This window comes from Xanthomonas translucens pv. undulosa, assembly GCF_017301775.1.
Taxonomy (GTDB): domain Bacteria; phylum Pseudomonadota; class Gammaproteobacteria; order Xanthomonadales; family Xanthomonadaceae; genus Xanthomonas_A; species Xanthomonas_A translucens.
Window position 1 is genome coordinate 801,733 of sequence record NZ_CP063993.1, and the last position, 230,686, is coordinate 1,032,418.

Annotated in this window: 189 protein-coding genes, 2 tRNA genes and 10 pseudogenes (1 of these 201 cut by a window edge); 81 read left to right on the forward strand and 120 right to left on the reverse strand. The window is 68.6% G+C overall.

Translation table 11 applies throughout. The annotated features are described in order from the left end of the window. The 3 genes and pseudogenes from ISN38_RS20765 to ISN38_RS03245 all read right to left on the reverse strand — a co-directional run. Positions 1-289 (reverse strand): annotated as a pseudogene (locus ISN38_RS20765) (CHASE3 domain-containing protein) (its annotated part extends 197 nt beyond the left edge of the window); the annotation flags it as partial. Between the two features lie 79 nt (positions 290-368). Next, positions 369-2,036, reverse strand: coding sequence for a methyl-accepting chemotaxis protein (locus ISN38_RS03240; RefSeq protein WP_206712197.1), 1,668 nt, complete (start codon positions 2,034-2,036; stop codon positions 369-371). 151 nt (positions 2,037-2,187) lie between these two features. Further along, positions 2,188-6,041: pseudogene (locus ISN38_RS03245) on the reverse strand (DEAD/DEAH box helicase). A 317-nt stretch (positions 6,042-6,358) separates the two neighbouring features. Here ISN38_RS03245 and ISN38_RS03250 point away from each other — a divergent pair. The 3 genes from ISN38_RS03250 to ISN38_RS03260 all read left to right on the forward strand — a co-directional run bounded on the left by ISN38_RS03250 (position 6,359) and on the right by ISN38_RS03260 (position 8,443). Further along, the gene (locus ISN38_RS03250) at positions 6,359-6,592 is read left to right on the forward strand and encodes a hypothetical protein (RefSeq protein ID WP_141696004.1); all 234 of its coding nucleotides are present in this window, start codon (positions 6,359-6,361) and stop codon (positions 6,590-6,592) included. Between the two features lie 88 nt (positions 6,593-6,680). Continuing rightward, positions 6,681-6,950, forward strand: coding sequence for a DUF3175 domain-containing protein (locus ISN38_RS03255; RefSeq protein WP_003467383.1), 270 nt, complete (start codon positions 6,681-6,683; stop codon positions 6,948-6,950). A gap of 119 nt (positions 6,951-7,069) precedes the next feature. Next, complete coding sequence (locus ISN38_RS03260; RefSeq protein WP_058363778.1) at positions 7,070-8,443, forward strand: sensor domain-containing phosphodiesterase; 1,374 nt, start codon at positions 7,070-7,072, stop codon at positions 8,441-8,443. Positions 8,444-8,802: 359 nt separating this feature from the next. On the opposite strand, the gene pnp is transcribed toward ISN38_RS03260, so the two are convergent. From pnp to tpiA, 25 genes are all read right to left on the reverse strand, one after another. Then, on the reverse strand, positions 8,803-10,911 hold the full coding sequence (pnp, locus tag ISN38_RS03265; RefSeq protein ID WP_003467386.1) for a polyribonucleotide nucleotidyltransferase: 2,109 nt from the start codon (positions 10,909-10,911) through the stop codon (positions 8,803-8,805). A gap of 164 nt (positions 10,912-11,075) precedes the next feature. Then, the gene (gene rpsO, locus ISN38_RS03270) at positions 11,076-11,336 is read right to left on the reverse strand and encodes a 30S ribosomal protein S15 (RefSeq protein WP_003467392.1); all 261 of its coding nucleotides are present in this window, start codon (positions 11,334-11,336) and stop codon (positions 11,076-11,078) included. 216 nt (positions 11,337-11,552) lie between these two features. Further along, a complete protein-coding gene (gene truB / locus ISN38_RS03275) occupies positions 11,553-12,479 on the reverse strand; it encodes a tRNA pseudouridine(55) synthase TruB (RefSeq protein ID WP_003467394.1) in 927 nt (308 codons plus the stop codon). A 234-nt stretch (positions 12,480-12,713) separates the two neighbouring features. Beyond that, positions 12,714-13,115 carry a 30S ribosome-binding factor RbfA gene (gene rbfA / locus ISN38_RS03280; RefSeq protein WP_003467395.1) on the reverse strand — a complete coding sequence of 134 codons (402 nt, stop codon included), beginning with the start codon at positions 13,113-13,115 and terminating at the stop codon, positions 12,714-12,716. 108 nt (positions 13,116-13,223) lie between these two features. Then, positions 13,224-15,920: a translation initiation factor IF-2 gene (gene infB, locus ISN38_RS03285; protein WP_003467396.1), complete on the reverse strand. Its 2,697-nt coding sequence runs from the start codon at positions 15,918-15,920 to the stop codon at positions 13,224-13,226. A gap of 92 nt (positions 15,921-16,012) precedes the next feature. Continuing rightward, positions 16,013-17,524 (reverse strand): transcription termination factor NusA, encoded by a 1,512-nt coding sequence (gene nusA / locus ISN38_RS03290; RefSeq protein WP_003467397.1) that lies wholly within the window; start codon positions 17,522-17,524, stop codon positions 16,013-16,015. Then, on the reverse strand, positions 17,521-18,147 hold the full coding sequence (gene rimP, locus ISN38_RS03295; protein WP_003467399.1) for a ribosome maturation factor RimP: 627 nt from the start codon (positions 18,145-18,147) through the stop codon (positions 17,521-17,523). Before rimP ends, nusA begins: the two co-directional genes overlap by 4 nt. Positions 18,148-18,352: 205 nt before the next feature. Next, a tRNA-Met gene (locus tag ISN38_RS03300) sits at positions 18,353-18,429 on the reverse strand. Between the two features lie 210 nt (positions 18,430-18,639). Next, on the reverse strand, positions 18,640-20,115 hold the full coding sequence (nuoN, locus tag ISN38_RS03305; RefSeq protein WP_003467401.1) for an NADH-quinone oxidoreductase subunit NuoN: 1,476 nt from the start codon (positions 20,113-20,115) through the stop codon (positions 18,640-18,642). A gap of 37 nt (positions 20,116-20,152) precedes the next feature. Continuing rightward, positions 20,153-21,655 carry an NADH-quinone oxidoreductase subunit M gene (locus ISN38_RS03310; protein ID WP_003467403.1) on the reverse strand — a complete coding sequence of 501 codons (1,503 nt, stop codon included), beginning with the start codon at positions 21,653-21,655 and terminating at the stop codon, positions 20,153-20,155. Between the two features lie 20 nt (positions 21,656-21,675). After that, positions 21,676-23,820 carry an NADH-quinone oxidoreductase subunit L gene (nuoL, locus tag ISN38_RS03315; RefSeq protein WP_058361792.1) on the reverse strand — a complete coding sequence of 715 codons (2,145 nt, stop codon included), beginning with the start codon at positions 23,818-23,820 and terminating at the stop codon, positions 21,676-21,678. A 7-nt stretch (positions 23,821-23,827) separates the two neighbouring features. Beyond that, entirely contained in the window at positions 23,828-24,133 is a 306-nt protein-coding gene (nuoK, locus tag ISN38_RS03320) for an NADH-quinone oxidoreductase subunit NuoK (RefSeq protein WP_047324758.1), read from the reverse strand. After that, positions 24,130-24,780, reverse strand: a complete 651-nt coding sequence (locus tag ISN38_RS03325) for an NADH-quinone oxidoreductase subunit J (RefSeq protein ID WP_047324757.1) — start codon at positions 24,778-24,780, stop codon at positions 24,130-24,132. Before ISN38_RS03325 ends, nuoK begins: the two co-directional genes overlap by 4 nt. 9 nt (positions 24,781-24,789) lie before the next feature. Then, positions 24,790-25,278 carry an NADH-quinone oxidoreductase subunit NuoI gene (nuoI, locus tag ISN38_RS03330; protein ID WP_003467418.1) on the reverse strand — a complete coding sequence of 163 codons (489 nt, stop codon included), beginning with the start codon at positions 25,276-25,278 and terminating at the stop codon, positions 24,790-24,792. Positions 25,279-25,281: 3 nt separating this feature from the next. Next, the gene (gene nuoH / locus ISN38_RS03335) at positions 25,282-26,373 is read right to left on the reverse strand and encodes an NADH-quinone oxidoreductase subunit NuoH (protein ID WP_009590711.1); all 1,092 of its coding nucleotides are present in this window, start codon (positions 26,371-26,373) and stop codon (positions 25,282-25,284) included. Beyond that, positions 26,370-28,607, reverse strand: coding sequence for an NADH-quinone oxidoreductase subunit NuoG (gene nuoG / locus ISN38_RS03340; RefSeq protein ID WP_206712063.1), 2,238 nt, complete (start codon positions 28,605-28,607; stop codon positions 26,370-26,372). Before nuoG ends, nuoH begins: the two co-directional genes overlap by 4 nt. Positions 28,608-28,773: 166 nt before the next feature. Continuing rightward, the gene (gene nuoF / locus ISN38_RS03345) at positions 28,774-30,111 is read right to left on the reverse strand and encodes an NADH-quinone oxidoreductase subunit NuoF (protein ID WP_058363779.1); all 1,338 of its coding nucleotides are present in this window, start codon (positions 30,109-30,111) and stop codon (positions 28,774-28,776) included. 5 nt (positions 30,112-30,116) lie between these two features. Further along, positions 30,117-30,644, reverse strand: a complete 528-nt coding sequence (nuoE, locus tag ISN38_RS03350) for an NADH-quinone oxidoreductase subunit NuoE (RefSeq protein WP_003467422.1) — start codon at positions 30,642-30,644, stop codon at positions 30,117-30,119. 157 nt (positions 30,645-30,801) lie between these two features. Continuing rightward, a complete protein-coding gene (locus ISN38_RS03355; RefSeq protein WP_003467424.1) occupies positions 30,802-32,109 on the reverse strand; it encodes an NADH-quinone oxidoreductase subunit D in 1,308 nt (435 codons plus the stop codon). Further along, positions 32,106-32,855 (reverse strand): NADH-quinone oxidoreductase subunit C, encoded by a 750-nt coding sequence (locus ISN38_RS03360; protein WP_003467426.1) that lies wholly within the window; start codon positions 32,853-32,855, stop codon positions 32,106-32,108. The genes ISN38_RS03355 and ISN38_RS03360 overlap by 4 nt, the downstream gene beginning before the upstream one ends. Positions 32,856-32,889: 34 nt before the next feature. Beyond that, entirely contained in the window at positions 32,890-33,444 is a 555-nt protein-coding gene (locus ISN38_RS03365; RefSeq protein ID WP_003467428.1) for a NuoB/complex I 20 kDa subunit family protein, read from the reverse strand. Then, positions 33,435-33,791, reverse strand: a complete 357-nt coding sequence (locus ISN38_RS03370; protein WP_003467430.1) for an NADH-quinone oxidoreductase subunit A — start codon at positions 33,789-33,791, stop codon at positions 33,435-33,437. The genes ISN38_RS03365 and ISN38_RS03370 overlap by 10 nt, the downstream gene beginning before the upstream one ends. A gap of 107 nt (positions 33,792-33,898) precedes the next feature. Beyond that, positions 33,899-33,983: transfer RNA gene (locus ISN38_RS03375), tRNA-Leu, on the reverse strand. A gap of 48 nt (positions 33,984-34,031) precedes the next feature. After that, positions 34,032-34,469: a preprotein translocase subunit SecG gene (secG, locus tag ISN38_RS03380; protein ID WP_003467436.1), complete on the reverse strand. Its 438-nt coding sequence runs from the start codon at positions 34,467-34,469 to the stop codon at positions 34,032-34,034. 64 nt (positions 34,470-34,533) lie between these two features. Then, positions 34,534-35,289 (reverse strand): triose-phosphate isomerase, encoded by a 756-nt coding sequence (gene tpiA / locus ISN38_RS03385; protein ID WP_003467438.1) that lies wholly within the window; start codon positions 35,287-35,289, stop codon positions 34,534-34,536. Positions 35,290-35,415: 126 nt separating this feature from the next. Between tpiA and ISN38_RS03390 the strand changes: the two genes are divergently transcribed. The 3 genes from ISN38_RS03390 to ISN38_RS03400 all read left to right on the forward strand — a co-directional run bounded on the left by ISN38_RS03390 (position 35,416) and on the right by ISN38_RS03400 (position 37,318). After that, positions 35,416-36,216: an SDR family NAD(P)-dependent oxidoreductase gene (locus ISN38_RS03390; protein WP_003467448.1), complete on the forward strand. Its 801-nt coding sequence runs from the start codon at positions 35,416-35,418 to the stop codon at positions 36,214-36,216. A 323-nt stretch (positions 36,217-36,539) separates the two neighbouring features. Continuing rightward, complete coding sequence (locus ISN38_RS20770; protein WP_080627642.1) at positions 36,540-36,707, forward strand: twin-arginine translocation signal domain-containing protein; 168 nt, start codon at positions 36,540-36,542, stop codon at positions 36,705-36,707. Between the two features lie 20 nt (positions 36,708-36,727). Further along, complete coding sequence (locus ISN38_RS03400; protein WP_230839070.1) at positions 36,728-37,318, forward strand: DJ-1/PfpI family protein; 591 nt, start codon at positions 36,728-36,730, stop codon at positions 37,316-37,318. A gap of 427 nt (positions 37,319-37,745) precedes the next feature. On the opposite strand, the gene ISN38_RS03405 is transcribed toward ISN38_RS03400, so the two are convergent. The 6 genes from ISN38_RS03405 to trpB all read right to left on the reverse strand — a co-directional run bounded on the left by ISN38_RS03405 (position 37,746) and on the right by trpB (position 44,057). After that, positions 37,746-38,699: an isopenicillin N synthase family dioxygenase gene (locus tag ISN38_RS03405; RefSeq protein ID WP_058361410.1), complete on the reverse strand. Its 954-nt coding sequence runs from the start codon at positions 38,697-38,699 to the stop codon at positions 37,746-37,748. A gap of 114 nt (positions 38,700-38,813) precedes the next feature. After that, positions 38,814-40,163 carry a phosphoglucosamine mutase gene (gene glmM / locus ISN38_RS03410; RefSeq protein ID WP_047324753.1) on the reverse strand — a complete coding sequence of 450 codons (1,350 nt, stop codon included), beginning with the start codon at positions 40,161-40,163 and terminating at the stop codon, positions 38,814-38,816. Positions 40,164-40,287: 124 nt separating this feature from the next. After that, positions 40,288-41,178: an acetyl-CoA carboxylase, carboxyltransferase subunit beta gene (accD, locus tag ISN38_RS03415; RefSeq protein ID WP_003467454.1), complete on the reverse strand. Its 891-nt coding sequence runs from the start codon at positions 41,176-41,178 to the stop codon at positions 40,288-40,290. Between the two features lie 343 nt (positions 41,179-41,521). Continuing rightward, the gene (gene trpA / locus ISN38_RS03420; protein ID WP_003467455.1) at positions 41,522-42,337 is read right to left on the reverse strand and encodes a tryptophan synthase subunit alpha; all 816 of its coding nucleotides are present in this window, start codon (positions 42,335-42,337) and stop codon (positions 41,522-41,524) included. Next, on the reverse strand, positions 42,334-42,828 hold the full coding sequence (locus tag ISN38_RS03425) for a hypothetical protein (protein WP_038237201.1): 495 nt from the start codon (positions 42,826-42,828) through the stop codon (positions 42,334-42,336). The genes trpA and ISN38_RS03425 overlap by 4 nt, the downstream gene beginning before the upstream one ends. Before the next feature lie 11 nt (positions 42,829-42,839). Continuing rightward, entirely contained in the window at positions 42,840-44,057 is a 1,218-nt protein-coding gene (gene trpB / locus ISN38_RS03430) for a tryptophan synthase subunit beta (RefSeq protein WP_003467457.1), read from the reverse strand. Positions 44,058-44,152: 95 nt separating this feature from the next. Here trpB and ISN38_RS03435 point away from each other — a divergent pair, with 95 nt between their 5' ends. Beyond that, entirely contained in the window at positions 44,153-45,055 is a 903-nt protein-coding gene (locus tag ISN38_RS03435; protein ID WP_058195569.1) for a LysR family transcriptional regulator, read from the forward strand. A 147-nt stretch (positions 45,056-45,202) separates the two neighbouring features. Here the strand turns inward: ISN38_RS03435 and ISN38_RS03440 are convergent, their stop codons facing one another. The 8 genes from ISN38_RS03440 to prmB all read right to left on the reverse strand — a co-directional run bounded on the left by ISN38_RS03440 (position 45,203) and on the right by prmB (position 53,840). After that, positions 45,203-45,550: a toxic anion resistance protein gene (locus ISN38_RS03440; protein ID WP_058358456.1), complete on the reverse strand. Its 348-nt coding sequence runs from the start codon at positions 45,548-45,550 to the stop codon at positions 45,203-45,205. 182 nt (positions 45,551-45,732) lie between these two features. Further along, on the reverse strand, positions 45,733-46,395 hold the full coding sequence (locus ISN38_RS03445) for a phosphoribosylanthranilate isomerase (protein ID WP_003467467.1): 663 nt from the start codon (positions 46,393-46,395) through the stop codon (positions 45,733-45,735). Further along, positions 46,392-47,165 (reverse strand): tRNA pseudouridine(38-40) synthase TruA, encoded by a 774-nt coding sequence (gene truA / locus ISN38_RS03450; protein WP_003467468.1) that lies wholly within the window; start codon positions 47,163-47,165, stop codon positions 46,392-46,394. Before truA ends, ISN38_RS03445 begins: the two co-directional genes overlap by 4 nt. Before the next feature lie 308 nt (positions 47,166-47,473). Beyond that, the gene (locus ISN38_RS03455) at positions 47,474-49,456 is read right to left on the reverse strand and encodes a type IV pilus assembly protein FimV (protein ID WP_425510380.1); all 1,983 of its coding nucleotides are present in this window, start codon (positions 49,454-49,456) and stop codon (positions 47,474-47,476) included. A 187-nt stretch (positions 49,457-49,643) separates the two neighbouring features. Then, complete coding sequence (locus tag ISN38_RS03460; RefSeq protein WP_003467471.1) at positions 49,644-50,669, reverse strand: aspartate-semialdehyde dehydrogenase; 1,026 nt, start codon at positions 50,667-50,669, stop codon at positions 49,644-49,646. Between the two features lie 100 nt (positions 50,670-50,769). Continuing rightward, complete coding sequence (locus ISN38_RS03465) at positions 50,770-51,807, reverse strand: 2-hydroxyacid dehydrogenase (protein WP_058361412.1); 1,038 nt, start codon at positions 51,805-51,807, stop codon at positions 50,770-50,772. Further along, positions 51,800-52,903, reverse strand: a complete 1,104-nt coding sequence (aroC, locus tag ISN38_RS03470) for a chorismate synthase (RefSeq protein WP_003467473.1) — start codon at positions 52,901-52,903, stop codon at positions 51,800-51,802. The genes ISN38_RS03465 and aroC overlap by 8 nt, the downstream gene beginning before the upstream one ends. Positions 52,904-52,913: 10 nt before the next feature. Beyond that, entirely contained in the window at positions 52,914-53,840 is a 927-nt protein-coding gene (prmB, locus tag ISN38_RS03475; protein WP_003467474.1) for a 50S ribosomal protein L3 N(5)-glutamine methyltransferase, read from the reverse strand. Positions 53,841-53,919: 79 nt separating this feature from the next. Here prmB and ISN38_RS03480 point away from each other — a divergent pair, with 79 nt between their 5' ends. Continuing rightward, complete coding sequence (locus tag ISN38_RS03480) at positions 53,920-54,567, forward strand: SCO family protein (RefSeq protein WP_003467475.1); 648 nt, start codon at positions 53,920-53,922, stop codon at positions 54,565-54,567. Continuing rightward, positions 54,564-55,412, forward strand: a complete 849-nt coding sequence (gene asd, locus ISN38_RS03485) for an archaetidylserine decarboxylase (RefSeq protein ID WP_058362114.1) — start codon at positions 54,564-54,566, stop codon at positions 55,410-55,412. Before ISN38_RS03480 ends, asd begins: the two co-directional genes overlap by 4 nt. Positions 55,413-55,595: 183 nt before the next feature. Here asd and ISN38_RS03490 read toward each other — a convergent pair whose 3' ends face one another. Then, positions 55,596-57,194 carry a transglycosylase SLT domain-containing protein gene (locus ISN38_RS03490; protein ID WP_038237176.1) on the reverse strand — a complete coding sequence of 533 codons (1,599 nt, stop codon included), beginning with the start codon at positions 57,192-57,194 and terminating at the stop codon, positions 55,596-55,598. Positions 57,195-57,380: 186 nt separating this feature from the next. Here ISN38_RS03490 and ISN38_RS03495 point away from each other — a divergent pair, with 186 nt between their 5' ends. Then, positions 57,381-58,886, forward strand: a complete 1,506-nt coding sequence (locus ISN38_RS03495; RefSeq protein WP_206712064.1) for a helicase HerA-like domain-containing protein — start codon at positions 57,381-57,383, stop codon at positions 58,884-58,886. Positions 58,887-59,051: 165 nt separating this feature from the next. Here ISN38_RS03495 and ISN38_RS03500 read toward each other — a convergent pair whose 3' ends face one another. Next, a complete protein-coding gene (locus ISN38_RS03500; RefSeq protein WP_058362113.1) occupies positions 59,052-59,651 on the reverse strand; it encodes an NUDIX domain-containing protein in 600 nt (199 codons plus the stop codon). A gap of 251 nt (positions 59,652-59,902) precedes the next feature. On the opposite strand from ISN38_RS03500, the gene ISN38_RS03505 reads away from it, so the two are divergent. Next, positions 59,903-61,183, forward strand: a complete 1,281-nt coding sequence (locus ISN38_RS03505) for a tetratricopeptide repeat protein (protein ID WP_058362112.1) — start codon at positions 59,903-59,905, stop codon at positions 61,181-61,183. Between the two features lie 42 nt (positions 61,184-61,225). Here ISN38_RS03505 and ISN38_RS03510 read toward each other — a convergent pair whose 3' ends face one another. Continuing rightward, complete coding sequence (locus ISN38_RS03510) at positions 61,226-62,680, reverse strand: rhomboid family intramembrane serine protease (protein WP_206712065.1); 1,455 nt, start codon at positions 62,678-62,680, stop codon at positions 61,226-61,228. 109 nt (positions 62,681-62,789) lie between these two features. On the opposite strand from ISN38_RS03510, the gene greB reads away from it, so the two are divergent. From greB to ISN38_RS03530, 4 genes are all read left to right on the forward strand, one after another. Beyond that, on the forward strand, positions 62,790-63,296 hold the full coding sequence (gene greB / locus ISN38_RS03515) for a transcription elongation factor GreB (protein ID WP_003467486.1): 507 nt from the start codon (positions 62,790-62,792) through the stop codon (positions 63,294-63,296). Positions 63,297-63,483: 187 nt separating this feature from the next. Beyond that, the gene (locus tag ISN38_RS03520; protein ID WP_003467488.1) at positions 63,484-64,146 is read left to right on the forward strand and encodes a dienelactone hydrolase family protein; all 663 of its coding nucleotides are present in this window, start codon (positions 63,484-63,486) and stop codon (positions 64,144-64,146) included. 9 nt (positions 64,147-64,155) lie between these two features. Then, complete coding sequence (locus ISN38_RS03525) at positions 64,156-64,563, forward strand: HIT domain-containing protein (protein ID WP_003467489.1); 408 nt, start codon at positions 64,156-64,158, stop codon at positions 64,561-64,563. A 29-nt stretch (positions 64,564-64,592) separates the two neighbouring features. Further along, on the forward strand, positions 64,593-64,760 hold the full coding sequence (locus ISN38_RS03530; RefSeq protein WP_003467495.1) for a LiaI-LiaF-like domain-containing protein: 168 nt from the start codon (positions 64,593-64,595) through the stop codon (positions 64,758-64,760). 166 nt (positions 64,761-64,926) lie between these two features. On the opposite strand, the gene ISN38_RS03535 is transcribed toward ISN38_RS03530, so the two are convergent. From ISN38_RS03535 to apbC, 3 genes are all read right to left on the reverse strand, one after another. Continuing rightward, positions 64,927-65,445: an RDD family protein gene (locus ISN38_RS03535; RefSeq protein WP_003467496.1), complete on the reverse strand. Its 519-nt coding sequence runs from the start codon at positions 65,443-65,445 to the stop codon at positions 64,927-64,929. Between the two features lie 27 nt (positions 65,446-65,472). After that, positions 65,473-66,045: a dCTP deaminase gene (gene dcd, locus ISN38_RS03540; protein ID WP_003475544.1), complete on the reverse strand. Its 573-nt coding sequence runs from the start codon at positions 66,043-66,045 to the stop codon at positions 65,473-65,475. A 128-nt stretch (positions 66,046-66,173) separates the two neighbouring features. After that, on the reverse strand, positions 66,174-67,025 hold the full coding sequence (apbC, locus tag ISN38_RS03545; RefSeq protein WP_003475546.1) for an iron-sulfur cluster carrier protein ApbC: 852 nt from the start codon (positions 67,023-67,025) through the stop codon (positions 66,174-66,176). Positions 67,026-67,516: 491 nt separating this feature from the next. On the opposite strand from apbC, the gene ISN38_RS03550 reads away from it, so the two are divergent. The 4 genes and pseudogenes from ISN38_RS03550 (at position 67,517) to ISN38_RS03565 (ending at position 74,417) form a co-directional block, all read left to right on the forward strand. Next, positions 67,517-68,428: an NAD(P)/FAD-dependent oxidoreductase gene (locus ISN38_RS03550; RefSeq protein ID WP_241753982.1), complete on the forward strand. Its 912-nt coding sequence runs from the start codon at positions 67,517-67,519 to the stop codon at positions 68,426-68,428. Then, a protein-coding gene (locus ISN38_RS03555; RefSeq protein ID WP_199222609.1) for an IS3 family transposase occupies positions 68,400-69,550 on the forward strand; the annotation gives its coding sequence in 2 pieces (ribosomal slippage) (positions 68,400-68,655 and positions 68,655-69,550; 1,152 coding nt in all). Before ISN38_RS03550 ends, ISN38_RS03555 begins: the two co-directional genes overlap by 29 nt. 25 nt (positions 69,551-69,575) lie before the next feature. Then, positions 69,576-70,745: pseudogene (locus ISN38_RS03560) on the forward strand (alpha/beta hydrolase family protein); the annotation flags it as partial. A gap of 777 nt (positions 70,746-71,522) precedes the next feature. Then, complete coding sequence (locus ISN38_RS03565; protein ID WP_003467503.1) at positions 71,523-74,417, forward strand: TonB-dependent receptor domain-containing protein; 2,895 nt, start codon at positions 71,523-71,525, stop codon at positions 74,415-74,417. 275 nt (positions 74,418-74,692) lie between these two features. Here the strand turns inward: ISN38_RS03565 and ISN38_RS20775 are convergent. Further along, positions 74,693-74,867: pseudogene (locus ISN38_RS20775) on the reverse strand (FAD-dependent oxidoreductase); the annotation flags it as partial. A 377-nt stretch (positions 74,868-75,244) separates the two neighbouring features. Between ISN38_RS20775 and ISN38_RS03570 the strand changes: the two are divergent. Beyond that, the gene (locus ISN38_RS03570) at positions 75,245-78,010 is read left to right on the forward strand and encodes a TonB-dependent receptor domain-containing protein (RefSeq protein WP_206712066.1); all 2,766 of its coding nucleotides are present in this window, start codon (positions 75,245-75,247) and stop codon (positions 78,008-78,010) included. Between the two features lie 103 nt (positions 78,011-78,113). On the opposite strand, the gene ISN38_RS03575 is transcribed toward ISN38_RS03570, so the two are convergent. Next, a complete protein-coding gene (locus ISN38_RS03575; protein WP_003467506.1) occupies positions 78,114-79,703 on the reverse strand; it encodes a tetratricopeptide repeat-containing sulfotransferase family protein in 1,590 nt (529 codons plus the stop codon). 562 nt (positions 79,704-80,265) lie between these two features. Between ISN38_RS03575 and ISN38_RS03580 the strand changes: the two genes are divergently transcribed. Next, positions 80,266-83,316, forward strand: a complete 3,051-nt coding sequence (locus ISN38_RS03580) for a TonB-dependent receptor (protein WP_003467508.1) — start codon at positions 80,266-80,268, stop codon at positions 83,314-83,316. A gap of 142 nt (positions 83,317-83,458) precedes the next feature. Here ISN38_RS03580 and ISN38_RS03585 read toward each other — a convergent pair whose 3' ends face one another. Next, positions 83,459-85,051, reverse strand: a complete 1,593-nt coding sequence (locus ISN38_RS03585) for a phytoene desaturase family protein (RefSeq protein ID WP_047324746.1) — start codon at positions 85,049-85,051, stop codon at positions 83,459-83,461. Positions 85,052-85,226: 175 nt separating this feature from the next. Here ISN38_RS03585 and ISN38_RS03590 point away from each other — a divergent pair, with 175 nt between their 5' ends. Together ISN38_RS03590 and ISN38_RS03595 are read left to right on the forward strand one after the other, a co-directional pair. Further along, entirely contained in the window at positions 85,227-87,338 is a 2,112-nt protein-coding gene (locus ISN38_RS03590) for a M13 family metallopeptidase (RefSeq protein WP_047324745.1), read from the forward strand. A 207-nt stretch (positions 87,339-87,545) separates the two neighbouring features. Next, positions 87,546-89,555 carry a M13 family metallopeptidase gene (locus ISN38_RS03595; protein WP_003467519.1) on the forward strand — a complete coding sequence of 670 codons (2,010 nt, stop codon included), beginning with the start codon at positions 87,546-87,548 and terminating at the stop codon, positions 89,553-89,555. Positions 89,556-89,699: 144 nt separating this feature from the next. Here ISN38_RS03595 and ISN38_RS03600 read toward each other — a convergent pair. Beyond that, positions 89,700-90,169: pseudogene (locus ISN38_RS03600) on the reverse strand (IS3 family transposase); the annotation flags it as partial. A gap of 1 nt (position 90,170) precedes the next feature. On the opposite strand from ISN38_RS03600, the pseudogene ISN38_RS03605 reads away from it, so the two are divergent. Continuing rightward, a pseudogene (locus ISN38_RS03605) lies at positions 90,171-90,592 on the forward strand (relaxation protein); the annotation flags it as partial. Positions 90,593-90,649: 57 nt separating this feature from the next. Here the strand turns inward: ISN38_RS03605 and ISN38_RS03610 are convergent. The 3 genes and pseudogenes from ISN38_RS03610 to ISN38_RS03620 form a co-directional block, all read right to left on the reverse strand. Then, positions 90,650-91,306, reverse strand: coding sequence for a rhomboid family intramembrane serine protease (locus ISN38_RS03610; protein WP_003465168.1), 657 nt, complete (start codon positions 91,304-91,306; stop codon positions 90,650-90,652). Between the two features lie 40 nt (positions 91,307-91,346). Further along, positions 91,347-91,712 (reverse strand): MGMT family protein, encoded by a 366-nt coding sequence (locus ISN38_RS03615; protein WP_003465166.1) that lies wholly within the window; start codon positions 91,710-91,712, stop codon positions 91,347-91,349. After that, positions 91,709-92,645, reverse strand: a pseudogene (locus tag ISN38_RS03620) (DMT family transporter). Before ISN38_RS03620 ends, ISN38_RS03615 begins: the two are co-directional and overlap by 4 nt. A 600-nt stretch (positions 92,646-93,245) precedes the next feature. Between ISN38_RS03620 and xopX (ISN38_RS03625) the strand changes: the two are divergent. Next, a complete protein-coding gene (gene xopX / locus ISN38_RS03625) occupies positions 93,246-95,366 on the forward strand; it encodes a XopX family type III secretion system effector (protein ID WP_230811737.1) in 2,121 nt (706 codons plus the stop codon). Positions 95,367-96,005: 639 nt separating this feature from the next. Continuing rightward, positions 96,006-98,123 (forward strand): XopX family type III secretion system effector, encoded by a 2,118-nt coding sequence (xopX, locus tag ISN38_RS03630; protein WP_277820286.1) that lies wholly within the window; start codon positions 96,006-96,008, stop codon positions 98,121-98,123. Between the two features lie 50 nt (positions 98,124-98,173). Here the strand turns inward: xopX (ISN38_RS03630) and gorA are convergent, their stop codons facing one another. From gorA to ISN38_RS03650, 4 genes are all read right to left on the reverse strand, one after another. Beyond that, positions 98,174-99,532 (reverse strand): glutathione-disulfide reductase, encoded by a 1,359-nt coding sequence (gene gorA / locus ISN38_RS03635; protein WP_003465158.1) that lies wholly within the window; start codon positions 99,530-99,532, stop codon positions 98,174-98,176. Beyond that, positions 99,529-100,782, reverse strand: a complete 1,254-nt coding sequence (locus ISN38_RS03640; RefSeq protein WP_003465157.1) for an NAD(P)/FAD-dependent oxidoreductase — start codon at positions 100,780-100,782, stop codon at positions 99,529-99,531. Before ISN38_RS03640 ends, gorA begins: the two co-directional genes overlap by 4 nt. Then, positions 100,779-102,068: a DUF418 domain-containing protein gene (locus tag ISN38_RS03645; protein ID WP_170873999.1), complete on the reverse strand. Its 1,290-nt coding sequence runs from the start codon at positions 102,066-102,068 to the stop codon at positions 100,779-100,781. Before ISN38_RS03645 ends, ISN38_RS03640 begins: the two co-directional genes overlap by 4 nt. 144 nt (positions 102,069-102,212) lie before the next feature. After that, positions 102,213-102,692, reverse strand: a complete 480-nt coding sequence (locus ISN38_RS03650; protein WP_038236283.1) for an FKBP-type peptidyl-prolyl cis-trans isomerase — start codon at positions 102,690-102,692, stop codon at positions 102,213-102,215. A 110-nt stretch (positions 102,693-102,802) separates the two neighbouring features. Here ISN38_RS03650 and ISN38_RS03655 point away from each other — a divergent pair, with 110 nt between their 5' ends. Together ISN38_RS03655 and ISN38_RS03660 are read left to right on the forward strand one after the other, a co-directional pair. Beyond that, positions 102,803-103,348, forward strand: a complete 546-nt coding sequence (locus ISN38_RS03655) for a C40 family peptidase (RefSeq protein WP_039955797.1) — start codon at positions 102,803-102,805, stop codon at positions 103,346-103,348. Positions 103,349-103,455: 107 nt separating this feature from the next. Continuing rightward, a complete protein-coding gene (locus tag ISN38_RS03660; protein ID WP_038236279.1) occupies positions 103,456-104,283 on the forward strand; it encodes a C40 family peptidase in 828 nt (275 codons plus the stop codon). Between the two features lie 3 nt (positions 104,284-104,286). On the opposite strand, the gene ISN38_RS20115 is transcribed toward ISN38_RS03660, so the two are convergent. Beyond that, positions 104,287-104,736, reverse strand: a complete 450-nt coding sequence (locus ISN38_RS20115; RefSeq protein WP_230938310.1) for a hypothetical protein — start codon at positions 104,734-104,736, stop codon at positions 104,287-104,289. A 410-nt stretch (positions 104,737-105,146) separates the two neighbouring features. Between ISN38_RS20115 and ISN38_RS03670 the strand changes: the two genes are divergently transcribed. Continuing rightward, positions 105,147-105,839, forward strand: coding sequence for a nucleotidyltransferase domain-containing protein (locus ISN38_RS03670; RefSeq protein ID WP_003465152.1), 693 nt, complete (start codon positions 105,147-105,149; stop codon positions 105,837-105,839). Positions 105,840-105,919: 80 nt separating this feature from the next. Here ISN38_RS03670 and ISN38_RS03675 read toward each other — a convergent pair whose 3' ends face one another. From ISN38_RS03675 to ISN38_RS03685, 3 genes are all read right to left on the reverse strand, one after another. After that, the gene (locus tag ISN38_RS03675; RefSeq protein WP_003465151.1) at positions 105,920-106,399 is read right to left on the reverse strand and encodes an acyl-CoA thioesterase; all 480 of its coding nucleotides are present in this window, start codon (positions 106,397-106,399) and stop codon (positions 105,920-105,922) included. A gap of 173 nt (positions 106,400-106,572) precedes the next feature. After that, positions 106,573-107,409, reverse strand: a complete 837-nt coding sequence (locus tag ISN38_RS03680) for a class I SAM-dependent methyltransferase (RefSeq protein WP_038236275.1) — start codon at positions 107,407-107,409, stop codon at positions 106,573-106,575. Between the two features lie 7 nt (positions 107,410-107,416). Beyond that, positions 107,417-108,757 carry a dicarboxylate/amino acid:cation symporter gene (locus ISN38_RS03685; protein ID WP_003465143.1) on the reverse strand — a complete coding sequence of 447 codons (1,341 nt, stop codon included), beginning with the start codon at positions 108,755-108,757 and terminating at the stop codon, positions 107,417-107,419. A gap of 150 nt (positions 108,758-108,907) precedes the next feature. On the opposite strand from ISN38_RS03685, the gene ISN38_RS03690 reads away from it, so the two are divergent. From ISN38_RS03690 to tssA, 10 genes are all read left to right on the forward strand, one after another. Then, entirely contained in the window at positions 108,908-110,617 is a 1,710-nt protein-coding gene (locus ISN38_RS03690; protein ID WP_047324740.1) for an alkaline phosphatase family protein, read from the forward strand. Positions 110,618-110,640: 23 nt separating this feature from the next. Continuing rightward, complete coding sequence (locus ISN38_RS03695; RefSeq protein ID WP_038236282.1) at positions 110,641-111,180, forward strand: WG repeat-containing protein; 540 nt, start codon at positions 110,641-110,643, stop codon at positions 111,178-111,180. Between the two features lie 476 nt (positions 111,181-111,656). Then, entirely contained in the window at positions 111,657-113,003 is a 1,347-nt protein-coding gene (gene tilS, locus ISN38_RS03700) for a tRNA lysidine(34) synthetase TilS (RefSeq protein ID WP_080964753.1), read from the forward strand. Between the two features lie 31 nt (positions 113,004-113,034). After that, entirely contained in the window at positions 113,035-113,298 is a 264-nt protein-coding gene (locus ISN38_RS03705; protein WP_206712067.1) for an exodeoxyribonuclease VII small subunit, read from the forward strand. Further along, positions 113,288-114,169, forward strand: a complete 882-nt coding sequence (locus tag ISN38_RS03710; protein ID WP_003467721.1) for a polyprenyl synthetase family protein — start codon at positions 113,288-113,290, stop codon at positions 114,167-114,169. The genes ISN38_RS03705 and ISN38_RS03710 overlap by 11 nt, the downstream gene beginning before the upstream one ends. Before the next feature lie 755 nt (positions 114,170-114,924). Further along, positions 114,925-115,668 carry a response regulator transcription factor gene (locus ISN38_RS03715; RefSeq protein ID WP_047324739.1) on the forward strand — a complete coding sequence of 248 codons (744 nt, stop codon included), beginning with the start codon at positions 114,925-114,927 and terminating at the stop codon, positions 115,666-115,668. Positions 115,669-115,739: 71 nt separating this feature from the next. Next, positions 115,740-116,609, forward strand: coding sequence for a cytochrome-c peroxidase (locus ISN38_RS03720; RefSeq protein ID WP_047324738.1), 870 nt, complete (start codon positions 115,740-115,742; stop codon positions 116,607-116,609). Then, complete coding sequence (locus tag ISN38_RS03725; RefSeq protein WP_053008579.1) at positions 116,606-119,023, forward strand: two-component system VirA-like sensor kinase; 2,418 nt, start codon at positions 116,606-116,608, stop codon at positions 119,021-119,023. Before ISN38_RS03720 ends, ISN38_RS03725 begins: the two co-directional genes overlap by 4 nt. A 110-nt stretch (positions 119,024-119,133) precedes the next feature. After that, positions 119,134-120,111, forward strand: a complete 978-nt coding sequence (locus ISN38_RS03730; protein ID WP_003467717.1) for a LysR family transcriptional regulator — start codon at positions 119,134-119,136, stop codon at positions 120,109-120,111. Continuing rightward, on the forward strand, positions 120,108-121,136 hold the full coding sequence (gene tssA / locus ISN38_RS03735; RefSeq protein ID WP_206712068.1) for a type VI secretion system protein TssA: 1,029 nt from the start codon (positions 120,108-120,110) through the stop codon (positions 121,134-121,136). The genes ISN38_RS03730 and tssA overlap by 4 nt, the downstream gene beginning before the upstream one ends. Before the next feature lie 13 nt (positions 121,137-121,149). Here tssA and ISN38_RS03740 read toward each other — a convergent pair whose 3' ends face one another. The 22 genes from ISN38_RS03740 to pmbA all read right to left on the reverse strand — a co-directional run bounded on the left by ISN38_RS03740 (position 121,150) and on the right by pmbA (position 149,126). Beyond that, entirely contained in the window at positions 121,150-121,443 is a 294-nt protein-coding gene (locus ISN38_RS03740) for a hypothetical protein (RefSeq protein WP_003467714.1), read from the reverse strand. Further along, the gene (locus ISN38_RS03745; protein WP_206712069.1) at positions 121,440-124,292 is read right to left on the reverse strand and encodes a bifunctional serine/threonine-protein kinase/formylglycine-generating enzyme family protein; all 2,853 of its coding nucleotides are present in this window, start codon (positions 124,290-124,292) and stop codon (positions 121,440-121,442) included. Before ISN38_RS03745 ends, ISN38_RS03740 begins: the two co-directional genes overlap by 4 nt. Further along, a complete protein-coding gene (locus tag ISN38_RS03750) occupies positions 124,289-125,008 on the reverse strand; it encodes a PP2C family protein-serine/threonine phosphatase (RefSeq protein WP_003467712.1) in 720 nt (239 codons plus the stop codon). Before ISN38_RS03750 ends, ISN38_RS03745 begins: the two co-directional genes overlap by 4 nt. After that, a complete protein-coding gene (tagF, locus tag ISN38_RS03755) occupies positions 125,005-125,568 on the reverse strand; it encodes a type VI secretion system-associated protein TagF (protein ID WP_003467711.1) in 564 nt (187 codons plus the stop codon). The genes ISN38_RS03750 and tagF overlap by 4 nt, the downstream gene beginning before the upstream one ends. After that, positions 125,565-128,963: a type VI secretion system membrane subunit TssM gene (tssM, locus tag ISN38_RS03760; RefSeq protein ID WP_058364234.1), complete on the reverse strand. Its 3,399-nt coding sequence runs from the start codon at positions 128,961-128,963 to the stop codon at positions 125,565-125,567. The genes tagF and tssM overlap by 4 nt, the downstream gene beginning before the upstream one ends. Positions 128,964-128,966: 3 nt before the next feature. Then, positions 128,967-130,262 carry a type VI secretion system protein TssL, long form gene (gene tssL / locus ISN38_RS03765; protein WP_058362913.1) on the reverse strand — a complete coding sequence of 432 codons (1,296 nt, stop codon included), beginning with the start codon at positions 130,260-130,262 and terminating at the stop codon, positions 128,967-128,969. A 1-nt stretch (position 130,263) separates the two neighbouring features. After that, positions 130,264-131,601 (reverse strand): type VI secretion system baseplate subunit TssK, encoded by a 1,338-nt coding sequence (gene tssK / locus ISN38_RS03770; RefSeq protein WP_003467707.1) that lies wholly within the window; start codon positions 131,599-131,601, stop codon positions 130,264-130,266. After that, positions 131,598-132,959 (reverse strand): type VI secretion system-associated FHA domain protein TagH, encoded by a 1,362-nt coding sequence (gene tagH / locus ISN38_RS03775; RefSeq protein ID WP_003467706.1) that lies wholly within the window; start codon positions 132,957-132,959, stop codon positions 131,598-131,600. Before tagH ends, tssK begins: the two co-directional genes overlap by 4 nt. Further along, positions 132,956-133,495 carry a DUF6931 family protein gene (locus ISN38_RS03780; protein ID WP_003467705.1) on the reverse strand — a complete coding sequence of 180 codons (540 nt, stop codon included), beginning with the start codon at positions 133,493-133,495 and terminating at the stop codon, positions 132,956-132,958. The genes tagH and ISN38_RS03780 overlap by 4 nt, the downstream gene beginning before the upstream one ends. A gap of 8 nt (positions 133,496-133,503) precedes the next feature. Further along, a complete protein-coding gene (locus ISN38_RS03785; RefSeq protein ID WP_058361239.1) occupies positions 133,504-135,438 on the reverse strand; it encodes a type VI secretion system Vgr family protein in 1,935 nt (644 codons plus the stop codon). Between the two features lie 309 nt (positions 135,439-135,747). Next, on the reverse strand, positions 135,748-136,251 hold the full coding sequence (locus ISN38_RS03790; RefSeq protein WP_003467702.1) for a hypothetical protein: 504 nt from the start codon (positions 136,249-136,251) through the stop codon (positions 135,748-135,750). Between the two features lie 184 nt (positions 136,252-136,435). Then, complete coding sequence (locus ISN38_RS20780; protein ID WP_386263178.1) at positions 136,436-136,966, reverse strand: putative adhesin; 531 nt, start codon at positions 136,964-136,966, stop codon at positions 136,436-136,438. Between the two features lie 21 nt (positions 136,967-136,987). Beyond that, the gene (gene tssH / locus ISN38_RS03795; protein ID WP_058358444.1) at positions 136,988-139,804 is read right to left on the reverse strand and encodes a type VI secretion system ATPase TssH; all 2,817 of its coding nucleotides are present in this window, start codon (positions 139,802-139,804) and stop codon (positions 136,988-136,990) included. Positions 139,805-139,831: 27 nt separating this feature from the next. Next, entirely contained in the window at positions 139,832-140,845 is a 1,014-nt protein-coding gene (gene tssG / locus ISN38_RS03800; protein WP_206712070.1) for a type VI secretion system baseplate subunit TssG, read from the reverse strand. Then, entirely contained in the window at positions 140,809-142,686 is a 1,878-nt protein-coding gene (gene tssF / locus ISN38_RS03805; RefSeq protein ID WP_058358443.1) for a type VI secretion system baseplate subunit TssF, read from the reverse strand. Before tssF ends, tssG begins: the two co-directional genes overlap by 37 nt. Beyond that, a complete protein-coding gene (gene tssE, locus ISN38_RS03810) occupies positions 142,686-143,189 on the reverse strand; it encodes a type VI secretion system baseplate subunit TssE (RefSeq protein WP_003467697.1) in 504 nt (167 codons plus the stop codon). The genes tssF and tssE overlap by 1 nt, the downstream gene beginning before the upstream one ends. Next, positions 143,177-144,019: a type VI secretion system accessory protein TagJ gene (locus ISN38_RS03815; RefSeq protein ID WP_003467692.1), complete on the reverse strand. Its 843-nt coding sequence runs from the start codon at positions 144,017-144,019 to the stop codon at positions 143,177-143,179. The genes tssE and ISN38_RS03815 overlap by 13 nt, the downstream gene beginning before the upstream one ends. 37 nt (positions 144,020-144,056) lie before the next feature. Further along, positions 144,057-144,560 (reverse strand): Hcp family type VI secretion system effector, encoded by a 504-nt coding sequence (locus tag ISN38_RS03820; RefSeq protein ID WP_003467690.1) that lies wholly within the window; start codon positions 144,558-144,560, stop codon positions 144,057-144,059. A 105-nt stretch (positions 144,561-144,665) separates the two neighbouring features. Further along, on the reverse strand, positions 144,666-146,165 hold the full coding sequence (gene tssC, locus ISN38_RS03825; RefSeq protein ID WP_003467685.1) for a type VI secretion system contractile sheath large subunit: 1,500 nt from the start codon (positions 146,163-146,165) through the stop codon (positions 144,666-144,668). A 10-nt stretch (positions 146,166-146,175) separates the two neighbouring features. Next, positions 146,176-146,682, reverse strand: coding sequence for a type VI secretion system contractile sheath small subunit (tssB, locus tag ISN38_RS03830; RefSeq protein WP_003467682.1), 507 nt, complete (start codon positions 146,680-146,682; stop codon positions 146,176-146,178). 433 nt (positions 146,683-147,115) lie between these two features. Continuing rightward, positions 147,116-147,493: a DUF4870 domain-containing protein gene (locus tag ISN38_RS03835; RefSeq protein ID WP_003467679.1), complete on the reverse strand. Its 378-nt coding sequence runs from the start codon at positions 147,491-147,493 to the stop codon at positions 147,116-147,118. Positions 147,494-147,761: 268 nt separating this feature from the next. Beyond that, on the reverse strand, positions 147,762-149,126 hold the full coding sequence (gene pmbA / locus ISN38_RS03840; RefSeq protein WP_047324725.1) for a metalloprotease PmbA: 1,365 nt from the start codon (positions 149,124-149,126) through the stop codon (positions 147,762-147,764). 65 nt (positions 149,127-149,191) lie between these two features. Between pmbA and yjgA the strand changes: the two genes are divergently transcribed. Continuing rightward, positions 149,192-149,794 carry a ribosome biogenesis factor YjgA gene (gene yjgA / locus ISN38_RS03845; RefSeq protein ID WP_206710133.1) on the forward strand — a complete coding sequence of 201 codons (603 nt, stop codon included), beginning with the start codon at positions 149,192-149,194 and terminating at the stop codon, positions 149,792-149,794. A gap of 165 nt (positions 149,795-149,959) precedes the next feature. On the opposite strand, the gene tldD is transcribed toward yjgA, so the two are convergent. The 4 genes from tldD to ISN38_RS03865 form a co-directional block, all read right to left on the reverse strand. Next, a complete protein-coding gene (tldD, locus tag ISN38_RS03850) occupies positions 149,960-151,402 on the reverse strand; it encodes a metalloprotease TldD (RefSeq protein WP_003467665.1) in 1,443 nt (480 codons plus the stop codon). Between the two features lie 64 nt (positions 151,403-151,466). Continuing rightward, positions 151,467-155,378, reverse strand: coding sequence for a YhdP family protein (locus ISN38_RS03855; RefSeq protein WP_206712071.1), 3,912 nt, complete (start codon positions 155,376-155,378; stop codon positions 151,467-151,469). A gap of 134 nt (positions 155,379-155,512) precedes the next feature. Continuing rightward, positions 155,513-157,003, reverse strand: coding sequence for a ribonuclease G (gene rng, locus ISN38_RS03860; protein ID WP_003470937.1), 1,491 nt, complete (start codon positions 157,001-157,003; stop codon positions 155,513-155,515). After that, the gene (locus tag ISN38_RS03865) at positions 157,003-157,569 is read right to left on the reverse strand and encodes a Maf family nucleotide pyrophosphatase (RefSeq protein WP_003470936.1); all 567 of its coding nucleotides are present in this window, start codon (positions 157,567-157,569) and stop codon (positions 157,003-157,005) included. Before ISN38_RS03865 ends, rng begins: the two co-directional genes overlap by 1 nt. Positions 157,570-157,702: 133 nt before the next feature. On the opposite strand from ISN38_RS03865, the gene ISN38_RS03870 reads away from it, so the two are divergent. The 3 genes from ISN38_RS03870 to ISN38_RS03880 all read left to right on the forward strand — a co-directional run bounded on the left by ISN38_RS03870 (position 157,703) and on the right by ISN38_RS03880 (position 162,280). Then, entirely contained in the window at positions 157,703-158,440 is a 738-nt protein-coding gene (locus ISN38_RS03870) for an SIMPL domain-containing protein (protein ID WP_003470935.1), read from the forward strand. Positions 158,441-158,677: 237 nt separating this feature from the next. Further along, a complete protein-coding gene (locus ISN38_RS03875) occupies positions 158,678-159,346 on the forward strand; it encodes an energy transducer TonB (RefSeq protein ID WP_003470934.1) in 669 nt (222 codons plus the stop codon). Between the two features lie 237 nt (positions 159,347-159,583). Then, the gene (locus tag ISN38_RS03880; RefSeq protein ID WP_003470933.1) at positions 159,584-162,280 is read left to right on the forward strand and encodes a TonB-dependent receptor; all 2,697 of its coding nucleotides are present in this window, start codon (positions 159,584-159,586) and stop codon (positions 162,278-162,280) included. 177 nt (positions 162,281-162,457) lie between these two features. Here ISN38_RS03880 and rlmH read toward each other — a convergent pair whose 3' ends face one another. The 8 genes from rlmH to ISN38_RS03920 form a co-directional block, all read right to left on the reverse strand. Next, positions 162,458-162,928 (reverse strand): 23S rRNA (pseudouridine(1915)-N(3))-methyltransferase RlmH, encoded by a 471-nt coding sequence (gene rlmH / locus ISN38_RS03885; RefSeq protein WP_003470932.1) that lies wholly within the window; start codon positions 162,926-162,928, stop codon positions 162,458-162,460. 22 nt (positions 162,929-162,950) lie between these two features. After that, entirely contained in the window at positions 162,951-164,114 is a 1,164-nt protein-coding gene (locus tag ISN38_RS03890; protein WP_058358436.1) for a J domain-containing protein, read from the reverse strand. Beyond that, complete coding sequence (gene rsfS / locus ISN38_RS03895) at positions 164,107-164,529, reverse strand: ribosome silencing factor (RefSeq protein WP_003470927.1); 423 nt, start codon at positions 164,527-164,529, stop codon at positions 164,107-164,109. Before rsfS ends, ISN38_RS03890 begins: the two co-directional genes overlap by 8 nt. Before the next feature lie 55 nt (positions 164,530-164,584). Then, entirely contained in the window at positions 164,585-165,424 is an 840-nt protein-coding gene (gene nadD, locus ISN38_RS03900) for a nicotinate-nucleotide adenylyltransferase (RefSeq protein ID WP_080964752.1), read from the reverse strand. Continuing rightward, positions 165,421-166,455 carry a DNA polymerase III subunit delta gene (gene holA / locus ISN38_RS03905; RefSeq protein WP_003470923.1) on the reverse strand — a complete coding sequence of 345 codons (1,035 nt, stop codon included), beginning with the start codon at positions 166,453-166,455 and terminating at the stop codon, positions 165,421-165,423. Before holA ends, nadD begins: the two co-directional genes overlap by 4 nt. A gap of 83 nt (positions 166,456-166,538) precedes the next feature. Continuing rightward, entirely contained in the window at positions 166,539-167,141 is a 603-nt protein-coding gene (locus tag ISN38_RS03910) for an LPS-assembly lipoprotein LptE (RefSeq protein WP_003470922.1), read from the reverse strand. Positions 167,142-167,292: 151 nt separating this feature from the next. Then, positions 167,293-169,935, reverse strand: a complete 2,643-nt coding sequence (gene leuS / locus ISN38_RS03915; protein ID WP_003470921.1) for a leucine--tRNA ligase — start codon at positions 169,933-169,935, stop codon at positions 167,293-167,295. A gap of 258 nt (positions 169,936-170,193) precedes the next feature. After that, positions 170,194-170,817: a DUF998 domain-containing protein gene (locus ISN38_RS03920; protein ID WP_058195551.1), complete on the reverse strand. Its 624-nt coding sequence runs from the start codon at positions 170,815-170,817 to the stop codon at positions 170,194-170,196. A gap of 200 nt (positions 170,818-171,017) precedes the next feature. On the opposite strand from ISN38_RS03920, the gene trxA reads away from it, so the two are divergent. The 5 genes from trxA to ISN38_RS03950 all read left to right on the forward strand — a co-directional run bounded on the left by trxA (position 171,018) and on the right by ISN38_RS03950 (position 176,275). Further along, positions 171,018-171,881, forward strand: coding sequence for a thioredoxin (gene trxA / locus ISN38_RS03925; RefSeq protein ID WP_003467126.1), 864 nt, complete (start codon positions 171,018-171,020; stop codon positions 171,879-171,881). Positions 171,882-172,028: 147 nt separating this feature from the next. Then, the gene (locus tag ISN38_RS03930) at positions 172,029-172,478 is read left to right on the forward strand and encodes a DUF4442 domain-containing protein (protein WP_003467122.1); all 450 of its coding nucleotides are present in this window, start codon (positions 172,029-172,031) and stop codon (positions 172,476-172,478) included. Positions 172,479-172,647: 169 nt separating this feature from the next. Beyond that, positions 172,648-173,325 carry a DUF502 domain-containing protein gene (locus tag ISN38_RS03940; RefSeq protein ID WP_003467120.1) on the forward strand — a complete coding sequence of 226 codons (678 nt, stop codon included), beginning with the start codon at positions 172,648-172,650 and terminating at the stop codon, positions 173,323-173,325. A 5-nt stretch (positions 173,326-173,330) separates the two neighbouring features. Beyond that, a complete protein-coding gene (locus ISN38_RS03945) occupies positions 173,331-174,104 on the forward strand; it encodes a queuosine precursor transporter (RefSeq protein ID WP_003467117.1) in 774 nt (257 codons plus the stop codon). A gap of 293 nt (positions 174,105-174,397) precedes the next feature. Then, positions 174,398-176,275: a DUF885 domain-containing protein gene (locus tag ISN38_RS03950; protein ID WP_003467112.1), complete on the forward strand. Its 1,878-nt coding sequence runs from the start codon at positions 174,398-174,400 to the stop codon at positions 176,273-176,275. A 167-nt stretch (positions 176,276-176,442) separates the two neighbouring features. Here ISN38_RS03950 and mmuM read toward each other — a convergent pair whose 3' ends face one another. Together mmuM and mmuP are read right to left on the reverse strand one after the other, a co-directional pair. Next, positions 176,443-177,396 (reverse strand): homocysteine S-methyltransferase, encoded by a 954-nt coding sequence (gene mmuM / locus ISN38_RS03955; protein ID WP_206712072.1) that lies wholly within the window; start codon positions 177,394-177,396, stop codon positions 176,443-176,445. Next, entirely contained in the window at positions 177,386-178,831 is a 1,446-nt protein-coding gene (gene mmuP, locus ISN38_RS03960) for an S-methylmethionine permease (protein WP_170873978.1), read from the reverse strand. Before mmuP ends, mmuM begins: the two co-directional genes overlap by 11 nt. Positions 178,832-179,007: 176 nt before the next feature. Here mmuP and ISN38_RS03965 point away from each other — a divergent pair, with 176 nt between their 5' ends. The 17 genes from ISN38_RS03965 to ISN38_RS04045 all read left to right on the forward strand — a co-directional run bounded on the left by ISN38_RS03965 (position 179,008) and on the right by ISN38_RS04045 (position 194,114). Beyond that, positions 179,008-179,373 carry a VOC family protein gene (locus tag ISN38_RS03965; RefSeq protein WP_003467100.1) on the forward strand — a complete coding sequence of 122 codons (366 nt, stop codon included), beginning with the start codon at positions 179,008-179,010 and terminating at the stop codon, positions 179,371-179,373. 2 nt (positions 179,374-179,375) lie between these two features. Continuing rightward, positions 179,376-179,765, forward strand: a complete 390-nt coding sequence (locus ISN38_RS03970; RefSeq protein ID WP_087960486.1) for a VOC family protein — start codon at positions 179,376-179,378, stop codon at positions 179,763-179,765. Between the two features lie 253 nt (positions 179,766-180,018). Then, a complete protein-coding gene (locus ISN38_RS03975; protein WP_003467096.1) occupies positions 180,019-180,471 on the forward strand; it encodes a DUF2147 domain-containing protein in 453 nt (150 codons plus the stop codon). A gap of 199 nt (positions 180,472-180,670) precedes the next feature. Continuing rightward, positions 180,671-182,737, forward strand: a complete 2,067-nt coding sequence (metG, locus tag ISN38_RS03980; RefSeq protein WP_003467094.1) for a methionine--tRNA ligase — start codon at positions 180,671-180,673, stop codon at positions 182,735-182,737. Between the two features lie 91 nt (positions 182,738-182,828). Then, entirely contained in the window at positions 182,829-183,419 is a 591-nt protein-coding gene (locus ISN38_RS03985; protein WP_003467092.1) for an HAD family hydrolase, read from the forward strand. 43 nt (positions 183,420-183,462) lie between these two features. Next, on the forward strand, positions 183,463-183,903 hold the full coding sequence (rnfB, locus tag ISN38_RS03990) for an Rnf electron transport complex subunit RnfB (protein ID WP_003467085.1): 441 nt from the start codon (positions 183,463-183,465) through the stop codon (positions 183,901-183,903). A 260-nt stretch (positions 183,904-184,163) separates the two neighbouring features. Next, entirely contained in the window at positions 184,164-184,952 is a 789-nt protein-coding gene (locus tag ISN38_RS03995) for a hypothetical protein (protein WP_003467083.1), read from the forward strand. Between the two features lie 88 nt (positions 184,953-185,040). Continuing rightward, entirely contained in the window at positions 185,041-185,412 is a 372-nt protein-coding gene (locus ISN38_RS04000; RefSeq protein ID WP_003467080.1) for a hypothetical protein, read from the forward strand. Between the two features lie 58 nt (positions 185,413-185,470). Beyond that, positions 185,471-186,028, forward strand: a complete 558-nt coding sequence (locus tag ISN38_RS04005; RefSeq protein ID WP_003479414.1) for a sigma-70 family RNA polymerase sigma factor — start codon at positions 185,471-185,473, stop codon at positions 186,026-186,028. Beyond that, positions 186,025-186,807 carry an anti-sigma factor gene (locus ISN38_RS04010; protein WP_003467076.1) on the forward strand — a complete coding sequence of 261 codons (783 nt, stop codon included), beginning with the start codon at positions 186,025-186,027 and terminating at the stop codon, positions 186,805-186,807. Before ISN38_RS04005 ends, ISN38_RS04010 begins: the two co-directional genes overlap by 4 nt. Before the next feature lie 449 nt (positions 186,808-187,256). Further along, positions 187,257-188,240 carry an acyl-CoA desaturase gene (locus ISN38_RS04015; RefSeq protein WP_176716969.1) on the forward strand — a complete coding sequence of 328 codons (984 nt, stop codon included), beginning with the start codon at positions 187,257-187,259 and terminating at the stop codon, positions 188,238-188,240. Next, positions 188,237-189,499: an NAD(P)/FAD-dependent oxidoreductase gene (locus tag ISN38_RS04020; RefSeq protein ID WP_003467056.1), complete on the forward strand. Its 1,263-nt coding sequence runs from the start codon at positions 188,237-188,239 to the stop codon at positions 189,497-189,499. Before ISN38_RS04015 ends, ISN38_RS04020 begins: the two co-directional genes overlap by 4 nt. After that, entirely contained in the window at positions 189,496-190,359 is an 864-nt protein-coding gene (locus tag ISN38_RS04025; RefSeq protein WP_003467055.1) for a DUF1365 domain-containing protein, read from the forward strand. The genes ISN38_RS04020 and ISN38_RS04025 overlap by 4 nt, the downstream gene beginning before the upstream one ends. Beyond that, a complete protein-coding gene (locus ISN38_RS04030; RefSeq protein ID WP_003467054.1) occupies positions 190,356-191,687 on the forward strand; it encodes an SAM-dependent methyltransferase in 1,332 nt (443 codons plus the stop codon). Before ISN38_RS04025 ends, ISN38_RS04030 begins: the two co-directional genes overlap by 4 nt. Continuing rightward, complete coding sequence (locus ISN38_RS04035) at positions 191,684-192,235, forward strand: DUF2878 domain-containing protein (RefSeq protein WP_047324712.1); 552 nt, start codon at positions 191,684-191,686, stop codon at positions 192,233-192,235. Before ISN38_RS04030 ends, ISN38_RS04035 begins: the two co-directional genes overlap by 4 nt. Further along, positions 192,232-193,014, forward strand: coding sequence for a DUF1295 domain-containing protein (locus ISN38_RS04040; protein WP_003467051.1), 783 nt, complete (start codon positions 192,232-192,234; stop codon positions 193,012-193,014). The genes ISN38_RS04035 and ISN38_RS04040 overlap by 4 nt, the downstream gene beginning before the upstream one ends. A 23-nt stretch (positions 193,015-193,037) precedes the next feature. Further along, positions 193,038-194,114, forward strand: a complete 1,077-nt coding sequence (locus ISN38_RS04045) for an SAM-dependent methyltransferase (RefSeq protein ID WP_003467050.1) — start codon at positions 193,038-193,040, stop codon at positions 194,112-194,114. A gap of 252 nt (positions 194,115-194,366) precedes the next feature. Here the strand turns inward: ISN38_RS04045 and ISN38_RS04050 are convergent, their stop codons facing one another. Genes ISN38_RS04050 through ISN38_RS20660 form a run of 3 tightly spaced genes read right to left on the reverse strand, consistent with a single transcriptional unit; the run spans position 194,367 to position 195,301 of the window. Next, on the reverse strand, positions 194,367-194,711 hold the full coding sequence (locus ISN38_RS04050) for a RidA family protein (RefSeq protein WP_003471425.1): 345 nt from the start codon (positions 194,709-194,711) through the stop codon (positions 194,367-194,369). After that, a complete protein-coding gene (locus tag ISN38_RS20655) occupies positions 194,708-194,968 on the reverse strand; it encodes a hypothetical protein (protein ID WP_311536721.1) in 261 nt (86 codons plus the stop codon). The genes ISN38_RS04050 and ISN38_RS20655 overlap by 4 nt, the downstream gene beginning before the upstream one ends. A 9-nt stretch (positions 194,969-194,977) precedes the next feature. Continuing rightward, complete coding sequence (locus tag ISN38_RS20660; protein ID WP_311536720.1) at positions 194,978-195,301, reverse strand: hypothetical protein; 324 nt, start codon at positions 195,299-195,301, stop codon at positions 194,978-194,980. A 290-nt stretch (positions 195,302-195,591) separates the two neighbouring features. Here ISN38_RS20660 and mprF point away from each other — a divergent pair, with 290 nt between their 5' ends. Further along, positions 195,592-198,156, forward strand: a complete 2,565-nt coding sequence (gene mprF / locus ISN38_RS04060; protein ID WP_003471424.1) for a bifunctional lysylphosphatidylglycerol flippase/synthetase MprF — start codon at positions 195,592-195,594, stop codon at positions 198,154-198,156. 92 nt (positions 198,157-198,248) lie between these two features. On the opposite strand, the gene ISN38_RS04065 is transcribed toward mprF, so the two are convergent. From ISN38_RS04065 to ISN38_RS04090, 6 genes and pseudogenes are all read right to left on the reverse strand, one after another. After that, positions 198,249-199,652, reverse strand: a complete 1,404-nt coding sequence (locus ISN38_RS04065) for a virulence factor family protein (protein ID WP_108085097.1) — start codon at positions 199,650-199,652, stop codon at positions 198,249-198,251. 190 nt (positions 199,653-199,842) lie between these two features. Then, on the reverse strand, positions 199,843-200,031 hold the full coding sequence (locus tag ISN38_RS04070) for an oxidoreductase-like domain-containing protein (RefSeq protein WP_003471419.1): 189 nt from the start codon (positions 200,029-200,031) through the stop codon (positions 199,843-199,845). Between the two features lie 72 nt (positions 200,032-200,103). Beyond that, positions 200,104-200,706: pseudogene (locus tag ISN38_RS04075) on the reverse strand (HD domain-containing protein); the annotation flags it as partial. Next, on the reverse strand, positions 200,703-201,344 hold the full coding sequence (locus tag ISN38_RS04080) for a 2'-5' RNA ligase family protein (protein ID WP_003471415.1): 642 nt from the start codon (positions 201,342-201,344) through the stop codon (positions 200,703-200,705). The gene ISN38_RS04080 and the pseudogene ISN38_RS04075, both read right to left, overlap by 4 nt. 226 nt (positions 201,345-201,570) lie before the next feature. Next, the gene (locus tag ISN38_RS04085) at positions 201,571-202,026 is read right to left on the reverse strand and encodes a PA2169 family four-helix-bundle protein (RefSeq protein WP_058362723.1); all 456 of its coding nucleotides are present in this window, start codon (positions 202,024-202,026) and stop codon (positions 201,571-201,573) included. A 342-nt stretch (positions 202,027-202,368) separates the two neighbouring features. After that, positions 202,369-203,577 (reverse strand): MFS transporter, encoded by a 1,209-nt coding sequence (locus tag ISN38_RS04090; RefSeq protein ID WP_206712073.1) that lies wholly within the window; start codon positions 203,575-203,577, stop codon positions 202,369-202,371. Between the two features lie 44 nt (positions 203,578-203,621). Here ISN38_RS04090 and ISN38_RS04095 point away from each other — a divergent pair, with 44 nt between their 5' ends. Beyond that, entirely contained in the window at positions 203,622-203,780 is a 159-nt protein-coding gene (locus ISN38_RS04095) for a hypothetical protein (RefSeq protein ID WP_155522255.1), read from the forward strand. A 93-nt stretch (positions 203,781-203,873) separates the two neighbouring features. Then, positions 203,874-204,962, forward strand: a complete 1,089-nt coding sequence (locus ISN38_RS04100) for an alkene reductase (RefSeq protein WP_058362925.1) — start codon at positions 203,874-203,876, stop codon at positions 204,960-204,962. Between the two features lie 49 nt (positions 204,963-205,011). Here the strand turns inward: ISN38_RS04100 and ISN38_RS04105 are convergent, their stop codons facing one another. After that, the gene (locus ISN38_RS04105) at positions 205,012-205,353 is read right to left on the reverse strand and encodes a zinc ribbon domain-containing protein YjdM (RefSeq protein ID WP_003471409.1); all 342 of its coding nucleotides are present in this window, start codon (positions 205,351-205,353) and stop codon (positions 205,012-205,014) included. A 185-nt stretch (positions 205,354-205,538) separates the two neighbouring features. Between ISN38_RS04105 and ISN38_RS04110 the strand changes: the two genes are divergently transcribed. The 8 genes from ISN38_RS04110 to ISN38_RS04145 all read left to right on the forward strand — a co-directional run bounded on the left by ISN38_RS04110 (position 205,539) and on the right by ISN38_RS04145 (position 211,029). Continuing rightward, complete coding sequence (locus ISN38_RS04110; RefSeq protein WP_003471408.1) at positions 205,539-206,009, forward strand: FKBP-type peptidyl-prolyl cis-trans isomerase; 471 nt, start codon at positions 205,539-205,541, stop codon at positions 206,007-206,009. 196 nt (positions 206,010-206,205) lie between these two features. Next, positions 206,206-207,564 carry an Hsp70 family protein gene (locus ISN38_RS04115; protein ID WP_047324709.1) on the forward strand — a complete coding sequence of 453 codons (1,359 nt, stop codon included), beginning with the start codon at positions 206,206-206,208 and terminating at the stop codon, positions 207,562-207,564. 239 nt (positions 207,565-207,803) lie between these two features. Then, the gene (locus tag ISN38_RS04120) at positions 207,804-208,484 is read left to right on the forward strand and encodes a class I SAM-dependent methyltransferase (protein ID WP_003471406.1); all 681 of its coding nucleotides are present in this window, start codon (positions 207,804-207,806) and stop codon (positions 208,482-208,484) included. Further along, positions 208,481-208,813, forward strand: a complete 333-nt coding sequence (locus ISN38_RS04125; RefSeq protein WP_003471405.1) for a YkgJ family cysteine cluster protein — start codon at positions 208,481-208,483, stop codon at positions 208,811-208,813. The genes ISN38_RS04120 and ISN38_RS04125 overlap by 4 nt, the downstream gene beginning before the upstream one ends. A gap of 16 nt (positions 208,814-208,829) precedes the next feature. Then, positions 208,830-209,030: a hypothetical protein gene (locus ISN38_RS04130; protein ID WP_003471404.1), complete on the forward strand. Its 201-nt coding sequence runs from the start codon at positions 208,830-208,832 to the stop codon at positions 209,028-209,030. Between the two features lie 94 nt (positions 209,031-209,124). Beyond that, positions 209,125-209,919, forward strand: coding sequence for an EAL domain-containing protein (locus tag ISN38_RS04135; RefSeq protein WP_047324707.1), 795 nt, complete (start codon positions 209,125-209,127; stop codon positions 209,917-209,919). Positions 209,920-210,036: 117 nt separating this feature from the next. Continuing rightward, positions 210,037-210,615, forward strand: a complete 579-nt coding sequence (locus ISN38_RS04140; RefSeq protein ID WP_206712074.1) for a mechanosensitive ion channel family protein — start codon at positions 210,037-210,039, stop codon at positions 210,613-210,615. Between the two features lie 141 nt (positions 210,616-210,756). Beyond that, positions 210,757-211,029: a DUF2789 domain-containing protein gene (locus tag ISN38_RS04145; protein ID WP_003471398.1), complete on the forward strand. Its 273-nt coding sequence runs from the start codon at positions 210,757-210,759 to the stop codon at positions 211,027-211,029. Positions 211,030-211,091: 62 nt separating this feature from the next. Here ISN38_RS04145 and ISN38_RS04150 read toward each other — a convergent pair whose 3' ends face one another. Continuing rightward, positions 211,092-211,358 (reverse strand): DksA/TraR family C4-type zinc finger protein, encoded by a 267-nt coding sequence (locus tag ISN38_RS04150; protein WP_003471397.1) that lies wholly within the window; start codon positions 211,356-211,358, stop codon positions 211,092-211,094. Between the two features lie 224 nt (positions 211,359-211,582). Then, positions 211,583-212,119, reverse strand: coding sequence for a DUF2058 domain-containing protein (locus ISN38_RS04155; protein WP_003471396.1), 537 nt, complete (start codon positions 212,117-212,119; stop codon positions 211,583-211,585). A 105-nt stretch (positions 212,120-212,224) separates the two neighbouring features. Here ISN38_RS04155 and ISN38_RS04160 point away from each other — a divergent pair, with 105 nt between their 5' ends. The 4 genes from ISN38_RS04160 to ISN38_RS04175 all read left to right on the forward strand — a co-directional run bounded on the left by ISN38_RS04160 (position 212,225) and on the right by ISN38_RS04175 (position 214,766). Then, positions 212,225-212,731, forward strand: a complete 507-nt coding sequence (locus tag ISN38_RS04160) for a YgjP-like metallopeptidase domain-containing protein (RefSeq protein WP_003471395.1) — start codon at positions 212,225-212,227, stop codon at positions 212,729-212,731. Positions 212,732-212,801: 70 nt separating this feature from the next. After that, positions 212,802-213,512, forward strand: coding sequence for an rRNA pseudouridine synthase (locus ISN38_RS04165; RefSeq protein ID WP_003471394.1), 711 nt, complete (start codon positions 212,802-212,804; stop codon positions 213,510-213,512). 160 nt (positions 213,513-213,672) lie between these two features. Continuing rightward, positions 213,673-214,212: a hypothetical protein gene (locus ISN38_RS04170; RefSeq protein WP_047324706.1), complete on the forward strand. Its 540-nt coding sequence runs from the start codon at positions 213,673-213,675 to the stop codon at positions 214,210-214,212. A 290-nt stretch (positions 214,213-214,502) separates the two neighbouring features. Further along, positions 214,503-214,766: a hypothetical protein gene (locus tag ISN38_RS04175; RefSeq protein WP_003471389.1), complete on the forward strand. Its 264-nt coding sequence runs from the start codon at positions 214,503-214,505 to the stop codon at positions 214,764-214,766. Between the two features lie 78 nt (positions 214,767-214,844). Here the strand turns inward: ISN38_RS04175 and ISN38_RS04180 are convergent, their stop codons facing one another. Next, complete coding sequence (locus ISN38_RS04180) at positions 214,845-215,648, reverse strand: SGNH/GDSL hydrolase family protein (protein ID WP_038239242.1); 804 nt, start codon at positions 215,646-215,648, stop codon at positions 214,845-214,847. Between the two features lie 191 nt (positions 215,649-215,839). Continuing rightward, the gene (locus tag ISN38_RS04185; RefSeq protein WP_003471386.1) at positions 215,840-216,976 is read right to left on the reverse strand and encodes a sensor histidine kinase; all 1,137 of its coding nucleotides are present in this window, start codon (positions 216,974-216,976) and stop codon (positions 215,840-215,842) included. Between the two features lie 815 nt (positions 216,977-217,791). Here ISN38_RS04185 and ISN38_RS04190 point away from each other — a divergent pair. After that, entirely contained in the window at positions 217,792-219,525 is a 1,734-nt protein-coding gene (locus ISN38_RS04190; protein WP_003479338.1) for an outer membrane protein assembly factor BamB family protein, read from the forward strand. A gap of 201 nt (positions 219,526-219,726) precedes the next feature. Here ISN38_RS04190 and ISN38_RS04195 read toward each other — a convergent pair whose 3' ends face one another. From ISN38_RS04195 to ISN38_RS04225, 7 genes and pseudogenes are all read right to left on the reverse strand, one after another. Further along, positions 219,727-220,473, reverse strand: a complete 747-nt coding sequence (locus ISN38_RS04195) for a FadR/GntR family transcriptional regulator (protein ID WP_003471384.1) — start codon at positions 220,471-220,473, stop codon at positions 219,727-219,729. A gap of 244 nt (positions 220,474-220,717) precedes the next feature. Continuing rightward, entirely contained in the window at positions 220,718-222,955 is a 2,238-nt protein-coding gene (locus tag ISN38_RS04200; RefSeq protein WP_338404638.1) for a glycoside hydrolase family 2 TIM barrel-domain containing protein, read from the reverse strand. Positions 222,956-222,958: 3 nt separating this feature from the next. Beyond that, positions 222,959-224,080, reverse strand: a pseudogene (locus ISN38_RS20120) (sugar-binding domain-containing protein); the annotation flags it as partial. Continuing rightward, the gene (locus tag ISN38_RS04210) at positions 224,077-225,612 is read right to left on the reverse strand and encodes a glycoside hydrolase (protein WP_108085352.1); all 1,536 of its coding nucleotides are present in this window, start codon (positions 225,610-225,612) and stop codon (positions 224,077-224,079) included. The gene ISN38_RS04210 and the pseudogene ISN38_RS20120, both read right to left, overlap by 4 nt. 22 nt (positions 225,613-225,634) lie before the next feature. Then, positions 225,635-226,030, reverse strand: a complete 396-nt coding sequence (locus tag ISN38_RS04215; protein WP_155615934.1) for a DUF5597 domain-containing protein — start codon at positions 226,028-226,030, stop codon at positions 225,635-225,637. A gap of 119 nt (positions 226,031-226,149) precedes the next feature. Next, positions 226,150-227,591: pseudogene (locus tag ISN38_RS04220) on the reverse strand (tryptophan halogenase family protein). A 205-nt stretch (positions 227,592-227,796) separates the two neighbouring features. Then, positions 227,797-230,538 carry a TonB-dependent receptor gene (locus ISN38_RS04225; RefSeq protein WP_233243512.1) on the reverse strand — a complete coding sequence of 914 codons (2,742 nt, stop codon included), beginning with the start codon at positions 230,536-230,538 and terminating at the stop codon, positions 227,797-227,799. Positions 230,539-230,686: the final 148 nt, after the last annotated feature.

The window sequence follows — 230,686 nt, forward strand, 5'->3', positions numbered from 1 at the left end:
GGGCTTTCGTCAGGTGCTGCTCGAAATCGGCCAGGCCGGTCCGGTAGGGCTGCAGGAATTCGTCTTCGCCGGTCAGGGAGAACCCGCGGGTGCCGGTCTCGATGTTGATCAGGCTGGTGAGCGCGCCGTCCACTTCGGCGATCACTTTGTAGGTGTGCGTGTTCCAGTAGTTGGCCTGCGACAACGCGGTGACGTTGTAGTAGGCCACCGCTGCCAGCGCCACGAGAATCAACAGAATGACCGAAAATCCGCCGTAGAGTTTGGTCGATATCTTGGTGTTTTTGATCACGGAATTCTCTCCGAAAGGGGATGCACGTTATAGGGGCAGGGAAGCGTTCGAGCGCCGCGCGGTGTCGCCGCGCGGCGCATCAGGCATGACCCAGCCGCACCTCGCCGCGGTCCGGCTTTGCGCTACCCGGCCGGCGCGCAGCACTCATGCGATCGCGCACTGCCGGACGCGATCGCGGGTGGCGCGCCGAGGTTTCCGCATCGCCTTCGCGCATCTGTGCGCTGCCGGTGCGCGCAAGCCCGGGCAACTGGAAGAACGCCATGCTGTCCTGCAATTGCATGGCCTGCGCACTCATTGCTTCGGCGGTCGCCGCCAACTCCTCGGAGGCGGTGGCGTTGTGCTGCGTGGTCTGGCTCAACTGCACCACCGCGGCATTGATCTGCGCTACACCGGACGCCTGCTCCTGCGAGGCGGCGGCGATTTCCTGCACCAGATCGGAGGTCTTCTTGATGCTGGGCACGATGGTTTCCAGCAGGCGCCCGGCCTTCTCCGCCAGCTCGACGCTGGAGCCGGCGACCTCGCCGATTTCCTGCGCGGCGATCTGGCTGCGCTCGGCCAGCTTGCGCACTTCCGCGGCGACCACGGCAAAGCCCTTGCCATGCTCGCCGGCGCGCGCCGCCTCGATCGCCGCATTCAGCGCCAGCAGGTTGGTCTGGTAGGCGATGTCGTCGATGATGCCGATCTTCTGCGCGATCTGCTTCATCGCCGCCACGGTGGTCACCACGGCTTCGCCGCCCTCCACCGTTTCCCTGGCAGCCTGCGCAGCCATGCCGTCGGTGATGCGTGCGTTGTCGGTGTTCTGCCCGATCGAGGCGGTCATCTGCTCCAGCGAGGCGCTGGTCTCCTCGACACCGGCCGCCTGCTCGGTCGAGGCCTGGCTCAGCGACTGCGCGGTCGCATTGACTTCCTCCGACGCGCCGGCCAGGGTCTGCGCGCTGGCGTTGACCTCGCCGACCACCTGCTGCAACTTGCCGACCATGCGCTGCATCGCCAACAGCAACTGTCCCGCCTCGTCCTTCGACTTGACCTCGATCAGCACGCTCAGGTCGCCCTCGGCCAGCGCATTGGCGACATCCACCGCCTTGCCGATCGGCTTGGTCACGCTGCGGCTGATGAAGAAGCCCATACCGACCCCGAGCAGCACGCCGCCGACGATGATCACGGTCAGCATCCTGGCGCTGCTGACATGGATTGCATGGGTTGCGGCACTTTCTTCCGCGGCGCGGGTTTCCTTGATGGCGGCCAGTTCGCTCATCAGCAGATCAAGTTCGTCGGAAGCGCCGCGCACCTTGCCGGACAGGTCGATGAGTTCCGGGCTGGTATGCTGCAGCGGCTCGCGCGCGACCTTTTCGACGAACCGGCCGCGATGCAGCAGGTAGTCCTTCCACACGCTGTCGAAACGCGCCAGTTTGGCCTTTGACTCCGGGGAGCTGAATGACCCCCGCGCCTTGGCGACGTAATCGACGACGTTGGCGGTGTACTTGTCGAGGCTGGCCAGATGCTTGGCGCGCTCCTCCTGGGTGGAGGACAGCTGCAGGTTGGCGCGCGCACGGCCGGCGTTGATCAGGTTGATGTTGGCTTCCTTGATGTTCGACAGGCCGAGCAACTCGCGCTCGTACAACTGCGTAGCGTAGCCGTTGATGCGCCCGGAATTGCGGATGCCGATCGCGCCGATGCACGCGCCGATGGCCGCCACGATCAGGGACGCGCAGGTCAGCCTGATACCGATTTTCATATTGCCCAACATGATGTTTCCCCGATTGTTTGGTAACGACCGTGTCACCACGACCGGTCTCGATGCTCCTTCCCGTGGCAATCCGCCTGACGTCGTCGGGAATGAGCATCAACGTGCGTATGGCCGCGATGTCCTTGCTGCGGTAGCGCCCGTTGCCTGAACGCTATCGGCGCTCGCAGAAGTCGCCTTTAATCGATGCCTCAATTGCGGAATTCAGCACACAGGCGTGGGCGTGCGGGTATTCGATGAATACGCTCGACAGCCTTTGGAAGAGGCTTTGGAAGCTGCAGGAAACGGCTTGGCGCGTTTTGCGCACATGCTGCACTTGTTCTGTAAACGAGTTCGGACCGTGCAGGGCAGCTGCAAAAGCGTGATGCAAACCTAGGCGATCCGTAGACAAAGCGTGAAAACTTTGCCCATGGTCAGGGTTTCTCTGCGATCTCTGAATGAAATACGTTACTGAACAGGGAGGCAGGCGAGCATCGCGCCTCAGCGCACGCCGGCGAGCATGGCCGCGATCGCATCGCGTGTGCCGGATGCAGGCGCTTCGGTCAGTCGCTGCCGTGCCAGCGCGCTGTCGGCAGCGCTCAATTCCTGCAACGGCTCGAAACGCTCGGCAACCCAGGTCGCCACCGGCACGCCGCGCGGTACAGCACCCGTGCGCCGGGCACGCGCGGCACCCGGCTACCCGGCTACCCGGCAGCACGCTGCCGAGCAGGTTGGCCGGATCGGCGGCGGCCACGCACAGCCAGGCGCCGTCGTGCGGCTGCCGCCGCACCTGGCGCAGCAGGCCGATCGCTTCGGGCAAGGCGAACTGCTCGCCCGACAGGCCACCGATGAAGCGCCCGCCGCGGATCTCGCCACGCGCCTCCAGCCGCTGATAGACGCGCAGCAGCTCGCACCACGGCGGTAGCCACGCTGCCTCGCGTTCGAGCAGGCGCCAGCAGATCACGCCGTAACGGCGCGGCAGGGTTCGCGCCAGGTGTTCGAGCGACTCGCCGTGCGCCGCGGCGTCGCCGGCATCCGCAGCAAAGCGCAACAGCGCCCAGCGCCCCGCATCCTGGATGCCGTACAGCGGCACCCGGCGCCGGCGCCGCGCCAGTGCCGACGACCGCTTCGATGCCGGCACCAGCAACGCGCGCAGGCCGGCGTAGCTGTCGCAGTGGATGCGGCCTGCGGCGACCAACTCGGCCAACGCCTCTTCCAGTTCGGTGGACAGCAGCCGCGTCGCATCGGCGATCGCGTCGAAGAACGAGGTGCCGTGCGTCCCCAGGTAATCGGCGACCTTTTGCGCGCGCGAACCGAGCGTGCCCGGCTCGACCGCCGCAGGCGCCAGGCGCGACCACTGCGCGGCGCGGCGCCGCGGCAGCAGCATGATCGGCGTGCTACGCAGCGACCCCGTGCCGACCGCACTGGCCGCTGCCGGGCGCAGGCGCGTCCACAGCGTGCGTCCGGCGCTGCACAGTTCGTCCAGCCAGGCCGGCGCGTAGTCGCGCACCCGCGTCGGCAGCAGATCGGCTTCCCACAGCGCCGCCGGCGCCTCGAAGCCCTCCAGCTGCGCCAGTACGCTGGCCAGCGCCTCCGCGCAGGCGACGCAGCCTTCGCCATCCAGGTGCCGCCAGCGGAACAGGAAGCGCGCGTAATCGCGTAGCGCCACCGGTTCGATCTCGCGGCGCAGCCGACCCAGCGTGTAGCGATGGATGTGCGCCAGCAGATGGCGCTCGCACCACTCGTCGGCGCCGGCCTCGGGAGTGAAGCGGCCGGTCAGGATGTAGCCGTCCTGCTGCAACGCGAGCAGCGCGATGCGCGGCTGCGCGGTAGCCTGCGGATACAGCGGCGCGATCAGCGCCAGCGACTCGGCCGCGACCCACAGGGCGACGCCGTCGCCGCCGTTGCCCTGCAAGCGGGTGGCACGCGCATCGGCGGCCAGCTCGGCCAGCCAGTGCGGCCAGGCCGGGTGTGCGGCGGCCTCGCGGTCGGTCAGCACGCCGAGCGCGACCAGCGCCTCGTGCATCTTGTCGCGGCTGCGCGGCTGCGGCCAGGCGTCCTCGAATACCGATGCGATCGCGTCCGGATCGAGCCGTCCGAGGTCGTCGGCGCTGTCCGGACCCTGGTAGCGGCGGCTGTGCACGGCCTGGGTACGGCGCTCTTCCAGCGGCGCATCGTCGAGGAACGCGTACGGCCGCGCGTCCAGCGCAGTGCGTGCGCGGCCCAGATAGTCCACCAGCTGCTGCGCAGCGGCCGTGTCCAGCGCCAGTTCCCGGTGCAGCCAGGCCTGCGCCTGCGCCGCACCGCCCTGCTCCAGGCACCGCTCCAGCTGCGCGCGCAGCCGCGACACGCCAGCCGACAGTTCGTCGCTGCGCCCGGGCGCTTCGCCGAGCCAGAACGGGATGTTCGGCGGCGCGCCCCGCGCGTCTTCCACCCGCACCCGCCCCGGCTCCACGCGCAGGATGCGATAGCTGGCGTTGCCGAGCTGGAACACGTCGCCGCTGAGGCTCTCCACCGCGAAGTCTTCGTTGACCGTGCCGATGGCTTCGGCCTGCGGTTCCAGCAGCACGCTGTAATCGCCGGTCTCGGGAATGGTGCCGCCGGAGGTCAGCGCCGCCATACGCGCGCCGCGGCGATGCACCGCGTCGCGATGCAGATAGCCGGCACGCGGCCCCAGCCTGGTGCTGAAGCCGTCGCTCAGCATCCGCAAGCGCTCGCGCAGCAGCGTCGCGTACAGCCAGGCGCCGCGCAGCAGCGTGTACAGCGCGTCCTCGTCCCATTCCTGGCACGCCACCTCGGCGACCAGTTGCTGCGCCAACACGTCCAACGGCGCGTCGAGGATGCGCAGCGCGTCCAGTTCGCTGTGGCGCACGCAGTCGAGCAAGGCCGCGCATTCGACCAGGTCGTCGCGCGACTGCGGAAACAGCCGCGCCTTCGGCGTGCCGCCGACGGCATGCCAGGAACGTTCGGCGCGCTGCAGGAAACTGGCGATCGAACGCGGCGAGCCGAGCTGGCACACCAGATCCACATCGCCGATGTCCAAACCCAGTTCCAGCGATGCGGTGGCGACGAGCACCTGCAACTGGCCGGCTTTGAGCCGCTGCTCGGCGAGCAGCCGCGCCTCGCGCGCCAGGCTGCCGTGGTGCGCCGCCACTGCATCGTTGCCGAGCAGTTCGCCGACATGCCGCGCGGTGCGTTCGGCCATGCGCCGGGTGTTGACGAACACCAGCGTGGTGCGATGCGCGCGCACCAGCTCGGCCAGGCGCGCGTACATCTGCTGCCACTGGTCGTTGCACATGCTCACGCTGAGCGGCGTCGGCGGCACTTCCAGCGCCAGGTCGCGGGCACGCGCATAGCCGATGTCGACGATCGCGCAATCGGGCTGCACCGCCTGCACCGCAGCGCTGCCGACCAGGAAGCGCACGATCGCGCCGATCGGCTTCTGCGTCGCTGACAGGCCGATGCGCAACGGCTGCGCCGCGCATAGCTGCTGCAGCCGCTGCAGCGACAGCGCCAAGCGGCTGCCGCGCGTGTTCGCGGCCAGCGCGTAGATCTCGTCGACGATCACCGTGCGCACGTGGCGCAGCGCATCGCAACACGACACGACACCGACCCGAGCAGCACGTACAGCGACTCGGGCGTGGTCACCAGCACGTGCGGCGGCGTGTCGCCGGTGCGCACCGCGGTGCGGATCTCCACATCGGGCAGACCGAGCGCGGCCAGCTCGGCGCGGATGCCGGCCAGCGGCGCCTGGAGATTGAGCCGGATATCGTTCGAAAGCGCTTTCAGCGGCGACACATACAGCACCTGGGTGCGGTCGGCGAGTCCGCCATCGCGCAGGCCTTCACGCAGCAGCGCAGCGAGAAACGCGGTCAGGGTCTTGCCGGAACCGGTCGGCGCCGCCACCAAGGTGTGCCGCCCGGCCTGGATCGCCGGCCATGCAGCCAATTGCGCCGGCGTCGGCGCGGCAAAACGGCGCTCGAACCAGCGGGCGACGGCAGGATGGAAGCGTGCTTGCACGAATGACATGCGGTCTCCTGCAACGCAGCGTCGCGATCGAATGCACTGCGGGAGAAAAGACCGAATGTTCCGACTGTCACTGGCACGACAACCGAGTCAAGCGCGCACAAAAAAAGATGGTGACGTTACCAACACAGATCAAGCGAGCACGCGTGGCGCAGCTGTTTTCAAGGGGTTTTCCGGTTAATGATTCAGTGAATACGCACTGTCTACCACACACACCAAGATGCGCGGCTATGTTGTCGAGGCCGTCACGCCCGCGCATTTAGCGTTAGCGCCATGGACGTGGAATTCGCTTCGGGGAGCCTTGCATGCAGCACGGCAGCATGATCGAACAACAGCATCGATGCCGACACATCAACCCAGTCGCGGTACATGGCTGCGCGCATGCGGCGGCATTACGCAACGCACGCGCGGGCCACGCTGGCGATCGCGCAATGCAGCGCATTTCCGCGTCCTTCGCACGCTGCAGCGGCTCGCACCGGCGCGGCGCGGACGCTGGCGCATCGCTTGCCCTAAGCCATCCGCCCGCCATCGGCGCGGCGGCGATTTTGCAGTGACTTCATCTCCGCCTTTTTCACTAGCCAAGGAGCATCAGCAGTGGCAGACAGCAGCTCGAACGGTTCTAACACCCGCTGGATCCAACCCGTGAACGAAAGCAGCGATACGCAAGAACTCACGCCCAGCGTGTTCGAACGCGACGACCCGGTGTCCATCGCCCGTTCGCTCAAGCACTCCGCCGACAAGAGCGCGCGGCGCCGCACCGGTCCCTACCGCTCGGCGATGTCGATGCTGACGTTCTACATCAATCGCGCAGGCAAGCAGTTGCCGGCGCAGCGCCGCGAAGTGCTGGAGCAGGCCAAGGACGAGCTGCGCATCCTGTACGGCAAACCGCGCAAGGGCAGCGCGGCCGTTTGAACGCTGCGCTCCGGCATGCAGTGGCGCAGCGTGATGCGCGCTGCAATTCCGTGCTCCGCTAGCGCAACTCCGGCGCATTGCGATTGCCCTGCGCCGAAACATCGGCGCATGATCCAGGCATGACCAAGGAATCCGACGTTTCGGACTGGGTCCAGCGCCCTGCCGATGCCACTGCCGAGTCCGGCCCGGTTGTCTCGACGATGAGCGAGGATGCGCTGCTGCTGTCGCGGATCATCCTGGCCCAGGGCGAGATCGCCGCCGCCGGCAGCGATCCGCTGCAGGTGGTCGATGTGGTGACCCGCCGCGCGCAGGAGCTGACCCGCTCCAACGGCGCGGTGGTGGAGATGCGCGACGGCAACGACATGCTGTACTGGTCGGCGAGCGGCAGCGCCGAACAGCACCTTGGCCTGCGCCTGCCCAGCGCCTGCAGCCTGTCCGGGCTATGCATGCGCAGCGGCCAGGTGCTGCAGTGCGACGATTCGGAACAGGACCCGCGGGTCAATCTGGAGGCCTGCCGCAAGGTCGGCCTGCGCTCGATGCTGGTGGTGCCGCTCCGCTATGGCGATCGTGGCATCGGCGTACTCAAGGTGATGTCGCCCTACCCCTGCAGCTACACCGCGCAGGACGTGCGCACGCTGGAGATGCTGGCGACCCTGGTCGGTGCGACCCTGGCGCTGGCGATGGACCGCGCCGCGCTGCAGACCGACATCGCGCGCCACCAGAACGCAGAGAAACACGCGTTCCGCGAGAAGGCGGCAATCGCCACGCGGATCCGCGAGGTCATCGCCAACGAACGCCTGCAGATCGTGACCCAGCCGGTGCTGGCGCTGTCAACGCAACGCATCGTCGGCGTGGAGGCGTTGTCGCGATTCCCGTCCAACCCCGGCCTGGCGCCGTCGCGCTGGTTCGACGACGCGAGCAAGGTCGGGCTGGCGCTGGAACTGGAGCTGGCCGCGGCGCGCAAGGCACTGCCGTTGCTGGCCCAGCTGCCGGCGCCGCTGTACCTGGCGATCAACGTCTCCGCGCTGACCCTGCTGCACCCGCAGCTGGAGGAGTTGCTGCATGGCCACGACCTGTCGCGGGTGGTGCTGGAGATCACCGAGCACTTGCAGGCGCCGGACTACCCGCGCCTGTCCGAGCATATCGGCGCGCTGCAGCGGCAGGGCCTGCGCATCGCGCTGGACGACGCCGGCACCGGCTTCGCCAGCCTGCGCCACCTGCTGCACCTGTCGCCGGACATCATCAAGCTGGACCTGACCCTGACCCGCGGCATCGATGTCGAACCGCGGCGCCAGCGACTGGCGCTGGCGATCCTATCCTTCGCAGCCGAAACCAACGCCAGCGTGATCGTGGAAGGCATCGAGACCGAAAGCGAACTGGCCACACTGCAGGCGCTGGGCGCGCGCTACGGCCAAGGCTACCAGCTGGCCCATCCGGGGCCGCTGTCGGCGCACCTGGCGCGCTATCCGGCGATCGGCGACGAGGCGGACTGAGTCCCTCGTTAGAACATCTGGATCGATCTTGTAGGAGCAACTGTCAGCCGCGACCGGCGAAGTGGTGAATTGCCTGAACGGTCATGCAGTCGGGACTGAAGTCCCTCCCACAAAAGACCTCGTAGCTCGACTGCGCTGCGGATGCCCTTGTGGGAGCGACTTCAGTCGCGACGAGCGTAGCGGCAGGCCTTCCGGCTTCGAAAGTTGTCGCGGCTGAAGCCGCTCCTACAAGGGGATCGTGGGGATCGCGGCATGCGGCATTCCGACCGCGCGCGGAGCGCATCGCGCGCAAACGCCGCGCAAGAAAAAAGCGGGCCGAAGCCCGCTTTTTTCTTGCTGGGACGCTGGACGCCGACGGCTTATTCGGCCGTCACGCCCTCGCCTTCTTCCACGGCCTTCATCGACAGGCGGATACGGCCCTGCTTGTCGACTTCCAGCACCTTGACCTTGACCAGATCGCCTTCCTTCAGCACGTCGCTGACCTTCTCCACGCGGTCGCTGGAGATCTGCGACACGTGCACCAGGCCGTCCTTGCCCGGCAGGATGGTGACGAACGCACCGAAGTCCATGATCTTGGCGACCTTGCCTTCGTAGATGCGGCCCGGCTCCACGTCCGAGGTGATCTGCTCGATGCGCGCCTTGGCGGCCTGCGCAGCGATCGCGTTGACCGAGGCGATGATGATGGTGCCGTCGTCCTGGATGTCGATCTGGGTGCCGGTTTCCTTGGTGATCGCCTGGATGGTCGAGCCGCCCTTGCCGATCACTTCGCGGATCTTGTCCGGGTGGATCTTGATCGTCAGCAGGCGCGGCGCGTAGTCGCTCAGCTCCGAACGCGGGGTGGTCAGCGCGCTGGCCATCTCGCCGAGGATGTGCAGGCGGCCGGCCTTGGCCTGCGCCAGGGCCTGCTTCATGATCTCTTCGGTGATGCCTTCGATCTTGATGTCCATCTGCAGCGCGGACACGCCTTCGGCGGTACCGGCGACCTTGAAGTCCATGTCGCCCAGGTGATCTTCATCGCCCAGGATGTCCGACAGCACCACGAAGTCCTCGCCTTCCTTGACCAGGCCCATCGCGATGCCCGCGACCGGCGCCTTGATCGGCACGCCGGCGTCCATCAGCGCCAGCGAGCTGCCGCACACCGACGCCATCGACGAGGAACCGTTGGACTCGGTGATTTCCGAGACCACGCGGATCGTGTACGGGAACTCTTCCATGCTCGGCATCACCGCCAGCACGCCACGCTTGGCGAGGCGGCCGTGGCCGATCTCGCGACGCTTCGGCGCGCCGAAGCGGCCGCACTCGCCCACCGAGTAGGGGGGGAAGTTGTAATGGAACAGGAAATTTTCCTTGTACTCGCCGCTGACCGCATCGATCACCTGGCCGTCGCGGGCGGTGCCCAGCGTGGTGATGACGATCGCCTGGGTCTCGCCGCGGGTGAACAGCGCCGAGCCGTGGGTACGCGGCAGCACGCCGGCCTTGACGCTGATCGGACGCACCGTGTCCAGCGCACGGCCGTCGATGCGCACCTTGGTGCTCAGCACCGAACCGCGCATGGTCTGGTATTCCAGCTCGCCGAATTCCTTGGACAGGTCGGCGACGACCCAGCCTTCGACGGCCGCGCGCGGCGTCAGCTGCGCCAGCACGTCCTTCTTGATCGCCGAGATCGCGTCGCGACGCTGCAGCTTGTCGCGCACCTGGAAGGCAGAAGCCAGCTGATCGCCGACCGCTTCCTTCAGCGCCGCAATCATGCCTTCGTTCTTCGCCGGGGCGACCCAGTCCGACGGCTTGGTGCCGGCTTCGACGGTCAGCTCGTTGATGATGTTGATGACCTTCTGCATCTCGCGATGGCCGAAGGTGACCGCGCCCAGCATCACTTCTTCGGACAACAGCGCCGCTTCGGACTCGACCATCAGCACCGCGTTGGCGGTACCGGCCACGACCAGCTCCAGCTGCGAATCCTTCAGCTCGGTGATGGTCGGGTTGAGGATGTACTCGCCGTTCTTGTAACCGACCTTGGCGGCGCCGATCGGGCCGTTGAACGGGGTGCCGGCCAGCGACAGTGCGGCCGAGGCGCCGATCAGCGCGGCGATGTCGCCGTCGATGTCCGGGTTCATCGACATCACCGTGGCGATGATCTGCACTTCGTTCTTGTAGTCCTCCGGGAACAGCGGACGGATCGGACGGTCGATCAGACGCGAAATCAGCGTCTCCTTCTCGGTCGCACGACCCTCGCGCTTGAAGAAGCCGCCGGGGATGCGGCCGCCGGCGTAGAACTTCTCCTGATAGTCGACCGTCAGCGGGAAGAAGTCCTGACCTTCGCGCGCGCTCTTGGCGGCGACGGCGGTGACCAGCAGTACGGTGTCGTCCATCTTGACGATGACGGCACCGCCGGCCTGGCGGGCGATCTCGCCGGTTTCGAGGGTGACGGTGTGCTTGCCGTACTGGAAGGTTTTGGTGATTTTTGCCACGGGGTTTCCTTGGATGATGCTGTCTTCGAATGGACCGCTGACGGCCCATGCCGCTGGCGGGTGGCCGGGAGGATCCGGCCGGCGGCGCGGAGCATTCCCCGGGCCACGGTACTACCCAAAACAAAACCGCGGCGCATCACTGCGCCGCGGTAGGGTTCGTTGCCTCAGCGACGCAGGCCGAGCTTCTCGATCAGCGCCTTGTAGCGCTCGCCATCCTTCTTCTTCAGGTAGTCGAGCAGGCTGCGGCGGCGGTTGACCATCTGCAGCAGGCCGCGGCGGCTGTGGTGGTCCTTCTTGTGGGTCTTGAAGTGACCGGTCAGCAGCTCGATGCGCGCGGTCAGCAGGGCGACCTGCACTTCCGGGGAGCCGGTATCGGCGGCGCCGCGCTTGTTTTCTTCGATGACTTTCTGGGTGTCGATGGACATGCGGTGTTTTCTCTTGAGATGCGGGGCCGGCAGGAACGTGCTGATGAGACGCACCGCCTGGCTCGCCGATTGCGAAGGATTGCGCCGGAGCGCAGGGTTGCCGTAAAGGCCGCCGAATTGTACCGGCCCCAGCCCGGACGAACAAGGTGTTAACGCCGCGTCACGGCCAGGCCGGCGACATGACGGCCCGCGCCGGGCCGCGCGGCAGGCCGCGGATCAGAGGTTGAACATGCGCTGCGGCGCCAGCAGCCCGCCGGTATCGACCTGACCCAGCCCCAGCGGCAGGCCGTCGTCGCCGAACACTGCGACCGCGCCCGGCGCCCAGGCGGCATCGCGCAGGCGCTGGCCCATGCGGAAACGCTGCGCCGCAGCAGGGTCCAGGCGCAACGGCGGGAAGTCGACCAGGCCGGCGGCCAGCGGCAGCAGCAGCGCTTCCAAGGCCTGCGGCTCCTGCGCGGCCAGCTGCTGCAGCCGCTCCAGGGTCACCATCTGCGGTTGCCGGAACGGCTCCACCCACAGGCGCCGCAGCCCGGCGATATGCGCGCCGCAGCCCAGCGCCTCGCCCAGGTCGCGGGCCAGGCTGCGGATATAGGTGCCGGAGCCGCAGGCAACGTGCAGGCGCAGGCGCTCGCCCTCGTGGGCGAGCACGTCGATGGCGTGGACCTCGACTTCGCGCTCCGGCGCCTCGATCGCCTCGCCCCGGCGCGCCTTGGCGTACAGCGGCTCGCCACCCTGCTTCAGTGCCGAATAGATCGGCGCGCGCTGGCGGATGCGTCCGCGCAGCGGCGCCAGCGCCGCCTGCAGGGTCGCCGCATCGATCGGCGGCACCGGGCGGGTGCGCAGCACCGCGCCGTCGGCATCGTCGCTGTCGGTGCTCACCCCGAGCACGATCTCGGCTTCATAGGCCTTGGCCGATCCCAGCAGCAGCCCGGCCAGCTTGGTCGCCTCGCCGAAGCATAGCGGCAGCAGGCCGGTGGCCAGCGGATCCAGGCTGCCGGTATGGCCGCCCTTCTCGGCACGGAACAGCCGCCGCGCCGCCTGCAGCGCCGCGTTGGAACTCATGCCGGCCGGCTTGTCGAGCAGCACGATGCCGTCGAGGCGGCGGAAGGAAATGCGGGGCAGTCGGGGGCCGAAGACGGGCATGGAGGGATCGGGACCGGGGACTCGGGACTCGGGACTCGGAAAAGCCGAATCCGGCGTCGGACGGTGAGGCCTGCGATAGTGCAAGCCGGACTTGGGAAATGGCTGCGGAACGGCAGCGGGGAGCGGATGCAATGACGGCAGGCGACGACGCAGGAGCACCGCCATCAATGCAGCCTGCTTGCCGTTCGCCGATGCGGCCGGCATGCCGCCGATGCTCGCGCATCGGACAACCGCTCAGTCCTTGGACGGAGCCGGTTCGCTGTCGCCGTTATCGTCTTCGATGTTCTGCAGTTCCGGCATGTCGCGCAGCAGGGTGTCGATGCGCTCGCCGCGATCGACCGAATCGTCGTAGTGGAAATGCAGTTCGGGCACGTGGCGCAGCTTCATCGCCCGCGCCAGCTCGCTGCGCAGTTGCGGCGCCAGCTCTTTCAGGCCCTTGACCGCTTCGACCGAGCGCTCGGGCAGCAGCGCGGTGACGAACACCTTGGCATGGGCCAGGTCGCGGGTGACCTCGACGTCGGACACGCTGACCGACGGCAGGCCATGATCGCGCACGGCCGAATGCACGATGGTGCCCAGGTCGCGGCGAATCTGCGCGGAAACGCGATCGGTGCGGTGGAAGGATTTTGTGGCCATGGTCCGGGATCTCTTTATGCGGGACTCGGGACTCGGGACTCGGGACTCGGAAAAGCGAAAGCGACAGCTCTTGCTTTTCCGAGTCCCGGAACCCGAGTCCCGGCTACATCACAATGTGCGCTGCACTTCGATGCGCTCGAAGCACTCGATCTGGTCGCCCGGCTTGACGTCGTTGTAGGCCTTCACGCCGATGCCGCACTCGGTGCCGTTGCGCACCTCGTCGACGTTCTCCTTGAAGCGACGCAGCGATTCCAGCTCGCCTTCGAACACCACGGTGTTGTCGCGCAGCACGCGGATCGGCTTGTTGCGCTTGACCACGCCCTCGATAACCATGCAGCCGGCGACCGCGCCGAACTTGGAGCTGCGGAACACGTCGCGCACCTGGGCGGTACCGATGATCTCTTCGCGGATTTCCACGCCGAGCAGACCGGACGCCACCTGCTTCACCTGGTCGATCACATCGTAGATGATCGAGAAGTAACGCAGGTCCACGCCGTTGGTTTCGATGATGCGCCGCGCCGAAGCGTCCGCACGCACATTGAAGCCGATCACCGTGGCCTTGGAGGCCAGCGCCGAGTTCGCATCGGACTCGGTGATGCCGCCGACGCCGGAGTGGATCACGTTGATGCGGATCTGCTCGTTGGACAGCGCCACCAGCGACTGCTTCAGCGCTTCCACCGAACCCTGCACGTCGGCCTTGATCACCAGGTTCAGCGACAGCTGGCCTTCGCCCTTGCCGAGCTGCGACATGATGTCTTCCATGCGGCTGCCCGCCGAGGACACCAGGCGCGACTCGCGGCGCTTGGTTTCGCGCTGCTGCGCCACGTCCTTGGCCAGGCGCTCGTCGTCGACCACAACGAAGTCGTCGCCGGCATCCGGCACGCCGGACAGACCCAGCACCTGCACCGGGATCGACGGACCCGCCTCGGCCGGCTGCCCGCCGGTCTCGTCGAACAGCGCACGCACGCGGCCGTACTGCACGCCGCACACCAGGTAGTCGCCGCGCTTCAGGCTGCCCTGCTGCACCAGCACCGTCGCCACCGGGCCGCGGCCCTTGTCCAGTGAGGATTCGATCACCACGCCGCTGGCGCGGCCGTCGAACACCGCCTTCAGTTCCAGCACTTCGGCCTGCAGCGAAATGGCGTCGAGCAGCGTGTCGATGCCCGTGCCGGTCTTGGCAGAGACTTCGACGAACTGGGTGTCGCCACCGAATTCTTCGGCGACCACGTCCTGCGAGAGCAGTTCGTTCTTGACCCGCAGCGGATCGGCACCGGACTTGTCGATCTTGTTGACCGCCACGATCAGCGGCACGCCGGCCGCCCTGGCGTGCTTGACCGCCTCGATCGTCTGCGGCATCACGCCGTCGTCGGCCGCCACCACCAGCACCACGATGTCGGTCAGCTTGGCGCCGCGCGCGCGCATCGAGGTGAAGGCCGCATGGCCTGGGGTATCCAGAAAGCTGATGACGCCGCGATCGGTTTCGACGTGGTACGCGCCGATGTGCTGGGTGATGCCGCCGGCTTCGCCCGAGGCGACCTTGGTGCGACGGATGTAGTCCAGCAACGAAGTCTTGCCGTGATCGACGTGGCCCATGATGGTGACCACCGGCGGACGCGAGCGCTTCTCGCCCTGCTCGTCCTCGGTATGCGCTAGCAGCGCGTCCTCGGCGTCGGCACTACCCGCGCGCACCGGCTTGTGGCCGAGCTCTTCGGTGATCAGCGCCGCGGTGTCGTGGTCGATGGACTGAGTGATGGTGGCCATCACGCCCATCTTGAACAGCGCCTTGACCACGTCGCCGCCTTTCAGCGCGAGCTTCTGCGCCAGGTCGGCCACGGTGATGGTGTCGCCGATCGCCACTTCGCGCACCACCGGTGCGGTCGGACGCTCGAAGCCATGCGCGCCGCCGCCGCTGCGCGAGGGCTCGGGCTGGCGACGGCCGCCATTGTTGCCGCCGCGCGGCTTGCCGCGCACGTTGGAACGGCGCGCGCGATCGGCGGCGGACAGGTGCAGCTGGCCGGCGAAGCGGCTGGTGCTGTCGTCGTCCTCGACGCCGGCCACCATCACATGCGAGCCACGGGTCTTGTGCTTGTTGCCGGTGTTGTTGCGGTCGTCGCTACGCGGCGCGGCCGGCTTCGGCGGATGGTGCGGCGCGCTGGCCGGACGCGGCGCGCGCGGCGCGGCGGCGGCGCCGGTACCGGCATTCGGTGTCGCAGCGGACACAGGCGTGGCGGCCGCGGCCGGCGGCGCCGACTCGGCTTCCAACGCGGCCTTGCGCTCGGCTTCCACGCGGTCGCGCGCATCCTGCTCGGCCTGGCGCTTGCGCTGGATTTCCTCGGCGCGCGCACGGTCCTGCTCGGCGAGCTTCTGCTGTTCGGCCAGATTGCGCTGCTTGGAGGCTTCAAGCTTGCGCAGGATCTCGGCGCGCTCGTCATCCACCCGTCCGCCCGACGCCATACCCGCCCGCTCGGCAGCCAGATCCTCGGCCGTCTTCACGTAGGTACGCTTCTGCCGGACTTCGACGTTGACCGTGGTCTTGCTGCGACCGGCGCTGACCGTCACTTCCTGCAGCTTGCGCCGGTTCAGGGTGATCTTCTTCGGCGCGGCCTGGGCTTCTTCCTCGACCGGCTTGTCGGTCTTGCCGTGGGTACGGCGCAGGAAGCCGAGCAGCTTCATCTTTTCGGTGCTGGTCACGACCTGATCAGGACCGCTGAACTTCATTCCGGCCTCGGCCAGTTGAACCAGCAGTTTATCGACCGGCGTATTCACCAGTTCGGCCAGCTTGCGGATGGTGGTTTGCTGCGACATTCGGATCCTATGATCTGGTTGGCGCCCCCTCGCGTGCGAAGGTAGCGCGGATTCTAAGCCCTGATCGGTTCAGGGCGGCATTCATCGCTGACTCATTCGCCGCGTTCCAATCGGGCGATCTCCTCGGCACGGGCTGCCAGGATGAGCGCAGCGGCGCGCTCCTGGTCCACATCCTCGATGCCGAATTCGAGGATTTCGTCCGCAGCCAGATCCGACAGGTCCTCGCTGGTCCGCACGCCATGGCTGGCCAGCGCGTAGGCGGTGGCCTCGTCCATGCCTTCCAGCGAAAGCAAATCCGCCGCCGGCACGCCGCTGTCGTCGCTTTCCTCGGCGGCCAGCGCCTCGTTGAGCAACGCATCGCGCGCGCGGGCGCGCAGCTCTTCGACGATGTCCTCGTCGAAGCCTTCCACCGCCAGCAACTCGCCGACCGGCACGTAGGCGATTTCCTCGACCGAGTTGAAGCCCTCGGCGACCAGGATCGCGGAGATTTCCTCGTCCACTTCCAGCTTGTCCATGAACAGCTGGCGGGCGACGGTCTGCTCGGCCTCGGACTTGGCCGCGACCTGCTCGGCGGTCATCACGTTGAGCTGCCAACCGGTCAGGCGGCTGGCCAGGCGCACGTTCTGCCCGCCCTTGCCGATCGCCTGCGCCAGCCGGTCTTCGGCCACCGCCAGGTCCATCGAGTGCTTTTCCTCATCGACGATGATCGACTGCACTTCGGCCGGCGCCATCGCGTTGATGACGAAATTGGCCGGGTTGTCGTTCCACAGCACGATGTCCACGCGCTCGCCGTTGAGCTCGTTGGACACCGCCTGCACGCGCGAACCGCGCATGCCGATGCAGGCGCCGATCGGATCGGTGCGGGTGTCGTGCGCCAGCACCGCGATCTTGGCGCGGTCGCCCGGATCGCGCGCGCAGGCCTTGATCTCGACCAGGCCCTGGCCCACTTCCGGCACTTCCAGCTTGAACAGCTCGATCATGAATTCCGGCGCGGCACGGCTGATGAACAGCTGCGGGCCACGCGGCTCCGAGCGCACTTCGGCCAGGTAGCCGCGCACGCGGTCGCCGGCGCGCAGCACGTCGCGCGGGATGCCCTTGTCCTTGGGAATGAAGGCCTCGGCGTTGCCGCCCAGATCGACATAGATGTTGCCGCGCTCGGCGCGCTTGACCACGCCGGTGACCAGCTCGCCGATGCGATCCTTCCACGCGTCCACCACCTGCTGGCGCTCGGCCTCGCGCACGCGCTGCACGATCACTTGCTTGGCGGCCTGCGCGGCAATGCGCCCGAAATCCGGGTTCTCGATCTGCTCTTCGATGTAGTCGCCGACGTCCACGCCTTCGGCTTCGTCGACCGCGTCCATCAGGCGGATCTGCCGGTCCGGCGATTCCATCACCACGTCGTCGGCCACCACTTCCCAGCGGCGGTAGGTTTCGTAATTGCCGTCCTTGTGATCGATGGTGACGCGCGTCAGCACGTCCTGATCGGGGTAGCGCTTCTTCGCCGCCGAGGCCAGGGCGGCCTCGATCGCGTCGAAGATCACTTCGCGCGGCACGCCTTTTTCGTTGGCGACCGCGTCGACTACCAGCAACAGTTCCTTGCTCATTGTTTCGCTCCGCGCGCAGCCTTGTCGGCCGCCGGTTCGTTGGATGGTTTCTTATTGGATTTTGCGGTCTTGCCGGCCGGCTTGGGAACCTTGCCCGGCGGCTTGGGCGTCTTGCCCGGCTTGGTCGGCGCCAGGCCCAGCGCCGCCCAGTCGGGCAGGATCCGTGCCTTGTCGATATTGTCGAAGTCCACCGCCAGTTCGGCGCCGTCGACGTCGAACACGATGCGGCCGGCGTCCACGTCCGCGTGGACGATGCGCCCCTGCAGGCGCCGGCGGCCCTGCTGCGGCAGCTTCAACACCAGCTTGGCCGACTCGCCCTGATGGCGCGCGAACTGCGCGGCAGTGAACAGCAGACGGTCCACGCCGGGCGAAGACACTTCCAGCGTGTAGTTGCCGCTGATCGGATCTTCCACGTCCAGCTGCGCCGACACTTCGCGGCTGACCCGCTCGCAATCGTCGATGTTGACGATGCGCTCGGGCTGTTCGGCCAGCGGCACATCGATATACAGGCGCAGCGTGGCAGAGCCTGGGGCCGGCAGGTATTCCGCCCCCAGCAGTTCCAGGCCCAACGCGTCCACGGTCGGGCCCAGCAGATTCGCGATTTCGTTTGCCTTGTCGCTCACAGCCTGCCTTGCATCTGAATGAAGAAAATTCGGTCCTGGCGGTTTTCCGGACCCCGGAAACGACGAAGGGCCCTTTGGGCCCCTTGTCCGGTACGACTCCGGTCACGCTGGATTCCGGTTGCAAAGACGGGAACATGCATCTTCGCAAAGCCCAGATTTCGCTACCGCAGGCAACCGGTGAACTGGTTGCCGCCGTAGAAAAATATGGTAGCGGGGGCAGGATTTGAACCTGCGACCTTCGGGTTATGAGCCCGACGAGCTGCCAGACTGCTCCACCCCGCAGCAGAAGCGGAATTATGAAGAATCAGCGCGATGATTGCAAGCCCTGATTTTCATCCGACCCGGTGGCGATGCCGCCGGTCTTCGAGCGACATGATAACCGCAAGCGACCGAAAGCGGAAGACCGATAGCATCCATCGATGCACAAACGACAACGCCGCCACGTTGGCGGCGTCGTTGCAAACAGCGTGAAAACCGCGCTTTCGCGCGCGCTCAGGCCAGGTGTGCGAAAGCGCGCTGGCACCACGCCATCAGCGGGCTCCAGGCCAGGCCCAGCGCCAGCAAACCGATCGCATTGACACCGAGCACCACACCGAGCACGCGATCGTCGTTGGCCGGCAACGGCTCGCCGACCGGCTCGTCGAAATACATCACCTTGATCACGCGCAGGTAGTAGAACGCACCGATCACCGCGCACAGCACAGACAGGATCGCCAGGCCGGTCCACCACAGGTTGTCGGTCGGCACCGCGAGCACCGCGCCGAGCACCGCCAGCTTGGCCCAGAAGCCCAGGAACGGCGGCACGCCTGCCAGCGACGCCATGATGCACAGCACCAGCAGCGCCATCCACGGGTTGCGCGCGTTCAGGCCCTTGAAGTCGTCGATGTGCTCGGCCTCGAAGCCCTTGCGCGACATCGCGATGATCGCGCCGAACGAGGCGGTGGACATCACCGCATAGCAGATCGCATAGAACAGCGCTGCCGCATAGCCGCGCTCGCCGCCGCCGGCCACGCCCAGCAGCAGGAAGCCGATGTGCGAGACGGTCGAGTACGCCAGCATGCGCTTGAGGTTGCTCTGCGCCAGCGCCATCAGGTTGCCGACCAGCAGCGACAGCGCCGCCAGCCCGCCGATCACCCAATGCCACTGCTCGGCCAGCGGGCCGACGCCCACTTCCAGTAGCCGGTAGGCCATGCCGAACGCGGCCAGCTTGGATGCCGAGCTGATGAACAGCGCGACCGGCGCCGGCGCCCCCTGGTATACGTCGGGCAGCCACATATGGAAGGGCGCGGCGCCGAGCTTGAAGGCCACGCCGGCGATCATGAAGATGGTGCCGGTCAGCAGCAGGGTGCGCTCCTGGGTGGACCCGATCGCCTCATGGATGCCGGCCAGGCTCAGCGTGCCGGTGGCGCCGTAGATCAGCGACATGCCGTACAGCAGCAGGCCCGAGGCCAGCGAGCCGAGCACGATGTACTTCATCGCCGCCTCCGTGGCCATGCCGTTGTCGCGGTTCGACGCGACCAACGCGTACGAGCACAGCGCCAGCAGTTCCAGGCCCAGGTACACCATCAGCAGGCTGCCGGCCGAGACCAGGATCATCATGCCGACCGTGGCGAACAGCACCAGCACCGGGATCTCGCCCTGGTACAGCTTGCGTTCGCGCAGGTAGCTCCAGCCGTAGATCAGGGTCAGCGCGCTGAGTCCGACGATCACCGTCTTCATCACGTCGGCGGCGGCGTCGCGCACGAACATGCCGTTGAACACTTCGCCCTGCCCGCCCACGCCGGCGAGCAGCATCGCGAACACCGCGACCAGGATCGCCACCGAGACGATATGGGTCCAGACCTTGTTGCGCTCGCTGACGAACAGATCGAGCATCAGCAGGGCGAAGGCGCCGGCGGTCAGCACCAGCTCGGGGAGCAGGGGCGGTAGGTCGACGGCGGTCAGGGGCAGTAGCGCAGGGGTGGTCATCATCAACTCTCTGGAATCATTTCGCTCGACGGCCCGATTACAGCTTGCTGGTGGCGATCTGCGCCGCCAGCTTTGCGATCGAGGGTTCCATCAGGTCGGTCAGCGGTTTCGGATACAGGCCCAGGACCAGCACGCCCACCGCGAACACGCCCAGCACCAGCGCCTCGCGGCCGTTGATGTCCTTGAGCGCGGCCACGTGCGCGTTGGCCACTTCGCCGAAGAACACGCGCCGGTACAGCCACAGGGTATAGGCGGCGGTGATCACCAGGGTGGTGCCGGCACCGACCGCGAGCAGCGGGTGCGCCTGGAAGCTGGCCATGATCACCATGAACTCGCCGACGAAACCGCTGGTGCCCGGCAGGCCGGCATTGGCCATGAAGAACAGCATCGCGAACGCGGCGAACCACGGCATCACGTTGGCCACGCCGCCGTAGTCGGCGATGCGGCGGGTATGCATGCGGTCGTAGAGCACGCCGACGCAGGAGAACATTGCCCCGGACACGAAGCCGTGCGAGATCATCTGCACCATCGCGCCCTGCAGGCCAAGCCGCGCCGCATCGGTGCTGCCGAAGCCGACCAGGGCGAAGGCGACGAAGATGCCCAGGGTGACGAAGCCCATGTGCGCGATCGACGAATACGCGATCAGCTTCTTCATGTCGTCCTGCACCAGGGCGACCAGCCCGACGTAGATCACCGCGATCAGCGACAGCGCGATCACCAGCCAGGCCCACTCGTTGCTGGCGTCGGGCAGGATCGGCAGGTTGAAGCGCAGGAAGCCGTAGCCGCCGATCTTCAGCGCGATCGCGGCCAGGATCACCGAACCGGCGGTCGGCGCCTCGACGTGCGCGTCCGGCAGCCAGGTGTGCACCGGGAACATCGGCACCTTGACCGCGAACGCGATCAGGAACGCGAAGAACAGCCAGGTCTGTTCCTTGGAGGTCAGCGACAGCTGGTACAGGTCGGCGAGCTGGAAGCTGCCGCCCTTCAGGTACAGGTAGATCAACCCGACCAGCATCAGCACCGAGCCGAGGAAGGTGTACAGGAAGAACTTGACCGCGGCGTAGATGCGGCGCGGGCCGCCCCAGATGCCGATGATGAGGAACATCGGGATCAGCATCGCCTCGAAGAACACGTAGAACAGCATCGCGTCGGTGGCGGCGAAGATGCCGACGGTGACGCCTTCCAGGATCAGGAACGCGGCCACGTACTGGTTGACCCGCTTCTCGATCGAGGTCCAGGCGCCGATCAGCGCCAGCACCGTGACCAGCGTGGTCAGCACGATCAGCGCCACCGCGATGCCGTCGGCGCCGAGGTTGTAGCCGATGTCGTAGGCCGGGATCCACGCATGGGTCTCGACGAACTGCAGCGCGTCGCTGGCGTAGTCGAAACCGGTGAGCAGCGGGATGCTCAGCGCGAAGGTCAGCAACGCGACCAGCAGCGACGCCCAGCGCGCCGCCTTGGCGTCGCGCAGCGCGAGGATCAGCACGCCACCGAGGATCGGCAGCCAGATCAGGAGAGTAAGTAAGGGCCAGTTCGACACGTGTTCTTAGTCCGTACAGGTCAACGCCAGAAATGCATCAGCACGCCCAACAGGGCAATGAGGCCGATGATCATCGCGAAGGCGTAGTGATAGAGGAAACCGGATTGCGTGCGACGCAGCAGATTGGCCGCCAGGTCGATCACGCGCGCGGTGCCGTTGACCATGACGCCGTCCACGACATGCGTATCCACCGCACGCGACACCTTGCCGAGGCCGAGACCGGCGCCGGCGAAGCCGTTGATCCAGAGCTTGTCGAAACCGTACTTGTTCTCCAGGATCCATACCGGCAGCGAGAACGTCTTGCGCGCCTTCGCCGCCAGCTCGGGCTTCCACAGGTACAGGATCCAGGCCAGGGCGAAGCCGGCCAGGGTCAGGAAGAACGGCGGCTGGGTCAGGCCGTGCAGCGCGAACGCGACCGGGCCGTGGAACTCCTCGGCCAGCGCGCCGACGCTGTCGCGCGCCGGGTTGTAGAAGTCGATGATGCCGCTGAAGAAACCGACCGCCTGGCCCTTGATCGCCACCGCGGCGTGGTGCCCCGCCCAATCGGTGCCGAACAGCATCGGGCCGATGGTGAAGAAGCCGATCGCGATCGACGGGATCGCCAGCAGCACCAGCGGCACCGTCACCACCCACGGCGACTCATGCGGCTCGTGCACGCCGTGGCCGTGACCATGCTCGTCGTGCGCGTGCTCGTCGTGCGCATGCGTAGCGTGCGCGTCGGCATGCGCGCTGTCGTGGTGCGCGTGCGCGTCGCGGAAGCGTTCCTTGCCGTGGAAAGTCAGGAACAGCAGGCGGAAGCTGTAGAAACTGGTGATCAGCACGCCGCCGAGCACCGCCCAGTAGCCGTAGGTGGCGATCCAGTTGTGCGACGTATGCGCATGGTGCGCGGCCGCCTCGATGATCGTGTCCTTGGAATAAAAACCGGCGAAGAACGGGGTGCCGACCAGGGCCAGGGTGCCGATCACGCTGGTCCAGTAGGTGACCGGCATGTACTTGCGCAGGCCGCCCATCTTGCGCATGTCCTGCTCATGGTGCATGCCGATGATCACCGAGCCGGCGGCCAGGAACAGCAGCGCCTTGAAGAAGGCGTGGGTCATCAGGTGGAACACCGCCGCCGAGTACGCCGACACGCCCAGCGCCACGGTCATGTAGCCCAGCTGCGACAGCGTCGAATAGGCGACCACGCGCTTGATGTCGTTCTGCACGATGCCGATCAGGCCGGTGAAGAACGCGGTGGTGGCGCCGACGAACAGCACGAAGTCCAGCGCGGTCTGCGATAGTTCGAACAGCGGCGACATGCGCGCCACCATGAAGATGCCGGCGGTGACCATGGTCGCGGCGTGGATCAGCGCCGAGATCGGGGTCGGGCCTTCCATCGAGTCGGGCAACCACACGTGCAGCGGCACCTGCGCCGACTTGCCCATCGCGCCGATGAACAGGCAGATGCAGATGATCGTCGCCACGTTCCACGGGTGGCCCTGGAACAGCTGCACCTGGGCCAGGCCGCCGGCCGCCTCGCTGCCGAGCACGGCGGTGGCGTTGGCGAACACGGTGGAATAGTCCAGCGAGCCGAACCACAGCAGCACGCCGGCGATGCCGAGGATGAAACCGAAGTCGCCGACGCGGTTGACCAGGAACGCCTTCATGTTGGCGAACACCGCGCTCGGGCGCTTGAACCAGAAGCCGATCAGCAGGTACGACACGAGGCCCACCGCTTCCCAGCCGAAGAACAGCTGCAGGAAGTTGTTGCTCATCACCAGGCTCAGCATCGAGAAGGTGAACAGCGAGATGTAGCTGAAGAAGCGCTGGTAGCCCGGATCGTCGGCCATGTAGCCGATGGTGTAGATGTGCACGAGCAGCGACACGAAGGTCACCACCACCATCATCATCGCGGTCAGCCGATCGACCATGAAGCCGGCGTGCGCCGCGTAATGGCCGACCTCGAAGAAGGTGTACAGGTTCTGGTTGAAGGGCGCCGCGCCCTGCCCGACCAGCTGGTAAAGGGTCCAGCACGACAACGCGCAGCTGACCGCCACACCGAGGATGGTGACCAGCTGGGCGCCCTTGCGGCCGACCTGGCGGCCGAACAGGCCGGCGATGATGCTGCCGAGCAGCGGTGCGAGCACCACGGCGATCAGCAGACTCTTGGAGAGAGTGATTTCCATCTACGGGTCAGCCCTTCAGCGAATCGACTTCGGCCACGTTGATCGTGTGGCGGGTACGGAACAGCGTCACCAGGATCGCGAGACCGATGGCGGCCTCGGCCGCGGCCACGGTGAGGATGAAGAACACGAACAGCTGACCGGCGGGGTCGCCGAGCTGGCGCGAGAACGCGACGAAGTTGATGTTGACCGACAGCAGCATCAGTTCGATCGACATCAGCAGCACGATGACGTTCTTGCGGTTGAGGAAGATGCCCGCCAGGCTGATGCAGAACAGCACCGCGCCGAGCGCCAGCATGTGGCCTAGGGTGATCATGGCTGGCCCTCCTGCGGTGCCGGCGCCTGGGTGTGCAGCGTGGGCCTTTCGGCCTGCATCTTGACCATGCGCAGCCGGTCGCCGGCCTTGACCCGCGCCTGCTCGCCGGGATTCTGGGTCTTGATGCCGGTGCGCTTGCGCAAAGTCAGCATCACCGCGGCCACCACCGCCACGGTCAGGATGATCGCGGCGAATTCGAACGGCAGCAGGAACTGGGTGAACAGCGCCTTGGCCAGCCATGTGATGTTGGAGCTGTCGGCCGCCTGCGCGGCGGCATTGTCGGCCGGGAACGGCGCAGCGGTGCGCGCCTTGACCCCGATCAGGGTGACCATCTGCACCAGCATCGCCACCGCCACCAGCAAGCCGACCGGCAGGTAGCGCACCCAGCCCTGGCGCAGCCGCGCGGTATCGATGTCGAGCATCATCACCACGAACAGGAACAGCACCATCACCGCGCCGACGTAGACCAGCACCAGGGTCACACCGAGGAACTCGGCGCCCACCAGCAGCCACACGCAGGCGATGGAGAAGAAGGTCAGGATCAGGCACAGCACCGCATACACGGAGTTGCGCACGCTGATCACTGCGCCGGCGGAGACCGCAGCGATGCTGGCGAAGATCCAGAACGCGATATTTACCCAATCCATTTCAGAACCTCAGCGGAAGGCGGCGTCGGCGGCGCGGCGCTCGGCGATCTCGGCTTCGAGCCGGTCTCCGATCGCCAGCAGCTGCGGCTTGGTGACGATGTTCTCGCCGCGGTTCTCGAAGTGGTACTCGAGCACGTGGGTTTCCACGATCGAGTCCACCGGACAGCTTTCCTCGCAGAAACCGCAGTAGATGCACTTGAACAGGTCGATGTCGTAGCGCGTGGTGCGGCGGGTGCCGTCCTCGCGCTTGGCCGAATCGATGGTGATCGCCAACGCCGGGCATACCGCCTCGCACAGCTTGCAGGCGATGCAGCGTTCCTCGCCATTGGGATAGCGGCGCAGCGCGTGCAGGCCGCGGAAGCGCACCGACTGCGGGAACTTCTCCATCGGGTACAGCACGGTGTACTTGGGACGGAACGTGTACTTCAGGGTCAGCCACAGGCCGCCGAGCAGCTCCAGCAGCAGCAGGCTCTTGAAGTAATGGGTGACTTTATTCATCGCTTACACGCCTTTGTGGATCACGCCGTAGAACACCATCAATGCCGTCACCGCGATCCACACGATCGTCAGCGGGATGAACACCTTCCAGCCCAGGCGCATGATCTGGTCATAGCGGTAGCGCGGGAAGCTGGCGCGGAACCAAATGTACGCGCTGGCGAAGAACAAGACCTTCATCAGCAGCCACGGCCAGCCGCCGGTCCAGATCCAGTTGATCCACGGCGAGATGTCCGCCGTGACCCAGCCCTGGAGCGGGCTCAGCCAGCCGCCCAGGAAGAAGATCGAGACCAGGAAACTGACCAGGATCATGTTGGCGTATTCGGCCAGGAAGAACAGCGCGAACGCGCCGCCCGAATACTCGACCATGTGCCCGGCGACGATTTCCGACTCGCCCTCGACCACGTCGAACGGCGCGCGGTTGGTCTCGGCCACGCCGGACACCCAGTACACGATGAACAGCGGGAACAGCGGTACCAGGAACCAGTCGAAGAAGCCGGAGTTGCCGGCCTGCGCGGCCACGATCGTGCTCAGGTTGAGGCTGCCGGCGGCGATCATCACCCCGACCAGGGCGAAGCCCATCGCGATCTCGTAGCTGACCACCTGCGCGGCCGAGCGCATCGCGCCCAGGAACGCGTACTTGGAGTTGGACGCCCAGCCGGCCAGGATGATGCCGTACACGCCCAGCGAGGTCATCGCCAGCAGGTACAGCAGGCCGGCGTTGGCGTTGGACAGCACCAGCTTGGCGTCGAACGGCACCACCGCCCAGGCCGCGAACGCCGGCGCCAGGGTGATCAGCGGCGCGATCACGAACATCGCCTTGTGCGAACTGCTGGGCTGGATGATTTCCTTGAACAGCAGCTTGAACACGTCGGCGAAGGCCTGGAAGATGCCCATGCCCACGTACATCGGCCCATGGCGCACGTGCATCCAGCCGATCAGCTTGCGTTCCCAGACCACGTAGAACGCCACCGAGATGATCACCGGCATGGTGATCAGCAGGATCTTCAGCACGATCCATAGGACCACGCCGATCGCGCCCAGGCCGACGAACCACTGGTGCAGCGGATCGACCACGTTCAACAGCATCTCGTTCATGCAGCCACCACCGTTACCCGGCCGGCACCGATCGGCGCCGTCGCCCCATGGCCGGATTCGATCCAGGCCACCCCTGCCGCGACGCGCGGATCCAGCACCACCGGCAGCGTCGCGTTGCCGACGGCGTTGCCGACCTTGACCACCTGCCCGGCGGCCACGCCCAGTTGCGCGGCATGCTCGGGATGCAGGCGGATCGCCGGCGCGTCGTTGAGCGGATGCGCCTGCAGTGCGGGCGCACGGCGCACCACCGCATCGGTGCGGTAGATCGCCGGCGTCGCCGCCACTTCGATGCCCTCGCCCGCCGCCGCGCTCTGCGCCGAACCGCGCAGGCTCACGCTGCGCGGCTGCACGCCGGCACGCAGGCCGGCCAGGTCGGTGAAGTCGAAGCCGGCCAGCTGCAATTCGCCACCGAGCGCACGCAGCACCCGCCAGCCTTCGCGCGCCTGGTCCGGCAGCTTGCCGGCGGCACGCGCGAGTTGCTCGACGCCGTCCAGGTTGGTCAGCGTCGCGTCGATTTCCGGCAGCGCGCCGATCGGCAGGATCACGTCGGCCACATCGCGGGTGGAGGCGCAGGCGAACTGGCTGAACGCCAGCACCTTGGCCGCGCCCAGCGCGGCGCGCGCGGCACCGGCATCGGCGAAGTCCAGGCCCGGCTCGATGCCGTACAGCACATAGGCGCTGCGCGGCTCGGCGAACATGCCGGCCACGTCGCGCGCGCTCGGCAGCACGCCCAGCCTGGCCAGGCCGACCGCATTGGCGCCCTGCGGCACGCGGCACAGCGCCGCGCCGGTGGCGGCAGCGAAGTCGCGCGCGGCGGCGCGCAGCGCGGCGGCCTGCGGATGGTTCTCGACCAGCGCGCCGACGATCAGCACCGCACGCCCGCCCGCGCCCTGCACCGCCTCGCGCAACGCCGCATCGGCGAGCGCGGCGGCGAAGCCGGACGGCGCCACGATCTGCTTGCCGGCCTGGTCGAAGGCGAAATCGAAATCGACCGGATTGATCGAATACACGCGCGCCTGGCGCTGCATCCGCGCCTTGCGGATACGCGCGTGCAGCAGCGGCAGCTCCTGGCGCAGGTTGCTGCCCAGCACCACGATCACGTCGGCCTGCTCGATCTGCGCCAGCGGCACCGCGAACGGCTCGGCCACGGCGGCATCGGAGAAATCGCGGTTGCCGATGCGGTGGTCCAGGTTGCCGCTGCCCAGGCCATCGGCCAGGCGCGCCAGCAAGGCGCCTTCCTCGTTGGAGGTGGCCGGGTGCGCGAGCACGCCCAGCGCATCGCCACGGTGGGTCTTCAGGATCTCGACCGCCGCGGCCAGGCCATCGGCCCAGGACACTTGCTGCCACTGCCCGTCGATCTTGCGCAGCGGCCGCGTGGCGCGGTCGGCGGCGTACAGGCCTTGGTGCGAATAGCGGTCGCGGTCGGACAGCCAGCACTCGTTGACGGCATCGTTGTCGCGCGGCACGGTGCGCAGCACTTCGCCGCGGCGCACGTGCAGGAACAGGTTGGAGCCCATCGCGTCGTGATAGCCGAGCGATTCGCGCGCGGTCAGTTCCCACGGACGCGCACGGAACTGGAACACCTTGTTGGTCAGCGCGCCGACCGGGCACACGTCGATGACATTGCCCGACAGTTCGGTGGTCAGCGGCTTGCCGTCGTAGGTGCCGATCTGCAGGTTCTCGCCGCGGTACATGCCGCCCAGCTCGTAGGTGCCGGCGATGTCCGCGGTGAAGCGCACGCAGCGCGTGCACTGGATGCAGCGGGTCATCTCGGTGGCGACCAGCGGGCCGATGTCCTCGTCGGCCACCACGCGCTTGCGCTCGTTGAAGCGGCTGACCGAACGGCCGTAGCCCAGCGACACGTCCTGCAGTTCGCACTCGCCGCCCTGATCGCAGATCGGGCAATCCAGCGGGTGGTTGATCAGCAGGAATTCCATCACGCTGCGCTGGTACTTCAGCGCCTTCTCGCTGCGCGTGGCGACCTTCATGCCGTCCATCACCGGCGTCGCGCAGGCGGGCGACGGCTTCGGCGACTTCTCCACGTCGACCAGGCACATGCGGCAGTTGGCCGCGATCGGCAGCTTCTCGTGGTAGCAAAAGCGCGGGATCGCAATGCCAGCCTTGTCGGCGGCCTGGATGATCATCGACCCCTTGGGCACGACCAGGGACTGGCCGTCGATCTCGACGGTCACGTGGTCCGGCGGGACGTTGGGATTGGCGGGTTGGGCGCTCATGCGGCGGCTCCCGTCGGGACTCGGGACTCGGGACTCGGGACTCGTGCGACAAAGGAACGCACACGTCCCGTGTTGATGACGGGATAAACAACGACGCTCGCCGCCTGTGGCAACGCCGGCTTTCCGAGTCCCGAGTCCCGGGTCCCGAGTCCCGCACTAAACACATTCATGCCGCCACTCCCAACCGGGCATCGACCATGGATCGCCCATTCACGATGTAGTACTCGAATTCGTCCCAGAACTGGCGCAGGAAGCCCTGGATGGGCCATGCCGCCGCTTCGCCGAACGCGCAGATGGTGTGGCCTTCGATCTGGCCGGCGACGGTGCGCAACTGGTGCAGGTCTTCCATCGTGGCCTTGCCGGCGACGATGCGCTCGAGCACGCGGTGCATCCAGCCGGTGCCTTCGCGGCACGGGGTGCACTGGCCGCAGGATTCCTTGTGGAAGAACTGCGAGATGCGGCAGGCGAACTTGACGCAGCACACGCTGTCGTCGAGCACCACGATGGCGCCCGAGCCCAGGCCGGTACCCAGCGCGCGCAGGGTGTCGTAGTCCATCTGCAGGCCCTTGAGCTGCTCGGCCTTCAGCACCGGCATCGACACGCCGCCGGGGACTGCGCCCTTCAGCGTGCGGCCCGGCTTGAGGCCGCCGGCCATCTCCAGCAGTTCGTCGAAGGTGGTACCCAGCGGCACCTCGAAGTTGCCGCCCTTCTGCACGCAGCCGGACACCGAGAAGACCTTCGGCCCGCCGTTCTTGGTCTTGCTCAGGCCCAGGAACCATTCCGGCCCGTTGCGGATGATCGCCGGCACCGAGGCGTAGGTCTCGGTGTTGTTGATCGTCGACGGCTTGCCGTACAGGCCGAAGTTGGCCGGGAACGGCGGCTTGTAGCGCGGCTGGCCCTTCTTGCCTTCCAGCGACTCCATCAGCGCGGTCTCTTCGCCGCAGATGTAGGCGCCGGCGCCCAGCGCGCCGTAGATGTCGATGTCCACGCCGCTGCCGAGCACGTTCTTGCCCAGCCAGCCGTTGCTGTAGGCATCGGCCAGGGCCTGCTCGAAGTGCTCGAACGGCTCGTGGTGGAACTCGCCGCGCAGGTAGTTGTAGCCGACCGTGCTGCCGGTGGCGTAGCAGGCGATGGCCATGCCCTCCACCACCGAATGCGGGTTGTAGCGCAGGATGTCGCGGTCCTTGCAGGTGCCCGGCTCGGACTCGTCCGAGTTGCACAGGATGTATTTCTGCGGCGCGCCCTTGGGCATGAACGACCACTTCAGGCCAGTCGGGAAACCTGCGCCGCCGCGGCCGCGCAGGTTGGACTGCTTGACCATCTCGATCACATGCTCCGGCGCGATCTTCTCTTCGAGGATCTTGCGCAGCGCGGCGTAGCCACCGGACTTCAGGTAGCTCTCGTACGACCACGGGGTGTCGTAGTGCAGCGTGGTCAGGACCACCTGGTGCGGATGCGGCGCGGGGCCGACCGGACCGGTGGGAGCGTGGGGATGCTGTGCCATTGCCGTTACTCCAACCCGTCCAGCAGCGCGTCGACCTTGTCCTTGGTCAAGTGCTCGTGATAGTGGCCGTTGATCACCATCATCGGTGCGCCGGCGCAACCGGCCAGGCATTCTTCTTCGCGCTTGAGATAGACGCGGCCATCGGCGGTGGACTGGCCCAGCTTGCAGCCGAGCTTCTTCTCCGCATGCGCGACCAGATCCTCGGCGCCGTTGAGCCAGCAACTGATGTTGGTGCAGAAGGCGACGTTGTTGCGGCCGACCTTCTCGGTCTCGAACATCGAGTAGAAGCTGGCGACCTCGTAGGCCCACACCGGCGGCAGCTCCAGATACTTGGCCACGCCGACGATCAATTCGTCGGTCAGCCAGCCCTGGTTCTGCTCCTGCGCGGCGTGCAGGCCCTGCAGCACGGCCGAACGCTTGCGGTCGGGCGGGAACTTGGCCAGCCAGTGATCGATGTGCGCGCGCGTCTTGTCGCTCAGCACCACCATCGGATCGACGTCGCGCGCCGTTTCGAAATTACCTGTTGCTTTCATGCGTGGAGCTCCGGGACTCGGGACTCGGGACTCGGGACTCGCAAGAGCCCGCGTCCGCCAGTATCCGAACCATGAGAAAGAACAACCGCTTTTACAAAAAGGAAACCTGCAGGCCGGCTTTTGCCGAGTCGCGAGTCCCGAGTCCCAAGTCCCGGCCTCATCGGTCGACCTCGCCAAACACCAGATCATAGGTACCAATCATCGCCACCACGTCGGCCAGCATGTGGCCGCGCACGATCGCGTCCATCGACGACAGATGGGCGAAGCCCGGTGCGCGCAGGTGCACGCGGAACGGCTTGTTGGCGCCATCGGAGGCCAGGTAGCAGCCGAACTCACCCTTCGGCGCCTCGACCGCGCAATAGGTCTCGCCGGCCGGCACGCAATAGCCTTCGCTGAACAGCTTGAAGTGATGGATCAGCGCTTCCATGTCGTCCTTCATTTCCGCGCGCTTGGGCGGGGCGACCTTGAAGTTCTCGACCATCACCGGGCCGGGATTGGCCCGCAGCCACTTCACGCACTGCCGGATGATGCGGTTGGATTCGCGCATCTCGGCCACGCGCACCAGATAGCGGTCGTAGCAGTCGCCGTTGGTGCCGACCGGGATGTCGAAATCCACCGCGTCGTACTTGGCGTACGGCTGCTTCTTTCGCAGATCCCACTCGATGCCCGAGCCGCGCAGCATCACCCCGGTCATGCTCCAGCCATAGGCCTGTTCCGGCGTGACCACGCCGATGCCCACGGTGCGCTGCTTCCAGATGCGGTTGTCGGTGAGCAGGGTCTCGTACTCGTCGACCCGGCCCGGGAAGGTATTGGTGAAGTCTTCCAGGAAGTCGAGCATCGAGCCTTCGCGCGCGGCGTTCAGCCGCTTCAGCGCATTGCCCTTGTGCCAGCGCGATTCCTTGTACTTGGGCATGCGGTCCGGCAGGTCGCGGTAGACGCCGCCGGGCCGGTAGTAGGTCGCGTGCATGCGCGCGCCGGAGACCGCCTCGTAGCAGTCCATCAGCTCCTCGCGCTCGCGGAACGCGTACAGCATCACCGCCATCGCGCCCAGATCCAGGCCGTTGGAGCCGACCCACATCAGGTGGTTCAGGATGCGGGTGATCTCGTCGAACATGGTGCGGATGTACTGCGCGCGCTCCGGCGCCTCGATCCCCATCAGGGTCTCGATCGCGCGCACGTAGGCGTGCTCGTTGCACATCATCGACACGTAGTCGAGCCGGTCCATGTAGCCGATCGACTGGTTGAACGGCTTGGACTCGGCCAGCTTCTCGGTGCCACGGTGCAACAGGCCGATATGCGGATCGGCGCGGACCACGGTCTCGCCATCCATTTCCAGGATCAGGCGCAGCACGCCATGCGCGGCCGGATGCTGCGGACCGAAGTTCATGGTGTAGTTGCGGATCTCCTGCTTGCTCTCGGCAGGATTGCTGGCGAAGGCGTCGTGCGCCTGCTGGTACTCGCTCACTTGGCGGGCTCCTTGAATGCTTCGCCCGCGGCGGTCTGGTAGCGCGCATCGTCGCGGATCACGCGCGGCACGCCGACGCGCGGCTCGACCGAGGTCACCGGCTCGTAGACCACGCGCTGCTTCTCTTCGTCGTAGCGCACTTCGACGTTGCCGATCAGCGGGAAATCCTTGCGGAAGGGATGGCCGACGAAGCCGTAGTCGGTGAGGATGCGGCGCAGGTCCGGGTGGCCGGCGAAGACCACGCCGAACAGGTCGAACGCCTCGCGCTCGAACCAGTTCGCGCCCGGCCAGATGTCGGTGACCGAGGCCACCACCGGCAGGTCTTCGTTCGGCGCATAACAGCGCACGCGCAGGCGCTGGTTGTGGCGATAGGAGATCAGCTGCGCGAGCACCGCATAGCGCTGCAGCGGCACCGGCAACGGCTGGATGTCGCCGGCGGTCTCGCCGCTGGGGAATTCGCCCCAGCCGAAACGGCCCATGCCCTTGCCTTCGACGCCGCGGCTGAAGCCCTGCGACGACACGTCGGCGGTATCCCACTCGTCGCTGCCGTAGCCCAGGTAGTCCACGCCGCACAGGTCGGACAATTGCTCGAAACCGAATTCGTCGCGCAGCGCCAGACAGGTGGCGTGCCACGCGTCGGCCGGCACTTCCAGCGTGACTTCGCCACGCGGGAGGACCACGAACACCTGGCTGCCGGGAAAACGGGCGCCGAGTCGGTCGCTAAAGGAAGATGCTTGCTCTGCCATGGGGGCTTGGCGTGCTTTTAAGAAGTAAGAGGGATCAGCGCGCGATGGTCTGGGTTCGCCAGATCTTCTTCTGCAGCTGCAAGATGCCGTAGACCAGCGCTTCGGCGGTCGGCGGGCAGCCCGGGACGTAGATGTCCACCGGCACGATGCGGTCGCAGCCGCGCACCACCGAGTACGAGTAATGGTAGTAGCCGCCGCCGTTGGCGCAGCTGCCCATCGAAATCACCCACTTCGGGTCGGGCATCTGGTCGTAGACCTTGCGCAGCGCCGGGGCCATCTTGTTGACCAGGGTGCCGGCGACGATCATCACGTCGGACTGGCGCGGCGACGGGCGGAACACCACGCCATAGCGGTCCAGGTCCAGGCGCGCAGCGCCGGCGTGCATCATTTCCACCGCGCAGCAGGCCAGGCCGAAGGTCATCGGCCACATCGAGCCGGTGCGCGCCCAGTTCAGCAGCGCATCGACGCTGGTGGTCACGTAGCCCTTCTCGAGCAACGGGTTCTCGCCTTCGGGACGCAGGATGTCGTCGACCCGCCCTTCCGGGATCGGGTTGGTCATCAGGCGATCCAGGGTCTGAATCACTCCCATTCCAGCGCTCCCTTCTTCCACACGTAGATAAAACCGAGGAACAGCATGCCGACGAACAGGCCCATGGTGACCAGGGAGCGAGCGCCCAGGTCCATGAACACCTGCGTCCACGGCACGATGAAGATGATTTCCAGATCGAAGACGATGAACTGGATCGCGATCAGGTAGTAGCGCACGTCGAACTTCATGCGCGCGTCCTCGAAGGCCTCGAAGCCGCACTCGTACGGCGAGAGCTTCTTCGCGTCCGGACGCCGGGGACCGAGGAACCGCCCCACCAGCATCAGCGCGACGCCGATTGCGGTGGCCACGATCAAAAACAGCAGGGTCGGCAAATATTCGGCCAGCACTCGCAATTCTCTCTTGCCTGTGCCCGCGCGCGTGAGGCGCAGGCATGGGGTAGACGATCTTCCGGCAAGGGATGTGATGCTCTTGCCTAGAAACCGTAGCCAAACAATGGTGCCCAAGAGGGGACTCGAACCCCTACGACCTAAGTCGCTACCACCTCAAGGTAGTGCGTCTACCAATTCCGCCACCTGGGCTTGCGTATCGCGCGCGGCATCCCGCCACGCAGCATATTGTAACCGTCTTCAGTGTTTCTGCGACGGGGCAGGCGACTTTTGTTGTGCATTTTCCGGCGCCTGCTGTGCGGGCACGGCAGCGGCAGGCGCGGCGGCAGCCGGCGCGGTCGCGGCCGGCGCCTGCGGGATCTGCAGCTCGCCAGCCGGCGCCGGAGTCGCCGGGGTCGCGGCCTGCGACATCACGCCGAGGTTGGCGTCGGCGGCCGGGCGCGCACTGTGGCCGGCATACCAGGCCATGAACAGGCTGATGCCGAAGAACACCACCGCCAGCCATTTGGTCGACTTGGACAGGAAATTGGACGCGCCGCGCGATCCGAACACGGTGCCGGACGCGCCCGCGCCGAACCCCGAACCCGCCGCCGCGCCGGAACCGCGCTGCATCAGGATCAGCGCGATCATCGCGATCGCCACCAGCACATAGACCACATTGAGGATGACCATCAGCATTTCGAAATCCGTCCGGACAGTACGACTGAAGTAGCGAGCGGCCGCCAGCGCGGCGACCGTTCGGTTAACGGGAGGCCGCCGCTCGCGCGATGGCCAGGAAGTCCTCGGCGACCAACGAAGCGCCGCCGACCAGCCCGCCATCGACATCCGGCTGTGCGAACAGCTCGGCGGCGTTGTCGGGCTTGACGCTGCCCCCATACAGGAGCGGTAGCGAATCGGCGATTCTAGCATCGTGGGCGGCGATTTCGCCACGGATGAAGGCGTGCACCGCCTGCGCCTGGGCCGGACTGGCGGTACGCCCGGTGCCGATCGCCCACACCGGCTCGTAGGCGACCACGGCCTTGGCGAAGCCCGGCGCACCGGCCAGCGCCAGCACCGGCGCCAGCTGCGCGGCGATGACCGATTCAGTCTGGCCGGCCTCGCGCTGCTCCAGGGTCTCGCCCACGCACAGGATCGGGATCAGCCCGGCATGCAGCGCCGCGGCGAACTTGCGTGCGACCAGCTCGCTGCTCTCGGCATGGTACTGGCGCCGCTCCGAATGCCCGACCAGGCCGTACTCGGCGCCGACATCGACCAGCATCGTCGCCGACACCTCGCCGGTGTAGGCGCCCTGCTCGTTGCTGCTCACGTCCTGCGCGCCGAAGCGCAAGGCATGGCCCTCGAAATCCTCGATCAGGTCGCCCAGGTACGGCAGCGGCGGCAGGATCACCACCTCCACGCCCTCGGCGGGCAGGCCCGCGGCCACCTCCTGCACCAGCGCGGTGGCGAACTGGCGGTTGCCGTGCAGCTTCCAGTTTCCGGCTACGATCTTGCGGCGCATCGGCGCGCTCCCGGGCGAAAAGTGCCGAAAGGATAGCCGATGCGCGGTGAGGACCCGCTACCGCCGTCCCACGCGGCCGCGCCCGCACCGCCCTGCCCGCCCACTGCTGCCCATCGCGAGACCGCCATGCCCCACGCTTCCGGCCATGCCCTGATCACCGGAGCCTCCAGCGGCATCGGCCGCGAGATCGCCCGCGAATACGCCCGCCGCGGCGTGCCGCTGATCCTCAGCGCGCGGCGCGAGGCGCTGCTGCAGGCGCTGGCCGAGGAATTGCGCGCGCAGGTGCCGGTGCAGATCGTGGTCGCCGACCTGGCCGACCCGGCCGCGCCCGCCGCGCTGGTGGCCGAACTGGAACGGCGCGGCCTGGCGGTGCGGATCCTGGTCAACAACGCCGGCTACGGCGTGCCGGGGCGCTTTCGCGACCGCGACTGGGCCACCCACGTCGCGTTCCTGCAGGTGATGGTCGGCGCGGTCTGCGAACTGACCTGGCGCCTGCTGCCGGCACTGCGCGCCAGCGGCCACGGCCGCATCCTCAACGTCGCCTCGTTCGCCGCACTGGTGCCCGGCGCCGACGGACACACCCTGTACGCGGCGGCGAAGAGCTTCATGCTGCGCTTCAGCGAATCGCTGGCGCTGGAGAACGCCGACCGCGGCGTCAACGTCTGCGCACTATGCCCGGGCTTCACCTGGTCCGAATTCCACGACGTGACCGGCACCCGCGAACAGATGGACGAGCTGCCGCGCTGGGCCTGGCTGCAGACCGCCGCGGTGGCCCGCGCCGGCATCGACGGCGCCGAACACGGCCGGGTGCGGGTGGTACCGGGCGCGGTCTATCGCGCGCTGCTGGGCCTGGTCGCGCTCCTGCCGAACGCGCTGCTGCTGCGGCTGATGCGGCGCGGCTCGCACCGGATCAGGCCGTTGCAGTGAGCGCACCCAAGCGAATGCGGACTGACCTCGGCATCGGCCGAGCGACTGGATCGACCACGAACATGCTGACCGGCACTGCCGCAGCCGACAGAACCGCAGTCCCGGCGGCGCGTTCAACGGTTCCTGCGCAGGCGCGCTGGTCAGACGCGCTTTGTGGCGCTATGCAAGATGGACCGTTTTACGCCAGAGGCGTCACTGGAGGGATTCGCGCAGAGGGTGACCATTTGCCGGCGCTCCTGCGCGAGCGGCCTGACCTACACCGCAGCACGCAACTGATCCAATACCATTGAGCTCCAACACTTGTTGAAAACGAGGAAAGCCTTGTGATTGATAACCTAAATCGCCGTGATTTTCTCGCGCTCGCCGCCGCCTTGAGCGCGGCAGGCGCATTCACCATGACGGTCGCCGCTCAGGACAAGCACGCTGGCCACATGATGCCCCCCCCCCTGATGCACCACGTATTACGATATTGGTCCACCCGCGCATGGTGATGCTTGACCTTATCGGGCCCATGACCATCTTCAACGTACTGGGTACGCACATTGATCTCGTCTGGAAGGAAAAAATACCAATTTCCACCGAGCTCGGGCTGTCAATCACACCAAGCAAGACGTTCGCAGAAGCTGACGAGGCGCCGGATGTCCTCTTCATACCCGGTGGATTGATGGGAACGATTGACTGCATGAACGATCCGCAGGTGATGGATTTCCTTCGCGGAAGAGGAGAAAAAGCCAAGTGGGTGACCGCCATCTGTACCGGCACCCTCACTCTCGCCGCTACCTGGCGTCTGAAAGGCTATGACGCAACGTCGAACTGGGTGCATGCCGACTTGCTGCCGCTAATGGGCGCACGGCATGTGCACAAGCGGGTCGTTACCGACCGCAACCGAATGACGGGAGCGGGCGTGACCGCAGGTCTCGATTTCGGCCTGTCCCTGGCCGCAAATCTACGCGGCGAGGAAGAAGCACGACGCGTTCAGCTCATTCTCGAATATGCACCAGAGCCGCCGTTCGACGGCGGCACGCAGGAAAAGGAGCCTAACAGGCTGCTGAAATACCAATTTGGACCTAACAAACCCACACCGGTGAGCCGTCTCTTGTGAGTTCTGCGTCCTCTGCTGACATCGGACGCCTCAGATTCCACGCAGAAGCCCCAAAACGGGGTATCTCAAGACGACAGTCATAGGTCTTGTGGAGTTTTTCAGCAGCCTGCTAAGCAAGCTGCGGTGCTTCGCGCTCGAACGCCGAAAATGCGCCGTCAGATAGAATTGGCCGCTCAAGCGGCAGGAAAGCGGCTGGGCATTTGATGACACGCGGCGCTGTCCCTGACCCCGGTGGTCCGCAGGGGCAGACGAAGCCGAGGCACAGCTTCGCGCACCCGACTCGAAAGGCAACTCATGCTTACCCTCATCTCTCAGGCGAGAGAAGAGCTTGGCCGCAAGCGCAGTAGCATCCGCGTCGCCGGGTTGGGGGCGCAGCGGCTTGGTTAGGTAAACGCGCTTTCCAAAGCCGAATGGCTGGTCATCCCGACTATTTCAGCTTGATCTCACGCAACCGCTCCTCCAGATACCCCTGCGCGGTGATCGGCTCGGGATAGCGGCTGGGGTTGTCGGCGCTGATGCACGAGGGCAGCACGTCGATGACGAAATCCGGGTTCGGGTGCAGGAAGAACGGCACCGAGTAGCGCGGCTGCCGCGCCTGTTCGCCCGGCGGGTTGACCACGCGGTGGGTGGTCGAGGGATACACGTGGTTGGTCAGGCGCTGCAGCATGTCGCCGATGTTGACCACGATGGTGTCGGCGTCGGAGGTGAACGGTACCCACTCGCCCCACTTGGATTTCACTTCCAGGCCGGCGGCGCTGGCACCGACCAGCAGGGTGATCAGGTTGATGTCCTCGTGCGCGCCGGCGCGCACGTTGGGGGGTTGCTCGCCAGAAGCGGCATCGACGATGATCGGCGGGTAGTGGATCGGGCGCAGGATCGCGTTGCCTGACTCGGTCTTGTCGGCGAAGTAGTGCTCGGGCAGGCCGATATGCAGCGCCAGCGCCGCCAGCACGCGCGCGCCGAGCTGGTCCAGCGCCTGATACAGGCCGTAGCCGTACTCGCGGAAGCCCGGCACTTCGCTCGGCCACAGGTTCGGCGGCATCAGGTCGCGATACTTGGAATCGTCGCCAATCTCGCGGCCGATATGCCAGAACTCCTTCAGGTCGAAATGCCTGGAATCCTTGGCGGTTTCCACGCCGAACGCGGTATAGCCCCGCGCGCCGCCGCTGCCGGGCACGTGGTACTTGCGCTTGACCTCCTCGGGCAACGCGAAGAACGCCTTGAACACATCGTAGGCCGCATCGATCTGCGCCTGCGCGATGCCGTGGTTGCGGATGCCGGCGAAGCCCCACTCGCGGTAGGCCGCGCCCAGTTCCGCGACGAAGGCGTCGCGATGCGTGTCGAAACGGGTGATGTCCAGGGTCGGGATGTGCGCAGCCATGGCGGGAACCATCGTCGTGAAAGGAAGAAACGCCGCGATCAGATCAGCAGGCGGTACAGCAGGTAGAAGGTGGCCGCCTTGGCGATGACCACCACGATGCCGATGGCGATCGACTCACGCCGCGTCACGGACCGCCCCGGCGAGTTTTTCCAGGGTGGCCTGCATCAGCGCGGCGTCGTCGGCCTCGACCGTGACCCGCAGCACCGGCTCGGTACCGGACGGACGCAGGAAGGCGCGCCCGCGCCCCTGCACCGCCGCCTGCGCCGCGGCCAGCGCGGCCTGCACGCTGGCCGCCTCGGCCGGGCGCGCGCCTTGCTGCAGGCGCACGTTGACGGTCTGCTGCGGCACCTTGCGCAGACTCTGCAGCGCCTGGCGCAGGCTCTGCCGCGAGCGCTTGAGCACCTCCAGCACCTGCAGCGCGCTGACGATGGCGTCGCCGGTGGTGGCGCGGTCCAGGCACAGCATGTGCCCGGAGGTCTCGCCACCGAGCACGCCGCCATGCTCGACCAGCGCCTGGTGCACATAGCGGTCGCCGACCTTGACCCGCAGGAACGGCAGCTGCAGCGCGGCCAGGGCCTGTTCCAGCCCGTAGTTGGTCATCAGCGTGCCGACCACCGGCCCGCGCAGGCGGCCGCTGGCCTGCCAGCCGCAGGCCAGCACGTACAGCAGGTCGTCGCCGTCGACCGGGTTGCCCTGGTCGTCGGCCATCAGCACGCGGTCGCCGTCGCCGTCGAAGGCGATGCCCAGCTGCGCGCCATGCTGGCGCACGTTGCTGGCGAGGTTGTCGATGTGCATCGAGCCGACCCCGGCGTTGATGTTGAGTCCGTCTGGCGCGGCGCCGATCGCGATCACCTCCGCGCCCAGCTCGCGGAACAGCAGCGGCGCAATGTGGTAGGTCGCGCCGTGCGCGCAGTCCAGCACCACCTTCAGCCCGCGCAGGTCGAAGCCGCGCGGCACGCTGGCCTTGCAGAACTCGATGTAGCGGCCGATCGCGTCGCGCGCGCGCATCGCCTTGCCCAGGCGCTCGGATTCCACCGTGGCGAACGGCGCGTCGAGCGCGGCTTCGATCGCGCTCTCGGTGGCGTCGTCGAGCTTCTCGCCCTCGGCGGAGAAGAACTTGATGCCGTTGTCGTAGTGCGGATTGTGCGAGGCGCTGATCACGATGCCGGCGTCGGCGCCGAGCGTACGGGTCAGGAACGCGACCGCCGGGGTCGGCATCGGCCCGAGCAGTTGCACATCGGCCCCGGCGGCGACCAGCCCGGCCTCCAGCGCCGATTCGAACATGTAGCCGGAAATGCGCGTGTCCTTGCCGATCACCACCGTCGGCCGTGTAGTGCCTTCGGCGCCGGCGCCGAGCACGCGGCCCAGCGCATTGCCCAGGCGCATCACGAAATCGGCGGAAATCGCGCCCTGCCCGACCCGGCCGCGGATGCCATCGGTGCCGAAATATTTGCGCGCGCTCATGGCGTCGGGACTCGGGACTCGTGGTTCGGTGCAACGGATGTGTTGCGTGGCAAGCGTGTATTTTTCGGGATCCCTGGGTGTCTGTGGCTTTGACCGAGTCCCGAGTCCCGAGTCCCGACAGAAATCACGCCACCACCTCGGTCTTCGCTGGCGCCGGTTGGCGCATCATCATCGCCAGAAGCTCGGACAGGCGGTCGCGCAGTTCGCGGCGGTCGCAGATCTGGTCGATGGCGCCGTGCTCGAGCAGGAACTCCGAGCGCTGGAAGCCTTCCGGCAGGGTCTCGCGCACGGTCTGCTCGATCACCCGCGGGCCGGCGAAGCCGATCAGCGCGTGCGGCTCGGCGATGTTGATGTCGCCGAGCATGGCGAAGCTGGCCGAAACGCCGCCGGTGGTGGGATGGGTCAGCACCGACACGTACGGCAGGCCGGCCTCGCGCAGGCGCCCGAGCGCGGCCGAGGTCTTGGCCATCTGCATCAGCGACAACAGGCCTTCCTGCATGCGCGCGCCGCCGCTGGCGGAGAAGCACACGAACGGCGCGCCGATCTGCAGCGCGGTCTCCGCGGCCAGCGCGAAACGCTCGCCGACCACCGAGCCCATCGAGCCGCCCATGAAGGCGAAATCGAACGAGGCGGCGACCAGCGGCTGCGCCTTGAGCAGGCCCTGCATCGCGATCAGCGCATCGTACTCGCCGGTGCTCTTCTGCGAGATCTTGATGCGTTCGCTGTACTTCTTCTGGTCCTTGAACTTCAGCGCGTCGGTCGGACCCAGGCGCGCACCGATCTCGGTCGGCGTGGTGTCCGGGTCGAACAGCGAAGCCAGGCGCGCACGCGCGCGGATCGCCATGTGGTGGCCGCACTTCGGGCAAACCTCCAGGTTCTCCTCCAGTTCCGGCCGGTACAGCACGGCGCTGCAGTTGGGGCATTTCTCCCACAGGCCTTCGGGAACGCTGCGCTTCTTGCTGGGCGTGCTATCGGTACGGATGCCGGAGGGCATCAATTTGCTGAGCCAACTCATGCGGAATGACGATCCAGTTGCGCGGCCCACCGGGCCGCCAAGGGGCGACAGTCTAGCGTGATGCTAGATATCGCGCCGCAACGCAGCCCAACCGGCGATCGCGCAACGTGTCTCGCCGCAGCGCAGCAATTGCGCTCCCGTTGCCGACGCGCAACCGCATCGCGCAGCAAGCGCAGCCGATGCTTGCCCTGTGCCAGTGGCACAGCGGCGGATGCGCAGGCCCAGGCGAAGCCGCGCGCGCCGATGCCCTCAGGTCAGACCAGCGTCCTGCGGCCACGCCGCTGCGGCGCGCGCGTGCGGCGCATTGCCGCCGCACGGCGCCAGGCGCCGACGGGCAGCGCCCTCATCCCTGGTCCAGCGCCTGCCGCAGCGGCGCCAGGAAGGCCAGCGCGCGTTCGCGCACCGCCTCCGGGGTGGTCGCCTCGGCCAGCGCCGCGACCAGCGCGCTGCCGACCACCACGCCGTCGGCGTCCACCGCCATGGCCCTGGCGCTGGCGGCGTCCTTGATCCCGAACCCGGCCACCACTGGCACCGTGGAGCGCGCGCGCAGCTGGCGCAGGCGGTCGCCGGCGGCGCGGGTGTCGAGGTGGTCGGCGCCGGTGACGCCGGCGAAGCTGACGTAGTACAGGTAACCGCGCGCCGTATCGCACAACAGGCCGATGCGGGCGTCGCTGGTGGTCGGCGAGGCCAGCACGATCAGGTCCAGGCCGGCGGCAGTGAAGATCGCCAGGGTTTCGGCCGATTCTTCCGGCGGCAGATCGACCAGCAGCACGCCGTCCACGCCGGCGGCCACCGCCTCTTCGGCAAAGCGCGCGGTGCCGTGGATCTCGACCGGGTTGAGGTAGCCCATCAGCACCAGCGGCGTGGTCGCGTCGTCGCGGCGGAACGCGCTGACCGTTTCCAGCACATAGGCCAGGCCGGCGCCGCGCGCCAGCGCACGCTCGGAGCTGCGCTGGATGGTGGGGCCGTCGGCCATCGGGTCGGAGAACGCTACGCCCAGCTCGATCACGTCGGCGCCGGCCTCGACCAGCGCGTGCATCGCCGGCACGGTGGCCTGCAGCGACGGATCGCCGGCGGTGACGAACGGGATCAGCGCCTTGCGCCCGGCCTGGCGCAGCGCGTCGAAGCGTGCGGCGATACGGTTCGGGGCGCGGCTCATGCGCAGCCCTCCACCCGTTGCACGGCGTCCCGGCTTCCCCAGTACATCGATGTCACCTTGCCTTCTCCGGTTTCGTAGCGCACTGCGAGTGCGCGGTTCGGGTCGCGCCAGGTCAAATAATGGTCGCCGGGACCGCCGTAATGGTGAGGCTCGAGGCTGTAACCGACCGGCAAGTGCGCGCGCACGGTGGCTTCACTGTCGCCGATGCGGACGCCGAACGGGCCGACCGGGCCGGCGTCGGTAACGTCGAAGCGGGCGACGCGGCCGTCCTCCACCATCATCGCCACGCCAGCGGGCAGCAAGCCGGCGTGCACGTAGTCGCAGCGCTCGATCGGGCCGCCGTTGTCGCGCTGCCAGGCCGCGCGCGGCGCCAGGTCGGCAAAGCGCTGGCCGACGCGCACCGCGCCGGCGCTGTCCAGCCCCGGCAGCGATGCCGCGGCCGCCAGCGCCGCGGCGCACAGCAGCGCGCCGCCACCGCACAGCCTGCGCATGCCGCGCCCGCTCACAGCACCATCCCTTCGCGCGCAGCGATGGTATGCACGTCCTTGTCGCCACGGCCGGACAGGTTGCACAGCACCAGCGCGTCCTTGGGCAGCTCGCGCGCCAGCTTGATCGACTGCGCCACCGCGTGGCTGGATTCCAGCGCGGCGAGGATGCCCTCGGTATGCGCCAGCAGGTGGAACGCGGCCAGCGCCTCGTCGTCGGTGATGCCCTGATAGACCGCGCGGCCGCTGTCGGACAGGAACGCGTGCTCGGGACCGACGCCGGGATAGTCCAGGCCGGCGGACACCGAATGGGTCTCGATGATCTGGCCGTCGTCGTCACAGATCACGTAGGTGCGGTTGCCGTGCAGCACGCCAGGGCGGCCGGCGGCGATCGAGGCGGCATGGCGGCCGGTAGCGACGCCCTCGCCGGCGGCTTCGGCGCCGTAGATCTTCACCCCCGGATCGTTGAGGAAGGCATGGAACAGGCCGATGGCGTTGCTGCCGCCGCCGACGCAGGCGCTGATCGCGTCCGGCAGGCGGCCGTAGTCCTCGAGCATCTGCGCGCGCGCCTCGCGGCCGACGATGGCGTTGAAGTCGCGCACCATGCGCGGATACGGATCCGGGCCGGCAACGGTGCCGATGATGTAGAAGGTGTCCTGCACATTGGTCACCCAGTCGCGCATCGCCTCGTTCAGCGCGTCCTTGAGCGTGGCCGAGCCGGAGGTCACCGGCACCACCCGGGCGCCGAGCAGCTGCATCCGGTAAACGTTGATCTTCTGCCGCTCGATGTCGGTGGCGCCCATGTACACCACGCATTCCAGGCCCAGCCGCGCGGCCACCGTGGCGCTGGCCACGCCGTGCTGGCCGGCGCCGGTCTCGGCGATGATGCGGGTCTTGCCCATGCGGCTGGCCAGCAGCGCCTGGCCGATGGTGTTGTTGATCTTGTGCGCGCCGGTGTGGTTCAGGTCCTCGCGCTTGAGCAGGATCTGCGCGCCGCCGACCTCGCGGCTGAGCCGCTCGGCGTGGTAGATCGGGCTGGGCCGGCCGACGTAGTGCTTGAGGTCCTTGTCGTACTCGGCGATGAAGGCCGGATCCTGGCGCGCCTGATCGTAGGCCGCTGCCAACTCCTGCAGCGGCCCGATCAGGGTCTCGGCGACGAAGCGGCCGCCGTAGCGGCCGAAATGGCCGTTGGCGTCGGGATAGACGTGGAAATCGCGAATAGGCACGGAGGACATGGCGCTCACGGTCAGCAGGACAGGCCTGCACTTTAGCGCACGCGTCGCCCGACAAAAACCGATAAAGTCTGCACATATCCGTCAGGAAATCTCACATGTCCAACCTGCGCCGCCTGCCTTCGCTGAACGCCCTGCGCGCGTTCGAGGCCGCCGCGCGGTTGCGCAGCGTCGGCGGCGCGGCGGCCGAACTGCACGTCACCCACGGCGCGGTCAGCCGCCAGATCCGGCTGCTGGAAGAGGAACTTGGGTTGGCGCTGCTGCAGCGCGAGGGCCGCGGCATCCGTCCCACCGCGGCCGGCGAGCGGCTGCGCGACGCGGCCGGCGGCGCCTTCGCGCAGTTGCAGGACGCGGTGGCGGCATTGCGCCGCCCGGCACGCGCCAGCGCCTTGGTGCTGGGCTGTCCGGGCAGCATCCTGGCGCGCTGGATGATTCCGCGGCTGCAGGCGCTGCAGCGCGACCTGCCCGCGCTGACCCTGCACCTGTCCGCGCACGAAGGGGAGTTCGGCGCCGACCTGGACGGCCTGGACGCGGCCCTGCTGCTCGGTCAGGCACCGTGGCCGGACGGCTGGCAGGTGCACGTGCTGGCGCCGGAGCGGATCGGCCCGGTGCTCAGCCCGGCGCTGCCGCAGGCGCAGGCGCTAGCGGCCGGCCCGCCCTCGGCGCTGCTGCAACAACCGCTGCTGCACACCGCCTCGCGCCCGCAGGCATGGCCCTCCTGGGCGCAGGCGCATGGCCTGGATCCGGCGGCGCTGCGCTACGGCACCGGCTTCGAACACCTGTACTACCTGCTCGAAGCGGCGCTGGCCGGCATCGGCGTGGCGATCGCGCCGCAGCCGCTGGTCGCCGACGACCTGGGCAACGGCCGCCTGCTGGCGCCGTGGGGCTTCGCCGAGACCGGCGGGCAGTGGGCGCTGTGCGCGCGCCGCGAGCAGCAGGATCCGCGGGTGCAGGCGCTGGCGCACTGGCTGGCGGGCGAGTTGCGGCAGGGCGGCGATTAAGCGTCTTCTTTCGCTTGTTTGCCGGGAACCAGCGCTACGGCAACGCTGCGGCGCGTTGTCGGATGTCTGTCGCGGCTGAAGCCGCTCCTACAGGGGCTCGCCGGCTGCCGAAAGCCATAGGCCGCTGCCCGCCGCCGACGCGACGCCTCAGCCGGCCGGGGTCGGCGCCGCCAGGCGCTGCTGCAGCTCGTCGCGCAAGCGCGCCAGCTCGACCTCGGCCGCGCGCCGCTGCTGCATGCCGTCGCGATGGATCTCGCGCACCTCTTCCGCCGTGGCGCTCAACGGCTCGTGCACGTGGCGCAGCATGTCCATGTCGATCACCGCACGCTGGTTGGCGCGCGCGGTGTTTACCGAGGTCTGCCGCATCAGTTCGGCGTTGCGACGCATGATGCCGTTGGTGGCGTCGTCGATGGCGCTGGACAGTGCCGCCGCGTTCTGCTGCTCGCTCAGCGACCGCTGGATCGCACACTGGCGCTTCCACGACGGGGCAGACAAACATCCAGGCTATTTTCGCTACAGGACGATGCCGCCTGCGGCAGCGACTTCAGCGGCGACGGATGCTGTCGAGCACGCGTGCCGCAACGCACGTCGCTGCCACGCGTTGTGAAGTGCTGAGAAATTGCGCCAACGCATGCCCTGCTGGTCGGCGCCGACATCGACATCGACTGCGAAGGCGCTCAGCAGTTGCTGTTCAACTCGTGGCAGTCGGCGCGGCGCACTTCCTCGACGAACTTGCGCATCTTGTGTCCGTCCTTGATGCCCGGCTGGCTCTCGATGCCGCTGGACACGTCCACGCCCCAGGGCAGCGTCGCCAGGATCGCGTCGAACACGTTGTCGGAGGTGATGCCGCCGGCAAGCAGGAACGGCCGGTGCAGGCCGGTGGGCAGCCGCGTCCAGTCGAAGGTCTTGCCGGAGCCGCCGCTGCCGCCCGGGGCATGGCTGTCGAACAGAAAGCCGGCCGCGTTCGGGTACTGCAGCTGCAGGGTGCGCGCGTTGATATCGCCGCCGCCCATCGGTACCGCTTTTAGGTACGGCAGGTTGAAGCCGCGGCAGAAGCCGTCGTCTTCGTCGCCATGGAACTGCAGCAGGGTCGGGCGCACCGTGCGCAGCACTTCGCGCACTTCGTCCTTGGGGTTGTCGCGGAACAGCGCGACCACGTCCACCATCGGCGAGGCGGCCTGGCGCATCGCGCGGGCCTCGGCCGGCGCCACCCGCCGCGGGCTGCCGTGGGCGAACACGAACCCCACCGAATCCACCCCAAGTTCGCCCGCCAGGCGGATGTCGCCGGCGCGGGTCATGCCGCAGAACTTGATGCGGGTGCGATACAGGGTGCGATTCATAGGGTGACCTCGGCCGGTAGCTTCCAGATATCGGGGTAGAGCGGACCGACGAAGACCAATCCCTGCGGCGGCGCAGTCGGGCCGGCGACGCTGCGGTCGCGCCCGGCAAGCAGTTCGCCGATCCAGGAAACCGGCTTGTCGCCTGCTCCTACCATGATTAAGGAGCCTACGATATTGCGCACCATGTGATGAAGGAATGCATTGGCCTGGACCTGGACCTCCACGACCTCGCCGAGCCGGGTCACCGCGATCGCCTGCAGCTCGCGCCGCGCATGCAGCGCCTGGCACTGGATGCTGCGGAACGCGCCGAAATCCTGCTCGCCCAGCAGCGCCTGCGCCGCTTCGTGCATCGCCTCGGCCTGCAGCGGCCGCCGCTCCCAGCTCAGCGTCTGCCGGTACAAGGCCGGGCGTACCTGGCGGTTGAGCAGGCGATAGCGGTAGCGCCGCGCGCGCGCCGAGAAGCGCGCATGGAAATCGTCCGCGGCCGGCACGCACCAGCGCACGCACACCGACGCCGGCAAGCGCGCGGTGGCGCCGAGCATCCAGCCGCGCGGCGCGCGCGGCGCATCGCAATCGAAATGCACCACCTGGCATTCGCCATGCACACCGGCGTCGGTGCGCCCGGCGCAGATCACGCTCACCGGCCTGTCGGCCACCGACGACAGCGCCGCCTGCAGCGTCGCCTGCACGCTCGGCCCACCGGATTCGCCGAGCTGTTGCCAGCCCTGGAACTCACTGCCGTCGTATTCCACGCCCAATGCGTAGCGCATCGCGCCCTACTCCCTCACCACGCGCAACGCGGGCCGCAGCGGCCATGGCACTGCACTGCGGCATGCGCGGGAGCCTGGCGCGATGCGCGGCCGAGCGGCGCTGGCCGAGCGCACAGGCAGCCGTGGCGATAGGGCGACCAGCACGCATGCGCGTGGGGCCGCAACGCTGGCCTGAGGCGCCGGCCGGCACACCGGCTGGCGGCGTGTCGGCGGCATCATCGCAAGCTCGCAGAGGTAGTCGCGCATCGTCGCATTCCCGGTCGCGGCAGCACGGCGGCGGCGCCTGCGCCGCACGCCGCCTGCTCGCATCAGTTCAAGCGGGCCAGCAACTGCTGGGCTTCGGCACGCGCCGCCGGATCGCCGGCGGCCGCCACTTCGACCAGCAGGGTGCGCGCGGTTTCGTTGTCGCCCAGGTCCATGTAGGCCACGGCCAGCTCCAGGCGCTCGCGGTCGATCGGCGGATGCGTGGGCGCCGGTTCGGGGGCCGGTTCGGCGGCGGCCGGCAGATCGCCTTGGTGCCAGGTCGGCTCCTTGCGTTGCACGAGCACCGGCGCCACTGGCGTCGGCGCCAGCAAGGGCGGCGGCTGCCGCCATGGTTCGTCGGCGTCGACCGGCGGCGGCGTGGGCGCGACCTCGGCATCGGGCCGTAGGGCAAAGTGCAGATGCTCCGCAGCCGGCACGGCGCCGCTGTCGTCGTGACGCTGCGCCTGCGCGGCCAGTTCGCGCTCGAATGCGTGGTCCTGGTATGCCCGCTCTTCGGCGGCCGCGTCTTCGGCCACTTCGCGCTCATGCTCGTGCTCGTCCAGCGGCGGCAGGTCCGGCGCATCGACGTCGCGATGCGCGACCACCGGCACCGCCGCGGCCAATGCTGCCGTGTCGTAGTCGTGCCGCGGTAGCGGCGGCAATGGCGAGGGCTTGCGGCGGCGTGCCAGCAGCAGCGCGCCCAGACCCAGCAGCAGCAGCGCCAGCCCGCCCCACAGCCACAACGGCCAGCCGCCGGAGCCCGCCGTCGGCGCGGGTTGCGCCTGCGCCTGGGTCTGCCCGGCCTGCGCCAGGCGCTTCTGCGCCGCGGCCAGGTCGCTGTCCTTCAACGCGATCAGTTGCTGCTGCTGGGCCTTGAGCTTCTCCAGCTGCTCGACACGCGAGCGCAGATCCTGGACCTCGGCATCGCGTGCCGCGAGATCTTCGCGCGCCTGCTGCAATTGTTGAGTCGCCACCATGTCTCCCTCGTCGCCGGCACCGGTGCCGGACTTGGTTCCCGCGTTGTCGCGTTGCGCCGGCACCGCCGGTGCGATTTCCAGGCGTGCGCCAGGCGTCGCCGCCGCGGGCGCGGCCGGCTTGGCGGCCGACTTGGCGCTGGCTTCTGCCTGCTGCGCCTGCGCCGGCTGCGGCACCGGCGCTCGCGCCTGCCGCCATTGCGCGGCCTGTTCGCGAACGATGGCGGTGGCCGCAGCGGCATCGATGCTGGCCAGCTCTTCCTGCCGCGGCGTGCGCAACACGGCGCCCTGCTTGAGCAGGTTGACGTTGCCGCGGATGAACGCATCCGGATTGGCGCGCAACAGCGCGACCATGGTCTGGTCCAGCGAGTGGCCGCCGCTGCGCGCCAGTTGCCCGGCGATCTGCGACAGGGTCTGCCCACGCTGCACCGGTGCCAGCGCATCGCCGGGCGCCGCGACTGGCGCTGGCGCGCTGCGCACCGGCGCGGCGGGTGCGGTCGGCGCTGCAGGCGTCGGCGTGCTGGCGGCCGGCGCCGACGGCTCGCGACGCGCGATGCGGTTGGACGGTACCGCGGCGGACGGTGCATCGATCGCCGGCGCGTCGATCGCCGCGGCGGTGTTGGGCGCATCCAGCAACGCCGAATACTCGCGGATCAACCGGCCCTGGCCCCAATCGACCTCGATCAGGAAGCTCAGCGAAGGCACCTCGACCGGCATGCTGCTGCTGACGCGGATCACCGCGCGGCCCTGGCTGGTCTGCGCGAAGCGGAACTGCAGGCTGCCGACCAGGCCGTCCGGTCGCTGCAGTCCAACCCGGGCGAAGGTCGCTGGCGAGGCCAGCGCCACGCGCGCGTTCTCCAGTTCGCCCGGTTCGTTGGAGATCACCGGGATCTCGGCCAGGAACGGCTGACCGGGCTTGGACAGCACGCGGATGTCGCCCAGCCCCAGCGCCAGCGCGGCCTGGCTGCAGGCCAGTAACAGCAGCGCGCACGCTGCGCGGCAAGCGCGGCTCAGCCTGGATGCAGACGCGGCATGGCGACGCAGACGATGGGGAATACGTGGTTGTAGGCGCATTACGCCCCTGCCCTTGGTGTCATGGCGTGCAATATATATGAAGCCGGGACTCGGGACCGGGGACTCGGGACCCGGAACAGCAAAAGCCAACGGCAAGAGCATGCTCGCTCTTGCCGTTGCACACGGCCTGTCGTCAGTGGCGATCTCCAAGCCAGCGTCGGCTTCCGGGTCCCGAGTCCCGGCTGTCTCAGCCTTCCTGCGCCACCAACTCGGCCAGTTGCACCGCGTTGAGCGCGGCGCCCTTGCGGATGTTGTCGGAGACGATCCACAGGTTGAGGCCGCGCGGATGCGAGATGTCCTCGCGGATGCGGCCGACGTAGACCGCGTCGTTGCCGGAGGCGTGGGTGACCGGGGTCGGATAGCCGCCGGGCTTGCGCTCGTCGACCACTTCCACGCCCGGCGCCGCGGCCAGCAGCGCGCGCGCCTGCTCGGCGCTGACCTTGCGCGTGGTCTCGATCGCGACCGCTTCGGAGTGGCCGTAGAACACCGGCACGCGCACCGCGGTCGGGTTCACCTGGATGCTGTCGTCGCCGAGGATCTTGCGCGTCTCCCAGACCAGCTTCATCTCCTCCTTGGTGAAGCCGTTTTCCAGGAAGTCGTCGATGTGCGGGATCAGGTTGAAGGCGATCTGTACCTGGAACTTCTTCGGCTCGATGTCCTGGAACGCCAGCAACTGCGCGGTCTGCTTGCCCAGTTCCTCCATGCCCGAACGGCCGCCGCCGGACACCGACTGGTAGGTGGCCACGTTGATGCGCTCGATGTTGTACTCACGATGCAGCGGCGCCAGCGCCACCAGCATCTGCATGGTGGAGCAGTTGGGATTGGCGATGATGCCGCGCGGGCGCTGCTTCAGCGCTTCCGGGTTCACTTCCGACACCACCAGCGGCACATCGTCGTCGTAGCGGAACGCCGAGGAGTTGTCGATCACCACCGCACCGGCGGCGGCGAACTTCGGCGCGTATTCCTTGGAGATGCCACCGCCGGCAGAGAACAGCGCGATGTCCACGCCGGTCGGGTCGAAGCTGGCCAAGTCGAGCACGGTGACCTTCTGGCCCTTGAACTCGATCTGGCCGCCGGCGGAGCGCTCGGAGGCCAGCGGGTACAGGGTGGCGATGGGGAAATCGCGCTCGGCGAGGATGGCCAGCATGGTTTCGCCAACAGCGCCGGTGGCGCCGACGACGGCGACGTTGAAACGACGGGATTCGTTGCTCATGGGAGATGGTTCGATCGGGTAGGAGAAAGGGGGAACAGCCGCACTGCCAGCTGGATTCGGGGAACCTCCCGAGCGCGCCGCTCAGGTCGCCGGAGGTTCCCTATCGTTTTTTGCCCGCGATGCCGCCGTCGCCATTGCCGGCGCCCGCGATCGCATCCAGGTTCAACGCATTCGGCGGACGCCCGGCGTCGGCACCGAAGCCCAGCGCGGCCAGCAGGTTGTCCACCGCCAGCGCCACCATCGCGCGGCGGGTCGCGGCGCTGGCGCTGCCAATATGCGGGGTCAGTACCACGTTGCGCAGCGCCAGCAGCTCCGGGCGCACCGCCGGCTCGCCTTCGTACACGTCCAGCCCGGCCGCGGCCAGACGCCCGTGCGCCAGCGCATCGGCCAGCGCCAGTTCGTCGATCAGGCCGCCGCGGGCGATGTTCACCAGCGTGGCGCCGGGCTTCATCTGCGCCAGCGCGGCGGCATCCAGGATGTGGTGCGACTGCGCCGAATACGGCAACACCAGCAGCAGGTGATCGGCGCGCGCCAGCAGGGCGTCGAAGCCGACGTACTCGGCGGCGTGCGCACGCTCCACCTCGGCCGGCAGGCGGCTGCGGTTGTGGTACAGCACGCGCATCGAGAAGCCGGCAGCGCGGCGCGCGATGGCCTGGCCGATGCGGCCCATGCCGAGGATGCCCAGGGTGCTGCCGTGCACGTCGGCGCCGAGCATGGTCTGGAACGACCATTGCTGCCACTGCCCCTCGCGCAACCAGCGCTCGGACTCGGTGATGCGCCGCGCGGCGGCCATCAGCAGCGCGAAGCCGAGGTCGGCGGTGGTTTCGGTGAGCACGTCGGGCGTGTTGCTGGCGACGATGTCGGCCGCGCTGAGCGCGTCCAGGTCGAGGTTGTTGTAGCCGACGCCGACATTGGCGATGGCGCGCAGCCGCGGCGCACCGGCGATCTCGGCCGCGCCGATGCGCTCGTTGAGCGTCACCAGCGCGCCGTCCAGCGGCGCCAGCGCCGCGGCCAGGTCTTGCTGCGAATACTTGGTCACGTCCGCGGTGGTGGTCAGCGCGCAATGTTCGCCGAGCCGTGCGACGACATCGTCGAACAGCGGTTGGCTGACCCACACCCGTGGCCGCGACTCAGCCATCGCCACCGCCGGGGATGTGCGGGGCCACGCTGCCGACGTCGCCGCACTGCGCGCGGTGGCGCAGCGCCTGATCCATCAGCACCAGCGCCATCATCGCCTCGGCGATCGGGGTGGCGCGGATGCCGACGCAGGGGTCGTGGCGGCCGGTGGTGATGACGTCCACCGCCTGCCCGTCCACGTCCACCGTGGCGCCGGGCAGGCGCAGGCTGGAGGTGGGCTTGAACGCCAGCGAGGCGACGATCGGCTGGCCGGTGGCGATGCCGCCGAGCACGCCGCCGGCGTGGTTGGACTGGAAGCCGTCCGGCGCGATCAGGTCGCGGTGCTCGGTGCCCTTCTGCGCCACCACGGCGAAGCCGTCGCCGATCTCCACGCCCTTGACCGCATTGATGCTCATTAACGCCGCGGCCAGTTCGCCGTCGAGCTTGCCGTAGATCGGCTCGCCCCAGCCCGGCGGCACGCCGTCGGCGACCACGGTGACCTTGGCGCCGATCGAATCGCCGGACTTGCGCAGCGCATCCATGTAACTTTCCAGCTCCGGCACCTGCGCCGCGTGCGGCCAGAAGAACGCGTTGTCCTCCACCGCATCCCAGGCGAAGCCCTGCGGCAGCACCGGCCCCAGTTGCGCCAGGTAGCCGCGCACGCGCACGCCGTAGCGCTGCGCCAGCCACTTCTTGGCGATCACGCCGGCGGCCACGCGCATCGTGGTCTCGCGCGCCGAGGAGCGGCCGCCGCCACGCGGATCGCGGATGCCGTACTTCTGCCAGTAGCTGTAGTCGGCATGGCCCGGGCGGAACTGGCGGGCGATGTCGGTGTAGTCCTTGCTGCGCTGGTCGGTGTTGCGGATCAGCAGGCCGATCGGGGTGCCAGTGGTGCGGCCTTCGTAGACCCCGGACAGGATCTCGATCTCGTCGGCCTCGCGCCGCGCCGAGGTGTGGCGGCTCTTGCCGCTGGCGCGGCGCTGCAGGTCGTGGGCGAATTCGGCCGCGTCCAGTTCCAGCCCAGGCGGGCAGCCGTCGATCACGCAGCCGATCGCCGGCCCGTGCGATTCGCCGAAGGTGGTGACGGTCAGCAGGGTGCCGAAGCTGTTCGCGCTCATGGCTGCCCGCTCACCGGCTCGCCGCCAGGTCGGCGATGCGCGCGTGGTGCGCGACCAGCGCGCTGGCTTCCACCGCGAAGATGCCCATCTGCCCGACCTTGAACTCGACCCAGGCGAAATCCACTTCCGGCAGCAGTTGCACCAGCGCGCGCTCGGATTCGCCGACTTCGCAGATCAGCAGGCCGTCCTCGCTGAGGTGCGCCGGCGCGTCGCGCAGGATCTTCAGCGCCAGGTCCAGGCCGTCAACGCCGGCGCGCAGGCCCAGTTCCGGCTCGTGCGCGTATTCGGGCGGCAGCGCGTCGGTCTCGGCGTGGGTGACGTACGGCGGATTGGTCACGATCAGCTCGTAGCGGCGCCCGCCCAGCCCGGCGAACAGGTCGGACTTGACCAGCTCGACGTTGTCGGCCAGCAGCCGCGCCTTGTTCTCCGCGGCCAGGGCCAGCGCGTCGTCGCTGATGTCGACCGCGTCCACCTGCCAGTTCGGGTTGTAGTGGCCCATCGCGATGGCGATGCAGCCCGAGCCGGTGCACAGGTCCAGCGCGCGGCTGACCTCGCGCCCGGCCAGCCACGGCTCGAAGCCGGCCTCGATCAGCTCGGCGATCGGCGAGCGCGGCACCAGCGCGCGCGCGTCGCTCTTGAAGCTGAGCCCGGCGAACCAGGCCTCGCCGGTCAGGTAGGCGGCGGGGATGCGCTCGGCGATGCGGCGCTCGAACAGCGCCAGCACCTGCGCCTTTTCCGGCGTGGTCACGCGCGCGCCGCCATAGGCCGGGCCCAGGTCGTGCGGCAGGTGCAGCGCGTGCAGCACCAGTTGCGTGGCTTCGTCCAGAGCGTTGTCGTAGCTGTGGCCGAAGCTCAGTTCGGCCGCATTGAAACGGCTGGTGCCGTAGCGGATCAGGTCGATGATCGTGTGGAGTTCGGCGGCCGCGTCGGCAGTCATGGCAACATGCAAGGCAATTCGGCCCCTGATTATAGAGGCCCGGCCGCTATCATGAGCGTTCGTTGCAAGGGAAATCAGTATGTTCAATCGCAACTTCGGCATCGTCCTGGTGGTCGCGCTGGCCGCCGGCCTGGGCTTGCTGCTGGCCCAGAAGTACTTCGGCGGCGGCGCTTCGGCGTGGCCCGAGACCCGCAGCGTGCGCCTGTACCCGCAGCCGCGCGCCCTGCCCGCCTTCCACCTGCGCCAGTCCGACGGCACGCCGCTGGTGCCCGGCGAGCTGAAAGGCCACTGGACGCTGGTGTTCCTGGGCTTCACCGCCTGCCCGGACGTGTGCCCGACCACCCTGGCCGACCTGGCCCGCGCGCAGCAGCAGTGGCAATCGATCCCGGACACGCTGCGCCCGCGGGTGCTGTTCGTCTCGGTCGATCCCGAACGCGACACCCCGGCGCGGCTGGGCGCCTACGCACACGGCTTCCACAAGGACACCCTGGCCGCTACCGCGGACGTGCCGGAGCTGGAACGCTTCGCCACCGCGCTGGGCTTCGTGTTCCAGAAGGTGCCCGGCAAGCATTTCCAGGAAAACCCCAACGACTACAGCATGGACCACTCGGCCGCGATCGCCGTGCTCGACCCGCAGGGCCGCCAGGCCGGGCTGATCCGGCCGCCGTTCGAGCCGGCGGCGATCGCCGCCGACCTGGAGGCGCTGACCAAGGCAACCGCGCCATGAGCCTGCTGACCACGCTGACCTACGTGCTGCCGCACCGGCTGCTGTCCTCGCTGGCGCGGCGCCTGGCCTACTCGTCGCGGCCGGGGCTGAAGCAATGGCTGATCGACACCGTGGTGCGTCGCTTCGGGGTGGACCTGGCCGAAGCCGCCGAACCCGATCCGCGCGCCTACCCGACCTTCAATGCGTTTTTCACCCGCGCACTGAAGCCCGGCGCGCGCGGCGCCGATCCCGACCCGCAGGCGCTGCTGATGCCGGCCGACGGCCGCATCAGCCAGCTCGGGCCGATCCAGGACGGACGCATCTTCCAGGCCAAGGGCCAGTCGTTCACCGCCGCCGAGCTGCTCGGCGACGCCGCCGCCGCGGCACCGTTCGCCAACGGCCTGTACGCCACCGTGTACCTGTCGCCGCGCGACTACCACCGCGTGCACATGCCGTGGACCGGCACCCTGCGCGAGACCGTGCATGTGCCGGGACGGCTGTTCAGCGTCGGCCCGGACGCGGTGCGCCACGTGCCGCGGCTGTTCGCGCGCAACGAGCGCCTGGTCTGCCATTTCGACACCAAGTTCGGCCCGATGGCCTCGGTGATGGTCGGCGCGCTGCTGGTCAGCGGCGTGGAGACGGTATGGAGCGGCGTGGAAATCCCGCGCTACGGCGACCGCATCACCCGCAAGGATTGGCGCGGCAAGGGCATCGTGCTGGAGCGGTTCGCGGAGATGGCACGTTTCAATTACGGCTCGACCGTGATCGTGCTGTTGCCGCCGGGCGTGGCGACACTCGACCCGGCACTGACGGCGGAAACGCCGGTTCGGCTGGGCCAGGCGCTCGCCAGGCGGCTGCAAGGCTGACGCGCGTAAGGAACCGCAGCGCGCTTCGACCGACCCCGCGCTTTCTGTAGGAGGGGCTTCAACCCCTCCTGCAAAAACTTCGGCTGCCCCTCGTGGGAGGGACTTCAGTCCCGACGCCTTGCCCGCAGGCAGAACGCGGACCACGCCCGCGTCGATGCCGCTCATCGCTTGCCGCGCAATCGCCTACTTGTCGCAGCCGGCCATCTTCAACGACTGGCCCGGCTTCAACGCATAGCCGGGCGCGCGCAGGCCGTTGGCCTTGGCCAACTGCTTGATGTCGCAGCTGTAACGGTCGGCGATGCGGCCCAGCGTGTCGCCCTTGGCCACGCGGTAGCTGCGCACCTGCCTGGGCTTGGGCTTGACCGGCGCCGGGCGTCCGGTGGCGATGGTGGTCGGCACCCCGGCCACCGGGGTCACGTCGCCCACCGCCACGTTGCCGGTGGGATCGGCCACCACGGGCGTGTTGCTGCGGATCGCCGCGTTGACGTCGGCGGTGATCAGCGCGCGCGCCAGGTCGGCACGTGGGCCGCTCACGCAATAGCGGTTGTACAGGCCGACGATCTTGGTGGTGGCGTTGATGCTGGCCCCTGCCGGGATCCAGCCATCGGGTTCGTAGCGTGGGTTGAGGTTGCGCAGCGCGCGCATGTAGCCGTCGCGGGTAGCGTCGCTGCCCAGGCAAATGGTCAGCTCGTAGATCGTGGTGGACTTGGCCAGGCGCAGCGTCGCCGGCTGCGCATTGATCTTCGGGAACGCTACGCCGTACTGCTGCGGGTGCAGGAAGATCCACGCCGCGGCGATCACCATCGGCACATAGTCCTTGGTCTCGGCCGGGAACTGGTTGTACACCGAGGCGTCCCAGAAGCTGCGCCCCTGCATCTGGTTGTACACGCGCGCGGCGCGGCCCTCGCCGCCGTTGTAGCCGGCCAGCGACAGCTCGATGCTGCGGTTGAGTTCGGCCATGCGCTCGTTGATGTACACCGCGCTGGCCTCGGCGGCGCTGCGCGCGTCGTAGCGGGTATCGAAGCCGGTGCCGTCCGGGCCAAGCCCGAAGCGGCGCCCGGTGGCCGGCATGAACTGCATCAGCCCGGCGGCGCCGACCCGCGAATTGGCGTGCACGCGGCCATTGGATTCCTTGGCGATGATGCCGAACAGCAGCGCTTCCGGCAGCCCGCGCTTCTCCCATTCCGGCCACATGATCGCGCGCAGGTTCTGGTAGTTCTCGTAGCTGTTCATCAGCGACGGGCGCATGTCGGTGAGCCAGCGGCGGATGCCGGCCTGCACCGCCGGGTTGTATTCGACCATCGCGTCGAAGGCATGCCGCTGGTCGTTGAGCAGGCTGGCCGCGCGCGCCGCTTCCGGCACATTGGCGGCCAGCGGACGGATGTGGTCCGGATCGGCCTGCAGCGGCGCGGCGTCGTCGTCGGTCGCATCGGCATCGGTCGCCGCGCCCTGCGCGTCGGCCTTGGCCTTGAGCAGGCGCTTGTACGCGCCCAGGTAGGTGCCGACCTCGCAGCCGCGCTGCTTGATGCAGGCATCGACCACGTCTTCGATGTCCTCCAGCGCCGCGTCGCTTTCCTGGGTGCCCTTGGGGTCGCTGTTGCCTACCAGCACCATCGCGTCGTTGTAGCGCTTCTCGGCCGCCGCCAGGCGCTGGTCGAGGACCGCGATGGCGGCCTTGTCGCGCGCGGAGACGCGTTCGGCGTGGGCAGACGGCGCGGCGCAAGCCAGCGCCAAGGCAGCCACGGCGGGCCATCCATGGGTGATACGGAACGAAAGGGGCATGATGGGACGCAACGACGGAAAGGCCGCAGGGTAGCCGCCGCTGTCACATCGCGGCAAGGTCGGGCAAGGACCGGCACCCCGCCAGCCGGGCGTTCGTTCATCGCTGCAGCCGGGCAAACCCGGCTCATAGCGAGCGGGCGCCGGCGCGAACGCCTAGAATCCGCCCACCTCACCGCGGAGCTGTTCATGGACCCGATCCTGCTGGGCAAAGGCCTGACCGACGACATAGCGGTGCTGCTGCAGCCGCGCCTGGGCAATCGCCACGGCCTGGTCGCCGGCGCCACCGGCACCGGCAAGACCGTGACCCTGATGACCCTGGCCGAGGGCTTCTCGCGGATCGGCGTGCCGGTGTTCATGGCCGACGTGAAGGGCGACGTGGCCGGGCTGGCGGTGGCCGGCGACGGCAGCCAGAACGTGCTGCAGCGCGCCAAGGAGATTGGCGTGGCCGACTACGCCCCGGCCGCCAACCCGGTGGTGTTCTGGGACCTGTACGGCCAGCTCGGCCACCCGGTGCGCACCACCGTCAGCGAGATGGGGCCGACCCTGCTGGCGCGGATCCTGGAACTCAACGACACCCAGGCCGGGGTGCTCGAAACCGTGTTCAAGCTGGCCGACGACCGCGGCCTGCTGCTGCTCGACCTGGACGACCTGCGCGCGCTGCTGGCGCTGGTGGTGGAGCAGCGCAAGGACATCTCCACCGAATACGGCCTGGTCAGCGCGCCGTCGGTGGCGGCGATCCAGCGCGCGCTGCTGCGCCTGGCGCAGGACGGCGGCGAAGGCTTCTTCGGCGAGCCGGCGCTGGACCTGGCCGAACTGATGCGGGTCGGCAGCGACGGCCGCGGCGTGATCGGCATCCTCGCCGCCGCGCAATTGGTGCTCAAGCCGCGCCTGTACTCGACCTTCCTGCTGTGGCTGCTGTCGGAACTGTTCGAGCGGTTGCCGGAAGTGGGCGACCTGGACAAGCCCAAGCTGGTGTTCGTGTTCGACGAGGCGCACCTGCTGTTCGACGACGCGCCGCCGGCGCTGGTGCAGCGCATCGAGCAGGTGGTGCGGCTGATCCGCTCCAAGGGCGTGGGCGTGTACTTCTGCTCGCAGTTCCCCGACGACGTGCCGGACAACATCCTCGGCCAGCTCGGCAACCGCGTGCAGCACGCGCTGCGCGCCTACACCCCGCGCGACCAGAAGGCGGTGCGCACCGCCGCCGAGACCTTCGTCGCCAATCCTAAGCTGGACGTGGCCAAGGCCATCTCCCAGCTCGGCACCGGCGAGGCCCTGGTCTCTACGCTGCAGGACCAGGGCGTGCCGATGCCGGTGCAGCAGACCCTGATCGCGCCGCCACGCTGCCGGATGGGCGCGATCTCCGACGCCGAGCGCGCGCAGGTACGCGCCGCCAGCGTGGTCGGTACCCGCTACGACACCGCGGTCAACCGCGACTCGGCGGCGGAAATGCTGGCACGCCGGGTCGAGCAGGTGGCCGAGAAGACTGCGGCACCGGCGGCGCGCACCCGCGAGCAGGACGACGCGCAGGACAGCGGCTTCGGCCAGGCGGTCAAGGACGCGGTGTTCGGCACCAAGCGCCGCCAGGGCATGCTCGAGGCGATGGCCAAGCAGACCTCGCGTACCGTCGGCAACCGCATCGGCCAGCAGATCGTGCGCGGCATCTTCGGCAGCATCTTCGGCGGCAAGCGCTGAGCGTGGTGGATGGCGAAGGCAGGCGCGTGCCCACGGCACGGCAAACCCATTTTCGGCCTAGATGATGGACTTTTGTAGGAGCGGCTTCAGCCGCGACCGGCTCTACCGAGAGCGCCGATCGCGAGCGAAGCCGCTCCCGATGCGTAGAGGGCCGAAAGAAAAACCCTACCCCAGCACCCCATGCAGCTTGGCATACTGCAGCAGCATGATGGTCTTGCCGTCGGCGATCGCGCCGGATTCGATCATCGCCAGCGCGGTATCGAGCGTCAGTTCCAGCACCTCGATCTCCTCACCCTCTGCCGCGACCCCGCCGCCCGCGCCGAGCTTGTCGCCGTCGAAATACTCGCCGACGAAGAAATACAGCCGCTCGGTCACCGAGCCCGGACTCATGAACGCCTCGAACACCTTGCGCACGTTCTCGATCCGGTAGCCGGTTTCCTCTTCGGTCTCCTTGCGGATGCAGGTCTGCGCATCGTGCTGGTCGAGCAGCCCGGCGCAGGCCTCGATCAGCATGCCGTCGGGATTGCCGTTGAGCAGCGTCGGCAGCCGGAACTGGCGGGTCAGCAGCACCGTCTGCTTGGCGCGGCTGTAGAGCAGGATGGTGGCGCCGTTGCCGCGGTCGTAGGCCTCGCGCGACAGCGTCTGCCAGCTGCCATCGTTGCGCTGGAAATCGAAGCTGACCTTGCGCAGCACGTACCAGTTGTCAGACAGCACGGCGATGTCGCGGATGCGCACGCGCGGATTGCCTGCAGGAAATGGATTCAAGCGGAAACTCCCTGTGATCGAATGGCGGCGCCGCCGTCTGCGCGCGGAGCGCACCGAAGCTGCCGCGACCAGGCCTGTACCGACGGCCATTCTATCGGCCGCAGCGCGGCGCCAGCGGACAGGGTGCGGCAGCAACCGGCACTGCATCGTTCCCCCGCCGGCAGCGGCGCAATCGGCATGCCCGCGCGCCCGATTGCATGCGCGTCCGGCGCGTCGCACAATCGGCGCACATCAAATGCAGGGGGGGCGTCATGGAAGACCGTCATCGCGCCGGCGCAAGCCGTGCGCACCGCAGCACACCCGCACCTTTCTGGGCGCGCACCCGCGCCATCGCGCTGTATCCACTGCGCGGCGGCGCATTGTTCGCGCTGATCGCGCTGACCCTGTGCCGCCTGCTGGGGATGTTACCGGGCATCGGCTGGATCCTCGGCATGGTCACCGCGCTGGCGATTTACAAATACGCCTTCGAGATCCTGCGGCATACCGCCGACGGCTACATGGAGGCGCCCGAGCGCGGCTTCGACATCGGCGACGGGGTGGTCCTGCGGCTGCTGGCGCTGATGATCGTGCTCGGCGCGGTGGTGGTCGCGGCGGCGCTGCTCGCCGGCCCGATCGCCGGCATGCTGACGCTGCTGGCGGTGGTGCTGCTGCAGCCAGGTTTCCTGATCTCGCTGGCCATCGACGGCAGCCTGCGCCGCGCGCTGAATCCGGCCGTGTCGATCGGCCTGGCGCTGCGCATCGGCTGGCCGTACCTGGCCGCGTTCGGCCTGCTGTTCGTGATCCAGGCCAGCGCGCTGACCGCGGCCAACCGGTTGCAGCAGTACCTGCCGCCGTTGGCCAGCGATCTAGCGGTTGGCGTGGTCACGATCTGGGGCCTGTTCGCCGCCTTCCACCTGCTGGGCTATCTGGTCTACCAGTACCACGAGGTGCTGGGCTACGAACCGGCCGCCGACGACGACGCGACGCATGCTCGCCACGATCCGGACCAACGCGTGCTCGACGAGGCCGAGCAGTTCGTGCGCGACGGCCATGCCGTCGAGGCGCTGCAGCTGCTGCGCGGCGAAGTGCGTTCGCGGGCAGTGAGCCTGGAGGTGCACGAACTGTACCAGCGCCTGTTGCGCAGCGGCGGGCGCGCCGACGACCTGCGCGAGCACAGCCGCCAGTACATCAACCGCCTGCTGCAGGAAAAGCAGGAACGGCGCGCATTGGCGCTGCTGCGCGAAGCCCTGAATGCCGATCCCGACTTCGCCCCGCTGCTGCCGGAACAGGCCTCGCTGCTGGCCGAGCGCGCGCAGTTGGCCGGGCAGTTCAAGCTCGCGCTCGATGGCCTGCTCGCCGCGCGGCGCGCCTGGCCCAAGGAGCCGGAATTTAGCGTCTGGTCGCTGGGCGCGGCGCTGTTGCTGGCCGAACGTTGCGGCGACGACGCGCAGGCGCGCACGCTGCTGCAGGACGCGCTCGCGCACTGCGAGGACGAGGCGCAACGCGGCAAGCTGCAGGCGGCGCTGAAGGCGCTGACCATCGCGCCGGCCTAGCGCCGGCGCGCGACAGGGCGGCCATGCCGCCGCCAACGGCACTCACGCGTTGGCGAGCAGGAACCGCGCGTTGTCCGCCTGCGGCAGATCCGGGTAGCGCTCGATCACCGCGAGCAGCAGGCGGCGCCATTCGTCAGCGGCCTGTCGCTCGCCGTGGCCCAGCGCGAGCCGGAACCAGTGCTGCGCCTGTTCACAGCGCGGCACCGCGGCCGCCTCCTGCAACAGCAGCGCTTCGGCATCGTGCAAGCGGCCCAGCGCCAGCCAGCGATCGAACAGCAGCGCACGCGTCGCCGCATCCACGGCGATGGCGCCGGCAGCGCAGTCGCCGAGCAACGCCGCCTGCGCTTGCGCTTCCTGCGCCGTGGTCGCCGGCAGGCGCAGCAGTTCGATCGCGCGCGCCTGCGCGGCACACGCATCGCCGGCATTGCGCGCCACCCGGTAGCGCGCCTGCGCCACGTCGAAGCGGCGTGGCTGCTCGGCGGCGAGTTCGTCGAGCAGGAACGCGGCCTCGCGGTTCTCCAGCCGCCCCAGATGCCGTTGCGCGCGCTCCCAACGGTCGTCCGCGGCGGCCACGGCCTCGTCGCGCATGAACGCCTCGCGGGTCTGCCGCATCGCCACCAGCGCCGCGCCGAGCAGCGCGCCGACGACCAGGCCGCCGGCGTGCGCATCGAAGCCGATCCCGGCGTCGCCATTGGCCAGCAGGTTGTACAGCTCCCAGCCCAGCCACAGCGGCAGCAGGGCGATCGCCGGACCGCGCACGTAGTCGAACACCACCGCGAACCAGTAGAAGAAGCGCACCGGCCGCCGCCCCCAGACCACGCAGAACGCCCCCATCAGCGCGGCGATGGCGCCGGACGCGCCCAGCCCGCCGCCGGCCTCGCCCCAGCGCCAGGCCAGGCTGACCGCGCTCGCCCCGAACGCGCCCAGCAGGTAGACCAGCAGGAACCGCCAGCGCCCGATCGCCCCTTCCAGCAAGGTGCCAAGCACGACCAGGAACAGCATGTTGCCGAACAGATGCAACCCATCGGCATGCAGGAACGCCGAGGACAGCATCCGCGCCGGCGACCATTCGGAACTGCGCTGCAGATGGCGCAAGGTGAACACCCGGTCCAGCAACGCGTCGTAGCGGGCGCGCAGTGGCGCCCAGGCCTGCTGCGCGGCCGGGTCCTCCAACGCCTCGCCGCTGCGCAGCGCCTGCACGAAACGCACGTCGTTGAGGCTGGCGCCACCGACGAACTCCGCCTGCTGCGCAGCCGGCACGCGCTCGAACTGGGCGAGCGCATCTTCGCGCCCGCTGCGCCGCAGGTAGTGCGCGTAGGCCGGCGCTTCGTGAGCGCCGAGTCCGGAATCGAGGTAATAGCGCTGCGCCTGTTGCAGCGGCACCGCGTCCTGGCGCTGCCAACCGAGATAGACCGCCACGTTGAGCAGCACCAGCAGCAGCGTGACCAGCGGAAAATTCTCCCGCGACAGCGGCTTGTGCAATGGCAGGATCAGCATCGAACAACGTCCTTGTGGATGGCCGCGCCAGCTTCGGCCATCGCCCGCGGGTGCGCAAGCCGGGCGCACGCGCTAGCATCGCCACCCCGCTCCACCGCAGTGCGAATCGATGAGCCGCTGGCGTCCCCCTGCCGAAAAGAGCACCGCCCTGATCACCGCCGAAGGCCACGCCCGGCTCAAGGCCGAGTTGGAGGAGCTGTGGCGCGTGCGCCGGCCGGAGGTGGTCAAGGCGCTGGCCGCGGCCGCGGCCGAAGGCGACCGCTCGGAAAACGCCGAGTACACCTACCGCAAGAGACAGCTGGGCGAGATCGACCGCCGCGTGCGCTACCTGAGCAAGCGCCTGGAAGCGCTGCGGGTGGTGGACACCGCGCCGTCCGATCCGCAGGCGGTGTTCTTCGGCGCGGTAGTCGAGCTGGAAGACGCCGACAGCGGCGAGCTGCTGCGCTACCGCATCGTCGGCCCGGACGAGACCGATGCCGGCCGCGGCTGGATCAGCATCGACTCGCCGCTGGCGCGGGCGCTGCTGAAGAAGCGCATCGACGACGAGATCGAGGCGCAACTGCCCGGCGGCCGCCACAGCTTCGTGGTGGTGTCGGTGCACTACGCGGCGCCGTGAGCGCCCGCCAGCGCCTGCACGGCACGACGACACGGCGAAGTTCGGGCCATCGAGCAAGGCCGGCAACCGCGCACACCCGAACCGGTCGCAGGCGATCGGGCATCCCCGGCTGTCCTGGATCGCGTTAACGGGCCGCACCTGCCAGGCGTGGATAATCGACGCCTTTCTCCCACCACAGGAACGCGCCATGGGCCACTGGACTACCCTCGATACCGCGCACGGCCAGGTCGCGGCCTGGCATGCCCTGCCGCAAGGCGCCCCGCGCGGCGGCCTGGTGCTCATCCAGGAGATCTTCGGCGTCACCGCCTACATCCGCGAGGTCGCCGACTACTACGCCGCGCAAGGCTACGAAGTGCTGGCTCCGGGCCTGTTCGATCCGGTAGAGAGGGACGCACAGCTGAACTACGACCAGGACGGGGTGAACAAGGGCCTGGAACTGGTCGGTGCCCTCGGCTTCGACAAGGCATTGGACATCGTGCAGGCCGCGGCCCAGGCGCTGGCGCCGGCCGGCAAGGTCGGCACCGTCGGCTATTGCTGGGGCGGCAGCGTCGCGCTGCTGGCGGCGATCAGGCTGGGGCTGCCGTCGGTCAGCTACTACGGCGGGCGCAACACCCAGTTCCTCGACGAGACGCCGAAGGCGCCGGTGCTGTTCCACTTCGGCGCGCGGGACAGCAGCATTCCGCCGGAAGCGGTGCAGCAGCATCGCGAGAAGCTGCCGCGGATGCAGACCTACGTGTATCCGGCCGGGCATGGCTTCGACCGCCATGTCGATCCCAACCACTACGACGCCGACAGCGCCGACAGCGCGCGCCAGCGCAGCCTCGCCTTCCTCGCCGAACACTTGGGCTGAGCCGCGACGATGGCCGATTTCACGCTCGATCCGCGCTTGCAGGCCGATAGCGCGTTCGTCGCCGACGGCCCGCTGTCGCAGGTGCGGCTGATGGACGACGCGCGCTTCCCGTGGCTGTTGCTGGTGCCGCGCGTGGCCGATGCCAGCGAGTGGATCGACCTGGACGGCGCACAGCAGCGCCTGCTGCTGGCCGAAATCAACCAGCTCTCGCAGCTGCTGCGCGGCGAACCGGACGTGCACAAACTCAACATCGGCGCACTGGGCAATATCGTGCGCCAATTGCACGTGCACCTGATCGGGCGCCACCCAGGCGACGCGGCCTGGCCCGGGCCGGTGTGGGGCAGCGGCACGCCGCAGCGGCTGCCGGCCGATGTCCTGCAGACCCGTGTTGCGGCGTGGCGGCAACGGCTACGATAGGCGCCCCTTTTGACGGAAGCCGCGCCTCCATGAAATCCAATGTGATCGCCGCCATCGTGCTGATCGTGATCGGCCTGGTGTTCCTGGCCAACAACCTGGGCTGGACCAATCTCAGCCTGGGCCGGCTGATCGCTACCTGGTGGCCGGCGATCCTGGTCGCGGTCGGCGTCGGCATGCTGTTCGGCCGCGGCAAGTAGTCGCTGCCGGGATCGGCGATGCGGGATTGGCGATTGGATCCGGCGATCTCCACCTCCCGGCTGCCCGCGCCACGCGATCGGCCTTCGCAACCGGTTCCAGGCCTGGCGCAGGTCGGCGCGGCCGCGCCGTTACCGGCCGCCGATGCGCGGCGGCCGGCACGACGTCTCAACGGCGGACGTTGACCACCTGGGTGCCGGCAATCAGGTCGTGCAGGCAGCGCTTGTCCTGGCGGAAGATGAACAGCGCATCCAGCAGCGCGTAGACGTTGCCTGCGACCGGTACCAGCGACAGCAGCTGGGTCGACAGGTAGCGCAGCACGATCAGCCTCCACAGCGGCGGTTGCCCGCCATGCAGATCGACGATGCGGATCGACAGCAGCTTCTTGCCCCAGGTCTGCCTGGTCCTGGCCAGCGGATAGCCCTGCACCACCACGAACGCCAGCGCCACATAGCCGGCCATGGCCAGCAACGATATCGCCTCGCCACCGCGCGCCGCCGCCATGACCTTGCCGAAATAGCCGGTGAGCGCGGCCAGCGGCATGAAGATCAGCAGCGAAATCACCCCGTCGATCAGCGATGCGCCGAGGCGCTCGCCGCGGCCGGCCAGCACATCGGCAGCGTTTAGCGCCAGCGGCGCGGACGGCAGCGGCGCTTCAGGCGCTTGGTAAGGATTGTGGTCGTTCATTGCGCGCTACTTGTGCAATGGAAAAACTCAGGTCCTGGGCAGGGTCACGCCGGTCTGGCCCTGGTACTTGCCGCCGCGGTCCTTGTAGCTGGTCTGGCAGATGTCGTCGGCATCGGACTGGAAGAACAGCATCTGCGCCACGCCTTCGTTGGCGTAGATGCGCGCCGGCAACGGCGTGGTGTTGCTGAATTCCAGAGTGACGTGCCCTTCCCACTCCGGCTCCAGCGGCGTGACATTGACGATGATGCCGCAGCGCGCGTAAGTGCTCTTGCCCAGGCACACCACCAGCGTATCGCGCGGGATGCGGAAGAATTCCACCGTGCGCGCCAGGGCGAAGCTGTTGGGCGGGATGATGCATTCGTCGGCCTCGATGTCCACGAAGCTCTTCGGATCGAAGCGCTTGGGATCGACGATGGTCGAGTTGATGTTGGTGAACACCTTGAACTCGCGCGAGCAGCGCACGTCGTAGCCGTAGCTGGAGGTGCCGTAACTGACGATGCGCTCGCCGTTGACCTGCTTCACCTGGCCCGGCTCGTAGGGCGCGATCATGCCGTGTTGCTCGGACATGCGGCGGATCCAGCGGTCGCTCTTGATGCTCATACGTCTTCCTGATGCCTGTGGCGGCAGATCGAAACCTGCACGCCGGGAGCGCGGCCGACGCCGGAGCGGGCCGCAGTGACCGGCGATTCTAGCCGGTCGCGGCGCGTTCGCGGCGGCCGTGGCAGCACTCAGAGCAGCGAGGCGGAAATCGGGATCGACGCGCGCGGCCGCTTGCGCAGTTCCTCGGTCAGGCGCTGCGCGGCGGCCAGATAGGCCTGCGCGGCGGCCGAGTCCGGGGCCGACGCCACGATCGGGGTGCCGGCGTCGCCCTGCTCGCGGATCGCGATCGCCAGCGGCAGCGACCCCAGCAGCGGCACGCCGTATTGCTGCGCCATGCGCTGGCCGCCACCTTCGCCGAACAGGTGCTCGACATGGCCGCATTGCGTACAGGTATGCACCGCCATGTTCTCGACGATGCCCAGCACCGGCACCTCGACCTTCTCGAACATCTTCAGCGCCTTTTTCGCATCCAGCGTGGCGATGTCCTGCGGCGTGGTCACGATCACCGCGCCGGCCACCGGGATCTTCTGCGCCAGGGTCAGCTGGATGTCGCCGGTGCCCGGCGGCAGGTCGATCAGCAGGTAATCCAGGTCGTCCCACAGCGTATCGGTGAACAGTTGGGTCAGCGCCGAGGTCGCCATCGGCCCGCGCCAGATCATCGGCGTGTCCTGGTCCACCAGCAGCCCGATCGACATCGCCTCGATGCCGAACGCACGCATCGGCTCGATCGACTTGTTGTCGGGGCTGTCCGGACGGCCGCTCAGGCCGAGCATGGCCGGCACGCTCGGGCCATAGACATCGGCGTCCAGCACCCCGACCCGCGCGCCCTGGCGCTGCAGCGCCAGCGCCAGGTTCACCGCGGTGGTGGACTTGCCCACCCCGCCCTTGCCGGAGCCGATGGCGATGACGTTGCGGATCCGCGGCAGCGGCGCGAGGTTGGGCTGGACGGCATGGGCGGGAATGCGGGGGCGGGCGGTCATCGGGAACTCGCGAACTAAGGAGGGGCGAACATCCGTGCAACGCACTGGCCAACGCTTCGGGGAAGGCAGGACCCTGCAAGGATGCACGCAGCCCTTTCGGTGGGCGCCACGACTATACAAGGACGCCGCTGACCGCTGGCCACGCAACGTGGCGGCTCCCAAGGCAATGCGCCTGTTCGCGGGCGGCAAAGCGCCATCGAACACATCCTGAGCGGCTTGCTCTGCTGCACGGCCACGATCCGGCCTGCGCTCCCATGATGGATCCGTGACTGCCGCAGCGGCATCACGTACCGGTACCGGCGCCGCGCAACGGCACTTTTTGACAGGCCGCCATGGCGCATAGCGTGCGCGAACACCAAGTCCTGGTATATTCATAAAAAGTTCATTTTGTGCGCCTGCGCAACGGTCCGTACTTCTCATCTCATCGTGGGGGATTTTGCATGACAAGGATTCGCTCGGCGCGGCCTCTGCGTGTCGCCACGGGGGCCGCCATGTTGCTGGCAAGCATCGCGGCCCACGCCATACAGCCCATTCCGATCGAGGATCTGGCGCGCCTGCCAGCGCTGCAGTCGATGACGATGAGCCCGGACGGCAAACACGTCGTGGGGCTCATCCCGTCTCCGCAGAATCCCGACGAAACAGCCCTTGCCACCTGGGATACCTCGTCGCTGTCCAAGGGCCCGACCGTCGTCACGCCATCCGGCGACAAGATGAAGTTCATCTCCGCCTATGCGCTCAAGGCAGACAAGATCCTGACCGTGGCGCGCCAGGAATGGACCGGGCGCCTTGGCGGCTGCGGAGAAGGAAACTCCACCGGTTCGACCCGCACGTTCGTCTCCAAGACCTATTTGACCGGCGACGATCAGAAGGACTTCAAGGAAGCCTTCGCGGACAACGCGCGCAAGATCGGCATCAGCGCCGATACGCAACTGTGCCTGGAACTGAGCGGTACTGCGTCGCTCGTGGACATGCTCCCGCTGGATCCGGACAGGGTGGTCATCCAGCAGCTGAGCGAGGTCAGCCTTTCGTCCAGCTATTACCTCTACAACCTCAAGACCGGGCAGACCGAACTGATCTTCCGCGGCGACTCGCGCGCGGTCCCGTCGCTGTTCGACCATCGCACCGGCAAGGTTCTGGCCAAGCAGCAGCTTGAAGGCGCAGGCAGCGATTTCGAACAGCAGGTCCTGCTGCTCGATCCGAAATCCGGACAGTTCGATGTCCATGCGCCGTTGACCACCAAGATCTCCGCGCGCAACGTGGTGGATGTCGTGGGCATCGACGACGCGACCGGAAAGTACTACGTGCTGACAGTGGACCGGCCAGCCTTTCGTAGACATCCAGTTGCCATAATTGATGGCAATGACCGAGGTGTTTATGGGCAACAGCAAGCAGTACACGGATGAGTTCCGTGCCGAGGCGGAGAGGCAGGTGATCGAGCGTGGCTTCACGGTGGTTGACGTCGCCTCCCGCATAGGGATTCCCAAGCACACGTTGTATGGCTGGGTGCAGGCGGCCAAGAAGACGGTACCGGCCCCTGGAGCCCCGGCCGCGCCGAGCGACTCGGCCGAGATCCGCCGGCTCAAGGCTGAGCTGCGGCGGGTAACCGAGGAGCGCGACATCCTAAAAAAAGCCGCCGCGTACTTTGCCAAGGGGTAAGGGCGAAGTACGCGTTCATGCGCGCGCACGTCCGGGAGTTCCGTCTGGTGGCGATGTGCCGGGTGCTGGACGTGCAACGCAGTGGCTACTACGCCTGGCTGCGCCATGGCGCCAGTGCTCGCGAGCGCGAAGATCAGCGTCTGCTGGGGCTGATCAAGCACCACTGGCTGGCCAGCGGCACGGTGTATGGCTATCGCAAGATCACCCTGGACCTGCGCGAGGCCGGCGAGCGCTGCAGCCGGCACCGCGTCCTGCGGTTGATGAAAGCAGAAGGCCTGCGTGCCCAAGTCGGCTACGGCCGCAAGCCACGTCATCACGGTGGTCCCGTGGGCGTGGTGACCAATGTGCTCAACCGGGAATTCGCGCCACAGGCGCCGAACAAGGTCTGGGTCACGGACATCACCTACATCAGGACCTACGAGGGCTGGCTGTTCCTGGCGACGGTGATGGATCTGTACTCGCGGCAGATCGTCGGCTGGGCGACGGCGTCGACGATGACCAGCGATCTGGTACTGCAGGCGCTGGTGGCGGCAGCTTGGCGGCGCAAGCCGGGCCCAGGTGTGCTGGTGCATTCGGATCAGGGCTGTCAGTTCACCAGCAGCGACTGGCAGTCGTTCCTGAAAGCGCACCGGATGGTGCCGAGCATGAGCCGACGCGGGAACTGCCACGACAACGCCGTGGCCGAGAGCTTCTTCAGCGTCTTGAAGAAGGAGCGGATCAAGCGGCGGATCTACCCGACACGCGCCATGGCAGCATCGGACGTGTTCGACTACATCGAGATGTTCTACAACCCGATCCGCCGGCATGGTTCCGCTGCCGGGCTGTCACCTGTAGAGTTTGAAAGGCGCTACGCGCAGAGCCGCAACTGAGTGTCTACGGAACTCTGGCCAGTCCACAGATCAATTCTCCGACAAGACCCAGGTGCGCCTGTACGACCCAGTACAGCGCAAATACGACCCGGATCCGGTGGTGGCCGATCAGAACTTCTCCATCGCCGGGCTGATCTTCGGCACGCAACCGAGCAACTTCAACAAGGTCGTCGGCTTCACTGTGGACGGCCCCTACCGTCAGTCCGTCTATGTGGACCCGACCCTGAAGTCCATCCAGGACGGTCTGAAAAAAGCCTTCCCGGGGCAGAACATCTCGCTCGGAACGTACACGGACGATTTCTCCAAGGTGTTTTTCACGGTACACAGTGCCGAGCAGCCGCCGAGCTATCACCTGCTCATCGACAAAAAGACCGTCACGCCGTTGGGAAGCTCCAGGCCGTGGATCGGCAAGGGCCGCCTGGCCGTGGAAGAACGCTGGGTCACCTACAGCGCGCGCGACGGGCGCAAGATCCCGGCCATCCTGGACCTTCCCGCCGGCTGGAAACAGGGCGATCCGCCTGGCCCGGCGATCGTCAATCCGCATGGCGGCCCTTGGGCGCGCGACTACATGGGCTGGGACGTGTCCGGCTGGGTGCCGCTCCTGACCTCGCGCGGTTACACGGTCCTGCGGCCGCAATACCGGGGAACCCTGGGTCTCGGACGCGACCTGTGGGTCGCCGGCGACCGCGAATGGGGCCAGAAGATGTCTGACGACAACGACGACGGCGCCGCATGGCTGGTATCGGAAGGCTATGCGTCCAGGGACCGCGTGGCGATCTTCGGCTATTCCTATGGGGGATTCGCTGCGGCCGCGGCCACCGTGCGCAAGCCATCGCCCTACCAGTGCGCCATCGCAGGTGCGCCGGTCATCAACCTGGGCAAGCTCAGCACCTCCTGGAGCGACAACCGCCTGCAACGCATCCTGCAAGGAAAGACCTTGAAAGGCATGGATCCGATGCAAAACACCGCCAACGCCACGATCCCGGTGCTACTGTTCGTCGGCGACAGAGACGTGCGCACTCCCTCCTTCCACGCCAAGGACTTCTACGAGGCGGTGAAGGACGTCGTTCCAGCCAAGTTCGTCATGATTCCCGACCAGCCGCACAGCCTGCCCTGGTATCCACGCCAGCAGCGGCAGACCCTGGATCTGATCGAGGGCTTCCTGAAGAACGATTGCGGCCCTGGCGGCCTTTGATCCGCAGTCGTTCGAGATGTTCCGGGAAACCCCGCCGCAAGCTGGTCGAATGGAAGGTTTGAAGGTTTGAGCAACAGTTTCCGGCGCATGCCACGCACGCGCCGGGAGCGCACCCGCTTCGCACCGGCCCGGCACCAAGACTGACCCAACATAAGCGGCGCCATGCCCCGAACGATCTGGCCGGCCGCCGCACTGCCGCAGCCGACGCGACCGGCACCCAGCGCCTGTCGCACGTGACGCCCCCTCCAGCCTCGCCGGCGGCAACGCGCATCGTACTCGCGCTGCTGCTGGCGCACGGCAAACGACGGGCAAGGCATGTCACGTTCATGGCGCAACGCGGCCAGGCACGCCAGTGACGCTCCATTCCCGTCCCGCGCAGTGGATCGTGATGTCGCAGCCTGCCAGGGCGCTTGCCGAAGCGAACCGATCCCAGCGATCGAACGCCTCGCAAGCGTGGCTAGGCCCGACCGAACCGGCGACCGGATCACGGCTGCAAAGTGCTGCTGCGGCGACGCATCGGCGGCAGCGGACCGCACACCGGGCGCGCCAGTTCGTGGGTGGCAGCCTGGCACCATGGCGAACGGCGACCTGAAGTCATTGAAAAAACAGATTTTTAAACAACTTTCGCAATTCGCCCGTACAGCAGCAATGTCGCGCAGGCATGACGCGAAATTTCTTGTTCAGCGGATGTTGCATGGACGGCGTCTTATCAGTACATTCGCTTAACCAGCTTGTAACAAATGTTTCACTTCTATTGAATTAGGGAGAAAAAAAGCAATGACAAAGTCCACGACCTATGGGCTGCGGCGCCTGCCGCTGGCGATCGCCGTTATCGCCGCTCTGCAAGCCGTACCCGCCTTTGCACAAGACAGTCTGGCCAGCGGCGACGCTCAGTCCGACGAGCAGGCAAAGGCCTCCGCCAAGTCAGAGGTGAACAAGACCAAGAATCTAGACGCCGTTTCGGTGACCGGCTCGCTGCTCAAGCGCCCCGAGTATGAAACCGCTTCGCCGGTCCAGGTGATCTCCATCGACAAGAGCACGGCCGCCGGCAAGTTCGACGTCGCCGACTTCCTGCAGACCTCGGCCGCCGCTGCCAGCTCCACCCAGATCAACAACCAATTCGGCGGGTTCGTCGTCGAAGGCGGCACCGGCGTGCAGACCGTTTCGCTACGTGGCCTCGGCGCCAACCGCACGCTGATCCTGCTTGATGGCCAGCGTCCCGGCCCGGCGGGTACGCGTGGGCAAGTCGGCTCGTTCGACCTGAATGTCATTCCAAAGGTGATCCTGCAGCGCATCGAGATCGTCAAGGACGGCTCCTCGTCCATCTACGGCTCCGATGCGGTCGCCGGCGCGGTCAACCTGATCACCCGCAAGAGCATCGACAAGCCGCTCATGGACTACACCATGAGCGTGCCGCAGCACGGCGGAGGCGAACAGTTCTCGGCCTCGTTCGCTGCCGGCAAGGATTTCAGCAACGGCAGCATCATCGGCGCCGTCCAATGGGACCGCTTGAATGCCCTCACTTACGGCGACCGCGACTTCCTGAGCTGCGCCCAGGACCGGATATGGGGCACGGACGGCAAGCGCATCGACCGCGAGGATCGCTCGATCCTCGCCGGTACCAAGCTGGGCGGGTGTTCGACTGGCAACCTGTACGCCAACACCATCATCAACTATAACAACGCAGGCATCCGCTATGTGCCGTCGCCGGATGGCAGGACCGTGGGACCATTTCCGGGTTACCGGCCGCGCCCGAATCCCTCCAGGAACTACTTGAACTCACCGCAAGCCTACTATGAGGATGTGCAGAACTTCCCGTTCTACGACACCGCGCAAGTCATCAATCAACGCGAGCGCATCAGCCTGTACGGGGCGAGCGACTTCGGGTTCGACAGCTTCAACTGGAAGACGCAGTGGTTGTACAACCGTCGCGAGACCCGCACGCACGGCTACCGGCAGTTCTTCCCCGTCGTCGCCAACGAGACCGATGGGAACCGCTACCAGTCGATCATGCCCTACCGGGACGATCAGAAGATCGATGTCGATTATTTGTACGGCAGCACCAAGTTCGACGGCGCCTTCAAGGGAACCGATAGCTGGAGCTGGGAAATCAACGCCAGTTACTCGCGTTCGGACGGCGACTATCAGCACAACGACATTCAGACGTCCCGAACGGGCGATCTGTCGCTTGTCGATGGCGACGCACCGGTGAACTACTTCGATCCTGGCTTCCTCAGCGGCGAGCGGATGCGCGAGTTGGAAAACGCCATCGGGGTCAACACCAAGGGCAACACCATCTACGACCAGGCCGTCGTCAACGCCGTCGTCACCGGCAACCTGTTCGCACTTCCCGCGGGCGATGTCGGCGCCGCGTTCGGCGTCGAGTATCGGCATACCAAGATCGATGACGAACCCGATGCGCTGACCAAGTCGGGCGACATCTGGGGCTATAGTTCGGCGCAAAAGACCAAAGGCACGGACAATGTCCGCGAAGCCTTCATGGAATTGGACGTCCCGCTGCTCAAGAACAAGCCGGGCATAGAATCGCTTTCGGTCAACCTGTCCGGCCGCGCGTTCAAATACAACTCCGTCGCCGATTCTGACAAGGTGTGGAAGGCTGGCCTGAATTGGCAGATCATCCCGTCCCTGCGCGTGCGCGGCAGCATCGGCACTTCGTATCGCGCGCCGGGCCTGTACGAACTGTATCTGGGCGACCAGACCGGCTACTTTGCGCAGACGCAAATCGATCCTTGCATCCTGTGGGGTGAAAGCACAAACACCTTCATCATGCAGAACTGCGCGGCGGCCGGCATCCCTTCGGACTACGCGGGCGGCGGCGGGTCGGGGACGGCCTACAACCGTGGCGGCAAGGGCGTTCTGAAGCCGGAAACGTCAAAGGCCAAGACGCTTGGCATGGTCTGGACGCCCGCGTTCACGAACCTGAGCGTGGCGATCGATTACTTCGACTACGACATTCGCGGCGAAATCGCGCAGCTCGACGAGCTCAAGATCATCAGCGGCTGCTATGGGTCGGCAGTGTATCCGAACGCGTTCTGCGACCAGTTCACCCGCAACAGTCCGAACGACCCGACCTCGCCGAATACCATCACCACCATCTACAACAAGTACATCAACATCAACCGCGAGCGTACCCGCGGCTACGACTTGCAGATGAACTACGACAACGACTTCTCCTTCGGCAAGCTTTCCCTGGAAGCGCAGGTCACGTACACGATGGAAGACGTGCAACGGCTTTTTGATAGCGCGGCCGAGAGCGGACTCACCAACGACGATCAGGTCGGCTACATCGGACGTCCGAAGACGGTCGGCCTGTTGTTTGCAGACCTGAAGCGTGGCGACTGGACCTTCAGCTACCAGGCCAGCTACGTCAGCACCACTCGCAATCGCGATCTCGACCCGACCTACACGTACGCCGCTTACCAGAACGCAGCGCGCGACATCAAGGCCGGCTGGCAGGTCCTGCACAACGCGTCCGTTACCTATGAACAAGGCGACTGGGGCATCATGGTCGGCGTGCGCAACCTGTTCGACAAGGCGCCGGATCTGATCTCCACCGGTGCCGGGGTGCGCTACGGCAATGCCCCTCTGTACGCCTCGCAGTATGACTGGTACGGGCGCACGGTCTTTGCCCGAGTTCAGTACAAGTTCTAAGCAATCGTTCGTCAGCGATCGAAGGGGCGGCCATTGGTCGCCCGTTTTTCGTGTGGAACGCTCGTGCCGGAAAACCCCCGGCGCAGATCTGGTGCGGCACGCCCTGCCGACCTGCGCAGCATGCCGAGCCGAACGCCGGCCAGCGCGTGCATGTGCCGCCGACAGGTGCCAGCGATCTGCTTTCATGACGTTTCCCCGCTGTGGTGCGCCTGTCCGCGCTTTACTCACGGCACGCGTGCTTTCGGCCAGTCGTCAGCCTGGCTCTTTGGCCGGCTTCACCGCCCCAGCAACTCCATCGCCGCATTGTGCCTGGGCGAGCAGGTCACGCCACCACCCGGATGGATCGCGGAGCCGCACAGGTACAGCCCGGAAATCGCGCCGCGGCAGTTGGCGTGGCTGAGCGCTGAACAACTGGTTGAGGCTCATGCGCCGGTGTTCCAGCCGCTCGCCATCACCTTGGCTCCATCATCGCACCGGATTCGCACACGCCACCTTGCCAGGCGGCGCCCCTTCACGCGAACTCCTTCAAAAGGAAAATACCTGCAGCCGCCGCGGACGCGCCGTGTCGGAAGGCAACTGTTTGCGGATCTCTGTTTGCGGATGCAGACAAATGCATTCAGTGCCCGAAACCGCAGACAGGTCCGCATAACCCGGGAGTGAGTTCCTGTACGTTGCGCCGCTCGCGGATGCGCCCACTTAAGGCATGCGTCGCGGCACGAGATTCATTGGCTCTTCTTCATATTGCTTTCCCGGGAATTCAAAAAAAGATGATGATGACTGCAGGTCAAGCACGTAGCTTCAATCGCAGCCGTCTGAGCGCTGCGCTGATGACCGCCATGGCCGTCCCGGCCGCGTTCAGTGCCTTCGCGCAGGACAGCAGCCAGACCAAGGCAACCGAGCTGGAGAAGGTCACCGTCACCGGTTCGCTGATCCCGCAGAGCGAGATCGAGACCGCCACGCCGATCACCACCATCACCGCCGAGGACATCAAGGCCCGCGGCTTCAACTCGGTGGCCGACGTGCTGCAGAAGAGCTCGTTTGCGACCGGTGGCGTGCAGGGCGGACAGAGTTCCAACACCTTCACCCAGGGCGCCAAGACGGTCAGTCTGTTCGGCCTGCCACCGGGCTACGTGAAGTACCTGATCGACGGCAGGCCGATGTCGAACTACCCGGCGCTGTACGACGGCAGCGACACCTTCAACAACATCAGCGGCATCCCGATCGACCTGGTCGACCGCATCGAGATCCTGCCCGGCGGCCAGTCCTCGCTGTACGGCTCGGACGCGATCGCCGGGGTGATCAACGTCATCCTCAAGAAGAAGATGGACGGCGCTGTGTTCAGCATCCGCGGCGGCGGTTACTCCGAAGGCGGCGGCAGCAACTTCCGCGCCACCTTCGCCGACGGCTGGACCTCCGCCGATGGCCGCACCAGCGTGATCGGCGGCGTGCAGTACGAAGAGAAGGATCCGATCTGGGCCTACCAGCGCGACCTGACCAGGCAATACAACACGCACGGCTATTCGCAGCAGCAGGCCGGCAGCACCTTCGCGGTGTACAACAAGGCCGGCGACTACAAGTTCCTGGATCCGGACAACTGCGGCAATGTCTCCGGCCTGTTCGGCGGCACCAATGGGCGGCAGCAGCGCAACAGCGCGCCCGACCAGCACTATTGCGGATCGAACTACATCCCCGGCTATCGCACGCTGGATGAAAGCCAGAAGTCGCTGCAGGCCTATGTGCACGGCACCTTCGATGCCAACGACAATGTGCAGTTGTATGGCGATGTGCTGTACAGCCATGACCAAGTCCAATACCAACCCGGCGCTGATTTACTGTGGTGGGGCACCAGCCCAGATTTCGGCTATTACTACGATCCAAACCTGAATGAAATGCTCAACCTGTATCGCAACTTCGCGCCGGAGGAAATGGGCATCAACGGCATCAACGGCATCAAGGACACGATGAGCCGCAACAAGAGCGATTCGGCGCGCGTCACCTTCGGCGCGCAGGGCGTGCTCGGCCAATCCAACTGGGACTACGACGCCGGCGCCACCTACACCCAATACAAGCTGCAAGAACGCAACTACGTCCGTTTCAAGGGCCCGATCGACCAGTTCTTCACCGAAAAGGTGCTGGGACCGCAGCGCGGCCTGGATCCGTTCGACAACGCCTACCCGGCCTACACCCCCGATTACGCGGCGTTCTATCGGCCGATCACGCAACAGGAATTCGCCAGCTTCACCGGCCATGCCACCAACAAGAGCATGACCTCCGACGGCATGCTGCGTCTGCAGCTGACAAACGTCAAGCTGTTCGCCCTGCCCGGCGGTGCTGCCGGACTGGCATTGGTCGGCGAATACGGCAAGCAGAAGTGGAACTACGATCCGGCGCCGGAAATCCTCAACGGCGAGGTATGGGGCCTGACCTCGGTGAGCGGCGGTGGCAAGCGCGACCGCTATGCGCTGACCTCGGAACTGCGCATGCCGGTGTTCGACCCGCTGACCATCACCCTGGCCGGCCGCTACGATGCGTTCGAGGCCAGCGGCCGCACCATCGACAAGCCGACCTACAGCGTTGCTCTGGAGTATCGTCCGTTCGAGTCGCTGCTGCTGCGCGGCAAATACGGCACCGCATTCCGTGCGCCAACCCTGTCCGACCAATACCAGGGCATCAGCGGCTACTACAGCTCGGTGACCGACTACTACCAGTGCGCCCAACTCGGCTATCTACCCGGCAACACCGACAACTGCCCGAGCGCCTCCTTGCACCGCCAGTTCCAGGGTAGCCAGTCCGGCAACCTCGGCCTGAAGCCGATCAACGCCGATGTGTGGAGCGCCGGTTTCGTATGGTCGCCGGTAGAGCGCATGGCGCTGACCATCGATTACTTCAACTGGAGTATCAACAACGAAGTCAACGAGCAGAGTGCCGATGCACTGAGCCTGCAGGACTACCGCTGCCGCGCCGGCATCGACGACATCAACTCGGCGCTGTGCGTGGCGGCCGCATCCCAGGTCACGCGCAATGACGCCGGCCAGATCAGCGGCATCTATACGCCGAAGGTCAACATCGCCAACGAAAAGCTGGAAGCGGTGACCGCCTCGTTCCGCTATGGGTACGATCTCGGCCGTTGGGGCGATCTCAGCACACTGCTCAGCTACGCCGAAAACCTGCGGCACAAGTACACGCGCTATGCCGGGGATGCGCCGGAGGATCTGCTCAACGATCCCAATTGGAGCACGGACCCCAAGCGCAAGGCCGATGCCTCGCTGACCTGGAAGATCGGCGACTTCGCGGCCACCTGGTACGCCAGTTGGTTCGACAAGACCCCGAACTACGCGGCCTCGGTCAACGAAGAGCGGTATGCCGCGCCGCGCGCGGGCAGGCTGCCGTCGCACATCACCCACAACGCCAGCGTCACCTACACCGCGTTCGAGGGCATGGAACTGTCGCTGATGGTCAACAACGTGTTCAACAAGATGCCGCCACTCGACGCCTCGTACAGCGGCGGAACGAGCTGGGCTTACAACGAGTTGAACTTCGACGCGTTCGGCCGCGCGTACTACCTGGAAATGCGCTACAGCTTCGGCAAGTAGCCGGCTTCGCCGGCAAGCCGCGCCAAGGCCGCGCCCGCAATGGCGCGGCCTTGCCGTTTGATGCGTTCGCCGCACTCGTGCTCGGCGCGGCGACCGCGCCGTTTCAACGGCGGTCGCGCTCGCGCATCGCGCACGAGTGCGTCTGCAGCAACCGCTTCAGTTCGGCGAGATCCTCGCCGTAGCGCTGCCAACGCCCCATGTAGGCGCGCGTCATCGAGGTGCGTACCTGCACCACGCTGGCGGTGGCCACCGGCGCCTGATTGTGCTCGAAACGCAGGCAGGCCTCGTCCCACGGCAAGCCGCAGAACTCCAGCAGACGGCGCGTGGTCGGCTCCTGCTCCAGCACCAGGTCTTCGTAGTCGATTTCCAGCAGACGCTGCGGGAACAAGCCGCGCCAATGCGCCAGCAAACGCTCGAACATCAGGTAGTAGCGGCCCACGTCCATCAGGTCGAAGGAATAGTCGTAGTACGGCGAGGACAACGCGAACAGCTGGCGGAAGTTGCTCAGGCAGGTGTCCATCGGATCGCGCCGCAGGCACACGATGCGCGCGCTCGGCAACGCGCGCGCGATGTGCCCCACGTACAAGAAGTTGTGCGGCAGCTTGTCCACGAAGCGCGGCTTGCTGGCGGTGCCGGGGCGGGTGGATTCGACGTAGGCGCGGCCGAGTTCGCGCCAATCCAGGCCCTGCAGCCGGGTCAGCGTGGCCACGTCCAGGATCGCCAACGATGGCGTGCGCACCAGGCGCTTGAGCAGCGCCGGGAAATTCTGCAGCTCGCCGGCCGAGTGCACCTGCGGATGGCTGGACAGGATCCGGTCCACCAGGGTGGTGCCGCTGCGCGGCATGCCGATCACGAAGATCGGCTCCTGGCTGTCGAAGCCGGATGTCGGCGCAGCGTCGGCACGGAACGCCTGCTGCAATGCCTCGAACAGCGCGGCATCGCGGTCGGACGTGTAGCCGCGCGCGCGCTTCTGCACAGCCTTGCCCTGCGCGTAGCCACGGAACGCGGCATGGTAGTCGCCGAGATCCTCATGCTCCTTGGCCAGTGCCAGATTGAGATACAGCACCGCTTCCGGCGCGTCGCCGGCCGAAGCCAGCGCCTGCTCCAGCGAGGCCAGGTTGTTCTCCTGCACGCTCCATGTGCGCAGCTGCGACAGCGACAGGTAGACCTTCCAGTAGCGCGGCTCCAGGGCCAGGCACGCCCGGTATTCCTGCTCGGCTTCCTGCACGCGCCCGGAGAACAGCAGCGAGGTGCCGAGGTTGTAGCGGAAGCTGGCCTGCTGCGGCGCCAGTTGCACCGCCTGGGTGAACGCCTCCAGTGCCGCGACGTGTTCGTTGACCTGGGTGTAGACCACGCCCAGCGTGTCCAGCGTATGCGCATCGCTCGGCCGCAATGCCATCGCCTGGTCGGCGAAGCGATGCGCCTCCTGCATGAACCGCCCCATCGCCAGCACCTTGGCCAGCTGCGTTGCATAGTCCGCACGTTGCGGATTCAACGTCGTCGCCTGATACAGATGCGCCGCGGCAGGCTGCATCTGTTTCAACTCCAGCGCTGCCACGCCGGCCACGAAATGCACGCCGGCGTGTTGCGGCAACGACCGCAGCAACTGCTGCGCGAGCCGCTGCGCCTGGCTCCAATCGCGCTGGTTGAGCGCGGCGATGGCCTGGTTGTAGAGCTGAACCTGTTCGGTCATGGAAGTGTCTGATGGCGGAGGACGCCGCTGCCGGCGCGAGGACGCCACGGCTCGAGCGCGCGGCCAGCCATTATGCCCGGCGATCGGAACGCTGCTCTTGGGATGCAGGCCCTGCGCCATGTCGCATCGTGTGCGCACAACGACGCGGTGCGACAGCGGGAGCGGAGCCGCCTTGACCAGCGAATGCAACGCCAGCGCGGAACGGCACAGGACATCGCGCTCAGCGGCGCCCATCGCCCAGCAACGCCATCGCCGCATTATGCCCCGGCGCGCCGGTCACGCCGCCGCCCGGATGGGTGCCGCAGCCGCACAGGTACAGGCCGGGAATCGCGCCGCCGTAGTTGGCCTGGCCTTATCTACGTGGCGACAGGCACTGGCGGTTTGCGCATTTCTGTGAAGCGAAATCAAGTCCAGCCGCCTAATTTGTACAAATTACCGCGCTTTCGATGCGGATGACGGCAGATCTACTCCAACCCTATTGCACCCGCTAGCAGACCATTATTACGTTTGGGTTAAGGCCACTCATGGACGGACTGCCACCCCACTTCGTCGAAGGTAAGCAATGAGCAACCGCCCCGATCGAAACGCATTCAAGCGCACCGCGCTGGCCATGATCCTCACCGCCTCGCTGGCCCAAGGCGCTGTCCACGCGCAAAGCACCACCGGCAGCATCTTCGGCTCCGCGCCGGCGCCCGGCACCAGCATCCTCATTCAAAGCGACACCGGCTTCAGCCGTACCGTGCCGATCGACAGCAACGGTCGCTATACCCTCGGCTCGCTGCCGATCGGCAATTACACCGTGATCCTGCGCCGTGGCGAGGAAACGATCGACACACGCAAGAACATTCAGCTGCACGTCGGCTCCGCCACGGAAGTGTCGTTTGCGACAGCCAACGCCACCACGCTGGAAGCGCTGACCGTCACGGCGGCCAGCGTGCCGAAAATCGATGTCACCGGCACCTCTTCACGCTCGGTCATCACCTCAGAGCAGTTGGAAACACTGCCGCTGGGCCGCAGTGCCGAGGCGATCGCACTGCTCGCGCCGGGCACGGTTGCCGGTAGCGGCGCGTTCACCAATGGCTCGCGCTCGGTCGTTTCCTTCGGCGGCTCCGGCGTGACCGAAAACGCCTACTACATCAACGGTTTCAACGTCAGCAATCCGCTCAGCAACCTCGGCGGCGTGAGCCTGCCCTACGGTGCGATCGACCAGCAGGAAACCTACACCGGCGGCTACAGCGCCAAGTACGGGCGCTCCACCGGCGGCGTGATCAACCAGGTCGGCAAGCGCGGCACCAACGAGTGGCACTTCGGCTTCCAGACCACCTGGGCGCCGGACTCGCTGGCCAGCTCACCGCGCGACATCTGGTATCCGAGCGCCAGCTTGAGGGAAGACTACGGTTACGAGAATCCCGACCTGGCCGGCACGCTCTACCGCAAGCGCAAGGGCGATACGGAGACCAACACCACCTACAGCGCTTATGCGGGCGGCCCGCTGATCGAGGATAAGCTATTCGTCTTCGTCGCTGGCGAATCCAACAAGACCGATGGGGTCTCGACCAACGACAGCACCACCAGCGTCAAGAACAGCGACGGCAGCACGACAAGCCTGCGCAACCATTACAACAACAGCGCACCCAATTTCTACGGCAAGATTGACTGGAACATCAACGACAGCAACATCCTGGAATACACCCGCATCCAGAACACCGACCGCCGTGCTGGCTACAACACGTCCTTCGACTACGACACGCTGAGCGGGGGCGGTCGCATCAACCTGTATCCGGACAGCTACAAGCTCACCGACACCTACGACATCTTCAAGTACACCGGCTACCTGACCGATGGCCTGACCCTGAACGCGACTTGGGCTCGCAGCCGCGAGAGGGACTACCGGACCAACCCGGCGCCCTCGGATCTGCCCTACATCAGCAGTTCCAGCAACCAGGATCCATCGATCACCGGCGCTACCCCCATCACCAACAACCAGTCCTCGACCACGGTGAAGAACGCCAATGCGCAGAACAAGACGCGCGGCCTGCGCGCGGAACTGGAGTACCACATCGGCAACCACGACCTGACCGCAGGCGTGGACAACATGTACTTCAACGCCTACAACGAAGGCGTCGATACCAGCGGCCCGGGCTATCTCTGGATCTACAGCAAGGCCTCCAAACCGAACGCGGCCATCGACCCCAACCTCGGGGTCGGCGCGGCAGGCGGCAACGGCTATTACGTGCAGAAGTACATCTTCAACACCGCCACCAGCATGGCAGTGAAGCAGAAGGCCTATTATCTGGAAGACCGCTGGCAGGTGAACGACAAGTGGCTGCTGAGCCTGGGCGTGCGCAACGACAAGTTCACCAACTTCAACAGCAGCCATGTGCCTTACGTGGACAGCGGCGACCAGTGGGCACCACGCATCGGCGTGAGCTGGGACGTTTTCGGCGATTCCTCGTTCAAGCTATTCGCCAACCTCGGCCGCTACTATCTTGCGCTGCCCAACAGCGTCGCCATCCGCGGCGCCTCGGCCTCGACCTATACCCGCGAGTACTTCACCTACACCGGTATCGATGCGAACGGCGAGCCCACCGGCCTGGCCGCGCTGGGCCCCGGCCCGGTGTCCAGCAATGGCGAATACGGCGAAACGCCGGATCCGAACTCGTTCACGCCCAGCGATCTGAAGTCGCAGTACCAGGACGAGCTGATCATAGGCTTCGAGAAGACCATCGGCGACAAGTGGAATTCGGGCGCAAAGGTCACCTATCGAAAGCTGCAATCGGCGATCGACGATGTCTGCGGCAGCGACGAGATGTCGAGCAAGCTCACCTCGCTCGGCATCGATCCGGATTCGGTCACGATTCCAGGCTGCGTGCTGTTCAACCCCGGCGAAACCAACACCTTCAAGCTCGCCAACGTGGACGGCTCCGGCTACACCACGCTGAAGATGTCGCGCTCGGACTGGGGCTTCACCGATTCGGCCAAGCGCAATTACGCCGCCGTCGACCTGTTTCTGGAGCATCCGTTCGATCAGAAGTGGTACGGCCGCGTCGACTACACCTGGTCGCGCAGCTTCGGCAACACCGAAGGCCAGGTGAAGTCGGATATCGGCCAGACCGACGTCTCCAAGACCCAGGATTGGGATGCCGCATCGCTGATGGAATACGCGGGCGGTTATCTGGCAAACGACCGTCGCCATCAACTCAAGGCCTTCGGCGCTTATCAGTTCACGCCGGAGTGGATGCTGTCGGCCACCGTGAAGGTCGCCTCTGGCATGCCGAAGTCCTGCCTAGGCTACTACGGCACCAACGAAGGTAATCCGATCAGCTATGGCTCGGCCTACCACTACTGTGCTGGCAGCCCGTCCAGTCCGGGCCAGGCGGGCCGCCTGCCCTGGACCAAGCTGGTCGACCTGGGCGTGACCTATCGCCCGGCCTTCGCCGACCACAAGCTGGCATTCGGGCTGCAAGCGTTCAACGTCTTCAACGAACGAAAGCCGGTGCAGATCGATGCGACCTACGAAACCGGTCGTTATACCGTGTCCAATACCTACGGCATCGGCACCTACTACACCCAGCCGCGCTACGTCCGCCTGTCGGCGTCCTACGACTTCTGACTGTCTGGCGGCGGAACGTCCAGCCAAGACGTTTCGCCGCAACGCAACGCTTATCTCTCTCCTGCCCCGGCTCCGCCGGGGTTTTTTTTATAAGCCGCGCCGGCGTGCGACAACTGTAGACGGCCCACAGCCCCGACAAGGCTCAACGCCCCAGCAACGCCATCGCCGCATTGTGCCCCGGCGCGCCGGTCACGCCGCCGCCCGGATGGGTGCCGGAGCCGCACAGGTACAGGCCGGGAATCGCGCCGCGGTAGTTGGCCTGGCCGAGCATCGGGCGGGCGCTGAACAACTGGTTGAGGCTCAGCGCACCGTGGAAGATATCGCCGCCGATCAGGCCGAAGGTACGCTCCAGGTCCAGCGGGGTCAGCGCCTGCCGGCCCAGCACCGAGTCCGCGAAGCCCGGCGCGTAGCGTTCGACGGTGGCGATCATCAGTTCGGCGACCTCGTCGCGGTGCGCGTCCCAGCTGCGCCCATCCGGCAACTGCGGCGCCACGTGCTGGCAGAACAGGCTGGCCACATGCTGGCCGGGCGGCGCCAGCGTATCGTCCAGCGTGCTGGGGATCAGCAGTTCGACGATGGGGTCGCGCGACCAGCCGTGGTCGCGCGCATCGCGGTAGGCGCAGTCCATGTAGTCCAGGCTCGGTGCCAGGATGATGCCGGCGGTGAGATGGTCGCCCTGCCCCGGCAGCGCGCGGAAATCCGGCAGCCGCGACAGCGCCACGTTCATCCGGAACGTGCCCGAGCCGCAGCGCCACTGCGCCATGCGCTCGCGGGTGGCCGCCGGCACATGCGCCGGGTCGAGCAGGCGTTCGTACAGCAGCTTGGGATTGACGTTGGCGACGACGCGGCGCGCGTAGAACCGCTCACCGTGTTCGGTGACCACGCCGACTGCGCGCCCGTCCTCGACCAGGATCTCGCGCACGCCGGCGTCGGTGCGGATCTGCGCGCCGACGGCGGTCGCCGCCTTGGCCATCGCCTGAGTGATGCCGCCCATGCCGCCGAGCGCGTGGCCCCAGGCGCCCTTGACCCCGTTGCTCTCGCCGAACACGTGGTGCAGCAGCACGTAGGCCGAGCCCGGCGTGTACGGGCTGGCATAGTTGCCGACGATGCCGTCGAAGCCGAACAATGCCTTGACCGGGTCGCTCTCGAACCAACGCTCCAGGTACTCGGCGGCAGAGATGCTGAACAGGTCCAGCAGTTCCTGGCGCAGGCCGGGACCCAGCGCATGCAGGCGGCGGCCGAGGCGGCCGGCACGCAGCAGTTCCGGCAGCGCCTGCCGCCAGCCGCCGTCGGTGACGTTCGGCGGCGGCTGCAACGCCAGCGCGCGCAGCACGTCGGTGATGCGCTCCAGCCGCGCCTCGTAGGCCGGCAGGCGTTCGGCGTCGCGCGTGGAGAACTTCGCCACCTGCGCCTGGGTGATGCCGGCGCCGGCCAGCAAGTAACGGTCGTCGGGCAGCGGCACGAAGTTGTTGCAGCGGCGCGGCACGATGCGCAGCCCGTGCGCAGCCAGGTCCAGATCGGCGATCACCTTCGGCTGCAGCAGCGACACCGTGTAGGACGCCACCGAATTGCGGAAGCCCGGGTGGAATTCGTCGGTGACCGCGGCGCCGCCTACCACGCCGCGCCGCTCCAGCACCGTGACCTTCCAGCCGGCGCGCGCCAGGTAGGCGGCGCAGACCAGACCGTTGTGGCCGGCGCCGACGATCAGGGCATCGCAGGACGGTTCGCGCTTCATCCCGGGGATGATACCGGCCCGCTGGCCTCACGCCCGCTGAGCGCGAGCACCCGGCCCATGACCTTCGACACCCCTGAAACCGCTGGCAGCGGCGTACAGTCTCGCCACGGCCCCTCGGGCCATTCCGTTATCCACGCTGGCTTGGAGCTTCCTTGTGACCTTTCGCAATCCCCAGATGCTGCTGTTGACCCTGGCCGTGAGCGCCGCCCTGAGCGGCTGCAACAAGCCCGACGCGGCAGCGCCTGCCGCCGACGCCGCCAAGACCGAGGCGGCCGCCGCGCCGGCGCCTGCCGCAACGCCGGCCGAGCTGAAGCTCGACGCCAGCAAGCTGCCGCCCTACAGCGCCTTCGCCGCCAGCGACCTGGATGCGAGCAAGGACGCCTGCAGCGACTTCGCCGGCTACGTCAACAGCAAGTGGCTGGCCGCCAACGAAATCCCCAAGGACCGCAGCAGTTGGGGCGCGTTCTCGATCCTGGACGAGCGCTCGGTCGCCGTGCAGCACCAGCTGGCCGAGCAGGCCGCTGCCGCCAATGGGCAGGGCGTGGAGAAGATCGTCGGCGATTTCTGGGCCTCGGGCATGGACGAAGCCAAGGTCAACGCGCAGGGCATCGCGCCGCTGAAGGCCGACCTGGCCGCGATCGACGGCCTCAAGGACGGCCCGGCGGTAGCCGAGTACCTGCGCCAGAGCGCGGCCAAGGGCGAGAACGGCCTGTTCGGCTTCGGCGCCCAAGCCGATTTCAAGCATTCATCGATGAACATGGCCTACGCGATGCAGGGCGGCCTGGGCCTGCCGGACCGCGGCTACTATTTCGACGCCGACAAGAAGGACAAGCTCAACGCCTACCAGGCGCACGTGGCCAAGGTGCTGGAGCTGTCCGGGGTGCCGGCCGCCGATGCGGCCAAGCAGGCCAAGGACGTGGTGGCACTGGAAACGCGCCTGGCCAAGGTCTCCAAGTCCAGCGAACAGATGTCGCGCGACGCCGAGCTGGCCTACAACCCGATCACCCCCGCCGACGCCGACAAGCTGACCCCGAACTTCCCGTGGACCAAGTTCTTCGAGTCGCAGGGCGTGGCGGTGCCGGAGACGTTCTCGCTGGCGATCCCGGCGTTCCACCAGGAAGTGAGCAAGGCGCTGGGCGACACCGATCCGTCGGTGTGGCGCGCCTACCTACGCTTCCACACCGTCGATAGCGCCTCGCCGTATCTGAGCGACGCGTTCGCGCAGGAGAGTTTCGCGTTCTACGGCAAGGAGCTCAACGGCCAGGCCGAGATGAAGCCGCGCTGGAAGCGCGTGCTCGGCAGCATCGAGGACGGCGCCGGCGAGGCGATGGGCCAGATGTACGTCAAGGTCGCCTTCTCGGCCGACGCCAAGGCCAAGATGCAGCAACTGGTGGACAACCTGCGCCAGGCGCTGAAGGCGCGCATCGAGCACGTCACCTGGATGAGCCCGGAGACCAAGGCCAAGGCGATCGCCAAGTGGGAGACCTTCACCCCGAAGATCGGCTACCCCGACAAGTGGCGCGACTACAGCAACCTGAGCACGCAGCGCGACAGCTACCTGGACAACGTGCGCGCTGCCACCGCGTTCAACTACAAGTACAACCTGAGCAAGATCGGCAAGCCGGTGGACAAGACCGAATGGGACATGACCCCGCAGACGGTCAACGCCTACTACAACCCGCAGCAGAACGAGATCGTGTTCCCGGCCGCGATCCTGCAGCCGCCGTTCTACGATCCCACTGCCGACGACGCGTTCAACTACGGCGGCATCGGCGCGGTGATCGGCCATGAGATGACCCACGGCTACGACGACCAGGGCAGCCGTTTCGGACCCGACGGCAACTTCATCAAGGATCCGGGTTGGTGGACGCCGAAGGACCTGGCCGCGTTCAAGGGGCTGACTGGCAAGCTGGTCAAGCAGTTCGACGAGTACAAGGTGGACGGCAAGCCGGTCAACGGCAAGCTGACCCTGGGCGAGAACATCGCCGACCTGGGCGGCCTGTCCACCGCCTACGACGCGCTGCAGAAGGCCACCGCGGGCAAGGACGATCCGAAGGTCGGCGGCATGACCCGCGACCAGAACTTCTTCCTCAACTGGGCCACCGTGTGGCGCACCAAGTACACCCCGCAGAACGCGATGGTGCGCCTGGCTACCGATCCGCACGCCCCGGCGCAGTTCCGCGCGATGGGTGCGCCGTCGAACCTGCCGGCCTTCGCCGCCGCGTTCCAGTGCAAGGCGGGTTCGCCGATGGTGCGCGCCGGCGACAGGCAGGTCGTGATCTGGTAAGCGCAGCTGCTCCGCTACAACGCGAAAAGGCCCGGCATGTCCGGGCCTTTTCTTTGCGCGCTGCTTGTTCACCGACTGCGCGCGTCCAGCACGCGACCGCGCATCCTTCTGAACCGGTTAGGGGAAGTCACGCCACCCCATGACCACAGCTGCGGGCCGCACCTTGTTAAACTCCGCCGACTTTAATCCTGACCGGATTCGCTCCCGATGCTCACTGCCCGTCCGCTTGCCCTCGCTGTCGCCCTCGGCCTGATCGCCCTGGCGTCCACCGCCGATGCCGCGCCCAAGAAGAAGCGCGCCGCCGCCAAGGCGCCCGTCGTCAGCGCCGCCTGCACCGATTTCTACGACGACGCCAATGCCGATTGGCTGAAGAGCAACCCGCTGCCGCAGACCGGCGCCGTCACCGCCCTGGGCCAGTTGTCCGCGCGCGCGCAGCAACAGCAACGCGACCTGCTCGATGCGTCGATGCAGTCGCCGCAGAACGACGTGCAGAAAGCGCTGGGCGATTTCTGGGCCAGCGGCCTGGACGAAGCGGCGGTGGAGAAGGACGGGTCCAACCCGATCGCGCCGCTGCTCAGCCGCATCGACGCGATCAAGAAGGCCAAGGAGGTGCCGGCCTCGATCGCCGCGCTGCACCAGATCGGCATCCCGGTGGCGTTCAACTTCGGCGCCGACGTCGACCTGAAGGCGCTGGACCGCCACATCGGCTACTTCATGCAGGGCGGCATGGGCCTGCCCGACCCGGCCTTCTACACCCGCACCGACGCCGACACCGTCGCGCTGATGGGCCGCTACCGCGCCTACGTCAAGCAGATCCTGACCCTGACCGGCACCCCGGCGGCCAAGCTCGAGGCCGACACCCAGTCGGTGCTGCAGATCGAGACCGCGCTGGCGCGCAGCGCCAAGTCGCTGGCCGGCATCAACAACCCGTTCAACAACTACGCACCGATCTCCACCAAGGAGTTGAACAAGCAGTACCGCAACCTGCAGCTGGACGCGTTCCTGAAGGCGCAGGGCGTCAACGACGACCTGGTGTCGATGGCCGATCCGGACATGTTCAAGCAGCTCGACGGCATGATCGTCAGCATCAAGCCCGAGCAATGGAAGGCCTACCTGCGCTGGCGCGTCGGCGACGCGATGGCGCCGTACCTGTCCAAGAGCTTCCGCGACGCCAGCTTCGAGTTCCGCGGCCGCGTGCTGGAAGGCCAGACCCTGCCGCCGCAGCGCTGGTCGCAGGTGCTGGACGCGATCAACGTCGCCGCCGGCCCGATGCTGGGCCGCGAGTACGTCGGCCGCTATCTCAACGCCGACACCCGCCGCCAGGCCGAACGCATCGCCGACCAGGTGCGTGACACCGAAATCGCCGCGCTCAAGCGCAACACCTGGCTGAGCGAGTCGGCGCGCGCCGAAGCGCAGGCCAAGCTGGCCGCGCTGAAGATCGAGATCGGCGCGCCGCGCCGCGACCTGGACTACAGCGTGCAGCCGATGGGCCGCGGCAGCTTCGGCGGCAACATGCTGATCGCCTCCACCTGGCGCCACCGCGAGGAAATGAAGCGCATCGGCAAGGGCAACGCCGACCGCCGCTGGGACGTGCTGCCGCAGCAGCCGGCGCTGACCTACGACCTCGCCCAGAACCGCCTGATCGTCACCGCCGCGGTGCTGCAGCCGCCGGTGTTCGTCGCCGGCGGCGATGCCGCCGCGCTGTACGGCGGCTACGGCGCGCTGGTCGCGCACGAACTGATCGGCGCGATCGACAGCAAGGGCAGCCAGGTCGACGCCAAGGGCGAACTGCGCAACTGGTGGACCGCGGAAGACAAGAGCGCGTGGAACGCATTGAGCGCGCGCGCCGCCGCGCAGTACGGCGCCTACGACTTCCCCGGCGTGAAGGGCGCCAAGGTCAACGGCCAGTTGACCCAGGAACAGGACCTGACCGACATCGGCAGCGTCGAACTGGCCTGGCAGGCGTATGCCGCCGCCCAGCCCGCCGCCGGCGACGCCGGCAAGCAGGCGTTCTACAAGGCCTGGGCCGGCCTGTGGGCGCAGCAGCTGTCGCCGAACGAAGCGGTGCAGCGCGTCACCGCCGACGTGCACGCGCCCGGCCGCTGGCGCGCCAACGGCCCGCTGGCCAACCTGCCCTCCTTCGCCGCCACCTTCACCTGCAAGGCCGGCCAGCCGATGGTGCGCAGCGACGCCGAGCAGATCCGCGTCTGGCCGTAATCGCAGTTCGGTAAGCAGTGCAGCACGACGGCGCGGGCAACCGCGCCGTCGTCGCATATGATGGCCGCCCCAGCGCCGTGGTGCACTGGCTGCGAGCGCCGCACTGAAGTGAATCGCCCCGGCTTCTGTAGACACCCCGAAGCCTCATTTTGATCGTTGCTTTTCGAACTCTACCGGAGACACCCGTTGTTGTGTCCGTGCTGTCGTCTGGTGTTGTAGAACATCTCGATGTAGTTGAAGACGTCGGACTTGGCTTCCTCACGCGTCACGTAAATCCTGCGCTTGATGCGCTCGCGTTTGAGGAGCTGAAAGAAGCTCTCGGCGACCGCGTTGTCGTGACAGTTGCCGCGCCGGCTCATGCTGCTGACCAGGCCATGTGCTTTCAGGAAATCTTGCCAGTCGTGCCCAGTGAATTGCGTGCCTTGATCCGAGTGCACTAGCAGCCCCGCAGGCGGCTTACGTCGCCATACGGCCATCATCAAGGCTTGCAGCACCACGTCGGTGTGCATCGTTGATTGCATCGCCCAACCCACGATCTTCCTTGAGAAAAGATCCAGCACCACGGCCAGGTACAGCCAGCCTTCGTGCGTTCGGATGTAGGTGATATCGGTCACCGTCGCGCGTTCGGCGCAAGAGACGTTGCAACGCGTTCCGGACACGCTGATCCGCCAGGTGCAAATGGTATCGACCAACACGTTGCCGGCTTCGAGAAACGTCTCCAACAGCCCGGCAGTGCGATAGGCGAAGGCGCATACGCATTGGCGGCGCAACTCAAGCGTATCGAACGCGCGCAGCGCAGCGTGCTGTGGAAGACCGCAGCCGTCACATTGGGAAGCTTGCTGCTGTTGCTCGCCGGAGGTGGCTGGCTACTCGAACAGTATCGGCGGGATATCCGCGACAACCAACTACGCGCGGAATTACTGCGCGCCTACAACGAAGCCGACGTGACTTTGTGCAATGGCCGCCTATGCGCCAACGTCGAGCCGAACAGCGCTGGCTACGGCGACCGTCGGCAGTATCGACTGGTCCGCCCGCGCTACACAGGATTTCCAGCCATTGCATGGGAAAAGCGGCTCAGGACGCTTCTCCTCCCCTCAGCGCACGATCCGCGGCCGCGGCGGCTTGCGCTTGCCGAACGGCGGCTGGCCGCGCCAGTAGCGGATCAGCAGCCAGCCGAACAGCATGCCGCCAAGGTGCGCGAAGTGCGCCACGCCCGGCTGCCAGCCGGTGAAGCCCATGATCAGCTCCAGCGCGCCGAACACGATCACGAAGGTGCGCGCCTTCATCGGAATCGGCGGGAACAGCAGCATCACCCGCTGGTTCGGGAACAGCATGCCGAACGCCAGCAACAGGCCGAATACGCCGCCGGAGGCGCCCAGGGTCGGATACGGATCGCCGCCGTTGCTCACCGCCCACCAGCCCACCAGCACCTGGCACAGGCCGGCGCCGGCCACGCACACCAGGTAGTAGGTCAGGAAGCGCTTGTTGCCCCAGGTCTGCTCCAGCGGCCCGCCGAACATGTACAGCGCCAGCATATTGAACAACAGATGCGAGAAGCCGCCATGCAGGAAGCCGTAGGTCAGCAGCTGCCAGATCTGGAAGTTCTGCCCCGGCGAAAACGCATCGAAGTTGCTGATCGGCCATAGCATGAAGGGCGCGAAGGTGTCGTCGCCCAGCAATAGCTGCAGCAGGAACACGGCCACATTGCCGATCAGCAGGGCTTGGGTCACAGGCGGAAGTCTGGGGAACATGGTCGTGTCCGTGGCAACTGCCGACCATCATAGCCGCTCGTTATTGCGGCCCCCATAACGCCGCGTCCAGATCGCGCGCCGGCGTTGGGTCGCGCTTCACCCGTCCGCCCTGCACCGCCACGCCTTCGCCGCGCAGCCGCTGGCACTGTTCGCGGAAACCGCGCGAGCCTTCCGCGAAGGCGATGCGCCCGTCACTGCGCAGCACCCGGTGCCAGGGGAGCGCGGTATCGGTGTTGCCGCCAAGCACGCGTGCGACCAGCCGCGCGCGGCCAGGCAAGCCGGCCAGCATCGCCACCTCGCCGTAGCCGCGCACCTGGCCGGACGGAATCGCGCGGATCGTCGCCAGGATGCGGGCCTGGGCCAGCGCCGATGCCGCGGCGTCGGGTGCGGCGCGGCGCCCGCTCATGCCGGCAGCGTCCGCGCCGGCCGCGTAACCAGCAGCACTCCGCCCAGCACCAGCAGCGTGCCGGCGATCTGCCACGGCCCCATCGCCTCGCCCAGCAGCAGCACGCTGAGCACGATGGTCGAGACCGGGCCGAGCATGCCGATCTGCGCGGCCAGGCCCGAGCCGATCCGCCGCAGCGCCAGCATCGTCGCCAGCACCGGCAGCGCCGTGCACACCGTGCCGTTGAGCAGCGACAGCGCATACACCGGCGTCGGCAGCAGCAAGCCGTGCAACGGCCGCAGCAGCAGGAACTGGGCGATGCACAGCACACAGGCGACCAGGCTGGCGTAGGCGGTCAGCCGCACCGCGCCGATCCGCGCCACCATCTGTCCGCTACCGACCAGGTTATAGCGCATAGGCCATCGCGCTGCCGAACACCAGCAGGCTGCCCCAGGCAGTGCGCGCGCCGCCGACCCGCAGGTCGTGGCCGAAGGCGAGCAGCACGCCGAGATAGCTCAGCACCAGCGCCCACAGCTGGCGGCGCTGCGGCCGGCGACGGAAGACCAGCACGGCGATCAGCAGCACCAGGGTCGGGGTCAGGTACAGGATCAGCCGCTCCAGCGTGGCGGTGATGTAGGCCAGGCCGAGGAAATCCAGATAGCTCGCCAGGTAGTAGCCAAGCACGCCGAGCGCGCAGATGCGCCAGCGGTCGCCGCGCTGCAACGGCGGCGCGCGGCGTGCGGCCCACAGCGCCATCGCCACGAAGCACGGCAGCGCCACCAGCATGCGCAGCGCCAGCAGGGTCACCGCGTCCACACCGTAGCGATAGCCGAGCTTGACGATGATCGCCTTGCCGGAAAACCCGATCGCGCCGGCAGCAGCGAGCAGCACGCCGCGCAGGTCGGCGGGCACGCTCGCCAGCGGGGCGGCAGTCGAGCGTCCAAGCGCGCTCATCGCCCGCCGGCGCCCAGGTGGAAGCGGACATCGTGCATGCCGCCAGTCTAAGGCCGCCGCGCCTTGTCCGCTGGCGCGGACGCTGAGCGCAGGCGACGTCGATGCGGCGGCCGCGGAGCGCGTGCGGGCCAGCACCGACAATGCGCTCTCGCTCTAGCCATCGTCATCGTCATCGTCATCGCACGGTATTGGCGCCACCGTGACAACGGCACGCGCCAGCCCTGCCGCTGCAATCGCGCGTACCGATAACTGCATGCCTGCCAACTTCCTATAACGCGCCATGATTTCGCACCGGCAGGCCCTGATGCCAGCGTCGTCTTTAAGATCACTTCAATGGCGTGTCATTCATGTTTCAGCAAGGTGCACGCCATGGTTGCGCATGCACCGCGGACAATAGATCGCCAGACATGACGTTCATGCCTGGCGCTGGCATCGGCGGGAATGCACCCCCTGCTGCAGGCGAGCCGAAACGCCCGACGCAGCGCAATCGGCGTTGCTGGCATGCACCCGACCGCCGCACTCGCCTACGGCTTTTTCACCGTCCTGTGATTTCACAGCCCTGCCCCTCCCCCAAGGTTCAATGCAGAGGATCCTCTTCACATGCACACCAAACCCGTTACCGCATCGACCAGCCCCCCGCTACCCGAGGTTTCCGCCGAAGCAGCGCCCGCAACGCCCCGTGTAGAAACGACGGCGCCGCCAGCCGAGGTGCCCATATCCGGCGTTTTGGGAGAGCGGGCGCCACGCCGTAATAGCAACGATGCCGACAGCCCCGCCGCGCCGACGACCGCTGAGCAAACGGCTGCGCACGCGGAATCTGCGACGCCCCAGGACAGCGGCGATCAAGCCGCGGCTTCGTCCCTGGTATATGCCCGCACTTTGCTGGCGGCAGGTGCGCAGCGGGTCACCGGCGCCGCTTCGCATGCGGCCCAACTGGCCAGGTCGGCATTCGAGAGTGGCAAGTCCGGCATCGCATCGGCAGCCGAGCAGGTGTGGACGATGAGCGACCTGCGCACCATGCTGCAAGTGCAGGCGAATGATCCGGCATTCCTGAGAATTCTGCGTGGCATCGATCCGGAGCAGCCAGCCGACTACACCTTGGCCTCGTGCCGCCAGCAAATGCAACAGCTGAGAACTCTGTGCAATGATTCGACTGATCTGCCGCAGCATCTGCGCAGCGCGATTCTGAGCGATATCCGCGAGGTGGAGCAGGCGTTGGATCCGCTCGAAAATGGCACACCGGCCACGGGCCGGGCACTGAAGGCCTTGGCCAACGTGGTCAATGCCTGGCCGATGCTGGTTCCCAGCCCGCTGCTGGCCAATCAGGCCAAGACGTTCGCCTACACGATCGCTGGCGTCACCAAGGGCGTCCTCGGGCTGTCGATGTCGGCATTGCGCTCGACCGCCGATGGCCTGCCTTTTCCGTTGGGGGGCGGCCAATTGGGCCGGGAAGCCAACGAAGTGCATTTCTATGTGGCGCTGCTCAATGGCATCTTTCTTGCCACCACGCTGCCGAAGAAATTTGGCTCGGAATCGTTGAAGCAGAAGGCCGAAGCGATCGACGACAGTCTCTACTTCCGTTCGGGCGCCGTCGTCGCTGCCGCTGCCGTGCTGTTGACTCCGTTCGTATGGAACAACGTCAAACAGCTCGCCGGCCAGGCCCGCGATGGCGCCATGCGCATGGCCGCCAATAGTTTGGAACGGGCAGGTCGAAGCGATTGGGCAAAGCCGTTGCACGACCGGCTCGATCCCGTCCGGGTCAGCGAAGAACTGCACAATAGCTTGAACCATATCTGGCTGCAGCTGGAGAACGGACGTGCGGCATTCGAGCAAAGCCGCCGCGACTTCACCGCGCCAGACAGCGGGCGCGAACTCACCCGCACGCTGAATTCCCAGTGCACCCATCTGCTGGAAACCTTGCACAACTGCACCGAGCGCTTCAGTGGCGCGCTGGGACTGGATCGCACGCAGGAGGGAATCGCGTCGCAGCGGACGAGGAACTCCGATTTTGCTTCCAAACTGGCTTTGACCATCCTGGCTGCCAGCGTTACCGGATCCACTGCCTTCTTGATCCAGCCCGACAAGATCGGCACCGCGGATGTGGTGGCCGATGCGCTGGTGGTGACCGCGGTCATGGCGCAATCGGCCTGGAACAAGCAGGCCACCCGGCAAGACGCGATGGAACGCTTCAAGTCGATGAACGCGGTTAGCATGGTGATGGTTCTCGCGCTGGGTGCGGACAAGTTCTCCAAGATCTTCACCCCCGAGGGCTTGGTCGAGTCGTCCCCGAACTCGCCTTATTACGCAGGGCTGGTGATGGCGCTCATGTCGATGACGATGCCCGGCCCGATGGCGCGCGGCGCCGAGTTGGCGATGAACTGGGTCGGTGGCAAGATCCTCGGCCAGTGCACGGACGCGAACGGCACCACCCTGGGCACACGCGAAGCGCAGACTGTCCAAGAGTTGCAGGAACACATGGCCAGCGTGCAGGAGCACGTCGCCGGCCTGAATCCCGAACAGCTAGAGCAGTACGAGGAACAGGTCGCCGCCAACGTGCAAAATCTCATGGCCAACGCTGGCGCAGCGCGGCAGCCGGCACGAACGTCCGGTGTGACGATCAGCGAAATCGAAGAAGAAGACGCGACGCCGCCCGCACACGACACCGGTGTCGAACCAGCGGCTAAGCACAGCCATTCGCATGGTGCATCCCAACCTAGCTGAAGCACGCGCCCGCCCGGCCCAGCGCCGGGCGACGCGCAACGCATCAACAGGGAAAAGGCGGAAAACGGGCTCATGCGTGACCATGCCCGCGAGTTCCGCCTTTGCGCGATGTGCAAGCGCCGTGTCACGCGCCGCGGACGCTGAACGTCGACCACGCGTCGATGCGGCCGCCGCGCAGCGCACGCGGGCCAGCACCCGGCAACTCGCCACCTCCACCGCGCAATCGTGGCGCCGCCGCAACAACGTCACGAGCCAGGGCCGACCGCTGCAATCGCGCGTACCGATACGCGTAGCGATAACTGCATGCCTGCGAAATTCTTATAAAGCGCGATGATTTCCCTATAACGCGGCATTATTTTGCACCGACGAGGCATTGCACCAAAATGGTCCTTAAGATCATTTCAAGGGATTTTCATTCATCGTGCAGCAAGGCTGCACGCCATAGTTGCGGATGCACCACGTGGACAATCGATCGCCAGACATGGCCTTCAGGCCTAGCGCGGCAGCGCCGGGATGCAATGTCTGCTTCACGCAATCTACGTGATGGCGCATCCCCGATCGCCGCACTCGCACGCGGCTTTTTCACCGCCCTGTGGTTTCACCGCCCCCCCCAGGTTCAATACAGAGGATCCTATTTACATGTACACCAAATCCGTTAGCGCATCGTCCGGCACCTCACCACCGGAAATTCCCACCGAAGCAGCGCACGCAGCGCCTCATGCAACAACGGCGCCGCCAACCGAGGCGCCCGTGGCCGGCCTTTTGGCGGAGCGGGCGCCTCGTCGTAGTGGCAGCGATGCAGAAAGACCCGCCAACGCGCCGGCGACACCTGCGCAAACGGCTGCGCACGCAGAACCTGCGACGCCCCAGGACAGCGGCGATCAAGCGGCGGCTTCGTCCCTGTTTCATGCACGCGCCTTACTGGCGGCGGGTGCGCAGCGGGTCAGCGGCGCCGCTTCGCATGCGGCCCAACTGGCCAGGTCGGCATTCGAGAGCGGCAAGTCCGGCATCGTCTCGGCAGCCAAGCAAGTGTGGACGATGAGCGACCTGCGCACCATGCTGCAGGTGCACGCGCATGATCCGGAATTCCTGAGAATTCTGCGTGGCAGCGATCCGGAGCAGCCATCGGCCCACACCCTGGCCTCGTGCCGCAAGCAAATGCAGCAACTGAGAACACTGTGCAATGCGTCGCCTGATATGCCGCAGCATCTGCGCAGCGCAATTCTGAGCGATATCCAAGCGGTGGAGAAGGCGCTGGATCCGCTCGAAAAGGGCACGCCGGCGGCGGGCCGGGCGCTGAAGTCCTTGGTCAACCTGGTCAATGCCTGGCCATTGCTGGTTCCCAGCCCGCTGCTGGCCAATCAGGCCAAGACGTTCGCCTACTCGATCGCTGGCGCCACCAAGGGCGTCCTCGGGCTGTCGATGTCGGCATTGCGCTCGACCGCCGATGGCCTGCCTTTTCCGCTGGCGGGCGGCCAGTTGGGCCGCGAAGCCAACGAAATGCACTTCTATGCAGCGCTGCTCAACGGCATCTTTCTTGCCACCGAACTGCCGAAGAAATTTGGCTCGGAATCGGTGAAGCAGAAGGCCGAAGCGATCGACAACAGCCTCTACTTCCGTTCGGGCGCCGCCGTCGCCGCCGCCGCCGTACTGGTGACTCCGTTCGTATGGAACAACGTCAAACAGATCGCCGGCCGGGCGCGCGATGGTGCGATGCGCATGGCCGCCGATGGTGCGGAACTGGTCGGCCGAAGCGATTGGGCCAAGCCGTTGCACGACCGGCTCGATCCCGTCCAGGTCAGCGAAGAACTGCGCACCAGCTTGAACCAGATCTGGCTGCAGTTGGAGAACGGGCGCGCGGCATTCGAGCAAAGCCGTCGCAATTTCACCGAAGACGGCGGGCGCGAGCTCACCAGCACGCTCAATTCCCAGTGCACCCATTTGCTGGAAACCCTGCACAACTGCACCGAGCGCTTCAGTGGCGCGCTGGGACTGGATCACGCGGAGGCGGGCATCGCGCCGCGGGGGGCGAAGAACTCCGATTTCTCTTCCAAACTGGCGTTGACCCTCCTCGGTGCCGGCGTCACCGGCTCCACCGTGTTCTTTATCCAGCCAGACAAGATCGGCACCGCGGATCTGGTGGCCGATTCGCTGGTGGTGACCGCGGTCATGGCGCAATCGGCCTGGAACAAGCAGGCCACCCGGCAAGACGCGATGGAACGCTTCAAGGCGATGAGCGCGGTCAGCATGGTGATGGCGCTCGCGCTGGGAGCGGACAAGTTCTCCAAGGCATTCACGCCCAACGGCATCATCGAGTCGTCCCAGAACTCGCCGTATTACGCAGGGCTGGTGATGACGCTCATGTCGATGACGATGCCCGGCCCGGTGGCGCGAGGCGCCGAGTTGGCGATGAACTGGGTCGGTGGCAAGATCCTCGGCCAGTGCACGGACGCGAACGGCACCACCGTGGTCACACGCGAAGCGCAGACTGTCCAAGAGTTGCAGGAACACATGGCCAGCGTGCAGGAGCACGTCGCCGGCCTGAATCCCGAACAGCTAGAGCAGTACGAGGAACAGGTAGGCGCCAACGTGCAAAATCTCATAGCCAACGCTGGCATAGCGCGGCAGACGGCGCGAACGTCCGGCGTGACGATCAGCGAAATCGAAGAAGAAGAACCGACGCCGCCAGCGCACGAGGCGGGCGTCGAACCAGCGGCCACGCACAGCCCCACGCATGGCGCATCCCAACCTGGCTGAAGCCGGCACAATCATGGCACGCGTTCGCCCGGCCCAGCGCCGGGCGACGCTCAGCGCATCAACACCACTTCCTCGGCGGAAGTCGGATGGATCGCCACCGTGTCCTCCAGCTGACGCTTGGTCACGCCCAGCTTCAGCGCCACCGCGAAGCCCTGCAGGATTTCGTCAGCGCCGTCGCCGAGCAGGTGGAAGCCGACCACCCGTTCGTCTTCGCCGACGCACACCAGCTTGAACAGGCTGCGCTGCGGCGAGCCGGCCAGTGCATGCAGCATCGGCCGGAAATGGCTGCGGTACACCGTCACCGCCGCGCCATAGCGCGCCCGCGCCTGCTCTTCGCCCAGGCCGACCTGGCCCAGCGGCGGATGCGAAAACACCACGCTGGGCACGTTGTCGTAGTCCAGCCGCGCCTGCGGCCGGTCGCCGAACAGGCGCTCCATCAGCTTGCGCCCGGCGGCGATCGCCACCGGGGTCAGGCCGACCTTGCCGGCCACGTCGCCGATCGCGTACAGCCCGGGCACGTCGGTGTTCTGGTAGTCGTCGACCACGATCTCGCGCTTGTCACCGAGCCGCACGCCCAGCGCTTCCAGGCCAAGATCCTGGCTGTTCGGGCGGCGGCCGATGGCGAAGAATACCTGGTCGAACGTCTCGCTAGGCTGCGTATGCGCGGCGTGCAGCTGTATGCCTTGCGCCGCGCGGCGCAAGGCGCTGGCGCGATAGCCGAAATGCAGGCGCACGCCCTGGTGACGCAGGTTCTCGCCGAGCTGCAGGGCCAATTCCGCATCGAAGCGCTCCAGCAGGCGCTCGCCCTGCACGAACAACGCGACGCGGCTGCCCAGCGCCTGCAGCAGGCCGGCCAGCTCCACCGCGATATAGCCGCCGCCGACGATCGCCACCCGCGGCGGCGCCTCGCACAGATTGAAGAAATCGTCCGACACCCGGCCCAACTCGGCGCCCTCGATCGGCGGCCGCAGCGCGTGTGCGCCGGTGGCGATCACCACATGGGCCGCGCTGACCCGCACGCCGTCGCCGCATTCCACCGTATGCGCGTCCAGCAGCCGGCCGCGCTGCGGAATCAGCACCACGCCGTCGGCATCCAGGCGCCGCCGGTAGCTGGCGTGGATGTTGCCGATATAGCCCTGGCGATGCGCCACCAGCTGCGGCCACGACAGGGTGGAACTGGGAATGGAGAAGCCGATGTCGCGCGCCAGATCGATGCGCCCAACCAGGTCGGCGGCCAGCCACATCGCCTTCTTCGGCACGCAGCCGATGTTGACGCAGGTGCCGCCCAGCGCGCCCGGCTCCAGGATCGCCACGCGCGCGCCCAGGCCGGCAGCGCGGAACGCGGTGGCCAGGCCGCCGGAACCGCCGCCGAGCACCAGCAGGTCGTAGTCGTGGACGGCAGCGCTCACCGGAAACGCTCCACGCGGTACGGCGTGGGGTCGATGGCGGGCGACTGCCCGCAGATCAGGTCGGCCATCAGTTGTCCTGTCGCGCTGCTCATGCTGATGCCGAGCATGCCATGGCCGGCCGCCAGCCAGACGTGAGGATGCCGCGGCGAACGCCCCAGCGCCGGCAGGTCGTCCCAGGTCATCGGCCGCCAGCCGTACCAGCGCTCGCGCAGCTGCGGGCCTTCCGGTTCGTGCAGGTAATGCCGCGCGGCGCGTTGCAACGCTGCCAGGCGCACTTCGTTCAAGCGCGTGTCGTGGCCGGAGAATTCCATCGTGCTGCCGAGCCGGAAACCGCTGCCCCAGGTGGTGACGCAGACCAGCGGATCCTTCAGCACCACCGGCCGCGTCGGCGCCAGCGTCGGCCGCGTGTAGGTGATCGAATAGCCCTTGCCGGCCTGGATCGGCAGGCGCACTCCCAGCAGCGCCGCCAGTGCCGGCGACCATGGCCCGGCCGCCAGCACCAGGTCGCGCGCGCGCCGCGGGCCGTGCGCAGTCTCCACGCGCACGCCGTCGGCATCCGGCTGCAGCGACTGCACCCGGCAGTGTTCCTCGATCGTCGCCCCACGCTCGCGCAGCGCACGCGCCAGTTCGGCGGTATAGCGGTCAGGGCGCAGATGCGCATCGCCGGGAAAATGCACCGCGCCGACCACCACGTCGCGGAACGCCGGCTGCTGGCGCAGGTAGTCGGCGCCGTCGATCACCTGGGTGCGGATGCCGAGCCGTTCCAGCGCCACGCATTCTTCGGCGTAGTGCTCGAAGTTGCGCCGATCGCCGAACACGTAGTCCAGCCCGTCCGCCTTGAATTCGCAGTCCAGTCCATAACGCTCGATCCAGGCGACCAGGCGCGTGCGCGCATCGTCGAGCAGCGCCGCGCGCGCCTGCGCGCTGGCCAGCCAGTCGCGCGCGTTGCAGCGCGCGCGAAAGCGCAGCAGCCACTGCCATAGCGCCGGATCCAGGCGGGGGCGGATGTACAGCGGCGCATCCGGGCGCAGCATCCAGCGCAATGCACGCCACGGCACGCCGGGCGCGGCCAGCGGCGGCGCGTGGCTGGGGGTGATGGTGCCGCAGTTGCCGTGCGAGGTCGCAGCGCCCACGCCGCCCGCGTCCAGGATCCGCACCTGGCGGCCCGCCTCCAGCAGCGCCAGGCCGGTGGCCAGCCCGATCGCGCCGGCGCCGACGATCAGCACGTCGTCTTGCGGGAGCGCCTTCATTGCGCCGCCGCGGCCGTGTCACGGCGGCGCAGCGGCTGCCAGCGCAGGTAGGTCGCCGAGCGCCACAGCCATTCCACCGGGCCGATGCGGAACTGCCGCAACCACAGCTGCGACAGCGCCACCTGCAGCACGAACAGCGCGAACGCGAACGGAATCTGCCAGGCCCGCGGCAGGCGTTCGAAATAGCCCAGGCCGTAGCCGTAGAACAGCGTGGTGCACAGCAGCGACTGCAGCAGATAGTTGCTCAACGCCATGCGCCCGGCCGGCGCCAGCCAGCGCAGCGCCGGGGCCAAGCGCACCAGCCAGGCGGCGTAGCCCAGCGCCATCATGCCGCTGGCCAGCGTGGCCAAGGCGAAGGCGCTGCCCAGGCGCAGGTCCAGGCGTGCCGGATCCATCCACGGCTCCAGCCGGAAGCTCAGCAGCATCAGCGCCGTGCCCAGCGGCAGCACACCCCAGCGCAGCGCCGCCAGCAACCGCGGGCGCCGTTGCGGCTGCTGCGCCAGGCCGCTGCGCACGCACCACGCGCCGAGCAGGAATATGCCGAAGATGGTCGGCGCATTGAACACCAGCATGCCCAACGCATCGAACAGATCGCGCAGGCGCTGCGCGGTGGCCTCGGCGTAGCTGCCATGGCCGAAGACCTGGCGGTGCTGCGCCAGCGCCGCCGCCCCCAGTTGTGCCTGTTCCGCCATGTCCTGGTGCCAGCGTGCGGCAGCGTGCGGATCGGCCTGCGCCACCGAACCGCTCGCGCCGGCCAGCAGCGACAGCAGCGGCGAACACAGATAGACCGCCAGCGCCATCCACGGCAACCAGCGCGTGGGCGCGTCGCGGAAGGCCAGCAGCATGAACCCCAGCAGCGCATAGCTGACCAGGATGTCGCCGGACCACAGCAACAGCGCATGCAGCACGCCGATCAGCAACAGCACCGCGCTGCGACGCAGGAAGAAGCCGCCGAAGGCGCGCCGTGCCGCCTCGGCGCGCTGCGCCATCACCGCAAAACCCATGCCGAACAGCAACGCAAACAAGATGTAGAACTTACCCTGCACCAGCAGGTAGACCGCCGCATCGGCGATGCGGTCGGCACCCCGCAGCAGCGGGTCCAGCCCGGTCGTCGCCGTATCCAGCGGCCCGACGAAGCCCTCGATGTTCATCAGCAGGATGCCGAGCAGCGCGAAACCGCGCAGCACGTCCAGGGTGACGAGACGTTCGGCGGGTGCGACGGGCTGCAGCACGGGAGCGGAGGAAGCCAAGGCGTGGCACCGGGCGAAAGAGCGGCGATTATCCATCGCCGCGGCACCCTTGCGCCGGGGCGCAGGGGCAAATCCATATCGGGAGCAACGGCACGCGCGGCGCCGTCCGGCATGGCCAATCCATCAGGCAACCCGCACGGCGCAGACGGATCCCGCGAACGCGATCCGTGTCGCACTCGATCAGTGCTGGTGACCGCCCTCGCCGTGCACGTGGCCGTGCTCGATCTCTTCCGGCCTGGCCTCGCGCACCTCGAGGATCTCCACGTCGAAATGCAGGTCCTTGCCAGCCATCGGGTGGTTCAGATCGACATCGACCACGCTCATGCCGACCTTCTGCACGGTCACCGCGCGCGGGCCGAAGTTGGTCTGCAGCACGACCTGCCTGCCCGGCTGCAGCTTGGCCGCGCCGAAATGCTTTTTCGGCACGCGCTGGCTCAGGCCTTCGCGATAGTCGCCGTAGGCGTCCTTGGCGGCCACGTCCACGCCGAAGCTGGCGCCGGCTTCCTGCTCCAGCATCGCGTTCTCCAGGCCCGGGATGATGTTGCCGTGGCCGATCAGGATCACCAGCGGATCGCGCTCCTTGGACGTCTCGATCGGCGCCTGGCCTGCTTCGGAGACGGTGTAGTGGAAACGGACGACGCGGTCTTTTTCGATCTTCATGTGCAACTCTGCGCTATGGCTGCCGATGGCAGACGGTATGAACGGCTTGTCGGCCGACGGGAGCGCCGCCATGATGGCGGCCATCTGAGGTTTCACATTATCCCGGCTCCATGCACAACACGCCAGTTTCAACGTCCGCGCGGCGCCGTCTTCCCTGCTGGGCGGCCCTGCTGTGCATGGCCGTGCTGGCCGCCTGCGGGCGCCACGAGGTGCGCCCGTCGCGTCCGCCGCCACCGGTGGCGGTGCGCAGCTGGCCGCAGGTGGCACCGGCCGATCCGGCCGCGGCCAACGCCGTGCTGATGCGTGCGCTGGGCCTGGTCGGCACGCCCTACCGCTACGGCGGCAATACCCCCGACTCCGGCTTCGACTGCAGCGGCCTGGTCGCCTACGTCTACCGCGACATGCTCGATCTGCAGTTGCCGCGCACCTCGCGCGAACTGGCTGCGGTGCAGGGTCCGCGGATCGATCCGCAGCGCCTGAGCACCGGCGACCTGGTGTTCTTCGGCAGCGGCGGCAGCGTCAGCCATGTCGGCATCTATGTCGGCGAAGGCCGCTTCGTGCATGCCCCCAGCACTGGCGGAACGGTCCGCCTGGACTATCTGGACGGTGCCTATTGGCGCGATCACTACACCGGCGCCAAGCGGGTCCTGCACTGAACTGTGGCTGCCCTCACATTCATAATTACGAAATATTAACGCTATTTGAACTTCCCCTTGCTGTCTACAAGGCATCATCCCCCATCGTTTTAAATTGTGATCGAAGCGTGACGACTGAAGCCAAGACCTTTCCAGGCAAGACAACCGTCCCCCGCCGGGCCGCTCTCCGTCTCATCTGCACCGCCTCGCTCTGCCTCTCGGCCGTTCCGGCCCTGGCCCAGTCGGCTCCTGCCGACAGCGTGATCCCCGAAGCGATCGCCACCGTCGCCGCCACACCGGCTCCGGTGAGCGCCACCGGCACCATGGGTACACCTGCCAACACTGCGCAGCCCGCGACCGCCAGACAGGCCGTCGTGCAGGCTCAGGCTCCGGCGCGCAGCAAGGCCGACGCCGCCGCCACCGCCACCCTGGCCGCCCTGCTCCCGCACCTGGCCGCCAACGACACCATTCCGCTGATGGACCGTTCGGCGATGTTCGCCGGCGACATCAGCCGCCTGCTGGCCAACTACGACGTCTCCCAGGCCCCGCTGCACGAAGGCGTTGTCCCGGGCGGCGACAAGGTGCAGTCGGTGCTCAAGCGCGCCATGGCGCTGCTGGGCACTCCGTACCGCTGGGGCGGCGAGGACACCGAAGGCTTCGATTGCAGCGGCCTGGTCGGCTACGTGTTCCGTAATGCGCTGGGCATCGAGCTGCCGCGCGTGTCGCGCGAGATGGCGCGCGAGGCCAATGCCGAACTGATCAAGGACCGCTACGCGCTGGCTCCGGGCGACCTTGTGTTCTTCGGCCGCAAGGGCCGCGTCGACCACGTTGGCCTGTACGTCGGCGAAGGCCGCTTCCTGCACGCGCCGAGCCGCGGCAAGGACGTACGCGTGGATACGCTGACCAGCGGCTACTGGAGCGAGAAGTTCGTGCAGGCGCGGCGCGTGGCGATGTAAAGCTCACGGCGCATGCCGGCAACACCGAGGGCCGCTGGAGACAGCGGCCTTTTTCGTTGCGCATGGACGGGGGCGGCGCCAATCCCTGCGCACGGGGCTCAGGCGGCGGCGACCAGGCGCACGCCCTTGTCGATCCTGAACACCCCGTCCGCCTGCGCGAACGCGGCATGGACGGCACTGCGCAACGCCGACAGTGACCGCTTGCGGCCGCAGCGGCAGGCTCTCCACATAGGCGATCACGTCGGCAGGATCGGTACACAGCAGCGTATCGTCGAAGCGCTCGACCTCGACTCGCGCGAAATGCGCGGCGTCCAGGCGCAGCGTGGACGGGTCGCGACCGGGACCGCGGCAGATGCCGGCGATCAGCTGCGCCAGTTGGCGCATGTTGCCGACACCGTTGAGCGCCGCCAGCACCCTGCCCCCGGGCCGGGTGATGCGCCGCAGTTCGCGCACCCCCGCCTCCGGATCGGGCCAGCGACCTCGCCCCACAGCTGCCCGGTCCCGCAGCCGATATCGGTCACACGCGCTTGTGCGGCCGGTTGCATCCGCTCCAGCACCCATAGAGACCAGTCCGGCCGGCCGTATCTGGCATGCAACGACATCCGGCGGCTGAGCCGGTCGTCGCACCATACTGGCGCTGAAGCTCCTCGCCACTCGTCTGTGTGTCCATGGAGATCCCCCGTCGCATCATTGCGACCAGCACGATCCCCTTGCCGGCGCACAGGATCGACGCCAGGGCCGCGACCGGCGCGGCAGCGCACCGGCCGCTCCGCGGACACCGTGGTCCGCCCCCTCCAGCGCGACAGGCATCCCGATGAACCCGCCCCCCCTCGCCGAGACAAGCCCTGGCCATCGCACGCAGCGTGCTCGCCTCGCGCTACGCCGATGCGGCGTACGCCTTCGCCGCCGGCTCGATCCTGCGCGGCGAAGGCACACACGGTTCCGACATCGACCTGGTGGTGGTGTACGACCGGCTGCCGGCGGCGCGGCGCGAAGCCTTCGTCGCGCAAGGCGTTCCGATCGAGGCTTTCGTCCATGACCAGGGCACGCTGGCATGGTTCGTCGATGACGACGTGGCACGCGGCCGCCCCAGCCTGCCGCACATGATCGCAGAAGGCAGCATCCTCGGCGCCGCGGTGGAACGCGCGCAGGCCATGCAGCGCAACGCCTCCGAGCGCCTGCGCGCAGGACCGCCGCCGCTGTCGCCGGCGCAGTTGCAGGCCCTGCGCTACGAGATCACCGACCTGGTCGACGACCTGCAAGGCGAACGCAGCGCCGCGCAGATCGTCGCGATCGGCGCCACGCTGTATCCACGGCTGGTGGAACTGGCCCTGCGCGGACACGGGTGCTGGCACGGCACCGGCAAGTGGGTGCCGCGCCTGCTGGCGCGGGCCGATGCCGACCTGGCCGCACGCTTCGAGCATGCCTTTGCTGCGTTGTTCGCGACGTCCGCGTGCGCCCCGGCCATCGCGCTGGCGCTGCAGGAGATGGCCCCACACGGTGGCCGCCTGTTCGATGGCGACTGCCGCACGGCGCCTGCACATTGGCGCCGCTAGTGCGCGGCCGGCCCTGCGTAGCGGCCGCGGGCCGGCCTGCCCTTGGCAAGCCCCCTGCCAGGCCAAGGGCCACGTCGGCCTCAGGCCTGGTAGTGGGAGATGGTGTCCTCGATGCCCTTGCTCAGCTCCATCACCTTCAGCGCGTACTCGGACAGGCGGTGGTCCTCCGGCGTGTCCGGCTGCCACGACGGCACCGGTGTCGGCCTGCCTTCCACCCCGTCCAGGGCCACGAACACGATGATGCAATGGGTGCACAGGCGCGAGTCGCCGCCCATCGGATCGCGCGCGCGCACGTCGATCGCGAAATGCATGCTGGTGCTGCCGGTATAGACCAGCTTGGCGGTGACGGTGACCATGTCGCTGATCCGGATCGGCGAGACGAAGCGGATCCCGCCCACCGCCACGGTCACGCTGTAGCGCCCGCTCCAACCCACCGCCGCGGCGTAGCCGACCTGGTCGATCCACTTCATCACCACCCCACCGTGAACCTTGCCGCCGTAGTTGACGTCGATCGGCTCGGCCAGGAAGCGGAAGGTCAGTTCGCGTTGCGTGCCGCTCATCGGGGCTCCAGGGAAGGGAAAGACGCGGAAGTCTGCCACGTCCCGATGCAGCAGGCCCCGCACCGCCGCAACGCGCGCATCGGCGGTTCAGTGCCGGCAACGGCGCAATCCAGGAAGCGCAAATGCCATGCGCTCTCGCCTCGCCGGCGGCTAAGCCTCGCGATCGCGACGGCTTAGCCAGCCGCCAATGCGGGGTTGTCGCGCTTGCGGATGCACAGCCAAGGAAAGTGCGGCTGCCGCCAGCACAGCGCGCGCAGGCTACGGGCGCGCAGGCTGCGTGGATCGAACAACACGCGCAGCGCGATGCCGTCGAGCGCGGCCCAGGTGTGCTGGTGATACTGGCCGGCCAGTTCCGCGCAGCCCAGGCCGGCGAAGTAGTGCTGGCTGCGCGCGGCGCTGGCCTGCGCCTGCGCGGCATCGGCGTAGAACGGGCTGTCGATCACGTGCAGTTCGCCATCGGGCTGGAGCAGGCCGAGCAGGTGCGCGATCAGCGCGCGCGGGTCGGCGAAGTACTGGATGCAGGCCGGCAGTACGATCGCGTCGAAGCGCTGCGGCGGCAGCGGCAGGGTGTGGATGTCGCCGGCGACCAAGCTCAGCCGCGGGTTGGCCGCGAACACGCGAGCGGCCTGCGCCAGTTCGGCGCGGTTGACATCCACGCCGCAGACCTCGCGCTGCAGGTCCGCGGCCAGCCGCTGCGACAGCCAGCCGTTGCCGCACCCCAGTTCGAGCAGCGGCCCGCTGCCGCCGCGCGCGCGCAGGTGGCGCAACAGGCGCCGGCACGATTCGGCGCGCACCCGCCACTCGTGGCTGGTGGCCAGCGCGCCGCCGGGATGCGGCAGCGTGCGCAGCTGCGCGTCGCTGTAGATGCGGCCTTCCTGCTGCCTGACCGCCAGGTACTGGCGCTCGAACGGATCGGCGGCCAGCGCCTGCTGCACCAGCACCCCGTCGATCGGGGTCAGGCCGGGCAGCGCTTGCAGTTGCGCGCGCAAGCGCGTTGCGGACGTGCTCACCGTGCGCTCAACGCATCTGTCCGGAACCATCGGCCGGCGGATCGTCCAGGCCGACGTTGCTCGACGCCGCCTCGTACACGCTGCGGTCGAGCAAGCCGGTCTCCTTGGCCACCAGCACCGGCACCAGCATCTGCCCGGTGACGTTGGTCATGGTGCGCATCATGTCCAGCACGCGGTCGATCGCGTACAGGTAGCCGATCACCTCCAGCGGCAGGTTGGCCGCGCTCAGCACCACTGTGGCCATCACCACCGCGGTGCCGGGCACGCCGGCGGTACCGAAGCTGCCCAGCACCGAGGCGATCAGCACCACGAAATACTGGTTGGCGGTCAGCGGCACGCCGGTGTACTGGGCGATGAACACCGCGCACAGCGCCGGGAAGATCGCGCCGCAGCCGTCCATCTTGATGCTGGCGCCCAGCGGCACCGCGAACGCGGCGTAGTCCTTGTTGACGCCGAGGTTGTGGGTGATCGAGCGCAGCGCCACCGGCATCGCGGCGAAGCTGGAGGAACTGACGAAGGCCACCTGCATGCCCGGCGCGGCGCCGCGGAAGAACTTCCACGGGTTCAGCCCGTGCGCCAGCAGCAGGCCGCTGTACACCACCAGGATGTGGATCGCGCAGGCCAGGTACAGCGCCAGCACGAAGTTGCCGAACGGCAGCAGCTTCTCGAAGCCATAAGTGCCGACCAGCGAGGCGATCAGGCCGAAGGTGCCGAGCGGGGTCATCTCCAGCACGAAGCGGGTGACCTGGATCATGATCTCGCTCATCTGCGCGGCGAGCTTGCGCGCCTGCGCCACGCGCTCGCCGAGCTTGACCATCGCAAAGCCGAGCAGGCCGGCGAAGAAGATCACCGGCAGGATCGAGCCGCGCCCGGCCGCCAGCACGGTCTCGCCGGCCGCATTGGTCTTGGTGCCGATGCCGGTCAGCGCGTAGAACGGATTGGACGGCACCACGTCCAGCAGCACCTGGATCGGGCTGGGCACGTCGCGCGGCGTCCAGGCGCTGTCCACACTCAGGCCGAAGTGGCCGGCGCCCGGCTGCAGCAGCGTGCCCACGCCCAGGCCGACACCGACTGCCAGTGCGGCGGTGAGCACGAACCACAGGAAGGTGCGCCCGCCGAGCTTGGCCACCGATTGCTGGCCGTGCAACGAGGAGATCGCGTTGATCACCGCGAAGAACACCAGCGGCACCGCGATCATCTTGATCAGGGTCACGTACAGGTCGCCGAGCGGCCCGAACCAGGTGTCCGCCGCCGGCCCCAGCGCCCAGCCGGCCAGCGCACCGAGCACGAAGCCGGCGACCACGCGCTGCCAGAACGGAATGCGCAACCAGGCGCTCACCAATGTCATCGAGGCTATCCAGAAAGTCCCGGGATCCTGCACCATAGCGCAAGCCGGCGCGAACGACGATGCCATGGCTGGAAAGGCGCGATGTCATCGGCGCGCCTTGTCGCAACCGGCATAATGCGCGGGACTTCGTGCCCAGGGGCTGTTCCTCGCATGCGCTACCTCGTTCCCGCCTTCGCCGCCGCCTCCACCCTGCTGCTGGCGGCCTGCGCCAGCGCGCCGCGCGCGCCTGCCAGCGTCGCCATCGCGCCCATCGTGGTGCCCGCCGTCGCCCATCCCGGCGGCGAGACGCCGGACTGGTGGTACCGCAGCGGCGCGGCCAAGGCCGCCAACAACGGCGCGATGCGCGGCAAGGCCAAGAACGTGATCCTGTTCCTCGGCGACGGCATGAGCCTGACCACGGTCGCCGCCGCGCGCATCCTCGACGGCCAGCGCAAGGGCGCCTCCGGCGAGGAGAACCAGCTGTCGTGGGAGGCGTTCCCGGCCACCGCGCTGAGCAAGACCTACAACACCGACTCGCAGACCCCCGACTCGGCCGGCACCATGACCTCGATCACCACCGGGGTGAAGACCCACATGGGCGGCATCGGCGTGTCCTCCGGCAAGCGCGAGGCCTGCGCCGACAGCCTCGGCAAGCGCTTGCTGACCTGGCTGGAACTGGCCGACAGCGCCGGCCTCAACACCGGCATCGTCACCACCACCCGGCTGACCCACGCCACCCCCGCCGCGACCTACGCGCACACCCCCGAACGCAATTGGGAAAGCGACACCGACCTGCCGGAGAAGGCGGTGGCCGAAGGCTGCCGCGACATCGCCCAGCAGATGGTCAGCGCGCGCTACGGCCGTGGCCCGCAGGTGATGCTGGCCGGCGGCCGCAGCCAGTTCACCACCGTCGAGCAGCGCGATCCGGAATACGACGACAAGGTCGGCCTGCGCCTGGACGGCCGCGACCTGATCGGCGAATGGCGCCAGCACCACCCGCAGGGCGCCTATGTCTGGAACCGCGGGCAGCTGGAAGCGGCGCAGAACGCGCCGGCGCTGCTCGGCCTGTTCGAGCCGGACCACATGCAGTTCGACCACGACCGCGACCACGGCGCCGCCGGCGACCCGAGCCTGGCCGAGATGACCCGCGCCGCGATCCGTACCCTGTCGCGCGGCAAGGACGGCTACGTGCTGATGGTCGAAGGCGGCCGCATCGACCACGCCCATCACGCCGGCAACGCCTACCGCGCGCTGGACGAGACCATCGCCCTGTCGCAGGCGGTGCAGGCCGCAGCGGAGGCGACCTCGGCCGAGGACACGCTGATCATCGTCACCGCCGACCATTCGCACACGCTCAACTTCGTCGGCTACCCGCAGCGCGGCAATCCGATCCTGGGCAAGGTGCGCGGCACCAGCGGCGAAGACGCCAATACCGGCGAGCTGGCACTGGACGGCAACGGCCAGCCGTACGCCACGCTCAGCTACGCCAACGGCCCCGGCTACACCGGTGCCAGCAACCAGCAACCGGCCGGCGCCAAGCAGTTCCCGCACGCGCCGAGCAGCTTCGAGCCGGTCAAGGGCCGCCCCGATCTGACCCACGTCGATACCGAGCGCCCGGACTTCATGCAGGAAGCGCTGGTGCCGACCAAGGCCGAGACCCACGGCGGCGACGACGTCGGCATCTGGGCGCGCGGTCCCGGCAGCGACGCCTTCCGCGGCAGCCTGGAGGAGAACGTGATCTACCACGTGATCGTGCAGGCCACGCCGAAGCTGCGCGGGCGCCTGTGCCAGGCCGGCACCTGCAATGGCGACGGCGTGCCGGTGCAGTTGCCGAAGCCGGACGCGTTCGTGGCCGAGGCTGCGAGCGCCACCGCAAAGTGAGCTTGGCGCGGCAGCGGCACACGATGCTGGCAAGGCGGCGGGCAGCGGCGCTGGTCGCACTGGCTGCGCTCGCGGCGGCGCCAGCGGCCTGGGCGCAGGCGGACGGCGCGTGCCGGATCGCCGATCCGAACTCCGACCGCGCCATCGTGCCCGGCTGCAGCGTCGCGGCCGACGGGCGCCTGCGGCTTTCGCCGCAGACGGCGCAACGCTTGCAGTTCGACGCCGATGGGCTTTCTGTGCTGACCGTGGGCGACCAGTTCTACTACGTGCGCGCCGATGGCAGCAGCCTGCCGGTGATCCTCTGGGACAGCGGCCCGGACTATTTCGCCGAAGGCCTCACCCGCGGCATCGTCCATGGCTGCATCGGCTTCTACGACCGGCAACTGCGCGAAGTGATCCCGCCGGTCCACGACTTCGCCTGGCCGTTCGAGAACGGCGTGGCCCGGGTCTGCGACCACTGCCGCCGCGGCACGCCCGATGGCGACGGGCATACGCCGATGGAGGGCGGACGCTGGTACGCCATCGACCGCAACAACCGCGAAGTGCCCGAACCGCGGCCCTGAGCGCATCCGTAGCGGGGCGACCGCGTCGGCCTACCGACAACGCAGGCAGCGGACTGCGCCCCTGTCCCCTGTGCAGTACCCGCGCCGCCGGCGCGGAGCGAAGGTTGCGGCGAGGCCGCCGCGTACCGTCGAACGAGACAGGAGCCGCAACCCGCCACGGCGCGCAGACGCGGCGCTACGGTACGGCACCGAGCGCCTACTTCAGGCGCTCGGCAGCCGGCAGCCGGCCGCAGTTGCAGTTGCAGTTGCAGTTGCAGTCTTCCACAGGATCGACTGCAGGCTCCTGCCGACACGGACACCGACAGCGCGTGGATACGCCGCATGCCGAGCGCGGCCGCATCGCGCAGGCGATGCAAGCAAATGATCGCGATTCAAGCCCCCCTTCGCCGCCACCTCCAGCGCAATCCGCTGCGCGACCGCGACGTACCGCTCGCAACACGCTTCGCGGCCACGCCGCCAACCTCTAAAGTGGCGCGATGAAGCCCCATTCGGATATCGCATCGTCCTGCGCCGTGAGCGCCGCCCTGCCCGACCCGGCGCCGGCGGCGGTCCTGGTCGCGCTCAGCGGCGGGCTGGATTCCAGCGTGCTTCTGCACGCGCTGGCACACCAGCCGCACTACCGCCGCGCCGGGCTGCGCGCGCTGCACGTGCACCACGGCCTGCATGCCGACGCCGACGCCTGGGCCGACCACTGCACCGCGTGCTGCGCCGCACTGGCGATCCCGCTGCAGGTGTTGCGCGTGCAGGTCCCGCGCGACAGCGGCCACGGCCTGGAGGCGGCGGCGCGACAGGCGCGACGCGCGGCCTTCGCCCAGGTGCTGGGCGAAGGCGAGTGGCTGGCGCTGGCGCAGCATCGCGACGACCAGGCCGAGACCTTCCTGCTGCGCGCGCTGCGTGCCTCCGGCCCGGACGGACTGGCGGCGATGCAGGCCCTGCGCAGCTTCGCCCAGGGCATGCTGTGGCGGCCGCTGCTGGCCTTGCCGCGCAGCGCATTGCACGCCTATGCGCAGCGGCACGCGCTGCACTGGATCGAAGACCCGAGCAATGCCGACCCCGGCTTCGACCGCAACTTTCTGCGCCTGCAGGTGGTGCCGCTGCTGCGCCAGCGCTGGCCGCATGCCGATGCCGCGCTGGCGCGCAGCGCGCAGCTGTGCGGCGAGGCCGGCGCGCTGCTGGAGGACGGCGACCAGGCCGCGCTGGAGGCGCTGCGCGAGCACGCCACCGCGCCACTGTCGCTGCCGCCGCTGCGTGCGCTGCCGGCGCCGCGCCGCGCGCGCGTGCTGCGCCGCTGGGTCGCGCAAGCGGGCCTGCCGCCGCTGCCGGCAGCGGGCCTGGTGGCGATCGAGCGCACGCTGCTGCACGCGCGTGCCGACGCCGCCGCACAGTTCGCCTGGCATGGCGCGACGCTGCGCGGCTGGCGCGATGCGCTCTACGCCGAGCGCGATCCGCCACCGCTGCCCGCAGACTGGCAGGCGCAATGGGACGGCCGCGCGCCGCTGGCACTGCCCGACGGCCGCCGGCTGCGCCTGCTCGCCGACGCGCCGCTGGTGTTCGACGCCCCGCTGCTGGTGCGCTTGCGCCAGGGCGGCGAACGCGTTCTGCTGCCCGGACGCGTGCACTCTCAGGCGCTCAAGCAGGTCCTGCAGGAAGCGGCGGTCCCACCCTGGCAACGCGCACGCCTGCCGCTGCTGTTCGACGCCGAGCGGCTGCTCGCCGCCGGCGCGGACATCGTCGCCGCGCCGCTGCGCGCCTGGTTGCAGGCGCGCAGCGCGCGGCTGGCGCTGGACGCTGCGGCCACGCCATCGTCACCTGCCTCGCATTGACCCTGCCGCCGACGCCGCGCACACTTCCGCGATGCCCAAGAAGTCCCTAGAAGAAGCCTCCCCGGTCGCCCGCTTCGAGCAATCTCTCAAGGAACTGGAAGTGCTGGTGGAGAAGATGGAAACCGGCGACCTGAGCCTGGAGCAGTCGCTGAGCGCCTACGAGCGCGGCGTCGGCCTGTACCGGCAGTGCCAGCAGGCGCTGGAACAGGCCGAACTGCGCGTGCGCCTGCTCAGCGATCCGGAGCAGCCGGATACCGCCGAGCCGTTCGATCCCGCCCCGCTCCATGGCGGCTGACGCCGCGTTCGCGCGCTGGCGCCAGCGCGTGGAAGCCGGCCTGGACCTGCACCTGCCCAGCGCCGCGGCCGCACCGCAGCGCCTGCACGCGGCGATGCGCCACGCCACCCTCGGCGGCGGCAAGCGCATGCGTCCGCTGCTGGTCTACGCCAGCGGCGCGCTGTTCGCCGTCGACGCAGCGCGACTGGATGCGCCGGCGCTGGCGGTGGAACTGATCCATGCCTATTCGCTGGTGCACGACGATCTGCCGGCGATGGACGACGACGCCTTGCGCCGCGGCCAGCCCACCGTGCACATCGCCTTCGACGAGGCCACCGCGATCCTCGCCGGCGACGCGCTGCAGAGCCTGGCCTTCTCGCTGTTGGCCGGCGCCGACGCGGCCGATGCGGCATTGCGCGTGCGCTGGCTGCAGACCCTGGCCGAGGCCGCGGGCGCGGCCGGCATGTGCGGCGGCCAGGCCCTGGACATCGACGCCACCGGCACGGTGCAACCACTGGCCGACCTGCAGCGCATGCACGCATTGAAGACCGGGGCGCTGATCCGCGCCAGCGTGCGCCTGGGTGCGCTGGCCGGCGGCGCCGACGCCGCCGCGCTGGCGCAGTTGGATGCCTTCGCCAGCGCGCTGGGCCTGGCGTTTCAGGTGCGCGACGACATCCTCGACATCGAAGCCAGTTCCGAACAGCTCGGCAAGACCGCCGGCAAGGACGCGGCGCAGGCCAAGTCCACCTACCCGGCGCTGCTCGGCATGGAGGGCGCCAAGGCCAAGCTCACCGAACTGGCGGCAACGATGCGCGACAGCCTGCACCGCCACGGCGCCCGCGCCGACGCGCTGGCGGCGCTGGCGCGGCTGGCGGTGGATCGCTCGCACTGAAGCGATCCGCGCGATGCCCTTGTAGGACTTCAGCCGCGACGGGCATGGCCGGTGCGATCTGGCCAGAACCACGTGGCGGGGTGATCCGCGTCGGCCGATCGCGCGCACGATGCTCCGAATGCAGACACGCAAAAACGCGGTCCGGCGTAGCAGCCAACGGATGCGGTCGCCGGCGGCCGCGCTGGCGGTGGTCGGCGCATCACCCTGGATACGATTGAAGCAGCGGCGATCCAGCCGGGACGCTCCTGCCGCAGGTGCCCGATTGCCGGTTCCAGCGCCTGCAGGCATTCGATCCTGCGCCACTGCCGGCGCACGAGCGACCCGAGCTTGCCCAGACGCCGGCGCTGGCCGCCGGCCACTACGCGCGCGCCGGCGCCACCACTGCAGAGAGTTGCCCGCGAAGCGCCCACGATCCAGCGGTCGTCCATCAACGTGGCGGCGCTCAGGTGGCGCTGGTGGCGATATCCCACGCATTGCCGGCAAGCCAAGCGACAGCGTCGCGAGAAATCGCGTCAATGAACCCGGCTCTTTCCCGTAGACAAGTTCGCCGCCCTTCCGTAGAAAATTTCAAAATGGTGGCATGGCGAGAACGGCAAAAAAGCGCCGGAAGCCGAAAAATGCACGACGCACGCAAAGCGCCGAAAGCCAAACGGAAGGTAAAGAGACCCCGGCATGGCGGACCGGATCTTTGACTTTTCTGACATGGCGCACTGAAATGTAAACTCTAATACGCCCTCATCCTGAGGGGGCAGCGCATGTCGAAGACAAGTACAAGCACCTACATGCCAAGGGTGCTGGTATTGGACGACGATTCGGCAATGGCGCAGGTCGTCGTCGATCATCTGCGCATGCAAAGCATGGAAGCATCCGCGGTCAGTACCAGCGCCGCCATGAAGCAACAGCTCCGCACACAGCAGCCGGATATTCTGCTGCTCGATCTGATGCTACAGGATGAGGACGGACTGAATCTTCTGCGTGAATTGCGCCGCGATTCGGATATTCCCGTGATAATCATCACAGGTCACAGGCACGACGAGATCGATCGCGTGGTCGGCCTGGAATTGGGCGCCGACGACTATCTGCCCAAGCCGTTCGGTCTGCACGAGCTCACCGCGCGCGTCCGCGCAGTCCTGCGCCGGCATTCTCTTGCGCGCTCCGCACCGGCCCATGCATCCGATGAGGGCGGCTACGCATTCGGCGACTGGCATTTCGACCTGAATGCGCGCACGGTGACCGCCGTCGGTAACCAGCCCATCGCGTTGACCAAGGGCGAGTATGCGCTGCTGCGCGCCTTCGCCGGTGCGCCGGGAAGGCCGCTCAGCCGCGAGCATCTGCTGCGGGCCACACGCCTGCATGACGATGTCTTCGATCGCAGCATCGACGTCCAGATCCTGCGGCTGCGCCGCAAATTGGAACGCGACCCCAGGTCTCCGGAGCTGATCGTCACCATCCGCGGTGTGGGCTATGTCTTCACCCCGCAGGTGGAGCGGACGCGGTGATCCGACCGGCGCGTACGGCCTTCTTGCGGAATGTCCTGACTGTGCTGAGCGCATGCGCCAGCCCCGCAGCCATGACCGCACAGAGCGAACGCGCGTCGAACGAACCGATCCATCCGCTACCCGCGCCGACCGGATTGGATCCGGCCAGGGTCGCGCTGGGCGCGCGCCTGTTCCGCGCCTCGCGCCTGTCTGGCGATGGCCGGCTGTCGTGGCAGTCCTGCCACGACATCGGCAGCAATGGTGCCGGCCATCGAGCGCTGAACGAGGTCGACGGCAGGCCCCCGCCCGTGTTCAACACTCCCGCCGTGTTCAATGCCACGCTGTCCTTCCGCCTGAACCGGGGAGGGGAATTGCGCACGCTGCACGAACAGGCGCTGGCGTCGCTGCAGAATCCAGGGGAAATGCGGGCCGATGTGGCAACGCTCGTACGGCGATTGCGCGGCGATGCCGGGTCCGTCCGCGATTTCGAACGTGCCTACCGGCGCCCCCCCGACCGCGTGACGCTGCTCGATGCGATCGCCAGCGACGAACGCGCGCTCACCACGCCCGGCAGCCGCTTAGATCGCTGGCTGCAAGGCGACGACGACGCGCTGACAACGCAGGAGCTGCGTGGCTACCGCAGTTGCAAATCGGTGGGCTGCATCGCCTGCCATCAGGGCCGCGGCGTAGGCGGGAACCTGTTCCAGCGTAGTGGGGTGTTTTCTCCAGCCGCCCGCCACAGCGTGGCCAGGTTGCGCGTTCCGAGCCTGCGCAATGTCGACGCGACCGCGCCCTATTTCCATGATGGCAGCGCACCGACCATGGAGTGGGCTATCGACGCAATGGCGCAGGCGCAGCTCGCCGTGGTGCTGCGCCGCGAGGAGATCGCCGACATCGCCGCGTTCTTGCGGGCGCTCACCGGCAACCATGACGGACACCCGGTCACGGATCGACCGCGATGAAGACCGTCATCGCCATGTCCACCATCCTGCTGGTCGCGATGGCGACCGTCGAAACAGTCACCCGCCTGCTCGACGAGCAGGCCCATCGTTACGACTTGGCCATGAGCACCCTGGATGCGCTGAACATCGCCGACACCTGCATGCATAAGGGCGTACTGGAGTTGCGTGCGGGCCTGCTGCACGACGACGACCGCATCGTCGACGACAACCGGCACGCCTGGAAAGCGCTGCAGCAACTGCATGGATTGGCGCAATCCGACGAACCGCTGATCGCGGCGATCCGCGCGCTCGAGCGAGACTATCGGTCCAAGTCGGCGCAACTGGAACTGTTCAAGACGCAGAACGCGCTGCTCGGAAATTCGCTGGCGTACTTCTGGCGCGAGAGCGACGCACGCATGCGCGACAGCCTCGACCGGGCCGAGCTGCGACGGCTCGGCGCGCTGGGCAGCGCGATGCACCGCCTCAGCATGGACAACAGCGCGGACATCCAGGCGCTGGCGCGCGCGCGACTGGAGGCCGCCACGCACGGTCGCGGACCATCCCCCTTGCTGACGCACGGACGCATGCTGCTGGAGCTGCTGCCGGCGACCGAGGCCAGCATCGAACGTATGCGTCCCGTCACTGAACTGGCGTCCTACCGCCGCGTGCGCGGCGACCTCCAACAGCGCATGCTCGCGCTCGATACGCTGCGCGCAACGCTGCGCCTGTGCATGCTGGCGATGGCCGCGATCATGGTCGCGATGCTGGTGCACCTGACCCTGCTGCTACGCCGCCGTGCGAGCACGCTGCGCCGGCGCGCCGAGTTCGGCCGCATCATGGTGTCGATCTCGCGCGAGCTGATCGGCAGCGATCGCGCGCGGATCGACCACGCCATCACCGCGGCGGCCGGACGTATCGCGGCCTGGCTCGATCTGCCGTATTCGGCCCTGATCCTCGACAGCGGCGCCGCGCCGACCTCGACCTGGCCGGAACCGCGCGATGCCCGCGTACATGCGGCCACCGCAGCGGCGCTGGCGCTGCCGGTCGCGGCGGACGGCGCGCCGCACGACATGGCCGCCGTCGCCGGCGGGGGCGATGCCGTACCGCTGCCGTACCCTGCCGGCAAGCGGCTGCGCGGGGCCCATTGGGTGTACCTGAGGCGTCATTCCGGCGGCGGCACGGCGATGTTGTGCCTGCAACGCAATGAGCGACACGGCGGCTTCCCGCGCAATTCAGAATTGTTTCCGTTGCTGTACAGCGCGCTGGACATGCTGGCCGAGGCGGTGATCCGGCGCAGGCTCGAGAACGAAGCCAACGCACTGGAGAGACGCCTGGAGCAGGCAAGACGCATGGAGACCATCGGCGCCATGGCCAGCGGCATCTCGCACAACTTCAACAACATCGTCGGTGCGATCCGCGCCAACGCGGAGATGGCGCTGTCCGCCCTGTCGCCCGGCGCGCATGCGCGTTCCCACCTGGTGGCGATCGAGCGGGCCACCGGCCACGCCAGCAATCTGATCGAGGCGATCCTGGATTTCGGCCGCGCGCAAAAACACAATGTGCAACTGGTCGATCTGGCTGCGCTGCTGCGGGAGACACAGACGCTGTTGCGCGTGTCGTTCTCCGGCGCGGTAAGGCTAGACGTGCGGATCGACGACCGGCCGCTATATGTGCATGGCAATGCCTCGCAATTGCAGCAGGTGATCCTCAATCTGGTCCACAACGCGGTGCGGGCCATGCGCCGGCGGGGCATCGTGTCGATCCGGCTATGCGTCGGCACCGACCAACGGACGCTGCGCCTGAGCGTCGCCGACCGCGGCATCGGCATTCCCGCCGATCGCCTCGAGCGCATTTTCTATCCGTTCTACACCACCCGTGCCGGCGGCAACGGATTGGGCCTGGCGACGGTCAAGCAAATCGTCGGCAACCACGATGGCCGGATCGAGGTGCACAGTCAGGTCGGCACCGGGACTACGTTCGTCATCGAATTGCCGCTCTGCCTGCCTTGCACCGCGCAAGTACAGCAGTCCGTCCAGCCCAGCCATCGTCGACTGCTGCTGCTATGCGCGGATCGCGCCGCGCTCGAACGCTTGGAAGAGATGCTGGCCGCGCTCGGCCACGAGCCTGTCGGGCATCTGCAAGCCGCCGCGGCGTGCCGCATGCTGCTCGACGAGCCAGACAGGTTCGACGGATTGGTCGTGCAATGCGACGACGCCGATGCCGCCGACCAGGCTATCCACGCCCTGAACGCCGTCGCCCCGCAGTTGCCGCTGCTGCTGATCCAGGCCGGGCAGCCGCCCGCCGCGGCGGCACGCGCTCGCAGCGACTACCAGATGCTGCGGACGCCTTATTCGCCAGGATCGCTGGCGCAGGCGCTGGAACGGACATTGCGGGCGCAGGCGCCGGGATTTTCCACGACGCCAAAGCCTCTGTGACAAATGAAACAAAGCGGCGCCGATCTGAAACCCCGACGTAGCCGGGCAGGCCTACCGTGAAGTCCGGCCGGACGCGGTACCGGCCCCCTCATCCGAACCACGAGGCGCTCATGGATCTGCGACCCACCGATCTTCCTTTGCTCGTGTCGCTCGACACGCTCCTGGAACTGAAGAACGTCACCCGTGCCGCACAGCGGCTGCACATGAGCCAGCCTGCGCTGTCTTCGCAACTGGCACGCTTGCGTGTGCTGTTCAAGGACCCATTGCTCACGCCATCGGAAACCGGGCGCGGCATGGTCGCCACGCCGATGGCGCTGGCGCTGGAGGCGCCGCTGCGCGACGCGATCGGGCGGCTGAGCCTGTTGGGAAAACACGGCAACGCGTTCGATCCGTCCACCGCAGAGATCACTTTCCGCATCGCCGGCAGCGCCTACGCATTCGCCACGCTAGCCGCGAGCCTGGTCTGTCGGGTGCACGCCTGCGGCAATCCGGCGATCGGCTTGAGTTTCGTACACGTTGCCGGCCAGGCGGCGCTGGAGGCGTTCGAAAACGGCGACATCGATGTGCTGCTGGACGGCGCCCATGCCATTCATCCATCCCTGCGCGTGCGCAGTCTGTCAGACGACCGCTATGTGATGGCGCAGCGCCACGGCCACCCGCGCGGCTCGTTGCCGCCGACAATGGAAGAATATTGCGCACTGCAGCACGTGCAACTGGTCCACTCTCCGGGCAACGACGTGATCGATGTGGAACTGCAGGCGCTGGGACTGACCCGCCAGATCGCGGTGAAGGCCGCGAACCACGGCATGCTGCTGGACATCCTGGCCCATACCGACATGGTCGCCACCGTTCCGGCCTGCCTGCTGACGGCTGCTGTCGAGGCGGAGGTGGCGCATTTCGAGTTGCCTTTCGCGCTCCCCGATGCGGCGCTGGCGATGGCCTGGCATCGACGCAGCGACGGCCACACCCCGCACCGCTGGTTGCGCGAGTGCGTTCTGGCTGTCGCGGAAGCGTCGTCGTCCGGGCTGGGCTGGCCCGCTGCCCAAGCGCACGCCACGTCCTGCCAGCCTCCGGCGAGCCAGGCATGACCATGACCGAAGAGATCGAACGCCTGCTGCAGCCGATCGACAGCGCCGAACCAGCCGGACCTAACCTGGAATACGACGCACAGTTCCAGGCCCTGGAAGAGGTGGCGCGACCGCGCCCGGAACGCGCGCTGGGTGCCGGGGTGATCGCGTCGGAGCAGCCGCCGTGGCGGCAAGTGGCCGAGCAGGCCACTGCGTTGCTGCTGCGCGCGAAAGATCTGCGCGTGGTCACCCACCTGTGCACGGCGCGCCTTCATCTGGACGGGTTCGCCGGCTGGGCGGACGGGCTGACCTTGCTCAGCCTGCTGCTGGAACGCTATTGGGACGCTGTCCACCCGCGCCTGGAGGCCGACGCCGACCCCATCGAACGCGTCAATGCCCTCGCCTCGCTGGTCGATCACGCGACGCTGCACACCGTGCGCTCCACCCGATTGTTGCAAGGCCTGCATCCGGCGCATTTCTCGCTGCGCGACCTGCGCCTGGCGCAAGGCGTGCAACGCGAGGCCGATGGCGTCGACGAGGAGCGCCCCGGGCTAGGCGCGATCGATACCTGCCTGCGCGAGATTCCGCTGCAAGCGCTGGTCGATCTGGACGCGACGCTGCTGCGCGCAGAAGAGGCGCTGGCCGCGATCATCCGACTGTTCACCGAGCGGACGCCGGGCAGCGGTCCGGCGCTGGACCCCGCCTTGCGCGACCTGCACGAACTGCGCGCATTCCTGGCCACGTATCTGCTCAAACGCAACGCGTCCATGGAGCAATCCTCCGCCGACGCCGCCAGCGACGGCAAGCGTGCCGTCGGCGTCGCCAGGGCGGGCAACGGGGCGATCGAGCGCCGCGAGGACGTGATGCGCGCACTGGAACAGCTCTGCGACTACTACGCAAGGCGCGAACCATCGAGCCCGGTGCCGCTGCTGCTGCGCCGCGCGCAACGCCTGGTCGGGCTGGACTTCGCGGCGCTGCTGCGCGACCTCGCCCCCGGCGGCATTGCCGAATTGCAGGTGATCTCGGGCGATCCGCACGACGCCTGAACGCGGCCGCCGGTCAGAGGGAGCTGGAGGACCAATAGACCGCCATCGCGCCGAGCAGCATGCACGCGCCCCACAACGGCAGTTTCCACCAGCCCGCCATCGCCGCACGACGACGGCACCGCGTCATCGCGGGGGATGTTGCGAATCCCGTTGCGGGCGGCGCGACCGCGCCACGGCCATGCAGCAACGCATCGCACAGCAGCGCGCGCCGGCGCGCGCGGTACTCGTCCGGCGCCATGCGCCGCGTTGCCTGGGCGTCGTTGAGCATGCCCAACACCCGGTTGACCCGCTGCTCCCACTCGGTCACTTCACGTCCCTCACCAGGCGCGCGCCGATGCCGCGAGCGGCGTTGCCATCGCCTGCCTTGCCGCCGCTGCCGGCGCACGCATCTTTATCGCCTTCGCCACCGCGCACGCGGATGCTCGCTCCGTCGCGGACCCATTCGCCAACCCCGCCGGCCATGTTGAGCAAGCCCCAGCGGTTGGATACCGCTTTCTCGCAGGCGCCGGAGCTACCGCCAGCGAGTGCGGCATGCAGCCATTGCGCGTCGCGCGGCAAGCGATAGGTGTAGCCGCTGGCCTCGCTCAGCCAGCGCGCGTACCGCTCCACCAGATCGATCGACATGCGCTCGGCGGCCGCCTGCGGCCGGGCCTGCCGCGGCAGCTTGCAGCCCTGCGTGGCACTGCAGAACGCTGCGATGTCGGCGACGCTGATCTCGTTGCGCATCATCGCCAGCGCGCCCCCCGATGGCGACGGCAACACGACCAGCGCCGGTCCGCGTCCCTGCGCGCCGAGATCATCCGCACAGGCACGTCCGCTGCCGACGATGCCAGGAATGCGGCACGCATCGGCGGTATTCCGCTGCGTCTGCGGCTCGGCCTGCTGCAGACGCGCCAGCAGCGCGGCGGCGGCACGCGAGCGCGCCTGGCCGGCGAGATCGGTGGCGAAGCGGCGGTAGCCGGCCGCATCCTGCGCCCGTAGCCGCCTGGCGCGTGCGCGCAGTGCCTGCATCGCCGCTGCGTCCGGCGTGGCGGCCACACGCAGCAGATCGACCGCGAACGCATAGCGCGCGTCGGCCTGGCGCAGAGACGGCGCCGGCGCCGGCGCCACCGACACCCCCTCCCGGGTCGTCGCCGCCGCAGCGTCCCAGCGTCCCTCCAGCGCCAATGCGCGAGCGCGGCCGAGATAGGCATCCACCAGCATCTGCCGGCCCGCGCCGGCGAGCAGCGGATGATCGGGCCGCAGCGCTGCGATCTGCGCGAGCAGATCGCGAACCTTCGCCACATCGTGCGCCGCGGCTGCGGTACGCATCGACTCGATCCGCGACGCCACCTCGGCCTCGGCCAGCGCCTTGCCATCGCGTGCAACGGCCCTGGTCGGCGCGGCGCCGGCACTGAGCTGGGCGGCATACGCCGGCAACCGCGTCGATGCGGGAAACGCCTTGCGCCCGCTGTCCAGCCAGCGCCGCGCGGCGGTGCGGTCGCCACGCTCCAACGCGTCCTCAAGCGCACGCTCGTAGCGCAGTTCCAGTTCGGGTTGCCGCGCCAGGCCGCTGTCCGGCGCGAGCGCACGGATGCGCGTCATCAGCATCACGACGTTGTCGGGCTGGTCCTCGGACAACCGGCCCTCGGCGACGGCCCGGCTCAACCGCGTGTCCAGGGCGTTGAGCAGCAGATCGCGCTGCTGCCGGATGCCGGCGCGACGCGCCTCCAACTGCGGCGAGAACAGCCTCCAGCGCTCGCGCAATGCGAACAGCCGCTGTGTGCTCGCGTAGTCGAGCCGCCCCTGCCCGGGTTGCCAATAGGCGTCGAGCCGGGCGAGCAGAAAGGCTTCGAGCGCCGCGCTGTGGTCGAGGATCAGACGCTGGCGCTCGTCGCTGTCCAGCGCCGCCAGCGCGCGCGCGGCCCGGGTCTCGTCGACGAACCGCTGGGCCGACCCCGGCGCAAGCCCGTCCAGCACCTGCGCGACCTGCTGCCGTTGCCGTTGCAGATGCAGCACGGCCGCCACCACCACCACCAGTGCGAGCGCCAGCAAACCGACGCCAGCCCGACGCAACCAGCGCTCGCGGCGCGTGCGCGGGCGCAACTGCGCCAGCAGCGTGGCCATGTCCGGACGCTGGCGCGCGTCGAAGGCCAGCGCACGCCGCAGTACGCGGTTGCCGCGCCGGTCCAGGCCGGGCAGCGGCGCCGGCTGCAGTCCCTTTTCGCGGGCCTGCGCACCGGTCCGCTTGTCGAACGGATGGCGTCCGGCGAGCAGTTCGTAGACCACGCAGCCGAATGCGTAGACGTCGTCGGCGAACGCCGGCTCGCGTCCGTCCAGCATCTCCGGGCTGGCATAGGCCGGCGTCATCGCACCGAGCGAGGTGGCGTCGAACAGGGTGCGGTCGTCGCTGGCATCGGCGCCGGCCAGCTTGGCCGCACGGGCGATGCCGAAATCGAACACTTTGGCGACGGTGTTCTCGTCGACCATCACGTTGCCGGGCTTGAAGTCCGAATGCACGATGCCGGCGGCATGCGCGCGCCGCAGCGCCTGGCCCATGCCTGCGATCAGCGGCCAGGCCTGCGCCATCGGCAGGCCGTTGCCGTGCCGGGCGCCGATCAGGCTGCGCAAGTCGCTGCCCTGGACGTACTCCATCGTCATGAAGACGATGGCGCCGTCCTTGTCGAAGTCGTAGACGCGCACGATGTGGTCGTGCGCCAGGTGCTGCGCGCGGCGCGACTCGCGCTGCAGCGCGATCAGCGCGTGCGGATGCTGGCGGAACTCGTCGTTGAGTACCTTCACCGCGATGTACGGGTCGCGGTCGCGGGCCTCGACCTTGCGCTCGTCGCGGGCCAGGTAGACCACTCCCATGCCGCCGCGCCCGATCTCGCGTTCCAGCAGGAAACGGCCCTTCAGCATCGTGCCGATGCCGACCACGGCGTCGCCCGGCAGCCGTCCCAGGCGCTGCCAACTGGAGTGGGTGGCGCTGTCGGGCACGCTGGGCTCGGCGCTGATCGGAGCGACCCGGGTGGCGTCGGGATCGTCGGCAACGCCTTCGGACCCGACCTGCGCGGCGGCATCGACGGGCTCGCGGCGCGTGCTCAGCGGCGCGACCCGGGTCGCATCTGTGGCCGCACCGTGCGGGCCTGCGGACGCGGCGTCGTCGGGCTCGGTCATGGCGACGCTGCATCGTCCAGGCGCAACACGATCGCCGAGACGTTGTCGCGGCCGGCGCGCGCCAGTGCGCTGTCGAACAGGCGGGCCACCAGCGTGTGCGGATCCGCCGCGCGACGGCAGTGCGCGGCGATTTCCGTATCGTCCAGCTCCTTGTTGATGCCGTCGGAACACAGCAACACGCACTGTCCGGGGCGACGCTGCAACACCATCCAGTCCACGCACAGCAGGTCGTCGGCACCGATGGCACGGGTCAGCACGCCCGACGCCGGCGCATGCCGACCGGAGCGCGCGGCGCCGTCGTCGCAGCCGGCGACATGGTCGCGGGTGAGCGGATGCAGCACGCCGGACTCGAACAGATAGGCACGGCTATCGCCGACCCAGCCGCACAGCAACAGATCGGCGTCGTGCACCAGCATCACCACGGTGGACCCGATCACGTCCACGCTGCGGCGGCGGGCCAGTGCGCGCAGTTCGGCGTTGACCTCGCCCAGCGCGGCGTCGATGCCTTCGACGAAATCGACCACGCCGCCGCGACGCGGCAATGTGCCGAGGCGCTCGACCACCATGCGACTGGCCACCTCGCCGGCGCTGTGTCCGCCCAAGCCATCGGCCACCGCCCACAAGCCCACATCCTCGCGCAGCAGGATCGCATCCTGGTTCTGGCGGCGCACGTTGCCCGCCGCGGTACGCCCTGCGCAGACGTAGCCGGCGCTCATCGCACCGGCTCCGACGCCGCCTCGCCCTGGCCCAGCAGCATGGCCGCCTGTTGCGGCCCCGGCAGGCCGTCGGTGGCGACCCAGACGCCGCTGTGGCCATGGTCGCGGCTGCTCCACCACAACGCACCGGCGCGCAGAGGCGGCGGCCATTGCGCATTCGGCACCGTTGCGGTTGCGGCGAGCGCCTGGCAGGCACGATCGAAGCTGTCGACGTCGTCGATCGCCGATGCCGATTCGAGCAGCGCCGCAGCCGCGGCCAGCCACGGCGGATGACGCGCACCCACCGGCAGCGCGGCGGCGATGGTCATCGGGAAACGGCGGCCGACCCGATCGCGGCTGGCGACCAGCGCGCCTGCCCAGGCGCAGGCGCCGCACAACCCCGGCGCGAGCACGAAGTTCCAGACAGGCGCGGCCGGCGCCTGATCACGCACCTGCCATTGCAGGCGCTGCATCGTCGCATCCCACGGGGCGACGAACGTCGCCGGCAAGCGCCGCTGCACGAAGTCCCCCGCGCAGGGCAGTTTGCCGTGGAAACCCGGATGCGCGAGGACCGACGTCATGGACAACGGAACCGCTGCAGCGTGGTATCGGCGAACGGATGCCGCAGGCTCGCCGGGCGCAGTTCCAGGCGCACCTCGCCCTGGCCGGAGGGGTACTGCGCCGCGTAGCGCATGTCGCCGGTCGGGCGCAGCGCGCCGGCCTGCAGCAGACGGAACCATGCCCAGGCGCCGCGGTACTCGACCGGCGGCAGCGGACGCCCGGCAATGTCCCAGGCGGACAGCCGCGCCATGCCCGGCTGTGGTCCCGGCCAACGCATCGACTGGCTGGCGGCGGCGCCGGCCTGAGTTTCCACACGTTGTCCGTCCACTTCCAGCAGCAGCCGCCCCACCCCCGACTGCGCAGGCAGCACGACCTCGAAGTCGACCCGCGGCTGCGCGCCGCCGGCGAAGAACATCTGCTGGATGCGCGCGGCCAGTTGCGCGCGCTGCAACACGTCGTCGGCGCCGACCTGCGGCGTCGCCTCGTTCCAGCGCCAGTTGCGCGTGCCGGTATCGACCTTGTCGGCGATCGACTGCTGGAAGAATCGATCCAGGCGCCCGCCCGGCGCGAACAGTTCGGCGAAATCGCGCAGCGGGATCTCGGCAGCGGCCTGCGCCACGAACGGGAAGCGGCCGCGCACGAACAGGGCGCAGTCCTGCCCGGCGGCCTGACGTTCGCGGCTGCGCAGCGCATCGCCGGCGCCGTCGGCGACCAGCGCCCGGCTCTGCCCGGCCAGCGCCGCTACCCAACCCTGCAGCGGCGGCGGCAGTTGCCCGGCCTGTTGCGCGGCGATCAGCAGCGCGGGATCGTTCTGGTCGGCGCCGCCGACACCGGCGGTCAACAACGTGCGGCTCATCTGGTTGAGCGTGGTCAGGGCCTGATCCAAGGCGCCGCCGGAGGTCGGATCGGAGAGCCGGTTCAATGCCTCGAAATGGCGCTCGATCGGTTCCGCCTCGGCGCGCCGGGACGGGTCGGCCGCCGCCTCCTGGCCCTGCGCCGGCTTCACGCCCAACGCGGTGGTGTGTTCGCGCAGCAGGCTCAGCAACGCCTTCAGCGGCGACCCGGGGCCGCCGAGCTTGGCCGCCACCGCGCTGGCCTGTGCGGTGGTGGCGACCGGCCGCAGTTGCAGATCGTCCATCAGCCCCTGCCAGGCGGCGATGTAGTCGCGCTGGTAGAGCGCCAGCACGCCACGCGCCAACTGCGAACGCGCGAGCGGATCGAGCGGTGCGCTGCCCAGCACCCAGTCGTCGGCGGCGAACTGGCGGACCGCCTGGTCGATGCCGCCGTCGATCTGGCCCTGGAAGGCCTCGCGGGTGAATAACGCCGGCAGCGGTTCGGACAGCGGTACCCCGCTGCGACGCTGGAACACATCGCCGAGCAGGCCCAGACGGCGGTCCAGGCGTGGCGCCTGCGCGCCGCGTCCGGCCTGTGCCAACGACAAGCCTCCATAGACAAGCGCCGGCAGTTGCGCGGTACGCAGGCTGGCGCGGGTGCGCTCGACCTGCGCCCGGTCCAGCGGCAACGCGCGCGCGCCGGCGCTGGCGCTCAGCAGCGCACGCAGGTGGGTGTCCAGCGCCGCGCGCAGCGCCGGATCCTGCGGGAACAGACCGCGCCATTGCTGCATCGCCAGACTGGCCAGTTGCCCGACCTGGCGTCGCGCCGGCTCGCCGAGCATCAGGTAGCCCTTCAGGAGCTGGTACAGCCGCTGCGGGGCGTTGCCTGCCTCGTCCAGCCCGTCGCGCAGGGCCTCGCCCAGTGCCGGCAACAACAGTGCGTTGAGATCGCGCAGATAGGCGCGTTGCACGTCCTGCGCCAGCGCCGCGCCCTGGTACAGCCCCACGCGCCGCGACCACGGCACCGCTCGGCCGGGGGGCAGCGCGGTATCGCGCGCTTTGACCAGGATATCGAAGCGTTGCAGCGCGGCGACGTAATAGCCCTGTTCGGTGTCGGCCTCGCGTCGCGCGCCGGCGGGGTATTGCTGCAGTACCGCGCGCACGTCGGCGATCAATTGCGCGTTGTGCGCGTAGCTGCCGGCCAGGAGCGACAACAGCAGCAACGTGGAGACGCTGAGACCGACCCATGCCGCCAGTTGCAGCACCCGCCAGCGCCGGCCGCCGCGCGCATGCCCACCGGCCAGGCCGGCCTCGGCGAAGATCACCTCCTCGAGCAGGCGGGCGACGAAGTAGGTGCGCGGCTTGTCCAACGCTGGCGGCAGCGAGGCCATGGCCAGACCGAAGTGTCCGGCCACCGCCGACATCACCCGATCCATCGCATGCCCCTGCTGGGTCCCGGACGTGAGGTACATGCCGCGCAGCCACGGTTGCGCGCCGTAGCCGTGAGCGCCGAACGCGGACTGCACGACGTCGGCCAGCGCCGGCTGCAGCAGCCGCAACTGCTGCGGAAACGACAGCATCGTCGCGCGCCGGTACGGATCGCGTCCATCGCGCAGACGGTCGATGACGCGCGCATCGATGCGTTCCAGCAAGCGCTCCAGCTCGACCGGGAACAGCGTCGTCGGATCGGGGCCGGCGGCGGCGCGCGGCGCCGGCAGGGTCAATCCCCACACCTGGGCACGTCCGGGCGCATCGAGGTCGGCGAAGAAATCGGTAAAACCGGCGATCAGGTCGCACTTGGTCAGCACCAGGTAGACCGGCACGGTAGCGCGCAGGCGCTCGCCGAGTTCGTCCAGCCGGCGGCGCAGCGTCCGCGCGTGCTGCGCGCGGCGGGCGTCGTCGGGGTCGAGCAGGTCGCTGGCGCTGACCGCGACGATCACGCCGTTCAGCGGCTGCCGGCGATGACGCCGCAGCAGGCCGAGAAATCCTTGCCAGGCGGCGGCATCGGCAGTGGCGTCGGACTCCTGCGTGGTCCAGCGCCCGGCGCTGTCGAGAAACACCGCACGATCGGCGAACCACCAGTCGCACGAGCGGGTGCCGCCGACCCCGGCCAGCGGCTGCGCGCCGAACTGCTGCTGCAACGGGAAGTTCTGGCCGGAGTGCTCCAGCAAGGTGCTCTTGCCAGATCCCGGCGCGCCGATCAGCAAGTACCACGGCAGCACGTCGAGGCCGTGCCCTTCGCGGCGGCGGCGGCGCAGCAGCTTCATCGCCTCGGCGAACCGCCCGCGCAGGCGCGCCTGTTCCTCATCGGCGCGGGTCTGGCTGTCGCCGCCCCCATCCGCCAGCGCATCGGCCATGCGCCGTTGCCGCAGCTTGGCCCGCCATTGCCGTAGCCAGCGCCACACTGCCCAGCCGACCACCACCAAGGCGATCGCCAGCAGCCGTGCGGGCACGCTGCGCAGCGGCTGCCACTGCCCGAGGCCGAGATACGGACCGCCGACCCAGACCAGCGTCGCCAGCGCCAGCAGCAGCGCCGCGTCGGACAAGCCGCGCAGGCGGGTGAAATCGGAAAGGTGCGGCATCGTTCAGCCCTCGGGGATCAGCACGATCTCCACGCGCCGGTTGCGCGCGCGGTTTTCGGCCAGCTGCGGCGGCGTGGCCAGCGGTTGCGAGTCGCCCGCGCCGCTGGTCTCGATCCGGCGCGGATCGGACAGGCCGGCGGCGAGCAGAGCACCGACGTTTTCGGCACGCAACGTAGAGAGCGCGTAGTTGTCCTTGATCCGTAGCGAACGCACCGGCTGGTCGTCGGTGTGTCCGATCACCAACACCCTGCCCGGCACGCGCTGCAGCGCCGCGGCGATCCGCCGTAGCAGCCCGTGCTGGCGGGGATCAACCTCGGTCCCGCCGGAAACGAACATCGCCGCGCTGGAAATGCGGATGGTGGAGCGCCCGTCCGCATCGGTGCTGACGGTCAGCAGCCCGGCGCGCTGCTCCGGCTCGAGGAACAGCACCAGCGACACCGGCGCGGCCGGATGCGCCGGCGCGCGCGGCAGGGTCGCGCGCTCCATGCCGATCCCGGCCAACTGCGCGCTGATCGGCGCGGCCATCCGGTTGAGCCGCGCGTACAGCAGCAGGAACACCACGGCCACCAGGCACAGCGACACCACCGTGGCGATCGCCAGCGGCATCAGCGCCGAACCGCGTTCGAGCGGCGCATCGGCGCCGCGCCACTGCGGCGACAGCTCCGCCGGCAGCGGCGCGCGCTGGCGCTGGATCAGCCGGTGCAGTTCGGCCTGGCGGTCGGCCAGCCGCGCCTGGCCGCCCGGCTCGACCAGATAGCGCCCGCCGAATCCCAGCGCCAGCGCCAGGAACAGCAACTCCAGCAGCTCCAGGTGGCGTGCCGGGTCGCGGACCAGGCGGTCGAGCAGGTCGAACACCTTGGCGCCGCCATAGGTTTCGCCATGGAAGGTCACCAGCAGGGTGCGCTGCGACCAGCCGCTGACCTCGCCCCACGGCGAGGCCAGCACCGCCTCGTCCAGCAGCGTGCACAGCGCGTAGCGCGCCGCCAGCGCCGCTTTCGGATCGGCGCCCTGGCGGCAGGCGTCGTCCTCGAAACGGTGCAGGCGCTCGCAGCAACCCTCGCGCAGCGCGGCGATGTCCGGCGCCTGCAGCGAGTGCCGCAGTTGCACCGCGAGCAACAGCAACGGCGTGGCCACGCGCACCAGCGCGTTGCCGCGCATCGCGCCGGGAACGGCCTGCATCGCCGCATCGAGGTCCGGGGCGGCGGCGGCGGGCGCCGGCCGCGGCGCCGGGGCCTCGGCCGGGCCTGCCGCCGTCGCCGCGCGCAGCACGGTCGCATCGTCCAGGGGGTGCTCGGACATGTCAGTTCCTCACCGCCCACAGTTCCAGTTCCAGGCCGGGGAAGCCGCCGCCGAAATGCAGCGCCATACCGCCGGAGCTGCGCAGCGACTTCCACAGCGGTGCCTGGCGGTCGAGTTCGAAATAGGTGCAGCCGGCGTGGTACGGCACCTGTCGCGGCGCCACCGCCATTGGCGCCACGCCGATGCCCGGCAGTTGCAGGTTGACCAGATCGCGGATCTTCTCCACCGGCCCGATCTTGGATTCGCCTGGCAGGCGCTTGCGCAACTCCTCGCCGCGCAGATCGGCCTTCACCGCCAGCACGAACGCCGCCGTGTCCAGCAGGCTCGGGTCCGGCAACAGGCCCACCCAGACGCCATACTTGCGCTGCTGCAGCGGCACCGCGATCGCCGACTGCTCCAGCACCGCACTCAGGCTCTGGCGCAGCGCCAGCACCACCGGCTCGAAGCTCTCGCGCAGCGCCTCGTGGCGGTAGGCCGGGAACGTGCCGCTGCGACGGCTGGCATGGGTGAAAGTGGCCAGTTCACCGGCCATCTCCAGCAGCAATCGATACAGGCGCTCGGGATGCTCCAGCGGCGCGGCGGCCCAGTGCGCGACCAGCGGCTGGTAGCGGTTGACCACCTGCAGCATCAGCACGTCGGAGATCTCGGCCACACCGCCGCGCTCGCTGCCGCCGACGCGCCCGGCCAGCGCCTGACCGCGTTGATGCAGCAGGCCGAGCAGTTCGGACAGGAAGGTGGTCAGCCAGACCGCGGCCTCGATGCGGCTGGCGCTGGGGATGAAGCCGTCGTCGAGGATCACCCGGCGGTCGGCGCGACATTCGACGATGCGCGCCATCGGCACCTCGACCAGGCCATCGCCCGGCTGCGACTGCAGGCGCAGCCGGCTGGCCATCGCGCCGACCTCCAGCCGCACCGTGCCGGGGACACCGCCGGAGGCGTCGCCGACCTCGGCTTCGTCGACCCGATAGCGCACCAGCCGCGCCGGGCCGGTGTCGGGCCACTCGCTGTCGGGCTGCGCGCTGGCGCGCAGCGGCAGGGCCAGGCTGACCACCTGGTCGCGGCAGTCGCCGGGCACCTCCAGCGGCGGCGGCGACGGATCGCGGTCGGGGATCGAGAACGGGGTGCCGTCGGGAAAACAGCCGCGGGCGCGGCGGATCGCCAGCTTGCCGATCGACAGCAACGCCTGCTCCAGCTCCAGTTCGGCGAAGCCCCAGGCATGCGGACGCAACGCGCCGGCGCGCAGTTCGACGAAGCGCTCGAAGTAGCGCTCCTGCTGCTGCATGTGCTGCGGACGCAGGAACAGTCCTTCGCTCCAGATCACCTTGTTGTACGGTGTCATGTCCGCTCCCGATGCGGTGGCGATACGGCGTCGCGCGCGCGCAGCAACTGGTCTTCGTAGGCATGCGCGAATGCGTCGCCGAACAGGCGGCGGAAGCGCTCGTCGGGGTCGGCCTGCAGCCCGCGATACTCCTGCACGTAGCGCCGCCACGGGCGCCCGGTCCAGCCCGCCAACGCGCCCTGCGCGCCGGACTCGGCCTCGAACCGGGCCGGGTCGAAGTGCGCGAACGCATGCTCGAACGCGGCGCGCATGCCGGCCATCAGCGCCAACTGGTGCTGGCCGACGTCGTGCATCGCATCGTCGATCGCCGTGGTCCCGCCCAGATAGGCCGGATCGGGCGGACCGAGCAGCCGCGCCACCGCTTCCTCGGCGGTGGCGGCAAACTTCAGCGGATTGTTCTCGCTGCGGCGGATCAGCGTGGCCGGCAGGCGCAGGCTGTTCTTCATTTCCGCGCGGGCGCGCAGCACGTCCATCAGCCCGGCGACCAGCGCGATCAGCAACGTGCGTGCGTGGGCATCGGTCGGCGCCGATGGCGCTGCCGGCGGCAGGATGGGAGCCGCTGTCAGGCTCGCAGTCGGGCCGGGAGTCGGCGTCGGCGTCGGCACCGCAGTCGATGTCGATGTCGACGCAGGCGGTGCTGCGCCCGCCGCCGACGTGGCGGGCGCCGGTACGGCAGACGGCGCGACCGGCAGGGCGGCGGCGAACTCGCTACGGGTCCGGTCCCAGTGTTCGGGTAGCAGCGCCTCCGGCATCGGTCCCGGCACGTTGGCGCGCGCGCGATAGCCGTCTGCCAGCGCCGGCGAATGGTTCCAGTCCGGTGCGGCATGCGCCGGCGTCGCGCCGCTCATGGTGTACGACGTGGCGAACAGGGCCAGCGGATCGACCACCGTGGCCGATACCGGCGCCGGCGTCAGGGCGGCGAAGGCATCGTCGCTGGCATCGGTCGTCACTACCGGTGGCGGCAGCGCCAACGCCGCCGACGGCGCTACGGCGCCGGTCCCCATCGCCTCGCCGGACGCGGCCGGCAGCAGCGTCACCGCGATCTCGAACAGGTCGATCTGCACCCGATCGCCATCGCGCAGCGCCGCCGGGAAGCCAGGGCGCAGCGGCGCACCGTTGTGCAGCACGCCGTTGGTGCTGTGATCCTCCAGAAAGTAAACCCCATCGAGATGGCGCACGCTGGCATGCAGCCGCGATACGCCGGCGGCGTCCAACTGCCAGTGGCAGTCGGCGCCGCGGCCGATGCTGGCACCGTTGCCCTCCAGTTCGATGCGCGTGCGCGTCCCGGCGGCCACGTCGCGCTCGCCGCGCAGGTCCAGCAGCAAACGCGGCGCCACGGCGGTCGCTGGCACGCTCATGCGGCGTGCTCCTGGCCATGCGGCAACAGTAACCGGGCGACCTCCGCGGCCCAGTCCGCCAACGTGGCGTCGAAAACGTCCGGCGTGCGCGCCGCCAACTGCAGCAGCGCCGCCAGCGCGGCCGTGGCGGTGAGGTGCTCGGCCGCCGGCGGCGCGTCGTCGTGCGCTACCGGACTGCCGTCGGCCCATCCCGCCGCCGCGGCGAGCCAGGCGCCGACCGAGCGGTAATCCGCGTTTTCCGCGTACGCCAGCGCCACGCGCCGGCTGGCGTCGTCGGGTTGCTGCACCCACGACTGGGCCAGGCGCAGTCCCTCGCTGTCGTCCGCCTGCAGCGCATGCCGGCGCACGCACTGGCATAGCCACGCGACCACATAGGGACGCGGCGCCAGCCGCAGCGCCAGCGCCAGCGCATCGCTTGCGGCCTGCCCGCGCAGCAGCGCATGCACCGCCGGCGCTGGCGCCTGAATCTCGGCCAGCAATGCCTGCACAGCCGGCGATATCTGCATCTGCCGGGCGGCTTCGATGATCTGCGGCATGACGTGCCTCATGGGACGACCAGCGAAGACCCGACGGTCGTCGGGGTCCCTTTGAGCGTCGCCGGCCCCGATGCATTCAGCACGAGCGCGGCATTGGCGCGCACGGTGGCCACCGCGTTGGACTGGATCAGCACCGAGGCGTTGGCGCGCATCAACAGACTGGCCTGCGCCGCCACTTCGACGCTGGCCCCGGCATTGATCGCCACTCCGACACGGCCGTCGAGGGTGATGCGGGTGCCGCTGATCACCACTTCGCCGGTCCGCCGGAGCTGCAGCCGCGCCGGCCCGCATACCAGGTCGATCTCGGTCCCGGCCTCGATCCGCAGCGAACGGCCGACATCAAGGCGGTCGTTGCGGCCCACCTTTTGGCTGCGGTCGTTGCCGGTCTCGCCGATTTCGTCGTGTTCGGCCTCATGGCGCAGGTCGCGCTGCGCATGCAGCAGCAGCTCCTCCTTGCCCTTGCGGTCCTCGAAGCAGATCTCGTTGTAGTCCTGGGCGCCGCCGTTGGGATGGCTGCGGCTGCGCACCCCGCTCTGGGTGCGGTTGGCGGGCAGCGCGTAGGGTGGCGGGTTGTCGGCGTTGTAGACGCTGCCGATGATCAGCGGACGGTCCGGATTGCCTTCGAGGAAGCTCACCACCACCTCGTGGCCCACGCGCGGAATCTGCTGCGCGCCCCAGCGTTTGCCGGCCCACGATTGCGCCACGCGCACCGGGCAGGAACAGTCCGCGTTCGGCGTCCCCGGCGGGCTCCAGAAGAAATTCACCTGCACCCGGCCGTGCTGGTCCACCGCGATGTCCTCGGCCCTGGTGCCCTCGACCACCGCGGTCTGCAGGCCGGCGATGGTCGGCCGCGGCGTGGTCTGCGCCGTGCGGAACGGCTGGCGGCTGCGCAGCGCGCGGAACGCGCACGAGAACGGCTCGGCGACCTCCTCGCCGCCGGAAACGTAGTCCACCTCGACCAGCTCGGTGTCCGCGCCAACCACCAGATATTCCTGATTGTGCTCGGCCTGCGGGAAATCGCGCAGCTTGAACAGCGCGCCGACCTGCAGCCCGCAAGCATCGGTCAGGCCCTGGTACTGCGCCTGGGCGACGTTCAGCGCCTCGGCGCGGACCTGCGCATGGCGGCGGCCGGTCGCGACATCGAGGTGCTCGCCCGGATAATCGAACACGTCCAGGTCGCCGAGCACGGCGCCGGCGCTTTCGGCCGGCGTCTCATTGGCCCGCAGCGAGGTCTTCGGTTTCAGATAATCGTAGTCGTCCAGGCGTACCCGGGTGCTGCGCGCGGTGCGCGCCAGCGACCAGTCGGTGATCGCATCCTTCATCCGGCTGCCCTTCTGCCCCGGCGGGCAATACGGGATGCGCGCGAACGGCGCCACCGCCACGTGCGCGCCAAGTCCGTCGGCCAGTACCATGGTGTGGGTACTGGCGGTATGCTCGAAGTAGTAGTAGATGCCCTCCTGCTCCATCAGCCGGCTGATGAAGTCCAGGCCGCTCTCGCGGTACTGCACGCAGTACTCGCGCGGCGCGTAGCTGGCGCTCAGGCGCAGCTTCACGTCGCTGTAGCCGACATCGGCGAGCAACGCGCGCACCAGTTGCGGCACGCTCTTGTTCTTGTAGATGCGGCAGTCGCGGCGCTGGCCCAGCAGCCACAGTTTCGGCACCAGGCTGAACGCGTAGGTGGAGTAGCGCAGCCCCTCGATCTGCTCGAAGCCGGTCTGCTCCGCCGCACAGACGATGCCGTGGTAGTGGCGCTTGTCGCCCTGCGGCGAGACCAGCTTCACCGCCATCGGCTTGCCGAGCAGCCCACGCAGATCGATCGCGACATCGCGGCTGATGCCGTGCAGCGCGAACGCGTAAGGCCGTCCCAGTTCCTCGCGCGCGCTCATGCGCACGAAGCGCAGCGACTTGCCGAGGGGCGATTGCAGAGTGATCGCGTGGGCCATGGTCAAGCCCCCAGAGCGGTCAGACTGAGCGGCGAGGAGATCGTCGATTGCATGCGCTCACTCTGCCCGCGAGCGACGCACTGGCTGAAATCCAAAATCGCTATGCCAGGCATGCCGCCGGAAAATAGGTCCGGCATGCCCGTGCCGGAGAGGTTCAACGGTCGCGATCGCTGCATGGCGGCCGCCAACTCAGGCGGAGCCATGCCCGGACAGCACGTCTCTGCGACGGTTTAGGGCAGCTACAGTCTGGCCGACAGGAATACGCATGCCCGCGCAGCTGTCCGGCATTGCCCGAACTCGCGCCAGGTATCATCCCGGAGCAATCCATTCGCCTCGGTTCGGTGTGCTGTGCGTGGTCGAGTAGACGATGCCACGTTTATCGAGTTCGACGGCGCACTCCGAGCAACAAGGCTTCGACACTCCCAGCGATATGCCCTGCATCTGCCTGTTATAATCTATAAAATATTTCACAATCTTCATTTCAGCATGCATGTTCTTCACTTCGGCATACCTATCGGCCAGGTCATTGGCTATGGCGACCGTCATGCTCCTAGGTATGCTTCCGTCTAACGTGTTCAACGCACGCCGCACCATCTCATCCGTCAACTTGACGGTATTCGAGGCGACGATGAACTCGCTGCGTGACATATAGACTGCGACGCAATCCATCTGGATAAGACGCTGAGAATCGGGGGTCTGGGCTCTTGAGCCAGAATATGCGATTTGAAGAATGGCGACAGCGAGGAGATCTGCATTCGTCATCCGCTCCAACTGCTCGTGATGGTAATCGGCATCTCGTCGATTGACTTGCATTTCATTTTCTCCATTGAATCCACAGTGCGCATGAATTAAATTTTTATGGATAACGAGACTCTTAAGGCTACTGTTTATTCGACAGAATTTCTTCTCTATTGCCCGAAAATTCGGATACGCGCCTCTTGCTTAGAGGCTCGACTAAGAGCAAAGATTTTCAGCCAAACCGCAGTGCGACCAGAGATCACCGATTTACGGTGCACGCAGCCCAGAATATCTGCGCCCCTTCTTGCCGGTATTGTTCGCAGATAGTTCTAAGCGTCACCGGATTCCCTATGCTTGCGGAGTACGAACCTGGCTGAGGCGGGGTGATAGCGTCCATTCCAGGTTCGTTGTGTGCGTACAGGGTCAGATCGGGACATAACTCATTGACGCGGTAAATCCTTCGACCCGGCGTATTAACCCTAACCGCACCGCCTGCTGAAGAGGTATCGTATTCGGAACTCTGAGGATCCCATTCGGTGGGCAACCTGGCTGGCAATGCACGGCTCTTTCCTATGGCGACTCCGTGTTCATCGTCGAGACCCATTCCCATTCCAAAGATGACGATCTCTATGCCCGCTGGCACCCGGAACCTTGGATTTACTCCCGAGCTTGACTGAATCAACTCGCCATGTCCTTCGCATACCACCACACGGAGCCCATGTGGATTCGCTGGCCGCGAGGGACGTTCGCTGCTTCTTTGAACTCGAGTATGACCTGATGGGACGAACATTATTTATCCTCCATCGAATATTTATTTAATATCTGCATTTACGACATGCAAGACGCTCGTATCCGCTGCACGTGTCGCCATCGTCACCTTCGATTCCGTAGTCACGGCATCAAACCGATAAGCAAGCGTTCCCTCCGCCGTGGAAACCGTAATAGCCGCAAGTTCATCCGGATGCCCTGAGCCTAGAAGCAACTCGCGACTGATCTCCGGCAACATCGAATTGGTCAGCATCGCATCGATCATGCGCCCGCCCGATTCGCTCTCGGTGCAGCGGCTCACCACCAGTTCGACCACCGACGCGTCGTAGTCGAAGGGGATCCGGTAGCACTCCTCGATGCGCCGCTTGATCCGATCCAACTGCAACCGCACGATCTGCGCCAGCATCGCCTGGCTCAACGGGTAATACGGAATCGCCACCAATCGCCCGAGCAAGGCCGGCGGAAACACCTGCAGCAGTGGCGTGCGCAGCGCCTTGGTCATCGCCTCCGGGTCCGGCACCAGTTCCGGGTCGGCGCACAGGCTGGCGATCAGCTCCGTGCCGACGTTGCTGGTCAGCAGGATCAAGGTGTTGCGGAAGTCGATGCGGCGGCCTTCGCCATCCTCCATCCAGCCCTTGTCGAACACCTGGAAGAACAGTTCGTGCACGTCCGGGTGCGCCTTTTCGACCTCGTCCAGCAGCACCACCGAGTACGGCCGGCGCCGCACCGCCTCGGTCAGCACCCCGCCTTCGCCATAGCCGACGTAGCCGGGCGGTGCGCCCTTCAGCGAGGACACGGTGTGCGCTTCCTGGTACTCGCTCATGTTGAGGGCGATCAGGTTCTGCTCGCCGCCGTACAGCGCCTCGGCCAGGGCCAGCGCGGTCTCGGTCTTGCCGACCCCGGAAGTGCCAGCGAGCAGGAACACCCCGACCGGCTTGTCCGGGTTGTCCAGGCCGGCGCGGCTGGTCTGGATGCGCCGGGCGATCGTCTGCATGGCGTGATCCTGGCCGATCACGCGGCGGCCGAGCAGTTCCGGCAGGCGCAGCACGGTGTCGATCTCGTTGCGCGCCATGCGCCCGACCGGGATGCCGGTCCAGTCGGCGACCACCGCGGCCACCGCCTGGTAGTCCACCGTCGGCAGGATCAGCGGCGACTCGCCCTGCAGCGCAGCCAGTTCGTCCTGCACCTGGCGCAGCCGCGCCAGCAGCGCGGCGCGGGCATCGTCCGCCAGCGCGGCGCGGCCGGCATCCTGCATCTGCTGCGCGGCGGTGGTTTCCAGCGCGCTGCCGGTGCCTTCGACCGGCGCGGCGCCACTGCGCAGTTGCGCACGCAGCGCCAGCAACGCGTCCACCAAGGCCTTTTCCTGGCTCCAGCGCGTTTCCAGCGCGTCCAGGCGCTGCTGTTCGTCAGCCAGGGACTGGGTGCAGGCAGTCGCGCGGGTATCGACGGCGATGCCGATCGTGCGTTCGCGTTCGATGATGTCCAGTTCGGTGCGCAGCGATTCCAGCCGGCGGCGACTGTCGTCGACCTCGGCCGGCACTGCGTGCAGGCTCACCGCCACCCGCGCGCAGGCGGTGTCGAGCAGGCTCACCGACTTGTCCGGTAGCTGGCGGGCGGGGATATAGCGATGGCTGAGTTTGACCGCCGCCTCCAGCGCCTCGTCGAGGATCTGCACCTGGTGGTGGCGCTCCATGGTCGAGGCCACTGCGCGCATCATCCGCACCGCCCTGGCCTCGTCCGGCTCGGCGACCTGCACCGCCTGGAAGCGCCGGGTCAGCGCCGGGTCCTTCTCGATATGCTTGCGGTACTCGGCGAAGGTGGTCGCGCCCACGGTGCGCAGCGTGCCGCGCGCCAGCGCCGGCTTGAGCAGGTTGGCGGCATCGCCGGTGCCGGCGGCGCCGCCGGCGCCGACCAGGGTATGGGTCTCATCGACGAACAGAATCACCGGCTTGGGGCTGGCCTGGACCTCGTCGATCACCGCGCGCAGGCGTTGCTCGAACTCGCCCTTCATGCTCGCCCCAGCCTGCAGCAGGCCGACGTCGAGCACGCGTAGCGCCACCTCGCGCAGCGCCGGCGGCACGTCGCCGCGGGCGATGCGCTGGGCCAGACCCTCGACCACCGCGGTCTTGCCGACGCCGGCCTCGCCGACCAGGATCGGGTTGTTCTGGCGGCGCCGCATCAGGATGTCCACGACCTGGCGGATCTCCTCGTCGCGGCCGACGATCGGATCGAGCGCGCCCTCGCGCGCCTGCGCGGTGAGGTCGGTGGTGAACCGCGCCAGCGCCTCCTGCCGGCCCAGCGCCGCCGGCGCGATCGCGCCGCTGGCCGCGCCGGGAGCGTCGGCCGCGCCCAGCCGGAAGCCGTCGCTGGCCCGCTGGCCGTCCTCCGGCGAGCCGGCGACGATGTCGGCGAACTGCTCGCCCAACGCCTCCGCCCTGAGCTTGTCGAACTCGCGCGAGATCCCGCCCAACACTGCGCGCAGGCGGCGCACGCTGAGGATGCCGGTCAGCAGGTAGCCACTGCGCACCTGTGCCTCGCCGAAGCCCAGCGACGCCTGCACCCAGCCGCGCTCGACCGCCTCCTCCACGTCCGCCGACAGATCGGTGACGCCGCTTGCGCCACGCGGCAACCGCTCCAGCGCTTCGCTGACGTCGCGCGCCAGCGCTGCCGGGTCCAGTGCGAAATGGCGCACGATGCGGTGCAGGTCCGAGTCCTGCAACTGCAGCAACTGCTGCAGCCAGTGCACCAGTTCCACCTCGGGATTGCCGCGCAGCTTGCAGAACACCGTGGCGCTCTCGATCGCCCGATAGGTCAGCGGGTTGAGCTTGCCGAACAGCGCGGCGCGCGAGATCTCGGTCATGACGGCTCCAGCGGGGGAAGGCAAGGGTCACGCACCGGCGAGCACCAGTTCGTCGGCATCGGTGGGGCGGCGGTAATGGCCCATCCACAGCGACATGCCCAGCCGCTGCGCGGTCCCCAATGTCGGCAGCGGCACGTCCTGACGGGCCAGCACCAGTTGCAGGTCCCACTCCTGCTCGTCGCCGACGTAGTCGCGCACCGCGGCGGTGAGTTCGGCCAATGCCCGTCCGCCGGGCAGGAACTCGCGGTAGCGCGCCGCATCCAGCGGGCCGATGCGCAGGCGGAAGCGGTGCTGGGCATTGCGCGCGTGCGCGCCGAGCGTGGCCTGTTCGCCCATGCGCGCCGCGGCGCGGCCCATGCGCAGGCGGCCGTCGGCCGGCAGCGGCAACCAGCCGGGCCGGAACGGCTGCACCTGCAGTGGCACCTCGAACAGGCCGCTCAGCAAGGCGTGCAAGCCTTCGGCGTTGCGCGCCTGCGCGACCAGGCGCCCGGCATGGTGGCGGCGCGCGTTGGCCGGCAACGCGCCGCGGCCTCGCAGCGCCGGCTGGCCGACCCCGGTCAGCGCATCCAGATGCGCGCCGAAGCGGTCCTCGCCGGGACGGTCCATCTGCACGGTCGGTCGCGCATCGGCCCAGGCGCGGTACCACAGCGCGATCATGCGGTGGTGGAACAGGTCGGCGAACGCGGCGAAGGTCGGATCGGCGGACAGGTGCTGGCGCGCCATCGCGTGTTCGGTCAGATGCAGCGGCAACGGTCCCTGCGGGCCGAACAGGCCCAGCGGCAGGGTACGCAGGCGCGGCGGCACGGCGCCCTCGCCCGGCTCCAGCGCGTCGATGCTGCGCATCGGGAACGCCAGTTGCGCGCGCTGGGCGAAGCGCACCGGCTCGTCCTGCGGGCGCGCCGCATGGCCAGAGCGCGGATGCTGCGGATACGCGCACTCCAGCCGCCGCATCGCCTCGAACATTTCGTAGGCGTCGGGACTGGCCTGCAGCGCGCCCAGCAACGCTACAGGATCGGGCGATCGCCGAGCCGTGCCGGCCATCGGACCACCTCGTTGCGTTCGAGCGTGCACAGCACGGTCTCGGTGAAAGCGTTCAACGATGCCTGGCGCGACAGCACGTGGCGCAGCACCGCCGCCAGCAGATACGCGCCCTGCCCCTCGAATGCGGACTCCTGGCAGGTCAGGGTGATCTCCAGGCCGCGCCCGTAGGCGGCCGGCCCGGGTAGCGGCAGGCGCCGTACCACCGGGCGCGAGCGCACCCGGCGTAGCCCTTCGACCTGGCGTGTGGCGGTCGCGTCGTGCGGATCGTGATAGAGCGTGAGCATCTCGCGCAGCGCGGTGGCACCGTCGTCGCCGTCGTCCAGCAACGACAGATAGTTCAGTTGCAGATGACTGAGCAGGCGCCAACGCGGATCGCCAGCGGCGGCAGCGGCCTGCGGCCGGGTCGGGCCGGCGACACAGCGCACGGAGGCCACCGGCCCGCCGCGGTCGAGCACGAAGTCGCTGGCGCCGACGCCCACCGGCATGTGCAGCGGCAGATCGCGATTGCTGCACAACAGCCGCATACCGAGCTGGCGTAGGTCGTGCGCGTACGGCGCCTGCTCGCCGTCCACCAGCGACAGGAACAGTTCGCTGCCCACGTAGCTGGAGCGCGCGCCGTCGCGGCGCTGGGTCGACGACAGCCGCCGCGGCTGACGGCGCAGGGTGTAGAACGCCGCACGCGGCTCGTGCCAAGCACGCGCCGACGCGCCGTAGAACGGCTGGAACCGCTGCAACGGGTCCTGGCCGTCGCCGAAGCCCTCGACCTGATCCACGCTGTGGATCTCGAAGTCCATCGGCCGGGTGCGGTCGGCGAGCAGATGGTGATCGGACAGGCCAGGATGCAGATGGATGCGGTCGCCGCGGCGCGGGAACAGGTTGATCGCCGGGGTGCAGTGCAGGCGCAGCGTGTCGGCATCGATCGCGCCCTCCAGGCGTTCGCGTGCGCGATCGAAGTGCACGAAGATCTCGAACTCCAGACACGCCGCCGTGCGCAACGCGCGTTGCAGGCCGGCGAAGGCCACGAACAGGAAGCGCTGCGGGCAGGCGAAGTACTCCTGCAGCAGGCGATAGCCGCTGAACGCGCGCCGCTCCGGCGGCAGCAGCGCCTGCTCCTCGTCGAAACCCATCTCGCGGATCTGGCTGGCGTCGTAGCGGACCTCCGCCACGCGTCCGTCGGCGCCGGTGGTGCGGACCACGAAGCCGAGCGCGTTGGCGTGCAGTTGCTCGTACAGATTGCCGGCGATGCCGTCGGCGCCGGCGATGTACAGCGGCAGCGCATCCAGCGCCAGCATGTCCAGGCGCAGCCCGGCGCCGACCGCGAATTTCATCCGCAACGCGGCGCGAGCGCGCGGCTCGGCCGGCGCGCCGACGGCCGCCAACGCCGCTGGCGAGGCCAGGTAGCCGGCGTCGAGCAGCCGCAGCGGCCACAGCGTCAGCGCGTGCGCGGTGCGGTACTCGCAGGCGGTGCGGTCGCCGTGGCCGATCAGCGAGCGCAGCGCGGTGCCGCGCGCCAGCGCGTGGCCGCCCGGACCGATGCCTTCGCCCTCCTCCGGCTGCAACTGCACCACCGCCATCGACGGTACCGGCGCCAGGAAATGCGGGTAGAGCATCTCCATCAGATGCTGGGCGAACACCGGCTGCTGCGCCTCCAGCTCCAGTTGCACCCGCGCCGCCAGAAACGCGAAGCCTTCCAGCAGGCGCTCGACGTAGGGATCGGCGCACTCGATGCCGCTCATGCCGAGGCGTCCGGCCACCTTGGGGTAGTCGCGGGCGAACTCCGCGCCCATCTCGCGCACGTGCTGCAGTTCGCGGCTGTAGTGATGAAGCAGGCGCGGGTCCATCAGTGCACCCCGTCGTGCACGGTGAAGCGCCCGCTTTCCAGGTCCACCTCGGTGCGCAGGTACAGGGCCAGCGGCAGCGGCTGCGCCCACATCTGCGCCTCGATCAGGAACGTCAGTGTCAGCCGGTCCATGCGCTGCGCGTCCACCTGCGCGGTGACCTGCAGGCTCGGCGCCGCCAGGCGCGGCTCGAACGCCACGATCGCCGCGCGGATGCGATTCTGCAGGGTAGCCACGTCCAGCCCCGCCAGCAGCACCCCGGCGAGGTCGGGGATGCCGTAGTTGAGCACCGACTCGGCGACGTACGGATGCGCCTCGAAATCCTCGGCCTGGTGGTGCCGGGTACAGTTCAGCAGCCAGCCCAGGTCGCGCACGATGCACGCGCGCAGCCGCGCCGCGGTGATGGTCCGCGCCTCACGGCTTTCCGCCGGCTCGTGGCGGCGGTCGTCGCTGAGGCGGTCGAGCAGCGAGGGCTGCAAGCGTTCCTGCTGGGTCAGTTCGGCCATGATGCTTGTCCTTGTGCGGAGACGTCGAACTCGATCAGGCGCACGTCCAGCAGCGCATGCTCGCCCAGGCTGCTGGCCAGCATGCGTTGCCCGACCCCGCGCGCCGCCGCGCCGTCGCCCTCCCAGCGGGTCTGCCGTGCCAGGCGCAATTGGGGCTCGTCGCGCAGTTCGCTGCCCGGATAGCGGCACGGCACCACCCCATGAGCGACGACGCCATCGGTCCAGGTAAGTTCCACCTGCTGCCACAGCAGATCGCGCAACGCGGACGGCGCTTCGAAGCGCAGCCGCCGCAACTGCGACAGCGCCACCCAGGCATAGCCGGCTTCCAGCACCACCTCCAGGCACGGGCCGAAGCGCGGATCGGCATCGCCCAGCCAGTCGAAGCGCTGGCCGTCGATCGCGCCCGCCACCGCCTCGGCCTGGGTCAATGCCAACTGGCGGCGCTGCACCGCCTGCACGGTTTCCCCGCGCTGGTCGTGCTGCAGCGCCTGCAGCAGGTCGTGCAGCCAGCGCGGCACCTGGCCCAGCATCAGCGGCAGCATCTGCCCGGCCAGCACCTGGGCGCGCGCATGCTCGGCGCTGACCACACGCGCATACGCCTTGACCAGCGGCAACCACGCAGCGTCGAAGCGCCCCGCGAGCTGTAGCTGGTCGCCGGCGCGCTGCCATTGGCCGCTGGCCGCCAGCAACTGGAACAGGCCGATGCGCAGTGCGGCGTCGTCCGGGCTGCCGCGCACCAGGCTGGCCGCCGACTCCAGCGCCATATTCAGATCGCCCACCCTGAGCAGGCGGGAGATCTCTTCGTGCGGCGAAGCGTCGGGAAAGGACACGGTGAACTCCTTGGAAAACGGCGCAAGCGCGTCTGGATCAGGACTTCTTCACTTCCTGCATGTTGAATGTGAAGTCCTTGGTACCGCCCTCCTTCTTGCCCTTGTCGTCCTGCGGCTGGAACGCGTACTTGAACTTGCCGAAGTGCAGGGTGATGTTCTCGGTCAAGCGGTCTTCGCCACCGCTGCCGCCGGTGGACACCGATGTGATCATCACCCCCTCGCTGAGCTCGATGGTCAGGAAGTCGGTCTGCTCGCCGGTGGCATTGGTCACGTACAGCGTGGCGTTCTGCACGCGCGCGCCAGTGCAACAGGCGTTGAGCAGGGCGTTGGAGCACGAGTCGATGTACTTGGTGACCGAGATATCGCGCACGTTGGCCTTGCCCCCAGCCGCATAGCCCGCTCCGGTATGCAGGTTGCCGGTGTTGCTGGCGCCCCACGACCAAGAGATGATCGGCACCTCGTCCTTGTGCTTGCTGTGGTTGGAGGCGCCCTTGATCTCGACGTCGCCGGAACCGAACTTCAGATGCATGTCGTAAGCCATGGTGAATCTCCCTTAGAGGGGTTGTGGATCACAGCGGTCGCGCCCTCTGCGCCTGGATGGCGGGCGTGACGGAACATCGAACGGCAGATGCGGCGTTGCCGCGGTTCAGGCGCCCTGCGCCGACGGCAGGCGCGACACCAGCCGCAGCGACACGGTCAAGCCTTCCAACTGGTAATGCGGGCGCAGGTAGAACGTGGAGGTGTAGTAACCGGGATTGCCCTCGACGTCCTCCACCGTCACCTCGGCCGCCGCCAGCGGCTTGCGCGCCTTGCTCGCCTCGCTGGAGTTGGCCGGATCGCCGTCGACGTAATTCATCACCCAATCGGTCAGCCAGCCCTGCATCTGCTCGCGGGTGCTGAACGAACCGATCTTGTCGCGCACGATGCACTTGAGGTAGTGCGCGAAGCGGCAGCAGGCGAACATGTACGGCAGGCGCGCGCTGAGCGCGGCGTTGGCGGTGGCGTCCGGATCGTCATACTCCTCCGGCCTGGCCAGCGACTGCGCGCCGATGAACGCGGCCATGTCGCTGTTCTTGCGGTGCACCACCGGCATCAGCCCCATTTTGTCCAGTTCGGCCGAGCGGCGGTCGGTGATCGCGATCTCGGTCGGACACTTCATGTCCACGCCGCCGTCGTCGGTGGGGAAGGTATGCGTCGGCAGGCCCTCCACCGCGCCGCCCGACTCCACGCCGCGGATGCGGGTGCACCAGCCGTACAGCTTGAACGAACGGTTGATGTTGACCGCCATCGCGTAGGCGGCGTTCTGCCAGGTGTAGCGCGAGGAATCGGCGCCCTCGGTGTCCTCCTCGAAATCGAATTCCTCGACCGGATCGGACTTGGCCCCGTAGGGCAGGCGCGACAGCGTGCGCGGCATAGTCAGGGCGATGTACTTGGCGTCCTCGCTGTCGCGCAGCGAGCGCCACGCGGCGTAGTCGGGCGTGGTGAAGATCTTCGCCAGGTCACGCGGGTTGGACAGCTCGTTCCAGTTCTCCATCCCCATCAGCGCCGACCCCGCGGCGCCGATGAACGGCGCATGCGCGGCCGCGGCGATCTGGCCGATACCGCGCAGCATCTCCACGTCCTGCGGGCTGTGATCGAAGTAGTAATCGCCGATCAGGCAACCGTAAGGCTCGCCACCGAGCTGGCCGTACTCCTCTTCGTAGACCTTCTTGAACACCGGGCTCTGGTCCCAGGCGGTACCTTTGTAGCGCTTGAGGTTCTTGCCCAGCACGCTCTTGGACACGTTGAGCACGCGGATCTTCAGCAACGGATCGGTCTCGGTATTGCTGACCAGATAGTGCAGACCGCGCCAGGCGCCTTCCAGCGCCTGGAACTGCGGGGCGTGCAGGATCTGGTTGACCTGCTCGCTGAGCTTGCGGTCGATCTCGGCCACATAGGCGTTGATGGTCTGGGTCAGGTCGTCGCTGACGATGTCGCTGCGGTCCAGCACCTGCTCGGCCAGGGTGCGCACCGCCGCGCGCACCTCCTCGGCGGCGCGCTCGGTGCGCGGGCGGAACTCGCGGTTCAACAATGCGGCGAAATCGCCGCCGGCCGCTTCCTGGGAGGCGGCCTCGGCGACGGCGGCCTGACTGCTGTGCTTTGCCATGATCGTCTCCTCAGTCCTGCGCCGGCTTGGGTTCGGCCGCCAGCGCACGCAGCAGCGCCGGATCGCGGATTGCCTCGGCGACCAGGCGCTCGGCGCCGGCCTTGCCGTCGAGATAGGTGCCCAGGTTGGCCAGTTGGGTGCGCGCCTCCAGCAATTGCGCCAGCGGCGCGACCTTCCTGACCACCGCGGCCGGCGAGAAGTCCTGCAGGCTCTCGAAGGTCACGTCGACCTCGAGCAGGCCCTCGCCGGTCAGCGTATTGGCCACCGCCATCTCCACCCGCGGCCGCATCGCGCGCAGGCGCTCGTCGAAGTTATCGACGTCGATCTCCACCGCCTTGCGCTCTTCCAGCGACGGCAATGCGTCGGCGTTGGCGCCGGACAGATCCGACAGCACGCCCATCACGAACGGAACCTGCACCTTCTTTTGTGCGCCATAGATCTCCACGTCGTACTCGATCTGCACACGTGGCGCGCGGTTGCGCGCGATGAACTTCTGACTGCTGCTGTGGATGGACATGGGGCCGACTCCGGTGGTCTGCGGGATGCCGCAGGCGTCGGCAGACGCCCGCACTGGACGCGTCTCGGCACATCCAGCGTGGCCATGCTCGGCATAACGACGGCGCCGATGAAATCGAAACTCGATATAGGAGGCATCCGCGAGGCACATACCGCCACGGCGGGATCCCGCCTTGGGCCGCGACCACGGCGTACGCTCGACCGGGCGCGAGGCGGCACCGGGTCCCGGTTCCCATGCCGCCGCGCCTCTGCGCGGCACGCAGCAAGACTGCATCGTTCTTGGCGATCGCGCCGTGGACGGCCGCGCGCCCAGGCCGGGGCGGAGCCTGTTGTGCCGAACCCTGGCGCCGTCCGGCACATTCCGCCGCTGGACGCAGGCAAAAAAAAGGCCCGGCGAACGCCGGGCCTCTCGTCGCTACGCGACGGTCACACGCTTACTTGATCAGGCGCAGCGCGAACGGGTAGCGGTAGGCCACGCCTTCGTTGGCCTTGATTCCGGCCAGGATGCAGAACACCAGGTTCACCACCCACACCACCGGCATCAGCAGCCCGCCGATCACGATGACGCTGAGCACCAGACAGATCACGTAGGCGATGGCGACGGTGATCTGGAAATTCAGCGCTTCCTTGGCCTGGTCGTTGAGAAACGACTTGGCCGGGTTGTCCTTGTTGATCAGCCAGATGATCAGCGGGACGATGAAGCCGGCGATGATGCCCGACAGATGGGTGATCAGGGCGACCGTGCGGTCTTCCTGTGGGCCGGTGTCCGCCGGCGGCGGCGGCGGTGCGGTCACGTTGTCGAATTCGCTCATCGTGGTTCCTTTCCTTGTAGTGGTGAGTGGGCAAGACGTGTTGCGCGCCACTCTCGGGGGCCTGCGCGAGCCTGTCAAGCCGTCTGCGCGGCGAGCGACGTGCGTACGCGCCGTGCCGCGGCAATCAGGTCACCCACGCGCCCTGTCCGTAGACGCGCCGCCATTGCACGCAAGCGCTGCGACGCCGGCACCGGCAGAATCCGCGCGCCGGCACCGTCGCCGCCGTCGCGGCCGTCCATGTCGCATGCGCGGCCTGGCAGCGACAGGGTCAGTCGCTTCCGGCCACCGTCATCTTGCCGACCAGCACCGCGCCGATGTGCACGTGCGAGCGCACGTCGATGTCGCGGCCGACTGCCTCGATGCGCTGGAACATCTCGCGCAGATTGCCGGCGATGGTGACCTCGTCCACCGGGTAGGCGATGGCGCCGTTCTCGATCCAGAAGCCGCCGGCGCCGCGCGAATAGTCGCCGGTGACCGGATTGACGCCGCTGCCCATCAGTTCGGTGACCAGCAGGCCGCGCGGAATGCCGGCGGCGATCGAGGACAGGTCGTCCGCATTGGCCGCCACCTGCAGGTTGTGCACGCCGCCGGCGTTGGCGGTGGTCTGCAGGCCGAGCTTGCGCGCCGAATAGCTGCCCAGCACGTAGCGCTGCAGCACCCCGCCGGCAATCAGCGGCGCGGCGCGGGTGGCCACGCCCTCGCCGTCGAAGGCGGCCGAGCGCAGGCCGCGGCGCAGGTGCGGCCGTTCGTCGATCGCGAACCAGTCCGGGAACAGGCGGGTGCCGACGCTGTCGAGCAGGAAGCTGGCGCGGCGGTACAACGCGCCGCCGGACACCGCGCCGAGCAGGTGCCCGACCAGCGAACGCGCCATCTCCGGCGCGAACAGCACCGGCAGCTCGCCGGTCGGCAGCGAGCGCGGCTGCAGCCGGGCCACGGTGCGCTCGGCGGCGCGGCGGCCGATCGCCGCCGGCGCTTCGAGATCCTCGCGCGCCAGTGCGCTGCTGTACCAATGGTCGCGCTGCATGGCGTCGCCCTGGCCGGCGATCAGCGAGCAGCCGATCGAATGGTGGGTGCTGCGCTCGCGGCCGACGAAACCGTGCGAGTTGGCGTATACCGACAGGCTTTCGCTGCTGCCGGCCGAGGCGCCGTCGGAATTGGCTACGCGCGGATCGGCCTCGCGCCCGGCGGCCTCGCAGGACAGGGCCAGCTCGATCGCCTCCTCGGCCTCCAGCGCCCACGGATGCCAGCGGTCCAGTTCGGGTATGTCGCGTGCCATCAGCGCGGCGTCGGCGAGTCCGGCGGCGACGTCGTCCTCGGTGTAGCGGGCGATCGCGCAGGCCTGGGCGACGGTCGCCTCGAGGCTGGATTCGTGCAGGTCGGCGGTGCTGGCGCTGCCCTTGCGCTGGCCGAAGTAGACGGTGATGCCGATGCCGCGGTCGCGGGTGGCCTCGACCGTTTCCACCGCGCCCAGGCGCACGTTGACGTCCAGCCCGCGGTCTTCGCTGCAGCTGACCTCGGCCTGGCTGGCGCCGAGTTCGCGCGCCCGCGCCAGCATGCGCTGGGCGATGTCGGACAGGCGCTCCAGGCGTTCCAGGCTGTCGTCGCGGCGCAGTTCGGAAGTGATCGCGTTCAATGCTTTATCCTGTAGAGGTAACGGCTCCGCGCAACGCGGAGCGGAAAATTCGAATTGGAAAGACGATGCGCGGACGCGACGAAGACACCGGTGAATTCCGCGGCGACAGCCGCAGCCAGCAGCGCCGTGCGGCGCTGGACGTGCTGAGCCTGGGCGAGAAGCTGGTGGCGCTGACCCCGGCGCAGCTGGCAAAGCTGCCGGTGCCCGAGTCGCTGATCCCGCATATCGAGGAAAGCAAGCGCATCACCTCGCACATCGCGCACAAGCGGCAGCTGGCGTTCCTGGCCAAGCAGATGCGCCGCGAGGACGACGCGGCCCTGGACGCGATCCGCGAGGCGATGGATGCCAACAGCGACGGCGCGCGCCGCGAAGTGGCGGCGATCCACCGGGTCGAGGGCTGGCGCGCACGGCTGCTCGCCGACGGCGACAGCGCGCTGTCCGAGCTGCTCACCGAACACCCCGAGGCCGAGCGCCAGCGCTTGCGCCAGCTGATCCGCAACGCCAAGGAAGAGCGGCTGAAGAACAAGCCGCCGCATGCCTACCGCGAACTGTTCCGCGAGCTGCGCGAGCTGGTGCTGGGGGCGGACTCGGGACTCGGGACTCGGGACTCGGGACTCGAAGCAGCGGACCTGGACGCGCTCGAAACCGATCCCGACGAACGCGACTGAGGCGCGGCGCCGGACGCGCGCGGCACCGCATTCGATGGCATCGGACGCGATAGCGACTCGGTGCAAGCGGCGGCGCCGGACGCAGCGGCCGATCGCACCGGCATCGTCATGGCCGCCGCGCGCGGCGCTACCGATTGCCGTTTGCCGATTCCCCATTTCCGGCACTCAAGCCGTCCCGCCCACGGTCAGCCCGTCGATCAGCAGCGACGGCTGGCCGACGCCGACCGGCACGCTCTGCCCGTCCTTGCCGCACACGCCCACGCCTTCGTCCAGCGCCAGGTCGTGGCCGATCATGCGCACCTTCTGCATCGTCTCCGGGCCGTTGCCGATCAGCGTGGCGCCCTTCACCGGCGCGGTGACCTTGCCGTCCTCGATCAGGTAGGCCTCGGTCGCCGAGAACACATACTTGCCGCTGGTGATGTCGACCTGGCCGCCGCCGAAATTGACCGCGTACAGGCCCTTCTTCACCGAGCGGATCATCTCCTGCGGGTCGTGCTGGCCGGCCAGCATGTAGGTGTTGGTCATGCGCGGCATCGGCAGGTGCGCGAACGATTCGCGGCGGCCGTTCCCGGTTGGCGCCACGCCCATCAGCCGCGCGTTCAGCGAATCCTGCATGTAGCCCACCAGCACGCCGTCTTCGATCAGCGTGGTGCAGTTGGTCGGGGTGCCTTCGTCGTCCACGTTCAGCGAACCGCGGCGGCCTTCCAGAGTGCCGTCGTCGACGATGGTCACGCCCGGCGAGGCCACGCGCTGGCCGATGCGCCCGGCATAGACGCTGGTGCCCTTGCGCGCGAAGTCGCCTTCCAGGCCATGCCCGACCGCCTCGTGCAGCAGCACGCCGGGCCAGCCGGGACCCAGCACCACCGGCATCACCCCGGCCGGTGCCGGCACCGCCTCCAGGTTGACCAGCGCCTGGCGCAACGCTTCCTTGGCGAAGGCCTCGGGGCGGCCATCGGCAAACAGCACCGCGTAGCCGTAGCGGCCGCCGCCGCCGGCATGGCCGGACTCGCGGCGCCCGTTCTGCTCGACGATCACCTGCACGTTCAGCCGCACCAGCGGGCGCACATCGGCGGCGAGCACGCCGTCGCTGCGCGCCACCAGCACCGTGTCCACGCCACCGGACAGGCTGACCATCACCTGCTGCACGCGCGGGTCGGCAGCGCGCAGGAACTGGTCCAGGCGGCGCAGCATCTCGACCTTGAGGTCGTTGCCCATGCCGTCCACCGGGTCCAGCGCCGGATACAGCGCGCGCCCGTTGCCGCGCAGCAGCGCTTGCGCCGGCTGCGCGCCGCCGTCGCGGGAAATGGCCCGCGCCGACTGCGCCGCGGCCAGCAGCGCATCGCGGTGGATGTCGTCGGAATAGGCGAAACCGGTCTTCTCGCCGGAAATCGCGCGTACGCCCACGCCCTGCTCGATGGAGTGGGCGCCGTCCTTGACGATGCCGTCCTCCACGCTCCAGCTCTCGCGCCGCGAATGCTGGAAATACAGGTCGCCAAAGTCGATGCCGGGGCCGAGCAGTGTGCCGAAGGCGCGCTCCAGGCTGGTGGCATCGAGGCCGGCAGGAAGCAACAGGCGGGTTTCGGCGAGGCTGAGGGCGTTTTCGGTCATGGGACTCAACATGGGGGACGGGGGCGCTCAGCGCAAGCGCCGGCGGCGCGGCGCAGGCGCCGATTCAGGGACTTCTGGACGCCGCCGGCGGCGCCGGCGGACGCGACGATTCGCGCTCGATCACTTCCACCTTGGGCTCCTTCCACGGGCCGGTGACGCGGTAGGTACGCGCGCCGATCGCACCCAGCGGCTTGCCCAGCACCGCGTTGGCGGCGGCGCCGACCGCCGCGCCGACCGGGCCGCCGGCGACCGCGCCGACCACGGTCAGCAGATTGCCGGACTTGGGATTGACGTCGATGGTCTGGTCGAACTGCTGCGCGCGCAGGTCGGCCTGCCCGCGCACCTTGATCTCCGCGGCCGGGCCATCGATCAGCATCGATTGGCTGCGCGCGACGCCGTTGCCGAACTGCACCTGGCCGTCGATGCGGTTGAAGGCGAAGCCCTTGGAAAAGAAATCGCGGAAATCGAACATCAGCCGGCGCGGCAGCTGCGCCACGCTGAGCAGGCCGAGCACGCGCCCGGCACCGGGGTTCAGTTCCAGCAGCTGGCCGTTGCGCGCGGCCACGTCGAGCTGGCCCTGCAGGGTGGCCAGCTGGAACCCGGCCGGGTCGCCGGGCCAGGCGGCGCGCAGATTCAGCGTGCCTTCGCCGCCACGCAGCTGGCCGCCGAAATCCAGGTTCTGCATCAGTTCGCCCAGGTCCTGGCTGTCCACGCTGGCGCTGAGCTGGGTGCGCGCGGTGGCGCCCTTGCCGCGCCAGTCGCCGCTGATGTCGATCTTCTGCTTGTCCGAGCGCAGGTGCAGCTGGTCCACCTGCATGCCGTCGCTCAGCTTGCGGGTGCGCAGCGAGGCCGCGCCGAGGTTCATCGCGCCGAAGCGCAGGTCGTCCACGTCCAGCGCAAGCGCCGGGATCGAGGCCGGGTCGATCGCCTCGGTCAGTGGCCGCACCGCCGCTGCCGCTGCCGCTGCCGCTGCCGCTGCCGCTGCCGCTGCCGGCGCCGGTGCCGGGTTGGCGGCGCTGGCGGCCGCGGCCGCCGCCGGGGCGGAGGCCGGCGCGGCGCGCCAGTGGACCCGCGCCAGGCGCCCGCCGAGCACCCCGCCCGGCTTGCTCGGCACGCTGAGCTCGCCGGCCAGCGCCGCTCCGTCCAGGTGCACCGCCACCGTGTCGGCCTGCGGCTGCAGGCGCAGACGGGTGTTGTCGAACACGCCGCCGAGCAGCAGCAGATGATCGGCCAGCACGTCGATCTGGCGCAGCGGGATCGGGTCTTCGGCGCCCGGCGTGGCCGACTTGTTCGGATCCGGGCCGCTTACCAGGCCGATCCAGTCGATCGCGTTCAGCGAGGCGGTGCGCCCGCTCACGATCAGGCCGCTGGCCGGCGGATCCTCGCTCACGTGGTCGCTGCCCATCACCACCTTGACCCCGGTCCTGCCGTTCTGGTTGCGCGCGACCAGCGCCATCAGCTTGCCGAAGGCCAGCTCGATGCGCCCGCTGCCCACCGGCAGCGGCACCGCGACCGAGGTCGCCAGCGGCGCGGCCACGCCTTTGTCCATCGGCGCCGGCAGCAGCAACTGGGTGCCGACCAGGTCCGAATGCAGTTGCAGGCGGGTCGGCGGCTGCGCCCCGCCGTCGGCGGTCTTGGGCAGGGCGACGCCGATGTTCCAGCGCGAGCGGCCCTGCACGTAGGGCTTGAGCCAGGCCATTTCCGGCGCCCGGTCGAGCAGTTCGTCGGCATCGGCCGACACGCTCAGCGCGGCCTGGAACGCCTGCTGCGGATCGCTCACGCCGTCGCCGGCACGCAGCGCCAGCGTGCCGGGATGGCCCTGCTGCAGCACCGCCAGTTGCGGCGCCTCGAAACCGGTGTCGCGGTAGTCGGCGCTGCCGCGCATGTCGTCGAAGGCCACGTCCCAGCGGCTGTCGGCGATACGCGCGCCGAGCAGTTCGACCTTGCCACGCAGGTGGTGGGCGCCGACATCGGCGCGCAACGGCTGCAGCAGATCGAAGCTGACGTCGGCCGGGCCGGAGGCGCTGAGCGCGTCCAGGGTGTCGCCATAACGCTTGCGCAGCGGGCTCTGCCGCAGCATCGCCAGCAGCGTGCCGGTCTCGGCACGGCTGCTGGCCAGCACGCTGAGCTGGCCCTGCATGTAGTCCGGCAGGGTCGCCGACAGCCGTTGCACCGGCACCCCGCCCATCTCGCCGCGGCCCTGTATCTGGAAGCCATTGCCGATGAACACGACATCGGCGTCCACCTTTTCCACCGCCGGCCACTCGTGCTGGAAGCGCACCTTGCCGTCGTCCAGCCGCCCGCTGGCCTCGAAGCGGCCGTTGTGGTCGACGAACGGCCACTGGTCCAGGTCGCCGGAGATCAGCACGCGGCCGCCGCGCAGGCGCCCGCCCTGCAGCGCGGCATCCAGCCAGTCGGTGGCGGCCTTGCTCATCTTCGAGTGCACCCAGAATTTCTTCGCCGCCACCACCGGCGCGTCCTGCAGCTGCGCGGCCAGATCGATCCACGGCCGCGAGCCGTCGGCCTGGAAGCACAGACCGCCGCGGACGTCGGCGCCGTAGTCGGTGCCCTGCACGCGCAGCGCCGGCGTCGCCACGCGCAGGTCCTCGCCATCGCGGAACACCACGATGCGCCCGGCCAGTTGCACGTCGTGCGGCACGCCGAACCCGCTGGGCCAGTCGAAACGCACCGGACTGGAAGCGTCCAGCACCAATTCCCCTCCCTGCGCGTCGCCATCGAAGCGACCGCGCAGGCCGCTCACCCCGGGCGACTGCCCGACCGGCGCGAACGCCAGCTCGCTCAGGCGGCCCTCGCCGTACAGGGGGCCGCCGGCGCGGCCGGTCAACGCCACCTGGGTCAGCTGCAGCCGCGGCCGGGCCGCGTGCAGCCAGGCGCGCAGGGACGGCGACAGGCTGTCGCTGAGCGCGGCCACCGCCAGCAGCGGCGCTGCGTCCAGGTGCGCGCCGAGCAGCGCGAAGCGGCGCCCGCCGGCCACGGTGAGCCCGTCCAGGCGCTGCGTCGGCTGGCCGGCCTGGCCAATCTGCAACTGCGGCGCATCCAACCGCCAGCCACCGTCGATCTGCCGCCAGCGCGCGGTGGCACGCAGCGTGGTGAATGCGATGTGCGGCCGCGCGGCGCCGGCCGCCAGCGGCGCGCCGCTCAGGCGCAGGTCGCGCAACATGGCCTCGACGCTGACCCCGACGATCCGGTGCTGCTGCAGCTGCGCCCAGCCCTGCACCTGGCCGGTGCCGGCGTCCACGCGGATCCCGCCGGCCTGCAGCAGCCCCGACCAGCCGGCCAACTCGGCCGGGCGCGCGGCCACATAGGCCTGGCCATTGCCACGTCGGCGGTCCATGTCCAGCACCGCGGTCAGCGGCGCCTGCTGCGGGTCGATCCAGCCCTGTGCGCCGACGCGCAGGCGGTCGTCGTCCACGCGCAGGCGCAGATCGATCTTCGGCAAGCGCGCATCCACGCCCAGTTCCGGCGCATGCAGCGCCAGCTGGCCGTCGATGACCTGCAGCTCGCCCAGACCCTGCAACGCGTCCAGCGGATCGCCGCCCTGACCGGTACTCGGCAGGCCCTGCACCGACCAGTTGCCGTCGGCGCCGCGCAGCAGGGTCAGCGCCAGCCCGCGCAGGCGCAGTTCGGTGAACGAGCGGCCCGGCAACAGGCCGGCGTACATCGACACCAGCACCTCGGCCTGGCCGACCCGCACCCCATCGCCGGCGCCCACGCGCAGCCCGTCCAGGCGCAGCAGCGGACCGCGCCGGGTCCACGCGGTCTCGACCCGATCGAACTGGATCGGGCGCCCGGCGCGCTCGCTGAGCCAGGCCTGGATCCGCTGCGGATGCCGCTCCACGAACGGCAGCGCCTGGCTCAGCGCGCCCACCGCCAGCGCCACGCACACCAACCCGATCGCCACCGCGTAGAAAGCGAAACGGCGGGCCAGGCGCAGGCAGCGGCGCAGGGGGGGCATTCAGGCGGGACTCGGGACGCGGGACGCGGGACTCGGAAAAGCGACGGTGCAAGGACGGCACTCGCGCACCGAAACCCGACAGCGCTCGCGCTTGTGCTTGCCGCGTCCCGCGTCCCGCGTCCCGCGTCCCGGCCTCACAGCAACACCACGTCGAACTGCTCCTGCAGGTATTGTTCGTCGGCCTGGAAGCGGATGCTCTTGCCGAGGAATTCTTCCAGTTCGGCCACCGCCGAGGATTCTTCGTCGGTGATCCGCGCAACGACCTTGCTTGAGGCGATCACCAGCAGCCGCGCCGCGTCGAACTGGCGCACCGCACGGGTGATCTCGCGGAAGATCTCGTAGGTCACGGTTTCGGCGGTCTTGATCGAACCGCGCCCGCTGCATTCCGGACACGGCTCGGACAGCTGCCGCTCCAGGCTCTCGACGGTGCGCTTGCGGGTCATCTCCACCAGGCCCAGCGGCGAGAATTCGTACACCGTGGTCTTGGCGTGGTCGCGCGACAAGGCCTTCTCCAGCGTGCGCAGCACCTGGCGCCGATGCTCGGCGTCGTCCATGTCGATGAAGTCGATGATGATGATCCCGCCCAGGTTGCGCAGCCGCAGCTGCCGCGCCACCGCCTGCGCCGCCTCCAGATTGGTGCGGAACACCGTTTCCTCGAGATTGCGCTGGCCAAGGAACGAGCCGGTGTTGACGTCGATGGTGGTCATCGCCTCGGTCTGGTCGATGACCAGGTAGCCGCCGGACTTCAGCGGCACCTGCTTGTCCAGCGCGCGCGCGATCTCGTCCTCCACCCCGTACAGGTCGAAGATCGGGCGGTCGCCGGTGTACAGCTCCAGGCGCTCGGCCAGGATCGGCATGTACTTGGCGACGAACGCCTGCAGCCGTTCGAAGGTCTCGTGCGAATCGACCTTGACCTTCTCCACGTCCTTACGGATCAGGTCGCGCACCGCGCGCAGCGGCAGGCTCAGGTCTTCGTAGATGATGCTGGCCGGGGCGCCGTCGCGGCCGCGCCGCTCGACCACGTGCCAGACCCGCGACAGATAGGCGATGTCCTCGGCCAGCGCCTCGGCCGGCTGGCCCTCGGCATTGGTGCGGATGATGTAGCCGAAGCCGCCGTGGCTGGCGGCCAGGTCGGCGACCAGGGTCTTCAGGCGCAGCCGCTCGGCCTCGTCCTCGATCCGCGCCGACACCCCGATCACCCGCGACTGCGGCAGCAGCACCAGATAGCGCGAGGGAATGCTGATCTGCGTGGTCAGCCGCGCGCCCTTGCTGCCGATCGGATCCTTGACCACCTGCACCACGATGTCCTGGCCGTCGCGCAGCAGCTCCACGATCGGCACCCCCGACGCCACCGGCAGCGGCGGCGCCTCGTCGGTATCGCCATTGGCCACCGGCGCCGGCCGCACCACATCGTTGGCGTGCAGGAACGCCGCGCGCTCCAGCCCGACCTCGACGAACGCCGCCTGCATGCCCGGCATGACCCGCTGCACCCGGCCCTTGTAGATGTTGCCCACCACCCCGCGGCGCCACCCGCGCTCGATGTGCAGTTCCTGCAGCATGCCGTTCTCGATGACGGCCACCCGGGTCTCGCGCGGCGTGACGTTGACCAGGATCTCTTGCGACATCAAAGCACTCCGAAGGCGCGCAGCAGTTGGGAAGTCTGGTGCAGGGGCAAGCCCATCACCCCGGAATAACTGCCGTCCAGGCGGCTGACGAAGCGCTCGGCGCCGCCCTGGATCGCATAGGCGCCGGCGCGCCCCATCGGCTCGCCGCTGGCCACGTAGTCGGCGATGTCCTGCGCCGACAGCGCAGCGAAGCTGACCTGGGTCGGCACCAGCAGCACCTCTTCGCGCGCCGCGGCGACCAGCGCCACCGCGGTGATCGCCTGGTGCGTGCGTGCCGACAGCGCCGCCAGCATCGCCGCCGCGTCGGCGGCATCGGCCGGCTTGCCGAACACGCGATCGCCCAGCACCACTTCGGTGTCGGCGCCGAGCACCACCGCATCGGCGCTGGCGGCCAGCTGCGCCATGCCGGCACGGGCCTTGTCCAACGCCACCCGGCGCACATAGGCATGCGCCGATTCGTCGGCCGCGCGCACTTCCGGCACCTCCAGATCGAGGATCCGGAACGGTACGCCCAGGCGCGTCAGCAGTTCGTTTCTGCGGGGAGAACGGGAAGCCAGATACAGCATGGCGAAAGGATAACCCGGCGGGCCTGACTGAACGATCGCTAATTCCGCAGGCGCAGATTCGACCCCGGCCCGCATCACGACGCGTTCATCGTCGCGGCAACACCCTCGCTCCATCCTTCAAGGAAAACATCCGATGCGCGCACTCTCCGTCCGCCCGCTGCTGCTGGCCCTGACCCTCGCCCTAGGAGGCACGATGACCGCCCATGCCCAATCCGCCACGCCGGCCTACGCCGTGCCGGCCGACGGCACCTTGCTCAACATCGCCGCCCAGGCCGAGGCCAAGCACGCCCCGGACGTTGCCACGCTGTCGGCCGGCGTGGTCACCCAGGCCAGCGACAGCGCCGCGGCGATGCGCCAGAACGCCGAGCAGATGACCAAGGTTCTGGCCGCGGTGCGCGCCGCCGGCATCGCCGACAAGGACGTGCAGACCAGCGGCATCAACCTCAGTCCGCAGTACAAGTACGTCGACAACCAGGCGCCGCAGGTCGTCGGCTATCAGGCCAGCAACTCGGTCAACCTGAAAGTGCGCGACATCGCCAAGCTCGGCAAGGTGCTGGACGCGCTGGCCGCGCAGGGCGCCAACCAGATCAACGGCCCCAGCTTCGAGATCGATAATCCGGAACCGCTGTACGACCAGGCCCGTGTCGATGCGCTGAAGAAGGCGCAGGCACGCGCGCAGACCTACGCCAAGTCGCTGGGCCTGCGCGTGCGCCGCATCGTCAGCATCTCCGAAGGCAGCGGCGGCGGCGTGCGCCCGATGCCGATGATGCGCGCGATGGCGATGAAGGCGGAGATGGACAGCACCCCGGTGGCGACCGGCGAGAGCAGCGTGTCGGTCAACCTGGACGTGGTGTTCGAACTCGGCAAGTAAGCCCCGCTCGCACCAGTTTGCCGACGACGGCGCCTGCGGGCGCCGTCGTCGTTTCTGCGCCATGCGCTCCCATGCCGCGGCGCTGGCGTGCGGGTCCGTTGCCGGCGCTTGCCATGGGGACGGCAGCAGGCGCAATGTCGGAAACGCGGGCGGGTGGCGCATCGACCCCGTCCGCCGCGCTGGCGCGTTTGGTCGTACCGCAAGTCCACAAGACGCAGGTCATCATGGAGGTGGATCATGGTTCGCACGCAACTCCCCGCTCCCTCGTTCGCTATCGACCTGTCGCGGATCCTGGCGCTCAGCGCCGCGATCGGCCTGCACCTGCTGGCCATGCTGCTGTTGCTGATTCCGCTCTCGAACGTGGCGCCGCCGCAGGCACCGGCCAAGGCGCAACCCGTCTGGCAGCAACCGATCGTGGTCCCGATCACGCCGCCGCCGCAACCCACGGTGCAGCCGCAGAAACGGCCCATGACCCAGCCGCGGGTGCCGACCGCCGCGCCGGTGCCGGCCCCGGTGCAGGCAGCGTTGGCCGACGCCAGCCCGGGGCCGGTGCAGGACGCGATCGCCGATCCGGCTGCGGTCACCGTCGAGCCGAGCGTGCCGCCCACGCCGGTCAGCGCGCCGGTCGCCGGCATGCAGTTGCAGTACCTGCGTGCGCCGGCCCCGCCCTACCCGCGCGATGCGCTGCGCGATGGCCTGCAGGGCAGCGTGTTGCTGCGCGTGCTGGTCGGCGTCGACGGCCAGCCGTTGGAGGTCAGCATCGCCAGGAGCAGCGGCCACCGGATCCTCGACCAGGCCGCGCGCGAGCAGGTGCTGAAGCGCTGGAAGTTCCATGCTGCGCTGCAGCAAGGAATGCCGGTTCAGGCATATGGACTGGTCCCGGTGAATTTTTCGTTAGGCCGTTGAATGCGGGTGCGGCCCCGCTGCAGGAGCGCGCGTCGGGGTCGCCTTAATCCAAAATTCACAATTCATTCATGTTAAATACATGTAGATGGCACCAGCCGACCATTTGTGTCGGCACCTGGCAAAAATTAGACATCAAAACTTGCGCTTCCAGTTAGGAGAGAGACTGTGAACAACCCGAACCAACGGCGTGCAACCCGCCGCCATATTCTTTGCGCGTCCGTCGCTGCCGCCCTCGCCATGACTGCCGCCGTCCCCGCCGCGTTCGCGCAGGAGGCGGCGACCACCCTCGACCGCATCACCGTCACTGGCTCCAACATTCCCCGCACCAACACCGAGACCCCGTCTCCAGTGCAGGTGGTCACCCGCCAGGAAATCGACCGCACTGGCAAGAGCACGGTGGCCGAATACCTGCAGACGCTGACCTCCGACGGTGCCGGCTCGATTCCCAAGAGCTTCGGCAACGGCTTCGCTGGCGGCGGCGCCGGCATCTCGCTGCGCGGCCTGGGCGCCGGCTCCACCCTGGTGCTGTTGAACGGCCGGCGCATGGCCACCTACGGCCTGGCCGACGACGGCCAGAAGGTGTTCACCGACCTGAGCACCATCCCGCTGGACGCAGTCGAGCGGATCGACATCCTGAAGGACGGCGCCTCGGCGATCTACGGCTCCGACGCCATCGCCGGCGTGGTCAACATCATCCTGCGCAACGACTTCGAAGGCGCGATCCTGCGCGGCTCCTACGGCCTGTCCGGCGACAGCGACGGCGACGCGCGCAAGGCGACCCTGACCGCCGGCACCGGCAGCCTCGCCAACGATGGCTGGAACGCGTTCTTCAGCCTGGACGTGGGCAAGTCCGACGCGATCAAGATCAGCGACCGCAAGGACCGCAAGTGGATCGGTACCGGCGACATCCGCCGCTACGGCTACGGCAACGATGCCCAGTTCCTCGGCGGCGCCTACCTCAGCGGCGGCACTGTCGGCGGCACCGGTCCGAACGGCTCGGTGTTCAACAACGCCGCCACGCCGCAGCTGGTCGCCCTGCCCGGTTGCGCCGGCCTGACCACCATTCCCGGCCAGACCGATGCCACCGCGCAGGCCCAGGGTTGCCTGTGGGATCCGACCCAGCAGTACCGCGACCTGAGCCCGCAAGAGAAGTACGTCAACGTGTTCGCCCGCGCCAGCTTTGCCTTCGGCGAGGGCGGCGAGATCTATACCGAGATCGGCTACTCGAAGAAGGAGACCGTGTTCTCCAACACCCCGTCTGGCGTGTCCGGCGGCTGGGGCTATCCCGGCGGCCCGGTCAACGCCAGCAGCGGCGCCGGCGCCACCATGCTCTATGCCGGCCATCCCGACAATCCGCTGCCCTACGCCGCGCGCGTGCGCTACAGCGCCTGGGACGTGGGCCCGCGGGTGACCGACAACACCAACGCGTTCAACCGCTTCCTGGTCGGGGTCAAAGGCAACTGGGGCGAGTGGAGCTACGACACCGCTTACCTGCATTCGGGTACCGACCTGGTCAACAAGCGCACCGGCTTCCTGCGCTACAGCTCGGTGCGCTGTGTGCTCGGCAACCCGGCCTGCGCGGCCGGCACCTGGCGCATCGGCGACAACGCCGGGCTGAACTCGCAGGCGTTGTACGACTACATCTCGCCGGCCATCAGCGCGACCGCCAAGTCCAGCCTGGACATGTTCGACTTCAAGGTCTCGCGCAGCCTGGCCGACCTGCAGGGCGGCCCGCTGGGCCTGGCGCTGGGTACCGAATGGCGCAAGACCAGCAACAGCCTGACCCCGCAGACCTTCACCGACATCGGCGACATCATCGGCCTGGGCTACTCGGCCTACGACGGCACCCAGAACGTCTATGCCGCCTACGCCGAGCTGTCGGCGCCGGTGCTGGAGCAGCTGGAACTGTCGGCGGCAGTGCGTTACGACAAGTACGAGAGCGGCGACGGCAAGGCCACGCCGAAGCTGGGCGTGAAGTGGACCCCGGCCGACTGGATCGCCCTGCGCGCCACCTACGCCGAAGGCTTCCGCGCGCCGAACCCGGCCGAGAACGGCGATGGCGGCCTGGCCGCGTTCTCCAACGCATCCGACCCGGTGCGCTGCGCGATCGACCCGGCCAACGAATGCGGCGGGCGTTCGGTAGCGCTCATCACACGCCCGAATCCGGCGCTGAAGCCGGAAGAGTCCAAGAGCTACTCGTTGGGCTTCGTGCTGCAACCCACCTCCAGCACTTCGCTGACCGTGGACGCCTGGGAAATCAAGCGGACCAACGAGATCGCCCAAAGCGACACCAAAGACGCGATCCTGGCCGGCGATGTCCTGCGCGACAGCAACGACATCGGTGGCGTGGCCAACAGCGGCACCATCCTGGCGATCAATACCGATTACGTGAACGCCAACTCCTCGCGCGTGCGCGGCATCGATACCGACATCCGCCAGACCTTCGCCATCGGCCCGGGCCAGCTGGAGCTGGATGCGCAGTGGAGCCACCTGCTCAAGTTCGAGCGCACTGGGGCTAGCGGCACGGTCGATTACGTCGGCACCCACGGCAACTGCGACGTGACCAACTGCATCGGCACCCCGCAGGACCGCGTCAACGTCGGCACCACCTGGAAGCAGGGCAGCTGGAGCGTCAGCGGCGTGGTCAACTACATCGACAGCATCGAGAACAAGGACAGCCGCGGCGGCAGCTACCTGGCGTTCTACGCGGACGACACCCCGGTCGAGAAGATCGCCTCGTTCACCACCTTCGACCTGTCCGGCCGCTGGAACGTCACCGAGGCGTTCGAACTCAATGCCTCGGTGCAGAACCTGTTCGACCGGATCGCGCCGCTGGATCCGTCCACCTACGGCGGCGTCAACTACAACCCGCTGCACTTCAGCGGCGCAGTCGGCCGCTACTTCACCGTGGGGGCGAAGTACACGTTCAACTGATCGAACGCGTTGCGCTACACAAAAAGCCCGGGCCTGAGCCCGGGCTTTTTGTTTGCCGATGCTGCGCAGGTCGCAGAGGTGGCATCGCGATGTCGCTGCCGGCGTCGCGCTGGCGACGCGGCCGACGCGCGGCTGGCGCGTCGTGCGCGCGCCGGGCGGATCAGGCGAACCTGACGCTCACGCGCGATGGTAGGGATGGTTGGCCAGCATCGCCGCGGCACGGTACAGCTGTTCGGCCACCACCAGCCGCACCAGCATGTGCGGCAGGGTCAGCGGGCCCAGCGACCAGGATTCGCTGGCCACTGCCAGCACCTCGGGCGAATGGCCTTCGGGGCCGCCGATCAGCAGCGCCAGGTCGCGGCCCTGGCCGCGCCAGTGTTCCATGCGCTGCGCCAGTTGTTCGGAACTGTACAGCTTGCCGGGCACGTCCAGCGCCACCACCAGCGCGTTCTTCGGCAGCGCGGCGAGCACGCGGCGGCCTTCGTCCTCGATCGCGCGCTGCGCATCGCGGCCCTTGCCGCGCAGCCCGGGTTCGATCTCGACCAGTTCCAGCGGCAGCCAGTGCGACAGGCGCTTGCGGTATTCGGCGAAGCCCTGCGCGACCCAGGCGGGGGCGCGTTCGCCGGTGGCGATGAGGCGCGCCTTCATCGCCGCGACCGCAGCGCGCGCCTCACCAGCGCTCCGGCACGAACGCCACGTCGAACATCCCGTCGTCGATCTGCTGCCCGATCAAGCGCGCACGGTATAGCTTGATCCATTGCTTGAGCGTGTCCGGCCGGCTTGCCGCAGCGCGGTCTTCGGCGCATTGCTGGATCTCGTCCTGCAGCTGGCGCTTGAACTGCGCCAGCAACGCGTCCAGGCGCTGCGGCTGCGGACGACGCTCTTCGTACAGGCCATAACGCCCCATGAAGTCATCGACCACCTGCGCCACTTCCAGCTCGACCTGCTTCAGTTGCGTGGCGAACATGCTGTTGTAGTCGCGAATCCGTTCCTCGGCCATCGCCGCGATTGCGGCCTGATCCAGTTGGCCGATCTCCAGCTGCAGTTCCAGCAGGGTCAGCAGATCGTCGTCGCGATAGGCCTGGTTGAGCCGCTGCATCAACGCGGTCTTGCGTTCGCGCTGCTGCGGATCGGGCTCGCGGTCCGGATGCAGGGCCGCGACCAGGGTGCGGTACAGCGCGCGTCGCGCCTGTTGCGGATCGGCGACGCGCTCGGCTGTCTTGCCGGCACCTACGCGGCGGCGCTTCGCGCGCTGCTGTGCGCGCCCGGCCGCGTGCGCCTGCTGCGCCTGCAGGCGCTCGTGCACCTGCGCGTACAGCGCCTCGGGCGACTGGACATGCCGCAGCTCTTCCTCGGTCAGGCCGAACTCCTCGCCGATCACCGACGTCAGCAGCACCTCGGACTCGGCCAGTCCTTGGTCGAAACCGACCGGGCTGTGGCGGTCGTAGATGCGCTTCAGCTCGTCGCCGCCGCCGTCCTGGATCAGCAGCGCGGCCAGTTCGCAGATCGCTTCGGACAGATCGGCGCGATCGCGCTTGCTCAGCTTGCAGGCGGCATGCGCCGCATCCAGTTCCCGCAGCAGGTGCGCCTGCGCCGCATCGCGTGCCTGCAGCAACGGCTCGACCTGTTCGTGGAAACGCTGTTCCCAGCGCGGCAACGCCTCGTGCCAGGCGCGCAATTGCAGGCGTGTACGCTCGAGGCGTTCAATCAGCGCACCGAAGCGCTTGCGCGCGGGGGTCGCGCGCGACTGCGCGACATCGCCGACCGCGACGCGCACCCGCACCGGCGGCGCATCGCCGCCGGTGCCGCGCGCGTCGTCGCGCCGCTTAGGCATCGCGTGCCGGTGCGTCGCCGTCGTCGTCGTCGCTCGGCGGCTGGTCGCCGACCGTCCACAACCGCTCCAGCGCATAGAACTCGCGCACCCGCGGCAGCATCACGTGCACCACCACGTCGCCGAGATCGACCAGCACCCACTCGGCCTCGCGCTCGCCTTCCACGCCCAGCGGCATCACGTCCAGCTTCTTGGCGTGCTTGATCACTTCGTCGGCGATCGACTTGACGTGGCGGGTGGAGGTGCCGGAGACGACGATCATGTAATCGGTGACGCTGGACTTGCCGCGCACGTCGATTTCCACCGCGTCCTTGGCCTTGAGCTCGTCGAGCGCGTTGCGGACGTGGGCGAGCAGGACCGGCAACGACGGCGGCGGGCTGGGCAGTTGGGTCTTGATGACGTGGGCTTGAGTGGACAAAGGCGCGAACTCGATGGAATGGACGAATTATAGGGAACTACGCGAAGACGCGTATTCAGCTAGCCGGCGCGGGAGCTGCAGGGGCCGCCGCATACAGTCCGGCGGCACGGATGTAGTCCGCGACCGCGGCCGGCACCAGCGCCGCCCAGTCGCCGCCGCCGGCGATGCGCGAGCGCGCCTGGCTGGCCGATTCGCTGCGCAGCGGTTGCCGCAGGCACCACAGCAGGCCGCCAGGCGCGCCCGCCAGCGCCTGCGGCGAGGCGGCCCAGCGCCCGGCGAGCGCCTGCGCCAGCTCGGCCGGCAAGGCGCGTTCCCAGCCGCTGCCGGCACGGTCGGCAACGACCAAGTGCGCCGCGTCGAGCAGGCTGCGCCAGTCGCGCCAGGCGTTGAAGCCGACCAAGCTGTCGGCGCCGATCAGCAGCGCCAGCGGCACGTCGGCGCCGAGCTCGGCACGCAGTTCGCGCACGGTGTCGATGCTGTACGAGGCCACGCCCGGCTGCGCCAGCGCGCGCTGCAGCTCGTGCCGGTCCAGCAGTAACCCCGGCTCGCCGGCGATGGCCAGCGCCAGCATCTCGCAGCGCTGCAGCGCATCGGCCCCGGGCGCGTCGCGATGCGGCGGATCGGCCGCCGGCATCAGCCGCACCGGCACCGCGAACGCATCGCGCGCGGCCCGCGCGATCGCCAAATGGCCGTTGTGGATCGGGTCGAAGGTGCCGCCGTAGATCAGCTGTAGCTCGCGGGACTCGGGACTCGGGACTCGGGACTCGGAAAAGCCGGACGTCGACGACAAGGCCGGTTGCAGAGACTGCTCCGCGTTGCCACCCACAGCACACGCACTCGCCGGAATCTTGCCGTTCCGAGTCCCAAGTCCCGAGTCCCGAGTCCCGGCGGTCATACCACCAACAACCGCACCGCACGCGCCTCGGCGATGGCCAGCAGCAGGCGCTCCAGGGCGATCCAGGCGTCGCCGTCGGCGCGGCCCTTGGCGATGCGGTCGATGCGCCCGGCCTCGGCGGCGAAGCGCTCCCAGCGGCGCGGTTCGGCATGCCGCTGCAGGGCGCGCTTGAACGGCGCCTGGCGCGATTCCCAGATGCCCTGCCCCTTCATCTCCGCGGCCAGGTTGCCGCCGGCGGCCTGGACCTTGGCCAGCGCCGCGGTGCGCAGCAGTTCCTTGATCAGGATCGGCAGCAAGCCCGCCACCGCTTCGCCCTCGGCGCGCAGCCCGGCGAGCATGCGCCCGACCGCCGGCGCCTGCCCGGCCAGGGTGGCCTCGGCCAGGCGGAACACGTCGTAGCGCGCGGCGTCGGCGACCAGCGACTCCATCGCCGCCACGTCCAGGCTCTGCCCGTCGGCCAGCAGCGCCAGCTTGTCGATCTCCTGCGCGGCCGCCAGCAGGTTGCCTTCGACCCGCTCGGCCAGGCATTGCACCGCGCCGGCATCGGCGCGCAGGCCCTTGCTGCGCAGGCGGCGCTCGATCCAGTCGCCCAGTTCGTGCGGCTTGATCGCCCAGGCCACCGCGATCACCCCGAGCCGGCCGACCGCGTCGGCCCACTTGCCCTGGTGCGCCTTGCTCCATTCGTTGCAGGTGATCAGCAGCACCACGTCCGGCGGCGGGTCGGCGCAGAACGCACTGATCACCTCGCCGCCTTCCTTGCCGGGCTTGCCGCTGGGCAGGCGCAGTTCGATCAGCCGGCGCGGGCTGAACAGGCTCGGCGCATTGAAGCTGGCATACAGCTGGCTCCAGTCGAAATCGCGGCCGTCGGCGTCGAACACCTCGCGCTCGCCGATGCCTTCGGCGCGTGCACGCGCACGCACCGCGTCGGCGGCCTCGAGCACGCGCAGGGTTTCCGGGCCGGCGATCAGATAGACCGGATGCAGCGGCTGCGCGGCCGGCTGGGTGGCGAGTTGTTCGGGACGCAATTCCATGGCGGCAACCTAGGGCCTGTGGCGCGCCGCCAGCGGATCGCCTGATACGTGCGAGCGGCGGGCGGCGGGCGGCGGCCGACGGATCAAGGCTGCGGCATGGTCGCCGGCGGCGTGCCGGGGTCCGGCGTGCCTTCGACCGGCGTGCCGGTGGCGGCGGGCGGCGCCTGGTTGACGTTCTTGCCGTCGCGCACTTCGGCGCGCACCACGCTGTCGATCCGGCGCAGCATCGAGGCCGACATCTCGCGGCGCAGCTCGTCGGCGAGGATCTCGCGCTCGGTGGTGGTACCGGTGGCGTCGGTCGGCGGCGACACGTAGTCGCGCGACAACTCGATCACCTGCTGCGGCACCAGCACGCTGCCATCGGCGCGGCGGAACACGAAGATCGCCGCGTAACGCAGGCTGTATTCCTGGGCGCGGCCTTCGGCGTCGAGCGCGATCGGCAGGTCGCCCCAGCGCTCGGACAGCACTTCCAGGCGCGCCACGCCGGTGTTGACCTCTTTCGGCGCGATCTCCGCGCCGGCGGCGCGCAGGCCGCGCTCTAGCAGCTTCACCAGCTCGCTGTACGGCGCCGAGGAGACCACCTTCACCGAGGGTGTGCCGGCCGGCAGGGTCAGCTTGTCGCGCAGGTGGAAGCCGCAGGCGGTCAGAGTCGTCGCGAGGACGAGGGCGAGCAGGAGTCTGGTCATGGGCACAGTCTGGGGGAGCCGGCTGGGCGCGGCAACAGGCGGCTAGCCTGCCCGATGCCGCGTGAACGAGGGTTGAGACGTGCCGAAGCGCGCGCCGACGGCGCCGCCGCACCTGGCGCCGCGGCAACGCATGCGACCGCGGCGGCGCGGTTCACGCCGCCACCAGGTTCACGATCTTGCCCGGCACGATGATGATCTTGCGGATGCTCAGGCCGTCCAGGAACTTGGCCGTGTTCGGTTCGGCCTGGGCCAGCGCCTCGATCTGCTCGCGCGGGGTGTCGGCCGCGACCTCGATGGTTCCGCGCAGCTTGCCGTTGACCTGCACCGCCAGGGTCAGCGCGTCGCGCACCAGCGCGGCCGGGTCCGGCTGCGGGAACGGCAGGTCTTCCAGCAGCGTCGGCGCATGCCCCAGCGCCTGCCACAGCGCGTGGCTGGCATGCGGGGTGATCGGGTTGAGCAGCAGCACCGCCGCTTCCAGCGCTTCCTGGCGCACCGCGCGCCCCTGTTCGCCGGCGTCGTCGAACCTGGCCAGCGCATTGGTCAGCTCCATCACCGCGGCGATGGCGGTGTTGAAACTGTGGCGGCGGCCGTAGTCGTCGGCGACCTTGCCGATGGTCTCGTGGGTCTTGCGCCGCAACGCCTTGTGTTCGGCGCCCAGCGCGGCCACGTCCAGCGCCGGGGCGGCGCCGTCGGCGACATGCTTGTGCACCTGCGCCCACAGCCGGCGCAGGAACCGCGCCATGCCGTCCACGCCGGCCTCGTTCCATTCCAGCGACTGCTCCGGGGGCGCGGCGAACATCGAGAACAGGCGCACCGTGTCGGCGCCGTACTTGCCGACCATCGCCTGCGGGTCCACGCCGTTGTTCTTGGACTTGGACATCTTCTCGGTGCCGCCGATCTGCACCGGTGCGCCGTCGGCGATCAGGCTGGCGCCGACGATGCGGCCGCGCTCGTCGCGCTGCACGTCCACCTCGGCCGGGTTGATCCAGTCCTTGGAGCCGTCGCCGTTGTCGCGGTAATAGGTCTCGGCGATCACCATGCCCTGGGTCAGCAGGTTGGTCGCCGGCTCGTCGCTGTCCACCAGACGCGCGTCGCGCAGCAGCTTGTGGAAGAAGCGGAAGTACATCAGGTGCAGGATGGCGTGCTCGATGCCGCCGATGTACTGGTCCACCGGCAGCCAGTAGTTGCCGCGCTTATCGACCATGTCCTTGGCGCAGGGCGAGGTGTAGCGCGCGTAGTACCAGCTCGACTCCATGAAGGTATCGAAGGTGTCGGTCTCGCGCTCGGCCGCCGCGCCGCATTGCGGACAGGTGGTCTTGCGCCATTCCGGATCGGTCTTCAGCGGCGAACCGGTGCCGCTCAGCGCCACGTTCTCCGGCAGCAGCACCGGCAGTTGGTCTTCCGGCACCGGCACCGCGCCGCAGCTGGGGCAGTAGATCACCGGGATCGGGCAGCCCCAGTAGCGCTGGCGGCTGACGCCCCAGTCGCGCAGGCGGTAGTTGATGCGGCGCTGGCCCTGGCCCTTGCGCTCGAAGCGCTCGGCCAGCGCCTCGAACGCGCCGTGGTAGTCCAGGCCGTCGAACTCGGCCGAGTTGACCAGTTCGAACTCGCGGCTCTTGTCGGCGTACCAGTCGCGCCAGACGCTCGGCTCCCAGGTGCGCTCCTCGTCGTTCTTCGGCGCCGTCAGCGCGATCACCTGGCGGATAGGCAGCGCGTACTTGTTGGCGAACTCGAAATCGCGCTGGTCGTGGCCGGGCACCGCCATCACCGCGCCGGTGCCGTAGCCCATCAGCACGAAGTTGGCGACCCACACCGGGACCTGTTCGCCGCTGACCGGATGCACCGCCACCAGGCCGGTGTCCATGCCGCGCTTTTCCTGGGTCTCCAGTTCCGCCTCGGACACCCCGCCCTGCTTCAGCTCGGCCAGCAAGGCGGCCAGTTGCGGGTTGGACCTGGCCGCATGCAGCGCCAGCGGATGCTCGCTGGCGATGGAGACGAAGGTCACCCCCATCAGTGTGTCCGGGCGGGTGGTGAACACGCGCAGCGGATCCAGCGCGGCGCCGTCGGCGTCGCGCACCTCGAACTGGATCTCCAGGCCTTCGGAACGGCCGATCCAGTTGCGCTGCATGGTCTTGACCGACTCCGGCCAGCCCGGCAGCTGGTCCAGCCCGTCGAGCAGTTCCTGCGCGTAATCGGTGATGCGCAGGAACCACTGCGGGATCTCGCGCTTCTCCACCAGCGCGCCGGAGCGCCAGCCGCGGCCGTCGATGACCTGCTCGTTGGCCAGCACGGTGTGGTCGACCGGGTCCCAGTTCACCACCGCATTGCGGCGATAGGCCAGACCCTTGCGCATCAGCCGGGTGAACATGCGCTGCTCGTGCACGTAGTACTCGGGACGGCAGGTGGCGAATTCGCGCGACCAGTCGATCGCATAGCCCAGCGACTTGAGCTGGCTGCGCATGTGTTCGATGTTGGCGTAGGTCCACTTCGCCGGCGCGGTCTTGTTCTTGATCGCGGCGTTCTCGGCCGGCAGGCCGAACGCGTCCCAGCCCATCGGCTGCAGCACGTTCTTGCCGTTCATGCGCTGGTAGCGGCTGATCACGTCGCCGATCGTGTAGTTGCGCACGTGGCCCATGTGCAGCGCACCGGACGGGTACGGCAGCATCGACAGGCAGTAGAACTTGGGCTTGTCGGAGGTCTCGTTGACCTCGAAGGCGCGGGTGGCGTCCCAGAACTGCTGGGCGGACGATTCGACCTGCTGCGGGTCGTAGGCGGTGGGCTCGACGGCGGACATGGAAACGGGCAAGGGCCAGGCGGCAACAAAGCAGACAAGGGTACCGCAGCGCAGCAGGCGGCTCCAATCGCGGCGACGAGCGGTGCCGGCGCCGCTGGCCTGCGCCCGGCCAGGGGAGCCGTGCGCGCCGCGCTGTCAGTGCGGCGAATAGCGGAAAAACAGTGCTTGCCGCGTTGCCCGGCGCCGCGCACCGCCCCGCGCGCCAGGCGGGTTCGATGCGCTCCGGGGCCGGCGCCGATTGCGCGGCGGGGGGGCGTCTCAGCCGCGGCGCGGCAGCGCCTGCGGCCCGGGCCAACAGGCCAGCAGCGCCAGCCAGGCCCACCACAGCGCGAACACCAGCCGCTGCGCCACCGCCGCCGACAGCAGCGCGTCCAGCGCGAACGCGCCGAGCGCGGCCAGCAGCGCCACTGCCAGCGCGGCCCGCGCCCAGCCGCGCGCGCCGGGCTGGCGCCAGGCACCGATGCCCAGCAGGCTGGCTGCCGCCACCAGCGCCACCACCCACAGCAGCCAGGCGCTGGCGTGCAACTGGGTGGCGCGCGATTCCAGGTCGGCCGGGTCCAGCGGCAGCAGGCCCATGCCGGCGAAGGCCAGCCCGGCCAGCAGCAGCAACTGGCCGCCGACGCGCAGCGACCAGGGCGCACCACGGCCGCTGCGCTGCAACAGGCGCAGCGCCAGCGCCACCGCCAGCGCCCCGGGCAGCACGAAGGCCAGCAGATCAAACGCCCAGGCATGAGGGATGCCGCTGGCACCGAGCAGCGCCACCGGATGCGACCACGGCAGGTAGCCAGGCAGGGCCAGTCCGAAGCCCACCACCGCGGCCACCGCGACCAGCGCCAGCAGCGGCCCCGCGTAGCCCAGCGCCTGATCGTATCGGTTCGCCATCGTGTCTCCCGGCCCCTGTGCCGCCACGCCACCGCGGCGCGCCAAACGCCCATTGTCGCCGTTGACGCCGCGACTGGCACGCGCAGCACCCGGCACGCCGCGCAGGCCGCGCGGCATCGGCTTCGGCCTGTGCACCCTTGCGTCGCCGCCGGTCTGCCACCATAGAACTGAATCTTCTTCGCCAGCCACGATGCCCCCCCATGTCCGACATGCCCCACGTTTTCGACGCCAAGACCGAGACCTTCGAAGCCGAGGTGCTGCAGAAATCGTTGCAGACGCCCGTGCTGGTGGACTTCTGGGCGCCCTGGTGCGGCCCGTGCAAGACCCTGAGCCCGATCCTGGAGAAGCTGGCCGCCGAGTACCACGGCGCGTTCGAACTGGCCAAGGTGGATGTGGACCAGGAGCAGCAGATCGCCGCCGCGTTCCAGATCCGCTCGGTGCCGACCGTGTTCCTGGTCAAGGATGGGCAACTGGTGGACGGCTTCCCGGGCGCCATGCCCGAAGGCCAGCTGCGCGAATTCCTGACCCAGCACGGCATTGCGCCGCTGCCGGCGCCGGCCGAGGTCCAGGAAGACGCGCCCGCCGCGCCGCTGGATCCGCATGCCGAGGTGCTGCGCCTGCGCGAAGCGGTGGCCGCCGAGCCGGACAAGGACGAACTGAAGCTGGACCTGGCGCTGGCGCTGGTGAAAACCGGCGCCGCCGCCGAGGCAGAGACGCTGATCGACGCGCTGCCAGCCAACCTGGCCACCGACGAGCGCGCGGTGCGCGCGCGGGCGCGGCTGGGTTTCGTCGGCGCGCTGCAGTCGGCGCCGCCAATGGAGACGCTGCAGGCCACGCTCGCGCAGAACCCGGCCGACCTCAAGGCGCGCTACCTGCTGGGCGTGCGCCAGCTGATCGCCGGCGACGACGAGGCGGCACTCGAGCACTTCCTGGAGATGCTGCGCCAGGACCGCAGCTTCGAGGACGGCCTGCCCAGGAAGTCGCTGATCGACGCGTTCCGGGTGATCGAGGACGAGGACTTGGTCGGCCGCTACCGGCGCAAGATGTCGGCGCTGTTGTTCTGAAGCGCGCGCGGAAGGCGCCGGCCGTGACTGCGCGCCAGGGCGGGCGGCCGCTGCCGGCGTTGCGGGCAGCGCAACGCAGCGCCCGGCACTCTCCATACCCATGCGGATGGTAAGCTCACCCTCCCCTGGCGCTGCCCACCGTCCGCAATGAAAGCCTCCCTGTTCCGCCTGGGCCTGAACCTGTGGCCGCCGTTCCTGTTCGCCGGCGTCCATCTGGTGGAGCTGAGCCCGGACTACCGCTACGCGCGGGTCGAACTGCGCATGCGGCCATGGAACCGCAACTACGTGGGCACCCATTTCGGCGGCAGCCTGTTCGCGATGACCGATCCGTTCTGGATGCTGCTGGCGATGCAGAACCTGGGCCGCGCCTACTACGTCTGGGACAAGGCCGGCAGCATCGAGTTCGTGCGCCCCGGGCGCGGCACGGTGAGCGCACAGTTCCGTCTCGACGATGCGCTGCTGGACGAAATGCGCGCCGCCACCGCCGGCGGCGACAAATACCTGCGCTGGTTCGACAACGAGATCCTCGACGCGCAGGGCGAGGTGGTGGCGCGCACGCGCAAGCAGCTGTACGTCAGGCGCAAGCCGGCGCGGTAAGACTGGCGAGATCGATCGCTGCGGCGCCCGCGACACGCCGCCTGGCGCGCTCGATGCCCAGCCATTTGCCGCTCCTTGCCATACCGCTTGCCCCATCGCATCTGCACGAAGTGCACATTCTTGGCCACCGGCCGCAGCGTCGGGCGCAGCGCGCCGCTACACTAGGCGGATGTCGCCCGATACCCCCGCTCCGCACCCCCGCCCGTCCCTGCAACGGCTGTTCTTCACCGGCCTGCTGACCGTGCTGCCGATCTGGCTGACCTGGGTCGTGGTCAAGTTCGTGTTCGTGCTGCTGTCGGGCATCAGCAGCCCGTGGGTGGTGCCGCTGTCGGCGCGCATTGCCGCCTCTTTCCCGCACGAGATGTGGTGGGTCACCGCGCTGTGGGTGCAGAACACCATCGCCCTGGCCGCCACGCTGGGGGTGATCATGCTGGTCGGCATCCTCAGCCGGCGCGTGATCGGGCAGCGCCTGCTGCGCTGGTTCGAGGCGGTCATGCGCCGCATCCCGCTGGCCAGCGTGGTCTACGACAGCGCGCGCAAACTGCTGGACATGCTGCAGACCGAGCCCGGCAGCACCCAGCGCGTGGTGCTGATCGACTTCCCGCATCGCGACATGAAGTCGGTGGGCCTGGTCACCCGGGTGATCAAGGAACAGGGCACCGGCCGCGAGCTGGCCGCGGTGTACGTGCCGACCACGCCGAATCCGACCTCCGGTTACCTGGAGATCGTGCCGGTGGAGCTGCTGACCCCCACCGACTGGAGCGTTGACCAGGCGATGAGCTTCATCATCTCCGGCGGCGCGGTGGCGCCGGACAGCGTGCCGTTCACCCGCACCGCGGATCGCTGACGCGCATGCGCAACGGCACGCTCGACGATCGCGCGGTTCGTCTGTTCATCGGCCTGGCGGCGTTCTTCTGCGTCAATGCCGCGCTGGCCGAATTCATCGGGGTCAAGATCTTCGCACTGGAAGACACCCTGGGCATCGCGCCGCTGAACTGGAACCTGTTCGGCCAGACCGGCTCGATGAACTTCACCGCCGGCACCTTGCTGTGGCCGCTGGTGTTCATCCTCACCGACACCATCAACGAGTTCTTCGGCCGCCGCGGGGTGCGCTTCATCTCCTGGCTGGCGGTGGCGCTGATCGGCTACGGCTTCCTGTTCGCGTTCGCCGCGATCGCGCTGGCGCCGGCCGCATTCTGGGTCGGCGCGGCGCAACAGCAGGGCGTGCCGGACTACCAGGCCGCGTTCGCGGCGGTGTTCGGCCAGGGCCTGTGGACCATTGCCGGCTCGCTGGTCGCGTTCCTGGCCGGGCAGCTGATCGACGTGGCGGTGTTCCACCGCATCCGCAACGTCACCGGCGAAAAGCACGTCTGGCTGCGCGCCACCGGCTCCACCGCGGTGTCGCAGCTGATCGACAGCTTCGTGGTCATCTACATCGCCTTCGTGCTCGGCCCGCAACACTGGTCGATCCCGCTGTTCCTGGCGGTGAGCACGCTCAACTACATCTGCAAGATGCTGCTGGCGGTACTGCTGATCCCGCTGCTGTACCTGATGCGGCGGCTGATCACCGACTACCTGAGTCCCGAACGCGCCGAGCAGCTGCGCGAGGAAGCCGCGGCCGACTGAGTGCGCGCAGCGGTCGCGCCGGCGCAGCAGCGGCCGGAGTTGCGCACGTCAGCGCGTACGCTGTGCACGCGCCAGCGACATCGCCGCTGCAGCGGTGCGGCCTCCCAGGCAGCGTCCGCGCAGCTGGCGCAGAGCACCGCCCAGCCTGGCCCGTGCCGTGCCGCGCTGTTGCCGCAGCGGCGGCGGCGGCCATCGGCCGTACCGTCTTTTGGCTGACCGCCGGTGCGACGGTGGGTGGCCTACACGATGCGGATCGTGCAAGCTCGCGTGCTTGCTTGTCGTTGGAGCCCGTAATGCCGCCCAGCTTTCCCCGCCTGTTGTCGCTCGCCATCGCCGCCGTGCTGAGCCTGTCGCTGGCCGCACCGGCGGATGCGGCCAAGAAGAAGACCGCTAGGCAGCAGACCGCGCAGACCCGCACCAAGGCCAGCAAGGCCAGGCAGGCGCGACCGACGCCGGCGCCGGTGGTGCTGAGCAAGGCGCAGCAACTCAACCGCCTGTACGACGACTACTGGGAAGCGTCGCTGAAGCTCAATCCGCTGCAGGCCACGTTCCAGGGCGACAGCCGCTACAACGACCAGTTGCCGAACTTCCTGTCGGCCGCATTCCGCCAGCAGTCGCACGATTTCACCGTGCTGTGGCTGGGCAAGGCCGAGGCGATCGGCAAGGACGGGCTGAGCGGGCAGGACCTGCTCAGCTACGAGATCTTCGTCAGCGATGCGCGCACTGCGCTGGAAGCGGAGAAATACCCGAGCTGGATGCAGCCGGTGAACCAGTTCTACAACATCGGCAGCATCTTGGTGATGCTCGGTTCGGGTACCGGCGCGCAGCCGTTCCACACGGCCAAGGACTACGACAACTGGTCGCGGCGCGCGTCGGGCATCCCCGCCCTGTTCGACCAGGCCATCGCCAACATGCGCGAAGGCATGAAGGCCGGCGTGGTGCAGCCGCGCGCCTTGATGGAAAAGGTGCTGCCGCAGCTGGACGCGATCATCAAGCCCACCGCCGAGGAAAGCCTGTTCTGGGGCCCGGTGCGCAACCTGCCGGCGGACATGCCGGCGGCCGACAAGCAGCGCATCAGCGCCGACTACAAGCGCCTGATCGAGTACCGGATCATGCCGGCCTACCGCGCGCTGCGCGGCTTCATCGCCTCCGAATACCTGCCGGCCACGCGCAGCACCGCCGGCGTCGGCGCGCTGCCCGGCGGCGCGGACTGGTACGCCTACAACGTGCGCCAGAGCACCACCACCACGCTGAGCCCGGCGCAGATCCACCAGATCGGCCTGGACGAGGTGGCGCGCATCCAGGCGCAGATCCAGGTGGTGATGAAGCAGGTGAAGTTCCGTGGCTCGATGCCGAAGTTCTTCAAGTTCATGCAGACCGACAAGCGCTTCACCTTCAGGAGTGAAGACGAACTGCTGAGCTATTACCGCGGCCTGGAGTCGCGGGTAGACGCCGCGGTGCCGCGCCTGTTCGCGCTGAAGCCCAAGGCCGCGTTCGAGATCCGCCCGGTGGAGCCGTACCGCGCGCAGACGGCGGCCGGCGGCTCGTACATGCGGCCCAGCGAAGACGGCGCGCGCCCGGGCATCTTCTACGTCAATACCTACGACCTGCCCAGCCGCAAGACCTGGGATGCGGAAGACCTGTACCTGCACGAGGCCATCCCCGGCCATCACTTCCAGCTCGGCCTGCAGCAGGAACTGAGCAACCTGCCCAAGTTCCGCCGCTTCGGCGGCGAGACCGCCTACATCGAAGGCTGGGGCCTGTACACCGAATCGCTGGGCAAGGAACTGGGCCTGTACCAGGATCCCTACAACTACTTCGGCTACCTGCAGAACGAGTTGTGGCGGGCGATCCGCCTGGTGGTGGATACCGGCCTGCACAGCAAGGGCTGGAGCCGCGAGCAGGCGATCGACTACATGCTCGAGAACTCGGCCACCAACCGCACCGACGCCGAAGCGGAAACCGAGCGCTACATGGCCATCCCCGGCCAGGCGCTGTCCTACAAGATCGGCGAGATGAAGATCCTGCAGCTGCGCGACTACGCCCGCACCCAGCTCGGCGCCAAGTTCGACATCCGCGAGTTCCATGCCGAGATCCTGAAGGACGGCTCGGTGCCGCTGGACGTGCTGCAGGAGAAGATCGAGCGCTGGGTGGCGGGCAAGAAGGGCTGACGCAGCGGCGCAGCACCTGCAGGAGGGGCTTCAGCCCCGACCGGGCGTTACCGGTAAAAAAGCGGTCGGGGCTGAAGCCTCTGCTACATTGGATTCCCTGCGCTTCGAGCCAGCCTGCATTGCTCCTGCAGAGCCGACGCCGGCACAGCGACGACGCGCTCTCAGGATCAACCACCGTGCAACGCATTCGTGCGCAACCGCTGCGCCAGCTGCGCGATAGCGCGCGGCGTGGTGCGGCAGCAGCCGCCGATCAGGCGTGCGCCGGCAGCGCGCCAGGCATCGACACGATCGACCAGACTGCAGGCATCGGCGCCGGCGCCATCCCAGTGCTTGACTGCGGCGTCGTAGTGCTCGCCGGAGTTCGGATACACCACCAGCGGCAACCGGGTCAGCGTGGCCAGATGCTGCAGCGCTGCGCTGCACAGCTCCGGCGCGATGCAGTTGACGCCGAGCGCCACCACCTGCGGATGGCCGTCGAGTCGCGCCACCACCTCACGCAACGGCGTGCCGTCGCTGAGGTGCATGGCATCGCGCAGGGTGAACGAAAACCACGCCGTGCTCTGCGGAAATTCCTGCAGCAACGCCAGCAGCGCGACGATCTCCGCCGCCGACGGCAGCGTCTCGCAGGCCAGCAAGTCCACGCCCGCGGCGACCAATGCGGCGATGCGCGGGCGGTGGAAGTCCAGCATCTGCGCCTGCGGCAGCGCGTAGTCGCCGCGGTACTCCGATCCATCGGCCAGGTAGGCGCCGTACGGCCCCACCGAGCCGGCCACCAGCAGTGCGCCGGCATCCGCATGCATCGCCCGATAGGCATCGCGCGCCTCCAGCGCCAACTGCGCGCTGCGGGCGATCAATTGCTGCGATTGCGCCAGGTCCAGCCCGCGTGCGGCGAAGCCCAATGGCGTGGCCTGATAGCTGGCGGTGATCGCGCATTGCGCACCGGCTTCGAAATAATCCAGGTGCACCTGGCGGATCAGCTGCGGCTGCTCGAGCAGCACCTTGGCCGACCACAGCGCATCGCCGAGGTCGCAACCGCGCGCCTCCAGCTCGGTGGCCAGCGCGCCGTCGAGCACGATGCAGCGCTGGTCGGCCAGCAACGCGGTCAATGGGTTATGGGGCATGGTCGGTTCCGTTTTCGACATGGGATGGACGCCACCGTTGCGTGAGAAAATATCCGGCGTAGCAGGCTGCCACGAACGGTAGCCCGCACCACAGGGCGATGCGCTGCGCCGGATCGAAGGCCAGGCAGATGCAGGCCAGCAGGCACAGCGCGAAGCCCAGTATCGGCGTCAACGGAAACCATGGCGCGCGGTAGTGCAGCGCCGCCAGCGGCGCGCCGGAACGCAGGTACGCGCGGCGGAATGCATAGTGGGAGGCGCAAATGCTCAGCCATACCGCGACCACCGCAAAGCCGGAGATGGCCGAGATCGCCACGAACACGGTATCGGCGGCGACCACGCCGGTCAGCAGCGCCAGCAGCCCGCCGAGCATGCTGAAGCACAGCGCGACCAGCGGGATGCCGCGCCGGGTCAGCCGCGCGAACGCGCGTGGCAGTGTGCGTTGTTCGGCCAGCGACCACAGCATGCGCGCCGAGGCGTACAGCCCGGAGTTGGCCGCCGACAGGATCGCGGTCAGGATCACCACGTTGAGCACGCCGGCCGCATAGGGCAGGCCGATCTTCTCGAACACGGTCACGAACGGACTCTGCACCACGCTGGCCTGCTGCATCGGCAGCGACGCCGCCAGAACCAGCACGGTGCCGATGAAGAAAATCAGCAGGCGCGCCATTGTGGTGCGGATCGCGATCGGGATTGCGCGCTGCGGGTGCTCGGTCTCGCCGGCAGCGATGCCGATCAATTCGGTGCCGGAGAACGCGAAATTCACCGCCACCATGGTCATCAGGATCGGCAAGGCACCATTCGGGAACAGCCGATCGGACAGCGACGCGTGCGTCAACGGCACCGGACCGAGCAGGTAGCGCCAGCCCGGCGCCGGGGAACCATCGGCGTAAGGAAGCCAGCCGACCACTGCAGCACCACCGAACACGATGAAGGCGAGGATGGCCAATACCTTGACCAGCGCGAACCAGAATTCGCTCTCGGCGAACCAGCGCGAAGAGAACATGTTCAAGCCGAAGATCAGCGCGCCGAACAGCAGGCACCAGCCCCACACCGGCGAGCGCGGAAACCAATACTGCATGCAGAACGCGGCGGCCGTGAGGCTGGAACCCAGCGCCACCGTCCAGGTCAGCCAGTACAGCCATGCCACCGCGAAACCAGTGGCCGGCCCGAGGTAGCGCGCGGCGTAGACATGGAACGCACCGGTTTCCGGCATCGCCACCGACAACTCGCCCAGGCACAACATCACCAGATACACCACCAGCGCGCCGATCAAATACGCAGCCACCGTGCCGAACGCGCCGCTGGTGCCGATGATGTAGCCGGTATTGAAGAACAGGCCGGTCCCGATCACCCCACCCAGCGACAACATCACCAGGTGGCGGACCTGCATAGTGCGCTGGAAGCGCGCCGGCGGCAGTTCATCGAGAGCGCGCATGGCATCCACGGCATAGGGCGAGACCCACATCCTGCCATGCATAGGCATCGGTATAAACCAGCTTCATCGCTGACCCTTGCGCACATACCCGGCGCCGCGCCTCAGCTACGGGCGCGACGCTACGCTATGCTCGACGATGGCTGGCCTCCCGCTTCCTTCCGCACTTGGAGCTGCGCATGACCCTCACCGCGTTGACGCCGATGCTGCGCAGCGCCGACCTTGCCGCGGCGCTGGCGTTCTACACCCAGACGCTGGATTTCCGCATCGAGGGCGGTGGCGCAGACGCCGGCTGGGCCTCGCTGCGACATGGGGCGCTGGCATTGATGCTAGCCGCGCAGCAGCCGTCCACCGATGCTGCCGTTGCCGGCTTTCCCGGCTCGTTGTACTTCCGCACCGATGATGTGGACACCTGGTGGCAGCGGCTGCAGCCGCGCGCCCGCATCGCCTATCCGCTCAAGGACTTCGCCTACGGCATGCGCGAGTTCGCGATCCACGATCCGGACGGCCACCTGTTGCAGTTCGGCCAGGCGCTGTGCCGATGAGCCTGACCCTGCGCGGCGTACACCACGTGGCGATCATCGCCGCCGACTACGTGCGCTCGAAGGATTTCTACTGCCGCATCCTCGGCCTGCGCGCGATCGCCGAGGTCTACCGCGACGCGCGCGACTCCTGGAAGCTGGACCTGGCCCTGCCCGACGGCACCCAGATCGAACTGTTCTCCTTCCCCGCACCGCCGCCGCGGCCCAGCCGCCCGGAAGCCTGCGGCCTGCGCCACCTGGCGCTGCGCGTGGACGACCTGGACGCCGCCGTCGCCCACCTGCAGGCGCACGGCGTGGTCACCGAACCGATCCGCATCGACGAATACACCGGGCGCCGCTTCACCTTCTTCGCCGACCCGGACGACCTGCCGCTGGAACTGTACGAGATCGCGTAAGCGACGCAAGCCCGCGTCGATTCGACTGCGTTCTCCTATTGCGCTGGAGTTGCGTCGCCCTCTACGCAAGCGACGTCCAGGGGCGCAGCGACCACGTAGCGGCAGCCCGGTGTCGACTGTCGGATCTGAAGGGCGCCGGCGACCCGCTGAACCGCCTGCGGCCGGCGATTCCCAGCGCCATACGCCTGGGTATACAGTCGGTCCCAGGTCGGCATCGCGCCGACCGCTTCGCACACACCCTGGGAGGGGACACATGCGCACTACCTTCAAGACCCTGATGCTGGCCCTGCCGCTGAGCCTGGCCGCGTTCGTCGCGCAGGCCGCCGACACTTCGCCGGTCGGCCGCTGGCAGACCATCGACGACGAGACCGGCAAGCCCAAGTCGATCGTACAGATCGAGCAGGCCGGCAACGGCACGCTGAGCGGCAAGGTGATCGAGATCCTGCAATCGAACAAAGGTCCCAACCCGCTGTGCGACAAGTGCGACGGCGCGCAGAAAGGCAAGCCGATCAAGGGCATGACCATCCTGTGGGGGCTGAAGCCAGACGGCACCGCGGTGTGGAGCGGCGGTTCGGTGCTGGACCCGGCCAAAGGCAAGACCTACAAGGCCAAGCTCACCCTCAGCGACGGCGGCAAGAAGCTGCAGATGCGCGGCTACATCGGCATCGAGGTGCTGGGGCGGACGCAGATCTGGATCAGGGAATGAGGCCGGGACTCGGGACCCGGGACTCGGAACAGCCGCTTGAAGCAGGCGCTGGCGACGCTGCCAGCTTCCGATGCAGTTCCAAAGTCAAAAAAGGCGCCGCAAGGCGCCTTTTTTGATCCCGAGTCCCGAGTCCCGAGTCCCGAGTCCCCGCTCCACGACTAATGCGATAATCGCGATCCCCCACGGATCGCCGTTCGCCATGACCCGCACCGCTCTCGTCACCACCGCCCTGCCTTACGCCAATGGCCCGCTACACCTGGGCCATCTGGTCGGTTACATCCAGGCCGACATCTGGGTGCGCGCGCGGCGGCTGCGCGGCGACCGCACCTGGTTCGTCTGCGCCGACGACACCCATGGCACGCCGATCATGCTCGCCGCGGAGAAGGCCGGGGTCACTCCGGAGAACTTCATCGCCAACATCCAGGCCAGCCACGAGCGCGATTTCGCCGCGTTCGGCGTGGCCTTCGATCATTACGATTCGACCAACTCGGCCGCCAACCGCGCGCTGACCGAGGCGTTCTACGCCAAGCTCGACGCCGGCGGCCACATCGCGCGGCGCTCGGTGGCGCAGTTCTACGATCCGGCCAAGGGCATGTTCCTGCCCGACCGCTACATCAAGGGCATCTGCCCCAACTGCGGCAGCGCCGACCAGTATGGCGACAACTGCGAGGTCTGCGGCGCCACTTATGCGCCGACCGAGCTGAAGGAGCCGAAGTCGGTGATCTCCGGTGCCACGCCGGAACTGCGCGACTCCGAGCACTTCTTCTTCGAAGTCGGCCGCTTCGACGGCTTCCTGCGGCAGTGGCTGGCCGGCGATGTGGCCCTGCCCGGGGTCAAGGCCAAGCTAATGGAGTGGCTGGACAGCGAGGGCGGGCTGCGCGCCTGGGACATCTCGCGCGATGCGCCGTATTTCGGCTTCGAGATCCCCGGACAGCCGGGCAAGTATTTCTACGTGTGGCTGGACGCGCCGATCGGCTACCTGAGCAGCTTCCAGAACCTGTGCGCGCGCCAGGGCGAAGCGTTCGAACCGCACCTGGCGGCCGGCACCGCCACCGAACTGCACCATTTCATCGGCAAGGACATCGTCAACTTCCACGGCCTGTTCTGGCCGGCGGTGTTGCACGGCACCGGTCACCGCGCGCCGACCCGGCTGCACGTCAACGGCTACCTGATGGTAGACGGCGCCAAGATGTCCAAGTCGCGCGGCACCTTCGTGATGGCGCGCACCTATCTGGACGTGGGCCTGGAACCGGAAGCGCTGCGCTACTACTTCGCCGCCAAGTCGTCCGGCGGGGTCGACGATCTCGATCTGAACCTGGGCGACTTCGTGACGCGGGTCAACGCCGACCTGGTCGGCAAGTTCGTCAACCTGGCCAGCCGCTGCGCCGGCTTCATCGACAAGCGCTTCGGCGGCAAGCTGGCCGACGCGCTGCCGGACCCGGCGCAGTACGCGCGCTTCGTCGCCGCGCTGGCGCCGATCCGCGAGGCCTACGAGCGCAACGACGCGGCCAGCGCGATCCGCCAGACCATGGCCCTGGCCGACGAGGCCAACAAGTACATCGACGCGCACAAGCCGTGGGTGATCGCCAAGCAGGACGGCGCCGACGCGCAGCTGCAGGCGGTCTGCACGCAGGGCCTGAACCTGTTCCGGGTGCTGGCCGGCGCGCTGAAGCCGGTGCTGCCGCGCACCAGCGCTGAAGCGGAAGCCTTCCTACGCGCACCGCTCAGCGCCTGGGACGACCTCGACGCGCCGCTGCTGGCGCACGTCATCCAGCCCTACGCCCCGCTGTTCACCCGAATCGACCCCAAACTGATCGACGCCATGACCGACGCCTCCAAGGACACCCTCGCCCCCGCAGCCGCTGTACCGACTCCTGCAACGAAACCCGCAGCCGCCGCTGTTGCGAGTCCCGAGTCCCAAGTCCCGAGTCCCGCCACCATCGGCATCGACGATTTCGCCAAACTCGACCTGCGCATCGGCAAGGTGCTGGTGTGCGAATGCGTCGAGGGCTCGGACAAGCTGCTGCGCTTCGAACTGGACGCCGGCGAACTGGGCAAGCGGCAGATCTTCTCCGGCATCCGCGGCAGCTACGCCGAGCCGGAAACCCTGGTCGGCCGCAGCGTGGTGTTCATCGCCAACCTGGCCCCGCGCAAGATGCGCTTCGGCCTCAGCGAAGGCATGATCCTGTCGGCCGGCTTCGACGGCGGCGCGCTGGCGCTGCTCGACGCCGACAGCGGCGCGCAGCCGGGCATGCCGGTGCGTTGAGAGCTGGGAATGGAGCATCGGGAATCGCAGAACGCCTGCAACTGCGATGAATCCGCTTTGCCCATTCCCGATTTCTCCATTCCACATTCCCATGCACTTAGCCCTGTTCGACTTCGACCACACCGTCACCACCACCGATACCTATGCGCGGTTCCTGCGCCGCGTCGCCACACCGCAGCAGCTGGCGCGGGCGAAATGGTCGGTCGGGCCGTGGTTGGCCGGCTATCGGCTGGGCCTGGTGTCGGCGCAGGCGATCCGCAGGCGGGTCACGCGGATGGTGTTCGGTGGCCGGGACGCAGGGGAGATCGCCGCGCACGCTCAGACTTATTCGCATGAGGTGCTTCCGTCGCTGCTGCGCGCGGAGATGATGCAGCGCATCGCCTGGCATCAGGCGCAGGGCGACCGCGTGGTGCTGGTATCCGGATCGTTGGACCTGTACCTGCAACCCTGGTGCGAACAGCACGGTCTGGCGCTGATCTGCAACCGCCTGGAAGCGCGCGACGGCCGGCTGACCGGCCGCTACGCCGATGGCGATTGCGGGCCGCACAAAGCGCGCCTGATCCGCGCGCGCTACGATGTGGCCGCCTATCGGCGCGTCTACGCCTACGGCGACAGCCGCGAGGACCGGCCGATGCTGGCGCTGGCCCACGAGCGCTGGTACGGCGGACGCCGCGTCGCCTGACCCTCGCCCTGCGGCGCGCCGCAGCCGACGCGCCGAATCCGCCATGAAGCCTGCCCAAGACAACCTTCTGGAACGCCTCGATCGCCTGCTGCCGCAGACCCAATGCGGCCAGTGCGGCTTCGATGGCTGCCGCCCGTACGCCGCAGCGATGGCGCGCGGCACGGCGCAGGTGGACCGCTGTCCGCCCGGCGGCGACGCCGGCGCCCGGGCGCTGGCGCACGTGCTCGGCACGCGGCCGCTGCCCTACGACCGCAGCCGCGGCACGCACAAGCCGCCTCAGGTGGCGTTGGTGATCGAGGCCGACTGCATCGGCTGCACCAAGTGCATCCAGGCCTGCCCGGTCGATGCCATCGTCGGCGGCGCCAAGTACATGCACACGGTGCTGGCGCCGCTGTGCACCGGCTGCGAGCTGTGCGTGCCGGCCTGTCCGGTGGATTGCATCGCGCTGCGTCCGGTCCAGGGCATGTCGTGCATTCCCGAGTAGGTCGCGTTGGGTCTGTCAGCTCGCCAGCCACTGCTGCGTGGCGCAGCGCCTGACGGCTGGCCAGGTCTCGCCGCACGGTGCCGGCTGGCGGCGCGACAGGCCCAACCCGTAGCGCCGCGCTTGCGCGTGCACGCTGCCATGAACCCGCATGCGCGGCAGTGGCGCGAGCGGCTCGGGGAGGGATGACACGCCCTGGGGCGCATCCGGATCGGCGCCCGCCGCGTATCGCTCGCTGTCACCATCCTGCGGAAACGCTGCGCATGCCCACGCCGATCGCCCCTGCCCCGCTCGCCCGCGCGCGCCTGCCGCTGGCGACCACCCTGTGCATCGCCGTGCTCGGCGCGGCCGCCCCGGCGCAGGCCATGCTGCACTACGACGGCCTGGCCTATGCGCCGGACGGCCAGCAACTGCTGTACCGCGAGAGCCACTGGCTGCGTGACGACGGCGCGCGGCTGGTGCTGTACCGCTGCGCCGACGGCACCGCGTTCGCGCGCAAGCGCATCGCCGACGGCAGCATCGCCCCGGATTTCGAACTGGTCGATGCGCGCAGCGGCTACCGCGAAGGCGTGCGCCATGCCGGCAAAGGCCGGGTCATGTTCAGCCAGCGCGACGGCCAGCCCGAACGCAGCGCGCCATTGCCGGCGACGGCGGCGCCGCAGGTGATCGATGCCGGGTTCGACGCCTATCTGCGCCTGCACTGGGACGCGTTGGGCCAGGGCACGCCGCAGCGCGTGTCCTTCGTGCTGCCCAGTGCGTTGCGCACGCTGGATTTCCAGATCAAGCCCGCGGCGGTGGACGCCGGCGTCCAGCGCTACACGCTGGCGGTGGACGCCTGGTACGGCGGCGTGCTGCCGAACATCGCCGTGGCCTATACGCGCGGCGATCGCCGCCTGCTCGAGTTCCGCGGCATCGGCAATGTCCGCGACGCGCGCGGCCGCTATGCGCAGGTGCGCATCGAATTCCCCGAGCGCCTGCGCGGCCAGGCCGACGACGACGCCTGGAACCAGGCGGTGCAGCAACCGCTGGTCGCGCAATGCGCCGCGCGCTGATCCGCGCCGAGCGCGCATTCACGCCGGCCTCCGGCGCGGACGCTACAAGCATGCAACGGCATCGCCCCTCCCACGACAAGGAACTTCCATGGCCAAGGCCTACCTGTGGTTCAACGCCGCGCTGTACGCGGTCCTGGCGATCTGGTGCACGCTGCTGCCGGCGCAGACCGCCGCGGCGGTCGGCTATATCGGCCTGGACCGCTCCGGCCAGTCCGAGTACCTGGTCATCTATGGCGGCCTGCAACTGGGGATGGCATTCCTGTTCGGCCATTTCGCGCGCAGCGGGCAGATCCGCACCGGGCTGCTGCTGGCGCTGGCCTTCTACGTGCCGATCGTGCTCTACCGCAGCGCCAGCCTGCTGCGGCTGTGGCCGGTCGGGCCGACCACCACCGGCCTGGCCGGCTTCGAAATCCTGCTGCTGCTCGCCGCGCTCGCACTGTGGCGCGGGCAGCGCCGTTGAGCGACGCGCGCGGCGAAAGCCTGTAGCATCGCCGCGACCTTCGCCACCGTTGCCCGGCATGACCGAGACGCCCGATCACGACGAAGCAGGACACTTGCTGGTCGCTACTGCGGCCGGCGACAGCGCCGCATTCGAACGCCTGTACCGCAGCACCGCGCCGCGACTGTTCGGCGTGTGCCTGCGCATCGTGCCGCAGCGCGGCGAAGCCGAGGACGTGCTGCAGGAGGTGTTCACCTCCGTCTGGCGCAAGGCCGCGCAGTTCGATCCGCAGCGCGCGCGCGGCCTGACCTGGCTGACCATGATCGCCCGCAACAAGGCCATCGATCATCTGCGTGCGCGTGCACCGGCGCGGCAATCGGTGGCACTGGACGATGCCGGCGAACTGCACGACGACGGCCGCGATCCGTTGGCCGAGACCGAATGGCGCGTCGCCGGACGGCGCCTGGACGTGTGCATCGGCGAACTGGAGCCGCCGCGTGGCGAGCTGATCCGCACCGCGTTCTTCGAAGGCATCACCTACGAGGAGCTGGCCCACCGCAGCGGAACGCCGCTGGGTACGGTCAAGAGCTGGATCCGCCGCGGCCTGGCCAAGCTGAAGGCGTGCCTGGAACGATGAACGCATCCTTGCCCGATCCGCAGGAAACCCCGCCGCCGCGCGACGTGCTGGCCGGCGAATACGTGCTCGGCGTGCTCGACGCGCGCGAGCGCCGCGCCGCCGAACAGCGTATCGACTCCGATGCCGCGTTCGCCGCGGCGGTGACGCAATGGCAGCAGCACCTGATGCCGCTGGCCGACGAAATCGCGCCAGTCGCGGTCCCCGAGCGCGTGTGGGTGCGCATCCGCGCGTCGCTGGGCCTGGATGCGCCGGCACCGCGCGCGGCGGCGGCGGCGCCTGGTTTCTGGGAAAGCATACGCACCTGGCGCTGGCTGAGCGCGGGCGGTTTCGCCACCGCCGCGGCCTGCATGCTCACCTTGATGGTGGCGCGCCCGTCGCTGCCGCCGCAAACGCCCACGCCGCCGGTCGCCACAGCGCCAGCGGACACCGGCATCGCGATGACCTCGACGCTGATGCAGGACGACGGCAAGCCCGGCTACGTGGTGCTGATGGACGCCGACAAGCAGCGCATCACCCTGACCCCGCTGGCCGGCGGCCACGACGCCGCGCGCGTGCCGGAGCTGTGGCTGATCCCGGCCGACGGCAAGGCGCGTTCGATGGGCGTGTTCGACGACGCGCAGGCGCGCGCGACGCGCATTCCCGACGCGCTGATGCCGTTGCTCAGCGACGGCGCCCTGCTGGCTGTGACAATGGAACCGCCGGGCGGCGCGCCCGGCGGCGTCGCCACCGGCCCGATCGTGGCCAAGGGCGGCATCAGCACGCTGCGTCTGGCGCCGTAGGCAGGCCGCCGCTGCCAGTTGTTCCTTCCCTCGAAGGGGCAGATGAGGGTACGGGCGAAGCCGCGCAGATCCAGATCCGCCAGCCTGTCCGTGCCAACGCACACTCACCCCAACCCCTCTCCCGGTGGAGCGGGGCTTGAGCGCTTCGCAGCGGTGACACACTCGGCTCTCGCGCTGCGCGTGATCACCAAAAGCACTGCGCACCCGCACATTCACCCGGCCAACACTCGCGCGCAGGCAGCATCGCCGCAGCCGTCGCACATGCGCCGGGTAGCCGATCCTCCGACGATTCCGACCTGCGTGGACGCTAGCTTCCAGCGGCGACCGCGATGCGCTGCCATGGCCATGCATGCCGTGCCTGCAACGCCGCGCAGCGACGCTGCGGCGCGAGTGCATCCGTCTTCCGGCTTTGTCCGTATCGCTATCCGAATCCCCCACGAGATGCGCTTGTGCCGAGCCCCGTTCCGGACCATCCCCGCAGCCCTGACGCAACACCCGCACCGCAACGCGGCGGCGTGGCGCGCACGCTGCGGCGCTGGTTCGACACCGGCGCGGAGATCGAACTGGACGAGGCCCGCGCCGATCGCATCGACTGGCTGCGCGCCGCGCCCTATTTCGGGCTGCACCTGGTTTGTCTGGGCGTGTTCTGGGTCGGCGCGTCGTGGTTCGCGGTGGGCATGGCGGTGGCGATGTACGCGGTGCGCATGTTCGCGCTCACCGGCTTCTACCACCGCTACTTCGCCCACCGCGCATTCAAGACCTCGCGCGTGGTGCAGTTCCTGTTCGCCGCGCTCGGCGCCACCTGCGTGCAGCGCGGGCCGCTGTGGTGGGCCGCGCACCACCGCAACCACCATCGTCACACCGATACCCCGGCCGATCCGCATTCGCCGCGCCAGCATGGGTTCTGGTGGAGCCATAGCGGCTGGTTCCTGACCCCGCGCGGCTTCCGCACCGACTGGGAGGCGATCCCGGATCTGCGCCGCTTCCCGGAACTGCGCTTCCTCGACCGCTTCGATCTGCTGCTGCCGGCGCTGCTGGCGCTGGCCTTGTTCCTGCTCGGCGGCTGGCTGCAACGCCAGCATCCGCAACTCGGCACCGACGGGCCGCAATTGCTGGTGTGGGGCTTCTTCGTCTCCACCGTGGCGCTGTTCCATGCCACCTTCACCATCAACTCGCTGGCGCACCGTTTCGGCAGCCGCCGTTTCGACACCCGCGACGACAGCCGCAACAACGCCTGGCTGGCGCTGATGACCTTCGGCGAGGGCTGGCACAACAACCACCACTTCTTCCCGGGTGCGGCACGCCAGGGCTTCCGCTGGTGGGAAATCGACCTGACCTGGTATGGCCTGAAGGCGCTGTCGTGGACCGGCCTGATCCGCCAGCTGCGGCCGGTGCCGGCGGGGCTGGTGCGGGCGCAGGCGCGAGCACGATGAGCCGCATCGCGGTGGTAGGCTCGGGCATCGCCGGGCTGGGGTCGGCATGGCTGCTGTCGCAGCAGCATGAGGTCACCCTGTACGAGGCCGCCAATTACCTCGGCGGGCACACCCATACCCATGCGATCGAGCTGGACGACGTGGCGTACGCGGTGGACAGCGGCTTCATCGTGTTCAACCCGCAACACTATCCGCTGCTGAGCACGCTGTTCGCGCAGCTCGGCGTGGCCGCGCAGCCGACCACGATGAGCTTTTCGGTGCACGAGGCGCGCAGCGGGCTGGAATACAACGCCGGCAGCCTGGGCGGGCTGTTCTGCCAGCCCGGCAATCTGGCCAGCCCGCGCTTCTGGCGCATGCTGTGCGATCTGCGCCGCTTCTACCGGCAGGCACCTCAGGTGCTGGCCGATGAGGCGCAGGCGCAGCTGACGCTGGGCGAGTTCCTGCAGCGGCACCGCTATTCGCAGGTCTTCCGCGACGCGCATCTGGTGCCGATGGCGTCGGCGCTGTGGTCCTCGCCGTCGCAGCAGATCCTGCAATTTCCGATGCGCCAGCTGATCGGCTTCATGGCCAACCACCACATGCTGCAGGTCAGCGGCCGGCCGCAGTGGCAGGTGGTCGCGGGCGGCTCCAACCGCTATGTGCACGCGCTGCGCAGCCGCTGGCAGGTGCACGAGCGCATCGGCACGCCGGTGCGTTCGGTGCAGCGGCTGTCGCAGGGCGTGTCGGTGCTGACCGATTCCGACAGCGACGCCGATGCCCAGCACTACGACCAGGTGGTGCTGGCCTGCCACGCCGACGACGCCCTGCGCCTGCTCAACGACGCCAGCGCCGCCGAGCGCGAGATCCTCGGCGCGATCACTTACCAGGACAACGACACCGTGCTGCACACCGATGCGCGGGTGCTGCCGCGCAATCGCCGCGCCTGGGCGGCCTGGAACGCGCACGTGCCGGCCGATCCGGACGCGCCGTGCACGGTCAGCTACTGGATGAACGCGCTGCAATCGATCGCCTCGCCGCAGCCGTTCATCGTCAGCCTCAACCGCAGCGACGACATCGATCCGGCCAAGGTGCTGCGGCGCATGCGCTACCGGCATCCGCTACAGACCCATGCCTCGCTGGCGGCGCAGGCGCGCAAGGGCGAGATCCAGGGCCAGCGCGGCACCTGGTTCGCCGGCGCCGGCTGGGGCTTCGGCTTCCACGAAGACGGCCTGCGCAGCGCGGTCGACGTCGCCGCCGGGCTCGGGGTACCCTGGCCATGAACCTGCTGCGCAGCGCTCCCGTGTCCGCCCCGCCGGCTGGCGCCGTCTCGACAACGCCGGCGGCGGCGGGTACGACCACGCCGGGACTGCACAGCGCGCTGTACAGCGGCTGGGTCCGGCACCGCCGCTACGCGCCCAAGGCGCTGGCGTTCCGCTATCCGATCTTCCTGATGTACCTGGATCTGGCCGAACTCGAGCAGGTGTTCGCGCGGCGCTGGTGGTGGTCGGTCGGCCGCCGCAACCTGGCCGAATTCCGCCGCAGCGACTACCTCGGCGATCCGGCGCAGCCGCTGGACGAAGCGGTGCGCGACCGCGTGCAGCAGCACTGCGGCGAACGCCCGCTCGGCGCGGTGCGCATGCTGACCCACCTGCGCTACTTCGGCCATTGCTTCAACCCGGTCACGTTCTACTATTGCCACGATGCGCAGCAGCGCCTGCACAGCATCGTCGCCGAAATCACCAACACGCCGTGGAAGCAGCGCCACGCCTATGTGCTGCCGGTGGCCGCCGCGCGCAGTCACGGCAGCGTGCACGCCTGGCGCTTCGACAAGCGCTTCCACGTCTCCCCGTTCATGGCGATGGCGCACGCCTACGCATGGCGCTGCAGCGAACCGGGCGCGCAGTTGCGCGTGCACATGGACGTACTGGATCGGCAACCGGCGGCCAGGCGCTTCGACGCCACGCTGGTGCTGCAGCGGCGCGAGATCTGCGGCGCCAGCCTGGCGCGCGCGCTGCTACGCTATCCGGCGATGACCGTGCAGGTCGTGGCCAAGATCCACTGGCAGGCGCTGCGCCTGTGGCTGCGCGGCAATCCGGTGCACGACCACCCCGATCATTCCCTTCCGCGAGAACGCCGATGAACGCTCCGCACGCGCCCTCCTCCGCTTCCGTCGCGCTGGCCCCGGCCGCGCCGCCGCTGCGCGGCTTCGACCGCCTGCTGCGGCGGCGCCTGTTCGCCACGCTCGACGGCTTGCGCGACGGCCAGCTGCGCATCGAGGAAGCCGGCGCGATCACCACGTTAGGGAGCGCCACCTTGGGCAGCGCCACGCAGGCGGAGAGCGTACTGCACGCGTACCTGCGCATCCACGATCCGCGCTTCTACCGCCAGGCGGCGTTGAACGGCAGCGTCGGCGTTGGCGAGGCGTATATGGACGGGTTGTGGGAATGCGACGACCTGGTCGCGCTGGTGCGCCTGCTGGTGCGCAACCGCGAGCGCCTGGATGCGATGGAGACCGGCCTGGCCCGCCTCGGCGGCGTGGCGATGCGCGGCCTGCACGCGCTGGCGCGCAACACCCGCGCCGGCAGCCGCCGCAACATCGCCGCGCACTACGACCTGGGAAATCCGCTGTTCGAGCTGTTCCTGGACCGCAACCTGATGTATTCCTCGGCGATCTTCCGCGACGAAGACGCCGCGCTCGGCGATGCCGCATTGGAACGCGCCGCCGAGCGCAAGCTGCAGCGCATCTGCGCCAAGCTCGACCTGCAGCCGCACCACCATGTGGTCGAGATCGGCAGCGGCTGGGGCGGTTTCGCGTTGCATGCGGCCAGGCATCATGGCTGCCGCGTCACCACCACCACGATCTCGCGCGAGCAATACGACCTGGCCCGCCAGCGCGTGGACGCCGCCGGCTTGTCCGAGCGCGTCGAGGTGCTGTTGCGCGACTACCGCGACCTCGACGGCCGCTACGACCGGCTGGTCTCGATCGAGATGATCGAGGCGATCGGCCACCAGTACCTGGACACCTATTTCGGCAAGGTCGGCAGCCTGCTCAAGGACGACGGCCAGGCGCTGATCCAGGCCATCACCATCGAGGACCACCGCTACGCACAGGCGCTGACATCGGTGGATTTCATCAAACGCCACATCTTCCCCGGCAGCTTCATTCCCTCGGTGGCGGCGATGACCGGCGCGATCGCGCGCGCCAGCGACCTGCGCCTGTTCAACCTGGAAGACATCGGTCCCAGCTACGCGCTGACCCTGCGCGCCTGGCGCCAGCGCTTCATGGCCACATTGCCGCAGGTGCGGGCGCTGGGCTACGACGAACGCTTCATCCGCATGTGGGAGTTCTACCTGGCCTATTGCGAGGGCGGCTTCCTGGAGCGCTCGATCGGCGACGTGCACCTGTGGCTGAGCAAGCCGGGCGCGCGCCCGGCACAGTTCGCGCCGGCGCTGGCGCACGACGCATGAGCAACCTGGCCAACTACGTCGCGCTGCAGCTGCTGTGGCTGGCGGCGGTGATGGGCGCCGGACACGGGCTGGCCTGGGCAGGCCCCGCGGCGTTGGCGCTGTTCGCGCTGTACCAATTGCAGCCGCGGCGCCGCGCGCGCGGCGATGCGACGCTGATGGCGCTGGCGCTGCTGCTCGGCGCCGGCGTCGATACCGCACTGGCCGCCGGCGGCTGGGTGCGTTACGCCGCGGCGCTGCCGCCGGCGCCGTGGGCGCCGCTGTGGATCCTGGCGCTGTGGGCCGGCTTCGCGCTGACCTTCAACCATTCGCTGGCCTGGGTCATGCAACAGCCCTGGCGCGCGACGCTGTTCGGCGCGGTGTTCGGCCCGCTCGGCTATGTGCTGGCCGCGCGCGGCTGGCAGGCGGTGACGCTGAGCGCGCCGCTGCTGCACGCGGTGCTGGCGCTGGCGCTGGCCTGGGCCGCGGCGCTGGCCGTGCTGAGCCTGGCGACGCGGCGTCTGTCCGCGACGGCGCAGCCCGCGCCCCGCATCGCCGGAACTGCGCCATGAATGCCTGGCCGCTATTGCATGTGGGCGCGTTCACCGCGCTGGCGATGCTGGCCGGCTGGGCCTGGCAGCGGCGCAGCCGCAACGCCGGCGTGGTCGATGTGCTGTGGGCGGCGTGCATGGCGCTGGCTGCGCTGTACTGCGCCTGGCGCGCCGACGGCGCCGCGCTGCCGCGCCTGCTGACCGCGGCGATGGGCGGGCTGTGGGGCGCGCGCCTGGCCTGGCACCTGGGCGTGCGCGTGTTCGGCGATGCGCACGAGGACGGCCGCTACCGCGCGCTGCGCGAACACTGGCACGGCGACCAGCGCCGCTTCCTGCTGTTCTTCCTCGGCCAGGCGCTGGTGGTGGTGCTGTTCGCGGTGCCGCTGTCGATCGCCGCGCACAATCCGCTGCCGCAGTGGAGCGTGTGGACCACGCTGGCGCTGGCGACCTGGCTGCTGGCGGTAGGCGGGGAAAGCCTGGCAGACCGCCAGCTGGCCGCATTCCGCGCCGATCCGGGCAACAAGGGCAAAACCTGCCGCCGCGGCCTGTGGCGTTACTCGCGGCATCCGAACTACTTCTTCGAATTCGTGCATTGGTTCGCCTACGTGTTCCTCGCCGTGGGCAGCGGCGCGCTGTGGGTCGGCATCGCCGCACTGGGGCCGCTGTTGATGTTCGCGTTCCTGTACCGCGTCACCGGCATTCCCTATACCGAACAACAGGCGCTGCGCTCGCGCGGCCAGGACTACGCCGACTACCAGCGCAGCACCAGCGCCTTCTTTCCGTTGCCGCCGCGGCAATGACCCCGCTTCCAGGAGATCCGCCGATGTCCAGCACCCTCGCCACTTCGCCTCCCCCCGTGCTGCCGGCTGAACCGTTTGCCACCCGCGTGGCCGAATCCGGCCTGCTGCCCGACGCGTTGCTGCGCGCCGCGATGCGCAAGCTGTGCACGCAACGCCTGCGCGATGAGCGCAGCGGCGGTGCCGACGCCGCCTGGGAACGCCAGCGCGTGTTCGTCGAGGCCTTGCGCGGCAGCGCCATTGCGATCGAGACCGACGCCGCCAACCGCCAGCACTACGAACTGCCACCGCGCTTCTTCGCGCTGTGCCTGGGCAAGCATCTGAAGTACAGCAGCTGCTACTGGGACGCCGGCACCGCCGACCTGGACGCGGCCGAGGAACGCATGCTGCACCTGTACGCCGAACGCGCGCAGCTGCGCGACCGCCAGCGCATCCTGGAACTGGGCTGCGGCTGGGGTTCGCTGACGCTGTGGATGGCCGAGCACTACCCCGGCGCGCGCATCACCGCGGTGTCCAACTCGCGGCCGCAGCGCGAGCACATCGAGGCGCAGTGCCGCGCGCGCGGGCTGCGCAACGTGGAGGTCATCACCCACGACGCCAACACCCTGAGCCTGCCGCATGCGAGCTTCGACCGCGTGGTGTCGATCGAGATGTTCGAGCACATGCGCAACTACCGCGAACTGCTGGCGCGGATCGGCCAATGGCTGGTGCCGGGCGGGCGGATGTTCGTGCACATCTTCTGCCACCGCGACCTGGCCTACCCGTTCGAGGTGCAGGGCGAGGACAACTGGATGGGCCGGCACTTCTTCACCGGCGGACTGATGCCGGCCGCCGACACCTTGCTTCAGTTCCAGGACGACCTGACGCTGGAACGGCGCTGGCTGCTGTCCGGCGAACACTACGAGAAGACCGCCAACGCCTGGCTACGCAACCAGGACCGGCATCGCACCGAGCTGATGCAGGTCCTGCAGGGAACCTACGGTGCCGACGCGAAGATCTGGTGGCAGCGCTGGCGCATGTTCTGGATGGCCTGCGCGGAGCTGTTCGGCTACGAGCAGGGCCAGCAGTGGGGCGTGGCGCATTACCGGTTCGTCAGGCGCTGAGGACTCGGGACTCGGGATTTTCGCAAGTTCGGCGCATTTCTGCTTTTCTGTAGGAGGGGCTTCAGCCCCGACGCGTTACCGGTAAGGCGTCGGGGCTGAAGCCCCTCCTACAGAAAAAGCAGCTGCGCCGGAGCTGCAAAAAAAGCCGCTTTTTTTTTAAAAAAATCGGCCCTTTTTGCATCAAATCGCTTGACAGCGATTTACCCCGGGACATCATCCTGCCGTCCCGAGTCCCGAGTCCCGAGTCCCGCCTCACACCGCAGCCGTGATCACGATCTCGATCTTCCACTCCGGGTTGGCCAGCCTGGCCTGCACGGTGGCACGCGCCGGGGTGCTGCCCGGGCAGACCCAGGTTTCCCACACCTTGTTCATCTCGGCGAAGTCGGCCAGGTCGGTCATGTAGATCTCCGCGCGCAGCACCTTGCTCTTGTCGGTGGCGGCGCGCGCCAGCAGTTCGTCGATCGCCGCCAGGACCTGGCGGGTCTGGCCGGCGATGTCGGCGCTGGTGTCGTCGGCGATCTGCCCGGCAAGGTAGGCCACGCCGTTGTGCACGGTCATTTCCGACATGCGCGGGCCGGTATCGAATCGCTGGATCATGAGGCGGTGTCCTGAAGAAGGGAAACCCGGGCATTGTCGCGCGATTGCGCCAAGCCTGCAGGCCGCCAAAGCCGGTAGGCGACCAGCAGCAGCCAGGCCAGGATCAGCACGATCGCCAGCGTCTGGGCCAACACCGTGCCGGCATGGCCCTGCCACGGCGCTTGCCGGCGCAGCCAGGCGCTCTGCAGCAGCATCGCGCTGGTCGCGCACAGGAACGCGGTCTGTACGAACAGCGCGTGCAACAACGGCGCCAGCATGGGGGCGCGCTACGGCAGGTAGCTGCGGCCGATCGCCACCCCGCACAGGCCCAGCGCGGCGATCGCGAACAGCAGCGGCGGCGCCTGCGCATACAGGCCGGCGGCCAGCGCGACGATGGCGGCCGCCAGCAGCACGTAGACAATCCGCAGCAGCAGCCCGCCGCGGCCGTGCAGGGACAGGCTCAGCGTCGCCTGCTGCCACTGCAGGTCGGTGCGCAACAGGTGCAGCGCCAGCGCCACGCCGAGGAACAGCAGGCACAGGGCCATGGCGAGGGCGCCGGCGGCGCGCGGGCAACGCGGCGGTGCGCAGGCGGGGGCCAGGGGCGACGGCATGGGATCGGCTCCGGATCGTCGCAGGGACGACGATGCGCAGCGCGCATCGACGCCGGCACCCTCGGCGCACGCCGACGCGGTGCCGACGTGCGATTCCACTATGATGCGCGTCGCCGGTGCCGCCGGTGCCGCCGGTACAGCCCCAGGCCAGCCAATATCGCGATGCACCAGCCCCTTTGCGCCTGTCGGCGCGCCAACGCGATGACCCGCAGCGCCACCGCCGCATGCCTGCGCGATGCCGCCGGCGTCTGCGCACAGTTCCCTCTCTTCTTCGCTTACGCTGCCCTGCAATGACCGACACCGCATCTCCCGCCTCCCCCTCGCCTGCCGGCTGGCGCCGCGCGCTGCCGGTACTGTTCAGCCTGGTGATCCTGGCGCTGGCGCTGCATGCGCTGGCCACCGAGTTCAGCACCCACGGCTACGCCGCGATCCGCCATGCCTTCAACCAGCTCGGCATCGGCCAGATCGCGCTGACCCTGGTGCTGGGGCTGAGCAGCTATGCCTGCCTGATCGGCTTCGACGCGATCGGCCTGCACCGCAGCGGGCGCAAGCTGCATCCGATGCGGATCGGCGTGACCGCGTTCCTGGCGCATGCGGTCGGGCAGACCCTGGGCTTCGCCGCGCTCACCGGCGGCGCGGTGCGCCTGCGCGGCTATGGCCGGGCGGGGCTGAGCCTGGCCGAGATCGGCCAGGTGGTGCTGATGAGCACGCTCGGCTTCGTGTTCGGCGCCTGGCTGTTGCTGGCCTTGGCGCTGACCCTGGAACCGACGTCGGCGGCGCTGGCGCTGCCGCTCGGCGGGCAGGCGGTGCGCGCGTTCGGCATCGCGCTGCTGGCCGGCTTCGGCCTGATGCTGCTGCTGGCCGGGCGCGAAGGGCGCACGTTGCGCTGGCGCAGCCACGAACTGTGGCTGCCGGACCGGCGCACCGCGCTCGGCGTGACCGCGCTCAGCGTGGTCGAACTGGGCCTGGCCAGCGCCGCGTTCTACGTGCTGCTGCCGAACGAATCGGGGATCGAGTTCGTCGGCTTCGTCGGCCTGTACCTGGTCGCGGTGGTGGCCGGGTTGATGTCCACCGTGCCGGCCGGGCTGGGGGTGTTCGAGTGGAGCCTGCTCACGCTGCTGCCCGGCGTAGCCCCGGCCGCGGTGCTGGCGGCGGCGCTGATCTACCGCATCACCTACTACGTGGTGCCGCTGCTGCTGTCGGTGCTGATGGCCGCGGCCTCGGGCCTGCGCCGGCCGCTGGCGGCCAGCGCCGGCGGGGTGCGCGTGGCCTGGGGCACGCTGCGCCCGTGGCTGCCGCAGATCATCGCCATCGCGGTGTTCGCGGTCGGCGCGGCGCTGGTCATCGACGGCACCCTGCCGACGCCGAAACGGCGCCTGGGCATGGCGCCGCTGTCGATCGTGGAAACCTCGCACCTGCTGGCCAGCCTCGGCGGCGTGGTGCTGCTGCTGATCGGCCAGGGACTGCAGCGGCGCAGCCATGCGGCCTGGATGCTGGCGATCGGCATCTGCGCGCTGCTGCCGCTGCCGGCCTGGCTGCGCGGCGGCCACGCCTCGGTGGCGCTGTCCTCGCTGGTGGTGGCAGCCGGGCTGTGGGGCGCGCGCCGCGAGTTCTACCGGCAGGGCGCGCTGCTCGACGAGGCCTGGTCGTGGCCATGGATCCGCAACCTGGGCCTGGTGCTGATCGCGACCATATGGCTGCTGTTCTTCGTCTACAGCCACGTCGAATACCAGAACGAATTGTGGTGGCAGTTCGCCACCTCGGCCAATGCGCCGCGGGCGCTGCGCGCGGTGCTGCTGGTCAGCGTGGCGGTGGTGGTGTTCGGGCTGGCGCGCTTGCTGCACAGCACGCGCTCGCCGCTGCCGGCAGCCGATACGGTGCAGCTAGATGCGCTGGCGCCGGTGCTGGCCGTGGCCACCGATACCCAGGCCTGCCTGGTGCTGACCGGCGACAAGGCGCTGCTGCCCGACGAGGGCGGCCAGGGCTTCGTGATGATGCAGCGCTACGGCGGCTCGCTGGTGGCGATGGGCGATCCGGTAGGGCCGCCGGAGGTCGCGCGGGCGCTGATCTGGCGGTTCCGCGAGGAAGCCGACCGCCTGGGCCTGCGCCCGGTGTTCTACCAGGTCGGCGAGCAGCACTGGCAGACCTACCTCGACCTGGGCCTGACCCTGGTCAAGCTGGGCGAGGAAGCGATGGTGTCGCTGGAAGATTTCCACCTGGAAGGCCGCGAGCGCGCCGACCTGCGCCAGGCCTGGAACCGCGGCAAGCGCAGTGGGCTGAGCTTCCGCATCGTGCCGCTGGAGGAGATCGACACGCTGATGCCGGTGCTGGCCGACGTGTCGCAGCAATGGCTTGAGGAAAAGGCCGGCGAGGAGAAAGGCTTCTCGCTCGGCAGCTTCGACCCGGCCTATCTGCGCCGCTTCCCGATCGCGGTGGTCGAGGCCGAGGGCAAGGTCGTGGCCTTCGCCAACCTGTGGCAGGCGCCGGCCGGGCACGAGTTGTCGGTGGACCTAATGCGGCACATCGCCGATGCGCCGAAGGGCACCATGGATTTCCTGTTCATCGAGCTGTTCCTGTGGGGCCGAGAACAGGGCTACAAGCGCTTCTCACTGGGCATGGCGCCGCTATCGGGCCTGGCCCAGCACCGCCTGGCCGGGCGCTGGAACCGCTTCGGCAACCTGATCGTGCGCCACGGCGAGCGCTTCTACGGCTTCACCGGCCTGCGCCGCTTCAAGTCCAAGTTCGCCCCGGCCTGGCGCACCCGCTACCTGGCCGCCCCCGGCGGCATGCACCTGCCGGCGGCGCTATTGGACGTGACGCGGCTGATTTCGCTGGATCCGAGGAAGCCTGAGTAGCCGGGCCGGGGCTCGGGACCCGGGACCCGGAAAAGCAACAACAAAAGCGGTGGGCCTTACCGAGAAACGTTCTCCCGGTTCCCGAGTCCCGACTATTTCGCTCCGATCCGCTGCAATATCTGCCTGGCCAGTTCCGCGTAGTCGCCCTTGAAGTGGTGGTCGCCGGGCAGCTTCACCAGCTGCGCGCCACCGTGCGGCAGGTCCGGGCAGACGCTGTCGTCGTCGTCCTCGCCGTAGATGCACAGCGTCTGCGCGGCCGGCATCTTCGCCACGTCCGGGGCGATCGGCAGGCCGTCGTCGCCGGAACTGATCCAGTTGGAGACGTGGAATTCGTAGTCGGCGGTCTTGCCCAGCGACAGCAGCGCGGTGGTCTGCACCTGGGCGCGCATCGTCGGCGGCAACTGATTGTAGGCAGCCGGCAATACGTCGGCGCCCTGCGAGAAACCGACCAGCACCACCCGCCCGCGTTGCCACAGGTGGCTGTAGTGGCGGTAGATGCGGTCCAGGTCGGTGGCGAAGCCCTGCGGGGTGCGCTCGCTCCAGAAGTAACGCAGCGAATCCACACCGACCACCGGGATGCCGGCCTGGGCCAGCGCGCCGGCGACCTGCTGGTCCAGTCCGGCCCAGCCGCCGTCGCCGGAGACGAAGATCGCGAACACCTGATCGTGGTCGTGGTCGTTGCCGGCGGCCGCGGCGGCAGGCACTTCGACCACCGGCAGCCCGGCCAGATCGACCGGCGTCGGCGGCAGGCTGACCCCGCGCTGCGCGCCGAGCGAGCGCACGGCCGCACGCAGCCCTGGCAAGGCATCGCCGCTGGCGCTGCGGCGGAACTGCTGCGCCTGCGGCACCTGCTGCACGAACGCATCGCTCTGCTGGGTGCAGCGGCCCTTGCCCGGCACATCGATCGCGCTCAGCCACGGCAGCGGCAGCGCCGCCGGCTGCAGCGCACGCGTCGGCGCGGTGATGCCGCCGCCGCAGATCTGGTCGTCGAGCACCTGCACCGGACAGAAATCCTCGGTGACCAGACCAGCCAGCAGGTGCTTGGGCGCCTGCGCCGCGACTGCATAGGCCAGCGCGGCGCCGTCGCCATCGCCGACCAGCAGCGGCAGGCGGTAGGTCGGCACGTGGTAATAGGCCTGCACGTAGCGCGAGAAGTTCTCGACGTCGCCGGCGGAAAATCCGCAGGTGCCGGGGATCTTGGCCAGCACCGCCTGCAGGTGCGCGCCGTCGATCACCACCACCATGGCGCCGTCGTCGCGCAAGGCCTCGATCTGGCGCATACGCGCGGCCGCGCCGCGTTTGCCGCCGGCGAACCACAGCACCACGCGCTGCGCTTCGCCCTGCGGCAGCAGCACCGGCACCTGTTCGAAGCGACCGTGGCTGAGTTTTTCCAGGACCGCGGGCGCTGTCGCCGCTGGCGCGGCCGCCTTCGTCGCGGCAGGCGCCGCCACGGCAGCCGCCATGGCGTTCAGCCCGACCAGCGCACATCCCCACATCCATCCGCCACGCATTCGCATCATCCGGCAATCCTGAAAAGGCATGTCAAAGATAATCCCGAACGGAGGTGGCGCGAAGCACGCCGCGCACGCCGGTTCATGCGGGGTACGCCGGAAGCTTGCCGGCCGGCCCCCGCAACTCGCGCAGGCGGCAGCGCCAGCGCGGGCTGCGGCAACGCGCGGTAGGCGCTCACGCGCCCGGCTCAGGCGAGGGATGGCGCAGCCGCCACGCCGCCAGCGCATGCCGATAGCGCGCCATTTCTTCGTTATACAGGTCGTGGACGCACAGCGGACAACCGCTGTTGCAGCAATCGCTGGGCAGCGGCGGTTGCGGCGGTTGCGGGCACGGATCGGCAGTGGCGGGAACGGGATCGGGCATCACGGTGCGCGGCGGGTGATATGCCAGCGGCGGGAACAGGCGTGCAGGGTGGAACGCGCCACGGCCGGCTAAGCCGATCGCCTGGCGCAGGTTGGCGCGCGCCGCCGTGTCGTAGCGCGCATGGAACCAGTCGCTGAGGAAGATGCGCGGCTGCGCCAGCAGCGTCTGCAGGAACGCGCGGCGCTTGCGCCGGTACAGCCAGCCCGGCACCACGCCGCGGTACTCCTCGGCGATGGCGTGATCGTAGGCGGCGAATGCGGCCGGATCGGCGCCGAGGATGGCCATGTCGCAGTCCAGGAACAGCGCCGCCTCGGCATCCACCGCCGCGGCAGAGAGTTGCCCGTGACGCGCGGTCAGTTCGATCAGCGCGGCCACGCGTGCCGCATCCAGCCCGGCATCGGGCAGCCACTGCGCGATCGCCGCCTGCGCCAGGCGCGCCGATTGCGCCTCGTTGTCGCTGCGCCCGGCCTGATATACCGCGTCGTGGTATAGCACCGCCAGATACGCCTCGCGCGGCTGCCGCCAGCCGACCGCCGCGGCGACCGCGGCGTAGTGGCCGAGCACCGCCTGCACGTGGCCGAAATGGTGGTAGGCGCGCGGCGGCGCGGCATAGGCCGCCTGCAGCTGCGCCCATTGCGCGTCGGGCAGGGTAAGCGGCGGCGCCGGTTCGCTCATCCGCTTGCCGCGTCGCCGGCGTGCGCAGCATCTGCCGCCGCCGCGGACAGTGGCCAGGTCGCTTCGTGCAGATAGCGCCCCTGCCCTTGCACGCTGCGGATCAGGCTCACTGCGGCCACCGTCCAGCGCACCTGCGGCACCGCCTGCAGCGGCACGGCCAGAGCGTCGTAGGCCAGGGTGATGTGCGGGACATAGGCCGCCTCGGCGCGCGTGGCCACGCCCTGGTGGAGCAGCCGCTGCTGCAGCGCGTCGCGCAACCCGCGCAGCGCCGGCGGCTCGCCGTCGCCGTGCAGCACCAGCGGCCGCGCGCGGCCACGCCCGCGAAAGCTGAGCACCCGATCGAAGCACAGTTCGAACGGCGCCGCCGCCAGCGCCTGTCCGACGGCATGCGCCTGCTGCAGCAGGCGCGGCGGCATGCCGGCGTACTCGCCGAGGTAATGCAGGGTCAGATGCAGGCGCTCGACCGGCAACCCAGGCCCACGCAGGCCATGCGCGGCGCGCACGCGCTCGCCCAGCGCAAACATGCGCTGCGCGGTGGCCGCATCCGGCAACACGGCGAAGAACAGGCTTTCGCGCGCGGCCGGTGCCGCGAAACCAAGCGAGAACTGCGCGTCTGCGGAAGAAGCGTCGTGGGCCATCGGCAGGCTGCGGCGGAAACCGCGGGCGACTCGGCAACGGGTGGGCCGCCATGGTAGCAAGCGCCTCGCCGTTGCCGAGCAGCGCCTGCAGCGGCGCAATGCAAAAGGCCGACCGGATGCAATCCGGTCGGCCTCTGCGCTCGTGCGGCAACGGCGTGCTGGCGTGCGCGAGCAGCACAGCGTGCCGCGTCCTCGCTACCGGCCGGACCCAGGTCCGGCCTGCGGCTTAGGCCGCGTTCTTCATCGCCAGCTTGCGGGTGCGCATCACGTCGTGGCAAGCGCGCACTTCCGGCAGCAACTTGGTCGCCGCATCGCGCGCGGCGACCGGGGTGTCGCTGTCGGCGATTGTGTCGTTGAATGCCTTCAGCAGGCGATCCTCGGACTCTTCCAGTTCGGCCACATAGCCGTACTTGGTGTCGCCCAGCGCGGCACGCACCTTGGCGTACATCTGCTGCATGCTGCCGACCATGGTGCCGTGCTCGTCGGGCTTGCCGCCGACTGCCTGCACCACTGAACTGAGGCTACTGACAATGTCCGACTTGACCCCGGCGATGCGCAGGAACAACGCCGACAGCTCGGTATCGCCGACCTTCTGCGCCGCTTCTTGATAGAACTCCTTGCCGTCGCGGGAAATGGCGATGAGGTCGTTGAGGCTGTGGGTGGTCTTGCTCTGTATGCTCATGGATGGAACTCCTCCTGCAATGGGCCGGCGAACATCGCGCAACGGGCACGTCGGGTCGTGTTGCCCTGGATGTCGCCTGGCCGCGGGATGAAGCGTGTTGCCGCGTTGCGTCGTGGGAAGGATGCTGGACGCCGGGGCATAAAGTGCACGTGAGCCCAAGCGCCTGCGTCATCACGCCATGCTGGCAGGCATGAACGGGCATTCATGGCGCCTGCCGCCGACCTGGCGTTCTTCACCAGTCGTGCGCGCAGACAACAACGGGACGCGGCGGTTTGCAGCGGCTGTCGCACAACGCGCAGGCGCAGCGCGGCGCCAGGCGCATCCGCGCGGTGGCGGCCTGCCCTAGCCAGCAGTCGCCAGCCGCCCGGCGCGGCGCGCGTCGTGGCGCGCCCACAGGTACACCAGCAGCCCGCCCAGCGCCGCCGCCGCGCCAACGTAGCCGGTCGAGGTCCAGCCCAGCCCGGCGCTGATCGCGATCCCGCCCATCCACGGCCCCAGCGCATTGGCCAGGTTGAACGCGGCATGGTTGGAGGCCGCGGCCAGGGTCTGCGCCTCGCTGGCCACATCCATCAGCCTGGTCTGCAGCACCGGCGCCAGCGCGCCCATCGTGCCGACCGCGACCACCGCCGGCAGCACCGCCCACGGCGAGTGCGCGGCCAGCGGCCACGCCAGCAGCACCGCCATCGACCACAGCAGCACCAGCGGCACCGCACGGAACTGCAGCCGGTCGAACAGCCACCCGCCGGCCAGATTGCCGAGCAGGCCGCCCAGGCCGAACGCGCACATCGCGAACGGGATCCAGCGCTCGGAGACGCCGGTGACCTGGGTCAGGGTCGGCGCCAGATAACTGAACACGCAGAACATGCCGGCGAAGCCGACCGAGCCGATGCCCAGCGCCAGCCACACCTGCGTACGGTTGAACGCGCGCAGCTCGCGCAGCGGCCGCTGCCGCGGCTCTTGCGGATCGGCCGGCAGCACGCGCATGACCAGCACCACGGTCAGCACCGCGATCGCCGCCACCAGCGCATAGGCGTAGCGCCATTGCGCCACCTGGCCGAGCCAGGTCGCCAGCGGATTGCCGATCAGCACCGCCAGGTTCAGCCCGAGCAGCACCCGGCTCACCGCCGCGCCGCGCTGGTCGGGGTGGCTGATCGACGCGGCAACCAGGGTGGCCACGCCGAAATAGGCGCCATGCGGCAGCCCGGCGATGAAGCGCACCAGCAGCATGCTGTGGTAATCCGGCGCCAGCGCACTGGCCAGGTTGCCGACCGCGTAGAAGCCCATCAGCGCCAGCAGCAGGCTGCGCCGCGGCCAGCGCGCGCCGACGATCGCCAGCAGCGGCGCGCCGACCACCACGCCCAGCGCATAGGCGCTGATCAGGTGTCCGACCTGCGGCGCGTCGATCGCAAGCCCGCGCGCGATGTACGGCATCAGGCCCATCGTGGAGAACTCGCTGGTGCCGATCGCGAAACCACCCATCGCCAGCGCGAACAGGATCAGCACGTAGCCGCGGCGCGACAGCGGCGGCTGAGGAGTGACGGGAGTGGACATGCCCGGGACCTGATCGATGGCTGCTCAGTATTGTGCATCGCAACATGCAACGACACCCGTGCGCGTGCAACGGCGTGTTGCGCACGGTGTTCGCGTGTGAGTGGCGCCAGCCAGCGCCGACCACGCAGGGCTTCCAGCACGGCGCCGCCTCCGCCAGCGAGCCTGGCGAGAGCAACGCACTGTCCCATCGCGACTACGCGTAACCGCGGTGACCATCCCCATGTTTACCGGGAGACGATCAGCGCCTTCGGCGCTGTGCTGTCCCTGCCCACATTCCTCGTTCGAGACACGTACCGATGACCGCTACCGCTTCCCCGTTGTTCGCCCCGCTGCGCCTGGGCGCGATCGCACTGGCCAACCGCATCGTGATGGCGCCGCTGACCCGCAATCGCGCCGAAGGCGAAGGCCGCATCCCCTCGCCGCTGGCGGCGGAGTACTACGGCCAGCGCGCCAGCGCCGGGCTGATCGTCGCCGAAGCCACCCAGATCAGCCCGATGGGCCAGGGCTACATGGATACGCCCGGGATCTACAGCGATGCCCAGGTCGCCGCCTGGAAGACCGTCACCGCCGAGGTGCACCGCCGCGGCGGCAGGATCGTGCTGCAGTTGTGGCACGTCGGCCGCATCTCCCACGTCAGCCTGCTGCCGGACGGCGCCGCACCGGTGGCGCCGAGCGCACTGCGCGCCAATGCCAAGACCTATACCGCCGAGGGCTTCAGCGACGTCTCCGAACCGCGTGCGCTGCGCCTGGACGAGATTCCCGCGCTGCTCAAGGACTTCCGCCACGCCGCGCGCAACGCCATCGCCGCCGGCTTCGACGGCGTGGAAGTGCACGCGGCCAACGGCTACCTGATCGACCAGTTCCTGCGCGACGGCAGCAACCACCGCGACGACGCCTACGGCGGCAGCATCGAGAACCGCACCCGGCTGCTGTTCGAGGTGGTGCAGGCGGTGGCGCAGGAGATCGGCGCCGAGCGCACCGGCGTGCGCCTGTCGCCGGTGACCCCGGCCAACGACGCGCACGACAGCGACCCGCAGCCGCTGTTCGAGCGCGCGGTCGAACGCCTGGATCCACTCGGCCTGGCCTTCGTGCACGTGATCGAGGGCGCCACCGGCGGCCCGCGCGACAACATCGCCTTCGACTACGCCGCGCTGCGCGCCAGGTTCCGCGGACCGTGGCTGGTCAACAACGGCTACGACAAGGCCCTGGCCGAACGGGTCATCGCCGCGGGCACTGCCGACGCTGTCGCATTCGGACGCCCGTTCATCGCCAATCCGGACCTGGTGGAACGGCTGCGCCGCGCTGCGCCGCTCAATCCACTGGATGCGGACACGTTGTACGGCGGCGGCGCCAAGGGCTATACCGATTACCCGACGCTGGACTGAACCGGACACGCGGCGGCGGCTGGTACCTGCCGTCGCCGCAGCTCACGGCTCACGCCTTGCGCAGGAAGCAGGTCTTCAGCACCAGGCCCTTGATCTTGTCGGAGTTGCCTTCGATGTGCTCGGCATCGTCCTCGACCAAGCGGATGCCGCGGATCACCGAGCCCTGCTTGAGCGGGATCGACGAGCCCTTGACCTTCAGGTCCTTGATCACCACTACGGTGTCGCCGGCCTGCAGCACGTTGCCGTTGGTGTCGCGCACCAGCGCTTGCGCAGCGGAACCGGTATCGGCCGCCGTCGGCCACTCGTAACCGCAATCGGCGCAGGTCCACAGCGCCCCATCCAGGTAGGTATTGCGCAGTGTGCATTGCGGGCAGGCGGGTGTGGCGGACATGGAGTTCCTTGCTACGGTGACGACGCTATGGTGACGACGGGGCGAACGGACATTGTAACCGCCCACTGCGCCGCGCCCACTTGCGATCCGCCGGCGCTTTTCGTTAGGGTGTTCGGGTAGCACCTTGCATCGCGCTGTGACTGTGCCGGCGTATCCCACTTCTTAACGAATGAATGAGGTTTCCCATGGAGATCGCCAACGGTCTTGTCGCCACCATCCACTACACCCTGACCGACGATGCGGGCGAGGTGATCGATCAATCCTCGCCGGACAATCCGCTCAGTTATCTGCACGGTGCCGGCAACATCGTGCCGGGGCTGGAAAAGGCACTGACCGGCAAGCGCAGCGGCGAGCGCGTGCAGGTCGACGTGATCCCGGACGAAGGCTACGGCCCGCGCCACGAGCAATTGCAGCAGGAGGTGCCGCGCAGTTCGTTCCCGGACGCCGACGGCCTCGCCGCCGGCATGCAGTTCCAGGCGCAGACCGACCAGGGTCCGCTGCTGGTCACGGTGGTCGAGGTCGGCCCCGAGCTGGTGACCATCGACGGCAACCATCCGCTGGCCGGGCAGGTGCTGCATTTCGCGGTGGAAGTGGCCGGCGTGCGCGAGGCCACCGCACAGGAAAAGGACCAGGGCCACGCGGGCGCGGCGCTGTAATCGCCCGCATCCCGGCTGCAACCGCACCAGGCCCGCAATCGCGGGCCTGGTGCATTTTGGGGGGATATCGGCCATACCCGCAACGGCGATGGCAGAGCGCTGCCACGCATGCCGATGCAGCAACGGCGCCGGCCGGCTTGCGCCACGCAGCGGCTTGCCGCACAGTGCGCGGCCCCCTGCCCGGCCCCGCAGCGACATGAGACTCGGCATCGATTTCGGCACCAGCAACTCCGCCGCCGCCGCGGTGATCGATGGCCGCGTGGTGCCGATCGGCTTCGGCGACCAGCACCAGTTCCGCACCACCGTGTACTTCCCGGAGGTGATGCGCGATCCGTCCGATTTCGAACTGACCCCAGCGCTGGAGCGGCAGGTGGACGAGCTGATCGAATCCGGCCGCCGCGATGCGGCCGCCGCCGGCCGCACGCGCAGCCGCGACGACTTGCGCCGCGACGCGATCCGCGTGGTACGCCGGCAATGGATGGAAGCGCAGATGCGCGAGCCGCGCAGTTCCGCGGCGCTGCTGCAGAACGCGGTGTACGGCGACGCCGCGCTGGATGCGTATTTCCTCGAAGGCGAAGGCAGCCTGGTGCAGAGTCCGAAATCGATGCTCGGCTACAACCTGCATCCGCGCGCCAGGCAGACCATCACCGGCATCGCCACCCACATCCTCGAACACATCCGCCTGACCGCCTCGCAGCAACTGGGCCTGCAGGTGCGCAGCGCGCTACTCGGGCGCCCGGTGCAGTTCCGCAGCTCGATCGGCGAGGCCGGCAACGCGCAGGCGCTGGAGATCCTGCACAGCGCCGCGCTCGCCGCCGGCTTCGACGACATCGCGTTCCTGGAAGAACCCGCCGCCGCGGCGATGCACTACCACGCCGGCAGCGACACCCGCCACGACGCGGTGGTGGTGGACATCGGCGGCGGCACCACCGACATCGCCCACGCCAGCGTCGGCGGCGACGGCGCGCCGCAGGTGCATCGCGCCTGGGGCATCGCCCGCGGCGGCACCGACATCGATCTGGCGCTGAGCCTGGCCAGCTACATGCCGCTGTTCGGCCGCGGCAGCACCCGCGTGCCGACGCACCACTACGTCGAGGCGGCGATGGTGCAGGACACCACCCGCCAGCGCGATTTCCGCCAGCATCGCTACGACGAGGTACCCCGCCCGTACGACACGCGGCTGCAGGCGCTGCAGGACACCGGCAACACCGCGCGCCTGTACCGCGCGGTGGAACGCAGCAAGATCCGCCTCAGCGACAGCGCGCAGCACGCAGAGGCGCTGGACTACATCGAAGCCGGGCTGCAGGTGCAGGTGCGCGCCGACGAACTGACCCATGCCGCACGCAGTTATCTGGAAGCCTTCGGCGAACTGCTGGCGCAGGTGCGCAGCGACATCGGCCGCGAGCCGGCGGCGGTGTTCCTGACCGGCGGCATGTCGCGCGCCGGCTACATCCAGCAGATCGCCGCCGCCGCGTTCCCGCAGGCGCGCCTGGTCCACGGCGACCCCTCGTTCGGCGTGGTCCAGGGCCTGGCGCTGGCCGCCGCGCAGCGCTGAGCACCGCCGCCGCGCACCGCGACGTGCAACTGCGGCGCGCACCGGTGCGACCTGGCGGACACAGGCGCTAGCGCAGCTTCCGTTCATACGCAAGAGGGGCGACTGGCGTAATATGCCCTGTCACGCTTCAGCGTCACGTTTTTTACACGCGTCTCGTCCGGCCGTTTCTGTCGCCCGACTCGCCCTTCTACTCGCGCCAGCCTCCGTCCCGCTTCGGGCCGGACCCACCGGGAGCGTCTGTGTCCGGCTACACCACCCAGATCAACACGCTCAACCTGGGCGGCCAGGACTATCGCATCCGTTCGCTGCTCGATACCCAACAGTTCTCCGATCCCGACGCGCAGGCCGAAGCGGCCGGCATCTCCTCGGCGCAATGGAGCCTGTTCGGCAACGTGTGGCCAGCCGGGCGGCTACTCGCCGAAACGATGGCGCTGTTCGACATCGCCGGCAAGCGCATCCTCGAGATCGGCTGCGGCCTCGGCCTGGCCAGCCTGGTGCTGCGCCGCCGCGGCGCCGACATCGTCGCCAGCGACCGCCACCCGTTGACCGAAGTGTTCCTGGCCTACAACGCCGCGCTCAACGAACTGCCCGCCGTGCCGTACCGCCGCCTCGACTGGGACCAGCCCAACCTCGAGCTGGGCCGTTTCGAGGTGATCATCGGCAGCGACGTGCTGTACGAACACCAGCATCCGGGCATGCTCGCCGAATTGCTGGCGCGGCACGCCACGGCGAGCGCGGAAGTGCTGATCGCCGATCCGGGCCGCGGCAACAGCGCGGCGCTGACCCGCGCGCTGGCCACGCAGGGCTATGCGCTCAGCGAACAGCGCGAGCTGCAGCTCGGCCCCGACGACCTGCCGCCGTATCGCGGCCGCGTGCTGCGCTTCAAGCGCACCGCTGCGCCCATCGGGGACGCCGCTTGAACACGCAACCGACAACCCGCGCCACGGCCGAAAAATCGGTCAGCTGCGATCGCTGCGACGCGATTTGCTGCCGCCTGACCGTGCTGCTGATGCCCGACGACAAGGTACCCGAGCATCTCACCGAGCACACCGCGCAAGGCCTGCACGTGATGGCGCGCGACGAGGACGGCTGGTGCGTGGCGGTGGACAGCAAGCGCATGTGCTGCTCGATCTACGAACAGCGCCCGGCGATCTGCCGCAAGTTCACGATGGCCGGCCCGTATTGCCGGGACATCCGCCGCATCCACAACGATCAGTTGGCGCGCGGCATTCCCCTGACGATGTACTGACTGCAGGAGATTCACCATGGCACGTCCCACCAGCAAGACCCCGCCCCCGACCGCCAAGACCGCACGCAGCGGCGCCGGCGGCGACAAGGCGCAGAAAGGCCTCAGCCGCGAGCGTATCGAGGCCGACATGGCCGCGTTCCGCAAGGCCGGCGGCCGCGTCGAAGTGCTCGGCACTACCCGCGTGCTGAAGAAAGTCGACGAAACCGAAGCCGGCTGAGTCCGCGCGTGGCGGCAGCGCCGCACGCGATGTCGGCGCCGTCTTCACGGCGCCGGCCGATAATCCAGACCTCTTCCTGCGGTAGCCGCACGGCATGCTCCTGCGATCCCTGTCCGCCGAACTGGGCCAACCGGCCTGCGGCAATTGCCGCGATGGCGAACTGCTCGACTTCCGCGTGCGCATGGCGTTCCAGCCGATCGTCGATGCCGATACGCGCACGGTCTACGCCTACGAGGCGCTGGTGCGCGGCGAGGACGGCAGCGGCGCGGCCGCGGTGCTGGCGCGGGTACGCCCGCAGCAGCTGTACCGCTTCGACCAGACCTGCCGGGTGCAGGCGATCGCCACCGCGGCGCGGCTGGGCCTGCGCACCCGGCTGTCGATCAATTTCATTCCCAACGCGGTGTACGCGCCGGCGACCTGCATCCGCCTGACCCTGGCCGCAGCCGAGCGCTACGGCGTGCCGACCGGCGATCTGATCTTCGAGATGAGCGAGTCCGAGCGCATCCGCGACCTGCCGAAGGTGGTGCGGATCCTGCGCGACTACGCGCAGCGCGGCTTCCTGACCGCGATCGACGATTTCGGCGCCGGCCACTCCGGACTCAACCTGCTCGCCGATTTCCAGCCGCACCTGCTCAAGCTGGACATGGCCCTGATCCGCGGCATCGACGCCAGCGCGGCGCGCCGGCACATCGTCGCCGGCATCGTCGGCATGGCCGCGGCGCTGGGCTGCCGGGTGCTTGCCGAGGGCGTGGAAACGCCCGCCGAATACCGCGCGTTGCGCGCGCTGGGCATCGGCCTGTATCAGGGGTTCCTGTTCGCGATGCCGGCGCTGGAAGCGCTGCCGGAGATTCCCGCCGAACGCTGGGACAGCCTGCAACAGGATCCTTGAGCGGCGCGCGCGCCCGCGCGGGGAGTCGCATTGCCCGCATCGCCGGCGCGACCCGCACTTGCCCGATACCGCGACGATTGCGACCATCGCGCCTCCCCCGCCACGCCGACACCGCCGATGTCCTCGTTCCACGCCATGCTGCCGCCCTGGGTCCACCGCTGGCTGGACCTGATCGTGCCAGCTGCGCAGATCGCGCTGATCGTGCTCGCCGCGTGGTTGTTGCGCACGCTGCTGCGGTGGCTGGTGCGGCGCCTGAGCGAGCACCACGCGTTGCCGCCCGAACTGACGATGCTGGCCCGCCGCGGCAGCGGCTTCGTGATCTACAGCACGGCGCTGCTGCTGATCCTGGATCGGCTCGGCGTGTCCGGCACGGTGCTGTGGACCGCGTTCACCGGCTTCGCCGCGGTGGCCGCGGTGGCGTTCTTCGCGGCCTGGAGCGTGCTGTCCAACATCTTCTGCACGCTGCTGATCTTCGCCACGCGGCCGTTCCGCCTGCACGACCACATCGAACTGCTCGAGAACGGCGAAAAGCACGGGCTCAAGGGCCAGGTGGTGGACATCAACCTGATCTACACCACGCTGCGCGAGAACCGCGGCGACGCTGGCGACAGCGTGCTGCAAATCCCCAACAGCCTGTTCTTCCAGCGCAGCACGCGGCGCTGGCGCGGCCATCCGGTGCCGCCGGGACTCGGTTAGCGGCAATCGGCCTATCGACAGGCGGCAGGCACGGCGCACGCGCAGGTCCTAACACGACACTGATCGCGCGGACGCTATGGTGTCTGGTCACGCACGCCGCGGCAGCGCGACGCGCGCCCTTCCCTGCCGACAAGGTGACCCATGGAACAACCTGTCCACCCGTTCGCCGAACTGTTTGCGCAATTGGGCCTGCCCGATACCGAGACCGAGATCCGCCAGTTCCTCGCCCGCCATTCGCCGCTGCCGGACACGATGCGGCTGGAAGAAGCGCCGTTCTGGACGCCGGCGCAGGCGCAGCTGCTGCGCGAGGAGCGCCTCGACGACGCCGACTGGGCGATGGTGGTCGATCAGCTCAACATCGCCCTGCACGCGCGGCCGGTGCCGCCGGTCAGCATCGCCGCCAACGACGACTGATCCCTGGGGCGCGCGATCGATCCTCGAGCAGCACGCACCTGTTCGGGAATCGACGATACGCCTCAGCGCAGCTGGCTGTCCTTGCTGCCGCGGCGGTTGTAGCCGCTGTGCTCGTGCTGCGCGTGGTCGTGCGCTTCCTGGCACGCCACGCACAGGCGCACGCCGGGCACTGCCTTGCGCCGCGCCTCGGGAATCGGCGCATCGCAGGCTTCGCACTGCGCCAGGCTCGGTCCCTGCGGCAGCTGCCGGCGCGCACGCTTGATCGCATCTTCGACGGTGGCATCGATCTGCTCCTGCACCGCGCCGTCGTTCGCCCAGCCTGTGGCCATGATCGTCTCCAAAGGATTCGTCAGGGTCCGATGATGCGGCCGCGGCCGGCGATTGCAATGCACACCGGTTTCACATTCGCCGGCATGTTCATGGGCGGCGTGCGCGCTGTCCGTCAGGGCGTGTCATCGATTCCCAAGCAGGTCGCGTTGCGTCGGAGTGCGGCAGCGGCCCGCGCGTAGCGCTGATGCGGCCGCCGCTGCGCAACGGAAGGCAGCGCCGCCGGCTACCAGATCAGGTCGTCCGGCACCTGGAAGCGGCTGTAGTACGCGTCGTCCTCGTCGCCTGCAGCCGGCGTGGCCTGGGTGGTGTCGAGCACGATCGCAGCCGGATCGCGGCTGGCCACCTTCTCCACCACCGCACGCGGGATCGGCGCATAGCCGGCATCCAGCCGCGCGATCACCACCGCGCCGCTGATCAGCTGCGCGCGCAGCGCCGCATCCACCCGCAGCCGCTGGATCTTGCCGGCGTCGGTGAAGTGGTAGTCGATCTCGCCATCGGCCTTGAGCTTGTGGCTGTCCACGAGTTGCCGCGCCTGCGCGCGCTGCTCCTGCGCGCGGGCCTGTGCGTTGCGCTCGGCGGCCAGCGCGCGGTCGCGCTCCACCCGCTCCAGCCGCAAGCGCTCGCTCTCCAGCTGCTCGGCGCTGGGCGGGGGCGGCGCCTTGCCGTGACGCGCCTTGGCCTGCTCGCGCGCGACCTGCGCCACCTGGTTCTTCTTCACCAGGCCGGCCTTGAGCAGCTGTTCCTGCAGGGGATTGCGCATCGGGAAAATCCAGTCGATCCAAGACGTTGGCCGCTATCTTACCCGCTGCGACCGCGCCCTGGCCGCGGCCGTGCGGCGGCGGCCAGGGCGCGCTATCGTGGCGCCATGCAAGCGCTGAAATACCTCGTCGGCTATCCGCCGCATGTGCAGGACCAGGTCCGCGAGCTGATCGCGCGCGATCGTCTCGGCGAGTGGCTGCGCAAGCGCTACGACACGCCCAATCCGGTGCGCAACGATCGCCAACTGTACGCCTACACGCTGGCCCTGAAGGACCGCCACATGCGCAGCTCCGAGCCGCTGCACAAGGTCATCTACGACAACCGGCTGCAGGCGGTGAAGCACGCGCTCGGCACCCATACCAGCGTCTCGCGGGTGCAGGGCAGCCGGCTCAAGGCCAGCCGCGAGATCCGTATCGCCGGTGTGTTCCGCGACGCGCCGGCAGCGTTCCTGCAGATGATCGTGGCGCACGAACTGGCGCACCTGAAGGAAAGCGCGCACAACAAGCCGTTCTACCAGCTGTGCACGCACATGGCGCCGGACTACCAGCAGCTGGAATTCGATCTGCGCCTGTACCTGACCCAGCTCGATCTCGCCGGCGCCGTGCACAGCTGAGCGGCCTGGCGCGTGGCCGTGCGGCGACGGCTGCACGTACACTGCCCTGCCCTGATCGCCGAGCCATTCGATGTCCGCCCCTACCCGCCTCGACAAATACGTGGCCGCCATGCTGCCGTGCTCGCGCAGCGAAGCGCAGCAGTACATCGAGGGCGGCTGGGTCAGCGTGGACGGCGTGGTGGTCGAGGAACCGCAGGCGGCGGTGACCACGCAACAGGTGACCCTGGCCGCCGATGCGCAACTGGGCGCGGTCGAGCCGGCCACCTTGCTGCTGCACAAGCCGGCCGGGCTGGACCTGGACGCCGCCCTGGCCCTGGTCGGGCCGGACACGCGCAGCGCGTTGGACATGGCCAATGTGCGCGTGCTGAAGCGCCACTTCCTGCGCCTGAACGCGCCGCTGCCGCTGGAAGACGCCGCCAGCGGCCTGCTGGTGCTGAGCCAGGACGGCCGCGTGCTGCGCCGCCTGACCGAAGACGCGACCTCGATCGAACAGGAATTCGTGGTCGAGGTGCGCGGCGAACTGAAGCCTTACGGCATGCTGCGGCTGGCGCACGGCCTGGTCTACCGGCAGCGCAGCCTGCCGCCGTGCAAGGTCAGCTGGCAGAACGAGGACCGCCTGCGCTTCGCGATCAAGCACGTGCAGCCCGGGCAGCTGCAGCACATGTGCGCCGAGGTCGGGCTGGAAGCGATCAGCCTGCGGCGCCTGCGCGTGGGCCGCATCCCGCTGGGCAAGCTGGCGCCGGGCGAATGGCGTTATCTGCCCGGCGGCGGGCGCTTCTGAGCAGCGGCGCTCGGGGACCGGTAACGCGCCGAGCCACGCCGCGCGCAGCCGTGCCGCCGCGCACGATTGAGCCTGGCGGCGCGAAGCCCCCCTGTCTTGCGGCCTATTGCGCGCGTCGCGGCTGGCGGCCGACACTCACCGCGGACACAAGGGGACGGACATGATCGCAACGATGCTGGCAGCGGCACTGGCCCTGGCGCCGACCGATGCTGCGGTGGCGCAAGCCGACCTGCAATTCGCCGCCGCGCGCATCGCCGCCGATCATCTGGGCCTGGTCCCCGGCGTGGATCCGGCACTGGCCGCGCAGGCGCGGCAGGCGGCGAGCGTGGCGCAGGCCCAGGCGCGGCGCATCGTCGATCGTGGCGGCTATGCCCGGGTCATGCAGGCCTATGTCGCCGCGTTCGGCGACCCGCATGTGGCGATCGAACTGGCTTCGCACGCTACGGCGAGCGCGAGCGCGGCGCAGCCCGCAGCCGACACCGCCGCGCAGGGCGCATTCGAACGCCTCACGCCAGCGGCGTGGAACCTGCCCCTGCCGACCTTCTATGCCGGCGATCCCGGCTTCGAGTCGACGCTGGCCGCGATCGCGGCGGCGGCGGACGCGCTGCGGCAACACACACCGGCACTGCTGGTCCTGGACCTGCGCGGCAACAGCGGCGGCGCCGCGGCACCCGGCGATGCGGTGCTGACCGCGATCTGAGCCGAGCAGGCGCTGCCCGCGCTGGGCCGCCGCCGTGCCAGCGCCTCGCTGTGGTGGGTCTCTGCCGGGGTGATCGAAAACCTGCAGGCGCGCCGTACGCGCATCGCCGCACGCTACCCGCAGGAACTGCCCGGCTTCGATCGCTTGCTGGACGGCTTGCGCGCGGCGCAGCGCCAGGCGCTGTACCACGCCCCCTGCCAACCGCCACCGCCGGCACCCCGCCGCGCGGCGGCCCGGCGCGCATCGTCGCCATCACCGACGGCGCCTGCATCAGCGCCTGCCTGGATTTCATGGACCGGCTGCTGGAAGGTCCCGGCGTGGAGCAGGTCGGCCAACCGACCGGCGCCGACACGCTCTACACCGAAGTGGAAAGCGTGCCGCTGCCGAGCGGACGCGCGACCTTGCTGCTGCCGATGCAGCGCCTGCAGGGGCGCCAGCGCGGCGCGGTGCAGCCGTATGCGCCGCGTGTGCGCCTGGACGACACCGCTGCGGTGAACGCCTGGCTGCGGCGCGAAGTCGCCGCGCTCTCGCTGCCCGCCGACACCACGCCGTAGCGCGGCGGCGCGGCGCGGCGCGATCGGGATCGGGGTCGATCCATCCGAGCGTGTCGAGCGCGCCTGTACCGCAACGCGCTACGGCTGCGCCAGCGCGCGCTCCAGCGCCTGCTGCGCCAACGGCGCCATCACCGCGTAGCCGGCGACGGTGGGATGCACGTCATCGTAGGCCAGCGCCTTGTCCATGCCGCCCTGCCGGTTGCGCAGCGTGCTGTGGTAGTCCAGGTATACCGCGCCATGGCTTTGCGCGTACTGCTTGATCCAGGCGTTGAGCGCGCGGATCTTTTCCGCCGGCTGCAGGCCCGGCCGCCACGGGTAGTCGCTGACCGGCAGCACCGAGGCCAGCACCAGCTTGATGTGGTTGGCCCGCGCCAGTTCCGCCATCGAGCGCAGGTTGTCCTCGATCATGCGCTGCGTGGCCAGGCCGGTGTTGCCGGCCAGATCGTTGGTGCCGGCCAGGATCACCACCGCGGCCGGCTTCAGCTCGATCACGTCCTGGCGGAAACGCACCAGCATCTGCGCGGTGGTCTGCCCGGAGATGCCGCGGTTGACGTAGGGCTTGCCGGGGAAGAATGTCGTGCCTTGCATGCGTCCCCACGCGTCGGTGATCGAATCGCCGTAGAACACCACGCGCTGTTCGCCCGCGGCCGGCGCCGCCAACGCGGCGTTGTCGGCGCGGTAGCGGCCCAACTGCGCCCAGTCCAGCAGGCGCTGCTGCAGTTCGGCCACCTGCTTGGCCTGCACGGTGTCCGGCGCTTGCGTATACAGCGCATCCACCTTGCCCTGCAGCGCGTCGGCGGCAGGCGCGGCGGTTTGCGCGAACGCGGGAGCGACGGCACTCAGGCACAGCGACAACAGCGCCACACGCGACGACTGTTTCACGATCCACCTCCAGCGCAGGGAAACGCGTCACCCTAATCCAAATCGGGCGCAGCCGCGCGCACCCCACCTGCGCGCGACGCTTCGCGCCGGACCCTCGCCCCTCTCTCCCCCGGGGACTTCCTTCGGTCGCCGGACGCAGAGGGGCTTCATGGCTGCGGTGGGAGTGCTGCTGCGAGCCGGTCCGATCTCGCTCAGTCGCTGGCGGGTGCGTGCCGCGGTAGCGTCGCCAGGAAACGGGTGCCTTCCTGCTGCGAGGAGCTGACCTCGATACGCCCGCCATGCGCGCCGACGATCCGGTCGACGATGTACAGGCCCAGGCCCAGATTTGCGCCGGCAATCTGTGGCGTGCCGTCGGCGTGCGCGGTCGTGGTCAACGGCTCGAACACCGAGGCCAGCATCGTCTCGGGAATCGGCGGCCCCAGGTTGTGCACGCTCAGGCCCACCTCGTCCGCCGCCAGGCCGTTCAATGCGATGGTGATCTGCTGATCGCGGCTGCCGTACTTCAATGCGTTGCTCAGCAGGTTCGCGATCACCCGGCGCAGCCGCATTGCGTCCCAGCTGCCGTGCAAATCGCCGACCGTAATCACCTGCATCGCCCGTTTCGGATAGATCGTGGCCATCTCGTCGACGACGTCCTGGGCCAGCGCCTCCAGGCTGGCCGCTTCCGGGCGTACCGGAATGGACACACCCAGATTGTCGCCGGTGAAGTCCATCAGGTCGTCCAGGATCGCCTTCATCTGCATGGCGCTGCGCAGCAACACGCGCGCATGCTGCGCTTGTTGCTCGCCTTGCCCCAGCATCAGTTCCGCGCAACTCATCACCGCCGACAACGGCCCGCGCAGGTCGTGACCGAGGATGCCCATGAACAGGTGTTGGGTCTGCTCCACGCTCTCCATGAAGGCGCGCACCGAATCGGCCAGGATCTGGTCCAACGCCTCGTTGAAGCGGCTCATGTCCGGTACATCCTGCACGCCCGGCGTGTGTTCGGAACGACTCCACAGACGCATCACGCTGGCGCGCAGCGCACGGAATTCCGACACCAGCTGCATCATGCCGAAGCCGTGCTTGACCCGTTGCCGGGCATGCAGGCTCGCCGCGCCGTCGGTCTCGAACTGCTCCGAGCCGGCGTCCAGCGACCTGAGCCGCAGCTCCGTCGCGCTCATCGGCGCGCGCATGTCGGCAACGATTTCCGCCAGCAGCTGCGCGGCGTGATCGCGCAACTGGACGGTGCTCATCGCCTCGCCTTGCGCACCGCGGCTACGCGCGAACGCGATCCAGTCGTCGCACAACGGCCCGATGTTGGCCTCGATGAAATCGGCCAACTTCATGCCTGCACCCTCGCATTCGGGCGGCAGCACCGCCGCCGCCGCCGAGCGCGCCCATTCGCCGCGAGCATGGCCCCCGCGCCGCTTGCCACCTTGGCCGCGCGGCCTTCCAAGCAAAACATCCCCATTGCGTCAGCCCCACAGCGTCGATGCGCCAGCTTAAACATTCCAGATTGAACGCGTATACCTGGACCCTACCGGAACGGGCAAGGCGATGCCATGCGTCGTCGCCGCTGCCCGGTTTTCGCGGTGGCGCGCGGCCGCTGAACGGATCGATTCTTGTGCGGCACCGAACCAGCAAGGCGCACCGTCGTAGCCGATGCGCAATCGGGGATATACGCAACGACCATCCGCCAGGGACCGACACTCGAACGCGGCATGCGCCAGGCACGCGACGCGCAGACTGTCACCAACACGCCACACGGCAGCCTGCGCTGCGGCCAAGCGCAGACGTGCCGCTGCGCCACACGCTCGGCATTCAGTCGCCACTCATGCGCCGACGACTATCCCGTATCGGCACGCATGCCGCGCAAGGGCGAACGCTTGCATGCCAAATGCCTGACACACAAGCCGTTGCCCGGCAAGGGAAGCGGCGCATGCCGCAGCGCATACCCCACGGCATGCCAGCCATCGGGGATGCAGAGGTTTTCTACGCGACATCTATGCGACGCCACGCGCACGATTGTTTTTCGCTATCCATGCAACCTTTTCGCAGTCCCTAACTTTTTTGTGCGTACATGACACGCGCGGCATTTCCTTCCTACCATTGCGCTGGTAGCAAAGGGGGGGTCTCCACTCCAAGCCCCGAAGGACACCGCATGAACAGGCATTACGCGCACCGGACACTTTCTGTGCTGTGGCTGGCGTTGGCTCCCGGATTGATGCTCGCCACGGCGGCGTCGGCGCAATCCGCAAGCACTGCCCCGGCGCAAACTCCGAACGACAGCGCAGCGTCCGCCGGCCCGCAGGGCGGCAGCGATGGCGACAACGCAAGCTTCCGCTCCACCGCTGGCGATGGCACGGCGCTCGGCGGCGGCGCGCCATACGCCACCGGCAGCAGTTGGGAAAACGCCGGTGGCGGCTATCGCAACACCCGCTTCGCCCCGGCCGAGTGGCAGATCAATCCGTTCAACGCGGCGCGGCTGAAGCCCGCCTGGACCTTCACCACCGCCGGCGACGTGTCCGCCACGCCGACCGTGCAGGGCAGCGCGCTGTACGTGCCCGACTGGGGCGGCCAGCTGTATCGCATCGACACCACGCTGGGCAAGGCGGTGTGGCAGGTGAAACTGTCCGACTACACCGGCAACGCCGCCTCGCTGTCGCGCAACAGCCCGGCGATCGCGCGCGACAGCGTGCTGGTCGGCGACCAGGCCAGCGGCACGGTCGTGGCGATCGACAAGAACACCGGCAAGCTGCTGTGGAAGACCCTGGTCGAGGCCAATGCGCAGGCGCGCATCACCGCCTCGCCGGTGGTCTACGGCGATCGCGTCTATGTCGGGGTGTCGTCCGGCGACTGGGGCGGGCTGAGTCCGGGCTACACCTTCTCCTTCCGCGGCAGCGTGGCTGCGCTCGACCTGAAGACCGGCAAGCTGCTGTGGAGCTTCCGCACCGCGCCGGAAGGCTATACAGGCGCGGCGGTGTGGGGCACGCTGGCACTCGACCCGCAACGGCAACGCGTCTACGCCACCACCGGCAACAACTACTCGGTGCCGCTGGACGTGGCGCGCTGCGTCAAGAACGCCAATGGCGACAAGACCGCACAGCTGGCCTGCCTGGCGCCGGACAACTACGTGGACTCGGTGCTGGCACTGGACATGCGCAGCGGCAAGCCGGTGTGGACGCGGCGCCTGCAGGGCGCCGATGCCTGGTCGCTGTCGTGCCTGGTCGCGCCGACCACCGGCGTGTGCCAGCAACCGCAGGGGCCGGATTACGACTTCAGCGGCGGCGGCGCCAACCTGTTCACCGCGATCCGCAACGGCAAGCCGCAGGCCCTGGTCGGCGCCGGGCAGAAGAGCGGCGTGTACTGGGCGTTCGATGCCGACAGCGGGCGCACCGTGTGGTCCACCCAGGTCGGTCCGGGCGGCACCGCCGGCGGCATCGAATGGGGTTCGTCGGTGGATCCGCTGAAATCGCGCGTGTACGTGGCCATCAACAACAACAACCACACCAGCTACACCCTCGCCCCCGGCAATACCGAGACCTGGAACGCCGGGTCGTGGGCGGCGCTGGACGCGGCCAGCGGCAAGATCCTGTGGCAGGTGAAGGTGCCGGGCGTCGATCCGGTGCAGACCGCGTTCGGCGCCGGCGGCCGCGGCCCGCTCGCATCCTCGCCCGGCCTGGTCTATGCGGGCTCGATGTCCGGCGCGATGACCGTGCTCGACGCCGAGACCGGCAAGACCCTATGGAGCTTCGATGCCGGCGGTTCGGTGTCGAGCGCGCCGGCGGTGGTGGACGGTGCGCTTTACTGGGGCGCGGGCTATAGCCGCTTCAATTTCGGCACCGGCATCCACAAGCTGTACAAGTTCGTTCCGGCCACCTCGCGCGGCCGCTGATCGCCGCGGCGGCGCGGCGGCGCGGCGGCGCGGCGGCGCGGCGGCGACAGGCGTGCACCGACAGTTCCTCCTGCGCATGCAGGAGGGCTGTTTTTGTAGACAATGCATCTGTTGCCAGGCCGCAGGTCGCGGCAGCAGGAGTGCAGTGGCGCTTCCGATCTGCGCGCAACCACGCGGCCTGGCAGCGCCTGCGCTGCGGCGTTACCTCGGCTTCTTTTTCGCTTCCCGGCTTTCTTCGCCGGCAATCAACGACAGCACATCGTGGATGATGCTGAACATCGCCGCCTGCGCCTTGTCTGCATCGCCGCTCTTGATCGCCTGCAGCACCCCGCGGTGCGCCGGGATGCTCGCCGTATGCCCGCGGATGCGGTTGGTGAACTGGATCGAAAAACTCAGCGCGGTGTTCACCAGTTCGTGGAATTGCATGTAGAACGGATTGCCGGTCGCGTCGAGGATCGCGACATGGAAGGCCACGTCCGAGGACAGGTGATCGTCTTCGCCGCGCTCGGCCGCGATCATGCGTTGCAGCGCGTGCTCGATCTTGCCGATCGCCTCGGCATTGCCCTGCTGCGCGGCCAGCTTGGCCGCCATCGGCTCGATGCCCTGGCGCATTTCGGTGAACGAACGCAGCAGGCTGTGCGAGAACTTGCGTTCCAGCATCCAGCGCAATACATCTGGATCGAGCAGGCTCCAGGTCTGCTCGGGCCGGACCACGATGCCGCTGCGCGGGCGGGCGGAAAGCAGGCCCTTGGCGGTCAGCATCTTGATCGCCTCGCGGGTGACGCTACGGCTGGTGGCATATGCCGAGGAGATCTCCGCCTCGGTCGGGAAACTCTGCAAACCGTAGATTCCGGCCACGACATCGCGCCCCAGCGCATCGAGCAATTGCGAGCTGAGCGTGGTGCTTCCGAACTGTCGCCCTCCCTTGCCCAGATCGTGCGGTTTCATTGCAGGCAGCCGTTTTTACCAGGAAAGATCGAGAGTAGCACGGCGATTTCGGCGCGGAAGTCTTGATTTTTTCACGGTAAATCTGCTGCCTGGGGGAGATACGCGACCACGTCCTTGACAGCGCGCGGACACGCGTGCCGCCGGCCGCCGGGCACCCCACGGCGATCGTTCGGAAGCGGCCACGGCACGCCCGGCGACGGCTGCGCAAGACGCGCCTTACGGTGCTGCCTCGCCCGGCCCTCGCTCATTCGTCGCGCCCGGGCGCCGCCTGCTCGGCAAGGCCGTCCGGCGCCGCGGTCGGCTGCAGGCGGAACTGGTAGCTCGCCGGCTGCAGCGCGATCCGATACGCCGCGTGCGGCTGGCCCCATTTGCTCCACTGGTCGTCGCCGCCCAGGCCGATCTGGCGCTCGTCGATCAGCAACGACACCCGGCCATGGGCACGCAGATCGGAACTGTGCGCGCTGCCGACCGGCCTGCGCTCCAGGTCGGAATACGGGAACGCAAGCGCGTTGACCGACAACGGCGTGGACCCGCTCACCGTCAGTGCCGCGCCCTGCTCCGGCGCCAGCCGCAGCCAGCGCACGCCGACCTTGTTGCCGGTTTCCTGCGGGCGGATGTAGTCGTGGTGCTGCTCGGCGATCTTGCCCGCATAGAGCGCGATCTCGCCGCTGCTGTCGCGATCGGCATAGGTCTCGTGCGGCCCGCGGCCATACCAGGCCAGGTCGACGAACCGGCTGGGCATGGTGAACGCCAGGCCGACGCGCAACGGATCCGGCAGGCCGACATAGCGCGGGTCGAAGCGCGCGGTGACCTGCACCGAGCCGTCGCGCGCCATCAGGTAAGCCACGTCGTAGCGCACGTCGGCCGTCGCACCGTCGCCGCCCAGATCGAAACCGACGTCGATCCTGGCGCTGCCGTCATCGCGCTTGCTGGCGACCACGGAACGGACCCGGCGCGTTTCCGACAAGGTCTTCCACACCAGGTGCGTCGCATACAGGCCGGTGCCGATGTCGTTGTCGGTCGGCGCGCGCCAGAAGTTGGGCGCACCGCCCTGCAGCAATTCCTGGTCACGATAGGCATAGCGCGCGACCAGCCCGGTGCCGCGGTCGATGCGCAGTTCCGCACCCGCCGCGCGCAGGCTCAGCTCGCCCGCCGTTTCGCGCAGCACGACCGCGGCGCCATCCGCCCGCGGCACGGCCGCCGCCGGCGGCGATGCCAGCGCGAACTGCTCCCAGGCCACCACGTGGCCGGCAGGCACCAGCGGGATCGTGCCGGCGCGCGCATGCGCACGCACGCTGATCAGGTACTCGGCGCCGGCCTTTTTCTGGAATGCGGGCAGGGCCAGCTGCAGCTCGCCGGCGGCGCCGGCGGCGATCGCCAGATCCGGCGCGCGGCCCTCCTGCACCACCCGCCCGTCCTGGCGGATCTGCCAGTCGAAAGCGAAGCCCGACAGGTCGATGAAGGCATGCCGGTTGCGCACCAGGAAGCGCCCGCGATCGGCGTCGATGGCTTCTAACTGGATCGGGCCGTAGACCTTGGCCAGCTCGTGCAGATGCGGGTTCGGGGTGCGGTCCGATTGCAGCAGGCCGTCGCCGAACTCGATCGCGCTCTGACCCGAGGGGTTCGGCCCGTAGTCGGCGCCATAGCCCCAGTACGGCCGGCCGTCGGCGGTCTTCAGCAGCATGCTCTGGTCCACCCAATCCCAGATGAAGCCGCCCTGCAGGCGGTCGTGCGCATAGATGGCGTCCCAATAGGCTTTCAGGTCGCCCAGGCTGTTGCCCATCGCATGCGCGTACTCGCACATGATCAGCGGCTTCTGCGCATACTCCGTGCTCGTCGCGTAATCGACGATGCGCGCCACCGAGTCGTACATCGGCGCGTAGATGTCGGCATAGGCGTTGGGCGCGTGCTGCGCATACAGCGTGCCCCAGCCCAGGTAGCTCACCAGGCGGGTCGTGTCGCGCGCGTGCAGCCAGTTGGCGGCCTTCTCGAAATTCGGGCCGATGCCGGCCTCGTTGCCCAGCGACCAGAAGATGATTGACGGATGGTTCTTGTCGCGCTCAAACATCCGCTGCACCCGCTGCAGATGCGCCAGCTCCCATTTTGGGTCGTAGCCGAGCTGCACCTTCTCGCACGGGCGCATCCCCTCGTTGCCGGCCTCCATGTAGGCATGCGATTCGATGTTCGCCTCGTCCATCACGTACAGGCCGTATTCGTCGGCCAGCGCGTACCACAGCTCCGCGTTCGGATAGTGCGAGGTGCGCACGGCGTTGATGTTGTTCTGCTTCATCAACGCGATGTCGCGCCGCATCGAGGCTTCGGAAATCACGTGGAAGGTCTGCGGATCGTGCTCGTGCCGGTTCACGCCGCGGATCTTGACCGGCTTGCCGTTGACCTTGACCAGCCCGTCCTTGATTTCGACGGTGCGGAAGCCGATGCGGCTGGCGCTGGCCTGGAGCAGGTGCGCGTCGGCGTCGTGCACCTCCAGCAGCAAGGTGTACAGATTCGGCGTTTCCGCGCTCCACGCACGCACCTTGTCGATCGCCCCGGACAGGGTCAGCGCCGCCTCCTGCCTGGCCGCCGTCACCGTCGCCTGCCGCACCAGCACCGGCGTGTCGCCATCGAGCAGCGTGGCGGTGACCCGGGTGCCCTTGGCCGCGTGCAGCAGGCCGACATCGACATCCAGCGCGCCGCCGACGTAGCGCGCATCCAGCGTGGCGCGGGCGAAGAAATCGCGCAGCCAGGTCTGCGGCGTGGCCAGCAGATAGACATCGCGCTCGATGCCGCTGACCCGCCAGAAATCCTGGTCTTCCAGATAGCTGCCATCGGACCAGCGATAGACCTCGATGGCGACCGAGTTGCGGCCCGGACGCAGCTGCGCAGTCACGTCGAATTCGGCCGGCAGCTTGGAATCCTCGCTGTAGCCGACCCGCTGTCCGTTGACCCAGACATAGTAGGCCGCGCCGGCCGCACCGATGTGCAGCAGCACCCGGCGCCCGTCTCAGCCTTGCGGCACCTCGAACTCCCGCCGGTAGGAGCCGACGCTGTTGATGGCGTGGGCGATGAACGGCTGGTTGGCCGGGAATGGGTACTGGATGTTGTTGTACAGCGGCTGCCCGTAGCCCTGCGCCTGCCAGTCGGACGGCACCGGAATGGTCTTCCAGGCCGACACGTCGTAATCGTCGCGGTAGAACTGCGCCGGGCGCTGCTCCGGCGTGGGCGAGAACATGAAGCGCCAGTCGCCGTTGAGCGAGAGGTGGTAACGCGAGTCGGCGATCCGGCCGGCCTTGGCCAGTGCCACCGATTCGTACGGGAAGGACGTGGCCCGCGCCGGCAGCCGGTCGATCTCGTTGATCTCCGGGCGCTCCCACTCCGGTCGCGGGGCGTCGCCGGCCCAGGCCGTGGCCATGTGCAGGCCGAGCAGCAGCAAGACGCTTGCGTTGGCCAGGAGTCGTTGTCGCACTGTCGGTTTCATCGAAAGCCCCTCGTGTACAAAACAGCCGATCGGGTTGCACTGCAGCGGCGATTCCCGGTGTCGGGACGCAGCCGCCGGTACTGCAACGCGTGAACGTTCGCGGCCACGCGCCTGCGCGCGGGCCGCCCTCATTGTTTGCGCAAGACCACGCTGACCACCGACTGCGGCGGCGCCAGCGCCGCTTGCGCACCGGGCGCGGCCGCGCGGCGGCACGCGGTTTCGGCGCGCAGCGCGGCCGAGGTGACCACCACCTGTTGCGACCACGCGCCGGCGCCCAGCGTCTGCGGCGCGATCGCCAGCCGCCGCGCCACCAGCCCGGCGTTGACGTGCATGAACACCAGTTCGCGCCCATCCGCCGACAGCGCCGCCACCGTATCGGCATCGTCCACCTGCAGCAGGCGCATGCCCGGCCGCAAATAGCGGCTGAAATTGGCCATGGCCCAGTACTTGCGGGTCACCTGGAACGGATGCTCCGCCGCCGCCGCGGTGCTCAGGTCCATCCGGATCAGGCCCCAATGGTCAGCGGCACCGGGCTTGTCGGCCGCGGAGGTCTCGATCGCCTGCCAGAACACCCACGCCGACGGCTGCAGACGCTTGAGGTCCAGGACCATGCGCTCGGCCAGCGCCAACGCCGGGCGCATATCGCCAAGGTCTTCCGCCACCTTGGGCGGCGCCAGGTCGCCTTCCGACATCCAAAGGCGAATGCCGCTGGCGGCGGCGATATCGCCCACGCCGGTCTGCCCGATGCGGTCGTAGCTGTGCACGTTGAGCTGGCCCAGCACCGCCTTGGTGGCATCCGCATAGCCGGACCAGTCGTGGATGAAGCCCAGCGCGCTGGTTTCGTCCATCGCCGCGACCCGGGTGCGCAAGCCGCGCGCGCGCAGCGCGCGGTCGCTGGCCTGGAGGATGCGTTCCTGCGCCGGCACGCTCCAGTGCGCACCTTCCTGGATGTTGCCGGCGAACCAGTAGGGCGTGCCCGGCTCGTTGACCGGCGACAGCGTGCGGAAGGCAATGCCGTGGCGACGCTGCAGTTCGTCCACCACCTGCGCCAGATACGCCGCGAACGCCGCCTGCTGCCCGGGCCGCAGATTGTCGTCCAGCCCATGCTCGGCGCCGGAGACGCGCCCGCTCACGGTCATGAACCACGGCGGCGAGTTGGAGAACGCCTCGAAGATGCGCAGATCCGCCGGCACCCGCGCGCGGATCGCGTCCAGCCACCAGCGCTGGCCCTGGTCGGCCGACCAGTCCCACAACGCCGGATCGTCCGCACGCCACCAGTCCTTACCCGCTGCGCCCGCCGGCTGCCGCCAGAACCCCGGTATCGCCGCGCCGGGGCGCAGAGACGGCGGCGTGTCGGCCGCATTGCCGCCGCCGATGTTGTAGCGGGCAATCACCCAGCCCAGGCCGTCGCGGCCATACAGCAGGTCGGCCAGGCGGTTGCGCAGCGGATCCGGATAGGCGCCGGTCACGTTGGCGAACCAGGCCAGCGCCGTGCCGAAGCCCTCGAAGCGCGTCTGCGGCGATTGCAGGTCCGCGTGCAAGGTGACGCCGGCCGGCGCATCGGCATCGCACCGCGGCGCGCCCAGGCAGGGCAGCGCCAGCATCGCGACCGCGATGCCGCCGAGCCAGCGGCGGCGCAGCAGCGCAGGCCACGCGCGGGGCATGCGCAGGCGATGCTGTGCGGCGCTACGCATGCGCCGCCTGCAGCCGCGTCACCATCGGGCTGCCGCCGGGTTCGGGCAAACGCAATCCGAAACACGTCTCCTCGCCGTTGCGCAAGCGCTCGCGCACCCGGCGCCCGCCGTCGGAATGCTGCTCTTGCACCGCCAGCAGTTGCGCCGCGCCGCGCGCGCCGAACTGTTCCGCGAACGCCAGGTTGGCATTGCCGCCGGTGACCAGGAACCGCGCAGGCTGCACTTCGGCGACCAGCACGCGGCCGTTCGGCCGCGGGTTGCCCTGCCCGCGCGGCCCGCCGTAGCCATCGCGGACTTCGCCGAAGCGCACCGCGACCTCCAGCAGGTACAGCGGCAGGTCGTAGGCGGCCTTGCGCGCCGCGGCGACCGCCGCCTGGATAAGGAGCAACGCGAACGCAGCGCAGCACGGGCTGCGCCAGACGCGCAGGCGGGTCGTGTTCGTGGCCGATGGCATCTGCATGGCGTGCGTGCGGTCTCCGGGTCGATTCGGCGGGGGCCTGCCGGCGCTCAGGTCGCCGCGCAGTGGGCGCGGATGAAGTCGGCGTGCGCCGGCATCCGCTCCACCGCCATCGCCGCCGCCGCAGCGACGCGTTGCAGACGGCCGCGGCCTCCGCGTCCGGCATTGCCGCCGCCAGCGGATCGAAGCCGCGCGCGCTCAGGCCCTGCCCCTGCATCACCGCCAGCCAGCTGGTCTTGCTGAAAAGCTCGTCGGCCTCGCGCAACACCCGGCCCGAGTGCGCGAAGATCTGCAGGCGCTCGGCCAGGCTGTCGGGGATCGGCATCGTGCGCGCGCGTTCCCAGTACGCGCCGGGCCGCGCGGTGGCGTGGAAGTGCAGGATGATGAAGTCGCGGATGCTGTCGAATTCCTGCGCCATCAGCCGTTTGTAGCGGCGGATGGCGGCCTGGTTGCCGGCGCGATCGGGCAGCATCTCCAGGAAGCGGGCGATGCCGGCCTGGATCAGGTGGATGCTGGTCGATTCCAGCGGTTTCAGGAATCCCGCCGCCAGCCCCAGCGCCAGGCAATTGCCCGACCAAAACACCGCGCGCCGGCCGGTACGGAAGCGCAGCGTGCGCGGCTCGGCCAGCGCCTCTTCGTCCAGGTTGGCCAGCAGCGTCGCGGCGGCGGCATCGTCGGACAGATGCGCGCTCGAATAGACATAACCGTTGCCGGTGCGATGCTGCAACGGAATCCGCCATTGCCAGCCCGCCTCGCGCGCGGTCGATCGGGTGTAGGGCGTGAACGCCGATGCACGCACCGATAGCACCGCCACCGCGCGGTCGTTGAACAGCCAATGCGACCAGTCGACAAACCCGGCGCCAGGCGCATCCTCGATCAGCAGGCCGCGCAAGCCGAAGCAGTCGATGAAGAAATCGGCGTCGATGCGCGTGCCGCACGCAAGCACGATCGAGGCGATAGCGCCGTCGGGCGAACGTCGCAGCACCTGTTCGACCTTGCCTTCCAGCCGCATCACGCCGCGGCCCTCGGCATACTCGCGCAGCAGCCGCGCATACAGCGCGGTGTCGAAATGGAAGGCGTAGCCCAACCGCGACAGCAGCGCATCGCCTTGCTGCGGCCGCATGAAGCGCCCGGGCATCGCCGCCAGGGTATTGAGCGAATACGCCGCCAACGGTGCGGCACGGCCGGCGCGGTGCATGCGCTGCCACAGGCCGTCGAACGGCACCGTGCCGAAGTCGACGCCATAGGCGCCGAACGGATGGAAGTAGCGCTGTCCCGGCTGCAGCCAGTCGACGAATTCGATGCCCAGCTTGAAGCTGCCCTGGGTCGCGCGCAGGAACGCGTTTTCGTCGATGCCGAGCAAGGCGTTGAACAATGCGATCGGCGGAATCGTCGCTTCGCCCACACCGACCGTGCCGATCGCCTCGGACTCGACCAGGGTGATGCGCGTGGCGCCTGCGCCGAGCACGCGCACCAGGGCCGCCGCGGCCATCCAGCCCGCGCTGCCGCCGCCGACGATGGCGATGTGGCGCAACGGCTCGCCGGCATTCACGTGCGTGGCCACCGGCGGCGCCGCGCGGCCGAGCGTGCTGGCATGTGCGTCGCGGCATTCCCGCGCAGCGGTCGCAGCGGCCCGGCCCATGCAGGCATGGGCCGGACGCAGCCCGCTTCAACCGCCGAAGCGGGCGCCCAGCGCATCAATACGTGATCCGTGCCGAGAACCCATAGCGGCGGTCGTTGAGTTCGTACCGCAACGGCGCGCTCGCCGTGCCGATGTAGACCTCGTTCATGCGATTGTTCAAGTTCACCGCATCGAACGACAGCGCCACGTGGTCGTTCACGTTGTAGCTGACCGAGGCATCCAGCGACGCGTAGGGCTTCTGGTACTGCGGAATGCCGTTGGCGCCGCTGCCCTGGGTGGTGTCCAGGTACTCGCCACGCCAGCTCCAGGCCAGGCGTGCGGTGTAGCGGCCCTTCTCGTACAGGGCCACGGCGTTGTAGCTGTGCTTGGACAACTTCTCCAGCGGCACCATGGCGGGAATGTCGGACCCGGCGGTGGCGAAGGGATTGGACACGCTGCTGTCCACGTAGGTGTAGTTGAACTGGAACCCCAGCCCGCTCAGCCAACCGGGCAGGAAATCGTAGAACTGCTGGTAGGCGAATTCGGCGCCGCGAATGGTGCCGTTGCCGGTGTTGAGCGAGGTGCTGATGTCGTAATCCAGGCCATTGTAGTTGCGCACCACGGTGCCGCTGGCCAGGAACCCGTCCACCTTCTTGTAGAACACGCCGGCGGTGAGCGAGCCGGCAGGCGCGAAGTACCATTCCAGCGTCGCATCGTAGTTGTCCGACTGCACCGGACGCAGGAACGGATTGCCCGAGGAGCCGCCGGGCCGCCCGGTGACCGGATTCAACTGGTTCGACGCGCCCAGCGAGACATTGGTCGACATCTGGTCGAAATTGGGCCGCGCGATCAACTGCGAATAGGCCAGACGCGCCTGCAGGGTGTCGCTCAGGTGCGCGCGCAGGTTGAAGCTCGGCAGCACATCGTTGTAGGTGCGTTCGACCGACAGCGGGGTGATGCCGCCGCCATCCATGAACACCGCGCCGTCCGAGCCGGTGGTGGTCTTGAGCAGGCGCACGCCGATGTTGCCGTCCAGGCGCAGCCCGGCCAGCTCGGTGTCGTAGTCGGCGGTGAAATAGCCGGCCCAGGTCTTTTCGGTCTGGTGGTTGAGATCGCTCGGCTTGAACGCGGTCTGCGGCGCGAAGCCGAACAGCGCCTCGGTGCGCGTGGTGCGGTCGAACAGGCCGCTGCCGCGGGCGAACTCCGGATACAACACGCCGCCGGTCAGGGTCTTGCCGTCGAAGAAGTCGGGCGACGGCCCGCTGCGCACCATTTCCGGATGCGCCGAAACCGACGGGTAGACCAGGCTCGTGCCGCAATTGGGATCGGGCCCGTCCACGCCCAGGCAGGCGGCGTTCCAGGTGCCGCGCAGGTCGATGCTGCTGTCGGCGTAGCGCACACCGGCGCTGAGCTTGGTGAACAGGCCGCCCTCGGTGAAGTATTCCACGTCCGATTGCAGCGCCAGCTGGTCGGCGTCGTTGCGGGTCAGCGCATCGGCGATGTAGCTGAAGCCGTAGTTGTTGGGATTGGACAGCAGCGCCGGATCGCGCACGTTGAAGCGCGGGTTGCCGCCGCGCAGGTCGAAGTCGGCGATCGAGCGGTTGAGCGCCGTGCTGCTGTCCTCCGAGGCGCGGTCGTAGAGCGAGACCACGAAGCCGTTGCGGTCGGCATCGTAAGACGAGGTGAGGTATTGCGCGTCGAAGGTCACCGCCAGCTTTTCGCTGGGATTCCAGCGCAGGTTGACGCTGTAGTTGGTATTGGTCGAGGTGAGGTCCTGGTCGTAGCGCGCCGACTCGAACATCTGGTTGTCCAGCGCGCCGGAGGTGGCGTAGCCGTTCTTGTCGAAGGTGAAGTCCGCGCCCGCCAACGGCGAGGCCGCCTCGCGCCGGTTGGCCTGGTAGAAGTACTTGCCCTGCCGGTAGAAGTCGTAGGTCGTACCCAGGAACTGGCCGGTGACCAGCACCGTATCGGACGGCTTCCACTGCAGCGCCGCCGCCGTGCCCAGACGCTTGCGGTCGCCGCCGTCGTCATAGATCTGGAAGCCGGAGGGAATCTGCGCATTGCTCGGCGCGCCGGCGATGATGCCGTCCGGCACCGCGACGAACGGGCCGGTCAGGATGCCGTCCTGGCGATAGCTGGAGCGGCCATAGCCCACGTTGAACAGCACGCCGACCTCGCCCAGGTCTGTATTGAAGCGGTCGCTGTACAGGCCCGATGCCGAGCCACCGGTCTTGTCGGCGCGGTCGTAGTAGTTGCCTTTGGCGGTGCCGCTGATGACCCGGCCGGGCGCATCGAACGGCAGCCGGGTGCGCAGGTTCACCACGCCGCCGACGCCGCCCTCGATAAGGTTCGCCGGCGGATTCTTGTAGACGTCGATCCCGGACAGCAGTTCCGGCGGAATGCCTTCCAGGTCCAGCGTGCGGCCGCCGGACGCGGAGAACGTATCGCGGCCGTCCAGGAAGTTGCGCACCTGGGTCAAGCCGCGCACGGTCACGGCCGGCTGCGTGCGGTGATCGAAATCGGTGGCGCCCTCGCCGTAACGGCGCTGGATCTGCACGCCGGTGATGCGCTGCAGCGCTTCCACCGTGTTCGCATCCGGCAGCTTGCCGATGTCCTGGGCCTGCACCGAATCCACGATCTGCGTCGCGTCCTGCTTAATCGCCTGCGCCGAGCGCAGGCTTTCGCGCACGCCGGTGACCACGACGCTATCCAGCGTCTTGACGTCGCCGCTGGCCGCCTGCGCAGCGCCGTCCTGCGCGCTCTGCTCGGCCGCGGTGGCGGGCTTGGCTTGTCCCCACGCCAGAACCGGGGTCAGCATCGCCAGGCCCAGGGCGCTGGCGAGGGGATTCCTGTGCTTCGGATATTTACCTTTGCAGGGCGCACGACTTGTCATTCGAATTCTCTCCGGTACTGACCAAATTGACCCTCGTATCGAAACCGACAGCGGCCTTGGAACTGCGCGCGAT

What these genes read in the sequence shown, in the direction of transcription:
- secG (WP_003467436.1), bottom strand. Translation starts at nt 34,469, where the DNA reads ATGCTGATGGTCATCCTCAATGTGGTCTATGTGCTGGTGGCGATCGCG.
- ISN38_RS04050 (WP_003471425.1), bottom strand. Translation starts at nt 194,711, where the DNA reads ATGATCCAGCGATTCGATACCGGCCCGCGCATGTCGGAAATGACCGTG.
- yjgA (WP_206710133.1), top strand. Translation starts at nt 149,192, where the DNA reads ATGCGCGGACGCGACGAAGACACCGGTGAATTCCGCGGCGACAGCCGC.
- ISN38_RS03910 (WP_003470922.1), bottom strand. Translation starts at nt 167,141, where the DNA reads ATGACCAGACTCCTGCTCGCCCTCGTCCTCGCGACGACTCTGACCGCC.
- ISN38_RS04165 (WP_003471394.1), top strand. Translation starts at nt 212,802, where the DNA reads ATGTCCGCCCCTACCCGCCTCGACAAATACGTGGCCGCCATGCTGCCG.
- ISN38_RS03445 (WP_003467467.1), bottom strand. Translation starts at nt 46,395, where the DNA reads ATGAATCGCACCCTGTATCGCACCCGCATCAAGTTCTGCGGCATGACC.
- ISN38_RS03490 (WP_038237176.1), bottom strand. Translation starts at nt 57,194, where the DNA reads ATGCCCCTTTCGTTCCGTATCACCCATGGATGGCCCGCCGTGGCTGCC.
- ISN38_RS03995 (WP_003467083.1), top strand. Translation starts at nt 184,164, where the DNA reads ATGCCCACGCCGATCGCCCCTGCCCCGCTCGCCCGCGCGCGCCTGCCG.
- ISN38_RS03695 (WP_038236282.1), top strand. Translation starts at nt 110,641, where the DNA reads ATGCTGGCAAGGCGGCGGGCAGCGGCGCTGGTCGCACTGGCTGCGCTC.
- tssK (WP_003467707.1), bottom strand. Translation starts at nt 131,601, where the DNA reads ATGACACCGTACAACAAGGTGATCTGGAGCGAAGGACTGTTCCTGCGT.
- ISN38_RS03720 (WP_047324738.1), top strand. Translation starts at nt 115,740, where the DNA reads ATGACCGCACAGAGCGAACGCGCGTCGAACGAACCGATCCATCCGCTA.
- ISN38_RS04085 (WP_058362723.1), bottom strand. Translation starts at nt 202,026, where the DNA reads ATGAGCATACAGAGCAAGACCACCCACAGCCTCAACGACCTCATCGCC.
- ISN38_RS03675 (WP_003465151.1), bottom strand. Translation starts at nt 106,399, where the DNA reads ATGAGCGGCACGCAACGCGAACTGACCTTCCGCTTCCTGGCCGAGCCG.
- trpA (WP_003467455.1), bottom strand. Translation starts at nt 42,337, where the DNA reads ATGAGCCGCGCCCCGAACCGTATCGCCGCACGCTTCGACGCGCTGCGC.
- ISN38_RS03575 (WP_003467506.1), bottom strand. Translation starts at nt 79,703, where the DNA reads ATGACCGAACAGGTTCAGCTCTACAACCAGGCCATCGCCGCGCTCAAC.
- ISN38_RS04150 (WP_003471397.1), bottom strand. Translation starts at nt 211,358, where the DNA reads ATGGCCACAGGCTGGGCGAACGACGGCGCGGTGCAGGAGCAGATCGAT.
- ISN38_RS04145 (WP_003471398.1), top strand. Translation starts at nt 210,757, where the DNA reads ATGGAACAACCTGTCCACCCGTTCGCCGAACTGTTTGCGCAATTGGGC.
- nadD (WP_080964752.1), bottom strand. Translation starts at nt 165,424, where the DNA reads ATGACCGCCGGGACTCGGGACTCGGGACTTGGGACTCGGAACGGCAAG.
- metG (WP_003467094.1), top strand. Translation starts at nt 180,671, where the DNA reads ATGACCCGCACCGCTCTCGTCACCACCGCCCTGCCTTACGCCAATGGC.
- ISN38_RS03580 (WP_003467508.1), top strand. Translation starts at nt 80,266, where the DNA reads ATGAGCAACCGCCCCGATCGAAACGCATTCAAGCGCACCGCGCTGGCC.
- nuoH (WP_009590711.1), bottom strand. Translation starts at nt 26,373, where the DNA reads ATGAACGAGATGCTGTTGAACGTGGTCGATCCGCTGCACCAGTGGTTC.
- ISN38_RS03790 (WP_003467702.1), bottom strand. Translation starts at nt 136,251, where the DNA reads ATGCAAGTCAATCGACGAGATGCCGATTACCATCACGAGCAGTTGGAG.
- ISN38_RS03965 (WP_003467100.1), top strand. Translation starts at nt 179,008, where the DNA reads ATGACCCTCACCGCGTTGACGCCGATGCTGCGCAGCGCCGACCTTGCC.
- tpiA (WP_003467438.1), bottom strand. Translation starts at nt 35,289, where the DNA reads ATGCGCCGCAAGATCGTAGCCGGAAACTGGAAGCTGCACGGCAACCGC.
- ISN38_RS03945 (WP_003467117.1), top strand. Translation starts at nt 173,331, where the DNA reads ATGCGCAACGGCACGCTCGACGATCGCGCGGTTCGTCTGTTCATCGGC.
- ISN38_RS03685 (WP_003465143.1), bottom strand. Translation starts at nt 108,757, where the DNA reads ATGACATTGGTGAGCGCCTGGTTGCGCATTCCGTTCTGGCAGCGCGTG.
- ISN38_RS03525 (WP_003467489.1), top strand. Translation starts at nt 64,156, where the DNA reads ATGGCCGATTTCACGCTCGATCCGCGCTTGCAGGCCGATAGCGCGTTC.
- ISN38_RS03495 (WP_206712064.1), top strand. Translation starts at nt 57,381, where the DNA reads ATGGACCCGATCCTGCTGGGCAAAGGCCTGACCGACGACATAGCGGTG.
- nuoL (WP_058361792.1), bottom strand. Translation starts at nt 23,820, where the DNA reads ATGGAAATCACTCTCTCCAAGAGTCTGCTGATCGCCGTGGTGCTCGCA.
- ISN38_RS03650 (WP_038236283.1), bottom strand. Translation starts at nt 102,692, where the DNA reads ATGAAGATCGAAAAAGACCGCGTCGTCCGTTTCCACTACACCGTCTCC.
- ISN38_RS03505 (WP_058362112.1), top strand. Translation starts at nt 59,903, where the DNA reads ATGGAAGACCGTCATCGCGCCGGCGCAAGCCGTGCGCACCGCAGCACA.
- ISN38_RS04000 (WP_003467080.1), top strand. Translation starts at nt 185,041, where the DNA reads ATGGCCAAGGCCTACCTGTGGTTCAACGCCGCGCTGTACGCGGTCCTG.
- holA (WP_003470923.1), bottom strand. Translation starts at nt 166,455, where the DNA reads ATGGAATTGCGTCCCGAACAACTCGCCACCCAGCCGGCCGCGCAGCCG.
- ISN38_RS03465 (WP_058361412.1), bottom strand. Translation starts at nt 51,807, where the DNA reads ATGGCTGAGTCGCGGCCACGGGTGTGGGTCAGCCAACCGCTGTTCGAC.
- ISN38_RS04045 (WP_003467050.1), top strand. Translation starts at nt 193,038, where the DNA reads ATGTCCAGCACCCTCGCCACTTCGCCTCCCCCCGTGCTGCCGGCTGAA.
- nuoF (WP_058363779.1), bottom strand. Translation starts at nt 30,111, where the DNA reads ATGGCACAGCATCCCCACGCTCCCACCGGTCCGGTCGGCCCCGCGCCG.
- rbfA (WP_003467395.1), bottom strand. Translation starts at nt 13,115, where the DNA reads ATGGCCACAAAATCCTTCCACCGCACCGATCGCGTTTCCGCGCAGATT.
- ISN38_RS03950 (WP_003467112.1), top strand. Translation starts at nt 174,398, where the DNA reads ATGCCGCCCAGCTTTCCCCGCCTGTTGTCGCTCGCCATCGCCGCCGTG.
- ISN38_RS03480 (WP_003467475.1), top strand. Translation starts at nt 53,920, where the DNA reads ATGTTCAATCGCAACTTCGGCATCGTCCTGGTGGTCGCGCTGGCCGCC.
- ISN38_RS04070 (WP_003471419.1), bottom strand. Translation starts at nt 200,031, where the DNA reads ATGCCCGATCCCGTTCCCGCCACTGCCGATCCGTGCCCGCAACCGCCG.
- tldD (WP_003467665.1), bottom strand. Translation starts at nt 151,402, where the DNA reads ATGACCGAAAACGCCCTCAGCCTCGCCGAAACCCGCCTGTTGCTTCCT.
- mprF (WP_003471424.1), top strand. Translation starts at nt 195,592, where the DNA reads ATGACCGACACCGCATCTCCCGCCTCCCCCTCGCCTGCCGGCTGGCGC.
- ISN38_RS04170 (WP_047324706.1), top strand. Translation starts at nt 213,673, where the DNA reads ATGATCGCAACGATGCTGGCAGCGGCACTGGCCCTGGCGCCGACCGAT.
- tssH (WP_058358444.1), bottom strand. Translation starts at nt 139,804, where the DNA reads ATGACCGAGATCTCGCGCGCCGCGCTGTTCGGCAAGCTCAACCCGCTG.
- rlmH (WP_003470932.1), bottom strand. Translation starts at nt 162,928, where the DNA reads ATGAAGGCGCGCCTCATCGCCACCGGCGAACGCGCCCCCGCCTGGGTC.
- asd (WP_058362114.1), top strand. Translation starts at nt 54,564, where the DNA reads ATGAGCCTGCTGACCACGCTGACCTACGTGCTGCCGCACCGGCTGCTG.
- tssF (WP_058358443.1), bottom strand. Translation starts at nt 142,686, where the DNA reads ATGGACCCGCGCCTGCTTCATCACTACAGCCGCGAACTGCAGCACGTG.
- ISN38_RS03880 (WP_003470933.1), top strand. Translation starts at nt 159,584, where the DNA reads ATGACTGCCGCCGTCCCCGCCGCGTTCGCGCAGGAGGCGGCGACCACC.
- ISN38_RS04065 (WP_108085097.1), bottom strand. Translation starts at nt 199,652, where the DNA reads ATGTGGGGATGTGCGCTGGTCGGGCTGAACGCCATGGCGGCTGCCGTG.
- ISN38_RS03655 (WP_039955797.1), top strand. Translation starts at nt 102,803, where the DNA reads ATGCACAACACGCCAGTTTCAACGTCCGCGCGGCGCCGTCTTCCCTGC.
- ISN38_RS03510 (WP_206712065.1), bottom strand. Translation starts at nt 62,680, where the DNA reads ATGCTGATCCTGCCATTGCACAAGCCGCTGTCGCGGGAGAATTTTCCG.
- ISN38_RS03890 (WP_058358436.1), bottom strand. Translation starts at nt 164,114, where the DNA reads ATGCCTAAGCGGCGCGACGACGCGCGCGGCACCGGCGGCGATGCGCCG.
- nuoK (WP_047324758.1), bottom strand. Translation starts at nt 24,133, where the DNA reads ATGATCACCCTAGGCCACATGCTGGCGCTCGGCGCGGTGCTGTTCTGC.
- ISN38_RS03725 (WP_053008579.1), top strand. Translation starts at nt 116,606, where the DNA reads ATGAAGACCGTCATCGCCATGTCCACCATCCTGCTGGTCGCGATGGCG.
- ISN38_RS04130 (WP_003471404.1), top strand. Translation starts at nt 208,830, where the DNA reads ATGGCACGTCCCACCAGCAAGACCCCGCCCCCGACCGCCAAGACCGCA.
- apbC (WP_003475546.1), bottom strand. Translation starts at nt 67,025, where the DNA reads ATGACCGCCCGCCCCCGCATTCCCGCCCATGCCGTCCAGCCCAACCTC.
- truA (WP_003467468.1), bottom strand. Translation starts at nt 47,165, where the DNA reads ATGCGCTACGCATTGGGCGTGGAATACGACGGCAGTGAGTTCCAGGGC.
- aroC (WP_003467473.1), bottom strand. Translation starts at nt 52,903, where the DNA reads ATGAGCGCGAACAGCTTCGGCACCCTGCTGACCGTCACCACCTTCGGC.
- tssE (WP_003467697.1), bottom strand. Translation starts at nt 143,189, where the DNA reads ATGGCCGAACTGACCCAGCAGGAACGCTTGCAGCCCTCGCTGCTCGAC.
- ISN38_RS03435 (WP_058195569.1), top strand. Translation starts at nt 44,153, where the DNA reads ATGTCCAACCTGCGCCGCCTGCCTTCGCTGAACGCCCTGCGCGCGTTC.
- ISN38_RS04020 (WP_003467056.1), top strand. Translation starts at nt 188,237, where the DNA reads ATGAGCCGCATCGCGGTGGTAGGCTCGGGCATCGCCGGGCTGGGGTCG.
- nusA (WP_003467397.1), bottom strand. Translation starts at nt 17,524, where the DNA reads ATGAGCAAGGAACTGTTGCTGGTAGTCGACGCGGTCGCCAACGAAAAA.
- ISN38_RS03365 (WP_003467428.1), bottom strand. Translation starts at nt 33,444, where the DNA reads ATGGGAGTGATTCAGACCCTGGATCGCCTGATGACCAACCCGATCCCG.
- ISN38_RS03460 (WP_003467471.1), bottom strand. Translation starts at nt 50,669, where the DNA reads ATGAGCAACGAATCCCGTCGTTTCAACGTCGCCGTCGTCGGCGCCACC.
- ISN38_RS03565 (WP_003467503.1), top strand. Translation starts at nt 71,523, where the DNA reads ATGACAAAGTCCACGACCTATGGGCTGCGGCGCCTGCCGCTGGCGATC.
- ISN38_RS03520 (WP_003467488.1), top strand. Translation starts at nt 63,484, where the DNA reads ATGGGCCACTGGACTACCCTCGATACCGCGCACGGCCAGGTCGCGGCC.
- ISN38_RS03835 (WP_003467679.1), bottom strand. Translation starts at nt 147,493, where the DNA reads ATGAGCGAATTCGACAACGTGACCGCACCGCCGCCGCCGCCGGCGGAC.
- ISN38_RS04160 (WP_003471395.1), top strand. Translation starts at nt 212,225, where the DNA reads ATGCAAGCGCTGAAATACCTCGTCGGCTATCCGCCGCATGTGCAGGAC.
- ISN38_RS03690 (WP_047324740.1), top strand. Translation starts at nt 108,908, where the DNA reads ATGCGCTACCTCGTTCCCGCCTTCGCCGCCGCCTCCACCCTGCTGCTG.
- ISN38_RS03645 (WP_170873999.1), bottom strand. Translation starts at nt 102,068, where the DNA reads ATGGATAATCGCCGCTCTTTCGCCCGGTGCCACGCCTTGGCTTCCTCC.
- ISN38_RS04190 (WP_003479338.1), top strand. Translation starts at nt 217,792, where the DNA reads ATGAACAGGCATTACGCGCACCGGACACTTTCTGTGCTGTGGCTGGCG.
- tilS (WP_080964753.1), top strand. Translation starts at nt 111,657, where the DNA reads ATGAAGCCCCATTCGGATATCGCATCGTCCTGCGCCGTGAGCGCCGCC.
- ISN38_RS03240 (WP_206712197.1), bottom strand. Translation starts at nt 2,036, where the DNA reads ATGTTGGGCAATATGAAAATCGGTATCAGGCTGACCTGCGCGTCCCTG.
- ISN38_RS03360 (WP_003467426.1), bottom strand. Translation starts at nt 32,855, where the DNA reads ATGGCAGAGCAAGCATCTTCCTTTAGCGACCGACTCGGCGCCCGTTTT.
- ISN38_RS04100 (WP_058362925.1), top strand. Translation starts at nt 203,874, where the DNA reads ATGACCGCTACCGCTTCCCCGTTGTTCGCCCCGCTGCGCCTGGGCGCG.
- truB (WP_003467394.1), bottom strand. Translation starts at nt 12,479, where the DNA reads ATGCCCGTCTTCGGCCCCCGACTGCCCCGCATTTCCTTCCGCCGCCTC.
- infB (WP_003467396.1), bottom strand. Translation starts at nt 15,920, where the DNA reads ATGTCGCAGCAAACCACCATCCGCAAGCTGGCCGAACTGGTGAATACG.
- ISN38_RS03930 (WP_003467122.1), top strand. Translation starts at nt 172,029, where the DNA reads ATGAAAGCCTCCCTGTTCCGCCTGGGCCTGAACCTGTGGCCGCCGTTC.
- ISN38_RS03590 (WP_047324745.1), top strand. Translation starts at nt 85,227, where the DNA reads ATGCTGCTGTTGACCCTGGCCGTGAGCGCCGCCCTGAGCGGCTGCAAC.
- ISN38_RS04155 (WP_003471396.1), bottom strand. Translation starts at nt 212,119, where the DNA reads ATGCGCAATCCCCTGCAGGAACAGCTGCTCAAGGCCGGCCTGGTGAAG.
- ISN38_RS04195 (WP_003471384.1), bottom strand. Translation starts at nt 220,473, where the DNA reads ATGAAACCGCACGATCTGGGCAAGGGAGGGCGACAGTTCGGAAGCACC.
- ISN38_RS03550 (WP_241753982.1), top strand. Translation starts at nt 67,517, where the DNA reads ATGTTGCTGGCAAGCATCGCGGCCCACGCCATACAGCCCATTCCGATC.
- ISN38_RS03730 (WP_003467717.1), top strand. Translation starts at nt 119,134, where the DNA reads ATGGATCTGCGACCCACCGATCTTCCTTTGCTCGTGTCGCTCGACACG.
- ISN38_RS03705 (WP_206712067.1), top strand. Translation starts at nt 113,035, where the DNA reads ATGCCCAAGAAGTCCCTAGAAGAAGCCTCCCCGGTCGCCCGCTTCGAG.
- ISN38_RS04115 (WP_047324709.1), top strand. Translation starts at nt 206,206, where the DNA reads ATGAGACTCGGCATCGATTTCGGCACCAGCAACTCCGCCGCCGCCGCG.
- tagH (WP_003467706.1), bottom strand. Translation starts at nt 132,959, where the DNA reads ATGAGCGTGCCAGCGACCGCCGTGGCGCCGCGTTTGCTGCTGGACCTG.
- prmB (WP_003467474.1), bottom strand. Translation starts at nt 53,840, where the DNA reads ATGACTGCCGACGCGGCCGCCGAACTCCACACGATCATCGACCTGATC.
- accD (WP_003467454.1), bottom strand. Translation starts at nt 41,178, where the DNA reads ATGAGTTGGCTCAGCAAATTGATGCCCTCCGGCATCCGTACCGATAGC.
- ISN38_RS04010 (WP_003467076.1), top strand. Translation starts at nt 186,025, where the DNA reads ATGAACGCATCCTTGCCCGATCCGCAGGAAACCCCGCCGCCGCGCGAC.
- ISN38_RS04210 (WP_108085352.1), bottom strand. Translation starts at nt 225,612, where the DNA reads ATGCCCCGCGCGTGGCCTGCGCTGCTGCGCCGCCGCTGGCTCGGCGGC.
- ISN38_RS04005 (WP_003479414.1), top strand. Translation starts at nt 185,471, where the DNA reads ATGACCGAGACGCCCGATCACGACGAAGCAGGACACTTGCTGGTCGCT.
- ISN38_RS03400 (WP_230839070.1), top strand. Translation starts at nt 36,728, where the DNA reads ATGACCATCTTCAACGTACTGGGTACGCACATTGATCTCGTCTGGAAG.
- ISN38_RS04090 (WP_206712073.1), bottom strand. Translation starts at nt 203,577, where the DNA reads ATGTCCACTCCCGTCACTCCTCAGCCGCCGCTGTCGCGCCGCGGCTAC.
- ISN38_RS04140 (WP_206712074.1), top strand. Translation starts at nt 210,037, where the DNA reads ATGTCCTCGTTCCACGCCATGCTGCCGCCCTGGGTCCACCGCTGGCTG.
- ISN38_RS03820 (WP_003467690.1), bottom strand. Translation starts at nt 144,560, where the DNA reads ATGGCTTACGACATGCATCTGAAGTTCGGTTCCGGCGACGTCGAGATC.
- ISN38_RS04095 (WP_155522255.1), top strand. Translation starts at nt 203,622, where the DNA reads ATGCAACGACACCCGTGCGCGTGCAACGGCGTGTTGCGCACGGTGTTC.
- tssM (WP_058364234.1), bottom strand. Translation starts at nt 128,963, where the DNA reads ATGCCGCACCTTTCCGATTTCACCCGCCTGCGCGGCTTGTCCGACGCG.
- ISN38_RS03875 (WP_003470934.1), top strand. Translation starts at nt 158,678, where the DNA reads ATGGTTCGCACGCAACTCCCCGCTCCCTCGTTCGCTATCGACCTGTCG.
- tssA (WP_206712068.1), top strand. Translation starts at nt 120,108, where the DNA reads ATGACCATGACCGAAGAGATCGAACGCCTGCTGCAGCCGATCGACAGC.
- ISN38_RS03535 (WP_003467496.1), bottom strand. Translation starts at nt 65,445, where the DNA reads ATGAACGACCACAATCCTTACCAAGCGCCTGAAGCGCCGCTGCCGTCC.
- ISN38_RS03585 (WP_047324746.1), bottom strand. Translation starts at nt 85,051, where the DNA reads ATGAAGCGCGAACCGTCCTGCGATGCCCTGATCGTCGGCGCCGGCCAC.
- tssC (WP_003467685.1), bottom strand. Translation starts at nt 146,165, where the DNA reads ATGGCAAAGCACAGCAGTCAGGCCGCCGTCGCCGAGGCCGCCTCCCAG.
- nuoI (WP_003467418.1), bottom strand. Translation starts at nt 25,278, where the DNA reads ATGAATAAAGTCACCCATTACTTCAAGAGCCTGCTGCTGCTGGAGCTG.
- ISN38_RS03940 (WP_003467120.1), top strand. Translation starts at nt 172,648, where the DNA reads ATGTCGCCCGATACCCCCGCTCCGCACCCCCGCCCGTCCCTGCAACGG.
- ISN38_RS20780 (WP_386263178.1), bottom strand. Translation starts at nt 136,966, where the DNA reads ATGTTCGTCCCATCAGGTCATACTCGAGTTCAAAGAAGCAGCGAACGT.
- nuoE (WP_003467422.1), bottom strand. Translation starts at nt 30,644, where the DNA reads ATGAAAGCAACAGGTAATTTCGAAACGGCGCGCGACGTCGATCCGATG.
- ISN38_RS03710 (WP_003467721.1), top strand. Translation starts at nt 113,288, where the DNA reads ATGGCGGCTGACGCCGCGTTCGCGCGCTGGCGCCAGCGCGTGGAAGCC.
- ISN38_RS03455 (WP_425510380.1), bottom strand. Translation starts at nt 49,456, where the DNA reads ATGCGCCTACAACCACGTATTCCCCATCGTCTGCGTCGCCATGCCGCG.
- ISN38_RS03715 (WP_047324739.1), top strand. Translation starts at nt 114,925, where the DNA reads ATGTCGAAGACAAGTACAAGCACCTACATGCCAAGGGTGCTGGTATTG.
- nuoN (WP_003467401.1), bottom strand. Translation starts at nt 20,115, where the DNA reads ATGACCACCCCTGCGCTACTGCCCCTGACCGCCGTCGACCTACCGCCC.
- trxA (WP_003467126.1), top strand. Translation starts at nt 171,018, where the DNA reads ATGTCCGACATGCCCCACGTTTTCGACGCCAAGACCGAGACCTTCGAA.
- ISN38_RS04035 (WP_047324712.1), top strand. Translation starts at nt 191,684, where the DNA reads ATGAGCAACCTGGCCAACTACGTCGCGCTGCAGCTGCTGTGGCTGGCG.
- ISN38_RS03975 (WP_003467096.1), top strand. Translation starts at nt 180,019, where the DNA reads ATGCGCACTACCTTCAAGACCCTGATGCTGGCCCTGCCGCTGAGCCTG.
- leuS (WP_003470921.1), bottom strand. Translation starts at nt 169,935, where the DNA reads ATGTCCGCCGTCGAGCCCACCGCCTACGACCCGCAGCAGGTCGAATCG.
- rnfB (WP_003467085.1), top strand. Translation starts at nt 183,463, where the DNA reads ATGAAGCCTGCCCAAGACAACCTTCTGGAACGCCTCGATCGCCTGCTG.
- ISN38_RS04110 (WP_003471408.1), top strand. Translation starts at nt 205,539, where the DNA reads ATGGAGATCGCCAACGGTCTTGTCGCCACCATCCACTACACCCTGACC.
- ISN38_RS03260 (WP_058363778.1), top strand. Translation starts at nt 7,070, where the DNA reads ATGACCAAGGAATCCGACGTTTCGGACTGGGTCCAGCGCCCTGCCGAT.
- glmM (WP_047324753.1), bottom strand. Translation starts at nt 40,163, where the DNA reads ATGAGCGCGCGCAAATATTTCGGCACCGATGGCATCCGCGGCCGGGTC.
- ISN38_RS03750 (WP_003467712.1), bottom strand. Translation starts at nt 125,008, where the DNA reads ATGAGCGCCGGCTACGTCTGCGCAGGGCGTACCGCGGCGGGCAACGTG.
- ISN38_RS03390 (WP_003467448.1), top strand. Translation starts at nt 35,416, where the DNA reads ATGCCCCACGCTTCCGGCCATGCCCTGATCACCGGAGCCTCCAGCGGC.
- ISN38_RS04080 (WP_003471415.1), bottom strand. Translation starts at nt 201,344, where the DNA reads ATGGCCCACGACGCTTCTTCCGCAGACGCGCAGTTCTCGCTTGGTTTC.
- ISN38_RS04030 (WP_003467054.1), top strand. Translation starts at nt 190,356, where the DNA reads ATGAACGCTCCGCACGCGCCCTCCTCCGCTTCCGTCGCGCTGGCCCCG.
- ISN38_RS03855 (WP_206712071.1), bottom strand. Translation starts at nt 155,378, where the DNA reads ATGCCCCCCCTGCGCCGCTGCCTGCGCCTGGCCCGCCGTTTCGCTTTC.
- ISN38_RS03985 (WP_003467092.1), top strand. Translation starts at nt 182,829, where the DNA reads ATGCACTTAGCCCTGTTCGACTTCGACCACACCGTCACCACCACCGAT.
- ISN38_RS03325 (WP_047324757.1), bottom strand. Translation starts at nt 24,780, where the DNA reads ATGGATTGGGTAAATATCGCGTTCTGGATCTTCGCCAGCATCGCTGCG.
- tssB (WP_003467682.1), bottom strand. Translation starts at nt 146,682, where the DNA reads ATGTCCATCCACAGCAGCAGTCAGAAGTTCATCGCGCGCAACCGCGCG.
- rng (WP_003470937.1), bottom strand. Translation starts at nt 157,003, where the DNA reads ATGTCGCAAGAGATCCTGGTCAACGTCACGCCGCGCGAGACCCGGGTG.
- rpsO (WP_003467392.1), bottom strand. Translation starts at nt 11,336, where the DNA reads ATGTCCATCGACACCCAGAAAGTCATCGAAGAAAACAAGCGCGGCGCC.
- ISN38_RS04185 (WP_003471386.1), bottom strand. Translation starts at nt 216,976, where the DNA reads ATGAAGTTGGCCGATTTCATCGAGGCCAACATCGGGCCGTTGTGCGAC.
- ISN38_RS20660 (WP_311536720.1), bottom strand. Translation starts at nt 195,301, where the DNA reads ATGCCGTCGCCCCTGGCCCCCGCCTGCGCACCGCCGCGTTGCCCGCGC.
- ISN38_RS03870 (WP_003470935.1), top strand. Translation starts at nt 157,703, where the DNA reads ATGCGCGCACTCTCCGTCCGCCCGCTGCTGCTGGCCCTGACCCTCGCC.
- ISN38_RS04135 (WP_047324707.1), top strand. Translation starts at nt 209,125, where the DNA reads ATGCTCCTGCGATCCCTGTCCGCCGAACTGGGCCAACCGGCCTGCGGC.
- xopX (WP_277820286.1), top strand. Translation starts at nt 96,006, where the DNA reads ATGTACACCAAATCCGTTAGCGCATCGTCCGGCACCTCACCACCGGAA.
- ISN38_RS03785 (WP_058361239.1), bottom strand. Translation starts at nt 135,438, where the DNA reads ATGGCCCACGCGATCACTCTGCAATCGCCCCTCGGCAAGTCGCTGCGC.
- tssG (WP_206712070.1), bottom strand. Translation starts at nt 140,845, where the DNA reads ATGGCCGGCACGGCTCGGCGATCGCCCGATCCTGTAGCGTTGCTGGGC.
- nuoG (WP_206712063.1), bottom strand. Translation starts at nt 28,607, where the DNA reads ATGAGCGCCCAACCCGCCAATCCCAACGTCCCGCCGGACCACGTGACC.
- ISN38_RS04040 (WP_003467051.1), top strand. Translation starts at nt 192,232, where the DNA reads ATGAATGCCTGGCCGCTATTGCATGTGGGCGCGTTCACCGCGCTGGCG.
- ISN38_RS04105 (WP_003471409.1), bottom strand. Translation starts at nt 205,353, where the DNA reads ATGTCCGCCACACCCGCCTGCCCGCAATGCACACTGCGCAATACCTAC.
- ISN38_RS03920 (WP_058195551.1), bottom strand. Translation starts at nt 170,817, where the DNA reads ATGGCGAACCGATACGATCAGGCGCTGGGCTACGCGGGGCCGCTGCTG.
- mmuP (WP_170873978.1), bottom strand. Translation starts at nt 178,831, where the DNA reads ATGCGCGCTCTCGATGAACTGCCGCCGGCGCGCTTCCAGCGCACTATG.
- ISN38_RS04225 (WP_233243512.1), bottom strand. Translation starts at nt 230,538, where the DNA reads ATGCTGACCCCGGTTCTGGCGTGGGGACAAGCCAAGCCCGCCACCGCG.
- ISN38_RS03615 (WP_003465166.1), bottom strand. Translation starts at nt 91,712, where the DNA reads ATGAGCGGGCGCCGCGCCGCACCCGACGCCGCGGCATCGGCGCTGGCC.
- xopX (WP_230811737.1), top strand. Translation starts at nt 93,246, where the DNA reads ATGCACACCAAACCCGTTACCGCATCGACCAGCCCCCCGCTACCCGAG.
- ISN38_RS03570 (WP_206712066.1), top strand. Translation starts at nt 75,245, where the DNA reads ATGACCGCCATGGCCGTCCCGGCCGCGTTCAGTGCCTTCGCGCAGGAC.
- tagF (WP_003467711.1), bottom strand. Translation starts at nt 125,568, where the DNA reads ATGACGTCGGTCCTCGCGCATCCGGGTTTCCACGGCAAACTGCCCTGC.
- ISN38_RS03405 (WP_058361410.1), bottom strand. Translation starts at nt 38,699, where the DNA reads ATGGCTGCGCACATCCCGACCCTGGACATCACCCGTTTCGACACGCAT.
- ISN38_RS20655 (WP_311536721.1), bottom strand. Translation starts at nt 194,968, where the DNA reads ATGCTGGCGCCGTTGTTGCACGCGCTGTTCGTACAGACCGCGTTCCTG.
- trpB (WP_003467457.1), bottom strand. Translation starts at nt 44,057, where the DNA reads ATGTCCTCCGTGCCTATTCGCGATTTCCACGTCTATCCCGACGCCAAC.
- ISN38_RS04175 (WP_003471389.1), top strand. Translation starts at nt 214,503, where the DNA reads ATGGACCGGCTGCTGGAAGGTCCCGGCGTGGAGCAGGTCGGCCAACCG.
- greB (WP_003467486.1), top strand. Translation starts at nt 62,790, where the DNA reads ATGAGCCGCTGGCGTCCCCCTGCCGAAAAGAGCACCGCCCTGATCACC.
- dcd (WP_003475544.1), bottom strand. Translation starts at nt 66,045, where the DNA reads ATGAGCATCAAGAGCGACCGCTGGATCCGCCGCATGTCCGAGCAACAC.
- ISN38_RS03610 (WP_003465168.1), bottom strand. Translation starts at nt 91,306, where the DNA reads ATGTTCCCCAGACTTCCGCCTGTGACCCAAGCCCTGCTGATCGGCAAT.
- ISN38_RS03530 (WP_003467495.1), top strand. Translation starts at nt 64,593, where the DNA reads ATGAAATCCAATGTGATCGCCGCCATCGTGCTGATCGTGATCGGCCTG.
- ISN38_RS03595 (WP_003467519.1), top strand. Translation starts at nt 87,546, where the DNA reads ATGCTCACTGCCCGTCCGCTTGCCCTCGCTGTCGCCCTCGGCCTGATC.
- ISN38_RS03865 (WP_003470936.1), bottom strand. Translation starts at nt 157,569, where the DNA reads ATGCTGTATCTGGCTTCCCGTTCTCCCCGCAGAAACGAACTGCTGACG.
- ISN38_RS04025 (WP_003467055.1), top strand. Translation starts at nt 189,496, where the DNA reads ATGAACCTGCTGCGCAGCGCTCCCGTGTCCGCCCCGCCGGCTGGCGCC.
- ISN38_RS03425 (WP_038237201.1), bottom strand. Translation starts at nt 42,828, where the DNA reads ATGCGCAGGCTGTGCGGTGGCGGCGCGCTGCTGTGCGCCGCGGCGCTG.
- ISN38_RS03640 (WP_003465157.1), bottom strand. Translation starts at nt 100,782, where the DNA reads ATGAAGGCGCTCCCGCAAGACGACGTGCTGATCGTCGGCGCCGGCGCG.
- tssL (WP_058362913.1), bottom strand. Translation starts at nt 130,262, where the DNA reads ATGTCCGAGCACCCCCTGGACGATGCGACCGTGCTGCGCGCGGCGACG.
- ISN38_RS03780 (WP_003467705.1), bottom strand. Translation starts at nt 133,495, where the DNA reads ATGCCGCAGATCATCGAAGCCGCCCGGCAGATGCAGATATCGCCGGCT.
- ISN38_RS03745 (WP_206712069.1), bottom strand. Translation starts at nt 124,292, where the DNA reads ATGACCGAGCCCGACGACGCCGCGTCCGCAGGCCCGCACGGTGCGGCC.
- ISN38_RS03250 (WP_141696004.1), top strand. Translation starts at nt 6,359, where the DNA reads ATGATCGAACAACAGCATCGATGCCGACACATCAACCCAGTCGCGGTA.
- mmuM (WP_206712072.1), bottom strand. Translation starts at nt 177,396, where the DNA reads ATGCCCCATAACCCATTGACCGCGTTGCTGGCCGACCAGCGCTGCATC.